The organism is Actinosynnema sp. NPDC023794 (genome assembly GCF_040639675.1).
Classification (GTDB): domain Bacteria; phylum Actinomycetota; class Actinomycetes; order Mycobacteriales; family Pseudonocardiaceae; genus Actinosynnema; species Actinosynnema luteola.
The window spans coordinates 56,681-284,098 of the sequence record NZ_JBFAFR010000005.1; the positions used below are offsets into that span (position 1 = coordinate 56,681).

A 227,418-nucleotide genomic window follows, 5' to 3' on the forward strand; every position below is an offset into this window, starting at 1 on the left:
GACTGACCGTCCGAACCCAGCAGGCAGTCCGCCGGCACGTGGGCCGGATCCGCCCAGACGGTGGTGGTGGAAGTGCCGCGCAGGCCGATGCCGGGGACGTTCGCGGGGACCGACAAGCCCGGGGCGTTCGCCGGAACGTGCCACAACGTGGTGGTGCCGTGGGCGGCGAGGGGCCCGCTCGACCAGACGTAGCTGTCGGCCTCCCCCGCCGCCACGACACCGCTCTTGCGATCACGCAGGTCCACCACGTCACCACGACGCGAAGCCGTGCCCGACGGCAGCAGGAAGTGCGACCCCGGCGTGAAGACCGCCACCGTGCTCAGGTGCCCGCCGGCCGCGACCGCCGCCCGCACCGCCCGGTCGCCCAGGCGATCCACCGCCGTCGCCGCCGCGAAGTGCGGACGCAGCACCGCACCCGTGCTGCCGCACGCCGCCGCGACCCGCTCGACCACGTCCGACGCCTCGGCCAACCCGCACCCGCGCCCGCCGACCGCACGGGACATCGTCATGCCGAGCAGCCCGCCCAACGCCGTGACCGACGCCCTGGGGAAGGCACCGTCGCGGTCGACGGAGGAAGCGGCGGGCGCGACCACGCCGCGGACGATCCGGTCCAGGCCGACGGACATCCGAGCCTCCGACTCAGGTGGGCGGGTACAGGGAGTACGACGGGAAGTTGCCGTAGAGCCGTTCGCCGGGCGGGCCTTCGGTGACGGCGTGCACCAGCAACGGGCCGCCGACGAACGCGCCGCGCCACGACGCCCCGCGCCCGCCGAACACCTCGGCGCGGTCACCGCGTGAGCGCGCCTTGTTGTGGCCGAACTTGAACGCGTTCACCTCACCGGCCAGCCGACGGGCGACCGCCTCGTCGTCGCACGACAGCGACGCCACCAGCGCGCCGTTGCTCGCGTTCATCGCCGCCAGCAGCTCGGCTTCCGTGTCGACCAGCACGATCGTGTCCACCGGTCCGAACGGCTCGGCGTGGTGCAGCGGCGAGGACGGCGGCGGCGCCAGGATCGCGACCGGCGCGAAGTACGCCGACGTCTGCTGGTCGGGCAGGAACCGGCCGGAGTCCGACGAGCCCCGGTAGAGCGGCACGCCGCCCTTGGTGATCGCCTCGTCGACGACGTCGGCCAGGTCCTTGGCCTTGGCGTCGGTGATCAGCGGGCCGAAGTCGAGGTCCGGCAGGTCGTCGTCGGGTGACGCGACGGCCAGCGGGTGGCCGAAGGTGACCTCGCGGACCGCTTCCAGGTACACCGAGAGGAACGAGTCGAACAACGACCGCTGGACCACGTACCGCGGGTAGGCGGTGCAGCGCTGCTTGGCGTAGTCGAACGACTTGCGCAGCTGCGGGCGCAACGCCTGCCAGTCGCTGAACTCCCAGACGCCCCAGCAGTTCAGCCCTTCCTGTTCCAGGACGTGCCGCTGGGTGGCGTCGAGGCCGGTGACGATCTCGCCGCCCGCGCCGCGCCCGCCGACGAACGACAGGCAGCCGATGTCCGGCGAGCCGACCAGCGCCGGCGACAGGTCGCGCCCGCCGCCGCTGACCAGGGTGAGCGGCAGGCCGTGCCGCACGGCGAGGGCGCACGCCAGGGTCAGGCAGCTGACGCCGCCGTCGGTGGGCGCCTTGGCGATGACCGCGTTGCCCGCCAGCGCCTGCACGAGCATCGCGTGCATCAGCACGCTCATCGGGTAGTTCCAGCTGGCGATGTTGCTGACCGGGCCGTGCAGCGGCGTGCGGCCGTGGAGCATGGGGTCGACCTGCTCGACGTACCACTCGACGCCTTCGAGGCACCGGTCGACGTCGGCGGCCGCCAGCCGCCACGGCTTGCCGATCTCCCACACCAGCAGCAGCGCGAGCAGGTCGCGGTGGGCGTGCAGGTCGGCCAGCGCCGCGAGCGTGCGGGCCTTGCGCTCCTTCAACGGCACGGCGGCCCACGCGCGGTGCTGCTCGACGGCCGCCGCGACGGCGTGCGAAGCCTGTGCGGCGTCGAGGCGAGGTGGTCCGGCGATGGTGGAGCCGTCCACGGGCGAGGTGGCCTGGCCGGGTGTGCCGGTGCGCTGCCACGTGCCGTCGACGAGGTTGAGCAGCCGGTCGCGGTGGAACGCCTCGGGCGCGGCCTTGGCGCACCGGTCGTACAGCTCGGGCCACGAGGTGCCCGGCTTGAGGATCGGGGACATGTCGGTCCTCTCAGCTAGCGGCGGTGAGTGCCTTGCGCCCCAACAGGTCGATCGCGGCGTACACGCTGCGCAGGGTGGGCGCGGCGACGCCGGTGAGCCGGGCGATCTCGACGACCGCGCCGATGATCGCGTCGGTCTCCAGCGCCTTGCCCGCTTCGAGGTCCTGGAGCATCGACGTCTTGTGGTGGCCGACGCGGTGGGCGCCGTCGATGCGCTTCTCGATGGAGACGCGGGGGTGGCAGCCGACGGCGCGGGCGACCGCGATGGTCTCGGCCATCATGAGGGCGACGAGCTCGCGGGTGTCGCGGTGCTCGCACATCTCGGCCATGGTGGCGCGGGTGAGCGCGCTGAGCGGGTTGAACGCGACGTTGCCCATCAGCTTGACCCAGATGTCGTCGCGCAGGTCCGGTTCGATGGGCGCTTTGAGGCCGCCGGCGACCATCGCTTCGCTGAGGTCCGCGCAGCGCTTGGAGGCGGTGCGGTCGGGTTCGCCGAGGGCGAAGCGGGTGCCCTCGACGTGCCGGATGACGCCCGGCGCCTCGATCTCGGTGGAGCAGTAGACGACGCACCCGATCGCGCGCCGGGTGTCGAGGACGGCGCTGACGCTGCCGCCCGGGTCGACGGCCTCGACGCGGGCGCCTTCGAGGGGGTGGCCGGCGAGCCCGTGGAAGTACCACCACGGGATGCCGTTCTGCGCGGCCACGACGGCGGTGTCCGGGCCGAGCAGGGGTGTGATGAGCGGGCCGCAGGCGGCGTACTGGTGCGCTTTGAGCCCGAGGACCACGTAGTCGACGTGGCCGATGTCGGCCGGGTCGTCGGTGGCGTGCGGCGCGGCGGTGAAGTCGCCGCGAGGGCTGTGGACCCGGACACCGTGGCGGCGCATGGCTTCCAGGTGCGATCCTCGTGCGACGAGGTGCACCTCCACCCCGGCGCGGTGCAGCGCCGCGCCGGCATAAGCGCCGATGGCCCCGGCCCCGAGAACTGCGACTTTCATGACGTCCCTCGCCTTCGCGATGATTGCATACAGTATGTTGTATGAACTACGAGAGCGATAGCCCAACCGGGCGGCCGATGTGCCACGAAATGACGTCCACCCGGCCGGGTGACTTCAGATTGCTTTTTGCATACGAAAATCTGTATGCTGAAGATCGGGCATTCCCGACACCTGCCCGAGGAGGCGACCGTGAGCCAGCCCAACGCGCCGCTGATCGGCGCGGGAACCACCCGTCGCGCGGCCCGCGAATCGCTGAGCGGCGCCGCTTCCCGCAAGGTCGAGCGGCCCGCCCCGTTGCGCCAGGCCGTCTACGAGGCCCTGCTCGACCTGATCGTCAACCGTACCCTCAAGCCCGGTCAGCACCTCGTCGAGATCGACCTGGCCGAGCACCTGGGCGTGAGCCGCCAGCCGGTGCGCGAGGCGTTGCAGCGCCTGCAGACCGAGGGCTGGGTCGACCTGCGCCCGGCACAGGGCGCGTTCGTGCACACGCCGACCGACGAAGAGGCAGACCAGCTCCTCTCCGTGCGCAACGTCCTGGAGACGCACTCCGCGAAGCTCGCCGCCGAGCACGCCACGGCCGAGGACGTCGCCGAGCTCAAGGCGCTGCAGCGCGAGGGCGTCGAGGCGCTGAAGCAGAAGGACGTGGAACGGGTCGTCGCGGCCAACGCCGCCCTGCACGCGCGCATCACCCGGTTGTCCGGCAACGCCGTGCTGGCGGAGATGATCGCCACCGTCGACCGGCGGGTCCGCTGGTACTACGCGCCGCTGGCGCTGACCCGCGGCAAGGACGCGTGGAACGAGCACGCCGAGCTGATCAAGGCGATCGCCGAGGGCGACCCCGAGGCCGCCGGCCGGGTGATGAACCAGCACACCGAGCGCACCCGGACGGCCTACCGCGCCCACATCGAGGGCAGCGAGGGCCGCTGAGAGTGACGGGGCCCACCACCCCGCGCCCCGAACCGGAGCACCGGATCCCTGGTCAAGCCACCTGAATCGAGTACAGGTGACGACCCTCACGCTTCGGGTGTTTTGTATACGATAGTCTGTATTCTGGATGTAGCACCTCCAGTCGGCACACCTGGTGCACGTGCGGTCCACTGGATCGCGGAGCCGCTCCGCGATGGCGCGGGCGGGCTCCGAGGAACGCTCGAACCCGAGAATGAGCAAGGAAGGACGCGAACCACATGAGCACAGGCATGCCCGGGTGGCAGCAGCTCAAGAACGCCCTGACCCGTCCCGCCGGGTTCTCCGCCGACGGCAGGCGCATCGGCCTCGGCCTGGACACCGCGATGGACGCCCGGCGCCAGGAGACCGACCACGCCGTCGCGGACATCGAGCAGTACGCGAACGACCGGCGCAGCAAGGGCGAAGAGACCACCACCGTCTCCTGACGGCCCTGATCAGGCCCGACGAGGGAGCCGGACGAAGCCCGCAGCAACGCCCGGCTCCCCGGCTCACGACCCGGCTGCGCCCTCCCGCCGCACGTCCCGCTCGGCCCGCACCCGGGCCTGGCGCGACGCCAGCAGGCTCGCCGCGGTCGTGATCAGCAGCACCACGACGATGACCCCGAGGGACAGCAGGATCGGGATCTCCGGCGCCCAGTCGACGCCGTGGTGGTGCAGTGCTTCGAGGATCAGCTTCACCCCGATGAACGCGAGGATCACCGCGAGCCCCTTGCCGAGGTGGACCAACCGGTCGAGCAGGCCGCCGACCAGGAAGAACAGCTGGCGCAACCCCATCAGCGCGAACGCGTTGGCGGTGAGCACCAGGTAGGGCTCCTTGGTCAGGCCGAAGATCGCCGGGATCGAGTCCACCGCGAACAGCAGGTCCGTGGTGCCGACCGCGACCATCACGATGAGCATCGGCGTGACCACCCGCCGCCCGTCCACGCGGGTGGTCAACGCCGCGCCGTCGTACCGCGGGGAGGTCGGCAGCACGCGGCGCACCGCGCGCAGCGCCGCGTTCTCGTGGAACTCGCCCTCGTCGTCGCCCGGCCCCTCCTTCAGCAGCTTCCAGGCGGTGAAGATCAGGAACGCGCCGAAGACGTAGAACAGCCAGTCGAACCGGGCGATCGCCCCGGCGCCGAGCGCGATGAACACCGCCCGCAGCAGCAGGGCCAGCACCACGCCGACGACCAGGACCTTCTGCCGGTACTCGCGCGGCACCGCGAACCGACCCATGATCAGCACGAACACGAACAGGTTGTCCACGCTGAGCGAGTACTCGGTGATCCACCCGGCGAAGAACTCGCCGCCGTACCGAGGACCCGCGAACGCGAGCACGCCGAGCCCGAACAGCACGGCCAGCCCGACGTACGCCGAGACCGACACCAGCGATTCGGAGAACGACGGGTCGCGCGGGTTGCGCGCCACGAGGTAGAAGTCGAACGCGATCACCGCGGCGATCCCGATCAACGTCGCGATCCAGACCCAGGTGGGGAGAACCATCTGTGCGAGCCCCTTCGCTAGGCGGTCACTTCGTCCGTGCCGTCGTCTCCTGGGCGGCGCGCCTCCGTCGGGCGCGGGCCGACGACTCCCGCAGCACGCGGGCGTGCGTCACGTAGCGCTCGTACCACTGCTGCGCCAACGGGTTGCGCGCACGCACCTTGTCGAGCCAGTGCGGTGCGATCCGCTCGTGCAGCCACAGGAAGCCGATCGCCCAGCCGAAGCTGACGATGCCCTGGTAGGCCAGGAAACCGAGCACGTCGTCGGGCGGGGTGAACCCGCCGCCGAGCAGGACACCCGTCGAGGTCTCCGCCACCAGCCTGGCCATCGGGAAACCCACCAGCCAGTACAGGGCGGCCGGTGCGAACACGCCGAGCCGGAACCGCCCGCCGCCGACGAGCAGGCCGAAGCCGCCGCCGAGCAGCCCGAGCGGCTCGGCCATGGCCAGCGCGGTGGCCGCCGCCCACGCGGCGGGGTGGCCGACGAACGCCGACAGCGCCCCGGCGATCAGACCTCCGACCGCGCCGACGACGGCGCCGGGGACCGCCAACTCCACCCGGTCGCGCATCAGCCCACCACCACGCCGAACCGGAGCAGGCTGTAGACCAGCATGCCGAGGTAGAACACCGCGCCGAACCCGATGATCAGGTTGGTGAGCAGTCTGGGCCGGATAGGTTCGGGCAGCATCCGGTTGTTCACCAGCAGCAGGACGACGCAGTAGGCGCCCATGGCGAACGTGGACAGGAACGCGAGGACGTCGAGGATCGCGCCGGGTCCGTCGGCGGGCCCGAACAGCAGGATGACGATGCCGAACGCGATGACGCCCCACAGGAAACCGGCGTAGAGGTGGGACATGCGGAACCGCTTCGCACCGGGCACGAAGTGGTAGGTCATGTCCGCCTGGCCGCGGGAGAACGAGTCGAACAGGCCGAGCGTGGCGTTGAGGCCGATGAGCGCGATGAAGCCGAGGAACACGCCACCGAGGACGGGTCCGCCCGCCGCGACGAAGGAGTCGGACATGGCGTTGAGCGCGGCTTCCCGCTCCCCCGCGTGCAGCAGCTCCTTGACGTCGGGGCTGGTGCGGCTGGCGGCCTGCGCCAGCACCGTGAACGACACGGTGACCAGCATCGTGACGCCCCAGAACAGCAGCAGCGCGTCGAACGTGACCCAGCGCCGCCAGCCGCGCCACTTCGCCATCTCGGCGGGGTCGCCGGTGTCGAACATGAACCCGCGCGCGGGCATGGCCTCTTCCTCGCCGGCGTGGCGCAGGCCGCGGATGCGGGGGATGTGGGCGCCCATCCCGGCGCCGCTGTCGCGCAGGTGCAGCGTGTACCACATCTGCTGCATGCCCGACGGTCCGGCGAACGCGATGGAGCCGACGATGATCGGGAACCAGGCCGCGCTGAGCGCCTCGGGCGGCAGGTAGCCGAAGTGGAACATGCCGGTGACGGTGGACACCACGTCCGACCAGGTGCCCACCATCGCGGCCACCACGGCGGTGCCGACGACGAGCAGCCCGATGAGCAGGGACAGCACGTTCTCCAGCAGGTTGTAGATCACCTTGGCCATGCTGAACAGGACGCCGACGAGGATCAGGCCTACGCACGCCGACACGGTCCACGGTATGCCGGTGAGCTCCTCCAGGGCGGCGGCGCCGGCGGAGAGGTGCCCGGGCCAGATGTAGACCAGGATCGCGACGGTGAAGAAGAACCACATGATCGGTTTGAACACGCGGGCCGCGCCGAAGAAGATGCTCTCACCGGTGGCCATCGCGTAACGGGCCATCTCCAGCATGACCACGGCCTGCAGCGTCACGCCGATGAGGAACAGCCATCGGATCTCCGGGCCGAACAGCAGCACCAGCCGCGGCCACATGTAGGACTCGCCCATGCCGACGCCGAGCGCGACGAGGAACACCGTCGGGCCCAGGATGTGGATGGAGGGCGGGGCGTCGGGCAGCTTCCTGATGGGCATCGCTTCCAGCCGTCCCGCCCGCCACACGCGTTCCTCCGGCGGAGGCGTGGTGACGTCCGCGCCCGACCGCGGTTCGGCGGGTGAGTTGGGTGTATCCACAACGGACCTCCCGGTGAGTTACAGCGTTCCAAGGCCGGCCTTCCCCTTCGCGGCAGTCCCCTTCACAGCAGCCCGGCGGAGCGGGCCCAGCGGTACTTGGCGCCGAGCACGGCGACCGGTTTCTCCGTGGTGTACGGGTAGGCGACGATGCCGTGCCGGTACAGGTGTTCACTGGCTTCTTCGACTTCCACGTCGCCGGAGAGAGAGGCGACGACGGGCTTGTGGATCCCCTGGTCGCGGTAGTGCCGGACGACCTCGACGACGAGTTCGGCGAACACCGTCGGCGGCGTGACGATGGTGTGCCAGTAGCCGAGGATCAGGGCGTGCACGCGCTCGTCCTCCAAGCCGAGCGCGATGGTGTTGCGGTAGGTGGAGGGTGGTTCGCCGCCGGTGATGTCGACGGGGTTGCCCGCCGCGCCGAACGGCGGGATGAACCGCCGGAACGCCGCGTCCAGGTCGGCCGGGATCTCCATGAGGGAGAGTCCGTTGTCGACGCACGCGTCGGACAGCAGCACGCCGGAGCCGCCCGCGCCGGTGATGATGACGACGTTCTCGCCTTTCGGCGTCGGCAGCAGGGGCACGCCGCGCGCGTACTCGAGCATGTCGTTGAGGCCGGGCGCGCGGATGACGCCGCTCTGCCGCAAGATGTCGTCGTAGACCTTGTCGTTGCCGGCCAGTGCGCCGGTGTGCGAACTGGCGGCTTTCGCGCCCTGGGCGGTGCGGCCGGCTTTGAGGACCACGACGGGTTTGTGCGCCGACACGCGCTTGGCGGTCTCGGCGAACGCGCGACCGTCCTTGAGGTCTTCCAGGTGCATGGCGATGAGCTGGGTGTTGTCGTCCTGCTCGAAGAACGTGAGCAGGTCGTCCTCGTCGATGTCCGCTTTGTTGCCTACGCCGACGATGGAGGACACGCCCATCCGGGCGGAGCGGCTGAACCCGAGGATCGCCATGCCGATGCCCCCGCTCTGCGAGGACAGGGCGACCCCGCCCTTCACGTCGTACGGGGTGCAGAACGTAGCTGAAAGACTTTCGGGTGTGTAGTAGTAGCCGTAGATGTTCGGGCCGAGGATGCGCACGCCGTGCTTGCGCGCGATGGCGACGACCTCGTCCTGCAACTCGTGGTTGCCGGTCTCGCCGAAGCCGGACGGGATGAGGATCGCGCCCGCCACGCCCTTCGCGCCGACTTCTTCGAGCGCGGCGGGCACGAACTTCGCCGGGATCGCGAACACCGCCACGTCCACGTCGCCGGGCACGTCGGCGATGCTGCGGTACGCCTTGCGGTCGAGGATCTCGTCCGCTTTGGGGTTGATCGGGTAGATCTCGCCCCGGTAGCCGCCGTCGACCAGGTTGCGCATCACCGAGTTGCCGATCTTGCCGGTCTCGTTGGACGCCCCGATCACCGCGACCGCGGCCGGTTTCATGATCCGGTTCATCGAGGCCAGGATGTCCTCCTGGCTGAACCGGACCGGCTCGCGCGCGGCCTCTTGGTCGACGAGGATGCGCACGTCGACGGCGGTGGCGCCGTCCGGTGTGGCCAGCACCGGGTTGAGGTCCACCTCGGCGAGTTCCGGGAAGTCCGTGACCAGGTCGCCGACCCGGCGGATCAGGTCGGCGAGCGCGTCCCGGTCGGCCGGAGGCGCGCCGCGCACACCGCGCAGGATCTCGGCCGCGGCGATGCCGTCCACCATGGACCCGGCCTCGGCGGTGGTGGTCGGCGCGAGGCGGAACGTGACGTCCTTGAGCACCTCGACCAGCACGCCGCCCAGGCCGAAGGCGACGACCTTGCCGAAGGTCTCGTCGGTGGTCGCGCCGACGATGACCTCGTGGCCGGAGGTCATCAGCCGCTGCACCTGCACGCCGACGACGTCGGCGTCGGCCTGGTAGGCGACGGCGTTGGCGATGATCGTGTCGAAGCCCGCCGCCACCTCCTCGGGCGTGGACAGGCCGACCAGCACGCCGCCCGCCTCGGTCTTGTGCAGGATGTCCGGCGAGACGATCTTGAGCACGACCGGCAGGCCGATGTCGGCGGCCAGCGCGACCGCCTCGTCCCGCGACGCGGCCAGGCCCTCGGCGGGCGTCGTGATCCCGTAGGCCTCGCACACCAGCCTGCCCTCGGGCGCGGTCAGCGAGGTTCGCCCCTCGGCGGCGACCGCCGCGATGATCCGTTCGACCGCTGCCCGGTCGTAGTCCGGCATGACGTCTCCTTGGGTCCTTGGATCGTTGGGTCGTGGGGTCGCTCGCGGTCGGTGGTCGGGTCCGGTCCGGATTGCGGGTGTGGGCGTGCGAGTCGGTGGGGTGGCAGGTGCGGCTCGATCTCAGATCGCGCCGATCGCCTTGAGCTCGGCCAGCTGCTCGGGCAGGTAGCCGAGTTCGGCCAGCACCTCGCCGTTGTGCTCGCCGAGGAGCGGTGAGCGCTGGACGTCGACCGGCGAGTCGGACAGCTTCAGCGGGCTGCCCACGGTCTTGTAGGCGCCGCGCTCGGGGTGCTCGACCTCGACCACGGCGCCGAGGTCGGCCAGGGTCTCGTCCTCGATCAGCTCCCGGGTGGACAGGATCGGGCCGCACGGGATGTCGTGGGCGTTGAGCGCGTCCATGACCTCCCACTTGGTGTGCCGCTCGGTCCACTCCTCGATCAGCGCGAACGCCTTGTCCAGCTTGTCCAGCCGGGCCTCCGGCGTGGCCCACGCCGGGTCGTCGGCCAGCTCGGGCTTGCCGATCAGCTCGGTGATCGGCTGCCAGCCGACCGGCTGGATGATCACGTAGATGTAGTCGTTGGGACCGCCGGGCGCGCAGCGCACCGCCCAGCCCGGCTGCCCGCCGCCGGAGGCGTTGCCCGAGCGCGGCACCTCGTCGGCGAACGTCTCGTTCGGGTACTCGCCGAGCGGGCCGTGCGCGAGCCGCTGCTGGTCGCGCAGCTTCACCCGGCACAGGTTGAGCACCGCGTCCTGCATGGCCACCTGCACGCGCTGGCCGCGCCCGGTGGACGTGCGCTGGTAGAGCGCGGCGAGGATGCCCGCGACCAGGTGGATGCCGGTGCCCGAGTCGCCGATCTGGGCGCCGGTGGCCAGCGGCGGGCCGTCCTCGAACCCGGTGGTGCTCATCGAGCCGCCCATGGCCTGCGCGATGACCTCGTAGGCCTTGAAGTGCGCGTACCGACCCGCGCCGAAGCCCTTGATCGACGCGTACACCAGGCCGGGGTTGAGCTCCCGCAGCCGGTCCCAGGTGAACCCGAACCGGTCGACCACGCCGGGGCCGAAGTTCTCCACCAGCACGTCCGCGGTGGAGACGAGCCGGCCGAACACGGCCTTGCCCTCGTCGCTCTTCATGTTCAGCGTGATGCTGCGCTTGTTCGCGTTCAACATGGTGAAGTACAGGCTGTCCACACCGGGCAGGTCGCGCAGCTGGCCGCGGGTGATGTCGCCCCGGCCCGGCGCCTCCACCTTGATCACGTCCGCGCCCAGCCACGCGAGGATCTGCGTCGCCGACGGTCCGGATTGGACATGCGTCAGGTCCAGGACCCGGACGCCATCGAGAGCCTTGCCCATGGCACGTCCTCCTTTGTTCGCTGGGATCGAGGAAACTCCTTGCCGTGCAACGGGAGCGTTACTTGTACATGGTCTGGTTCATGGTTCCCGGGGCGTACGCGTCGGGGTCCACCCAGACGTTGATCAACGACGGCAGGCCGGACTCGCGGGCGCGTCGGAGGGCGGGCGCGATGTCCTTGGGGTCGCGGACCTCTTCGCCGTGACCGCCGAGCATCCGGGCGAACTCGTCGTAGCGGACGTCGCCGAGGGTGTTGCCGACCCGTTCGCGGGCCACGCCGTACTTCTGCGCCTGGCCGTACCGGATCTGGTTCATCGACGAGTTGTTGCCGACGATGCCGACGAACGGCAGGTCGTAGCGCACCAGCGTCTCGAAGTCCCAGCCGGTGAGGCTGAACGCGCCGTCGCCGAACAGCGCCACCACTTCCTTGTCCGGCCGGGCCAGCTTGGTGGCCAGCACGAACGGCACGCCGACGCCGAGCGTGCCCAGCGGACCCGGGTCCATCCAGTGCCCGGGCGACTTGGGCTGCACCACCTGGCCGGAGAACGTGACGATGTCGCCGCCGTCGCCGATGTAGATCGAGTCCTCGGTCAGAAACTCGTTGATCTCGTGCACCAGGCGGTAGGGGTGGATCGGGGTCGCGTCGGAGCGCAGCTGCGGCAGCCGCTTCTCGCGCGCCTTCTCCTCGACTGCCTGGAGTTCCTCCAGCCACGGCTTGCGGGCCACCGCGCCGTTGTCCGCCCGACCCGAGGCTGCTCGGGTGACCGCGCCGAGGACCAGGTTCGCGTCGCCCACGATGCCCAGGTCGATGTCGCGGTTCTTGCCGACGGTGCGGTAGTCGAGGTCGACCTGGACGACGGTGGCCTTGGCGGACAGGCGGCGGCCGTAGCCCATCCGGAAGTCGAACGGCGTGCCGACGATGACGATCACGTCGGCGATGTCGAACGCGTACCGGCGGGAGAGCTGGAAGTGGTGGGGGTCGCCGGGCGGCAGCGTGCCGCGACCCGCGCCGTTCATGTACGCGGGGATGTTGAGCGCGCGGACGAGCTCGATCGCCGAAGCGGTGGCGCGGGTGGTCCAGACCTGGCTGCCGAACAGGACGACGGGCTTCTTCGCGTGCACCAGCAGGTCGGCCAGCCGTTCGACCGACGCCGGGTCGCCCGCGTTGCGGGTGGACGCCCGGTAGCGGCCGGCCTCCGGGATCCGCGCCTGGTCCACGCGCACCGACGCGTCCAGCACGTCGCGCGGGATCTCCAGGAACGACGGGCCGGGCGCGCCGTTGAACGCCTCGCGGAACGCCATCGACACCAGGTCGGCGATGCGCGCGGTGGACGGCACGGTCGCGGCGAACTTCGTGATCGGGGTCATCATGTCGACGTGCGGCAGGTCCTGCAGTGAGCCCATCTTGTGCTGGCTCAACGCGCCCTGACCGCCGATCAGCAGCATCGGGCTCTCCGCCCGGAACGCGTTCGCCACGCCGGTGACCGCGTCGGTGGTGCCCGGACCCGCGGTCACCACGGCGCAGCCCGGCTTGCCCGTGACGCGGGCGTAGGCGTCCGCGGCGTGCGCGGCCACCTGCTCGTGCCGCACGTCGATCACCGCGATGCCCTCGTCCACGCAGCCGTCGTAGATGTCGATGATGTGGCCGCCGCACAGGGTGAAGATCGTGTCGATGCCCTCGGCCTTGAGGGCCTTGGCCACCAGGTGCCCGCCGGAGATCAGTTCCGGGCCCGGGTCGGCGTCTCCGGTCGGCGTCGCGCTGGTGGTGGTTCCTCCGGTCGGCGTCGCGCTGTCGGGCGGGGTGGTTTCTCCCGCCGGTCCCGCGCTGTTGCCCGTGGCGGCCTCGGTCGCTGTCCGCGCCATGTGCTGGTCAACTCCTTCGATCGCGGTCGGCCCGCCTCTGAGAGGTGGGGTCCCGACCCTGGAACCGGCCCGGTTGTAGATTGCATACCGTATGGGGTAGCCCATATAGTTACGCCTTGTTCGCGCCGATGTCCAGAGCTCGGAACGATCGGGCCTCCAGGGCCCGCCATCGGCGCCCCAGCGCGCGGAGAGGACTTCCTGCCGTGGATCTGCACGAACACCAAGCCAGGGACCTGTTCGCGGCGCACGCCGTCCCGGTGCCGCACGGCCTGCTCGCCGTGACACCGGACGAGGCGCACGCCGCGGCGACGTCGATCGGCGGGACCGTCGTGGTGAAGGCGCAGGTGAAGACCGGCGGCCGGGGCAAGGCGGGCGGTGTGAAGCTCGCCCGCGCGCCGGAGGAGGCACGGGAGGTCGCGTCCGATGTGCTCGGGATGGAGATCAAGGGGCACGTGGTGCGCAAGGTGCTCGTGGTCGAGGCGAGCGAGATCGCGGAGGAGTACTACTTCTCGTTCCTGCTGGACCGGGCGAACCGGACGTTCCTCGCGCTGGCCTCGGTCGAGGGCGGCATGGACATCGAGGAGGTGGCGGCGCGGCGGCCGGACGCGGTGGCGCGGGTGCCGGTGACGTCGGTGGACCTCACCGTCGCGCACGAGATCGTGACGGCGGCCAAGTTCCCGCCGGAGGTGGCGGACCGGGTCGCCGACGTGGTCGTGCGGCTGTGGGAGGCGTTCGTGGCGGAGGACGCCACGTTGGTCGAGGTGAACCCGTTGGTGCGGACGCGGTCGGGCGAGGTCCTGGCAGTGGACGGGAAGATCGCGTTGGACGCGAACGCGGGGTTCCGGCATCCGGAGCACGAGGGGTTGGCGGATGGGTTCGGGGAAGATCCGTTGGAGGCGGCGGCGCGGGCGCGCGGGCTCAACTACGTGAAGCTGGACGGTCAGGTGGGGGTGATCGGGAACGGCGCCGGGTTGGTGATGTCCACTTTGGACGTTGTCGCGCAGGCGGGTGAGCGGCACGGCGGGGTGCGGCCGGCGAACTTCCTGGACATCGGAGGCGGCGCGTCCGCGCAGGTCATGGCGGACGGGCTGGCCATCGTCCTGAACGACCCGGACGTGCGGTCGGTGTTCGTCAACGTCTTCGGTGGCATCACCGCGTGCGACGCGGTCGCGGACGGGATCGTGACGGCGCTGGGGATGCTCGGCGACGCGGCCACCAAGCCGCTGGTCGTGCGGTTGGACGGCAACAACGTGGAGCAGGGCAGGCGGATCCTCGCCGACGCCGCGCACCCGTTGGTGACCGTGGTGGACACGATGGACGACGCGGCCGACAAGGCCGCCGGACTCGCTGCCGTGGGGGTTTGAGATGGCCGTCTTCATCACGTCGGGAAGTCGCGTGATCGTCCAGGGCATGACCGGGGCGGAGGGCGCGAAGCACACCAAGCGGATGCTCAAGGCGGGCACCCGGGTCGTCGGCGGGGTGAACCCGCGCAAGGCCGGCGAGGTCGTCGACTTCGACGGTCACGTGCTGCCGGTGTTCGGTGGTGTGGCGGAGGCCGTGGAGGCGACGGGCGCCGACGTGACGGTGGTGTTCGTGCCGCCGGCGTTCACGAAGGACGCGGTGATCGAGGCGATCGACGCCGGGATCGGGTTGGCGGTGGTGATCACGGAAGGTGTGCCCGTGCACGACACGGCGGCGTTCTGGGCGCACGCGGTCGCGTCGGGCGGTCGGACGCGGATCATCGGGCCGAACTGCCCCGGGGTGATCAGTCCGGGCAAGTCGAACGCCGGGATCATCCCGGATGACATTTGCGGGCCAGGGCCGATCGGGTTGGTGTCGAAGTCGGGGACGCTGACGTACCAGTTGATGTACGAGCTGCGGGATGTCGGGTTCACGACGGCGGTGGGGATCGGTGGCGATCCGGTGATCGGGACCACGCACATCGACGTGCTGGCCGCGTTCGAGGCGGATCCGGAGACGTCGGCGATCGTGATGATCGGTGAGATCGGCGGGGACGCGGAGGAGCGGGCGGCTGAGTACATCCGGTCGTGCGTGACGAAGCCGGTTGTGGCGTACGTGGCGGGGTTCACGGCGCCGGAGGGGCGGACGATGGGGCACGCGGGGGCGATCGTGTCCAGGTCGGCCGGGTCGGCGCAGGGGAAGAAGGAGGCGTTGGAGGCGGTGGGGGTTCGGGTCGGGAAGACGCCGAGCGAGACGGCGCGGTTGTTGCGGGAGTTGTTGGGGTAAAAGACTGGTGGGGGCGCGGGTTGGGGGGTTCGGCGCGCGGCCGGCGGCCCGGGACCTCCCGCGAGTGGCGGCCCGGGACCTCCCGCGAGTTCGGCCGGCGGTGATCACCAGGAGTCGACGAGTGGGGCGTCGTGCTCGTGCCGTCGCCATTGCTCGGCCACGCGGCCGAGCCGGGCCGGCGAGGCCATGCCGCGCATGGTCGCGACCTTGCCGTCCCGGACCTCCAGCACGCCGACGCCCACCACCCGGTCGTCCACCACGGCGATCACGGCCGGGGAGCCGTTGACGAGGCCGGCGTGGATCGTGAGGTTCCCGCCGACCAGCTTCCGCTTCGCCGGGGTCGGCTTGAAGCCGGCGCGCATCGCGATGGCGACGCGCTCGGGACCCGAGTACCGCAGCAGCTTCTCGGCCAACCCGGCGCCGTCGGAGATGGCGGTCGCGTCGTCGGTCAGCAGGGCAACCAGGCGTTCGGTCTGGCCGGAGGACGCGGCGGCGATGAACGCCTCGACGATCCGGCGCGCGGTGGCGCGGTCGACCTCGCTGGTGTTGCGATCGGCGGCGACGTGGCGGCGGGCGCGGTGGGCGTGCTGCTGGCTCGCGGACTCGGTGATGTCGAGGATCTCGGCGATCTCGGCGTGGCTGTAGGAGAAGGCCTCGCGCAGGACGTAGACGGCACGTTCGACCGGCGGCAGGCGTTCCATGAGCGTCAGCACCGCCAGGGTGACCGATTCGCGCTGCTCGGCGGTGTCGGCCGGGCCCAGCATCGGGTCGCCGTCGAGCAGCGGTTCGGGCAGCCAGGCGCCGACCGCGCGTTCGCGCCGCGTCTTCGCCGAGCGGAGCCGGTCGAGGGACAGGTTCGTGACCACCTTGGTCAGCCACGCCTCGGGCACGTCGATGTGGTCGCGATCGGCGGCCTGCCAGCGCAGGAACGCGTCCTGCACGGCGTCCTCGGCGTCGGCGGCCGAGCCGAGCAGGCGGTAGGCCAACGAGGCCAGCCGGTCCCGGCTGGCCTCGAAACGCGCCACGGTCGCGCTGTCCATGAGCGTCACGCTAGGCGATGACCGCCTCGGCGGAGCGGTCGGGCGCGGTGGCGACGCGGTGCCTGCGGGTCGGCATCCCGAAGGTCGGGTGGCCCATGCCGAAGGCCGCTCCCCGGAGGACGGCCGCCTTGAGGCGCGCGGCCGGTCGACCGCGCAGGGCCCAGGTCTTCGACCGGGCGTCGCCGTCGACCACTTGGAAGATCGCGTCATTCCGGCCGAGGCTGATGTGGTTGCCGACGTAGACCAGCGAGGTCTTCGGGATCTTGCGACCGGTCAGGTCGCCGACGATCGCGGCCACCGCCTGCTTGGCGGTGTACCCGGCCGAGGCGCAGGACATCGGCAGCGGCCGGCCGTTCTCGCCGATGACGTGGACGCTGTCGCCGATGGCGTAGACGTCGGGGTGCGAGACCGACCGCATCATGCGGTCGACGAGGATCTGGCCGTTGTCGGTGACCTCCAGGCCGCTGTCGGCGGCGATGGGGTGGACGGCGAAACCGGCCGCCCACACGGTCGCGTCGGCGGCGAGGGCGGTGCCGTCGGCGGTGAGGGCCCGCGCCGCCTCGACGCGGTCGATGGTGGTGTGCTCGTGGACCGTGATGCCGAACCGGTCGAACGCGCGCAGCAGGTGGCGGTGGGCCTTCGGGCCGAGCCAGCCGCCCAGCTCGCCGCTGGTGGCGAGGGTGACGTCGAGTTCGGGGCGGGCTTCGGCGATCTCGGTGGCGGCCTCGATCGCGGTCAGGTTGCCGCCGACGACCAGCACCGTGCCGGTCCCGCCCAGCCCGTCCAGGCGCTGCCGCAGGCGCAGCGCCGCGGGTCGGGCGGCGATGGGGAAGGCGTGCTCGGCCACGCCCGGGACGCCGTGGTCGGCGGACGTGCTGCCGAGCGCGTAGAGGAGGGTGTCGTAGTCGAGCCGGTCCGCGCCGTCGCCGTCGGTCGCGGTGACCGTCCGCCGCTCGGCGTCGACGGCGGTGACCCGCGCCAGTCGCAGGCGGATGCCGGTGCCCGCGAAGAGCTCCGCCAGTTCGTAGCGGCGCAGGTCTCGGCCCGCGGCGAGCTGGTGCAGGCGCATCCGCTCGACGAAGTCGGGCTCGGCGTTGACGACGGTGATCTCGACGTCGTCGGCGTGCAGGCGGCGGGCGAGCTGTCCGGCGGCGTAGCCCCCGGCGTAGCCGGCTCCCAGGACGATGATGCGGTGCTTCATGTTCACGCTCCTGTCGGGTTCGCTCGTCGTCTGAACGGGACAGCACCGCGATCCCTGACAGGTTTCGCCTGTGGCGTGGGTCACCCCGGCGCAGGTCGGTGTTCGACGCCTCGCCGGACCTGGTTGGTCGACCCTGCGGGTGCGGTGGTGGCGACGGCGTTGCGGCACGAGTCGGGTCCGCACGACCGCCGAGGTGCGCGGCCTCGGTCCGGTCAACGGCGACGCCTACCGTTCGACCAGGCGGTGGCGGCCCGCGTAGACGTTCATCGACGTGCCGCGCAGGAAGCCGACCAGGGTCATGCCGACGTCGGCGGCCAGGTCGACGGCCAGCGACGACGGCGCGGAGACGGCGGCGAGCACGGGGATGCCGGCCATCGCCGCCTTCTGCACCAGCTCGAACGACGCCCGGCCGCTCACCATGAGGACGGTGGAGGTGAGGGGCAGGCCGCGGTGCTTCAGGCCCCAGCCGACGACCTTGTCCACCGCGTTGTGCCGGCCGACGTCCTCCCGCAGGCACAGCAGCTCGCCCTTCGCGTCGAACAGGCCGGCCGCGTGCAGGCCGCCCGTGCGGTCGAAGACCCGCTGGGCGGCGCGCAGTTCGTCCGGCAGCGCGGCGAGGGTCTCGGCGTCGACGGTGAGCGGGTCGTCGGCCACCGGCCAGGTGGCGCTGGTGCGCACCGCGTCGAGGCTCGCCTTGCCGCACAGGCCGCAGGACGACGTCATGTAGAAGTTGCGCTCGATCGACGGGTCGGGCGGCGGCACGCCGGCAGCCAGCACGACGTCCAGCACGTTGTAGGTGTTGCCGCCGTCAGCGGTCGCGCCCGCGCAGTAGCGGATCGAGGTGATGTGCTCCGCGGCGCGGACCACGCCTTCGCTGACCAGGAAGCCCGCCGCCAGGTCGAAGTCGTCACCCGGCGTGCGCATGGTCACGGACAGCGGTTTGCCGGCGACTCGGATCTCCAGCGGCTCCTCCACGGTGAGGGTGTCCGCGCGGGCGTCGGCAACGCCGTCCACCACGCGCACTACCCGTCGCCTGCTCGTCACTCGTCCCATGTGGACACTCCTTGGTGGTGAGGCACAGCTCGGCGCACTCGGCCAGCAGGCGGCGCAGGGCTTCGTCGCGGTGCTGCCCCGCCGCGAGGGCCACGGCCTCGGTCGCGCGGTGGACCGCCAGCGCGGGCCACCACCTGGTCCACCAAGCACGGGGGCGACGCGCCGCGCGCAGGCAGTGCTCGACCAGGGCGTCCGCGCAGCGGGCGTCGGAGGTGCCGATCAACGGCACCGCGAAGACCAGCAGCGCACGGCGGCCGTCCGGCGTGCTGAGGTCGTTCACGCGGCGGGCGACGGCGCCCAAGACCGGGTGCACGGTCGCGGGCCGGTCGGTCCACTCCTCGTCCGCCAACGCGGACACCAGTTCCAGCAGGCAGCAGCCGTGCGCCGGGGTGACGTGCCGTCCCGGCGCCAACCGGGGCAGCCGGGTGGTCACGACGCCTCACGCGGGTGCGGCAGCAGCTGCCGGGGGCGTCCCGGCCGACTGAACCGCCCTCCCAGCGCCGCGCCGGCCACGCCGAGCACGGCGGCGGTGAGGAACGGGCCGGGGTAGCCGTGCGACACGACGACCAGGGACGCCAGGCCGACGCCGAGGACACCGCCGAGGGCCTTGGCGCTGTAGATGACGGCGAAGTTGAGCGGCGCGGTGTCCTCGCCGAAGTACTCGCGCACGAGTCCGACCAGCAGCGAGTAGCAGCAGCTCGTGCCGAGACCGGCCACGCCCGCCCCGACCAGCAGGGCGACGGCGTCCTGCCGCTGACCGCCGAACAGCAGCACGAGCTGGGCCAGGCCGCCGGTCGCCATCGCCAGCCGCAGGGTGAGCCGCCTGCCGATGGCCTCGGAGATCCGGCCCGCGAGGATCCGCCCCGCGCCCGCCGACGCGGCCAGCACCGCCAGGGCCACCGCCGCGAACACCGTGTTGTCCACACCTCCGGCCGCGCCCGCGAAGGCCGCCAGGAACACCAGGTCGAACAACGACACCGCCGCCGCGAACACCACCGTCACGTACATCGGCGCGAGGACACCGCTGCGCAGCGCCTCCCCCGGCTTGAAGTGGCGGATGGCGGGGCGGTTGCTGCGGTGCGTGCGGAGTTCCCGGTGGCGCGGGTCGACGTCGGCGGGCCACCAGTTCGGTGGCGGGTCGCGCAACGGCAGGCCGCACGCGGTCACGACCACCAGCACGACCAGGGCCGCGACGGACAGGAACGCGGTCCGGTTGCCCGCGTCGAACCAGAGGCCGGCCGCCAACGCGAACGGCACGCCGCCGAGCGCGAACGCGCCGGTGATCAGGGAGATCCGGCCGGTGACCCGGTCGGGGAACCAGCGGATGACGGTGCCGACGCACGTCGCGTAGACCAGGCCGGTGCCGACGCCGCCGACCAGCGAGTAACCGAGGTAGACGACGAGCAGGTGGTCGGCGGAGCCGAGGGTGAGCAGGCCGATCGCGCCGAGCACGGCGCCGAGGACGACGGCGGTGCGCGGTGGCACCAGGCCGCGGTCGCGCAACCACGCGGCCGGGAACGCGACGCCCGCCTGGCACGCCGTCCAGAGCGCGAACGCCCAGCACAGCTCGACCAGGCTCCACCGCTGCTCCAACACGGGCACCAGAGCGCCGAACCCGTACTGGGCGGTGCCGGTGACGAGCATGGCGATGCCGCTCAGCCAGGCTGTCCGGCCGCGTGGACGGCCCAGCAGCTCGTGGTCCGACTCGCCGATGCGGTAGCGGCGGCCGTAGACGTCGAGGACTTCACGGACCTGCATGAGGATCACCCTCCTTGCAGATTGTATACAGTATTGAGTAGCCTAGCGCCTTGCACGCAGTCCTGAACACCCCTCAGGCGGGCGGACCCCCATGCGCATCCCCTGGACCGAGGCGAGGCAGGCGGCCCGACAGGCGGGCAAGCCGTTGGACGTGGTGGAAGTGCCCTTGGCTCGGGCGTTGGGCGCGGTGTTGGCGTCCCCGTTGCGCGCGCTGGTGGCCGTGCCGTCGTTCGACAACTCGGCGATGGACGGTTACGCGGTGGCCGGGCAGGGGCCGTGGATCGCGGTCGGCCAGGCGCGGGCGGGCGGCGTGGCGGGTTCGCCGCACTGCGGCCAGGCGGTCGAGATCGCGACCGGCGCGCCCGTGCCGTGCGGTGCGGACGCCGTGCTGCCGCTGGAGCACGCCGACGTCGCCGGCGCGTTGGTGATGGGCGACGTGGAGCCGGGCCGGCACATCCGGCGGGTCGGCGAGAGCTGCCCGGCCGGCGAACCGCTGCTGCCGACGGGCGCGGTGGTGACGCCCGCCGCGCTCGGGCCGGCGGCGAGCGTCGGCCACGACCACCTCGCCGTGCACCGACGTCCCCGGGTCGCGGCCGTGATGACCGGCGACGAGGTGGTGACCACCGGCGTGCCGGGGCCGGGACGGGTGCGTGACGCGATCGGCCCCGTGCTGCCCGGTTTGGTGCGCGCGGCGGGCGGCGAGCACGTGGGGACCACGCACCTCGCCGACTTCCCCGGCGCGCTGGTCGAGGCGTTGTGGGAGGTCGACGCGGACGTGGTGGTGGTCGGCGGCGCGACGTCCGTCGGGCCGGCCGATCACCTGCACGAGGCGTTGCGGGTGCTACGCGCGGACGTGCGGGTGGACGGTGTCGCGTGCCGTCCGGGTCACCCGCAGGTGTTGGCCGTGCTGCCGGACGGGCGGCGCGTGGTCGGGCTGCCCGGCAACCCGTTCGCCGCGCTGGCCGCCGGCGTGACGTTGCTGGCGCCACTGGTGGAGGCGCTGTCCGGGCGTGGGCCCTCGCCTGCGAGGGCGGTCGAGCCGGCGGCGGTGCGGTCGCACGGGCACGACACGCGGCTGGTGCCGGTGGTGGTGTCCGGACCGGTGGGCGTTCCGGTGGGGCACGACCAGCCGGGGACGTTGTGGGGCGCGGCGCCGGCGGACGGGCCGGCGGTGGTGCCGCCCGGGTTCGGCGGCGGCGAGGTCGAGGTGCTGCCTGTCGCCGGGGGAAGCGGAGGCGTACAGTTTTGAATACGGTATACAGTCTGCGAGCGACAGTGGAGGGTCACATGACCGTGGTGGAACGGGTGCTCGCCGTGATCGAGGCGCACCGCGGCGACCGGGGCGCGCTGCTCCCGATCCTGCACGGCATCCAGGCCGAGTTCGGCTACGTCGACCAGTCGGTGATCCCGCTGGTGGCCAAGGAGCTGAACCTGTCGCGGGCGGACGTGCACGGCGTCGTCACCTTCTACAGCGACTTCCGCAGCGAGCCCGCGGGCCGCGTCACCGTGCAGCTGTGCCGCGCCGAGGCGTGCCGGTCGGTCGGGTCCGAGCGCCTGGTCGCGCACGCCGAGGCCGCGTACGGCGTGAAGGTGGGCCAGACCGGCGCGGACGGCGCGGTCACCCTCGGCCAGGTGTTCTGCCTGGGCAACTGCGCCCTCGGACCCGCGGCCCGGGTCAACGGGCGGCTGCACGGACGGCTCGACCCGGCCCGGCTGGACGGGCTGGTCGACGCGGAGGTGGAGCTGCGATGACCACCACCGTCTACGTCCCCCGCGACGCCGCCGCGCTCTCGGTCGGCGCGGACGCCGTCGCCGCCGCGATCACCCGGGAAGCCGCGCTCGCGGGTCGGGCCGTCCGGGTCGTGCGCAACGGCTCGCGCGGCATGTTGTGGCTGGAGACGCTGGTCGAGGTGGCCACCGACGCCGGCCGGGTCGGGTACGGGCCGGTGACCGCCGAGGCCGTGCCCGCGTTGGTCGCCGCCGGGATGCTCGACGGCGCGGAGCACGAGCGGCGGGTCGGGGTGGTCGAGGAGCTGCCGTGGTTCCGCGCGCAGAACCGGCTGTGCTTCGCGCGCGTCGGCGTCACGGACCCGTTGTCGCCCGACGACTACCTCGCGCACGGCGGGATGACGGGTCTGCGACGGGCGTTGGCGATCGGTGCGGCGGCGACGGTCGCCGAGGTGACCGATTCCGGGTTGCGCGGACGTGGCGGCGCGGGGTTCCCGGCGGGCGTCAAGTGGAAGACCGTCGCCGACACGCCCGGTGAGCTGAAGTTCGTGTGCTGCAACGCCGACGAGGGCGACAGCGGCACGTTCGCCGACCGGATGCTCATCGAGGGCGACCCGTTCTGCCTGATCGAGGGAATGGTCATCGCGGCCTTCGCGGTCGGCGCCACCGAGGGCTACATCTACATGCGGTCGGAGTACCCCGAAGCGGTGCGGACGTTCCGCCGGGCGATCGACATCGCGTACGCGCAGGGGTGGCTCGGGGACGACGTGCTCGGGTCCGGGCTGAAGTTCGACCTGATGGTGCGCGTCGGCGCGGGCGCGTACATCTGCGGCGAGGAGACCTCCATGCTGGAGAGCCTGGAGGGCAAGCGGGGCGTGGTGCGGGCGAAACCGCCGATCCCCGCGATCACCGGCCTGTTCGGCAAGCCGACCGTGGTGAACAACGTGCTCACGCTGGCGTCCGTGCCCGCGATCCTCGCCGACGGCGGCGCGTCCTACCAGGCGTTGGGCGTGCAGCGGTCGCGTGGCACGCAGGTGTTCCAGCTCGCCGGGAACATCGCGCGCGGCGGCGTGTTCGAGACGGCGTTCGGCGTCTCGCTGCGCGACCTGGTCGAGGTGCACGGCGGCGGCACGCTCTCCGGCCGGCCGGTGCGCGCGGTGCAGGTGGGCGGGCCGCTCGGGGCGTACCTGCCGGCGTCCGGGCTGGACCTGGCGATGGACTACGAGGCGTTCGCCGAGGCGGGCGCGATGCTCGGGCACGGCGGGATCGTGGTGTTCGACGACACCGTGGACATGGCGTCGATGGCGCGGTTCGCGTTCTCGTTCTGCGCGGAGGAGTCCTGTGGCAAGTGCACGCCGTGCCGGGTCGGCGCGGTGCGCGGGGTCGAGGTGATCGACCGGATCGTCGGCGGCGAGGACGTCGACGACAACCTCGCCCTGCTGGGCGACCTCTGCGAACTGATGGCCGACGGGTCGTTGTGCGCGATGGGCGGCCTCACGCCCAACCCGGTGCGGAGCGCGCTGCAGCACTTCGCCGACGACTTCACCCCAAGGAGGGCCACCCCGTGACGATCTTGAAGGAACCGGACTTCGGCACACCGGCCGTGACGTCCTCGACCTCGGTGACGGTGGAGGTCGACGGCATCCCGGTGACCGTGCCCGCCGGCACGTCGGTCATGCGCGCCGCCGCGACCAGCGGCATCGACATCCCCAAGCTGTGCGCGACCGACAGCCTGGAGGCGTTCGGGTCGTGCCGGCTGTGCCTGGTGGAGATCGACGGCAGGCGCGGCACGCCCGCGTCGTGCACCACGCCGGTCGCCGACGGGATGAAGGTGCGCACCCAGACGCCGAAGCTGGAGAAGCTGCGGCAGGGCGTGATGGAGCTCTACCTCTCCGACCACCCGCTGGACTGCCTGACCTGCTCGGCCAACGGCGACTGCGAGTTGCAGGACATGTCCGGCGCGGTCGGGTTGCGGCAGGTGCGGTACGGGTACGAGGGCGAGAACCACCTGTCGTTGGACAAGGACACCAGCAACCCGTACTTCGACTTCGAGCCGTCCAAGTGCATCTCGTGCTCGCGGTGCGTGCGGGCGTGCGGCGAGGTGCAGGGCACGTTCGCGCTGACCATCGAGGGTCGGGGGTTCGAGTCGCAGGTGTCCGCGGGCGGCGTGCCGTTCATGGAGTCGGAGTGCGTGTCGTGCGGCGCGTGCGTGCAGGCGTGCCCGACGGCGACGTTGCAGGAGAAGTCCGTGGTGCAGCTGGGGATGCCCAGCCGGACGGTGCTGACCACGTGCGCGTACTGCGGTGTCGGGTGCTCGTTCAAGGCCGAGCTGCGCGGTGACGAGCTGGTGCGGATGGTGCCGTACAAGGACGGTGGCGCGAACGAGGGCCACTCGTGCGTGAAGGGTCGGTTCGCATTCGGCTACGCCACGCACCCGGACCGGGTGACGTCGCCGATGGTGCGGGAGAAGATCACCGATCCGTGGCGCGAGGTGTCGTGGGAGGAGGCGATCGGCTACACCGCGTCGCGAATGCGGGAGATCCAGGCCTCGCACGGGGTCGGCGCGATCGGCGGCATCACGTCGTCGCGGTGCACCAACGAAGAGGTGTACGTCGTGCAGAAGCTCGTGCGGGCGGCGTTCGGGAACAACAACGTCGACACGTGCGCGCGGGTGTGCCACTCCCCCACCGGGTACGGGCTGAAGCAGACGTTCGGCGAGTCCGCGGGCACCCAGGACTTCCGGTCGGTGGCGGCGGCGGACGTGATCGTGGTGATCGGCGCCAACCCGACCGACGGGCACCCGGTGTTCGCGTCGCGGATGAAGCGGCGGCTGAGGGAGGGCGCGAAGCTCGTCGTGGTCGACCCGCGCCGGATCGATCTGGTGCGCTCGCCGCACGTCCGGGCCACCCACCACCTGCAGTTGCAGCCCGGCACGAACGTGGCCGTGGTGAACGCGTTCGCGCACGTCGTCGTCACCGAAGGGCTGGTGGACGCCGACTTCGTGGCGTCGCGGTGCGAGGGGTACGAGGAGTGGGCGGAGTTCATCGCGCGGCCCGAGAACAGCCCCGAGGTGGTCGAGTCGATCACCGGGGTGCCTGCTCCGGAGATCCGTGCGGCGGCCCGGCTGTACGCGACGGGTGGGAACGCCGCGATCTACTACGGGCTGGGCGTGACCGAGCACAGCCAGGGGTCGACGATGGTGATGGGCATGGCGAACCTGGCCATGGCCACCGGCAACGTCGGCCGGGACGGTGTCGGGGTGAACCCGTTGCGCGGGCAGAACAACGTGCAGGGGTCGTGCGACATGGGGTCGTTCCCGCACGAGCTGCCGGGCTACCGGCACGTGTCGGACGACGCGGTGCGGACGGTGTTCGAGCGGGTGTGGGGGCGCAGCATCCTGCCGACGCCCGGCCTGCGCATCCCGAACATGTTCGACTCGGCGGTCGCGGGCACGTTCCGCGGGCTGTTCGTGCAGGGTGAGGACATCGCGCAGTCCGACCCGAACCTCGCGCACGTGACGGCGGCGCTGACCGCGATGGACCTGGTCGTGGTGCAGGACCTGTTCCTGAACGAGACGTCGAAGTTCGCGCACGTGTTCCTGCCCGGCACGTCGTTCCTGGAGAAGGACGGCACGTTCACCAACGCCGAGCGGCGGATCAACCGGGTGCGGCCGGTGATGGCGCCGAAGACCGGCAAGCACGAGTGGCAGATCGCGTGCGAGCTGGCGGCGGCGCTGGGCTACGACATGCCCTACACGCACCCGCGCGAGATCATGGACGAGATCGCGGCGCTGACGCCGACGTTCGCGGGGGTGTCGTTCGCCGCGCTCGACCGGCTGGGCAGCATCCAGTGGCCGTGCGACGAGGACGCGCCCGCCGGCACGCCGACCATGCACGTCGACTCGTTCACCCGCGGCAAGGGCAGGTTCGTGCCGACGTCGTTCGTGCCGACGAGCGAGCGCACGACCCGCAAGTTCCCGTTGATCCTGACCACGGGGCGGATCCTGAGCCAGTACAACGTGGGCGCGCAGACCAGGCGGACGGCGAACATCGCCTGGCACCCGGAGGACGTGCTGGAGATCCACCCGCACGACGCCGACGTGCGCGGGATCGGCGACGGCGACTCGGTCACGCTCGCGAGCCGGGTCGGCGCGACGTCGCTGCACGCGGTCATCTCCGACCGCATGCCGGTCGGTGTCGTGTACACGACGTTCCACCACCCCGTGACCGGGGCGAACGTGGTGACCACGGAGAACTCCGACTGGGCGACCAACTGCCCGGAGTACAAGGTCACCGCGGTCCAGGTGGCCCTGCGCGCCGAGGGCGCCGAGGCGGCGGCGGTCCCGGGCACGCGTGAGCGCGCGGTGGTCGACTGACTTCTACAGGAGCACCCATGAGCGGCACGATCCCACCCACGGTCCGCCTGGCGAACGAGATCGCCCGCCAGTTCCACCACCAACCACCGGCCACCGCCGCGACCGCCGTCGCCGGCCACATCGAGCGCTTCTGGGATCCCCGGATGCGCACCGACCTGCGACACCACGTCGTCACGTCCCCGGAGTCCCTGGACCCGGTGGCGTTGGCGGCGGCCAGGCTGGTCGGTTCCTGAGCCGTGCGGGAAGCTGGTCACCCCACCAAGGCGGCCAGCTTCTCCCGCGTCTTGACGGTGTTCGGGTGGTCCGCGCCCAACGTGCGCGTCTCGACCTCCAACACCGCCCGGTACTCCGCCTCGGCTTCGGCCGGCCGGCCGAGATCGGCCAGCACCGCAGCGAGCTGGTACCGGGTGATCAGGGTCGTCGGGTGCTCGGGACCGTAGACCTGCGCCTCGAGCGCGAACGTCGACCGGAACGCGGCCTCCGCCTCGTCCAGTCGCCCTTGTTCGTAGACCAAGCCGGCGAGGCAGAAGCGACTCATCACGGTGTCCGGGTGAAGCGGTCCGAGAACCCGCTCCTGCCGCTCCACCACCTCGAGGTGATCACGCTCCGCAGCGGCCAGGTCCCCGCTCTCGCCACGGACGTGTCCGAGCTGGTGCCGGACCGCCAAGGCCAGCGGGTGGTCCGGACCGAGCATGCGCTCCCGCGCCTCCAGCACCGCTCGGAACCCGGCCTCGGCCTCCCCGAAACGCTCCTGCCGGCGATGTACGCCCGCCAGGCAGTGACGAGTCCGCAACGCGATCGGGTGCGTCGGCCCCAACAGCCGTTCCTCCATCGCCAACACCTGGCGGTGCTGCTCTTCGGCTTCGTCCAAGTCCCCGCGCTCCACCATCAAGTCACCCAGGTGGTGCCGGGCATTCAGCGTGCTGGGGTGCTCGGCCCCGAAGAGCCTCGTGTTCCCGGCCAGCACTTCCCGGTACTCGGCCTCGGCTTCGTCCAATCGCGCACCGGTGCGCAACAACCCCGCCAGCTGACCGCGCACGCTCAGCGCCTCGTGCTCCCGGTCGTCCAGCGCCGCGATCGCGGTCCGGTATTCCTCCTCCGCTTCCACGAGGCGGCCCAGGCTTTCCAAGGTGTCGGCGAAGCAGGCCCGGACTCCCGTCGTGTAGACGTCGTCCGGACCCAGCTGCTCTTCCATCGCCGCCAGGATGGCGCGGTGCTCGGCTTCGGACTCGGAGAACCTCCCTCGCGCGTCCAAGAGGTCGCAGAGGTCGTGCCTGGCCCGCAACGATTCGCGGTCGTCGGCTCCTCCCGCGCGCACCCGCGCGGCCAGCACCGCGCGGAACTCCACCTCCGCTTCCGACCACTGGCCCCGGCTCGACAGGACCCGAGCCAGGCACTTGCGTGTGTCGAGCGTGTTGGGGTCGTCGGCTCCGAGCGCCCTCACCTCGTCGTTGACGAGGGTTCGATGCGCCTGCTCGGCTCGCGCGAGATCACCCATCTCCTCGAAGAGGTGCCCCAACGAGTGCCGTGCGCCGAGAGTGTTGACGTGCGAACTGCCGACCGCGCTCTCGCTGAGCGCGACAGCCCGGTGGAGCAGCCCTTCCGCCACCGGGAAGGAGCCGATCTCCCGGCAGTAGCCGGCACCGTCGCCGAGCAGCGTTGCGACGGCCAGGTCGACGTCGGGCTCACCCTGCGCGCCCAGGTTCACGATGTGGGGCAGGACCACTCGCCAACGCGGCCACGTGGCCGACTCGCCGTGGTCCAGCTCCTGCGTCGCGGCGCGCAGCAGGCGGGCGACCAGGGCTTCGTAGGCCTGTCGGTTCCGCTCGAAGTCCGGTTGGTGGCGGTTGGCGTCGCGGATCACCGGGTGGACGGCGACGCTCGATTCGACCACGTCCAGGAGGCCGACGTCCTGGAGTGCCCTGAGCAGCACCGACAACTGGGCCGCGGTGACGGAGGTGAGCAGGGTGGACTCGGCCATGACGGCGGCGTCGAGGGCGAACGCGGGGACGGGCGCCTCGGCGAAGGTCGAGATCAGGCGCAGGAGTTGCCGGGTCTGCGGTTGGCCGCGCTCGGCCAGCAGATCCATCGACATCTCCCAGGTGCGGCTCAGGGACTCCCTCGGGGAGGCGGACTCGCCCTCGGTCAGTTCGGTGAACCTCTCGTCCCAGCGCTCCTGGTAGGCCTGGAAAGTGGTCGGCGGTTCCAGGCCCGGGAGGGCGAGGGCGTCCTTGGCCACGGCCAGGTAGCGGCCGGCCAGGCGCAGCGCCAGCGGGAGGCAGCCCAGACGTCGGGCGAGGGCCGTGGCGTCCTGTCGGGTGCCCGCGTCGGCCAGGTCGAGCAGCACTTGCGCGCCGTCGTCCGGGTCGAGTTGGCGCACGTGGTGCACCCGCGCGGTCGGTGGCCAGCCGGTGGCGGCGCGGCTGGTGACCAGGATCGAGCCGGTCGGCTTCGGCGTCCTCAGCCAGCCGTTGCCGTCGGCCACCCGGTGGTTCGCGGCGGCCAGGACGTCCGGGTCGTCGGCGTTGTCGAAGACGAGCGCCCACGGTTCGGGCTGGTGGTCGAGGTTGCGCCACAGCAGCTCGATCGCCGAGCCGCCCCGGCCCGCCCACGCCTCCTGCACCTCGTGCGAGTCGGCACCGGTCTGCAACGCCACCTCCGCCAAGCCCGCCACCAGGCTGTCCCGCGACGACGCGTCCACCCACCACACCCTCGGCAGGGTCCGGGCCACGTCGAGGGCGACGGTGGTCTTGCCGAAGCCGCCGCCCGCGGCCAGGACGGCGATCGAGCCGCCCAGGTCGCCGGTCAGCGCGGCGACCAGCTCGGATCTACCGCGCACCTCGTGGTTGAGGCGACCCAGCGGCGGCGCCACCGACGTGCCCGAGGTCATCGGTGTCGGACGGTCGCCGTAGTAGTGGTTGGTGGTGTGGTTGATGTCGCGCAGGGCCTGTTCGGCGGTGCCGCCGAACATCGCCTCCGCCCGCTGGGTGTCTGCCACGGTCGAGCTATATCACTCCCTGCCGCACGTGAATCCCGCGTTTTGCGGAGTCATGGGGTTGCCAGGGCCTCCGTCGGTGAGAGGCGGCCGGCCCTGACCGCCGGGTAGAGACCCGCGAGGGCGCCGATGACGGCGGTGGCGGCTATCCCGCCCAGCGTTGCCCAGGCCGGCACCAGGGACGGCCAGCCCTGGTAACTGGCGTAGGCGGTGGTGACCAGGACGCCCAGGCCCGCGCCGGCCGCGCCGCCCAGCGCCGAGAGGAGGAGCGATTCGGTCAGGAACTGGGTGCGGATCTGGGACCTGGTGGCGCCCAGCGATCTTCGGAGACCTATCTCGGCCCGGCGTTCCAGGACCGAGATGACCATGGTGTTGGCCACGCCGACACCGCCGACCAGCAGGGCTACCGCGCCCAGGCCCAGGAGCAGGGCGTTGAGGGTCTCGTCGGTGGCCTGCTTGGCCGCCAGGGCGTCCGACGGTCTGGAGACCTCCACTTCATCCGGGTGCTCGGGGTTGGCGGTGGCGGCCAGGTTGGCTTGGACGCTGTGCACGGCGTCCTCCCTGGACCTGGCGTAGACCGTGGTCGGGTAGCCGTCGAAGCCCAGGTGTTGTCGGGCCACCGGCCAGCCGATCAGGGCGGCGGTGTCGAGTTCGGGCGCGAGGGGCGTCGGGTGCAGGACGCCCACCACGGTGAACCACTCGCCGCCCAGGTGTACGGGTTCGTTGGGGGCGGCGACGCCCAGGCGTTCGGCGGCCTTGTGGCCCAGCACGACGGCCGGGTGGTCGGCGGTGGCGTCGTTGAGGAAGACACCTCTGGCGACCGTCGCGCCGACGGTCGCCAGGAGGTCGGTCCTCGTGGCCAGGACGGCGACGCCGCCGGACTGGGTCTCCGGGATGTGGTCGTTGCGGTAGACGTGGGCGTCGACGACCTTTCCCGTCGCGGTGGTGGAGGTGACCGCCTCCATCCGGCCGATCATGCCCACCGACTCGGTCGGCAGGTGGGTCTGCTCGCCGAACAGGGTCTGGCCCGGGCCGACGGTCAGCAGGTTGGTGCCGAGCGCGGCGAGGCGGCGGTCGAGGTCTTCGCGGCTGGAGGTCGAGATGCCGACCACCGAGATCATCGCCGCGATGCCGATCGCGATGCCCAGCGCGGACAGCACCACCCGGGCCGGCCTGGCGCGCAGGCCCGCGCCGCCCACCCGCAGCACGTCGGCCGGCGAGAGGCGGGCCGGTCGCAGGTCAGGCATCGCGCACCACCCGACCGTCGCGCACGTCCACCCGTCGCGGGAGGGTCGCGGCCACCTCCTGGTCGTGCGTGATGACGAGGACGGTCGTGCCCGCGTCGTTGAGGGAGCGCAGCAGCCCCAGGACGGCCTCGCCGGACGTCGAGTCGAGGTTCCCGGTGGGTTCGTCGGCGAGCAGCAGCGCGGGCCGCCCGACCACGGCGCGCGCGATCGCCACGCGTTGCCGCTCGCCGCCGGACAGCTCGTGCGGGCGGTGGGTGAGCCGGTGGCCGAGGCCGACCGCCTCCAGTGCCTCCACGGCGCGCCGACGGCGTTGCCGCAGTCCGACGCCCGCGTAGAGCAGGCCGTCGGCGACGTTGTCCACTGTGGACACGCCGACGGCCAGGTGGAACTGTTGGAACACGAACCCGATCACGCCGGCCCGCAGCGCGGACAGGGCCCGGTCCGACAGCTCGCGGACGGCGTGCCCGTCGATGCGCACCTCGCCGTGCGTCGGCCGGTCGAGGGTGCCGATGAGGTTGAGCATGGTCGACTTGCCGGACCCGGACGGACCGACGATGCCCACCAACTCGCCTCGCCCGACGGTGAGCGACACGTCCCGCAAGGCGACCACCCCCTGGTACTCGCGGCCGACACCACTCAGCTGCACGACCGGGGTCATCGCGGCACCCCCACTTCGACGCCTTCGGCAATGCCCTCGCCGGCGACCTCGACCTGGCCGGCGGCGAACAGGCCCGTCTTCACCGGCACGTGTCGCGTCGCGCCGTTCTCGACCACCTGCACGCCGTACTTGCCCTCACCGAGGGACACCAGGGCCCCTACCGGCACCGCCAGCACGCCCTCCTTGCGCTCCGAGACGAGCAGGACGTCCACCGGCGCCGAGTCGAGGCGACCCAGCGCGCCCTGGTCGGCGACCGAGACCACGACGTCGACCGTGGTGGTCGGGGTCGAGCCCGCCTGGGCGGGACTGCTGGTGGCGACGGTGCCGACCGACTCGACCGTGCCCTCGACCGACTTGCCGTCCGGCAGGCCGACGGTCGCCGCCACGCCCTCGGCCACCAGGTGCTGCTTGCCGACGTCGAGCGGCACGACCACGACCCGGGTGGTGCCGGTGTAGGTGAGGACGGGACCGGTGGCGCGGCTGCCCGGCTGGGCCTTCAGCTCGGCCACCCGCACGTCGCCGCCGGTGACCACGACGTCCGTCGGCTGGACCGTCCCCGTCTCCGGCACGTCCAGCGCCAGTTGCCACGCGCGGACCGCCGTCGCGGTGCCGGCGGTGTAGGACTCGTCCACGGTGAACCCTCCGTAACCGAGCGCCAGCAGGTTCTCCTCCAACTGGCGGACGTCGCCGCCGACCGCACCGGGGGCCAGCGACCGGTACGCCGGTGTGGCGCCGAACAGCAGCGGGACGGGCCGGTCGTCCACCTCGTACACGGCCTGGCCACGTCCGATGACGGCGCCGGGCTCGGGCAGCCAGGTGACGGTGCCCTGCGCGCCGACGGGCACGGGCGTGGCCGTGCCGTGGGTCAACGTGCCGGTCACCCGTTCGGTGCGGGTCAACGTCGTCGCTGACACCTTCGCCGTGGCCGGTGGCAGGTTCGCCGCACTCGCGGGCACGGGTTCCGCGCCGCCGAGGCCGACTGCCGCAACACCGCCCGCCCCCAACACCACCAGCGCGCCCGCTCCCCACGCCAGCCGCGCACGCCTGCTCATCGGCCCAGCTCCGCCCGCTCGGTCCAACGCAGGTCCCAGGCCCGCCGGAACGCCCGGCCGGCGCGGTCGCACCGGCCCAGCCCTCCCACCTTCCGATCCCGACGACCCACCACGCCGACACCTCCCACCACACGCACGGCCGGCGAGCCCGCTCGCCACGCGGTCCTCGCACGTTTGCTCGTTGCCGCCACTCCGGAACCTCCCAACCGCAGACATCCGGTGTCGACCGCCACCCGAGAGCTCGCAGCTTCAACACCCGTCCACCGCACGACCGGCACGATCGCCCGCAACGCGGTCCCGCTTCTCCCACCAGCCGGCGCAGAGTCGGCCGGTCGGTCCGACGCACGACCAGGGCCGAACAGAACACCCGGCTCGTGGTCGAGCCGGCCAAGATCGCTCGGCTTGCTCCCTCCAGGACCCGCTCCAAGCAGCCCTCGACGCCGACGGCTCCCCGACCGAACGCAGCCAACCGGCCTGCTCGCCGCGCGTCTGCCCAACAGGCCCGGTTCCAGCGGCTCATGTCGGCACACGCCCCGACGCCGACCGGAGCCCAACGCTGCCGTGGTCGACACCAGCCCGCTCATCGGTGCGGCTCGTCGTGGCACGTGGCCGAAGCCGAGCGGAACACTGCGCTGTCGTGGGTGAACTGCCTCGGACCGCTCGGACCGCCGCCGCTCCGATCTCCGCCCGCGCGGCCCGAAGCCGGCGACCCAACGCGGCGCCGGCGCGCCCACTCCCCGCACGATCCGCGCACGCCCGGTCATCGCATCGGCTCCGGCAGTCGCCGGCGGCACACGTCCCGACGCCCAACCGGAAGCCGGGGCCGGCGACACCGGCCCGCTCATCGGCCCAGCTCCGGCAGCTTGTCGCGGCACGCGTCCAGAGCCGAGCGGAAGGCTGGGCTGTCACGGTCGACCTGGCCCAGACCGCTCAGCTTGCCGCCGTTCGGGTCCGGGTCCGGGAGGTCGATGCCGTTGTCCCGCATGCACTGCGAGAACGCCCTCAGCTGGTCGAGTTTGTCCGGGTCCACCTTGGACAGGTCGCCGCCGCCCGGCAGGAACTCGCGGCACGCTTCCCTGGCGCGCTCGAAGTCCGGATCGGTCCGGTCGACTTTGCCGAAGCCGCCCGGCTTTCCCCCCGGCTCCGGGTCGGGCACGTCCACGCCGTTGTCGCGCATGCACTTCGCGAACTCCCGCGACCGGTCCTCCTGGCTCATCGCCGCGCTCGACGACGAAGAGCCCGCCGCCACCTCCGCCCCGCCCGAGCCGCACGCGGTCAGTGCCAGCGCCAGGGCGGCCAGCACGATGCCGTTTCGCATGTCCCCTCCTCCATCGGTGGGGACAGTCGACCAGGGGGGCTATAACCAGCGCGTTACCAAATCTGGTTATGCGGACGTTATGGCCCCCGGAGCACGATGGACCCATGCGCATCCTCGTGGTCGAAGACGAAGCGACGCTGGCGGCGGCCATCGCCGAGTGGCTGCGCCGCGAGGCGTTCGCGGTCGACGTGGCGCACGACGGCGACTCCGCGCTGGAACGCCTGTCGGTCAACGCCTACGACGTGCTCGTCCTCGACCGCGACATACCGCGCGTGCACGGCGACGAAGTGTGCCGCCGGGTCGCCGACTCGGGTGCCGAGACGCGCATCCTCATGCTCACGGCCGCCGCCGCGGTGCGCGACCGGGTGGCCGGGCTGGCCCTCGGCGCGGACGACTACCTGCCCAAGCCGTTCGCCTTCGTGGAGCTGTCCGCCCGGGTGCACGCGCTGCTGCGCAGGGTTCGCCCGCCGAACCCGCCGGTCCTCGAACGGGCGGGCCTGCGGGTCGATCCGGCCCGTCGCCAAGTCACCCGGGCGGGTGAGTTCATTCCCTTGGCCAACAAGGAGTTCGCCCTGTTGACCGAGCTGGTCCGGGCGGAGGGCGCGGTGGTCACCTCCGAGCACCTGCTGGAGAAGGTGTGGGACGAGCACATCGACCCGTTCACCAACGCGGTGCGGGTGACCATGGTGAAACTGCGGCGCAAGCTCGGTGAGCCGCCGCTGATCGAGACCGTGCCCGGTGTGGGATACCGGATCCCGTGATCGGCCGGTGGAGCATCCGCGGTCGGCTGACGGCGCTGTACGGCGGGCTGTTCCTGCTCGCCGGCGCCGCCCTGCTCGCGGTCACCTACTTCCTGGTGTGGCAGAGCCTCAACGGCCGGTTGCAGCCGTTCACCGACGGCGCGAGCCTGCGGGAGCTGCGCGAGGCGTCCTCCGACCAGGTGATCGAGGCCATCCGCACCGCCCAGGTCCGCTACCGCGACGAGGTGCTGCAATCGCTGCTCACCCGAGGAGGCCTCGCATTGCTGTGCGTGGCGGCGATCGCGGTGGCCTTCGGGTGGCTGCTGGCGCGCAGCGCGTTGCAGCCGGTGCACCGCATCACCGAGGCCGCCCGGCGGATCGCGGCGGGCCACGGCCTGCACGAGCGGATACCGCCGACCGGGCCGTACGACGAGGTCGCCGAACTGGCTGAAACGTTCAACTCGATGCTGGAACGCCTGGACCGCGCGTTCGACGGGCAACGCCGGTTCGTCGCCGACGCGTCGCACGAGATGCGCACCCCACTGGCCGTGAAACGGGCCCTCATCGAGGTGTCGATCACCCGACCGGGTGCCTCGGCGGACGCCAAGCAGCTGGGCGCGGAGTTGCTGAAGGTGAACGCCCGCCACGAACGGCTCATCGACGGCCTGCTCACGTTGGCCGACAGCGAGAACGAGCTCACCGAGCGCACCCGCACGTCCGTCTCCGACATCGCCGAGCACGTGCTGTGGCAGTCGAGGGCCGTCGCCGAACGGGCCGGCGTCGACCTGCACCACGAGATGTCGCCGTGCGAGGTCGTCGGCGACCCGGTGCTGCTGGAGCGCCTGGTGCGCAACCTGGTCGACAACGCGATCAGGCACAACCACCGGGACGGGTGGGTCGACGTGAGCGCCGGACCGGGCGTCCTGAGGGTGGCGAACACCGGCCCGAGGATCGAGCCGTACGAGGCGGAAGGGCTGTTCCGGCCGTTCCGCAGACTCGACCGGGACGAGACCACGACGGGCGATCGGGGCCTGGGCCTGGGGCTTTCGATCGTCCGTGCCATCGCCGCCGCCCACGGTGCGACGGTGACCGCGACACCGGGGGCGGACGGCGGATTGGCGGTTGCGGTCAGGTTTCCCGAAGAGCCGTGAGGAACGCCCGGAATGGACGCTCCGCAAAGATCAATCTGGGTCCTGGCCGTTTGCTGTCCCTGACGCTGGTCGTGCTCCGTCCCACGGCCAGCTCGACGCAGTTGTTGCCCGCGCCGGAGTAAGTGCTCTTGCGCCATGCTCTGTCGTTGTTCATGTGTCCTTCAGTGCGGTTGCCAGTTTTCTGATCAGCGACGCCGACTCCTTGGGCGACAGGGCGACCTCGCTCACGATTTCCTCGAAGTGCAACAGGTACTTCTGCACGTCGGCGCGGTTGTCCACCCATTTGCCACCACCCGCGTACTCCAGGTACACGGCCGAAGGATCACTGTCCTCGAAGCGGAGAGCGGTCGCGCCACCACCCGACATGGTTCCGTGGGCACCGGCGCCGAACGGAACCACTTGGATGGTGATGTTGTCCTGCTTTCCCTTCTCGAGCAAATGCGACAACTGCTCGCGCATGACAGCGAAACCGCCGACGATCCGGTGCAGGGCGGCCTCGTCGATCACCGCGTGCAGCCTTAACCCGGGCAGCCGGCGCTGCCGGTTCGCCAGTGCCGCGGCCACCTGCTCCGCGGACACCGACGAGTCCATGAACCGCTGCCCCGCGAGCCTGATCGCCGCCGCGTAGGCGGGCGTCTGGAGCAGCCCCGGGATGACGATCATCTCGATGGTGCGCACCTCCGTGGCATCGGCCTCCTGCCGGGCGTAGGTCCGCGCCTCCGGGGTGAAGGCAGCGGCGTACACCAGGCGGGTGCCGTCCTGCTTCGCGTCCTCCCACAGCGCTTCCGCCTCGCGCCGTTCGGCATCGGTCGCCCCGTAGAGCCCGAGCAGCGCGCCCAGTTCGGTCCAACTCGGACTGATGTAACCGTTCTCCATCCGCGACAGCGTCGACTGCGTCTTCCTCGTCAACGCGTGGTAGTCGATCTCGGTCTTGCCCGCACGCTTGCGCAAGGCGTTGAGGAACTGCCCCAGCTTGCGCTTGCGTCGGGTTTGGACGGCTGCCATGCGGATCGCTCCTCGCTGGAAAAGAACTGCGAACACCCTAGTGCTGTTCCGCAGCCCGCTCGCGTTCACTCGATCGAGCGTCTAACAGGTGCATATTCGCCCTTGCTCGTCACTCGTCGTCAGTGGCGGTCCGGGCACCGCCGGGCACGCCGCAGGACGTGCCCGGCGATCTGGACGAGTGATCAGCGCGGACTAAAGTCTGGCCACATGTACATCTCGCAGGTCCGGCTGCGGAACGTCAAGGGGTTCCACGGCGCCCGCGAAGTGGATCTCAAGCTCACCGCGCCCGGCTGGACGGTGATCGCGGGCCGCAACGGGTCGGGCAAGACCTCGCTGCTCAGGGCGATCGCGCTGGCCGTGAGCGGTCCGGCGGTGGCGCGCAACCTGGTGCCCGACTTCGAGAACTGGGTCACCGCGGGCCAGCGGGAGGGCGTCGTCCAGGTCCAGTTCACCCACGACCGGCGGGTGGAGCGGTTCGGCAAGGGCCGCCCGCCGGAGGGCAGGCTGTGGGCCGGCCTCGGCTGGACGATGCCGGACGAGGAGAGCCGGCCGACGCACCGCGGCCTGCAGCCGTCGCTGAAGGAGAAGCTCGAGGGCAGCAAGACCGCCGCCCCGCGCGGACCCTGGCAGGACAATCCGACCGGGTGGTTCTGCGCGGCCTACGGCCCGTTCCGGCGGCTCGTCGGCGGCGCGGGCGAGGCGCAGCGGCTGATGCTGAGCCACGGTCCGGTGTCGCGGCTGGCGAGCCTCTTCCACGAGGACGCGTCGCTGGCCGAGGGCGTCGGCTGGCTGATCGAGCAGCACCTGAGGTCGCTGGAGCGCAGGCCGGGCGCGGAGGAGCTGAAGACGGTCGCGCTCGGCGTGCTGTCGGACGGCCTGCTGCCCGACGACTACCGGATCGAGGGCGTCGACTCCGACGGCCTGTGGGTGGTCAGCGGCGGGCACCGGTTCCCGCTGCGGGAGATGAGCGACGGCTACCGCACCGTCGCCGCGCTCGTGGTGGACCTGATCAAGCAGATCCACGAGTCGTACGGCGACCTGAAGACCGCGCCCACCGCCCACGGCCTGGCCCTGACCGCGCCCGGCGTGGTGATCATCGACGAGGTGGACGCGCACCTGCACGTGTCCTGGCAGAAGCGGATCGGCGGCTGGCTCAAGGAGCACTTCCCGAACATCCAGTTCATCGTCACCACGCACAGCCCGTACCTGTGCCAGGCCGCCGACCCCGGCGGGCTGATCCGGCTGCCCGGACCGGACCAGCAGGAACCGCCGCGGGTGGTCGACCAGGACCTCTACGAGCGGATCGTCTACGGCAGCGGCGACGACGCCGTGCTCTCGGAGCTGTTCGGCCTCGACACGCCCTACTCCGAACGCGCGCAGGAGCTGCGCGCCGAGCTGGTGGAGCTGGAGGTGGCGGTGATCGGCGGCACGGCCGACGCCGACGCGGTGCGCCGTTACGAGGTGCTGCGGGCGCTGCTGACCAGCTCGCCCGTGGCGCGCACGCGCGAGGTGTCCGCGCGGCTGGAACGCGACGGCACGTGATCCGGCTCGTCCGGCCCGCGCTGCCCGCCGAGCTGGCCGACCGGCTGCCCGACCTGACCGCGGAGATCGGGGACGCCGCGCACCCCACCCGCACGGCACGCGCGCTGTGGAAGCGCGCTGTGGTGCGTCGGAACGTGCACGCGCCGTTGCGGCGGCTGTTGGAGGGCATGGCGCCGGGCTACCAGCGGTGCATGTACTGCGGTGACAGCCAGGGCACGGACATCGACCACTTCGAGCCGCTGTCGCTCAACCCGCTGCGCACGTTCGACTGGCTCAACCACCTGCTGGCCTGCTCGACGTGCAACAGCAACCTCAAGCGGGACCGGTTCCCGGTGGCGGACGACGGCACGCCGCTGCTGGTCGACCCCACGACGGAGGACCCGTTCGACCACTTGCTGCTCACGCTGTCACTGGGCGTGTACGTGGCGCGCACGGAGAAAGGCGCGGCCACCATAGATGTTTGCGGGCTCAACCGACCGGTCCTGACGCAGGGCCGGGTGCACGCGAGGCGGGTGGTGCTGATGTGCCTGTCGCGCTGGACGGCCGGTCGGGCGCTGGGCACGGCGGCCGAGATGCGCGAGGCCGTGCTGACCGTCCAGGGGCAGCCGTTCGCCGACGTGTGCCAGGCGATGCTGCGGCTGGCGCTCTCACCCGGCGCGGAGCGGGTGTTCGAGGACACGCCGTGGGCTCTGGCCGTGCTCCGGGACGACGAACTGCGCGCGCAGCTGCTCGCGTGACCGGATCCTGCACCGTCCACAGAGCTCACTTCGGACATGTGTTCCGAGCGCCGTCCGCGAAATCAACCTGAAATTGTCGGACCCCGGGTCCATCATGGCCCGCATGGCAGACGCAATCGTGGCCGAAGGACTGGTCAAGCGCTACGGGTCGGTGGTCGCCCTCGACGGCCTCGACCTCGTGGTGCCGGAAGGGACCGTCATGGGCCTGCTCGGGCCCAACGGCGCGGGCAAGACGACGACGGTGCGGGTGCTCACCACGCTGCTGGAGCACGACGAGGGCACGGCGACGGTCACCGGCCTCGACGTCGTCGCCGACGCCAAGGAGCTGCGCCGCCGGATCGGGCTGTCCGGCCAGTACGCGGCCGTCGACGAGAACCTGACCGGGTTCGAGAACCTCGACATGGTCGGCCGCCTCTACCACCTGGGCAAGCGGCCCAGCCGGGAACGGGCGCGCGAGCTGCTGGAGCGGTTCGACCTGGTGGACGCCGCCGACCGGCCCGTGAAGGGCTACTCGGGCGGCATGCGCCGCCGGCTCGACCTGGCGGGCGCGCTGGTGGCCAAGCCGAGGGTGCTGTTCCTCGACGAGCCGACCACGGGCCTCGACCCGCGCAGCCGGCTCGGCATGTGGGACGTCATCGCGGAGCTCGTGGCGGGCGGCACCACGCTGCTGCTCACCACGCAGTACCTGGAGGAGGCCGACCGGCTCGCGGACGAGATCGCGGTCATCGACCACGGCCGGGTCATCGCGCTGGGCACCGCGGACGAGCTGAAGGCGCAGGTGGGCGGCGAACGGCTGGAGCTGACCGTCGGCTCGGCCGGGGACGCGCAGACGGCGAAGGCGGCGCTGACGCCGTTGGCGATCTCGGAGATCACCGTGGACGACCGCGGGCACCGGCTGACCGTGCCGGTGTCGGGCGGCGCCGACGTGCTGGTCGACGGTGTCCGCAGGCTGGACGCCGAGTCGGTCAAGGTGCTCGACATCGGTCTGCGCAGGCCGACGCTGGACGACGTGTTCCTCACGCTGACCGGGCACGCGGCGGGCGGGACCGACACCGACGAGAAGCAGGGGGAACAGGCGGGATGAGCGCGTTCACACAGGCGTTGGGCGACGGAGCGGTGGTCGCCAAGCGCAACCTCATCAAGATCAAGCGGGTCCCGGACCTGATCGTGTTCTCGACGTTGTCGCCGATCATGTTCGTGCTGTTGTTCGCGTACGTGTTCGGCGGCTCGATCGCCATCCCGGGCATGGACTACCGCGAGTTCCTGATGGCCGGGATCTTCGCGCAGACCGTGGTGTTCGGCGCGACCATCACCGGCGCCGGGCTGGCCGAGGACATCCAGAAGGGCGTGATCGACCGGTTCCGGTCGCTGCCCATGGCGCGGTCGGCGGTGCTGATCGGGCGGACCACCAGCGACCTGGTGAACAACGTCATCGTCATCCTGGTGATGTCGGTGACCGGGCTGATCGTCGGCTGGCGGATCCACTCGTCGCCGCTGGAGGCGCTGGCCGGGTTCGCCCTGCTGCTGCTGTTCGCCTACGGGGTGTCGTGGGGCATGGCGATCGTCGGGCTCATGGTGCGCAGCCCCGAGGTGTTCAACAACGCCTCGTTCATCGCCATCTTCCCGCTGACGTTCGTCGCGAACACGTTCGTGCAGGAGAACAACCTGCCCGGACCGCTGAAGACGTTCGCCGAGTGGAACCCGGTGTCGGCGGTCACGGCCGCGGCCCGCGAACTGTTCGGCAACACCAATCCGATGGCGTCCGAGCCGAAGGCGTGGCCGTTGCAGCACCCGGTGCTGATGACGTTGATCTGGGTGGTCGTGTTCCTGCTGATCTTCGTGCCGCTGGCGATCCGGCAGTACCGCAAGGCGGTGTCCCGCTAGGCCAAGCGGCCGGTCGCGAGTTTGTCAAGAGCCGAACAGGTTTCAGATCGACCGCACGACGGGTAGCCGGTGGACAAGAGAGCCCGAGGAGGCGCAGATGTCCACCGGTACCACCATCGGCGTGATCGTCGTCGTGCTGGTCGTACTGGCCGCGATCGCGGTGCTGCTGAAGTTCCTCATGCAGCGCAAGAGGTTGCGTTCGAAGTTCGGCCCGGAGTACGAGCGCGCGTTGGAGCACAACGGCAGCCGCATGGCGGCGGAGCGCGAGCTCGCCGAGCGGGAACGGGAGCACTCGAAGCTCGAGCTGCGCACGTTGGACTCGGCGACGCGAGACAACTACACCCGCAACTGGACCCAGGTCCAGGAGCGGTTCGTCGACGAGCCGACCGAGGCCGTCGGCCAGGCGGACCGCCTGGTCACCGACCTGATGGCCGAACGCGGCTATCCCACTGAGGGGTACGAGCGCCGCGAGAAGCTGTTGTCCGTCGAGCACTCCCGCACCCTCGACCACTACCGGCACGCGCACGCGATCACCGAGCGCCAGGCGCGCGGCGAGGCGACGACCGAGGACCTGCGCACCGCGATGGTCCACTACCGCACCGTGTTCGAGGACCTGCTGGGCGACCACCGGGAAGGGGCACGGTCATGACCGACCAACGTCAGCACCTCACCACCGAGGACTTCGCCGAGCGCTCGCCGGTCGAGCAGACCCCGGCCGACCGCGATGTCGCGGAGCCGAACCTGACCGACCAGGAGCGCTACGACCGGGAAGCTACGCCGCAGGACGAGCAGCCCGCGCACGACTCGCCGGCGCACGACTCGCCGGCGCACGACTCGCCGGCGCACGACTCGCCGGCGCACGACTCGGCCACGTACGGCTCGGCAACGCAGGGTTCGGCAACGCACGCCGAGGCCGCGCACGCCGAGGCGGGCGAGCGCGTCGATCCCGACACCGACCAGCAGTCCGCCTGGAGCGAGGAGCCGGTCGAGCTGTCCGCGGTCGACACGACGGCAGGCGACGCCCCGCTGTTCACCGCGGACGACGCGGCCGACTACCAGGCCGAGTGGCGGGCGCTGCAAGCCGACTTCGTCGACGACCCGCGCGAGGCCGTGCAGCGGGCGGATGAACTGGTCGCCCAGGTGATGCAGACCCTGGCCACCACGTTCAACGAGCACAAGCACGCCTTGGAGGAGCAGTGGCACCGGGGCGACGAGGTGCAGACCGAGGAACTGCGGCAGGCCCTCAAGCGCTACCGCACGTTCTTCGACCGCTTGCTGTCCGTGTGACCGCCGACGAGTGAAGACTCCCCGTTGTGCGTCTGGCGACCCAGGTGCACAACGGGTGTTTCACGTCGTCATCCGGGAACTGCCCGGTCTCAGCCGGGCAGTTCCCGGATCTCCATCTCCAGCACGTCGATCTCGTCGCTGATCGCCTCGTCCAGCATCCGGTCGAGCAGCTCGGAGCAGTCCGACGACCCGATGCCGAACCTGGGCACCTGCTCCCACCACACCGCCGGGTTGTTCCAGAACGAGCCGGAACCCTGGTCGACGCCTTCGAGGCAACGCAGCCGCGAATCGTCGTCCGGCAGTCGGCGGACGTAGTCGATGAACCGGGCCAGCGCGTCCGGGTTGATCACCGGCACCGCGCCGTACCCGCGCAGGCAGTCCTCGAGCTCCGTCAGGAACTCCTCTTTGAACGTCACGGCGCCACCCCCGCTTCCCCCGCTACCGTGCGGGTGAGGAGGACTCACGTACCAGGGCAACAACGGTACCCCCGCCGGGGTACGCAGAACTTGCTGCCAACGGGCGGTTTCCGGGAAAGATTCGCTAACGTTGCGCGCCTGCCCGCGCCGAAGGCCCGCGATTCCACTGTTATGTCCTAAGTGGACCGACGTGCCGCCGGCGGCACGGTTACCGCCACGTGACCTTCACTCCGCCCGCAACCGCGCCACGAAGCTGAACCGGTCGCCCCGGAAGAGCGAGCGGACCCGCTCGATCGGCTCGCCGACGTCGTCGTGGGACACGCGGTGCAGCAGCAGCATCGGCAGTGCCGGGTTCGTGCCGATGAGCAACGCCTCGCGCGGCGTCGCCAGGACCGTCTCCACCCGTTCCTCGGCCTCGGCGAACACCACGCCCAACCGGTCGCTGAGGCACGCGTACAGCGACGTGGTCGGGTCCAGCACCTCCAGCAGCGTCGGGAACCGCGCCGCGGACAGGTAGGTCGACTCCAGGCCGACCCGCTCGCCGTCGGCCAGCAGCACGCGTTCCAGGTGGACCACCTCGTCGCCACGCCCGATCCGCAGGTCCCGCGCCAGCACCTCGTCCGCGGGCAGGTGCTCGACGGTGATCACGCTGCGCGTCGCGTCGACGCCCTGCCGCCGCATGCCCTCGGTGTAGCTGAGCAGCGACAACGGCTGCACCAGCTTGGGCGGCGCGACGTAGGTGCCGCTGCCCTGCCGTCGTTGCAGCTTGCCCTCGAGCACCAGTTCCCCGACGGCTTGGCGCAGCGTCACCCGCGACACCGAGAACCGCTCGGCCAGCTCCCGCTCCGACGGCAGCGCCGTGCCCTCGCCGAGGGCGTCGACGAGCCACAGCAGTTCGGTCTTCACCGCGTAGTAGCGGGGGATGCGGCCGTGTTCGGGGATGCCGGCGCGGACCGGCCCGTCCGCGCGGTACTGGGGCACGTAATGCGAGGCATGCACACAGCCGAGCCTACGGTGCGATCCGGGCCGGTCAGACCGCTGACGGGGTGGGTCGCAGATCACGGGACGAGCGTCGGCGGGTCCGGGATGGCGTAACCGGAAGCACCCACGTTGGTCTCCAACGACTTGCGCCACTCGCCGGAGTCGATCATCTTCCGAACGGCCGCGGTCACCTTCGCCTTGCTGGTCGGATCACCTCGGCGCAGGCCGATGCCGTACTCCTCCTTGCTGAACGGCTGGTTGACCACGCGCAGCAGCTCGGGGTTCTGCGCGGCGTACCCGGCGAGGATCACGTCGTCGGTCGTCATGGCGTCCACCTGCTCGGCCAGCAGCGCCGTGACGCAGTCGCTGAAATTGGGGTATTCCTCGAGTTGCACGGACTGCGCGAACCGGTCTTTCACGTACTGCGCCGACGTGGTGTTGGCCACCGAGCACAGCTTCAGGTTGCCGGAGTTGAGCGATTCCGGTCCGGTGATCCGCTCATCGGTCAACCGGACCAGCAGGTCCTGCCCCGCCACGAAGTACGGTCCGACGAAGTCGATGACCTCCTTGCGCTTGTCGGTGATCGAGTAACTGGACACGACGAGGTCCGCGGCGCCCTCGGTGAGCAGCTTCTCGCGTTCCGAGGGCGTCGCCTCGGTGAACGTGATGCCGGATTCCTCGACCCCCAGCTCTTTCGCCACATAACGGGCCACGTCGATGTCGAAGCCGCGGTAGGTGCCGTCCAAACGGCGCACACCGAGCCCCGGTTGGTCGTACGCCACGGCGATGGTCAGCTTGTCGGAGCTGTCCGCCTTGCCGGCGACGGTCGTGTCGTCACCGGTGGAGCACGACGCGAGGACAAGCGCGGCGGAACACGCCACCAGCAGGGCGCGCAACGGTGCCAGAGCCATTCTTCCCCTTTTCGGGAGGTTCCTCGGGTTGCCGGAAACCTAAGCGCCCCAAGGGACTTGGTCCATAGCCAAGAAGAAGATAGGGGACACCTGATCGGTCAAGGGTGACGGTTGGGTATCGAGACCGTGACCGTGCTAACGCGCGCCGCCGGGCGAGCGCAGCCGCCTGGGACCGGTGTCATGCCGCGACGGCGGCGGGCCCAGCGTCACCCGGGCGCTGCTCACGTAGGCGCCGGCCGAACTGGCCAGCACGGGCTCCAACGACAGCTCCCGCACCTCGGGCAGGTCCTCGGCGAGCGCGGCGAGCCGCAGCACCAGGTCCTGCAACGCGACCAGGTCCGCCGGCTCGTCGCCCCGGTACCCCGCCAGCAGCGGCGCGGCCTTGGGCGCGCGCACCAGCGCCGCCGCGTCCGCGTCGGTCAGCGGCACCGCGCGGTAGGCCCGGTCCCCCAGCAGGTCGCTGACCAGTCCCGACAGCCCGAACGACACCAGCGTGCCGAAGGACGGGTCGTCCTGCAGGCCCAACACGCACGAGATCCCCTTGGGCGCCATGCGCTGCACGTACACCTCCGGCCGCTCGGACATCCCGGCCAGCATCCCGTACGCCGTGCGCACGGCCTCCTCGCCGGACAGGTCGAGCCGCACGCCGACCAGGTCGGTGCGGTGCCGCAGCCGGTCGTCGGTGGACTTCATCGCCACCGGGTAGCCCAACTCCCCCGCCGTCCGCACCGCCTCGTCCGCCGACGTCACCACCCGGAACGGCACGACCCGCACCCCGTAGCACGCGAGCAGCCGCACGGTCGTGTCGTCGTCGAGCGGCAGTTCACCGTCGAGCGCCCGCGACGCCACGATGGCCTGCGCGGCGTCGGGGTCGATGCCCTCGGGCCGGACGAACGTGCCCTGCGGCGCGGACCGCCACCGCGCGTACCGCGTCACACGTGCCAACGCCAGCACAGCGCGTTCCGGACTGGGATACGACGGCACGGAACCCCGTCCGGGCGCGCCACCGGGACCGGGCACCGCCAACTCGGCCGGCACGCCCTCCACTGCCAGGAACGTCGACGCGATCGGCTTGGCGTGCCCGCCCTGCTCCACGACCTCGCGCAACGCGCGGGCGAACGTCGTGCCGGGCACCGCCAGCGGCGGCACGAACACCACCACCAGCGCGTCCGCGTCCGGGTTCGCCAACGCCTCCCGCACCGCCTCGGCGAACGCCTCCGGCCCGGCCTGCGCCCCGACGTCCACCGGCTCGCCGGCCAGCTCCAGACCCTGTGCCAGCGCGGTGTCCGCGGCCAGCAGACCGATCGCGGTCGAGTTGCCGACCACGGCGACGCGCGGCCCGGCGGGCAGCGGCTGGTGCGCCAGCAGCAACGCGGTGTCGAACAGCTGCGCCAGCGACTCCACCCGGATCACGCCGGCCTGCTCGAACAACGCCTGCACGCTCGACTCGTCCACCGGCACCGAGGTCGCCGCCAACGCGGGAGTCACCGCGTGCCGGCCCGACTTCACCGCGACGATCGGCTTGGTGCGGCCGAGCCGGCGGGCCAGCCGGGCGAACTTGCGCGGGTTGCCGAACGACTCCAGGTACAGCAGCACCACGTCGGTGGCCGGGTCGGTCTCCCAGTACTGGAGCAGGTCGTTGCCGGAGACGTCCGAGCGGTTGCCCGCGGAGACGAACGTGGACAGGCCCAGGCCGCGATCGGCGGCGGTGGCCAGGATCGCGGTGCCCAGCGCGCCGGACTGGCAGAAGAAGCCGGTGCGACCGCGGGCGGGCAGCTCCGGCGCCAGGGTCGCGTTGAGGCGCACGCCCGCGTCGGTGTTCAGCACGCCCAGCGCGTTCGGGCCGACCACCCGCATGCCGTGCGCGCGGGCCTCGGCGGCGAGCCTGCGTTCGGCGCTCAACCCGCCCGGCCCGGTCTCGCCGAACCCGGACGTGACCACGACCAGCGCTTTCACGCCCTTGGCCAGGCAGGCGTCCATCACCTCGTCCACGCCCGCGGCAGGGACCGCGACGACGGCGAGGTCCACGTCGTCGGGGATCTCCAGCACCGACGGGTAGGCGCGCACCCCGCGCACGGACCGGTGCTCGGCGTTCACCGGGTAGACCGGTCCGGCGAAGTCGGCGGCGAGCAGGTGGGTCAGCACCGCGTGACCGATCTTGGTCTGGTCGGTGGACGCGCCGATCACCGCGATCGACTTCGGGTGCAGCAGGTTGTGCACGCTGCGCGCCTCGGCGGCCTGCTCGCGGGCGCGGGCCACCTCCACCGACTCCTCGGTCGGGTCGATGTCGAACTCCAGGTGCACCACGCCCTCCTCGAACGCGCGGCTCACTCCGTAGCCCGCGTCCCGGAAGATCCGCACCATCTGGCCGTTCTCCGCCAGCACCTCGGCGGTGAACCGGCTCAGCCCGCGTTCCCGCGCGGCGGCGGCGAGGTGTTCGAGCAGGATCGAGCCGAGGCCGCGGCCCTGGTGGGCGTCCTCGACCACGAACGCGACCTCGGCGCTGCCGGTGCCGCCGAGCCGGTCGTAGCGGCCGACGGCCACGATGTCGTCGCCGAGCAGCGCGGTGAACGCGACCCGGTCGGCGTGGTCGACGGTGCTGAAGCGTTCGAGGTCGCGCTTGGGCATGCGCGGGTAGGGGCCGAAGTAGCGGTAGTAGCGGGTCCGCTCGGACAGCCTGCCGTGGAACGCGAGCAGCTTCTCCGCGTCGTCGGGCGTGATCGGGCGCAGGTGGACCGTGCCGCCGTCGCTGAGCACGACGTCGGCCTCCCAGTGCCTCGGGTAGTCGAACGGGTCCACGGCTCTCAGTCCCTCGGGTCGTCGGGGTCCAGGCCGTGCAGCGGGAACACCGCGCGCCGCGTCTCCACGACCGCCAGGTCGACCGGGGTGTCGAGCTCGCCGCCCCACCGCTCGAACGCGGTGTCGGAGCCGTCGGTCATGGAGGACGGCAGCGGCCAGTTCGGCGCCAGGGTCGAGGCGTGGGCGACCCAGTCGGCGGGCAGCGGGGTGTTCGGGTCGACGTCCCGGTCCAGCACGGTGGCCAGCAGGTGCGTCCAGCTGCGCGGCACGACGCGCAGCAGCTCGTACCCGCCGCCGCCCAGCGCCAGCCAGCGGCCGTTCGCGGTCTGCTCGGCCAGCTCGCGCAGGCGGCGGTAGACGGCGCGGTGGCCGTCGACGGTGAGCGCGAGGTCGGCCAGCGGGTCCTCGCGGTGCGTGTCCACGCCGCACTGCGTGACCAGCAGCTGCGGCCTGAACGCCGCGAGCAGCGACGGGACGGTGGCCTCGAACGCGCGCAGCCAGCCCTGGTCGCCGGTGCCGGGCGGCAGGGCCAGGTTCACGCTGGCGCCCTCCGCGCCCTCGCCGCCCACCTCCGCGGGCCGTCCCGTGCCTGGCCAGAGGCTCATCGGGTGCTGGTGGATCGAGACGGTGAGCACGCGCGGGTCGTCGTAGAAAGCGGCCTGCACGCCGTCGCCGTGGTGCACGTCGGTGTCGATGTAGGCGATCCGGTCGAAGCCGTTGTCGAGCAGCCACGAGATGGCCACGGCGCAGTCGTTGTAGACGCAGAACCCGGCCGCGTGGTCGCGCATGGCGTGGTGCAGCCCGCCCGCGATGTTCACCGCCCGGTCCACCTCGCCCGAGGCGATCCTCCGCGCGGCGGCCAGCGAACCGCCCACGACCAGCGCGGACGCCTCGTGCATGCGGGCGAACACCGGGTTGTCCGCGGTGCCGAGGCCGTGGCCGACGTCCCAGCCGGCCATCGGCGCTGCCTGCACGGCGTTGAGGTAGGACGGCTCGTGCACGCGTTCGATCTCGTCGTCCGTCGCCGGGTCCGGCTTGACGAGCCCCACGCCGTCCAGCACGCCGAGCGCGGTCGCCAGCCGGACGGTCAGGTCGAGCCGGACGGGGTTGAGCGGGTGGTCCCCGCCCAGGTCGTAGCCGAGGAAGGACTCGTCCCAGACAACGGCGGCTCCCGTACCCATGTCGGCAACCTAACTCACCGGGCGCGCGGTGGTGTGATCACAGGTTGGTCGACCCGGGCGTGCGGACCTCCCGGGTGGACTTAGAGTCTGCCGAGACGACGCGGGCCAGGATTGCGGCCATCGAGGATGGAACCCCGCACGTCGGAACGGGGTCAGAGAAGACATGCACCTGCGACGAGTCCCCGCCCTGACCGCCGTGCTGGCCTTGGCGCTCACGCTCGGGCTGTCGGCCTGCGCCACCACGGTCACGGGCAGCCCGGTCGCCGCCGCGGGCGGGTCGACCGGGGAGAAGACCACTTCCGGCAAGCCGTCGTCGACCAAGGAGTCCTCGCCCAAGACGTCCAGCAAGGCGGGCTCGCCGAAGACCACCGAGGCCGACAAGCCGTCCGGCGACGTGAAGATCACGACGAAGAAGAAGACCGAGGGCTACGAGGACTGCGACATCCTCACGCCCGAGGACGTGGCCGCCGCCGTCGGCGCGTCGAAGGGCGGCGAGAAGGGCTGCGTGCAGAGCACGGAGGACCCGTTCTCGGTCGTGCTGTTCATGGTCACGTTCGCCGAGTACGAGGGTGAGGCGCGGACCATCGAGGTCGGCGGCAACACCGCGTACGAGGTGAAGGAGAAGGGCGGCGACTGCACGGTGCTGGTCATGCTGACCGACGACCCGGACGAGATCACCCCCGCGTTCCAGGCGACCGTGACGCCGATCGACGAGATCGACCCGTGCGAGATCGCGCTGAAGCTCGCCACCAAGGGCTTCGAGAAGATCCCCAACGCTTGATCTGTGTTGGGTTGCGCCGCCTCCGGCGTCGCGGGCGAGGTCGCCGGGAAGTCGACCGTTCGCGCCCTGATTCCCGGCGATCGACAGCGTGATCGCCGGGAATCAGGGCGCGACCTCGCGGTCAGGCGGGGTGGGGGCCGGTGGCGGCCGGGCGAGAGGTGTCCGAGGACCACTGTGACCAGGAGCCGGCGTAGAGCGGGGCGGGGTGGTCCGGTGTGGTGATGCCGGCCACTTCCAGGGCCAGGACCACGGACGATGCCGTGACGCCGGACCCGCAGTAGGCCGCGACCGGGCGGTCGGACGTGACGCCGATGGCCTCGAAGCGCTCAGCCAGCGCCGCCGCGGGCAGCCAGCGGCCGGCGGAGGTGTGGCCCGAGGTCGGCGCGTTCAGCGCGCCCGGGATGTGCCCGGCGCGCGGGTCGACCGGCTCGGTCTCGCCCCGGTAGCGCTCGGGGGCGCGGGCGTCGAGCAGCACGCCCGACCCGGTGAACGCGGCGGCCTCGTCGGCGTCCAGCACGGGCATGCCGCCGGGGGTCACGACCACGTCGCCGGGAACGGGCGTCGGCGTGCGCGCGTCGACGGGGCGGCCCTCGGCGGTCCACGCCGCGAAGCCGCCGTCCAGGACCGCCACCTCCGGGTGACCGGCCCACCGCAGCAGCCACCAGGCGCGTGCGGCGACGGACCCGTCACCACCGTCGTACGCCACGACCGGGTGATGTCCGCGGACGCCGGCCGCGCGCAGCACGGTTTGGAGCGCCGCCGGGTCCGGCAGCGGGTGGCGGCCACCGGCGCCGGGCGGCGAGGACAGCTCGGTGTCGAGGTCGACGTAGACGGCGCCGGGAACGTGCCCGACCTCGTAGTCTTGACGTCCCGGCGGTCCGCCCAGTCGCCAGCGGACGTCGAGCACGACCGGTGGTTCGGCCCCGTCCAGCGCGGCGGCCAGGGCTTCGGTGCTGATCAGTGGATGCACGGCACCATCCTGCACCCGTGACCGGCCGACTAGCATTGACGCCATACGAAGGGGAGCGGGTGTGAACGAGCTCATCGACACTACCGAGATGTACCTCCGCACGATCTACGAGCTCGAAGAAGAGGGCGTAGTGCCTCTGCGCGCGCGGATCGCCGAGCGGCTGGCGCAGAGCGGTCCGACGGTCAGCCAGACGGTCGGGCGGATGGAACGCGACGGTCTCGTCATCGTGGCGGACGACCGCCACCTCGAGCTGACCGAGCAGGGTCGCAACCTGGCCATCGCGGTCATGCGCAAGCACCGGCTCGCCGAGCGCCTCCTGGTCGACATCATCGGCCTGGAGTGGGAGCACGTGCACAGCGAGGCGTGCCGCTGGGAGCACGTGATGAGCGAGGCCGTCGAGCGCAAGCTGGTCAAGCTCCTCGGCAACCCCACCACCTCGCCCTACGGCAACCCCATCCCCGGGCTGGACAAGCTGGGCGACGGCGAGCCCGCCCCGCCCGCCGAGGCCGACCTGGTGCGGATCGACGAGGTGGCCCGGCGCGGCGGCGGTCGCGTCGAGGTGCGCCGGATCGCCGAGCACGTGCAGCTCGACGAGGACCTGATGGCCGAGCTGAAGGCCGCCGGCGTCGTGCCGGGCGGCACGGTCGAGGTCGACTCCCTCGGCGGCGCGAAGGTCATCCAGGTCCGCGGCAACGGCACGGTCGCCGAGTTGGACCCGGCCGTGGCGCACGCGGTCCTGGTGCAGGCCCGGTGAGCCCGGCGCGGCGCGCGATCGCCGCGTTCACCCGGCTGCACGGCGACGCGCCGAGCGGTGTCTGGTCGGCGCCCGGCCGGGTGAACCTGATCGGGGAGCACACCGACTACAACGACGGTTTCGTGCTGCCGTTCGCGTTGCCCCACCGGACCGCGGTGGCCGCGTCGGCGCGTGACGACGGACAGTTGCACGTGGCCACGGTGGGTGACGACGGTGTGGTGCAGCAGGCCGCGCCGGTGCGGGTCGCCGACCTGGAGCCCGGCGCGGTCGGTGGTTGGGCGGCGTACCCGGCGGGTGTGGCGTGGGTGCTGCGCGAGCAGGGCTTGACCACCGGCGCGAACCTGGTGATCGCGGGTGACGTGCCGGCGGGCGCGGGTCTGTCGTCGTCGCACGCGTTGGAGTGCGCGGTGGCGTTGGCGCTGCTCGGGCTGGACGGGCGTCCGGCCGACGACCTGCCGCGGATCGCGCGGTGGGTGCAGCGGGCGGAGAACGAGTTCGTCGGCGCGCCCACCGGTCTGCTGGACCAGACCGCGTCGTTGTGCTGTGCCGAGGCGCACGTGTTGTTCTTGGACGTGCGGTCGTTCAAGGCCGAGCAGGTGCCGTTCGACGCGGCCGAGCACGGCCTGGAAGTGCTGGTGATCGACACGCGGGCGAGCCATTCGCACACCGACGGCGGCTACGGCGCGCGGCGCGCGGGCTGCGAGAGGGCCGCGTCGATCCTGGGGGTCCCCGCGCTGCGGGACGTGGACGTGAGCGGGTTGGACGGCGCGCTGGCCCGGTTGCCCGAGGAGCTGCGCCCGCTGGCGCGCCACGTGGTGACCGAGAACGAGCGGGTGCTGGCGGCGGTGGAGCTGCTGCGCACGGGCCGGTTGGCGGAGCTGGGTCCGTTGCTGGACGGCTCCCACGCGTCGTTGCGCGACGACTACAGGGTGTCCGCGCCCGAGCTGGACGTCGCGGTCGACGCGGCGAAGGCGGCGGGCGCGTTGGGCGCGCGGATGACCGGTGGCGGGTTCGGCGGGTCGGCGATCGCGCTGGTGCCCGTCGGGCGGCACGACGAGGTGGTGCGGCGGGTGCTCGCCGCGTTCGCCGGACGTGGTTGGACGACACCGAGGACTTTCACGGCCGTGCCCTCGGCGGGCGCCGGCCGGGATCACTGACGGACCGGTCGAAAGCGGGGATGCAGGGTGAAGTTGCTCGTCACGGGCGGCGCCGGGTACGTGGGCAGCGTCTGCGCGGCCAGGCTGGTGGAGTCCGGGCACGAGGTGGTGGTGCTGGACGACCTGTCCACGGGGCACGCGGACGCGGCGCCGGAGGGCGTGCGGCTGGTCGAGGCGGGCATCGACGACGCGATCGGCGACCTGCTCGCCGAGGGTTTCGACGGTGTGCTGCACTTCGCGGCCAAGTCGCTGGTCGGCGAGTCCATGCAGGACCCGGCGAAGTACTGGCGGGGCAACGTGGTGACGTCGCTGCGGCTGCTGGACGCGATGCGCGAGCACGGCACGCCCCGGCTGGTGTTCTCCTCCACCGCCGCGACCTACGGCGAGCCGGAGCAGGTGCCGATCGCGGAGACCGCGCCGACCCGGCCCACCAACACCTACGGCGCGACGAAGCTCGCGATCGACCACGCGATCACCTCCTACGCCGCCGCGCACGGCCTGGCCGCCGTGTCGCTGCGCTACTTCAACGTCGCGGGCGCGTACGGACGGTTCGGCGAGCGGCACGGCGTGGAGACGCACCTGATCCCGATCGTGCTGCAGGTCGCGTCCGGCCGCCGTGAGCGGGTGCAGGTCTACGGCGACGACTGGCCCACCGAGGACGGCACGTGCGTGCGCGACTACATCCACGTCGTGGACCTGGCCGACGCGCACCTGCGGGCGTTGGAGCACGCGACGGCCGGTGAGCACCGCATCTACAACCTGGGCAACGGGTTGGGCTTCTCCGTCAAGCAGGTCGTCGACGCCTGCCGCGAGGTGACCGGCCACCCGATCCCCGCCGACGTGGCGCCGCGCCGCGCGGGTGACCCGGCCGTGCTCGTGGCCTCCAGCGAGAAGGCCCGCACCGAGCTGGGCTGGAAACCCGAACGGGTGGACCTGGCCGGCATCGTGCGCGACGCGTGGGACTTCACCCGGTCACAACAGGGGGCGTGATGGCAGGCAGTATCACCGAGGCCGGGTTCGGGGACCTGACCTCGTTCACGGAGATGCCGCGGCTCTCTTCGCTCGCGCTGTCACCGGACGGCACGCGGCTGGTCACCGTGGTGGCGACGCTCTCGCCGGACGGCAAGGCGTGGCAGGGCGCGCTGTGGGAGGTCGATCCGGCCGGTGAGCGCCCCGCGCGGCGGTTGACCCGTGGTGCGAAGGGCGAGTCGGCGCCGGCGTTCACGCCGGACGGCACGCTGCTGTTCCTCTCGGCGCGGCCCGACCAGGAGGCCAAGCCGGCCGATCGCGACAAGAAGGACAAGGCGGCGCTGTGGCTGCTGCCGCCCGTCGGCGAGGCGCGCGAGCTGTACCGCCCGGCCGGCGGGGTGTCGGAGTTCGCGGTGGCGCGGGAGGCGGGCACGGTGCTGCTCACGGCCGGCGCGCACCCGACCGTGGACTTCGGCGAGCAGGACGAGGAGCACCGCAAGGCGCGCGAGGACGCCGGGGTGACCGCGATCCTGCACGAGTCGTACCCGGTGCGGCACTGGGACTCCGACCTCGGGCCGAGTTTCCCCCGGCTGCTGGCGACCACGTCGCCGGTCGAGGTGGACCGCGAGCGGATCGACCAGTCGTCGGACCTGGTGGACCTGACGCCCAACGCCGCGGCGCGGCTGGACGACTCGCCCGCGATCAGCCCGGACGGCCGGTGGGTCGTGCGCACCGAGGGCGTCGCGGTGAGCGCGTCGTACGGCAAGCGGGTGCGGCTGCGGCTGACGTCGACCGACGGCGCGGTCGACCGGGTGCTGGCCGACCTCGACGGGCACTCGTTCCTGCAGCCGGTGTTCCTGCCGGACTCGTCGGGCGTGATCGCGGTGCGCGCGCTGGACTCCACCGCGGACCGCCCGTGGACGAACACGCTGGTGCGCATCGACCTGGAGTCGGGGTCGGTCGAGGAGTTGGCGGCGGACTTCGCCGAGGAGCCCGACCACCCGGTGGTGAGCCCGGTCGGTGACGCGGTGTACTTCATCAGCAGCCACCGGGGTCACCAGCCGATCTGGAAGCTCGACCTCGCGTCCGGCTCGGTGGTGAAGCTGACCGCGTCCGGCGCCTACACCGATGTGCGGGTCAGCCCCGACGGCGCGTCGGTGTACGCGTTGCGCAGCGCGTGGGACCACCCGCCGCAGCCCGTGCGGCTGTCCGCGTCCGGTGTGGACCAAGTGGCCGTGCCGCTGCCCGCGCCCGGTGCGGTGGAGTCGGTGCCGGGCACGCTGACCGAGGTCGAGACGGTGGTCGAGGACGGCCGGACCGTGCGGGCGTGGCTGGTGCTGCCTCGCGGCGCGTCGGCGTCGCAGCCGGCGCCGTTGCTGCTGTGGGTGCACGGCGGTCCGGTGATGAGCTGGAGCGGGTGGAGCTGGCGCTGGAACCCGTGGTTGATGGCGGCGCGGGGCTACGCGGTGCTGCTGCCGGACCCGGCGCTGTCGACCGGGTACGGGCACGACTTCGTGCGCGCCGGGTGGGCTTCGTGGGGCGACAAGCCGTACACGGACCTGATGGCGATCACCGACGTGGCGGTGCGGCGGGACGACGTCGACGACTCGCGGACGGCCGCCATGGGCGGGTCGTTCGGCGGGTACATGGCGAACTGGATCGCCACGCAGACCGACCGGTTCAAGGCGATCGTGACGCACGCGTCGTTGTGGCACCTGGACGCGTTCACCGGGACCACCGACGACTCGTACTACTGGATCCGCGAGATGGGCGACCCGCTGCGGCAGGAGGACTCCGTGCGGGCGAACTCGCCGCACCTGCGGGTGGCGGACGTCAAGACGCCGATGCTGGTGATCCACGGCGACAAGGACTACCGGGTGCCGATCGGCGAGGGGCAACGGCTGTACTTCGACCTCGTGCGGCACGGTGTCCCGGCGAAGTTCCTGTACTTCCCGAGCGAGAACCACTGGATCCTGACGCCCGGCAACGCCAAGGTCTGGTACGAGACGGTCTTCGCGTTCTTGGCTGAGCACGTGCTCGGCGAGCCTTGGGAACGGCCGGAACTCGTCTAGTCGGCGGACAGGTCCCCGGTTCTCCGCGCCCCGCGACCGCCGGCCGGGGAGCCGGGACTGTGAGGTCACCGGCCGAGGCCGGGCGCGTCGCGGTGGCGCGGACGGCTGCGATGCGCGCGGTTCGCGGCCCGGGGGCCGCGGACGGCTCTGGTGGGTCCGCAGGGGCACGGGAGCAGTGGCGCGGCGTGGCCACGCGGTGCGCCGAACCCGCCGGCACCCACCAGGCCGCAGCACCGCTCGCGGTCATCCCCATCCAGGCACAACGCCGGCGAAGAGAGCACCTCCTCCATGCACAGCTTCGAGATCACACCGATCGGCACGGTCCGCAACGACCGGACCGACGTCCAGCACACGGACAACTGGGGTGCCGTCCGCAGCACGATCACCGTCGACGAGCGCTTCGGCGAGGCGTGCCTCCAAGGGCTGGAGGGCTTCTCCCACGTGGAGGTCCTCTTCGTCTTCGACCAGTTCCCGGAGAGCGACGACTTCCGCGAACCCCGCCCGTACCGAGGCCGCCCGGACCTCCCGCCCGTCGGTGTCTTCGCGGGCCGCGGGCCGCGCAGGCCGAACCGCATCGGGGTGACGTGCTGCGCCATCGAGTCCGTGCGCGGCCGTGAGCTGACGGTGGTCGGCCTCGACGCGATCTCCGGCACCCCGGTCATCGACCTGAAGCCGACGATGGTGGAGTTCCTCCCGGCGGACGTCGTGCAGCCGTCCTGGGTCAGCCACTTGATGTCGGAGTACTTCCAGCCGTGAACGGCCCGCGGCTCTCCTGTGTCGTGGTTGCGGCTCGCCTTCTTGATCCTCCTTCTCCTCCGAGTCACCGGGCTGTGCGGGCGGGCTAGTAGGGGATTCGGTCAGCAGTTCGGGTGTGATCGGCAGCGGTGCGGGCGCGGCGCGTCGGCAGGCCGACCGAACCCCGCTCCGCACGGTCCGCACGCCGGCCCGGCCGGCGTGGGGCGTCGTCAGCCCGGTCGCGCGCGACGCGGGCCTGCGTCAGGTCATCGCGTTCACCTCCCGGCACTGCCGACGAGCCCGTGACCGCGCCCGGCAACCGGTCGTGGGGGTTCGTCGGTGACAGGTGAGGTGGGGCCGGGGGTCAGGGCTCGGTGAGGTTGGCGGGTGGGGTGGACCAGTCGGTGGCGGCCACCCGTTCGGCCAGGTGGCGGATCTGGGCCGGGGGAAGGCCTCCGTTCAGGGCCGCGCGGAGCAGTTCGGCCAGGCGGTGGTCGGGGTTGGCTTCTCCGGCGCGGTCCAGGGCGAGCAGGGCCAGGGTGCCGTTGCCCCTGATGTACGCCGAGAAGGCCAGGAGGGTGGCCGGTTCCGCCCGTTCCGGGGCGGGGCTCGCCCTGGTCAGCTCCGTCCACAGGGCCTCGGCGCTCCGGGCGTGCTCGCCGACGCAGTAGGCCAGGCTCGCGTCCCTCGTCAGCGGGTTCGACAGGGCGTGGGCGAGGTCGGCCACCGCTTCGTCGGTCAACAGGCGTTTGCGGGTGGCCGCGCGCAGCACCTCGGCGTGGATCAGCTCGCGGTCGCGCTGGGGCACGGTCTCGTCGTCCGGTGGCGGGTGGTCGGCGGCCAGGCGGTTGAGGAGGGTCGATCGGCGGGACAGGGCGTCCGGTGGGTCCGGGGTCAGGACGTCGCCCATCGCCTCACGGCTGGCGTAGGTGACGTGGCCCTCCGCCGCCGACGCCGCGGCGAACGCCGTGCTCGACGGGTCCGGAACGGTGCCCGAGGTGCCCACGTCGTGGTAGTCGAACCAGCGCTCGCCCTTCGCCGTCGCACGCGTCCACACGGCGAGCAGGAGCGGGACGTCGGCGGCGTGGAGGGCGTCGTCCAGCTCGTCCACCACCGCGTCGTGCGGCAGGTCCTCGGGCGGGTCGCCCGAACCGCCGCCGATCACGACGACCACGGCGTCGTCGCCCCGGCACCCGGCCAGCGGCGCGGTGAGCCGGTCGACCACGCGGCGCGGCACGCCGGCCGGCGGCAGGTCGGCGCGCAGCGTCATGGTCACGTCGTGGTCGCGCACCACCAGGACGACGACCGAATCGGACGGGTGGAAGCCCAGCAGGTGCGGCACGGCGGCGATCAGGTCGCCCGGGTCGCGCAGGCGGGTCGGGGGGAGCAGCTTCGTCATGGGTCCGACCCTGGCCCAGGTCGGCCCGGGTGGCCGGCGGCGGTCGTCGAACTGTGGACAACTCGCGGGAGGCCGCTCCCACCGAACTGGGAGCGGCCCGGCGACCTGCGGGAACTCAGCAGCTCGGTGCTACCTGACCGTCCGAACCTGTGTACACGTAGGCATCGGAGATGTAACCCGCCCCGATCTTGTCCCACAGGTTGGTGGTGCCGTACTTGCCGGTGATGGTCTCGCCCTGCGTCTGGCAGCTGATCGTCACCGTCGCGCCGTTCGCGACCGAGCCGACGGCCGCGTACTGGGTGCCGGGACCGGACCTGATGGTCACCGACGCGCCGCTGTCGGTGCCGACCGTGCCGGTCACCCCGCTGGTGCCGCACGAGTTGCGGCTGGTGTAGCTGCGCGTGCCCCAGTAGTAGATCTGCGTGCCGTTGAACTTGATCTTCTGGTCGACGCCGTTGAGCCTCTGCTCGTAGTGCAGGTGCGGCCCGGTCGACCCGCCGGTCGTGCCCACGCTGCCGACCCGCTGGCCGATCCGCACGGACTGCCCCACGGACACGCTCTGCGCGGACAGGTGCGCGTACCGGGTGCGCCAGCCACCACCGTGGTCGATCTCGACCCACCGCCCGTAGCTCGTGCTGCCCTCGTTCGCGACCCTCGTGACGCTGCCCGCCGCCGACGCGACGACCGGGTCGCCGTCGTCGTTCGCCCGGTTGAAGTCGACCGAGTTCGCGGGGCTGTGGTTGGTGCGGGTCTGGCCTTCCCACACCTGGTTGCACGGGAACGGCATCTGGAAGGTCGGCGCCGCCGCGGCCTCGCCCTGCGTGAGGACGAGGCCGATCAGCGGCGCCACCAAGGCCGTGACGAACACACGTCGGCTCATCTGCCACCTCCTTGACGACTAAGGGTGATCATCCGACCACGCCCGACCGCCTAAGTGGAAGACTTACCATGTGTTGAGTTGGTGAATTAGTTCCTAACCAACCGAACGGAGCAGCAACTGATCGCCCACTCAGCAGTTGCGGCTGGTGTAGTTGCGCGTGCCCCAGTAGAGGATCTGCGAGCCGTTGAACACGATCTTCTGCGCCACGCCGTCGAGCCGCTGCTCGAAGTGCAGGTGCGGCCCGGTCGAGCCGCCGGTCGTGCCGACGTCGCCGATGCGCTGCCCCCTCGACACGGTCTGGCCGACGCTCACCCGCTGCACGGACAGGTGCGCGTACCGGGTGCGCCACCCACCGCCGTGGCCGATCTCGATCCACCGGCCGTAGCTGGTGCTGCCCTCGTCCTCCACCCGCGTCACCGTGCCCGCCGCCGACGCCACCACGGGATCGCCGACGTCGTCGGCGCGGTTGAAGTCCACCGCGTTGGCCGGGCTGTGACCGGTCCGGGTCTGACCCGACCAGACCTGGTTGCACGGGAACGGCATCTGGAACCCGGGCGCCGCGGCGGCCTCGCCCTGCGCGAGGACGAGGCCGACCAGCGGCGCCACCAGTGCCGTGGCCCAAGCGCGCCGGGTTCGGCTCATCTGCCACCTCCTTGACGACTGTGGCGCCGATCCGACCACAGCCGCACCCGTTAGTGGAAGACTTTCTAAGTAGACACTTCGTGAATTACTTTCTAACCAACCGATCGGCGCAACGCGGCGAGGCCCCCGACCACGGGGAGCTCCACGACCGTCGACGTCAGGTCGATCGACAGCCCGGCGCCCGGATCCGGCCGCAGCGTGTAGTCGTGGTCAGAAGAGATCAGCACGAACTCGACGCGGTGACCAGACGGGACCACGTAGTCGTTCGGCTCCAGCTCGACCTCGACCCGGTACTGCTTGCCCGGCTCGATCGGCTTGGTCCGCGACGGCGACACCCGGTTCTGCGGGTCGGTCCACCCGCGCGTGATCACGTGCGACGTGCCGTCCGGCGCCCGGTCCACCAGCAACGCGGTCACGTTGGCCGCCGGCCGGTCGAACGAGATCGCCAGGTCGACCCGGGCCACGCCGGAGAACCGGAGCGGCGAGGCGGTCGGCCCCGTCGCGTACGACAGCCGGTTGCCGGAGCTGGGCAGGTCGATCAGGTCCTCGGCGAGCTTGGACGAGTCGTCGCGCAACGTCTCCACCACCGCGTTGCCGGGCACGGACGCGAGCCGCAGCGCGCCCTTGGCCGTGCCGCCCGCCCACGGGTGCAGCCGGGCGGTCGACGTGCCGGGAGCGGGCCAGTCGGCCTCGTCCACCCACGTGGTCTTGTCCTCGCGCTGGATCGTCGCCTTGGGCTCGCGCTCGATGCCGTTGTCGACGCCGTACAGGTAGTGGCTGAACCAGCGGTTGATCGTGCGCCGCCACTCGACCGACCGCAGCGTGTCCGGGTCGGTGTGCCCGGCCTGGTGCAGCCAGATCTTGTGCTCCACGCCGTGCCGCCGCAGCGCGTCGTACCACTGCGCGACGTGCTTGACCTTGACGTTCCAGTCGCTCAACCCGTGCACGGCCAGGACCGCGGCCCGCACCTCCGACGCGTCCTTGACGTAGTTGCGCTCGTCCCAGAACTCGCTGTAGTCGCCGGTCACGCGGTCCTGGCGGGCCGCCACGTCGGCGATCACCGGCTTGCAGACCTCCCGGTCCTCGCGCGTGTAGACGTACTCCGCCAGCACGTCGAGGTCCTCACCCTGGAACGTGCCGGGCGCGACCACCGCGCCGTCGGCCCGGTAGTAGTCGTACCAGCTGGAGATGGCCGCGATGGGCACGATGGCCTCGAGGCCCTCGACACCGGTGGCGGCGACCGCGTTGGGCAGGGTGCCGTTGTAGGACACGCCCATCATCGCGACCTTGCCGGTGGTCCAGCCCGCCGTGACCGGCGCGCCCGCCGCGTCACGCGCGGTGGCGCGGCCGTTGAGCCAGTCGACCACGGACTTCGAGCCGACCGTCTCGTTGTGGCCGCCCGAGGTGGGGCAGCCGGACGACTTGCCGGTGCCGAGCGACTCGGCGTAGACCATGGCGAAGCCGCGGGAGACGAAGTAGTCCTCGTAGCGGCCGGACCGGATCGGGGCCGGGTTGGGCCCGACGGCGGCGGCGATCCGCTCGTCCGCCTCCGCCTTGAGCAGCGAACCGTCCCGCTTGTCGTACCCGCCGCGCCGGTTCGGCACGTACAGCTCCACGTCGACGTCGTGGTTGGCCACGTCGTTGCCGCCGGAGAAGTACGGGCTGTTGAAGAACACCACCGGGACCTTCAGCCCGCGGTCGGTGGCCTTCTGGCGCACCACCTCGGTGTAGACCTCGTCGTCGTGCCCGTCGCGGTCGCTGTCGACCGGCGCGCGCACCCACACGCTCTCGCGGACCACGTCCTTCGGGTCGAAGACGGGTTGCGCCTCGCCACCGACGAACACCGGGCCTTCCGCGACGGCGCCGGCCACCGCGGGCGTCAGCCCCAGCGGCAACGTCACCAGGGCGGCGAGCACCGCGGCTCTCCGTGCACCCTTCACGACCGAACCCCCATCATGTGTAGGACAGGCTTGCGGGTGACCCTCCCCCGCGCCCCAAGACCTGTCAAGGGTTCCGAAAGTCCACAATGGACAGCAGTGGAAGACCCGACGAACGGCCCCTTGACCAGCGACGGAGACCTGTGCAGACTCCCCCGGGCCATGCTTGACTTCATCGCCGCGCTGCCCAAAGTGGAGTTGCACGTCCACCTCGTCGGGTCAGCCTCCCCCGCCACCGTCCTCACCCTCGCCCGCCGGCACGCCGGGCACGGCGTCCCGACCGACGAGCAGGAGCTGCTCCGGTTCTACGAGTTCACCGACTTCGGCCACTTCATCGACGTCTACGCGGCGGTGAACGACCTGGTCACCACGGGCGACGACGTCGCCGCGCTGGTGCTGGGCCTGGCCGAGGAGCAGGCGCGGCGCAACGTCCGCTACGCCGAGGTGACCGTGAGCGCGACCAGCCACCTGCGCGCGGGCATCGCGCCGGAGGAGCTGGACGAGGCCCTCACCACCAGCCGCGAGCAGGCGTTGGCCGAGCACGGCGTCGAGCTGGCGTGGGTGTTCGACATCCCCGGCCTGTGGGACCGGGACTTCGGTCTGACCAGCGCCAAGTACGCCGTCACGCACCGGCCGCCGGGCACCGTCGGCTTCGGGCTCGGCGGGTTCGAGGCGGACGCGCCCCGGCGGGCGTTCCGGGAGGCGTTCACCGTCGCCCGGGACGCGGGCCTGCACTGCGTGCCGCACGCGGGCGAGACGACCGGTCCGGACCAGGTCCGGGAGGCGCTGGACGAGCTGCACGCCGAACGGATCGGCCACGGCGTCAACGCGGTGCGCGACCCCGAGCTGCTGCGCCGGCTGGCCGCCGAGCGGATCACCCTGGAGGTCTGCCCGACCTCGAACCTCCGCACGGGCGCCGTCGAGGACCTGAAGGACCACCCGTTGCCGAGGCTGCTCGACGCGGGCGTGCCGGTCACGCTGGCCACGGACGACCCCGGCATGTTCCACACCGACCTGGACCGCGAGTACCTGCTGTGCCACGAGGTGTTCGGCCTGGGCAAGGCGGAGCTCGCCGAGCTGGCCCGCACCGGGGTGCGGGCCGGCTTCGCCTCCGACGACCTCAAACGGTCGCTGCTGGCCGAGATCGACGCGCTCGGTCACTGACACCGCCGGCCACCGCCACGCCGAGCGCGGCCAGCGCCATGACCGCGCCCACCCAGTTGGGCGCGGTGTAGCCGAACCCGGCGTCGATCGCCGCGCCGCCCAGCCACGCGCCCGCCGCGTTGCCGAGGTTGAACGCGGCGATGTTCGCCGCCGACGCCAGCGCGGGCGCGCCCGACGCCTGCTCCAACACCCTGGCCTGCAACGGCGCCACGGTCGCGAACCCGAACACGCCGAGCACCGCGATCGTCATCGCCGCCGGCACGGCCCATTGCGCGGTGAACGCGAACACCGCCAATACCACCGCCAGCGCACCCAGGAACGCGTACAGGCTGGGCATCAGGCGACGGTCCGCCGCACGCCCGCCCACCACGTTGCCCACGAACAGCCCGACCCCGAACAGCACCAGCAGCCACGTCACCGCGCCCGGCGAGAACCCGGCCACCTCCGTCATCATCGGCGCGACGTAGGTGAACGACGCGAACACCGCGCCGAACCCGAGCGCCGTCGTCACCAGGGCCAGCCACACACCCGGCCGCCGGAACACCGCCAGTTCGCCGCGCAGCCCGGTCGACGCGGGCTGAGGCGGCACCAGCGCCACGATCCCCGCCAGCCCGACCACGCCCAGCGCGGTCACCGCCCAGAACGTCGACCGCCACCCGAACTCCTGCCCGAGCGCCGTGCCCGCCGGCACGCCGAGCACGTTCGCCGCGGTCAGCCCGGTGAACATCATCGCGATCGCCCGCGCCCGCCGGTCCGGCGCGACCAACCCGGCCGCGACCACCGACCCGACACCGAAGAACGCGCCGTGGCACAGCGCGGCGACGACCCGTCCCACCATCAGCACCGCGTAGTCGTCGGCCACCGCGCACACCAGGTTGCCGAGGACGAACAACGCCATCAGCCCGACCAGCAACTGCTTGCGCGGCAGCCGCGACCCGCCCGCCGTGATCAACGGCGCGCCGACCACGACGCTCAGCGCGTAGCCGGAGACGAGCAGCCCGGCGGACGGGATCGAGACCCCGAGATCACCCGCGACCTGCGGCAACAGGCCGACGATCACGAACTCCGTGGTCCCGATGCCGAACGCGCCGACGGCCAGCGCGAGCAACGCAGGCGGCATCACCGGGCACCGAGCCAGGTCCGCAGTTCGCCCAGCAGCACGCGGTACTCGTCGAGCGCGCCGTCCATCAGCACGAACGGGTGAATCGTGCCCTCGAACTCCCGCAACCGCACCGGCACACCGGCCGCCGCCAACCGGGCCGCGTACCGCTCGCCGTCGTCACGCACGGGGTCGTGCCCGGCGATGGCCACGAACGCGGGCGGCAGCCCGGCCACCGACGCGCGCAATGGCGCGGCGAGCTCCGAGACGGGGGTCGAACCGAGGTAGTGCGACCAGAACCACCGCATCGTCCCGGTCGACAGCCCGGAACCGGTCGCGTGGTCCGCGTAGGACCGGGTGGTGAAATCGACGTCCAGCGCCGGCACCACCAGCACCTGGAACGCGAGGTCGAGCGTGCCGCGGGCCTTCAGCGCCACGGCGGCGGCGAGGTTGCCGCCCGCGCTGTCGCCCATGACCCCGATCCGCGCCGGGTCGACGTCCACCGACGCCGCGTGCTCGAACAGCCACGCCGTGGCCGCGTAGGAATCGTCCAGCGGCACGGGGAACGGGTGCTCCGGCGCCTTCTGGTAGTTCACCGCGAACACCGCGTGCCCGGTGGCGTTGGCCAACGCGCGCAGCGCCACGTCGTAGATGTCGAGGTTGCACGTCACCCAGCCGCTGCCGTGCAGGAACACGATCGCCGGGAACGGCCCGTCGCCCTCGGGGTAGTAGACCCGCGCGGGCAGGTCGGCCGTCGGCCCGGGCACGAAGAGGTGCGCCACGCGCGCCACCGGCTCCGGCGGACCCTGGAAGGCCAGGAAACCCCACTGCGCCCGCCGTGCCTCGGAGACGGTCAGCTCCTCCAACGGGGGCGCGCCCGCGAGCTCGTCGAGCACCGCGCGGGCCTGTTCGGTCAATGCCATGGACCGATCATCGGATGTGCGGCACACATAAGTCCAAGGCATGTTCCTTCTGGAAGGCATAATCTGAAGTCATGACGTTGCGGCAGTTCGAGTACCTGATCACGGTCGTGGACGAGGGCTCCTTCACCCGCGCCGCCGAGTTGCTGCACGTCACCCAGCCCGCGCTCTCGCACCAGATCCTGGCCTTGGAACGGGCCGTGGGCGCCCGGCTGCTCGACCGGCTCCCCCGCGCCGTCCGCCTCACGCCCGCCGGTCGCGCCTGGCTCCCCCACGCCCGTGCCGCCTTGGACGAGGCGGAGCGCGCGCTCACCGCCGCACGACGCACAGCCGGCGTGGAGTGCGGTGAACTGCGCGTGGCCACGCTGTACTCGTTGACCCTGGGTGTGCTGCCGGCCGTGCTCCGGCGTTGGCGCGCCGAGCACCCCGACGTGCGGATCCGCCTGTTCGAGCACCGCCACGCCGACGAGCTGCGGGAAGCGATGGCCGACGGGCAGGCCGACATCGCCCTCGGCCCCGAGCCGGTGAACTGGGTCGGCTTCACGCAGCGGCTCGGCGTGGAGGAGTTCGTGATCGTCCTGCCGCCCGACACGCACCACCGCGAGCCGATCGACCTGCGTGAGCTCGCCGACGTCGGGTGGGTGCACTACGCGCCGGGCAACGGCCTGGCCGACCTGGTCGACGCGGCGTGCGCGGACCGCGGCTTCCAGCCGGGCGCGGCCGTGCGGACCGAGCAGACCGCGGCGGCGCCCGTGCTGGCCGCGTCCGGGCTCGGGCCCGCGCTCGTGCCGCGCAACATCGTGCCGGAGACGTTCGACGGCACGGTCCTGCGCACCGATCCCCCGGTGCGGCGGACGCTGGTGGCGTACGCCCACAAGACGCCCGATCCGCTCGCCTCGGCCTTCGTGACGTTGCTCGCCGGGGCAGGATGGGACGCATGAGGCTGGTCATCCTGGGCGGCGGCGGCTTCCGCGTGCCGCTCGTGCACAAGGCGCTGGACGAGCACATCACCGAACTCGTGCTGCACGACGTGGACGCGGACCGGTTGGCCGCGATCCGCCACGTGCTGCGCGACGGCCCGCCGGTCACCGCCACCACGGACCTGGACGAGGCGCTGCGCGGCGCGGACTTCGTGTTCTCCGCGATCCGGGTCGGCGGCCTGGCCGGACGCGCGATCGACGAGGAGGTGGCGCACGCGCACGGCGTGCTCGGGCAGGAGACCGTCGGCGCCGGCGGGATCGCGTACGGCCTGCGCACCGTGCCGGTGGCGGACGCGATCGCCCGGCGCATCGCCGAACTCGCGCCGCACGCGTGGGTCGTCAACTTCACCAACCCGGCCGGGCTGATCACCGAGACCATGGCCCGCCACCTGGGCGAACGCGTGATCGGCATCTGCGACTCGCCGCTGGGCCTGTGCCGCCGCGTCGCCAAGGCGCTCGACCTGGAGAACCCGACGTTCGACTACGCGGGCCTGAACCACCTCGGCTGGCTGCAGGGCGTGTACCTGGGCACGGAGAACCTGCTGCCCACCCTGCTTGCCGACGACCGGGCGTTGACCGGTTTCGAGGAAGGCCGGCTGTTCGGCGCGGAGTGGTTGCGCGCGTTGGGCGTGATCCCCAACGAGTACCTGCACTACTACTACTCGACGCGTGAGGCATTGGGCGACAACCGCGGGGCTTTCCTGCTCGACCAACAACAACGCTTCTACGACGGCGACGTGGACTGGGAGACGACGCGACTGGAGCGTGAAGCGACGTACATGGCGCAAGAGCGCGAACGCGACAGCCTCGAAGGCGGCGGCTACGAACACGTGGCCATGGCGCTCATGCGCGCCATCGCGGACAACGAGACCGCGACGCTGATCCTCAACGTGCCCAACAACGCCACGCTGTCCACTGTGGACGATGCCGCGATCGTCGAGGTGCCGTGCGAAGTGGACGCCACGGGCGCGCGTCCGCTGCCGGTGAGCCCGCTGCCCGACCACGCGGCGGGTCTCGTCACGTCGGTCAAGGCCGTGGACCGGCTGATCATGGAGGGCACCCGCCCGGCCGCGCTCAAGGCGTTCGCCCTGCACCCCCTGGTCGACTCGGTCGCCACCGCCAAGAGCCTGCTGGACACCTACGTCCGCCGGCACCCGGAGCTGGCCTACCTGAGCTGAGCCCGGCCCAACGCGTCCGAGCGCCGGGTCGTCTCCGGCAGCCGCGTCACGCACAGCCGCAGCACCTCGGCGCACGCCCGGTCGAGGTCGATGCGGTGACCCACCGACACGAAGACCGGCTTCACCCCTTCCCGCGTCCGCAACGCCCGTCCCACGACCTCCCCGTCGTCCACGAGGTCGGTGTGCGCGCCGCGCGCGTCGTCCGGCATCTCGAACCGGCCCATCGGCGTCTTGGCCACGCCGACGCTCGGCAGGTCGGTCACCACCCCGAGGTGGCAGGCCAACCCGAACCGCCGGGGGTGCGCCAGCCCCTGCCCGTCGCACACCAGCAGGTCCGGCGTCACGGTCAGCTTCCCCACCGCCTCCAGCAACGACGGCAGCTCCCGGAACGCGAACAGCCCCGGCACGTACGGGAAGTCCGCCTTGCCCGTCACCACGACGGAGTCCACGGTCCGCAACGACTCCGCGTCCAGCACCACGATCGCCGCGGCCAACCGGTCGTCGTCGGCGTAGGACACGTCGAGCCCGGCGACGTGCCGCACCACCAGCCCGGGATCGGTCACCGTCGACACCGACGGCCGCAGCCGTTCCTGCTCGGCGATCGCCTCTTCGGGAGTCACTGGTGCCGCACCGAGGCTCGGTGCGCGGCCAGCAGGTCCTCGCCGAAGTCACCGGACCGCCGTCGCCACACGGTGTGCGCGTGGTTGGCGTCGTTGTCCGTGTTGTCGTACTCGATCAGCAGGTCCGGCCCCTGGATCCGGTAGTAGTGCCCCGCGCCGCGCTTGTCCGATCCCTCCCACGAGAAGTGCAGCCGGTCGGGGTCCAGCGCGTCGAACTCCTCGTCGGCCAGGTCGCCGGTGAGCCGGTCCAGGTAGTACCGCACCAGCCCGACGAGCAGCCCGCGTGAGGGCCGGTCGAGCTGCGCGGGCGTCACGCCGACGGGGTCGAGGTCGCCGACCCGGCGCGCGTTGCCGGTCTTCAGGTCCGGCGGCGGCGTGGCGGAGACGACGGCCAACCCGCGTGCCGTGCGACCCATCCGGTCCAGCAGCTCGCGCGCCAGCTCCTCTTCCAGCCGCAGCGGTTGGAGCACCGTGCGGCCCCGGTACGTGGTGCGGGCCGGGTGCGCGCCGAGGAAGAACGGCGTCGCCGACACACGCCCTTCGGCCACGACCACGCTCACCGACAGGTGGTGCCCCTCGACCCGCCAGCCCCACGGCTCGTCGCCGGGCTCGCCGAGCAGCACGGTCCAGTAGTCGCCCTGGTGCCGGTCGCGGGCGCCGCCTTCGCGGTCGTCCAGCACGTCCTCCAGCGCCATGATCGCGGCGGTCTGCGCGTAGGCGTGCGGGCTGAGCACGCACGACAGCAGCCGGTGCACGGCTTTGCGCTGGTCACGGGTCAGCTCGCCGTAGCCGAGGCCCGGCCGCGGACCCGGCGTGTACGCCCAGCGCGTGCGCAGGTCGTCGTCGGCCACGTCCCGCACCGCCGCCGTCCGCTGCCCCTCGTCGAGCAGGTCCAGCAAGCCCTTGGTGGCTTCGGCGATCTCGTGCAGCATCACTCGAACTTAGCCGCCCTGCCGTCGCGGAGCAGCGGCCGGGCGTCGGGCGTCGACGACCAGCAGGACGATCGGCAGGACCACCGCGAGCGCCGGCGTCACCACGTTGCCGACCTGGTCGACCACCGGCATGTGGTCGAGGTGCCCCAGGTGGAACACCAGGTGCGGCACGGCGAACACCAGGTACGACACCAGGACGGCGCGGGCCAGGAGCAGGTTGGTCGCGGCGAACGCCAACGCGACCGCGAGCGCCAGGTTGAGGCTGCCGAAGTCGCGCAGCAGGTGCTCGTTGAACGGCGGGAACATCGCCACCCAGTGGTGACCGGGCGCCGGGAATCCGTCGTAGAAGCCCTGCGGCGAGATCAACGCCCAGCCGCCGACGCCCGCCTGCACCACGGCCAGGAACCACAGTCCGATCCGGAGGAAGCTCATGCACCTCGGACGACGTGCGCGGCCGAAGCGTGACAGAGCCGGCGGCACGTCACGGCTGACATTCTGATCCGGTGTGGAATGGCGAACTCCTCGACCTCGACGCGTACCTCGACCGCGTCGCCTTCACCATCGACCCCGCCGCCGATCGAGTGACCACCCTGCGCGGCCTGCACCGCGCGCACCTGGCGGCCATCAGCTTCGAGAACGCCGACGTGCGCGACGGCGTGCCGATCGCGCTGGACCTGCCGTCGTTGCAGGACAAGCTGGTCGCACGGCGGCGCGGCGGGTACTGCTTCGAGCAGAACCTGCTGTTCGCCGCCGTGCTCGACCGGCTCGGCTACGAGGTGACCGGGCTCACGGGCCGCGTGCTGCTCGGCCGCACCGGCGACATCCCCCGCACGCACGCCGTGCTGCGGGTGGACCGGCGCTGGCTGGTCGACGTCGGCTTCGGCGGCGGCGGGCTGCTGGAGCCGCTGCCGCTGGACGTCGGCGCGTTCGCGCGGCAGGGCGACTGGACGTTCCGGCTCGACCACGCCGACGGCGTGTGGACGCTCCGGTCGTTCCAGGCCGGCGACTGGTTCGCGCTGTACGACTTCACCGAGGACCCGCGCGGGCCCGCCGACTACCGGATCCTCAACTACTACATGTCCACGAACCCGGCGTCCCCGTTCGTCGGCCCGCTGCTGGCGCAGCGCACCGACGACCACGCCCGCCACAACCTCAAGGACTTCGAGCTGACCGAGACGCGCCCCGACGGCTCGGTCGTCAAGCGCACCCTGACATCTGAGGAGCGGGCGACCGTGCTGCGCGAGGAGTTCGGCCTGGGGCTGCCCGACCGGGCTACGGCCAGGGCTTGAGCTCGGGCGCCTCGCCGGTGATCGTCCCGGCCGGCTCGCGACCCGCCAGCCACGCGGTCAGGTCGGTGAGCGAGCCGGTCAGGGTGAAGTCCTCGCCCTCGCCGATGGTCCACCGGCGTTCCGGGGCCTGGAGGGTGAGCCGGATGCCGTCGGGCACGCGTGCGGACAGGAAGTCGACCGCGTGCTCGCAGAACTCGAGCGACCAGGTCACGGGGCCGAGGTCGAGGTCCCGGAGGTGGATCTCGGCCTCGCGCCAGACCCCGTAGGCGGTGCCGGTGAGCGTGCCGTCGCGGTAGTAGACGGGGGTGTCCCAGTCCCGGACGTCGTCCCACGCCTTGGCGAGCCGGTCCACGGCGGCGGCGATCGCGGCCCGGTGCTCCGCCGCCGAACGCCCGGCGTCGGCTTCGATCGCGGCGTCGCGCGCGGGCCGACCGCCGGGGTAGGGCTCGACCTTCGTGCCCTCGTGCTCGGCCTGGCCCGCGAGCGCGACGGTGCCCTTGGCCAGGTGGGCCAGCACGTGGCCGCGCGTCCAGCCGGGCAGCGCCGACGGCTGCGCCACCCGCTCGTCGGTGAGGTCCTCGATCGCGGCGGCCAGCCTGCGGTGGGCGTCCAACGCCTTCGCCTGGATCGTCACATCTCCCCCTAATGGTTGATCTGCACAAGTGCGTTAGGGAATCTATCACTAGACTCGCCGAGGTGGCACTGGCGTTGGAGTTCGCGGGCACGGTCCGGCACGACGGGCACGGCGGGCTCGCGGACGACCTGGCCACGCCCGAGGGTTTCGCCGCGTGGGCCGGTGTGCCGGCGGACGAGGCGCTGCGGCAGCGGGCGGTCGAGCTCCGCTGGGCCGTGCGGTCGCTGTTCGCGCACGCCGCGCGGGCCCGCGAACGCTTGGACGCGCCGCACCTGATGGACGTCGGACGCGCGCTGGAGATCGTCAACGACACCGCCGCGCGGGCGCCGCGGGCAGCGCGGTTGGAGTGGGACGAGGAGCCGAGGCTGCGCTACGTGGACGCGGCCGACGACGGCGACCGCCTGCTGGCCACGGTGGCGACGGCGGCCATCGAGTTCCTGGCCGGCGGCACGCGGGCGGACCTGCGCGCCTGCCCCGGGCCCCGGTGCATCCGGTACTTCGTCAAGGCGCACCCCCGGCAGGAGTGGTGCAAGCCGTCGTGCGGCAACCGGGCCAGGGTCAGCCGGCACTACCACCGCGGGCGCGACAGCTGACCGCACGGCCGCGCGGACACCCGGAGGCGCCCGCGCGGCCGGTGGCTAGCCCTGCACTATGTACGCGGTCAACTGGTCCTGGTCCTCCTGCAACTGGTTGATCCGGCTCTTCACGACGTCGCCGATGCTGACGATGCCGACCAGTTCGCCGCCGTCGACGACCGGCACGTGCCGGATGCGGCGCTCGGTCATCAACACCGTGAGGCTGTCGACCGAATCCCGCGGCGTGCAGGTGAGCACCTCGCTGGTCATGATCTCCGCCACCGGCGCGGACAGCAGCTCGCCGCCCCGGTCGTGCAGCTTCCGCACGACGTCCCGTTCGGACACGATCCCGGCGATGCCCTCGGGCCCGAGCACGACCATCGCGCCCACGTTGTGCTCGGCCAGCGCGGCGACGAGCTCCGCCACCGACGCTCTCGACTCGACCGTGGCCACGGCCGAACCCTTGTTGCGCAACACGTCAGCGATCCTCATGGGCGCCTCCCGATCTCCGCCGGACCCGGTTGCTACCCAGCTCAGGCTAGTTCGCCGAGGACGTGATCGGCAGATCACCTGCCTGAAGAGAGCACGGCCCGCGTCAGCGCACCTCCAGCTGCGCGGCCGTCAGCAGCACGCCCAGCACGGTGATCGCGACGAGCACCGGGACGGTCTGCCCGAACCGCCCAGGGCCGCGCCCAGCACCGGCCCGACCGAGAACCCCACCGTGCGGACCAGCGTCGTCACGCCTCCGGACGTGCCCATCAGCTCCGGCGGCGTCCGCTCAGCAGCACCGCCGCGTGGGGTCCGGAGAACAGCCCGTGGCCGACACCGATCACCGCCGGCCGCCACGCCAGGTCCCGCGGATCGTCACCCGCACGGAGCAACTGCACCGTACCGATCAAGATCACGACCGCGCCGACGAGACCGACCTCCCGGTACCCGTAGCGGTCCGCGCCCACCCCGCGATCGGCGACAGCACGGCCATGCCCGCCGGCATGGTGACCGCGCTGATCAACGCGCCGAACACACCTTGCAACGCCCGACCCGCCAACACCACCTCGGCGCACCGCGCGTGCGGCTCGACCCGTTCACCGGGGAGCAACCGCCGGTGGACGGCGTCGCGGATCAGCACTGCCGGAACGCGTAGCCGTCGCCGTCCACCACCATCACGCCGCCGTCCACAACGGACCGCATCGGCGTGACGTCGTGGACTCCACCAAGGATTTCGTGGGACACACGTCGGCCACCGACGGCGGCGGCGCGCACGAGGGCGACGGCGTCCGGATCCAGCCGTTCGACCCGGCTGAGCAGCAACTCCTCCAGCGACAGCTCCGCCGCGCCGTCCACCAGCGCCCCGACGAACGGCGCGAACGGCAGCCCGTCCAGCTCGACGCAGCCGCCGAGGGGCACGGTGGCGTCGGGCCTCGCGGTGAAGTCCTCGACGAGCCGGGACTTCCCGACACCCGCCTCACCGCCGACGAGCACCGTCGCGGGCGCGTGGTCGAACGCGCCCGCGAGGTGCCCGAGTTGGGCCGACCGCCCGACCAGCTCCGGGCTCACCAGGTGTGCGCTCACGGCGCACCGGGGGCTGGTCGAGCGGTCGCGTGCCGGTGGTGCTCGTCGCTCAGCCGCCGCTCGTGCGCCGGAACACGCGTCGTCCGACGAACGTGTTCTGGTGCGGGCGGCCCGGGGCCTTGTTCACGCCGTCGTTCTTCTGGGCGTGACCGCGGCGGGCCGCGCGGTTGAGCGGAACGGCGGGCTGCTCCGGCTGGTCCTGCTCGCCGTCGTCGACCTGCGGAACGTCCTGATCGGTCATGTCTGCCTCCTGGGTGTGGCGATGTCGCTGGTCAGCGACGCCGCATGGCGTACTGGCGCGGGGTGGCGACAGCTCGGCCGCAGCCGTTGCGCGGGTGCACCGCGCCGTTCGAGCGGGTGCCGCGGCGTGCGGCGCGGTTGGTCGGCTGGTCGTCGTGTGGCGGTTCGTTGCGCATGGTGGGCATGCGTTCGCCTCCTCGATGTTCGAGGCGTGCAAAGGGCTACGACCCGTGGTTCGACACGGTCGTGAGAAGAGCCGCTGGGGCCACCAGGAGAAGAGCGCGGCACGGCCCGAGGCCGCTGCGGCGCTGGAGGAAGAAGTCCTCAGAGGTAGATCTGGAAGAACATGGTCATGACCGTAGCCTGGTTCACGCCGCGACGCCAATCATTTTCCGCCGCGACCGCTCGGACCACGTCACGGCGGGCGTCATGGCCAGTGCGACAGCCAGGAAGAGCGCGCCGAGCACGAGCCAGCCCACCACTCCCCCGCCCAGCACCAGGGTGGTCAGCAGCAACGGGCCGACGGTGCGGGCAACCGCCGTGCCGGTGCCGTAGAACCCCTGGTACTGGCCCTGCTTGTCGGCCGGCGCGAGGCCGAAGCCGATCTCCCACGAACCCGCGCCGTGCAACATCTCGCCGACGACCTGGAGGCCCGCCGCGCCGACGAGGACCACCACCGCCACCCGATCGGGTACTCCTGCGGACAACGCGAACACGACGCACGACGCGAGCAGCAACACCCCACCGCGCCGCACCGACCGCGCCGCCGTGCGCAGGTCGGTGACGCCACGCGCCAGCCGCACCTGCCCGACCACCACCGCGCCCGTGTTGAGCACGAAGAGCAGGCCGACCACCCACTTCGGCGCGGAGGTGCGTTCGACGACCCACAGGGGCACGACCAGGCTCAGCACCGGCAGGTAGAGCAGCAGGACCGAGTTCAACAACGCCACCAGCGCGTACGGCCGGTCCCGCAGCACGCCGAGCCGTCCCGTCCGGGCGACCGCCACCACCTCGGGCACCCCGTGCAGGACAACCGCCGCGACCACGAACCCCACCGCGTCCACCGCGAACACCGCCAGGTACGCCGCCGCCGTGTCCACGTGCAGCGCCACCCCGCCGAGCCCCGCGCCGACCGCCAGCCCGCCGTTGACCGCGGACTGCAGCACCGCCCGCACCCGCGTCCGCCGCTCCGGCCCGACCAACCCCGCCAGCAACGCCTGCCGCGCGGCGGCCAACCCGCACTGACCGCACGTGTAGACGCACGCGGCCACCACGAACGCCCAGAACGAGCGGACCACCAGGAACGACGCCAGCGCCCCCGCCGTGACCAGCGCCAACCCGACCGCCACCCGCCGCGGCCCGACGCGGTCGGCGAGGTGGCCGAACCCGACCCCGACCACCGCGCCGACCGCCCAGGCCACCGTCAACGCCACCCCGACCCGGGTGGCCGACAAGCCGACGACCCGGGTGAAGAAGAGCGCGGAGCAGACGTAGAACGCCCCGTCGCCCACCGAGTTGGCCGCCTGAGCGACCGCGAGCACCTTCGTCGTCCCCATGGCCCGTCACGCTAGGTGCCCGATTGGCCCAGGCTAAGGGCCAACTCCAAGCCAGTTCATTGGGCCAATCAGGGAGTCCCGCACCGACGCGCCATCACCCGGCGGATCGGTGACCAGCACGAGTTGTCAGCCCCCTGGCACACCGACGATGAGCGTGTCGATCGGCTGCCGCACATCCCGCCGACCAGGCGAGCAGCTTCGCCTCGAGCCGGTACGACCGGCGGGAGGTCGGGCCGATCACTCCCGGATGTCGACGATCTCGCCCTCGATCACGGTGCCGTCCACGACCGCCGGTGGTTCCTCGCGCTCGGTGAAGAAGCGGGACGCGAAGGCGCCCACGGCGCGGGTCGTGACGGCGTCGAACGTGCCGCCGATGACACCGCCCACCAGCGGCACGCCCTTGGCCAGGGTCACGGTCGCCTTGCTGGTGCCGTACTTGGCCAGGAGGGTGAAGCCGACGCGCTTGTTGACCTCGCGGATGAGCTGGGCGGGGATGCGCTCGATCAGGTTCATGGTGAGCCGGGAGCCCACCTTGATGCCCGCCTTCTTCAGCAGCTCGGTCCCCGCGTTGCCCAGCAGGCACACCAGGATCGCCGTCTGCACCTCGTCGCTGTCCAGGTCGTGCCCGTGCACGGCGGCGATCGACGCGATCAGGTGCGTCTGCACCAGGTAGGACGCGGTCAGGTTCGCGGGCAGGGCGACCGGCAGCGTGATCAGGCCGCCGACGTTCGTCGCGAAGCCCTGCACGCCCGCCGCCGCCACGTGCGTCCGGATCAGGTGCTTGATCGCCTCCTCCGGCGTCAACCCCTTGTCCAGCGCCTCCACGGCCATCTGCCGGGCGCCCTTGAACGGCCCGAACCCGCTGATGCCCACCTTGAGCAGGTGCTCGACGGCGTTCTGCTGCACCCTGGTGATCGCACCCGGTTCGTCCACCATGCCCACGAGGTTACGCGGTGCCCGATCGGGTAGCCGGGGCCAATGGACATGTCTTCGTTGGGAGAGCTGGTCAGGCAACGCGGCCCGTTCGCGTCGGTCTACCTGGACGCCTCGCACGACACCGAGGACGCGGCCAAGGCGATGGAGCTGCGCTGGCGCGCCGTGCGCGAGGAACTGGCCCGGCAGGGCGCGGACGACGCGACGCTGGACGCGATGCAGGAAGCGGTGCTGACCCCGGTGCCGGGCAAGTCCGGCCGGGCGCTCGTCGCGGCGCACGGCGCGCTGCTGCTGGACCGGGTGCTGCCGCGCCCGCCCGCCGTGGAGACCGCGCGCTGGTCGGACCGGCCGCACCTGCTGCCGCTGGCCACCTGGATGGAACCCGCCGTGCCGCACGTCGTCGTCACGGTCGACCGGGCGGGCGCGGACCTTCACGGGTACGACGGGCGCGGTGAGCGGGCGGGCGAGGTGCACGACCAGGTGCGCGGCGAACAGCACCCGTTGCACAAGGTCCCCGGCGGCGGCTGGTCGCACCGACGGCTGCAGAAGGCCGTCGAGGAGACGACCAAGCGCAACGCCGCGCTGGTGGCCGCCGAGGTCGACCGGCTGGTGACGGATTTGGACGCCCGGCTGCTGGTCCTGGGCGGCGAGGTGCAGGCGCGTGCCGACGTGCGCCAGGAGCTGAGCCCGCGGTGCCGCGACGTGCTGATCGAGGTCGAGGGGGCGACCCTGGCCGAGGGCGGTGACGACGCCGCGTTCGACCACGCCGCGCAGTCGCTCGTGACCCAGTACCAGTTCGACCTGGACAACGACGTGGTGGAGGAGTTCACCGCCGAGGCCGGCCGCCCGGGCGGACGCGCGGTGCAGGGCCTGGCGCCCGTGGTGGAGGCGCTGCGCGAGGCGAAGGTGGCCGCGCTGCTGGTGTCCGATCCGGCGCTCGGCGACCGCACCGTGTTCTCCGGCGACGACCCGGCGCAGCTCGCGCTGCGGGAGAAGGACCTGCGCGGCCTCGGCGTCGAGCACGTCGGCGAGCAGCGGGCCGACGAGGCGCTGGGCACCGCCGCGGCGGCCACCGGCGCGCAGGTGGTCGTCACCGACGCCGCCGGGCTGCGGGAAGGCGTGGGCGCGCTACTGCGCTACTAGCCCGTGTTCGAGGTAGAGGGTCACGCCGCGCTCACGCGCGTCGAGCGCGGCGGACACCCGCCTGGCCAGCCGGGGTATCAGCGCGTCCGGCACCTCGGCGGGCTCGATGTACCGGTGATCGCGCAGCTCGGAGGCCTGCAGCCGGATGGTGGCCGACCCGAGCGAGCCGCCGTCGAAGAGGAACAGGACGCGGTCCTGCTCACCCGACGGTGCCCAGTCCACGACGAGCAGCGGGCCCGGCTCGACGGCCAGGCCCAGCTCCTCCAGCACCTCCCGGGCGCACGCCTCGCGCGGCGTCTCGCCCGGCTCGACCACACCGCCGGGGATCTCCCAGTGGTCCTTGTAGGTCGGTTCGACCACGAGGACCCGGCCCAGCTCGTCGAGGAACAGCGCGCCGGACGCCGCGAGCGCGGCCACGCTCAGACCGCCGCCGCGACGACGTCCTCGGCCGGCTTCTTCTCCAGCTCGATGACCTTCTTGTCACGCCGGCTGCGCTTCTCCAGGTACGTCGCGAGCCACGTCAGCAGCAGGCACATGGAGATGTAGATCGCGGCCACCACGATGGTGACGGGCACCAGCGGCCGGCCGAACTGGAACTGGCTGCCGATGTCGCGCGCGAAGTCCAGCAGCTCGTCGTAGGTGATGAGGAAGCCGAGCGCGGTGTCCTTGAGCAGCACGACCAGCTGGCTGATGATCGCCGGCAGCATCGCCCGCACGGCCTGGGGCAGCAGCACGTGCCTCATCACCTGCGTCTTGCGCATGCCCACCGCGTAGGCCGCCTCGCTCTGCCCGCGCGGCAGCGACAGCACGCCCGCGCGGAACACCTCGGCCAGCACCGAGCCGTTGTAGAGCGTCAGGCCGAGCACCACCGAGTACAGCGGCGGACCGAGGGACACGCCGTAGTGGAAGACGAAGATCAGCACGACCAGCGGCACCGCGCGGAACAGCTCGACGACCAGCATCGACGGCACGCGGATGACCTTGTGGTCGGAGAGCTGGCCGGCGGCGAAGACCGCGCCGAAGACGAGGGCGAACACCGCGCCGAGGCCGAACGCCTTGAGCGTGTTCAGCAACGCGTCGACCAGGGTCAGCTGGATGTTCTTGTACTCGAGCCAGGACCACTTCCGGCCTTCGAACTGGCCGCTCTCGGCGAACCGGTAGATCACGAAGCCGATGCCCGCGAGCAGCACGAGGGTGCCGATCACCGCGTAGAGGCGGTGGCGCAGCCGGGCCCGCGGCCCGGGGACGTCGAACAGGACCGAGCTCATCGGGCGATGCTCCACCGCTTCTCAAGGCTGCGTTGCAGCAGGGTCATGGGGATCACGAGCACCACGAAGAACCCGGCGACCCAGAGCAGGCCGAACAGCTGGTTCTCGCCGCGCTCGGACAGGTTGGCGCTGATGGAGCCCGCCTGGAACACCGAGAAGCCCGCCGCGATGGTGGTGTTCTTCAGCAGGGCGATCATCGTGCTCATCATCGGCGGCACGACCGCGCGGGTCGCCTGCGGCAGCACCACGGAACCGAGCATCTGGCCGAACGTCAGGCCGAGCGCGCGCGAGGCCTCCGCCTGGCCGACCGGGACGGTGTTGATGCCGGCCCGCACGACCTCGCACACGAACGCCGCCGTGTAGAGGATCAGCGCGGTGAGGGCGGCGCTGAAGTAGAAGCTGGCCGCCGACCCGCCGAACGTGTCCGCGGTCACGATCTTGAGCAGCGGGAACGCGAAGGCGAAGAAGAAGAACACCAGCGTGAGCGGGGTGTTGCGGACGATCGTCACGTAGGCGGTGCCCATGGCCCGCAGCACGGGGACCGGTGCGACCCGCAGCATCGCCAGGATCGTCCCCAACACCAGCGACCCGACCGCGGAGATCAGGAACAGCTCGACGGTGTTGAGGAACCCGGGCCCGTACAGGTCGAGGTTGTCGAGCAGGACGTCCATCGGCTTCCTCGGCTAGGTGGGTGTGGTGCGGCCGGTCGCCGGAACACCGACGACCGGCCGCGGGAACGAGATCAGTAGCGTTCGATCACGGGCTTGTCGGCGGACGAGCCCGACTGGCCCAGGGTGGCGTCGTAGGCCGCCTGCCAGGCGCCGCCGTTGATGGCCTCGTCCAGGATGTCGTTGACCTTCGTGCGCAGGGCCTTGTCCTCCTTGGGGAGGCCGATGCCGTACGGCTCGTTCGAGAAGGTCTTGCCGACGACCTTCAGCGTGGTCGGCGACTGCGAGGCGTAGCCCTTGAGGATCGCGTCGTCGGTGGTGACGGCGTCGACCGCGCCCTGCTCCAGCTGCTCGACGCACAGCGAGTAGGTCTGGAGCTCGACGATGTTCTCCGGCTCGGTCAGGCCCTCGGACTTGACCTTCTGGATCGGCGTGGAGCCGGTCACCGAGCAGACCTTCTTGCCCTTGAGCGTCTCGGGGCCGGTGATCGTGTTGTCGTCCTTCTTCACCAGCAGGTCCTGCCCGGCGGTGAAGTACGGGCCGGCGAACCCGACCTGCTCCTTGCGCTTGGCGTTGATCGTGTAGGTGCCGACGTAGTAGTCCACGTCACCGTTGATCAGCGCCTGCTCGCGACCGGCCGACGGGATGGCCTTGTAGTCGATCTTGTCGTCGCCGTAGCCGAGCTTGGCGGCGACCAGCTTCGCGATCTCGATGTCGAAGCCGGTGAACTTGCCGCTGGTCGGGTCCTTGTAACCCAGACCGGGCTGGTCCTCCTTGACACCGACGATGACGCGGCCACGGGCCTTGATCTTGTCGAAGGTCGGCGAGCCGTCGACCTTCACGTCGGCGGCGACCTGCTGGGAGGGGGCCGTGCCCGTGTCGGCAGGGCCACCCTCCTTGCCGCATGCGGTCAGGGCGAGGCCGCCGGCCAGCAGCGCCACCGCAAGGGTGCGAACCCTCATCGTCCTTCTCCTGCTCTTCTTCGGTAGTGCGGCGCCAGGCTCAGCGCCGCGTTCGTGGGACTTCAGTGGGTCAGGATCTTGCCAAGGAAGTCCTTCGCGCGGTTGGACTTCGGCGCGGAGAAGAACGACTCCGGCGTCGAGTCCTCGACGACCTCGCCGTCGGACATGAAGATGACGCGGTCCGCGGCCTTGCGGGCGAAGCCCATCTCGTGGGTCACCACGAGCATGGTCATGCCCTCCTTGGCCAGCGTCGTCATCACGTCCAGCACCTCCTGGACCATCTCGGGGTCCAGCGCGGAGGTCGGCTCGTCGAACAGCATCACCTTGGGCCGCATCGCCAGGGCGCGGGCGATCGCCGCGCGCTGCTGCTGCCCGCCCGAGAGCTGGGCGGGGTACTTCTCCGCCTGGTTCGCGATGCCGACCCGCTCCAGCAGCTCCATGGCCGTCTTGCGGGCCTCGGCCGCCGGGGTCTTGCGGACCTTCACCGGCGCGAGCATCACGTTGTCGACGATGCTCTTGTGGGCGAACAGGTTGAACGACTGGAACACCATGCCGACATCGGCGCGCAACCGGGCGAGTTCCTTGCCCTCGGCGGGCAGCGCCTGGCCGTCCACCTCGATGACGCCGGACTCGATCGGCTCGAGCCGGTTGATCGTGCGGCACAGCGTGGACTTGCCCGAACCGGACGGCCCGAGCACGACGACGACCTGCCCCTTCGGCACCTCCAGCGTGACGCCCTTGAGGACGTGCAGAGGTCCGAAGAACTTGTCCACGCCCGCCATCCGGATCATCGGCGGTGCAGGAGTGGCGGCGGTCATCAGTCCTCCAGTAGGGGGTTCCTGAGCGATGGCGGAAACCTAGGTGTGAATCACCACACCAGTCCAGGCGGTTGAGCAAGACTTAGGGTCTCAACTCTGTCACAGGGTGGCGACACTTATCGGGGAGGCTCCACGGTGCGGGTGCTGTTGGTCGAGGACGACGACCGCGTGGCGGAAGCGCTGGTGCCGGCGCTGACCCGACGCGGTTTCACGGTAGACCGGCAGGCCACCGGTCGGGGGACGCTCGATCGGCTGACCGGCGTCGACGTGGTGCTGCTCGACCTCGGCCTGCCCGATGTGGACGGTGTCACGCTCTGCCGGCACATCCGTGCGGCGAGTGACGTCGCGATCATCGTCGTGTCGGCCCGCGGCGAGATCGACGACCGGATCCTCGGCCTGCACGCCGGGGCGGACGACTACCTGGTCAAGCCCTACGACGTGGGCGAGCTGGTGGCCCGCGTGCACGCGGTGCGGCGGCGGCGCGGCGACCCGGTCGGCGTCGGCGGCACCGGCACCGAGGTGTTCGAGGTCGCCGACGTGCGGGTCGACCTCGGCCGCCACGAGGTCACCGTGGCGGGTGAACCCGTGGCGCTGTCGCGCAAGGAGTTCCAGGTGTTGGCGCTGGTGGTGGCGGCGGGTGGCGCGGTCTGCACCCGGGAGCGCATCCTGGCCGAGGTGTGGGGACGCACCTGGGCGGGGGCCAACCGGACCCTGGACGTGCACGTGGCGACGTTGCGGACCAAGCTCGGGCGTCCTTCCTTGTTGGAGACGGTGCGCGGTGTCGGGTACCGGTTGAGCGGGGGCTGAGTGCGGTCGCGGCTGCTGGGCATCGTGTTGACGCTGGTCGTGCTGGTGCTCCTCGGCCTGGGCGTCCCCCTCGGCCGCGGCATGGCGCAGGCCGAGCAGCAGGAGATGTTCCTGGACCGGCTCACCGACACCACCCGGTTCGCGTCCGTGGCGCAGCGGCCGTTCATCGACGACCAGCCCGAGGTGCTCAAGCCCGAGCTGCGCCGCTACTACGAGCTGTACGGCATCCGGGTCGCCCTGCTCGGGCGGGACGGGCAGGTGGTGGCGGCGTCCTCGGACGACGTGGACGTGTCCGCGCCCGAGGTGGCGGACCTGGTGCACGCCGCGCTGGCCGGCCGCCAGCCGAGCGCGCCGGCGCTGGTCATGCCCTGGGAGTCGACCGAGCTGGTGCTGGCCGAGCCGGTGCTGGAGGCGGGCGAGGTCCGCGGCGCGGTGGTGACGTTCTCGCCGACGTCGAAGACGCGGGGCGAGGTCCTGCTGTGGTGGTCGGTGCTGCTCGGCGGGAGCACGCTGGTCCTCGTGCTCGGCGTGTTCGTGGCGTTGCCGCTGGTCCGGTGGACGTTGCGGCCCGTGCGGAGGTTGGACGACGCGACCGGGCGGCTGCTCGCGGCGGTGGTGTCCGGGCAGCCCGTGCAGCCGGTCGGCTCGTCGGACGGCCCGCCGGAGCTGCGGCAGCTGTCGCGGTCGTTCGACCAGATGGCGGCGAACGTGAGCGACGTGCTGGCGGCGCAGCGCGCGTTCGTCGCGGACGCCTCGCACCAGCTGCGCAACCCGCTGACCGCGTTGAAGCTGCGTCTGTCCAATTTGGAGGACCACGTGGTCGGCGAGGGCGCCGCGCACCAGGCGGCGGCGCTGGACGAGGCCAACCGGCTCAACCGGATCCTCGACGAGCTGCTGTCCATGGCGCGGGCGGGCGCGCAGTCGGTCGACCCCGTGCCGGTGGACGTGGACCGGGCGGTGGCCGGCCGGCTGTCGGCGTGGCAGCCCGCCGCCGCGGCGCGCGAGGTGCACCTGGTGCTCGACGGCGAGCCGGGCGGCCGGGCCCTCGTGCCTCCACGCGGGGTGGAGACCGTGCTGGACGCACTGCTGGACAACGCGCTGAAGTTCACCTCCGACGGCACCCTGGTGCGCGTCGACGTGCGCCGGCAGGACGGCGTGGTGCGGCTGTCGGTGCAGGACGAGGGCCCCGGCCTCGCGCCGGAGGAGCTGGATCGCGCCACGGACCGGTTCTGGCGCAGCCCGGCGCACCAGAACGTGCAGGGCTCCGGCCTCGGCCTGGCACTCGTGCGGCAGATCGTGGAACGGGTGGACGGGACCGTGCGGTTGGAGTCGCCGGAGGGCGGGGGCCTGCGGGTGACCGTCGAGTTCCCCGCGGCCTGACCCCGGTCAGGACGTGACCGCCACGCCTTCGGGTCGCTTGCCCACGGCGAACGGGGCGGCGGGCTTGCCGCTCTTGGCGTCGATGACCGACACCGTGCCGGAGCCCGTGTTGGTGATGTAGACGAAGCTGTCGTCGGGCGCCGCCGCGGAGCCCTCGGGCATGCGTTGGACCTTGACCTCGTCGAGGGGTGCGCCGGTGGGCCCGAGGATGCTGACCGTGTTGGAGCCGGTGTTGGCGACGTGGACCCGGCCACCGGGGGTGACGGAGACGCCGAGGGGCGCGTTCCCGACCTTGGTGGTCCTGACGGGGTTGTTCCCGGCGGTGTCGATGACGGTCACCGTGTCGTCGCCGGTGTTGGCCACGTAGAGCCGCGAGCCGTCGAACGCGATGGCGATGCCCGACGGGAAGACGCCGACCGGGATGGTGCCGACGACCGCCTGCGAGCTCGTGTCGATGACCGTGACGCTGTCGCCGCCGTTGTTGGTCACGTACACGCGGGAGCCGTCGGGGTGGGCGACCGCGCTGTGCGGGAACCGCCCCACCGGGATGGTCTTCACCGGCGCGTTCGTCGCCGTGTCGATGACCGTGACGTCGTGGGAGCCGAAGTTCGTCACGTAGGCGTGGGTGGGTGTGGCCGCGACGCCGAAGGGGTTGGCCCCGACGGGCACGGTGGCGACCACGGCGAGGGACCGCGTGTCGATCACGGAGACGCTGTTGGACGACTCGTTGGTGACGTAGACGCGGTGACCGGACGGGTGCGCGCCGACACCGGCGGGGTAGTCGCCGACCCCAATCGTGGCCGTCACCTTGCCCAGGCGCGTGTCGTACACGGTGACGTTGTCGGAGCCGCTGTTGGCCACGAACACCTGAATGCGGGTCGGCCATCTAGGTGAGGCGTCGAAACCGGTGCCGGCCACCACGGCGAGCACCGCGACGGCGACTCCCCAACGGGGGAATCGCGGTCGGACAAGGAACGAAGAATACGCTGCGTGAAAACGCTCGCGTACCGAATCAACGGACATGAGCTCTCCGTATCGGTGTGGGATCCAGCACGAGCCCTCCCTGGTCCCGCGCTTATCGCCACCCTAACGGCCTAGTGTCGGAAACGGCCGCGCCGGCGCGCACTTGACCCCGACTTGGGCGAGCGCCCACGCATGGCGTTTACACCGTAGGAATGATGAGACGAGCACTAAACTTTTACGTCGCGGTAATACCTCATCGCGCCGGGGTGCAATTCGATCGGCGTCGTCTCGATCGCCGAGCGGACCTCTATGGACCTCGCCACCGGACTGGCCGCGACCAGGGCCGGCTGGGCCTGGAACAGGCCCCTGACCAGCGCTTCCGCCACCTCTTCGGACATCGTGTCGTTGACCAGGAGGAAGTTGCGCACCACCAGGGTGACGACGGGCCCGCCCCCGATCTGCTCGTACGCCGACGCGGGCAGGGTCGCCGAGCCGTACACCGGGTAGGTCTGGCGCAGCTTCGGCAGGACGTCGCTCAGGTCGAGCATGCGCAGCTTCAGCGTCGTGGCCAGGTTGGTGACCGCGTCCGTCGGCACGCCGCCGGACCAGAAGAACGCGTCCAGCTGACCGTCGAGCATCGCGGCAGTGCTGGTCCGCAGGTCCATGTACTGGACCTTGAGGTCGTCGGGCGACATGTCGGCCGCCTTGAGCAGCCGCTGCGCGATCAGCCACACGCCGGAATCGCGGGCGCCCACGCTGACCCGCAGGCCCTTGAGGTCGGCCAGCCTCGTGGCCGGCACGTCGTCCCGCACGATCAGCTGGAGGTAGTCGTCGTGCATCCGGGCCAGCGCGTACAGCTTGTGCCCCACGTCGCCCTGCTGCTTCGTCTCCGCCGCGTCGGCCGCCGAGAACCCGACCTGCGCCTGGTTGGCCCGCAACCGGTCGAGGTTGTCCACGGAGCCGGCCGTGGTCGCCACCTGAGGGCGGGGGATGCCGGGGTCGCGGGTCCACGCGTCGGCCAGCGCCGTGCCCAGCGCGTGGTAGACCCCGCCGGGGCTGCCGGCCGCCATGGTGAGCTTGACCTGGTCCAGGTCGTCGCCGCACGCCGCCAACGACAGGGTGGCCAGGGCCAATGCGGCCCCGACCGCGTGCAACCGCAGGAGCGTTCCCGACACCCGCGCATCGTCGCACGTCCACGCTCTACGCTGGACCCGACGGAAGGACTAGGTGCAGTGACTCGCAGTTACCAGATCCGCACGTTCGGCTGCCAGATGAACGTGCACGACTCCGAGCGCCTGGCCGGCATGTTGGAGGACGCGGGCTACACGCCCGCCGAAGGCGACGTCGCGCCGGACGTCGTGGTGTTCAACACCTGCGCCGTGCGGGAGAACGCCGACAACAAGCTCTACGGCACGCTCGGCCACCTCGCGCCCGCCAAGTCCGCGAACCCCGACATGCAGATCGCCGTCGGCGGCTGCCTCGCGCAGAAGGACCAGGGCGAGATCGTCAAGCGCGCGCCGTGGGTCGACGTGGTCTTCGGCACGCACAACATCGGCTCGCTGCCCGTGCTGCTCGAACGCGCCCGGCACAACCGCGAGGCCCAGGTCGAGATCCTGGACTCGCTGGAGACCTTCCCCTCGACGCTGCCCGCCCGCCGCGACTCGGCCTACTCCGGCTGGGTGTCGGTGTCCGTCGGCTGCAACAACACGTGCACGTTCTGCATCGTCCCGTCGCTGCGCGGCAAGGAGAAGGACCGCCGTCCCGGCGAGGTGCTGGCCGAGGTGCAGGCGCTGGTCGACGAGGGCGTGCTGGAGGTGACGCTGCTCGGGCAGAACGTCAACTCCTACGGCGTCGAGTTCGGCGACCGCTACGCGTTCGGCAAGCTGCTGCGCGCCACCGGCGGCATCGAGGGACTGGAGCGGGTCCGGTTCACCTCGCCGCACCCGAAGGACTTCACCGGCGACGTGATCGCCGCGATGGCCGAGACGCCCGCGGTGTGCCACTCGCTGCACATGCCGCTGCAGTCGGGCTCGGACCGCGTGCTCAAGGAGATGCGCCGCTCGTACCGGACCGCGAAGTACCTGTCCATCCTGGACGACGTGCGCGCGGCCATGCCGGACGCGGCCATCACCACCGACATCATCGTCGGCTTCCCCGGCGAGACCGAGGAGGACTTCCAGGCCACCCTGGACGTCGTCCGCGAGGCCCGGTTCTCGTCGGCCTTCACGTTCCAGTACTCCAAGCGGCCGGGCACGCCCGCCGCCGAGCTGCCGGACCAGCTGCCCAAGCAGGTCGTGCAGGAGCGGTACGACCGGCTGGTCACGCTGGTCAACAACGTCGCGCACGAGCTGAACCGCGAGCAGGTCGGCCGCGAGGTCGAATTGCTGGTCGCTTCCGGCGAGGGCCGCAAGGACGCCGAGACGCGCCGGATGACCGGCCGCGCCCGCGACGGCCGTCTGGTGCACTTCACGCCCGGTGACGCGCACGTGCGGCCCGGCGACGTGGTGGAGACCGTGGTGACCTACGGCGCGCCGCACAACCTGATCGCGGACGGCCCCCTGCTGTCGCACCGCCGGACGAAGGCGGGTGACCGGTCCGAGGCCGGGGTGAAGCCGAGGACGCCGGGCGTGACGCTGGGCCTGCCGTCGTTCGGCAAGCCCGCTCCGCTGCCCGCCGCGGTCGGCGGGTGCTCGACCCCGTGAGGAAGTGCCGATGAGCGAGAACGACCGGGACGACCTGGCCGGTCTCCGCGAGGAGATCGACAGCGTCGGCCGTTCGGCGGCCCGGCGCTTCGACCCCGGCGCCGGCGCGTTGACGATCGCCGTCGCGGCGCTGGCGATCCTGGTGTCGCTGGCGCTGCCCTGGGTGGACGGCGTGCAGGGCCTGAGCGTCCTGTTCGGCTCGGCCGAGGGGCTGCCGGAGGTGTTCGCCTACCTGGCGGTGGTCGTCGGCGTGCTGCTGCCCGCGCTGACGCTGACCCTGCGGCGGTGGGCGTTGGCGTGGGCGTGCGCGCTGGCGTCGTTCGCCGCGTCGGTGGCGGGCGTGCTGTCGATCTGGACCACGCAGACGACGACCGGCCACCACCCCGGTCCCGGGCCGGGCTCCGGCCTGGTCCTGGCCGTGGTGGCGGTGGTCGTGCTGCTGGTGAAGTGGCTGAAGCTGGCCGCCTCCCGGCCGCCGATGCAGTGATCACCGGGTTCGACAACGCGGAGCTGCGCACCGAGCGGCTCACGTTGCGGCGGCCCGTGGCGGACGACGTGGTCGCGGTGCACGAGATCCACCGCGACCCGCTGGCCTGCGCGCACAACCCGTCCGACGCCCTGCGCACCCGCGAGGAGGCCGCCGGCCTGCTGGAGCGGTGGCTGGAGCACTGGCGCGGCTTCGGCTTCGGCTACTGGGTGGTCCGCCGGATCGGCGCCGGGCGACCGCTCGGGTTCTGCGGCGTGAAGCTCACCGACCTCGACGGCCGGCGCGGGCTCAACCTGTTCTACCGGTTCGACCCGGCCGCTTGGGGGCGGGGCATCGCCTCCGAGGCGGCCCGCGAGGTCGTGCGCTGGTCCCGCGCAACCCTGCCCGCGTTGCCGGTCGTGGCCAGGGTCCGGCCCGCCAACACCGCGTCGCAGCGGGTGGCGGTCAACGCCGGGCTGACCCGCGCCGAACACCTGGACCGCCCCGGCGAGGACGGACCCGACCTGCTGTTCGCCGCGGGCTGGGCCCCCTCACCGCCGGTGAAGGGGCCCCTCGCCCACTAGCGGCTCGCGACCGCCTGCTCGGCGGCGGCCAGCCACTCGCGCCACTGCTTGGCCTGCGCCTCGGCCTGCTCGGCACGGCGCTTGTCGCCGGCCGTGCGCGCCTTCGCGGCCTGGGCCTCGAACTGCTCCACGCGCTCGCGGAACTGCGCCACGCGGGCCTCGGCCTCAGGGTCGGACTTGCGCCACTGGGCGTCGACCGCGCCGCGGACCCGCTCCTCGATCGCGCGGAGCTTGCCCTCCAGCTCGCGGACCCGCTCGCGCGGCACCTTGCCGATCGCGTCCCACCGCTCCTGGATCTTGTACAGCTGCTGGCGGGCGGCCTCCAGGTCGAGCGACGGGTCGATCCGCTCGGCCTCGGCGAGCAGCTCCTCCTTCAGCTTCGCGTTGGCCGCGAACTCGGCGTCACGCTCGCTGAACGCCTCGGAGCGCTTGGCGAAGAACGCGTCCTGCGCGGCCCGGAACCGCTGCCACAACGCGTCGTCGGCCTCCTTGGGCGCACGCCCGGCGGCCTTCCACTCGACCATCAGGTCCTTGTACCGGCCGGCCGTGGGGCCCCAGTCGTCGGACTCGACGAGCTTCTCGGCCTCCTCGACCAGCTCCTGCTTGCGGTTCTTGGCCACGCCGCGCTGCCGGTCGAGGTCGGCGAAGTGCGACCCGCGCCTGCGGTTGAACGCGTCACGCGCTTTGGAGAAGCGCCGCCACAGCTGCTCGTCGGTCTTGCGGTCGACGCCCCGGATCGTCTTCCACTCGTCCAGGATCTGCCGCAGCCGGTCGCCCGCCGCCTTCCACTGCGTGGACTCGTTGGCCAGCGCCTCGGCCTCCTCGACCAGCTCCTGCTTGCGCGCGCCCGCCGCGGCCCGCGCCTCGTCCTTGGCCGCCTTCGCGGCCTCCAGGCCCTTCTCGGCCAGGACCAGCACGTGCTCGACCCGTGCAGCCAGGGCGGCGAGGTCACCGACCACCGCCGCGTCGGCCAGGCTCTCCTGGACGTGCTTCGCGCTGGTCAGCGCGTGCTTGGGGTCGCCCGCGCCGGAGGACAGCCGCGTCACCAGCAGCTCGACCTCGGTGCGGATGTCGTCGAACCGGCGCGCGAAGTGCGCCAGGCCCTCGGCGGGCTCGCCCGCCTGCCAGGAACCGACGACCCGCTCGCCGTCGGCCGTCTTGACGTAGACGGTGCCGTCCGCGTCCACGCGCCCCCAGCGGTCAGGGTGGTCCGACGCCACGGGGACCGGCGGTGCCGCCGTGACCGGCGTCGCTTCCACCCTGGTCTCCTCGACCACCGCCCCCGCACCACTGTCGCCAGTGGTTCCCGGTGTCGTCTCGTGCTCCGTCATCGCCGGCTTCCTCCTCGCCTGCCCACTTCGTGGTGCCCGTGCCGACCACGGGCGCCCCGCCTACGACGGGGCCCAGCACCCGAGTACCGCGACGCCCCTTAAGAGTGCCCAGTACCTCGCGCGCATTCAAACAGGTCAAGGCTCGCATCGGTACCGGTGGTGGCCGATGAGTAGCGTGGACTGCCATGATCTCGCGCCTCGTGGTCGTGCCGCACCCCCCGCTGCTGGTGCCCGAACTGGTCTCCGACGCCGCGCGGGACACCGAACCGGTGCGCTCGGCGTGCCTGGCCGCCGCACGGGAGCTGGCCGCGCACGCGCCGGACTGGGTGGCCGTCGGTGTCGACCCGTCCGGGCCGCGGGTGGTCGAGGACGTGACGGGGACGTTCCGCGGCTTCGGGGTGGACGTGCGGGTGTCGTTGTCCGACGACGCGTCCTCTGTGGAGGACGAGCTGCCGCTGCCCGCGCTGGTGGCAGCCTGGCTGCGGGAACGCGTCGGCGCGCGGTCCGTGCGAGTGCACCTCGTGCCGCCCGGCCTGTCCACCACCGAGTGCGTCGCCCTGGGCGAGCGGCTGGCCGGCTCACCCGCGCTGCTGGTGCTCGGCGACGGTTCGCACCGGCACGGCGAGCTGGCCGTCGGGCGGCCGGACGAGCGGGCCGAGCCGTTCGACGAGGAGGTGCGCAAGGCGCTGGCCACGGCGGACACGGCGGCGTTGCGCGCCCTCGACCCGACGCTGGCGGCCGAGCTGGGCGCGCACGGCCGGGCGGCGTGGCAGGTGGCCGCGGGCGTGCCGGGCGCTTGGCGGTGTGCCCGGTCGGAGTTCCTGGCGCCCTTCGGCGTCGGCTACCACGTGGCGGTCTGGGAGGCTTGAGCGCGTGAACACCCCCATCGCCGTCGTCGGGCCCACCGCCACCGGGAAGTCGGACCTGGCCGTGCGGCTGGCCGTCGAACTGGGCGGCGAGGTGGTCAACGCCGACGCGATGCAGCTCTACCGGGGCATGGACATCGGCACGGCCAAGATCACCGACGCCGAGCGGCAGGGCGTGCCGCACCACCTGCTCGACGTGCTCGACGTGACCGAGACCGCGTCCGTCGCCGCCTACCAGCGCGAGGCGCGGGCCGTGGTGGAACGGCTGCTCGCCGACGGCCGCACGCCGGTGCTGGTGGGCGGCTCGGGCCTGTACGTGCAGGCGGTGCTCGACGACCTGGTGTTCCCCGGCACGGACGAGAAGATCCGCACCCAGCTGGAGCAGGAGCTGGCCGTGTTCGGGTCGGAGACGCTGCACGGTCGGCTGGCGCAGCTGGACCCCGCCGCGGCGCTGGCGATCCTGCCGAGCAACGGCCGCCGGGTGGTGCGGGCGCTGGAGGTCATCGAGCTGACCGGGCAGCCGTTCTCGGCCACCCTGCCCAAGCCCGGACCGGCCCGCTACGGCACGGTGGTCGTCGGGCTGGACCGCGACGTGTCCGAACTGGACGAGCGGGTCGACGCGAGGGTGGCGCGGATGTTCGGGTCTGGCCTGGTGGACGAGGTGCGCGCGCTGGAGGCCCGCGGCCTGCGCGACGGCCGCACGGCGTCCCGCGCGCTGGGCTACCAGCAGGTGCTGGCCGCGTTCGACGGCGAGTGCTCGATCGAGGAGGCCGCCGCCGCCACCGCGCAGGCCACCCGGCGGTTCGTCCGCAAGCAGCGGTCCTGGTTCCGCCGCGACCGGCGGGTGACGTGGTTCGACGCGGGTGGGCCAGGTCTGGCCGAGGACGTGCTCAAGCTGGTCGCACCGTAGCCTGGTGCCGTGGGAGTCGAGTTTCTGAAGGGCCACGGCACCGAGAACGACTTCGTCGTGCTGCCCGATCCGGACGGCGTGCTGGACCTGACCGAGTCACGCGTGCGCGCGCTGTGCGACCGGCGACGCGGCCTGGGCGCGGACGGCGTGCTGCGGGTCGTCCGGCCCGACTTCGGCCCGTGGTTCATGGACTACCGCAACGCCGACGGCTCGATCGCCGAGATGTGCGGCAACGGGGTGCGCGTGTTCTCGAAGTACCTGGTCGAGGCCGAGCTGATGCCGGCGGGCGAGTTCACCATCGGCACGCGGGCCGGCGAGCGGCACGTCGTCGTGCACGCCGACGGCGCGGTGACCGTCGACATGGGGCGCGTGCTGGTCACCGGCACGGGCACGGCCACCGTCGGCGGCAGCGCGTTCGGCGGTGTCGCGGTGGACGTCGGCAACCCGCACCTGGCGTGCGTGACCGAGGTGCCGGTGGCGGAGCTCGACCTGGAGCTGCCGCCCGGCCACGACCCGGTGCAGTTCCCGCACGGGGTAAACGTCGAGTTCATCAACGTGCTGGACGAGGGCGCCCTCCGGATGAGGGTGCACGAGCGCGGCGTCGGCGAGACCCGGTCGTGCGGCACGGGCACGGTGGCCTCGGTGGCGTCGTGGCTGTACGGGGCGGGTCGGCGCACCGGCAAGGCCACTGTGGACGTCCCGGGTGGGCAGGTCTCCGTGGTGATCGAGGAGGAGAGCTCCACGCTCACCGGCCCGGCCGTGCTGCTGGCGCGCGGCGAGCTCGACCAGGCCTGGTGGGACGCGCTCTAGCCGGTCGGACCGACCGCAGCACGAGGGCCACACCGTGGTCCAGCCGCTCGGCGAACGCGGTCGGCGCCAGTTCGGCCGCGACCGCCCGCAACGCCGGGTAGTCGCCCGACGCGCCGCCCAGCGGGCCGACCGCGGGCGCTTCGGCGAACCGCACCGTGCCGGGCTGCGTAGGCGCCCACGACGACGCCCGCGCCGTCCCGGTGCGCCGGCATCGCCCGCCGCAGCCTCCTGACCAGCTCGGCGGCCCGTGACCGCCAGTCGTCGGGCAACCCGGCCAGGCCGACCTCGCCGACGATCGCGTCGGCCATCAGCTCCCGCAACCGGGTCTTGCGCGGCGGCCCAGGTCCTCGTCCGACCCGACGCGGTGCAGCACGTCCGGTGGCGTCGACCGGCGACCGACCCGCGTGGGCGGCGGCGCGGACCGCCCTGATCCGGCCCGACGGCCCCGTGGCGTGGGCCGCCTAGAGGTCGAACACCTCCAGCTTGCCCAGCCGCGCCTCGGAGACCACCTCGGGCTGCGAGCTGGGCGCGGTGCAGCAGACCAGCTTGTCCTCGACGATCGCGACGGCGAAGCAGAGCTGGCTGGTCTCCACCTTCCGGGTGATCTCGCCGCCCTCCTCGACCCGGAAGACGAACGGCTGGATCGCGGGCGCGACCCACACGCCGCCGTCGGCGTCCACCGCGATGCCGTCCGGCGCGATGTAGTGCTCGCGCAGCGACGCGAAGACCTGCCGGTCGGACAGCGAGCCGTCATCCGCCACGCTGAACGCGGTCAGGCCGAACGCCAGCGTCTCGGCGATGACGAGCCTGCCGTCGGGGAGCAACCCGGTGCCGTTGGGGAACTTCATGTCCTCGACGGCCACGCTGACCGTGCCGTCGGGCTCGACCAGCGCCAGCGGCGTGCCGGGCGCGACCCAGTCCGGCTCGAGCAGCGGCGCGTCGCCGCCCCACGCGAGGACGGCGTGCAGGTCGAACCCGAAGTTGCCGACGTAGGCGCGACCCCGCGCGTCGACCAGCATGTCGTTGGCGTGGAAGGTGGCGATGTCGCCGAGGTCGGCGTGCTCCACCAGCCCGTCGGGCTCCAGCCGCAGCACCTTGCGGTCCCGCATCGACACCACGAGCAACCGCCCGTCCGGCAGCCAGCCCAACCCCGACGGCTGCTCCGGCACCTCGCAGACGACCTCCTCCTCGCCCGAGGCCAGGTCGAGGGCGCGGACCTGGTGGTCGTAGAAGTCCGAGTAGAACAGCCGGCCGTCCGGTCCCTGTCGCGGACCTTCGCCGAACCGGAGACCTTCGCGCAGCACGGTGGTGTCAGCCATGCCGTTCGACGCTAGTGATCACCGGCAGGTCGCGCATCGACCGCAGCGGTGACAAGACCACCCGGAGGACGGACAGGATCATCCCGGCCGACGCGACCCACAGCGTGTCCCGCGTGCCGACCCACTCGGCCAGCGCGCCGCCCGCCAGCGCGCCCACCGGCATCACGCCCCAGCTCAGGAACCGCACGCTGGCGTTCATCCGGCCGAGCAGCCGGTCCGGGCACAACGCCTGCCGCAGGCTGACCTGCGACACGTTGTAGACGATCACGCCGGCGGACGTGACCAGGGTGCCGACCGCGAACAAGCCCAGCCGCCACCCCGGCTCCGCCAGCGGGACCAGCAGCCACGCGGGCTGCGTCACGACCATCGACAACCACACCAGCCGCACCCGGCCCCACCGCGCCAACCGCCCGGTGACCAGGCCCGCGAGCGCCCCGCCCACGCTGCCCACCCCCAGCAGCACCGCGGCGGCCGGGGCGGACAGCCCGAGATCGCGCACCAGGAAGAGCACGTTGACCGCGCCCCACATGCCGTTGGTCAGGTTGAACCACGTGGTGCACAGCGCGATCGGCCGCAGCAACGGGTGCCCGAACACGAACCGCAGCCCTTCGGCCATGTCCGCCCAGAGCGCGCGCTTGCGCGGCACCGGCACCGGTTCGGCCGTGCGGACGCCGACCAGCAGCGCCGCCGAGGTCAGGAACGAGAACGTGATCGCCGGCACGGCGTTCGCGCTGCTCAGCAGCGGCACCAGCAGCCCGCCCAGCGGCCGGCCGGACAGCCGGGCGACCTGCTGCGTCGACACCAGCCTGCCGTTCGCGACCGCCAGCTCCTCACGCGGCACCAGCGTCGGCAGGTACGCCTGGGACGCCACCTCGAAGAACACCGTCAGCACGCCCGCCGCCAGCGCCGCGAGCAGCAGGTGGGTGAACGTGAGGCCGCCCAGCCACGCCGCGACCGGCACCGTGGCGAGCACCAGCGCGCGCCCGGCCGTGCTCCACGCCAGCAGGGGCCGTTTGCGCACCCGGTCCACGAAGACGCCCACGGGCAAGCCGATGACCAGGAACGCGGCCGTGCCGGCGGCGGTCAGCGCACCGATCTGGAACTCGGACGCGTCCAAGGCCTCGATCGCCACCACCGGCAGCAGGAACGTGCACATGGCCGTGCCGAACTGGTTGACCGCGTCGCTGCCCCAGAACAGCCGGAAGTCACGCGGTAACGGCACCACGGCTCCGCAGCGGCGACAGCACCACCCACAGCACCGACAGGGCCTGGCACCCCATGCCCACGGCCAACGTCGCCGTCACCCCGATGCCGCCGCCGAGCGCGCCGCCCACCAGGCCGCCCAGCGGCATCGCGCCCCACACCACGAACCGGATGCTGGCGTTCATCCGGCCCAGCAGGTGGTCGGGGCAGATCGACTGCCGGTAGCTGACCTGGGCGATGTTGTAGACCGTCGCCCCGTACGCCACCGCCGCCTCCCCGAGGAGTACGAACACGATCCGCCAGTCCGCCGCGCCGAGCGGGACGAGTGCCCCGAACGGCCACGTGACCAGGCCGGACAGCCAGATCACCGTGGTCTGGCCGAACCGGGCGTTCCACCGGTTCACGGTCAGCGCGCCCAGCACGCCGCCGATGCCCGCCGCGCTGAGCACCAGGCCGACCACGCCCTCGGACAGGCCCAGCTCGCGCACCAGGAACAGCACCAGCACCGCCGCCGCCATGCCGCCGAAGAAGTTGGCGGTGCCCGTGCAGCCCACGATCGCGCGCAGCGACCGGTGCCCGAAGACGAACCGCAGGCCCTCGGCGATCTCGTGGACCAGGCCGGGCTTGTCCGCCCGCCGGGGCGGTGGTTCCACCGTGCGGATGCGCAGCAGGAACAAGGCCGAGACCAGGTAGCCGACCGCGGTGGCCAGCACGCCGACGGCCGCGCCGACCGCCTGCGCCACCCCGCCGGCGGCGGCCGGGCCCGACACCTCCGCCACGGCCCGGCTGGCCTCCAGCTTCGAGTTGCCCTCCACCAGCTGCTCCCGGCCGACCAGCGCGGGCAGGTACGACTGGTAGGCGACGTCGAACATGACCGTGGCCGCACCGACCAGCAGGGCGACCACGACGAGGTGGGCGAGCGTGAGCACGCCGAGCCACCACGCCACCGGCACCGAGAGCAGCAACAACGCGCGGGTGAAGTCGGCCACGAGCATCACCGGGCGGCGGCTCAGCCGGTCCACCCAGACCCCGGCGGGCAGCCCGATCAGCAGGAACGCGGCCGTGCCCGCCGCCGAGAGCACGCCCATCTCGAACGGCGTGGCGGCCAGCGCGCCCACCGCGAGCAGCGGCAACACCGTGCGGCCGATCGTGGAGCCGAACTGGCTGACGGTGTCGCCTGCCCACAGCAGGCGGAAGTCGCGATGAGACCAGAGGGACACGGCGGAAGTGTCGCGGGAGTGATTGGAAACTGTCAATCACTTGCGCCGCGGCGGTCTAGGCTGTGCGGGTGCAACGACGTCCGGCGACCGACGCCGAGGCCGCCGCCCTGGCCTCGGCCGTGCGGCTGCGCATCATCCGCCTCACCTACGACCGCGCGATGACCAACAAGGAGATCGCCGAACGGCTCGGCAAGGACCCCGCCACCACCCTTCACCACGTGCGCAAACTCGTCGCCGCGGGCTTCCTGGAGGCGCAGGAGGAGCGCGCGGGCAACCGGGGCGCGCGGGAGATCCCGTACCGGTCGACGGGACTGTCCTGGCAGCTCCACAAGGGCAGCAGCCCGTACCCCGAGGAGACCAGCGAGGCGGTGTTCCAGGCGTTCCTGAGCGAGGTCGCGGAGGTGGGCCCGGCCGCGATGAACCAGTTCCGACTGGTCGCCCGGGTCGACCGCGCGGAACTAAAACGGCGCCTCCAGACGTTGTTGGATGAGCTGGCAGCCGAGCCGGCCCACCCCGACGGGGAACGCGTGGCGATCTACCTGGCGCTCTACCCAGGCGATTAACCACTCGTCCCGGCAGGGGTGCCGTGGGACGATGAAGGGCAAATGACGGAAAACACGTACAGCAGCAACGACTGGCTCGACCACGAGGACGAGCTGTCCACCGGCGACCTCGCGCTCGAAGAGCGCACCGCGCTGCGCCGCGTAGCCGGGTTGTCCACCGAGCTCGAGGACGTCACCGAGGTCGAGTACCGCCAGCTCCGGCTGGAGCGGGTCGTGCTGGTCGGCGTGTGGACCGAGGGCACGGCGGCCGATTCGGACGCGTCCCTGGCGGAACTGGCCCTGCTCGCCGAGACCGCGGGCTCCGAGGTGCTGGAAGGCCTCGTGCAGCGGCGCGACCGGCCCGACCCGGCCACCTACATCGGTTCCGGCAAGGTCCACGAGCTGCGCGACATCGTGATCGCCACCGGCGCGGACACGGTGATCTGCGACGGCGAGCTCTCACCCGGCCAGCTGCGGCAGCTGGAGGAGAAGCTCAAGGTCAAGGTCGTCGACCGCACGGCGCTGATCCTCGACATCTTCGCCCAGCACGCGTCCACGCGCGAGGGCAAGGCCCAGGTCGAGATGGCCCAGCTCCAGTACCTGCTGCCGCGCCTGCGCGGTTGGGGTGAGTCGCTGTCCCGGCAGGCCGGTGGTCGTGCCGGCGGCGCCAACGGCGGCGTGGGTCTGCGCGGTCCCGGTGAGACCAAGCTCGAGACCGACCGCAGGCGCATCCGCGCGCGCATCTCCAAGCTGCGCCGCGAGATCGCCGCGATGAGCGTGACGCGGGAGACCAAGCGGCACCGCCGCGTGGCCAACTCGGTGCCGAACGTGGCCATCGCGGGGTACACGAACGCGGGCAAGTCCAGCCTGCTCAACGCGCTGACCGGCGCGGGGGTGCTGGTGCAGGACGCGCTGTTCGCGACCCTCGACCCGACCACGCGGCGCACCGAGACGCCCGAGGGCCTGGCCTACACGTTGACCGACACGGTCGGCTTCGTGCGGCACCTGCCGCACCAGCTGGTCGAGGCGTTCCGGTCGACGTTGGAGGAGGTCGCCGACGCGGACCTGCTGGTCCACGTGGTCGACGGCTCCGACGCCATGCCGGAGAAGCAGGTCAAGGCCGTGCGCGAGGTGATCACCGAGATCTCGTCGCGGCGGGACGACCCGATGCCGACCGAGCTGCTCGTGGTGAACAAGGTCGACGCGGTGGGCGAGCTGGGCATGGCCCGGCTGCGGCACCTGTTCCCCACGGCGGTGTTCGTGTCCGCGCACACCGGCGAGGGGATCGCCGAGCTGCGCGAACGCATCGCGGCCATGACGCCGCGGCCGGAGGTCGTGGTCGAGGCGCTCGTGCCGTACGCGAGGGGCGAGCTGGTCGCGCGCGTGCACCGCGAGGGCGAGGTGCTCAAGGAGCGGCACACGGAGGAGGGCACCGAGCTGTCCGCCCGGGTCCGCCCGGACCTGGCCGACGTGCTGGAGAAGTTCGCCGTGAACGGAAGCCGCGCGTAAGCCTTTGCGAGCGCTGCTGGTGGTTCTAGGACTGGTGATGACGGCCGGTTCCGCTTCGGCGGAGCCGGCCGTCGCCGACGTGTGCGCGGTGACCGACCAGCGGCTGGAGGAGCTGTCCGGGCTGGCGTCCGACGGCGGGCAGTGGTTCGCGGTGAACGACAGCGACAACGGCTGGCTGCAGGTCCAGGTGCTCGACCGAACCTGTGCGATCACGCGCACAATCACCGCGCCGACAAACCCGTTCGACGTCGAGGATCTCGCCTTGGCCCCTGACGGAACCCTGTGGGCGGCGGATACCGGAGACAACGGGAAGTCGCGCGAAACCGTGGCATTGCATGCCGTTTCACCGGACGGCAGCACACGTTTGTACCGACTCACGTATCCTGACGGAAAGCACGACGCCGAGGCATTGTTGCTCGACGGTTCCGGCATTCCGCACATCGTCACGAAGGAAACGATCGGATCGGCGTTGGTGTACCGGCCGGCGTCCGGGCTGAGCGAGGGCGCGCCGACGCCGATGGAGCAGGTGGCGCGGGTGTCGATCAGCAGCACGGACACCGCGGGCGGGCCGTTCCAGAACCCCGTGGTGACGCGCGTGGTCACGGGCGGCGCGATGTCCCGGGACGGCCGGGTGGCGGCGTTGCGGACCTACACCGACGCGTACCTGTTCGCGGTGCCGGACGGCGACCTGGCCAAGGCGCTGGAGTCCGACCCGGTGCGGGTGCCGCTGGCCGGCGAGCCGCAGGGCGAGGCCATCGCGTTCGACCCGGACGGCACGCTGCTGTCGGCGTCCGAGTTCGGCAGCGCGGGCGCTTCGTCGACCGTGCGCGCGGTGGCGGGTGCGGCGGCGTCGGCCGTGCCGCCCGCGCCGACGACCACGACGGACGCCCCCGTGACCGGTGACGGGACCACCGCCACTCCCCCGGCCGCCGACCCGCAGTCGTCGTCGCCGTGGCCCGTGGTGGGCGGTGGCGCGGTCGCGTTGGTGCTGGTCGGCGCACTGGTGCGCCGCTCACGCCGACGCCGGGCGTGAGCGGCAGCCGCCGGTGCCCTAGAGCCTGCGCAGGACGGCGACGACCTTGCCCAGGATCGACGCGTCGTCGCCGGGGATGGGCTGGTAGGCCTCGTTGTGCGGCATCAGCCACACGTGCCCGTCCTCCTTGCGCTTGAACGTCTTCACGGTGGCCTCGCCGTCGATCATCGCGGCCACCACCTCGCCGTTGTCCGCCGTCGGCTGCTGGCGGACGACCACCCAGTCACCGTCGGTGATGGCGGCGTCCACCATCGAGTCGCCGACGACCTTCAGCAGGAACACGTCGCCCTCGCCGACGATCTCGCGCGGCAGCGGGAACACGTCCTCGATGGCCTCTTCCGCCAGGATCGGCCCACCGGCCGCGATGCGGCCCAGCATGGGCACGTACGCGGGCGTCGGCTTGGACGCCGGGTCGAGGCCGGTCACGATCTCCGCGGGCAGCACGCCCACCGCGCGCGGCCGGTTCGGGTCGCGACGCAGGTACCCCTTCCGCTCCAGCGCGCGCAGCTGGTGGGCGACCGAGGAGGTGGAGGTCAGGCCGACCGCCTCCCCGATCTCACGCACGCTGGGCGGGTAGCCGAACCGGTCGAGCCAGTCGCGGATCACGTCGAGCACCTTGCGCTGGCGCAGGGTGAGCCCGGCGTTGCCCGCGATGTCCGCCGGTTCGGGCGCGGAGGGCACATCGGCGGTGCGCAGGTCTTCGCTGGTCTTGCGTGCCACGGTGCTTCCTCCTCACCGGTCCCGATTGCCCAGGCCGGCTTCTCCGACGATCTTCACTTGTGGACGGTAGTCGCGTTCCGTGTCCAGATCAAACACCTGTTCGAAGTAAACCTCGGCGTGTCCTAGCGATTTCGCCCGGCGAAGTGGTAGACATTCGCACGGACGTTCGATCGAACACAGGTTCGATCATGATCGGATGACCTGCGTTGGAGGACATCATGGCGGTGGTCATTGGCACCCGTAACAGCTTCGAACTGGTCGACGGCGCCGATGCCGAGGATGTCGCCCGCGGCGCGGGATTGCGACCCGGACCACGGGTCCTCCGCCGGTTCGACGTACACGATAAGGACAACCGCCGCCCGTCGACCCGCCCCCGCCCGCTCGCCGTGCGCCGGCCCGCGCCCGAGCCGGTCGCCTGCGAGGTCCGGCCGCAGCGCCACCCGGCCGTCCAGTTCGTCGCGTACTCGGCCGCCGCGGCCGTCTTCGCCGGCCTGCTGAGCCTGCTCTTCCTTTACACCTCCGGCGCCACCACCGTCCCCGAACGGACCAGCGTCGTGCACGTCCAGGTGGGCGAGTCGCTGCGGGACGTGGCCGAGCGCAGCGCGCCCGCCAGCGACCCGGACGCCGTCGTCTCCCGCATCGTCGAGCTGAACTCCCTCCCGAACTCCGACGTCGTCCCCGGCCAGTCCCTGGTCGTCCCCCACGGCGCCCCCTGACCCACCCCGCGCACTCGCGCGTGTCGAACCTCCAGGACCCGCGTGTCGAACCTTCAGGACCCCCGAGTTCAACGTTCCGGATGGTGAACTCGGGGGTCCTGAGCGTTCGACACGGTGGGCGCGAGCGTTCGACACGCGCGTTTGTGTTCGCGAATCGGTGGTGACCTGCGGTGGGTCCGCGGGCGGTCCGTGACCGGTGGGTCGCTCCACGCTCAGGCATCCCATCGGGTGAACGCTGACCGGTGTGTCCGACTTGCAGACGAGTAGTGCTCGGGCATAGGTTGACCCCTACATCTAGTGGTTACACCAACGTAGTTAGTCCACAGGTTGGGGTATTCCTCGCCATCGGGGCTAACGCGATGGATGCTGCGCGGAGGAGGGGAGACCAGCCGTGCGATGCCCGTTCTGCCGCAACGCCGACTCTCGTGTGGTCGACTCGCGCGAGGTCGACGAGGGCCAGGTGATCCGCCGCAGGCGCTCCTGCTCGAGCTGCGGTCGCCGGTTCACCACCGTGGAGGAAGCCGTGCTCGCGGTGGTCAAGCGCTCCGGCGTCACCGAGCCGTTCAGCCGCGACAAGGTCGTCAACGGCGTGCGCCGCGCCTGCCAGGGCCGCCCGGTCGACGAGGACGCCCTGCAACAGCTCGCGCACCGCGTCGAGGAGTCCATCCGCTCGGGCGGCAACGCCGAGATCCCGAGCCACGAGGTGGGCCTGGCCATCCTCGGCCCCCTGCGCGACCTGGACGAGGTGGCGTACCTCCGGTTCGCCTCCGTCTACCGCTCCTTCTCGTCCGTCGAGGACTTCGAGAAGGAGATCGCCGATCTTCGCGACGCCCAGCGCATCGACGACTGAGCGCCGCGACGCAGGACAACCAGCGACCGCTCGGACGGGGAGCCCGGACGTGGGTCGCGCATCGAGAACTTCGAGAACGCACGAAAACGGGAAGAGGACACGGGGAATGACGGAGACCGTCGGTGGCTCCAGCAAGAAGACGGCCACCCGCAACGGCGCGGGGGACAAGAACGCCAAGCTGAAGGTGGAGCGCGTCTACACCACCCCGGGCACGCACCCCTATGACGAGGTCACCTGGGAGCACCGCGACGTCGTGATGACGAACTGGCGCGACGGCTCGGTGAACTTCGAGCAGCGGGGCGTCGAGTTCCCCGACTTCTGGTCGGTCAACGCCACCAACATCGTCACCAGCAAGTACTTCCGCGGCGCGGTGGGCACCCCGCAGCGCGAGCACAGCCTGCGCCAGCTCATCGACCGCGTGGTGAAGACCTACGTCGAGGCGGGCGTCAAGCACGGCTACTTCACCACCGCCGAGGACGCCGAGATCTACGAGCACGAGCTGACCTGGATGCTGCTGCACCAGGTGTTCAGCTTCAACTCGCCGGTCTGGTTCAACGTGGGCACCAGCTCGCCGCAGCAGGTCAGCGCCTGCTTCATCCTGTCGGTCGACGACACGATGGAGTCGATCCTGAACTGGTACCGCGAGGAGGGCCTGATCTTCAAGGGCGGCTCCGGCGCGGGCCTGAACCTCTCGCGCATCCGGTCGTCCAAGGAGCTGCTGTCCTCCGGCGGCACGGCGTCCGGCCCGGTGTCGTTCATGCGCGGCGCCGACGCGTCCGCGGGCACCATCAAGTCCGGCGGCGCGACCCGCCGTGCGGCGAAGATGGTCGTGCTCGACGTCGACCACCCGGACGTCGAGGAGTTCATCCAGACCAAGGCGCGGGAAGAGGACAAGGTCCGCGCGCTGCGCGACGCCGGGTTCGACATGGACCTGGGCGGCAAGGACATCGTGTCCGTGCAGTACCAGAACGCGAACAACTCGATCCGCGTGTCGGACGAGTTCATGCACGCCTACGAGAACGGCGGGCAGTTCGGCCTGCGCGCCCGCCAGACCGGCGAGGTCATCGAGCACGTCGACGCGAAGGACCTGTTCCGCAAGCTGGCGCAGGCCGCGTGGGAGTGCGCCGACCCGGGCATCCAGTACGACGGCACGATCAACGACTGGCACACCACGCCGGAGTCGGGCCGCATCACGGCCTCGAACCCGTGCTCGGAGTACATGCACCTGGACAACTCCAGCTGCAACCTGGCGTCGTTGAACCTGATGAAGTTCCTCTCCGACGACGGCACGTTCAACGCGGAGCTGTTCGCCAAGTCGGTCGAGCTGATCATCACCGCGATGGACATCTCGATCTGCTTCGCGGACTTCCCGACGCCCGCGATCGGTGAGACGACCCGCGCGTTCCGCCAGCTGGGCATCGGCTACGCGAACCTGGGCGCGCTGCTCATGGCGACCGGTCACGCGTACGACTCCGAGGGTGGCCGCGCGCTGGCCGCCGCGATCACGTCCCTGATGCAGGCCGTGGCGTACAAGCGGTCCGCCGAGCTGGCGGGCATCGTCGGCCCGTACGAGGGCTACGCCCGCAACGCCGAGGGGCACCAGCGGGTCATCCGCAAGCACTCGGCCGCCAACGACATGCTGCGCACCTACCACGCGAACGACGGCGCGGTGCAGAAGGTCGCGACCAAGGCGTGGCAGGAGTGCCAGCGCATCGGCGCCCGCAACGGCTGGCGCAACGCGCAGGCCAGCGTGCTCGCGCCCACCGGCACCATCGGCCTGATGATGGACTGCGACACCACCGGCATCGAGCCGGACCTGGCGCTGGTGAAGTTCAAGAAGCTGGTCGGCGGCGGCTCGATGCAGATCGTCAACCAGACCGTGCCGCGGGCGCTGAAGGTCCTCGGCTACCAGCAGGAGCAGATCGAGGCGATCGTCGAGTACATCGGCGAGCACGGCCACGTGGTGGACGCGCCGGGCCTCAAGCCCGAGCACTACGAGGTGTTCGACTGCGCCATGGGCGACCGCTCGATCGCGCCCATGGGCCACGTGCGGATGATGGCCGCGGTGCAGCCGTTCATCTCGGGCGCGATCTCCAAGACGGTGAACATGCCGGAGACGGCCACCGTCGAGGAGGTCGAGGAGATCTACTACCAGGGCTGGAAGCTCGGCCTGAAGGCGCTGGCGATCTACCGCGACAACTGCAAGGTCGGCCAGCCGCTGTCGGCGGGCAAGTCGGCCAAGTCGTCGGCGGTCGCGACGTCGGAGGCCAAGCCCGAGACCGTCGTGGAGTACCGCCCGGTGCGCAAGCGGCTGCCGAAGAAGCGCCCGTCGCAGACGGTGTCGTTCACGGTCGGCGGCGCGGAGGGCTACCTGCACGCCGGTTCGTACCCGGACGACGGCCTCGGCGAGATCTTCGTCAAGCTGGGCAAGCAGGGCTCGACGCTGGCGGGCGTGATGGACGCGTTCTCCATGTCCATCTCGGTGGGTCTGCAGTACGGCATCCCGCTGGAGTTCTACGTCTCGAAGTTCCAGAACCTGCGCTTCGAGCCGGCGGGCATGACGGACGACCCGGACGTCCGCATCGCGACCAGCGTCCTGGACTACCTGTTCCGCCGCCTGGCGCTGGACTACCTGCCGTTCGAGAAGCGGGCGCAGCTCGGCATCTTCACCGCCGACGAGCGCACCGCGCAGGTCTCGTCCGACTACGGCAACGGCGACGTGGACCTGGAGGGTCTGCGCACGTCGGTCGACGCGGCTCCGGCCACGTCGACCACCCCGGCGCCGGAGGAGAAGAAGTCCAAGCCGCAGGACGTCAGGGTCGGCAGCTCGACGGAACTGCTCGAACTGCACCTGGGCAAGGCCGCCGACGCCCCGCTCTGCATGACGTGCGGCACGAAGATGCGCCCGGCCGGCTCGTGCTACTTGTGCGAGGGCTGCGGCTCCACCTCGGGCTGCAGCTGACAGACAACTGGGCCCCGGCGTTGGCGCGCCGGGGCCCAGTTAAGAGTGAGAGCACTTGAGCCCTCGTTGTCGCCGACGGATCCTCTCGTGCTCTCGCTCAACAAACAAGTTGATCTAGGTGCACGAGAGGAGGTGAGAAGGATGGCCGCAAAGTACCGCAGCGCCAAGACGGGGCGCTACGTCACCAAGAAGTACGGCAAGTCCCACCCTTCGACGACTGTCAAGGAGTCGAAGTGACGACGGTGTCGAGCTGATCACAGCCGACACGCACCACCTTCGTGGTGCACGATGTTGAAGGGGTGGCGCTTGCGCCACCCCTTCAACCACAGAAGCAACGCCGGTTGTGCGAGCGTTTCACCGCCGAGGCCGCGTACGAGTTGGCAACGGGTCGTATTCGACCACGCAGAACAGCATTCCGGCCGTGCGATTAGGTCGCGGCCACGTACGGCGACGATGGTGGGCGGCGGCATTGCTTGTTGCACGGGCTTCCGGGTGACTGACTCCTCGAATTTTGTACAGTCCGTTCCAAAACCTGCTACCGTCTCCCCCGTGCCCCGACCCAAGGAGTTCGACGAGGAGCAGGCGCTCGACGCGGCCATGCGGACGTTCTGGGCGAACGGCTACGAGGCCACGTCCACCGAAGACCTGTGCCGCGCCACCGGTCTCGGCCGCAGCAGCATCTACAACACGTTCACCAGCAAGCACGAGCTCTTCAAGCGCGCCCTCGTCCGCTACACCGAGCTGATGACCGCCGGCCAGATCGCACTGCTCGAAGACGAGACGCGGTCGCCCGGACAACGCCTGCGCGACCTGTTCGACGCGATCATCGCGGGCGAGGTGGAGCACCGGCGGGACGATCGCGGTATCGGTTGCCTGACCGTGAACACCACCGTGGAGCTGGCCGGGCGGGACCGCGAGGCCGCCGAACTGGTCGACCGCGACCAGCGACGCAGGCTCGACGCGCTGGAAGCGGTCATCGCCGCCGGCCAACGCGACGGCCGGTTCACGTCGAAGCAGCAGCCCGCGGAGCTGGCGCGGTTCGTCAACGCGGTCATCGCGGGCATCCGGGTCGCCGGCCAGGGCGGCGCGGACATCCCGACGCTGAAGGCCATCGCGTCCACCGCCCTGGACGCCCTCTAGGACTCCGGAGGGTCACCGCTGGATCGAGCACGCCCTCATTTTAGACAGATCAATACAAAACAGGAGCACCCGGAATGCCCCGTGTCGTCCACCTGCTCGCCCTCGGCATCTTCGCCATGGTCACCAGCGAGTTCGTCGTCGCCGGCCTGATGCCGCAGATGGCCGCCGGCCTGCACGTCACCATCCCCGAGATCGGCTACCTGATCACCGCGTTCGCCGCCGCGATGGCCGTCGGCGGCCCGCTGCTCGGCGTGCTCATGCTCCGACTCCGGCCCAAGCCCGCGCTGATGGCGCTGTTCGCCGTCTTCCTCGCCGGCAACGTCCTCGCCGCCACGGCCACCGACTACGGCGTCATGCTGGTCGCCCGAGTCATCACGGGCGCCGCGGCGCAGGCGTTCTTCGGCGTGGCGCTGTCGGTGACCTCCGCCGTGGTCGCGGAGCACCTGCGCGGGCGCGCCACCGCGACCGTCCTCAACGGACTGATGCTCGGCACGCTCCTCGGCCTGCCGCTGGCCACGTTCGTCGGCGCGCACCTCGGCTGGCGCGCGGCGTTCTGGGGCATCGCCGCGCTCACCGTCGTGGCCGCCGCCAGCACGGTCGCGGGCGTGCCGCGGCTGGACCGAGCCGGCGGCGACACCACCGTGCGCGCCGAACTGCGCGCCGTCGCCCGGCCGAGGCTGTGGCTCGTGCTGTCCACCAGCACGTGCGTCATCGGCGCGACGTTCGCCGCGTTCAGCTACGCCAACCCGATCCTGACCGAGGTCACCGGCTTCGCCACGGGAACGGTCCCGCTGCTGCTCATCGCCTACGGCGCGGCCACGCTCGTCGGGAACCACGTGGTCGGCCGGCTGGCCGACCGCCACGCCCTGCCCGCCCTGCTCTCGGGACTCGGGCTCAACGCCCTCTTCCTCACCGCCTTCGCCCTGTTCGCCGACGAGAAGGCGCCCGCGGTGGTGAGCCTGCTCGGCATCGGCCTGGTCGGCGTCACGATGAACCCCGCGCTGGTGACCCGCGTGCAGCGCACGGGCAACACAGGCGCGCTGGTCAACACCGTGCACGGGTCGTTCATCACGTCCGGCATCATCGTCGGGTCGTGGCTGGGCGGCCTGCTCATCGCCGACCACGGCCTGCGCGCGCCGTTGTGGCTGGGCGCGGTGCTCGCGGTGCTCGGCCTCGTCACCCTGATCCCCGACGTGCGGCGGTGGACCACGGCGCGGACGTCGGACAAGGCCCTTGCGCCGGACGGCCTCACTCCTGCCGAAGTGCACGGCGGACGCGGGCACGCGTCCTAGAGTCCCGCCAGGCGGCTGTGGGAGGCCGCACCGAGAAGTGGGGGAGATCGACCATGCGAAGATCCGCCTTGGCCGTCGCCGTGCTCGCGCTGGCCGCGCTGCCCGTCACCACCACCGCCCACGCCGCCGCCGGACCGAGCGTGCGGTGGGCGCACAGCGCCACCGGCGACCTCGGCACGCTGGAGGTCTCCGCGTCCGCCGACGCCGGCATCGCCTCGCTGCGCGCCTACGTCGTGTCGTACGCGACCGGTCAGGACGTGGCCGTCGTCGACGAGTTCGTGCTGCACTCCGGCACGGCCGTCGACGGCGTCTGGCGCACACCCGCGCCGTTGCAACTGGACCAGCTCGGCGGCTACCGCGTCGACGTGGAGGCCACCGACGCGGCCGGCGTCAGCACCCCGCGTGCCCAGGAGGGCTCGCTGTCCTACTACGTCGACACGACGCTCACGTTCCTCTCTGACGACCCCACCGCCACCTACGCGCGCCGGTCGGTCGACGTGCACGGCGTGCTGACCGGCCGCTGGCCCGCCACGCGCGAGGTCAAGCCCATCGCGAACGCCGCCGTCGACCTGAGCAACGGGTACGGCGGCCACTACGTCGACGCGATCACCGCGGCCGACGGGTCCTACCGCGCCACCCTGCCGATGGACCAGGACGCGTTCTACGAGGACCAAGGGTTCGTGCAGGCCACGTTCCACAGCAGGGACGGCATGCTGGGCGCGGGCACCCACGCGATCGACGTGACCCTGACGCGCTCGCCCTCCACCATCACGACCCGCGTCGAGCCGCGGCGGATCGACCGCGGCGAGGAGGCCGTGCTGTCCGGGCGGGTGACCTGGGAGGCGCCCGGCGGGCGGCAGCCGGCGGCGGGCCAACCCGTGCACGTCTGGTTCTGCTACTCGTACCAGACCGTCTGCCAAACGTTCGTGGGCACCGCGACCACTGACGCCGACGGCCGCTTCCACCTTCCCACGACGCCGCCGGCGACCGGCAAGTTCGAGCTGTTCGCCCCGTTCGAGGACATCTTCATCGCCACCGGCACCACGACCAGGGACATCGTGGTCTACCAGCCGGCGGCGTTCACCGCCTTCACCGCGGTCCGTGACACGTCCGGCGCGGTCACCGCGAGCGGCCGGCTGCGGTTCGACGGCGGCAGCACGCCCTACCCGATCCCGGTCGAGATCCAGTTCCGCGCCGCGGGCACCGACACGTGGACCACGGTGGCGACCGTGCCGAACGCCGAGTACGCGAGCTCCGGCGAGCACGCGTTCTCGGCCACGGTGCCGAACCAGCCCTCCGGCGCGTGGCGCGCCCGCTACCCCGGCCTGACCGACCACTACCGGCCGCTGCTCAGCGAGCGGGTCCGCGTCGTCTGATGGCCGGGACCCGCGTCGCGCCACCGTCGTGTGACGCGACGCGGGTCCGGTGTCAGGCCTTGTTGCGGAACAGCTTGTTGCCCAGCCAGACGATCGGGTCGTAACGCCGGTCGGCCACCCGTTCCTTCATCGGGATCAACGCGTTGTCGGTGATCTTGATGTGCTCCGGGCACACCTCCGTGCAGCACTTCGTGATGTTGCACAGACCCAGACCGTGCGACGACTGCGCCTCCTGCACCCGGTCGGCCTCGTCGAGCGGGTGCATCTCCAGCTCGGCCACCCGCATCAGGAACCGCGGCCCGGCGAACGACTCCTTGTTCTCCTCGTGGTCGCGGATCACGTGGCACGTGTTGTTGCACAGGAAGCACTCGATGCACTTGCGGAACTCCTGCGAGCGCTCCACGTCGACCTGCTGCATCCGGTACTCCCCCGGCGCCACGCCGGCCGGCGGCTTGAACGCGGGGACCTCACGCGCCTTCTGGTAGTTGTACGACACGTCCGTGACGAGGTCGCGGATCACGGGGAACGTGCGCATCGGCGTCACGGTCACCGTCTCGTCCTCCGCGAACACCGACATCCGCGTCATGCACAGCAGCCTCGGCTTGCCGTTGATCTCCGCCGAGCACGACCCGCACTTGCCCGCCTTGCAGTTCCACCGCACGGCCAGGTCGGGCGTCTGCGTCGCCTGCAACCGGTGGATGACGTCGAGCACGACCTCACCCTCGTTGACCTCGACGGTGAAGTCCTCCAGACCACCGCCCTCGTCCGAACCGCGCCACACCCGGAAGTGCCCCTGGTACCCCATGTCAGCCCTCCAGCTCGTCGGCGGTCAGGTACTTCTGCAGCTCGCTGTGCTCGAACAACGCCAGCAGGTCCGCCCGGATCGGGATCTGCGGCTCCTCCACCACCTCGACCGAGGAGCCCGACAGCGTGCACACCAGCAGCTTGCGCCGCCAGTCGGCGTCCATGCCCGGGAAGTCGTCCCGCGTGTGCCCGCCGCGGCTCTCCGTCCGCAGCAGCGCGGCCCGCGCCACGCACTCGCTGACCACGAGCATGTTCCGCAGGTCCAGCGCCAGGTGCCAGCCCGGGTTGAACTGCCGGTGCCCCTCGACCACCAGGGTCGCGGCCCGCCGCTTCAGCTCCTCCAGGCGCTTGATCGCCTGGTCCATCTCGTCGGCCTTCCGGATGATGCCGACCAGGTCGTTCATCGCCTGCTGCAACTCCATGTGCAGCGTGTACGGGTTCTCGCCACCCTCGTCGGAACCGGAGAACGGCGCCACGGCCGTCCGCTCCGCCTCGGCGACGGCCTCGTCCGAGCACACCGGCCGAGCCGCGAGCCCGGCCACGTAGTCCGACGCGCCCGCGCCCGCACGGCGACCGAACACCAGCAGGTCGGACAACGAGTTGCCGCCGAGCCGGTTCGAGCCGTGCATCCCGCCGGACACCTCACCCGCCGCGAACAACCCCGGCACCGACGACGCGCCCGTGTCCGGGTCGACCTGCACGCCGCCCATCACGTAGTGGCAGGTCGGCCCGACCTCCATCGGCTGCGCGGTGATGTCGACGTCCGCCAGCTCCTTGAACTGGTGGTGCATCGACGGCAGCCGCCGCATGATCTCCTCGGCGGGCAGGCGCGTCGAGACGTCCAGGAACACGCCGCCGTGCTCGGACCCGCGACCGGCCTTGACCTCGGAGTTGATGGCACGCGCCACCTCGTCGCGCGGCAGCAGCTCCGGTGGCCGCCGGTTCTTGCCGGGGTCGGCGTACCAGCGGTCGGCCTCGGCCTCGTTGTCGGCGTACTTGTCCTTGAACACCTCGGGGATGTAGTCGAACATGAACCGCTTGCCGTCGGAGTTGCGCAGCACGCCGCCGTCACCGCGGACCGACTCGGTGACCAGGATCCCCTTCACCGACGGCGGCCAGACCATGCCGGTCGGGTGGAACTGCACGAACTCCATGTTGATCAGGGACGCGCCCGCGCGCAGGGCCAGCGCGTGACCGTCGCCGGTGTACTCCCACGAGTTCGACGTCACCTTGAACGACTTGCCGATGCCGCCGGTCGCGAGCACCACGGCGGGCGCCTCGAACAGCACGAACCGGCCCGACTCGCGCCAGTAGCCGAACGCGCCGGCCACCCGACCGCCGTCCAGCACCAGGTCGGTGACGGTGAACTCCTGGAACACCTTCAGCCGCGACTCGTAGTCGCCGGTCTCGGCGTGGTCGTCCTGCTGCAGCGACACCACCTTCTGCTGGAGGCTGCGGATCAGCTCGAGCCCCGTGCGGTCGCCGACGTGCGCCAGGCGCGGGTACTCGTGGCCGCCGAAGTTGCGCTGGCTGATCCGACCGTCCTTGGTGCGGTCGAACAGGGCGCCGTAGGTCTCCAGCTCCCAGACCCGGTCGGGCGCCTCCTTGGCGTGCAGCTCGGCCATCCGCCAGTTGTTCAGGAACTTCCCGCCGCGCATGGTGTCGCGGAAGTGCACCTGCCAGTTGTCGTTCGAGTTCACGTTGCCCATGGCCGCGGCGATGCCGCCCTCGGCCATCACCGTGTGGGCCTTGCCGAACAACGACTTGCACAGCACCGCCGTGCGCATCCCGTGTTCGCGGGCCTCGATCGCGGCGCGCAACCCCGCACCGCCGGCACCGATCACGAGCACGTCGAACGAATGCCGTTCCAGCTCGGGCAAAACCACTCCTCAGTTGACGAATCGGAGGTCGGCGATCGTCCCGGAGGCGACCAGCGCGACGTAGAGGTCCGTGACGCAGACGAAGATGAGCGAGGCCCACGCCAGCTGCATGTGCTTCGCGTTGAGCTTGGAGATCTGCGTCCACGCCCAGTACCGGACCGGGTGCTTGGAGAAGTGCTTCAACCGCCCGCCCGCGATGTGGCGGCACGAGTGGCACGACAGCGTGTACGCGCCGAGCAGGCCGACGTTGACCAGCAGCACGATGTTGCCGAGGCCGATGCCGGTGCTGAACGCGAAGACCGCGTCGTAGATGTTGATCAGCAGCAGGAGCGACGCCGCGTAGAAGAAGTACCGGTGCAGGTTCTGCGCGATGAGCGGGAAGCGGGTCTCACCGGTGTACTTGGCGTGGGGCTCGGCCACCGCGCACGCGGGCGGGGACATCCACGCCGCCCGGTAGTACGCCTTGCGGTAGTAGTAGCAGGTCACCCGGAAGCCGAGCAGGAACGGGATGATGATCACCGGCGGGGTGAGGAACCCCGGCAGCTCGGGCAGCAGGCGGCCGAAGTGCGCCGCGTTCGGCAGGCACTCCTCGGTCAGGCACGGCGAGTACATGGGCGTCAGGTAGCGGTACTCGTCCACCCAGTAGTAGTCGCCCATGAAGGTCCGCACGGCCGCGTAGATCGAAATCAGGAGCAGGCCCGCGAACGTCGCCAGCGGCGGTAGCCACCACCGGTCTGTGCGCAACGTGCGCTGGGCGATCTGCGCCCTCATACCTCACCTCGTTCCACGTCGTTGTGGTGCGGGACACATTGTGGTTTGTGACACATGACCGGCCCTGAAACGGGAGCGGCCCCCGCGTTCGCACGCGGGGGCCGGTCCTCTCCTCAGCTCAGGTTCGGTGACTGCGGTAGCCGCCGAGTCCTTCGTCGTCGGCGTCGTGCCACAGCTTCGGGTCGTACGGCGTGTCCGGCACGACGACGACCTCCCTCTCGACCCGAGGCGCTTCACGCGGTCGCGGCGTGCTGTCCAGGTCCGCTAGCTCGGTCGCGTCGATGTCCATGCGTTCGACGTCGTTGGCCAGCCTCTGCACCGCGGCCACGTCGCCGTACCGCGCGCGCAGGCCGCCGACGCAGTGGCGCAGTTGGCCAAGCGCCCGGCGCAGCTCCACGATCTCGGAGGACGTCATGGTCAGCACCTCCCTCGGGTCGGTCCGTGTGCCGACTCTGCCAAGTGGAAGCCGCTGTGACAAGAACCACAAGTGCCCGAGTCGCGTCTCAGGATCTGAATCGTTTTTGTCACGATCATGTGTCGTGACATAGTGTGCTTGCTGTCACGTCCGTCCGTGCGACGCCAGAGCTGCCGTCCCACCGGGCCCATCACGGCCCGTGATCACCACCGGAGACAGCGAACCATGAGCGTGCATCCCGTCGTCGCCGAAGTGACGGCTCGAATCGCCGCCCGCAGCGCCGCCGGCCGGGCCGCCTACCTGGAACGGATCGCCCAAGCACAGCAAGAGGGCCCCGCCCGCCGCGACATGGCGTGCAGCAACCTGGCCCACGGCTTCGCCGGGATCACGGGCGGTGACAAAGACCTCCTCCGGGCATTGCGTCGCCCGAACGTGGCGATCGTGTCCGCGTACAACGACATGCTGTCCGCCCACCAGCCGATGCACGAGTACCCCGCGTGGATCAAGGACGCGGCGCGGGCCGTCGGCGGCGTGGCGCAGTTCGCCGGCGGCGTGCCCGCCATGTGCGACGGCATCACCCAGGGCCGCGCGGGCATGGAGCTCTCGCTGTTCAGCCGCGAGGTCATCGCGATGGCCACCGGCATCGCCCTGTCGCACGAGATGTTCGACTCGGCGCTGCTGCTCGGCGTGTGCGACAAGATCACGCCCGGCCTGCTGATCGGCGCGCTGTCGTTCGGGCACCTGCCCGCGATCCTGGTGCCCGCCGGCCCCATGAGCTCCGGCCTGCCGAACTCGGAGAAGGCCCGCGTGCGGCAGCTGTTCGCGGAGAACAAGGCGTCCCGCGAGGACCTGCTCGAAGCCGAGGCGCAGTCCTACCACAGCCCTGGGACCTGCACGTTCTACGGCACGGCGAACTCCAACCAGCTCGTGGTCGAGGTCATGGGCCTGCACCTGCCCGGCGCGAGCTTCGTGCCGCCGGGCACCAAGCTGCGCAAGGCGTTGACCGAGGAGGCCGCGCGGCGCGCGGTGGAGATCAGCCGGGGCGAGGACTACACCCCGATCGGGCACGTGGTGGACGTGAAGTCCGTGGTCAACGGCGTGATCGCGCTGCTGGCCACCGGTGGGTCGACCAACCACACCATGCACCTGGTCGCCATCGCGTCGGCCGCCGGCATCGAGCTGAGCTGGGACGACTTCTCCGAGCTGTCCTCGGTGGTGCCGCTGCTGGCCCGCGTCTACCCGAACGGGTCGGCGGACATCAACCACTTCCAGGCCGCGGGCGGCGTGTCGTTCCTCGTCTCGACGCTGCTGGACGCGGGCCTGCTGCACGCCGACGTGAAGACCGTGGCCGGCGCCGGGCTCGACCGCTACCGGCAGGAGCCGGTGCTGGTCGAGGGCGTGCTGCAGTGGCGGCCGGGCCCTCCGCACTCGCTCGACACCGACGTGCTGCGGCCCGCTTCGGAGCCCTTCGCGGCCGACGGCGGCCTGCGCATGCTGTCGGGCAACCTCGGCCGTGCGGTGATCAAGGTGTCGGCGGTCAAGCCGGAGGACCGGGTCGTGGAGGCGCCCGCCAGGGTGTTCACCTCGCAGGAGGCGTTCAGCGCCGCGTTCCAGGCCGGTGAGCTGGAGCGGGACGTGGTCGTGGTGGTGCGGCAGCAGGGTCCGCAGGCCAACGGGATGCCCGAGCTGCACAAGCTGACGCCCGCGCTGGGCGTGCTGATGGACCGGGGATTCAAGGTCGCGCTGGTCACCGACGGCCGGATGTCCGGAGCGTCGGGCAAGATCCCGGCGGCCATCCAGGTCACCCCGGAGGCGGCCGTGGGCGGTCCGCTGGCGCGCGTGCGCGACGGGGACGTGCTGCGGCTGGACGCCGAGACCGGCACGCTGGAGGCGTTCGTGGACCCGGCGGAGCTGGCCGCGCGCGATCTGGTGGACTTCCCGCCGGACGCGCAGGCGTGGACCGGCACGGGCCGGGAGCTGTTCGCCGCGCTGCGCCGGGCGATCGGGCCCGCCGACCGGGGCGCGAGCGTGTTCGGACCCATCGCGGCCTCGCACTTCGAAGGCCAGCTCAACCAGGAGGTGTCCCGGTGACCAACGCCCCGGCTCACGCGACGGCGGCGGACCTGCTGGCGCTGTCCCCCGTCATCCCGGTCGTCGTCGTGGACGACGCCGAGCACGCCGTGCCGCTGGCGGAGGCGTTGCTGCGCGGCGGTGTGCGCGTGATCGAGCTGACGCTGCGCACGCCGGCGGCGCTGGCCGCGATCGAGCGGGTGGCGGCGGAGGTGCCGGGCATCGTGATCGGCGCCGGCACGGTGACCGCCCCGGAGCACGCCGAGCAGGCGGCCAAGGCCGGTGCGGCGTTCCTCGTCACGCCGGGGTCGACCGACCGGGTGCTGGACGCGGCCGAGGACACCGGGTTGCCGTTCCTGCCGGGCGCGGCGACCGTGTCGGAGGCGATGCGGCTGGCCGAGCGCGGGCTGACGTCGCTGAAGTTCTTCCCGGCCGAGGCCGCGGGCGGGGTGGACTACCTGAAGTCCATCGGTGGTCCGCTGCCCGGCCTGCGGTTCTGCCCGACCGGCGGCATCACGCCGGCGACCGCGCCGAACTACCTGGCGCTGCCGAACGTCGGGTGCGTCGGCGGCTCGTGGCTCGCGCCCAAGGACGCGCTGGTGTCCGGCGACTGGGCGCGGATCGAAGAGCTGGCGAGGGCCGCGTCGGCGCTCTGATCCCGTGCTCTGATCTCGGCGGAGGGCGTCTTCCCGTGACGGGGAGGCGCCCTTCGTCAGGTCAGGTGGGTGAGCGCTTCGGGGATCGAGTCGGCGACCGGTGCGCCGGTGCGCTCGAGCACCTTGCGCGAGCTGGTGCCGGTGGCGACCAGGACGACCTGCGCGCCGACGTGCCGGGCGGCTTCGGCGTCGTCGGCCACGTCGCCGATGAGCACGACATCGCGCGGGGACAGCCGCAGGGCCGCCAAGTGCTCGGCGAGGTGCTCGGCCTTCGAGCCGCCGTCGCCCGCAGACTTGAGGCCGTCGACCCGGCTGAACAGCTCGCCGAGGCCGAAGCGGGCGACCAGCGGCACCAGCTCGTCGTGGAACCACATCGACAGCAGCGACTGGCTGTGGCGCAGCGCCCGCAGGTGGTCGGGCACGCCGGCGGCCAGCCCGCAGCGGTCCACCAACGCGCGGTACTCGGCGTGGTAGACGGTGTCGATGCGAGCCCAGTCCGCCGCCGTCAGCGAACGGCCGAACACCCGCTCGTAGCAGGCCTTGACCGGGCGGCTGAACACCTCGCGCCAGTGCTCCAGCGTGATGGCCGCGTGGCCGAAGTCGGCGCAGACCCGGTTGACGGCGGCGAGCACGGCGTCGTTGTCGGCGAACAAGGTGCCGTTCCAGTCCCAAACGACGTGGTCGGCCCTGATCCTCACTCGAAGAGGTTACGACGATAGGTTGAGTGCTCACTTCTGGGGAGGTAGTGGGGGATGGACGCGCGACGAACCACCGTGGTCGCCGAGCCGCGCGGGCAGGTGGCGCTCGTGTCAGTCGGGTTCCCGGTGCTGGGCGCGCTCGTGGTGTGGGGCCTGAAGTCGATCGCCGGGTGGGTGGCCGACCTGTCGTGGGCCCCGATGCAGGGTCCGTTCCGGTTGGTGGCGTCCGTGCCGGAGCCGTGGGCGACGATCGGCTCGGTGGCGGTCGGCGCGGTGCTCGGGCTGGTGGTGGCCGGGATCGCGGCGCACGAGCGGCTGGTGGTCGAGGTGTTCAACGAGGGCGTCGAGTTGCTCAGGGGCGGCAGGCACCGCAGCTTCGACCGGACGCTGGTGTCCGGGGTGTTCCTGGACGGCAAGAAGCTCGTGCTGCTCGGCGTGGACACCGGCGAGTTGGCCCGGGAGGGCCACGACCTGAAGCCGGAGGCGCTGGCCGAGGCGTTCCAGACGCACGGCTACCAGTGGTTGGACGGCGACCCGTACCGGGAGGACTACCGGCGGTGGGTCGACGGCACGCCGGACCTGCCGCCCGGCGCGAACGCGTTGCTGAAGGTGCGGGCCGAGGCGTTGCGCAAAGAGGACAAGGAGGACGCGGCCGAGCTGCGGGAGGAGCTGAGCCGGCTCGGCGTCGTCGTGCGCGAGGAGAAGAAGCGCCAGTACTGGCGTCTCACCCGAACGCTGCCGTGAGCGCGCATACGCTCACGGGGTGATCAACGGCGGGGGCGGGAACGCCGGGCAGGCGGAGACCGACGGCGCGGGTGGGCGGTTGTGGCTCAGGAGCAGCGCGGTGTTGTGCTGGCTGTGCGCTCTGATCCCACTCGCGGTGTGGTACCTCGAAGACCTCGACTGGCCGTGGTGGGCGCTGGTCGGCGTGGTCATCGCGATGGTGGTCGTGGCGGCCCTCGGCGGCGACATGTGGGCGACGGCGAACCGGGCCGAGGCGGACACCGCGCGGCTGCGGCAAGCCGGTCGGCCCGCGACCGCAGAGGTCGTCGGGATGGAGGTGGTCCACCAAGAGGAAGGGCCCGACACCTCGGTGCTGAGCCTGCGCATCAGCGGTGACGACGTGCCGCCGTTCGACGCGACCTACCGCGGCCGGCACCGGCCGGACCACCGGGTGGGCGCCCGCTTCGACGCGGTGGTCGACCCGACCGACAACCTGTTCGCCCTCAAGCCCGGCCTCGGCCCGCGGTGACCGGTCGCCGCACCCGGTCCCGGCGGCGGTCCGCCCTTCAGTCCTGAGCCAGGTCGTCCAACGTCGTGGTGTCCTCGCCCGCCCGGCGCAGTTCCTCGCGGACCACGCGGTAGGCCATGCCTTCCGCGTAGCCCTTGCGGGCCAGGGCGGCGACCAGGCGGCGGATCTTGGTGGTGTCGTCCAGGCCCGCCATGGTGCGCAGCTTCTTGCGCACCAGGTCGCGCGCCCGGTCTTCCTCGGCCTCGTCGTCCACCGCGGCGACGGCCTCGGCCGCCACCTCGTCCGCCACACCCTTGCGCCGCAGTTCCACGGCCAGGGCACGGCGGGCCAGGCCCTGGTGCGCGTGCCGCGAGCGGACCCAGACCTCGGCGAACGCGGCGTCGTCGATCAGGCCCGCCCGGTCGAACTTGGCCAGCACCAGCTCGGCCGTCTGCTCGCTGATGCCCTTGCGCAGCAGGGCGTCCTTCAGCTCGACGCGGGTCCGGGCCCGGGCGGTGAGCAGCGCGTAGCAGATGTCCGTCGCCTTGCGCTGCTCCTTCGCCGGGTCGACCGGGCGCGGCTCGGTGTCGTCGGCCGAAGGGTCGCGGGACAGCCCGCGACCACGGCCACCTCGTCCCGCCACGCCGGCTTAGAACTCGACCGGCGCCGCAGCGGGCTCCTCGGCGTCGAGGGTGGCACCGATGCCCAGCTTGTCCTTGATCCGCTTCTCGATCTCGTTCGCCACGTCCGGGTTGTCGCGCAGGAACTTCCGCGCGTTCTCCTTGCCCTGGCCCAGCTGGTCGCCCTCGTAGGTGTACCAGGCGCCGGACTTGCGCAGGATGCCCTGGTCGACGCCCATGTCGATGAGCGAGCCCTCACGGCTGATGCCCTGGCCGTAGAGGATGTCGAACTCGGCCTGCTTGAACGGCGGGGCCACCTTGTTCTTCACGATCTTGACCCTGGTGCGGTTGCCGACCGGCTCGCCGCCGTCCTTCAGGGTCTCGATGCGCCGCACGTCCAGCCGCACCGACGCGTAGAACTTCAGCGCCTTGCCACCGGTCGTGGTCTCGGGCGAGCCGAACATCACGCCGATCTTCTCGCGCAGCTGGTTGATGAAGATCGCGGTGGTGTTGGAGTTGCTGAGCGCGCCGGTGATCTTGCGCAGCGCCTGGCTCATCAACCGGGCCTGCAGACCCACGTGGTTGTCGCCCATCTCGCCCTCGATCTCGGCGCGGGGCACCAGGGCCGCCACCGAGTCGATGACCAGGATGTCGAGCGCGCCGGAGCGGACCAGCATGTCCGCGATCTCCAGCGCCTGCTCGCCCGTGTCGGGCTGGGAGACCAGCAGCGCGTCGGTGTCGACGCCCAGCTTCTTCGCGTACTCCGGGTCGAGCGCGTGCTCGGCGTCGATGAACGCCGCGATGCCGCCGGCGCGCTGGGCGTTGGCCACGGCGTGCAGCGCCACCGTCGTCTTACCCGAGGACTCGGGGCCGTAGATCTCGACCACGCGGCCGCGGGGCAGGCCGCCGATGCCGAGCGCGACGTCGAGCGCGATCGCACCGGTGGGGATCACCTGGAGCGGGGCGCGGACCTCGTCGCCGAGCCGCATGACCGAGCCCTTGCCGTACTGCTTGTCGATCTGGGCCAGGGCCAGCTCGAGGGCCTTGTCCCGGTCGGGTGCCTGGGGTGCCATCTGGAAGTCCACCTCGGAGTGTCTTGGGTTCGCGGTGCGATGTCGGGGCCGACGTTACGGGTGAGGTCCGACATTTTCCGGTGGGGACCAGGTCACCCGCGGGGTGCTGTCACCCGGTCGTGTCGGGGAGTGTAGCCGAACAGGTGTTCGACCACTTGGTCGACACGCCGGGTCACCGTCGCTGTTCCGGCACGTCGAAGGCGTCGCAGACGGCCAGCCAGATCTCCTTGGCCGACAGACCCGCCTCCAACGCCTGGTCGGGAGTCCGACCGCCGAGAGCGGACAGCACGTGGTCCTGGGCCACCATCTCCGCCCTGACCTGGCCGAACTCCCTGGCCATCAGCTTGCGGAACATCGTGATGCGCATCGGGTCCAGCCTAACGCGCGGCCACCCGGACCGAACCGCCGACGTCGTCGAGTGGAACCGGTCAGCGCAGAGCGGCGGCGACCAGGCCACCGTCGACGACCAGGTCCTGCCCGTTGACGTAGGACGCCTCACCGGAGGCGAGGAACGCGACCGCGGCGGCGACGTCGTCGGCGGTGCCGATCCGACCGGCGGCCACCGCGGCGACGACGGCGGCTCCCGCCTCGGCGGAGACGTTGTCGTGGAACATCGGGGTCTCGATGTAGCCGGGGCTGACCGAGTTCACCCGCACTCCCCTGGGCGCCAGTTCGGCCGCCAGGGTGTGCGCCAGGTTGTGCACGGCCGCTTTGGTCGCCGCGTAGAGGGACGCGCCGGGCAGACCTCGGTGCAGCGTCCACGACGCGTTGATCACGATCGCGGCGTGGTCGGACAGCAGCGGGAGGGTCTTCTGGATGGTGAAGAACACGCCTTTGAAGTTGATGTCCACGAGGCGGTCGAACTCCGCCTCGGCGACGTCGCCGTTCGGCTGGAACGACGCGACGCCCGCGTTCGCGAAGACCACGTCCAGCCGCCCGTGCCGGTCCCGGATCGCGGCCGTCAGCACGTCGAGGTCGCTGAGGCTCGCCACGTCGCCGCGCACCGCGAGGACGCCGTCGCCGCCGGCCAGCTCTTCGACCGCGGCGTCCAGCCGGGCCTGGTCGCGCCCGGTGACGACCACCCGCGCGCCCTCGGCGAGCAACCTCCGCGCGGCGGCCAGCCCCATGCCGCTCGTGCCGCCGGTGATGAGCGCGATCTTGTCCTTGAACCGGGAAGTGCTGTGCGTCATGGGGTCCAGCGTGCCGACCGGTGTCGAAGGCAGGCAGTGCGCGCTCAACCCGGGAGTGCCACCACCACCCTCGCGCGCCGATCAGACCGGGACGGCCGCCCCCGCGTGCGCCAGGCGTCCGAGTTGCTCCTCGGTTCCGGTGCCTGGCCGCGGGTTGCACAGCTCCAGGTACCGGTCCGAGCCGTCGGCCACCGCCAGGGTCGTCACGTCGAAGACCAGGTCACCGGCCTCCGGGTGGCGGATCGCCTTCACCGCCTGCACCTGCGCGCCCACCTCGTGGCGTGCCCACAGCTCGGCGAACTCGGCGCTCACGGCGCCGAGCTCGGCGACCACCCGGTCGAACTCCGGGTCACCGGGCGCGTGCGCCGCGTCGGCGCGGAAGGCGGCGACGACGACCGGCGCGACCGACGCCCAGTGGACGTGCATGTCGCGGTAGCGGGCATTGGTGAAGAACGTGACCAGGCAGTTGTGGTCGGTGTCGTCGTAGCCGAACACCGTCCGGGTCGCGTCGTTGATCGCCAGCAGGTTCCAGTACCGGTCCCGGAGGATCGCGGGCCGCGGCAGCCACGCGTCGAGCAGGCGCCGCAGCTCCGGGCTGACCTCGTCACCCCGCCCGCCACCGACCCGCGGCGGGTTGAGCCCGGCCAGCAGGTACAGGTGCGCGCGTTCGAGGTCAGTCAGGCGCAGCGCCCGGCTGACCGCGTCGAGCACCTCCGACGAGACGGTGATGTCGCGGCCCTGCTCCAGCCACGTGTACCAGGACACGCCGACCCCGGCCAGCGCGGCGACCTCCTCGCGCCGCAGTCCCGGCGTCCGACGCCTGCCCACCGCCACCACGCCGACGTCCGCCGGCGTGAGCCGCGCCCGACAGGTCCGCAGGAAGTCGCGGAGCTGCTCGCGTCGACGCGGTCGGACCGCAGGGGATTCGCTGGTCATGCGCCACGGTAACAACGAGCCCGGTCAGCGCGCCGCCGTCCAGGCCGGGCTGTCGACGTAGTGGTTGTCGAACCGGTCCTGCGAGTCGCGGATCTCCTGCGGGCTCGCCTCGCCGCGCTGCACGCGGTCGAGCAGGCGGTAGTAGTCGAACCGACCCATGCCGGGCGTGAAGACGTACAGGACGTCCGCGTCGGCGCCCTTGAGCGCGCCGAACGCGTGCGGCACGCGTGGCGGCACGACGAGGAAGTCGCCGCGCTCCAGGGTCACCACGTCCTGGTCCAGCAGCACCTGGAGCGCGCCGTCGAGCACGAAGAACAGCTCCGAGGCGCGGGTGTGGAAGTGCGGCGGCGCGCCGTCGGCGCCGTCGCGGAAGGTGGACCGGTTGCTGGTCAGGCCGTCCAGATCGGCGAGGAGGGTGACCACGGCGGCGGGGTCGGCGTCGAGCTTCTCGGCCTGGTCGGCACGGACGAGCAGGGTGTTTTCCATGAGTTCGAGAATCGTCGCGGGACAGGCCCCGAACAACGACGACGATCGAATGGAACGATAACCTGACGGTTATGGAACGACGTGACCTGGAGGTTTTCCTGGCGCTGGCGGAGGAACTGCACTTCAGCCGCACCGCCGAGCGGCTGCGCGTCTCCCAGGCGCGGGTCAGCCAGTCCGTCAAGCAGCTGGAACGCCGCATCGGCGCGCCGTTGTTCGAGCGGACCAGCCGACGGGTCGCGCTCACGCCCATCGGCCGCCGGCTGCGTGACGACCTGGCGCCGGCCTATCGGCAGATCGTGGACGGCATAGCGCGCGCTGCGGAGGCCGCACGCGGCACGTCCCTGCTGCGCGTCGGGTTCGAGGCGCCGGCCCTCGCCGATCTCGTGTCCGACGTCCTCGACACGTTCCGCGCCCGCCACCCCGAGAGCCGGGTGCGCGTGCGGGAGGCGCCGTTCACCGACCCGTTCTCGCTGCTCAGGGCCGACGAGGTGGACGTGCTGGTGACGTTGTTCCCGGTCGGCGAGCCGGACCTGACGTCCGGTCCGGTCGTGCACGAAGAGCCCTTGGTGCTCGCCGTGTCCGACACCCACCCGTTCACGCGGCAGGAGGCCGTGACCCTGGAAGACCTCGCCCGCGACACGGTCTTCCGCGCCGCCTACTGGCGCGACACGACGCCGAAGGGCGTGCCGATCAAGCGCGGTCGGGACGTCACGACGTTCCAGGAACTGCTCACCGCGATCGCCGACGGCGAGGGCGTCTGCCCGCTGGGCGCGCACGCGGTCGGCTACTTCGCCCGCCCGAAGATCGCGTTCCTGCCGCTGGTGGGCGCGCCTCGCCTGGCCTGGGGCATGGTCTGGCGCACGGCGGGCGAAACGGTCCGCGTGCGCGAGTTCGCGGCGGCGGCGCGCTAACCTCGACGGGTGCTGTTGTTGCAGGAAGACCCCACGGGCATGTCGTCGCCGATCGCCACGATCGCGGTGATCGCCGGTCTCGTCGCGGCGATCGTGGTCGGCCTGCGCGCACTGTGGCACAACCGCAAGCGCTGATCACCGCACCCGCTGCGACGACGCGAACAGGCAGGTCATCAGCAGCGGCAGCGCGGTGAACCCGACGACCAGGCCCAGCGCGGCGTAGGACCACGCGGTCACCACGACGCCCGCCACGACGCCGCCGAGCGCGCCGCCGACGTTCATGCACAGGTCCGACAGGCCCTGCGCGGCCGGCCGGTCCACCACCTCGACCGACTCGGTGAGCAGCGCCGATCCCGCCACCACGCCCGCCGACCAGCCGAACGCCAGCAGCGCCATCCCCGCGGCGAGCTGCGGCGCGTCGTGCGACGGGGCCATGCCCGCGATGCCGGACGCGGCGACCACGAGCGCCGCGCCGATCGCCAGCACCTGCACCAGGCCGAGCCGGTCGGCCATCCACCCGAACAGCGGGCCGGCCGCGTACATCGCGGCGACGTGCAGGCTGACCACCACACCCACGACGCGCAACGACGAGCCCCCGTGCTCCATGTGCACGGGGGTCATCGACATCAGGCCGACCATCGCGGTGTGGCACAGCGTCAGACCGCCCAGCGCGAGCTTCCCGGCGGAGGGCAGCGACCGCCACACCGCCGTCGACCGCTTGGCGCCGGCCGCGGGCGCGACGGCCGCTTTCGCCACCGTGAGCGGATCCGGCCGCAGGAACCGCAGGACGACGAGCGCGGCCAGGCCGAACAGCACCGCCGACAGCAGGTACGGCCCGGCGCCCACCGGCAACCCCAGCCGCACGGCCACCTGCCCCGCCGGGTCGGCCAGGTTCGGCCCGACCACCGCGCCCACCGTCGCCGCCCACACCACCAGTGCCACCGAGCGCGCTCGGCGGTGCGGGTGGGCCAGGTCCGCGCCCACGTACCGGGCGGCGAGGTTCGCGCCGGCCGCCGCGCCGAACAGCACGAGCGCGACCAGCAGCACCTGCCACGAGCCGAGCACGACCGCGCACGCCGCCACCGCCGCGCCCACGGCGCCCGCGCCGTAGCCCAGGACCAGCGCCGGACGACGTCCGCTCCGGGCCGCCACCCGGGCCGCGGGCAGCGCGAACACCGCCGCGCCGAGCACCGCGGCGGTCTGCGCCATCCCGCCGACCGCGTCGGAGTCCGCGAGCACGGCCGCGATGAGCGTGCCGACCGCCATGCCGATGGCGACGCCCGCCGCACCGAGGACCTGGGTCACCGCCAGCACCCGCAGGACCCTGCGCTGCACGGCGTCGACCACAGTCATGATCTTGAGGGTGCCAGGGCGGAACGAGCCCTACCAGCCACCGTCCGGGTCTCAGGTGCCGGGTTGGACCGCGGCCTCGAAGAAGTCCGCGACCTGGTCGGCGGTCAGCTCCTCGCCGCCGCTCTTGGTCACGATGCCGAGCAGCGGCAGGTCGTCCGCGGTGAACACGAGCAGCCCCAGCCCGCCGTCCGCGGCGGCCCGGTACTTGCCGGTGAGGCCGTTGCCCGCCCACTGCGCCTCGACCATGTCGGTCTTGAGCGACCGCACGACGGCCTCCGCGCCGTGCTGCGCGCCGATGACCGTCTCGGTGAGCACGTACTGCACCGAGTAGTCGTCCTTCACCGCGCAGCTGACCGCGGTGCCCTTGATGCCGTCGACGCCGCCCACGCCGGGCGTGCCGCCCGCCTTGCACGTGCTGGTGTCCGGGATCGTGCCCGCGAGCAGGCGCAGGCACTCGGTGAAGCCCTTGTCGTCCTGCTGGGTGTCGTTCTTGCACTCCTGCGCGCTGGGCACGCCCGACCCGTTGAGCGCGAAGATCCCGCCGACCACGGCCAGCACGAGCACCACGGCCGCGCCCGCCGAGATCAGCACGGTCCGGTTGGGCTTCTTCCGCTCCGGCTTGCTCTGCGCGCGGGGTGCGACGGTCGGGAAGTTGAACTGCTGCGGCCCGGTCTGCGGGTAGACCTGGTACGCGCCGCTGGCACCGGGGTTCACCTGGTAGGCGCCGCTGGCACTGGGGTTGACCTGGTACGCGCCGCTCGCGCTGGGGTTGACCTGGTACGCGCCGCTCGCGCTCGGGTTCACCTGGTGCGCGCCGCTGACCGCCGGGTTCGACTGCTGGTACGCGCCGGACGGCGGGGTCACCGGCTTGGTGACGACCGTGTCGGGCTCCGTCGGCCTGGTCGGCTCCTGGGACCGCGGCGTGACGCCGTTCTTGGGCACGTGGTGCGCGCCGAGGGCGACCGAGGTCTCGGGCTGGTCCAGGCTCGTCGGCACGATCCGCACCTGCTCGGCGATCATGGTCGCCACCAGCGGGATCCGGCTCGCGCCGCCGACCAGGTAGATGCCCGCGAGCTGGTTGGGCGCCATGCCGGTGGAGCGGATGGTGGACTCCAGCAGCTCCACGCTGCGCATCATGCTCGGCCGGACCAGCGCTTCCAGGTCGGACCGGTTGACCAGCACGTCCTCGAACGGCTCCGGCATCGGCACCTCGGTGTGCGCGTGCCGCGACAGCGACTCCTTGGCCGCGCGCACGTCCTCCTGCAACGTGCGTCGGGCCCGGCGGTCGGCCGTCGACTCCGGGCGCAGCAGCCGCTGCCAGGCCGCCGGGTCGCGGTGCGAGACCTGCCGGCCGACGTGCTCGAGCAGGGCCTGGTCGACGTCGAGGCCGCCCAGGTCCGGCAAGCCGTCCTCGGCGAGCACGGTGAAGCCGCTCTGGGTGGCGCCGACGATGGCCACGTCGAACGTGCCCGCGCCGAGGTCGTACACCGCGAGCGCCTGGCCGACGGCCAACGAGGCGTAGTGGGAGGCGGCGGCGACCGGCTCGGGCACCAGCACGATCTCGCCGGTCACGCCCGCGAGGCGGGCCGCGGACAGCAGCACGTTGCGGCGCGTCGGGCCCCACTGCGCGGGGTGGGTGAGGCGGACCTCGTCCAGCGCCTCGCCGCCCAGCTGGCGGGTGGTCTCGTCGAGCACGCGGCGCAGCACGGCGGCCAGCGCGTCGGTGACCGGCACCACGTTGTCGCCCAGCAGCAGCACGCCGTCGTCCACCCGGCGCTTGGGGTTGGGCTCGAAGCGGGCGGGGTCGAGGCGGGCGCGGCGCTCGGCGTCACGGCCGACGACCAGCGTGCCGTCCTCTTCGCAGTAGACGGCCGACGGCATGGTGGCCGAGCCGTCCACCTCCACGACCCTCGGCGGCCGTCCGTGCGCCGCGAGCACCGCGACGGTGTTGGAAGTGCCCAGGTCGACGGACAGAACGCGCACGATCGGAACTCCTCAGTTCGAGCCGGGGTGATCGTGCCACAGCCGTCCCACCCCGCGAGGTCGCGTCGGCGCAATCCAACACTGTCGGACCTTTGGGTCAGTATGGACGGCGTGGATGTCCTGGCCGCCTTCTCCCCCGCCACCCGGCAGTGGTTCGCCGGGGCCTTCGCCGCGCCCACCCCGGCGCAGGCGGGCGCGTGGGAGGCGGCGGCGGCCGGTGAGCACGCGCTGGTCATCGCGCCAACCGGGTCCGGCAAGACGCTGGCCGCGTTCCTCTGGGCGCTCGACCGGCTGGCGTCCACGCCGAAGCCCGACGAGCCGAAGCGGCGGTGCCGGGTGCTGTACGTCTCGCCGCTGAAGGCGCTGGCGGTGGACGTGGAGCGCAACCTCAGGGCGCCGCTGGCGGGTATCCGGCAGGCCTCCCACCGGCTGTCGCTGCCCGAACCGGACGTCACGGTGGGCATGCGCACCGGCGACACACCGGCGGACGCGCGGCGGGCGTTCGCCCGGACACCGCCGGACGTGCTGGTCACCACGCCGGAGTCGTTGTTCCTGGTGCTCACGTCGGCCGCGCGGGAGTCGTTGCGCGGTGTCGAGACGGTGATCGTCGACGAGGTGCACGCGGTGGCCGGCACCAAGCGCGGCGCGCACCTCGCCCTGTCCCTCGAACGGCTGGACGCGCTGCTGGAACGGCCCGCGCAGCGGATCGGGCTGTCCGCGACGGTCCGGCCGGTCGAGGAGGTGAGCGCGTTCCTCGCGGGCGGGCGGCCGGTGCGGGTCGTGCAGCCGAAGACGGCCAAGACGATCCAGGTCCAGGTCGAGGTGCCGGTCGAGGACATGTCGGTGCTCGGCGAGCCCACCGGCGAGGTGTCGGGCTCGGCGGCGGGCGCGGAGCAGCGCGCGTCGATCTGGCCGTCGGTGGAGCAGCGGGTCCTGGAGCTGGTCCGGGAGCACCGGTCGACCATCGTGTTCGCCAACTCCCGGCGGTTGGCCGAACGGCTCACCGCGCGGCTCAACGAACTCGCCGAGGAGGCCTTCGAGCTGGAGCGGTTCCCCGCCGAGGCGCCCGCCCAGTCCGGCGTCACGACCCAGCGCTCGGCCGCGATCGCCCGCGCCCACCACGGCTCCATGTCGCGCGAGCAGCGGGTGGTGGTCGAGGAGGAGCTGAAGTCGGGGCGGCTGCCGTGCGTGGTGGCGACGTCGTCGTTGGAGCTCGGCATCGACATGGGCGCGGTCGACCTGGTGGTGCAGGTGGAGGCGCCGCCCACGGTGGCGTCCGGGTTGCAGCGCGTCGGCCGGGCCGGGCACCAGGTGGGCGCGGTGTCGCGCGGGGTGATGTTCCCGAAGTTCCGCGGCGACCTGGTGTCGTGCGCGGTGGTGGCGGAGCGGATGCGGGACGGCGCGATCGAGGCCGTGCGGTACCCGCGCAACCCGCTGGACGTGCTGGCGCAGCACGTCGTGGCCATGGTGGCGATGGAGACGTGGACGGTCGAGGCGCTGTCCGGGCTGGTGCGGCGGGCCGCGCCGTTCGCCGCGCTGCCGGAATCGGCCCTGCAGGCCGTGCTCGACATGCTCGCTGGCCGCTACCCGAGCGAGGAGTTCGGCGAGCTGCGGCCCCGGATCACGTGGGACCGGATCACGGGCGAGCTGCGCGGCAGGCCGGGTTCGCAGCGGCTGGCGGTGACCTCGGGCGGCACGATCCCGGACCGGGGCCTGTTCGCGGTGATGACGCCGCCGTCCGAGCGGGGTCCGGGCTCGCGGGTCGGCGAGCTGGACGAGGAGATGGTCTACGAGTCGCGGGTGGGCGACACGTTCCTGCTGGGCACGTCGTCGTGGCGGGTCGAGGACATCACCCACGACCGGGTGATCGTGGTGCCCGCGCCGGGTCAGCCCGCGCGGATGCCGTTCTGGAAGGGCGACGCGCCGGGCCGTCCGCTGGAGCTGGGGCGGGCGCTGGGGAAGTTCCTGCGCGAGGTGTCCACGATGGACGACGCGAAGGCTGCCGAGCGGACGGCGTCGGCCGGGCTGGACGCGTGGGCGACGTCGAACCTGCTGGCCTACCTGGGCGAGCAGCGTGAGGCGACCAGGCACGTGCCCAACGACCGGGTCGTGCTGGTCGAGCGGTTCCGCGACGAGCTGGGCGACTGGCGGCTGGTGGTGCACTCGCCGTTCGGGGCGCAGGTCAACGCGCCGTGGGCGTTGGCGATCGCGGCCCGGCTGCGGGAGCGGCGCGGCATCGAGGTGCAGGCGGCGCACTCCGACGACGGGATCGTGATCCGGCTGCCCGACGCGGTCGACCTGGACGGCGCGCAGGTCGTGGCGGGCGCGGACGACGTGCTGCTCGACCCGGAGGAGGTCGAGCAGGTCGTGGTGGCCGAGGTGGGCGGCTCGGCGCTGTTCGCGGCCCGGTTCCGGGAGTGCGCGGCGCGGTCGCTGCTGCTGCCCCGGCGCGACCCGCGCAAGCGCTCGCCGTTGTGGCAGCAGCGGCAGCGGGCGGCGCAACTGCTGTCGGTGGCGGCGAAGTACGAGAGCTTCCCGGTCGTGCTGGAGGCGATGCGCGAGGTCCTGCAGGACGTGTACGACGTGCCCGGCCTGCGCGAGCTGATGACCGACATCCGGGCGCGGCGGGTGCGCGTGGTCGAGGTGGAGACGCCGTCGCCGTCGCCGTTCGCGCGCAGCCTGCTGTTCGGGTACGTCGGGATGTTCCTGTACGAGGCGGACGCGCCGCTGGCCGAACGGCGGGCGGCGGCGCTGTCGCTGGACTCGGCGCTGCTGGCGGAGCTGCTGGGCTCGGAGGCGATCCGGGAGCTGCTCGACCCGGAGGTCGTGGAGGAGGTCGAGCGCAACCTCCAGCGCCTGGCGCCGGACCGGCACGCGCGTGACGCGGAGGGCGCGGCGGACCTGCTGCGGTTCCTCGGCGACCTGTCCGAGGCGGAGGCGCTGGCACGGGGCGTGCGGCCGGAGTGGCTCGCGGACCTGGTGGCGCAGCGGCGGGCGATCCGGGTGCGCATCGCGGGCGAGGACCGGGTGATCGGCATCGAGGACGCGGGCCGGGTGCGCGACGCGTTGGGCGTGGCGCTGCCGGTGGGCGTGCCGGAGGTGTTCACCGAGCCGGTGGCCGACCCGTTGGGCGACCTGCTCGGGCGGTACGCGCGCACGCACGGGCCGTTCCCGGCGGTGGAGGTGGCTGAGCGGTTCGGGCTCGGCGTGGCCGTGGTGACCGGGGTGCTGGAGCGGATGGCGGCGACCGGTCGGCTGGTGCGCGGTGAGCTCAGACCCGGTGGGACGCACACCGAGTACTGCGACGCCGACGTGCTGCGGCGGTTGCGGCGGGCGTCGCTGGCCCGGCTGCGGGCCGAGGTGGAGCCGGTCGAGCCCGCGGCGCTGGGCCGGTTCCTGCCGGGCTGGCACGGCGTGGGTCGGCGGCTGCGGTCCGCGCCGACCGTGGACGACGTGTACTCGGTGGTCGAGCAGCTGGCGGGCGCGCCGCTGCCCGCGAGCGCGGTGGAGTCGCTGGTGCTGCCCTCGCGGCTGCCCGGCTACAGCCCGGCGCTGCTGGACGAGCTGACCGCGTCCGGCGAGGTGACGTGGACCGGGTGCGGCTCGCTGGCCGGCGGCGACGGCTGGATCGCGTTGGCGCCGGCGGACGTGGCCGACCTGCTGCTGCCGGACCTGGTGCCGGAGGCGATGCCGGACTCGTCGCTGCACACCGCCGTGGTGGAGGCGTTGGGCGGCGGCGCGTTGTTCTTCCGGCAGCTGGTCGACCGGGTGTCGTTGCAGGGTCCGACGACGGACGGCGAGGTCGTCGGCGCGCTGTGGGACCTGGTGTGGGCGGGCGTGGTCACGAACGACACGTTGGCGCCGCTGCGGGCGCTGGTCGCGGGTGGCGGCACGGCGCACAAGCCCCGGCGGGCCGCGCCACGTGGCCGGTACGCGCGGATGCGGGCCGGCAGACCGGACATGCCCAGCCGCACCGGGCCGCCGACGGTGGCGGGCCGGTGGTCGCTGGCCGTGGTGCCCGCCGTGGACGCGACGCGGCGGGCGCACGCGCGGGCCGAGGCGTTCCTGGAGCGGCACGGCGTGCTGACGCGTGGCGCGCTGGACACCGAGCGGGTGACCGGCGGGTTCAGCGGCGTGTACCGGGTGCTGCGCGCGATGGAGGAGTCCGGGCAGGTCGTGCGCGGGTACGTGGTCGAAGGGCTCGGCGCGGCGCAGTTCGCGGCACGGGGTGCGGTGGACCGGCTGCGGGCGTCGTCGAGATCGCCGGGGCAGGAGCACGCGGGCACGCCGGACGCCGTCGTGCTGGCGGCGGCCGACCCGGCGCAACCCTACGGCGCGGCGCTGGCGTGGCCGGAGCCGTCGGGCGAGGGCAAGCACCGGCCGGGCCGCAAGTCCGGTGCGCTGGTCGTGCTGGTGGACGGGCTGGCCACGCTCTACGTGGAGCGGGGCGGCCGTTCGCTGCTGTCGTTCACCGAGGACGAGGAGCCGTTGCGCGCCGCGGCGCAAGCCCTGAGCCGAGCCGTGCGCGACGGCTGGCTGGGACAACTGGCCGTGCAGCGCGCGGATGGCGAAGTGGCGCTGGGCTCCCGCTTGGCGGCCATCCTCCAGGACGCGGGCTTCCGCGCCACCCCCAAGGGATTGCGGCTGCGCGCGTGACACCCACCGAGATCACCCGAAAGGGGAGGCGAACCGGAAACTTTCGGCACACCATTGACGTTGCCGGGATGAAAGGAGGCGGCGGCGCACGGCGAACCGGTCTCACGCGACCAAGCAGTCTCACGCGACCAAGCACCAGCCACCGACCTCACGCGACCTGCCTCACGACGCGGTCTGCCCCCGCGACCTGCCTCACGACGCGACCTGCCCCACGCGACCTGCCTCGTCGGCCACACCGTCGGCGTGACCGATGATCGACGCCAGGCCCTCGTGGCGAGCTGACAGCGCACGACGGCCGAGCTCGCCGCCGCAATGGCTCACCTCAAGCGCCTCCCGGGCCTCCAGCGCATCCCGGGTGTCGCCCTGTCGGGGGTCTCGCACTTCCTCGACCACAACGAACTCGGCCTGACCCTCGACGACCTGGTCGGGCTCGCCCACGAGCTCACCCGAGTTCGAGCTGCCCCTGGCGTTCTGGCGGCACACGGACCAGGCAGCTCGCGAGATGCGGCTGTTCGACGCAGCGCTGCACACCGCCCCCCCTGGCCGCCGTTCCGCCTGGCCACCGCTGAGCGCGACCCGGCGGCCGGGGGAACTCACGCGACCCGGCGGCCGGGGGAGTTCAGCGGAACAACGCGCTGTAGGCGTTGAGCGCGGGCTGGCCGCCCAGGTGGGCGTAGAGGACGTCGGAGTCGCGCGGGATCTCGCCGGTGGAGACCAGTTCCACCAGGCCCGCCAACGACTTGCCCTCGTACACCGGGTCGGTGATCATGCCCTCCAGCCGGGCACCGAGCTTCATGGCGTCCACAGTGGACTCACCCGGCACGCCGTAGATGCCTTCGTGGAACCGGTCGTCGAGGATGACGTCTTCGTCGGTCACCTTCACGCCCAGCAGGTCCGCCGTGTTCTTGGCGATGCGCGTGATCTGGGCACGGGTGTCGCACGGCTCGGCGGAGGCGTCGATGCCGATCACCCGCCGACCGCTGCCCGCGAACCCGGCGACCATGCCCGCCTGCGTGCTGCCGGTCACCGAGCACACGACGATCGTGTCGAACCGCACGCCCAGCTCGACCTCCTGCTGTTCGACCTCGGCCGCCCACCCGGCGAACCCGAGCCCGCCGAGCGGGTGGTCCGACGCGCCCGCCGGGATGGCGTACGGCTTGCCGCCGGCCGCGCGCACGTCCTCGATCGCCTGCTCCCACGCGGGTTTCACGCCGATGCCGAAGCCCGCCTCGACCAACCGCACCTCGGCGCCCATCAACCGGCTGAGCAGGATGTTGCCCACCCGGTCGTACACCGCGTCCGGCCAGTCGACCCAGCTCTCCTGCACCAGCACGCACTTCAGCCCGGCCCGCGCCGCCGCCGCGGCGACCTGGCGCGTGTGGTTGGACTGCACGCCGCCGATCGACACCAACGTGTCGCAGCCCGTCGCCAACGCCTCCGCCACCAGGTACTCCAGCTTGCGGGTCTTGTTGCCGCCGTAGGCCAGCCCGGAGTTGCAGTCCTCCCGCTTGGCCCACACCCGCGCACCGCCGAGGTGCCTGGTCAGCCGCTCCAACCGGTGCACCGGGGACGGGCCGAAGGTCAGCGGGAAACGCTCGAAATCGCCCAGCGCCATGTCAGTTCTCCTCACCCGGGAACAGGTCTGCCAACGTCGCCCAGTTCCGCTCGACCAGCCGTGCCGCGAGGTCGGCGTCGGCTGCGGCGAAGGCGGTGATGATCTCGTCGTGCATCGCCACCGAGTGGCGGCCGGTCGGCGCGGCGAACCGCAGCCGTTCCAGTCTGCGCACCAGGGGCGTGTAGCGCTCGATGGTGGCCGTGACGGCGAAGTTGCCACCACTCCGCACGGCCACCGCGTGGAACTCGTCGTCGGCGGCGAGCGCGGCGGGCACGTCGCCGGAGGCCAGGGCGTGGGCGAACGCCGTGTTCGCGGCACGCATCGCGTCCAGGTCCGCCTCGACCAGGCGTGGCGCGGCCAGCCGGGCGGCGAGCGCGTGCATGGCCTGGACGACGACGTGCGCATCACGCACCGCCGCCGTGTCCAGCGGCGTGACCCGCGTGTAGCTGTGCGGCTTGCTCTCGACCAGCCCTTCGTCGGTCAGCCGCGCCAACGCCTCGCGCACCGGCGTCCGGGACAGCCCCAGCCGGTCGGCCAGCTCCACGTCCTTGATCGGCACGCCGGGCGCCAGGTCGCCGCCCAGGATCGCCTCGCGGATCGCGACCAACGCCTGGTCGCGGTACAAGGCGCGGCTAATATATTGCATACCGGCGCACTGTAGACGGTGACCGACAAGATCACCAGAAGTCGTGTCCTGGCTCAGTTGAAGTGATCAGGGCTCAGCGGAGGTGACCAGCGGGGCCCCGCGGCTCAGTTGATCTGCGGTTAACCGGTGGGGTCGCGTCGGCGTAGTGCGAGTTCACTGCGGGCTGGCCGGTGTAGTTGGGGCCGGCCTGGTCGTCCGCGCCGAGGTAGTGGAACGGGAGGTCGACCTGCCTGCGCCCGACGCACCTGACGCGGCGTCGTCGCGAGTCGTAGTCGAACCCCGCCGACCGCAGCGACCCGGTCAGCCGGCGGCCCCACGGGCGACCGTCCGCCGACACGACCGCGGCGAGGTCGAGGTTCGCCACCAGGACGCCGTCCGCGGTCAGCCACGACGCCGCACGGGCGAGGACGTCGAGCTTGTCGCCGACGTAGTGCAGGCCGTGGACGCAGGTCACCAGGTCGAAGGAACGTCGCGGGGCGAAGGACTCCACCGGGCCCGTGACGAGCTCCACCCCCGCGTGCGGCGGTCCGGCGAAGAAGTCGACGAGGTCGACACCGGTGATCCGCAGCCTCGGGTCGTCCACCAGCCGGGCGCATTCCAGCAGTGCCGTGCCGGTGCCGCAGCACAGGTCGAGCCAGTGGAACGTCTCGCCGCCCCGCGACAACCGGTCGGTGATCAGGTCGACGACGTCGATGCCGAGTTCGCGGCCGTAGCCGTTGGACCCGGTGAGCCCGCGTTCCCGGTTCATGGCGCAGTTCGCCACGACCGACGACCGTTCCAGCGACTCGTTGTCCAGCAACCGAACCATGGTTCAGCCTAACGATCGCGCTCCGTGGCGTGATCCGCGCCACGCACCTGTCACAACTCCCGACCACGCGGTGTCTTGTGACCGCCCGGGAACGAAGGAGACACCATGGCGCAGCTCGACACCGCGTGGACCGGCTGATGGCCGAGCACACCACCGACACGGCGACCGCGGCTTTCGTCGCCCACCGCAACCTGCTCTTCACCGTCGCGTACGAGATGCTCGGCTCGGCCGCCGACGCCGAGGACGTCCTGCAAGAGGTCTGGCTGCGGTGGGTGGAGGTCGACCTGGCGCAGGTGCGCGACCACCGCGCCTACCTGGTCCGGATCACGACCAGGCAGTCGCTCAACCGGCTGCGCGCGGTGCAGCGCCGGAAGGAGGCGTACGTCGGCTCCTGGCTGCCCGAGCCGATGCTCACCGCGCCGGACGTGGCCCAGGACCTCGAGCTCGCCGAGAGCGTGTCGATGGCGCTGATGCTCGTCCTGGAGACGCTGTCGCCGACCGAGCGCGCCGTCTTCGTGCTGCGCGAGGCCTTCGACGTCGGCTACGACGAGATCGCCGCCGTCGACAAGACCCCCGCGGCCGTCCGCCAGATCGCGCACCGCGCCCGCCGGCACGTCGACGCCCGCCGTCCTCGTGAAGCGGTCTCGCCGGACGAGGCACGGGCGGCGCTGGAGTCGTTGCGGCGCGCGCTCGAAGCCGAGGACGTGCAGGGCCTCCTCGCCGTGCTGGCCCCTGACGTCGTGCTGGTCAGCGACGGCGGCGGCGTCAAGCGGGCCGTGCCGCGGCCGGTCACCGGCGCCGACCGGGTGATCCGGATGGTCCTCGGCGGTCTGGGGCGGCTCGAGAGCACGTTCACCGGTGACCCCGTCGTGGTCAACGGGAACCCGGCGCTCGTCGTGCGCTTCGACGGCGAGATCGACGGCGTCATGGCGATCCGGGTCGAGGACGCCCGCATCACCGGCCTCTACTACGTCCGCAACCCGGAGAAGCTGACCCGGGTCGGGGCCGAGACGGCACTCACCCTGCGGTGAGGCCGACGTGTCGACGGGGCGACAGGAGGTGTCGGGCGACGGAAGGGTCGGCGGGGTGCCGGCGCCTCCTCAGCGGGGGGTGAGCACGCAGAACTCGTTGCCCTCCGGGTCGGCCAGCACGACCCACGGCACGTCGAGCTGCCCCACGTCCACCCGCACCGCGCCCCACGCCTCCAGCCGGGCGACCTCGGTCGGCAGGTCGCCGTCCGCGAACGGCGCGAGGTCGAGGTGCAGCCGGTTCTTCACCACCTTCGGCTCGGCCACCCGCACGAACTCCAGCGACGGTCCGGCTTCCTGCGTCAACGACGCGAAGTCGGCCGCCGCGCGCGTCACGGGCAGCCCGGTCGGACCGGCCCAGAACGCGGCCAGCGCCGGCGGGTCGGACGCGTCCACCACGACCGCCGCCACCGGACCGGTGTGCGCGTACTCGTCACGCTGCTCCAGCACGCAGAACTCGTTGCCCTCCGGGTCCGCCAGGACCACCCACGGCACGTCGCCCTGCCCGATGTCGATCGGTTTCGCGCCCAGCTCGACGGCCCGCGCCACGATCGCCGCCTGGTTCTCCGGCGACGTCGACGCCAGGTCGAGGTGCACCCGGTTCTTCACCTCCTTCACGTCCCGCACGAGCCCGAACACCAGCTCCTGCCCGGCGCTCAGCGCCACGTCGACCTCGTCGTCGCCCTCACCGGTGATCGGTTGACCGAGCAGGGCCGACCAGAACCGGCCGAGCGCGGCTGGATCGGCCGAATCCACCACCACATCGCACCACCTCGTTGCCATGGTCCGAAGGTAACGTCTGCGCAATGGCTCAGCTGGTTCTCGGTCCGGTGCTGCGGCACGTCGACTCCTCCTCGGCCACGGTGTGGGTCGAGACCGACGGGGCGTGCGAGGTCGCCGTCGCCGGCCACCGCGCCGAAACGTTCCAGGTCGGCGAGCAGCACTTCGCCCTGGTGGTGGTCGAAGGGCTGGAGTCGGGCACGACCACGCCCTACGACGTGAGGCTGGACGGTGACGTGGTCTGGCCGCCGCCGGACTCGCCGTTCCCGGCCCCGAGCATCCGCACCACGCCGGTGCGGCGGCTGCTGTTCGGGTCGTGCCGCGCGGCCAAGGGCGAGGGCACGCCGGACAAGCTCGGACCGGACGCGCTGGACGCCTACGCGTTGCGGATGAAGGACGAGCCGCGGGAGCGGTGGCCGGAGGCGCTGGTGCTGCTCGGCGACCAGGTCTACGCCGACGAACCGACGCCGCGGGTCAAGCGGTGGCTGGCCGAGCGCAGACCGGAGCCGGCGGGCGAGGTGGTGTCGTTCCGCGAGTACGCCGAGCTGTACCACGAGTCGTGGGCCGACCCCGAGATCCGCTGGCTGATGTCCGTCGTGCCGACGTCGATGATCTTCGACGACCACGACGTGCGCGACGACTGGAACACCTCGCGGACGTGGCGCGAGCAGATGGCGACCAAGCGCTGGTGGCCGGAGCGCATCCGGGCGGGGCTCGCGTCGTACTGGGTCTACCAGCACCTGGGCAACCTCAGCCCGGACGAGCTGGCGACCGACGAGCTGTACGCCAAGGTGCGGTCCACCGGTGGTGACGTGCGGGAGCTGCTGGAGGACTTCGCCGAGCAGGCGGATCGGGAGGTCGACGGCGGCAAGTCGACGCAGTGGAGCTACCGGCGCGACTTCGGCCGGGTGCGACTGCTGGTGATCGACACGCGCAGCGGGCGCATCCTGGCCGGGCCGCAGCGGCTGATGGTGGGCGACGAGGAGTTCGACTGGATCGAGGAGAACGCCCAGGGCGACTTCGACCACCTGCTGGTCGGCTCGTCGCTGCCGTGGCTGATGCCGCACGCGTTGAGCCACTTCCAGTCGTTGAACGAGCGGATGGCCGGTCTGCCGGGGTGGCGGGGCCGGGTGGGCGAGAAGGTGCGGCAGGTCGCGGACCTGGAGCACTGGCCCGCGTTCCGGGCGTCGTTCGAGCGGATGGCCCGGCTGGTGGAGCGGATCTCGGGGGCCGAGGGCTCGCCGGGGACGGTGTGCGTGCTGTCGGGGGACGTGCACCACAGCTACGCGGCACGGGCGACGTTCGCCTCGTCGGCCGGGGCGGCGGGGTCGGTGAGGGCGAAGGTGTACCAGCTCGTGTGCTCGCCGGTGCACAACGAGCCGCCGTGGGTGTTCCGGCCCGCGTTCCGGCTGTCGTGGTCGAAGCCGATCGCCAGGGTGCTGCGGTGGTGGGCCGACCGGCGCGGCATCTCGCCGGACCCGGTGGCGTGGCACAAGCTCAGCGGCCCGCACTTCGGCAACTCGGTCGGTGTGCTGGAGATCGACGGCCGCGCGGCGCGCTTCCGGTTGGAGACGGCGACGGGTGAGGGGTTGGAGGAAGTCACCGCCCTGGAGCTGTGAGGCGGCTTCGTGGCTCGGCGGCTCCGGTTTGTGTCATCGCCTGGAACTACAACGGCCAGGGCGGAGGCAAGCGCGTCCGCCGCCGGGTGGGCGCCGGCGGCGGACGCACGTGAGCCGCTACTTGGTGGCCAGCCTCAACAAGGCCCACAGCTGCGCGATCGCGTCGTGGTCGCCGGCCGTCGGAGGCAGGTCGCGATCCGGGATCCGGCCCCACAACCAGCGGTACACCTGCATGGGGGTCCCGGTCACCTCGCCGTTCGCCGACGAGACCTCCCCGTCGGTGACGAGCCTGGCCACCGCCGGGTCGGGGCCGGTGGTGGCCAGCCACACCTTGTCGCCGGTGCGGATCGCCACGGTCCCCTCGCGCGTGCCGCGCACGCCGAGGATGTCCAGCCGGTGACCCAGCCAGAGCGTGAGGATCTCGTCCACGCCGTCCTCGGCCACGTCGTCGTCCACCGGGTCGATCGGCAACCCCGCCGCCGCCTGCACGTCCATCCGGTGCACGGTCGACTCGTGCGCCAGCCGCCGTGCCCAGAAGTTGTGGTTGCGCTCGGCGGGCCACCACGTCTCGCACGGGTCGTCCGGTTCGTGCGGCCGCAACGCCCGCACCAGCGGCCTCACGCCCGCGCGCACGTACTCCGGCAACGGCTGTCCCGGCTCCGGGTCCTGTTGCCACACCAGGGGTTGGCTGCCTTCCCTCAGCCACGTCGACACCATCCGGTACGTGCTGCCCACGTGTCGCGCGGTCTCCCCGAGGTTGAGCCCGGGGCACGCGGGCACCTGGCGTTCCGGGCGCTGTCCCTCGGCCGACGCCGCCAGGCGCTCGGCTTCGGCCTCCACTACGTCGATCAGGCGGTCGTAGGCGACCAGTCCCCTGCTCACAGTCCGTCCTCGTACATGATCTCGTCGACCAACTCGGTGAACTGCGCCGCTTGGCGCACCAGGTCGTCGGCTGCGCGCTGGGTGACCTGCCTGGTGATGCCCGCCAGCACGGCCGCGCGCGTCGCCGAGCACTCGGCGAAGAACGCGGCCCACTCGCGCAGCTCCGGCGCGAGGGAGGGCAGCAGGACCCACACGCTGGTCGGCTTGGCCCGGCCCCGGTGGGGGCGGCCCCTGGCCGCCAGCACGGCCGCCGCCGCCCGCATCGCGGCCAGGTAGGCCGTGGCGAAGCGGGTGGGCGGGTTCGGGTCCCGTTCGGCCTCGGCCAGGCACTCGCGGGCCTGTCCGAGCAGGGTCACCGCCGACGCCGGTGGTAGCGGGAGGGGAATGCGGCGGGGGAAGGTCTGAGTCATCTCGCGGCCTCCTCGCGGCGTCGGGACAGCGACGACCGCCGCGGGGAGACGGCGGCACTTGGTGGTGGGGCGCTTCCCCCACCCCACCACCAAGGCATTGCTCGAACAAACGTTCGAGCCAGACCAGACTATCCTGCCGGCCCGGAACTCCTCAAGCCGACCGCCCGTGGTCTTATGAACAGGTGAGCGCACTCGACCACCCCGGCATCCGCAAGGTGGCCGCCGCACTGTCCGAGGCGGGCCATCATGAAGCGGCGAACGGGATCCGCGTGTTGGCCGACGCCGTCCGCACCGCCGCCGCGGCGGCCGAGGCGGTGGGCGTGCCGGTCGGCGCGATCGCCAACAGCCTGATCTTCGCCGCGGTCCGCGACGGCGTCGCCACGCCGTTGCTCGTGCTCACCTCCGGCGCGCACCGCGCGGACACCGCGAAGCTCGCCGTGCTCGCGGGCGCGGACGCGATCGAACGGGCCACACCCGCGTTCGTGCGCGAGCACACCGGGCAGGTGATCGGCGGCGTCTCCCCGGTGGGGCACCCGGCGCCGATCCGCACGTTCGTGGACGTCGCCCTGGAGCAGTACGAGGTGGTGTGGGCAGCGGCCGGGCACCCGCACGCGGTGTACCCGACGACGTACTCGGGCCTGCTCGACCTGACCGGTGGCACACCCGCCGAGGTCGCGCAGTGACCGCCGCGCCGTCCCAGCGGGTCGTCGCGCTGTCCGCGCGGGAGTTGAACTCCCGGCTGGACGAGGCGCTCGCGCTCTACGTCAGCGCGATGGAGTACCCGCCCGGCACGGCCGAGCAGCGCGCACCCATGTGGTTGGCGCACATGCTGCGCGACGGGTGGCGGTGCGTGGTGGCGCTGGGCGAGCGGGACGAGCTGATCGGGATCGGGTACGGGTACCGGGGTTCGGTCGGCCAGTGGTGGCACGAGCAGGTGCGGCACGGGTTGACGATGGTGTCCGGGCCGAGGGCGGTCGAGGAGTGGATGCACGACTACTTCGAGCTGACCGAGCTGCACGTGCTGCCGCGGGCGCAGGGGCGAGGGGTCGGCGAGCAGTTGCTGCGGAACCTGGTGGAGGGTGTGCCCAGCTCACGGGTGCTGTTGTCCACGCCGGAGGGGCCCAGCAAGGCGTGGCGGTTGTATCGGCGGGTCGGGTTCGTGGACGTGCTGCGGCACTACCAGTTCACCGGCGATCCGCGGCCGTTCGCGGTGTTGGGACGGGTTTTGCCGCTCGAGTGAGTCGGTGAAGCCGGCTCTGCCGGTGGACGGGGTGAGGGCGGGGTCAGAAGGGGGAGACGAAGCCGGAGGCTTGGAGGTACTTGCCGGCGTTCAGGCCTTCGATCTTGCGCAGCTTCGAGTAGACGACACGTTCGCCGAAGTTGCCCTCGACCGTGCGGACGTGGGTGGCCTTGCGCCCCGTCCGGTCGTACTTGACCTCTACGACGAGGCCCACGTGGGCGTGCATGTCCGGGTAGTTGCCGTAGACGACGGCGTCGCCGGGCGCCACGTCGCGCTCGGAGATGTCCTTCCACCGACCGTTGGCCTTGCCCCACTTCTGCCAGTAGGTCGCCCAGTGGCCCTGGTCCAGGACGGAGGCGCCGGGTGCCGGGCGCATCGACGGCCTGTCCGGCACGCCGGCGGTGGTCCAGGCCCAGTTGACGAAGACGCCGCACCACTCGGCCGGGCGCAGCACGCCCTGGCCCGCCACCTGGTACTGCGGTGGGTAGTAGTTGCCGTTGCCCTCGCGCTGGCCGACCTGCCGCAGGGCGTTGTCGACGATCTCCTGCCGGATGCGCCACTCGGCCTGGTCGCCCAGCGGTTGGGCTTGGCCGAGGGCGGGCGACCCGGCGACCAGCAGCGCGCCGGCCAGTACCACGCCGAGTGCGGCACGCATCGCACGTCCGGTCATCAGGTCGTCCCCCTACGGTCGTTTCACCCACGACATCAAACACCTGATCCGGTGACCTCGGCGTGAGGCCGAGGTCACCGGGTCGGGTCAGAGTTCCGTGAGCCGCTCACGAAGAGTGTCCAGTCCCATGGCCCCCATCTCCAAGGCCTGCCGGTGGAACGCCTTCAGGTCGAACGCGTCACCGTGCCGGGCGCGGGCGTCGTCGCGGGCCGCCAGCCACAGCCGCTCGCCCAGCTTGTAGGACGGGGCCTGGCCCGGCCAGCCCAGGTAGCGGTCGATCTCGTCGCGCACGTGCGCCGGGTCGGTGATGGTGCGGGTGAGCATGAACTCCAGGCCGAGGTCCGGGGTCCACCGCTCGCCCTCGTGGAAGCCGGTGCCCTTGGGGATCTCCAGCTCCAGGTGCATGCCGATGTCGATGATCACGCGGGCCGCGCGGAACAGGTGCGCGTCGAGCATGCCGAGCAGGTCGCCGTCGTCCTCCAGGTAGCCGAGCTCGCGCATCAGCCGCTCCGCGTACAGCGCCCAGCCCTCGCCGTGGCCCGACACCCAGCACAGGAGGCTCTGGAACTCGTTCAGCTTCCCCGCCTGGTAGACGGCCGTGGCGACCTGGAGGTGGTGGCCCGGCACGCCCTCGTGGTAGACGGTCGTGACCTCGCGCCAGGTGGAGAACGTCTCCTTGTCGTCCGGCACGGACCACCACATGCGGCCGGGACGGGAGAAGTCCGGCGTGGGGCCGCTGTAGTACGCGCCGACGCCGCCGCCGGGCGGCGCGATGCGGCACTCCAGCTTCATCAGCTCGTCCGGCAGCTCGAAGTGCACGCCGCGCACGTCCTGCAACGCCTTGTCCGACAACTCCTGCATCCACGACCGCAGGCCGTCCTTGCCGTGCACCAGGTAGCGGGGGTCGTCGTCCAGCGCGGCGGCGGCCTCGGCGAGGGTGGCGCCCGGCTTGATCCGGTTCGCGACCTGCTTCATCTCGGTCTCGAGGCGGGTGAACTCCTCCCAGCCCCACTCGTAGGCCTCGGCCAGGTCGAGGCGGGAGCCGGTGAAGTAGCGGGACTGGAGCCGGTAGACGTCCTCGCCGACGGCGTCCTTCGTCGGCGCCTTGGGCGCGAGGTCGTCGCGCAGGAACGCGGCCAGGTCGCCGTAGGACTCCGCGGCGGCCTTCGCGCCCGCTTCGAGCTCGGTGCGCAGCGCGCCGTCCGCGGGGGCGTCGGCGATCAGGGTGGCGAAGAACGACTTGCCGCCGGCGCGGCCCGCCCAGGTGTCGCACTGCTCGGCGACCTTGCTGACCTGCCGCAACGCCGAGACGTGACCCTTGTCGGCGGCGTAGGCCAGGCCCGCGCGCAGGTTCGCCACCGCGTCCGGCACGGCGGTGAGCCGCTTGGCGATCACGGCCCAGTCGTCGGCGGTCTCGGTGGGCATCTGGTCGAACACCTCGCGCAGCGACTGCACGGGGCTCGCGATGACGTTGAGTTGGCCCTCCATCTGGCCGGCCTCGTGCAGCTCGACGTCGAGGCCGACGCGCTCCAGGAACACGGCCTTCGCGTCGGCCTCCGACTTGTCGGCGGGCTCGGCGGCGTTGATCGCGGCGAGCGCCTTCTGCGAGAGCTCCTTGCGGGCGGCGTGCCCCTCCGGCGAGTAGTCGGTGAGCCGGTCGTCGTGGCCGGGCTTGCCGATGAACGTCGCGGTCAACGGGTCCGCGGCCGCGTAATCGGCTACGAACTGGTTGCTGATGCCGTGCACGCCGGCGGAGGAGGTTGACATGCGCCGCACGTTACCTCCGGGCCGTGTCACTCCAACAGGTAATTAGCCACGCTCACGATCGTGTGTCGGCAGTCAACTTTTGACCGTGGCCGGCAGGATGGCCAGGTGCCCAGGGCCTCCGCGCTCCTCCTGCCGGTTCTCCTCCTCGCGCTGTTCGCGCTGACGGGGTGCGTCCGACTGCACGCCGCCATGGCGTTGTCCACCGACGACCGCGTGTCCGGCGAGATCACCGCCGCCACACCGCCGACCAAGGACAACGACCCCGGCCCGCAGTTGAAGGTGCCGAACGAGCTGGCCAGCAGGGTCAGCACCAAGCCGTACAAGGTGGACGACTACGTCGGCACGCAGCTGTCGTTCAACGGGCTGTCGTTCGACGAGGTGCGGGCGCTGTCGGTGGCGACGAGCGCGTCGTCGAGCCGCTACCAGCTGACGTTCCGGCGGTCCGGTGACCTGGTCACGCTGTCGGGGTCGGTCGACTTGACGCAGGTGCCGCCGGAGCGCGCCGACATCCAGGTGAAGATCAGCTTTCCGGGTGAAATCATCGACACGAACGGGCGAGAGGAGGACAACGCGACCATCGCGTGGTCGCCGAAGCCCGGCCAGGCCTCGATGTTGAGCGCGACGGTCCGCTACGCGGGCGCGAACTCGGTGTCGTACGTCGGCTGGACCGTGCTGGTGGCCGGGTTGACGGGTGGTGCGGCGCTCATCGTGCTGATCCTCGCGATCGTCGCCCACCGCCGCCACCAAGTCGCCTGAGCCCGCGGGCCGGTCTTCCGTCGCGCCCGCGAGGTCGCCTCCGGCCCGATCTTCGGTTACGCCCCCTGCGAGGTCGGAGGCGGCGCGGTTCTACACAGCGCGGGCGGGGACCAAGCCCAGGCGGCCGACGATCTCCCGGGTCGCCTTCGACCGGTTGAAGGTGTAGAAGTGCAGGCACGGCACGCCCTCGGCGAGCAGCCGCTCCCCCACCTCGGTCACCAGGTCGAGGCCCGCCGCGCGGAAGCCCGCCGGGTCGTCGACGTACGGGTCGAGGCGGCGCGCCACCGAGTCCGGCACGGACGCGCCCGACAGCTCCACCGTCTTGGCCAGCGTCCGCGGCGTCGTCAAGGGCATGATGCCGGGGATCAGCACGGTGTCGCAGCCGCGCGCGGCGACCCGGTCGCGCAGGCGCAGGAAGTCCTCCGGCTCGAAGAACAGCTGCGCGATGGCGAAGTCGGCGCCGGCGCGCAGCTTGCGCACCAGGTACTCGGTGTCGGAGTCCAGGTCCGTCGACCGGGGGTGGCCGTAGGGCGAAGCCGCCACGCCGACGCAGAAGTCGCCCAGCTCACGGCACAGCCGGACGAGCTCCTCGGCGTAGGTCAGGCCCTCCGGGTGCGCCACCCACTCGCCGTTCGGGTCGCCGGGGGGGTCGCCGCGCACGGCGAGGATGTTGCGCACGCCGACGGCCGCGTACCAGCCGATGACGTTGCGCAGCTCGGCCACCGAGTGGTCGACCAGCGTGAGGTGCGCCATCGGCAGCAGGGTCGTCTCCTGCGCCACCCGGCTGGTGGTGCGGATCGTCCGATCGCGCTGCGAGCCGCCCGCGCCGTAGGTGATGGACACGAAAGCCGGGTCGAACGCTTCCAGCTCGCGGATCGCGCGCCAGAGGATGGTCTCCTCGCTCGCGTCGCGCGGGGGGAAGAACTCGACGGAGAACACAGGTGATCCCCTGTGCAGGCGTTCGACCACCGACGTCATGCCGCACAGCCTAGAGGTTCGCCCGAGGCGTGGAAGAAGGCTGTCACTGGATGGGACGAGCCCCCCGGTTGGGCACCACGAACTCGCAGAGGTGACCATAGACGGGTGCCGCCCCACCCGTTGGACCTCGAACTGCCCAAGCACGTCGACGAAGCGTTGGCCGCTTATCTGGCCGACCGCCGGGCACTGGGTGCGCGCATGGAGGAGAACTTCACGAGCGCGGTCGACGCGCTGGCCGACTTCGTCCTCGGCGGCGGCAAGCGGATCCGGCCCACGTTCGCCTGGTGGGGTTGGCGCGCCGCGGGCGGCGACCCGGAGGGCGAGCTGGCCGGGGCCGTGCTCACGGCGGTCAGCTCGCTGGAGCTGATCCAGGCCTGCGCGCTGGTGCACGACGACCTGATGGACGCCTCCGAGACCCGCCGCGGCATGCCGACGGTGCACGTCCGGTTCGCCCGCCGGCACCGCGACGAGGGCTGGCTCGGCGAGCCCGAGCGGTTCGGGCTGGCCGCGTCCGTGCTGATCGGGGACGTGGCGCTGGCCTGGGCGGACGACATGCTGTTCGCCGCCGGCCTGCCGACCGACGCGCTGCAGCGGCTGAGCCTGCCGTGGCGGGACATGCGCACCGAGATGCTGGCCGGCCAGTACCTCGACGTGCTCACGCAGGCGCGCGGCGACAGCTCGCCGGACGCGGCGCTGCGCATCGACCGGCTCAAGACCGCCGCCTACACCGTGGAACGGCCGCTGCACATGGGCGCGGCGATCGGCGGGGCGTCACCGGAGCTGGTGGACGGCCTGCGCTCGTTCGGCACGGACATCGGCGTGGCGTTCCAGCTGCGCGACGACCTGCTCGGCGTGTTCGGCGACCCGGCGGTCACCGGCAAGCCCGCGGGCGACGACCTGCGCGAGGGCAAGCGGACGCTGCTGGTCGCGCTGGGCATGGAGTTCGGCGCGGACGTGCTGCACGAGGCGCTGGGCAAGCCCGACCTGGACGTGGCCACGGTGGACGAGGTGCGCGCGCGGCTGCGCGAGGTCGGCGCGGTGGACGCGGTCGAGGAGCGGATCGCCGAGCTGACCGAGTCCGCGCTGCGGGCGCTGGACCGGTCGCCGGTCGCCGAACCGGCCGGTGCGCGGCTGGCGGAGCTGGCGATCAGCGCCACCAAGAGGACTTCCTGACGATGCGCACGGTCACCGGCCGCACGGACCACGTCGTCGTGGTGGGCGCGGGGCTGGCGGGGCTGTCCGCCGCGTTGCACCTGCTCGGCGCCGGTCGCCGGGTCACCGTGGTCGAGCGCGACGCCGTGCCCGGCGGCCGGGCGGGACGGCTGGACCTGGGCGGCTACCGGTTCGACACCGGGCCGACCGTGCTGACCATGCCGGAACTGGTGGACGAGGCGCTGAACGCCGTCGGCGACTCGCTGGCCGACCGGCTGGACCTGCGGCCCCTGCACCCCGCCTACCGGGCCCGCTTCGCCGACGGCAGCACGCTGGACGTGCACTCCGACGGCGAGGCGATGGAGGCCGAGGTGCGCCGGTTCGCCGGTCCGCGCGAGGCCGCGGGGTACCGGGCGCTGCGCCGCTGGCTGACCGAGCTGTACCGGGTGGAGCGCGAGCAGTTCATCGGTGCGAACTTCGACTCGCCGTTGTCCCTGCTCACGCCCCAGTTGGCGAGGCTGGCCGCGTTGCGCGGGTTCGCCAGGCTCGGGCCGTCGGTGGCGCGGTTCCTGCGCGACGAGCGGTTGCAGCGGGTGTTCTCGTTCCAGTCGCTGTACGCGGGCGTGCCGCCGCGCAAGGCCCTCGCCGCGTACGCCGTCATCGCCTACATGGACACCATCGCGGGCGTGCACTACCCCGAGGGTGGGATGCGGGCGTTGCCGGACGCGTTGGCGGCGGCGGCCCGGGACGCGGGCGCGGACCTGCGGTTCCAGACGCCGGTGGCGTGGCTGGAGCGCATCGGCGGCCGGGTCACCGCGGTGCGCACCACGCACGGCGAGCGCATCCCGTGCGACGCGGTGGTGCTCACGCCGGACCTGCCCATGGCGTACCGCCTGCTCGGCCACCGGCCGCGCCGTCCCGTGCCGATCACGTGGTCGCCGTCGGCGGTCGTGCTGCACGCGGGCGTGGACCGGACCTGGCCGGAACTGGCACACCACACGCTGTTCTTCGGCCGGGAGTGGGACCGGACGTTCGACGAGCTGACCCGCCGCGGCACGTTGATGAGCGACCCGTCGCTGCTGGTCACGGCACCGCCGGGGCAGGGGATGTTCGTGCTGGCGCCCGCGCCGAACCTGCGCGTCGGCCCGGTCGACTGGGACCGCGTCGGCCCGGCCTACCGCGACGAGCTGGTCGGCGTGCTGGAGGCGCGCGGGCTCACCGGGTTCGGCGCCGCGATCGAGGTCGAGCACCTGGTCACGCCGGCGGACTGGGCCGCGATGGGCCTGGCCGCGGGCACCCCGTTCTCGGTCGCGCACACGTTCGCCCAGACCGGGCCGTTCCGGCCGCGCAACCTGGTGCTGGACAACGCGGTGCTGGCCGGTTGCGGCACCACGCCGGGCGTCGGCGTGCCGCCGGTGCTGATCTCCGGCAAGCTGGCCGCCCAGCGGATCACGGGGTCGGTGGGCGCGAGGTCGCGGCGGCCCGCGCAGGCACGACGGGCGCACACCCGGCGCTGACCACGCGCGGGTGACGAGGCCGTCACGTGCGGCGTTGTGCGACGATGTCGGCGCGATGGCCGCGACCACGTCCTTCCCCCGATCGAGCGCCGCACCTGTGGAGCCGGTGCGATCGTCGGCTACCCGGGTGGCGGAGCGGCGGTGACCGACCTGGCCGCGGCGTACGCCCGCTGCCGCGAGCTGAACGCCCGGCACGGCCGCACGTTCTTCCTCGCCACCCGCCTGCTCACGCCCGCGCAGCGGCCCGCCGTGCACGCCCTGTACGGCTTCGCGCGGTGGGCGGACGAGATCGTGGACAGCGGTGACCCGACGGACCCGGCCGGTGACCTCGAACTGCTGGCGGCCCAGTTGGCCGACGAGCTGGCGGGACGTCGGACCGGGCACCCGGTGCTCGTCGCACTGGTGGACACGGTGCGCCGATACTCCATCGACCCGGAGCTGTTCACCGCGTTCCTGACGTCGATGCGGATGGACCTGACCGTCACGTCCTACCCGGACTTCCCGGCGTTGGAGCGGTACGTGCACGGCTCGGCGGCGGTGATCGGGCTGCAACTGCTGCCGGTGTTCGGGACGGTCGTGCCGCGTGCGGAGGCCGAGCCGTCCGCCGCCGCGATGGGTCGCGCGTTCCAGCTGACGAACTTCCTGCGCGACGTCGGCGAAGACCTCGACCGGGGCCGGCTGTACCTGCCGCAGGACGTGCTGGCGGCGCACGGCGTCGACCGGGAGCTGCTGGTGTGGTGCCGGCGGACGGGTAAGGCCGACCAGCGGGTGCGGCGGGTGACGCAGCACCTGGTCGCGCGCACGTTGGCGGAGTACCGGGAGGCCGAGGCGGGTGTGCCGATGCTGCGGCCCGTGTCGCGGCCGTGCGTGCGGACCGCGCTCACCCTGTACCGGGAGATCCTGGACGAGATCGCGGCGGCCGACTACCAGGTGCTGGACCGGCGGGTGGTGGTGCCGAACCGGCGCCGGCTGGCGGTGGCCGTGCCCGGGTTCGCGCGGGCGCTGGTGGCGAGGGTCACCGGGCGCTAGTGCCGTGGCACACGACGTCCGGGCGGCCTGGGTGGCCGCCCGGACGTGGTCGGTCGTCTGGGGTGGTGCGGTGCTCGTCAGAAAGCCAAGGCCTGTGCCCGGCGCTTCACCTCACGGCCGCGGTCGCCGCGCAACGCCTCGACGGGCGTGCCGGGCAGGGTCTCGTCCTCGGTGAACAGCCACCGGAGGATCTCTTCGGTCGAGAAGCCGGAGTCCCGCAGCACCGTGATGGTGCCGGGCAGGCCCTTCACCACGCCTCCGGCGGCGAGGAACTGCGCGGGGACGACGAGGACGCCATCACGTCGCTCGGCGATCAGCTGACCGTCGCGCAGCAACTGGTGGACTCGGTTGATGGGCAGGTCAAGACGCTCGGCGACCTCGGGGAGGGGCAGGACCTCCAGGTCGGGAGCCAGCACATCCGCAGCGGCAGGAATCGCACTCACGTGCGTCACGATGCCACAACGACGTGAACGACGCCCTGCGCCAACCGGGTGGTCGCGGTACACCCGAGGGTCGGGTTGTGGCTACCCCCTGTTTCACCCGACTTTGACGCGGATCCCACAAGCGCGCGTGGGATGCTCCAGCGCACAGCACTCGGTCGGCACCACCCACCGTACGATCCACGGCTGTGGAAAGGTCGGCGACGAACGTGATCGGCGGGCTGCTCGAACAACGCTACCGGGTAGGCGCCCTGGTCGCGCGGGGCGGCATGTCCACCGTGTACCGAGGTGTGGACACGCGCTTGGAGCGGACCGTGGCCATCAAGGTCATGGATCCCCGGTTCTCCGCCGACCCGCAGTTCGTGGCGCGGTTCGAGCGCGAGGCGCGGTCCGCGGCGAAGTTGCACCACCCCGGCGTGGTGCAGGTGCACGACCAGGGCGTGGACGAGGACCGGGTCTACCTGGTCATGGAGCTGGTCGAGGGCGGCACGCTGCGCGACCTGCTCACCGCGCGCGGCAAGTTGGACGTGCCGCTGGCGCTCACCGTCATCGAGAAGATCCTCTCGCCGCTGGCCGCCGCCCACCGCGCCGACCTCGTGCACCGGGACGTGAAGCCGGAGAACGTGCTGATCGGGCCCGGCGGCACGGTGAAGGTCGCCGATTTCGGCCTGGTCCGCGCGGCGTCCGGGGCGGGCGTGACCAGCGACACCATGATCCTGGGCACAGTCGCCTACCTGTCACCCGAACAAGTCACCACCGGCACCACGGACGCGCGCAGCGACGTGTACTCGGCGGGTGTGCTGCTGTACGAGATGCTGACCGGCACGCCGCCGTACGTGGGCGACAACGCCATCTCGGTGGCCTACCGGCACGTGAACGACGAGGTGCCGCCGGTGCCGGGCGTGCCCGCCGAGGTGGCGGAGCTGGTGCGCAGGGCGACCCGCAAGGAGCCGTTCCTGCGGCCGGCGGACGCCGAGTCGTTCCTGTCCGAGGTGGAGACCGCGAGGGCGAAGCTCGGCATCGCGGCCGTGGACGTGCCGGTGCCCGTCGCGGCGACGGTCGCGGAAGAGGCCACGGAGCACGTGCCGGCGCCGGTGAGCCCGGCCGAGCAGACGTTGCGGGTGGAACCGGTGCGGGTGGGCGCGGGCGCGCCGTTCGCCGAGCCGACCGTGCCGGTGCACCGGCCGAACCCGCTCGTGCCGCCGGCGGGCGGTCCGCAGGGCACCAGGGCGATCTCCCGGGCCGAACTGCTCGCGCCGCCCGAGCCCAAGCCGACCGGGCCGACTCCCCCGGCCCGCCCGCGTCCCAAGAGACCGCCGAAGAAGAAGACGCCCGAGCAGCTGTACGAGGAGATGCGGGCGCGCGGCAAGCGGCAGTTCATCACGTGGCTCAGCGTCGTCGTGGTGGCCGCGATCCTGATCGGCGTCACGATCTGGTGGCTGGCCATCGGCCGGGTCGCGACCGTGCCGAACCTGGTCGGCCAGGACGAGACCGCCGCCACCGCGCTGCTGGACGAGGCGTCGCTGAAGAAGACGGTGCGCCGGGAGAACAGCGACACCGTGCCGAGCGGGCAGGTGATCAGCACCGACCCGCCCGCCGGGACCAAGGCCAACCAGGGCGACCTGGTGCGGCTCGTGGTGTCCGCGGGCAAGCCGGTGGTGCCGCAGGTCAACGCGGGTGTCGAGGTCGCCGCGGCCGAGCGGGAGATCACGTCGGTGGGGCTGAAAGCGCAGCTCAACCCCGCCGAGGACGCGTTCAGCGACCGCGTGCCCAAGGGCAAGGTGGTGACGCTGAAGCCGGCGCCGGGCACGCCGGTGCCGATCGGCTCGACGGTGACGATCGTGCTGAGCAAGGGCTCGGAGCCCAAGCCGGTGCCGAGCGTCACGGGCAAGACGAAGGACGAGGCGTTCGCCGAGCTGAGCGCGGCCGGGTTCGAGCCGGTCGAAGGCCCGACGGAGTTCTCCGACAAGGTCGACGGGGGCAAGGTGATCCGCACCGACCCGCCGGCGGGCACGAACATGCCCCCGGGCGACCGGCGGGTGACCGTCGTGCTGTCCGCGGACACGGTGACCGTGCCTCAGGTCGAGGGCAAGACGGTCAAGGAAGCGAAGAAGATCCTGGAAGAGGCCGGCCTCAAGGTCGACGTCCAGTTCAACGACCGCGACCGGGCACGCGTGGTCAACCAGTCCGTGCGGGCCGGTGAGCGCGTGCCGAAGGACACCAGGATCACGATCATCGCTGTATAGAATTGCGCCGCCTCCGGCGTCGCGGGCTCGGTCGACGCGACCTCGCGTGGTGTCGGGTATGGGGCGAGCCCCGGAGCAGGACCTGTAGGACGGCAGTGGCCCCCGACTCCGCGGAGTCGGGGGCCACTCGTCGATCGGAGCGCTGCTAGCTGCGGAGCATTTCCGCGACCAGGAACGCCAGCTCCAGCGACTGCTGCGTGTTCAGCCGCGGGTCGCAGGCGGTCTCGTAGCGGCCGGCCAGGTCCAGGTCGGAGATCTCCTGCGCGCCGCCGAGGCACTCGGTGACGTCCTCGCCGGTCAGCTCGATGTGGATGCCACCGGGGTGGGTGCCCAGGCGCCGGTGCACCTCGAAGAAGCCCTGCACCTCGTCGACGATCCGGTCGAAGTGCCGGGTCTTGTAGCCGGTGGACGCCTCGTGCGTGTTGCCGTGCATCGGGTCGCACTGCCAGATGACCTGGTGGCCGGAGGCGGTGACCTTCTCGACGATCGGGCCGAGCACGTCGCGCACCTTGCCGTTGCCCATGCGGCTGATCAGGGTCAGCCGGCCGGGCTGGTTGTGCGGGTCGAGCCGCTCGACGTACTCGACGGCCATCTCCGGCGTGGTCGACGGGCCGATCTTCAACCCGATCGGGTTGGACAGCAGCTCGGCGAACGCGATGTGCGCGCCGTCCAGCTGCCTGGTCCGCTCCCCGATCCACAGGAAGTGCGACGACAGGTCGTACAGCCTCGGCTGCTCGCCGTTGGTGTCCAGGCGCAGCAACGCCCGCTCGTAGTCCAGCAGCAGCGCCTCGTGCGAGGCGAAGATCTCGGTGGTGTGCAGCGACGAGTCGTTCACGCCGCACGCCGACATGAACCGCAGGCCGCGGTCGATCTCGCCGGCCAGCGCCTCGTACCGCTCGCCGGCCGGCGACTGGCGGACGAAGTCCTTGTTCCAGTCGTGCAGCCGGTGCAGGTCGGCCATGCCCGCGGTGGTCATGGCGCGCAGCAGGTTCATCGCCGCGCCCGCGTTGGCGTAGGCGCGGATCATCCGGGACGGGTCCGGCACGCGCGCCTCGGGCGTGGCGACCAGCGAGTTGACGATGTCGCCGCGGTAGGACGGCAGGCCGAGCGCGTCGATGTTCGACGAGCGCGGCTTGGCGTACTGGCCCGCGATGCGGCCGATCTTCACCACCGGCAGGCTCGCCCCGTAGGTGAGCACGACGGCCATCTGCAGCAGGGTCCGGACGTTCGCGCGGATGTGCGGCTCGGTGTTGTCCGCGAACGTCTCCGCGCAGTCGCCGCCCTGCAGCAGGAACGCCTCGCCGCGGGCGACCTCGGCCAGGTTGTCGCGCAGCCGGTCGATCTCGGCCGGCACGGTGATCGGCGGCACGCTCTCCAGCACGGCGCGCACCCGGCGCACCTGCTCGGCGTCCGGCCACTCCGGCTGCTGGGCGGCAGGCCGGCCCAGGGCGTCGTCGAGCCGGTCGCGCAGCTCGGGCGGGAGGGGCGGAAGCTCGGGAAGCGTGTCCACGGGCACGTCCACGGTCCAGTTCACACGTTAAAGATAGCTGTCCACATCGAGAGACGGACGCGGGTCCGACCTGTGCATTATGTGGACCATGTCGGACACCCGATCGGATGACAACACGGCGGCGAGGCTGCTGTCGACCGCAGTGGAGAACGTCCAGCGGGACTACCCGGCGCACTGGTCGCACGTCGTCACCGGCGACGGCGACCTGGTGCCCCAGCGCGTGCTGCACCCGATCTTCGCCGGGTCGTTCGACTGGCACTCGTGCGTGCATCAGACCTGGTTGGCGGTCCGGCTGCTGCGGTTGCGGCCCGAGATCGAGGGTGCGGAACAGGCCCGCCGGGTGCTGGACTCGCTGATCACGGCGGAGCACGCGGAGGTCGAGGCGGCGTTCTTCGACGGACCGAGCGGCGGGTTCTGGGAGCGCCCCTACGGGTGGGCGTGGCTGCTCGTGCTCGACGCCGAGCTCCGCACCTGGGGCTCGCCGCTGGCGGCGGCGCTGCGGCCGTTGAGCGCGGTGCTGCGTGACCGGTATCTCGTCAAGGTGGCCGGCGCGCGGCTGCCCGTGCGGACCGGCACGCACGGCAACACGGCGTTCGCGACCGGGCTGGTGCTGGACGCGGCGCGCGCGGTGGGTGACGAGGAACTGGCCTCGGCGTGCGCGGACGCGGCGTTGCGGTGGCACCGGGAGGACGTCGGGTACGGCGGGTTCGAGCCGGACGCGGCCGACTTCCTCTCGCCCGCCCTGACCGAGGCGGACCTCATGCGGCGCGTGCTGCCCACCGACGAGTTCACCTCGTGGTTCGAGGCGTTCCTGCCGCACCTGGAGGACTCGCGCTGGAAGGTGCTGCGCGAGCCCGTGCCGGTGGACGACCCGGGTGACCCGCACGGCTCGCACCTGGTCGGGCTGGCGCTGTCGCGGGCGTGGCAGTGGCGGGCCGTCGCCGACGCGCTGCCGTCGGACCACCGGTACGCCGACCTGGCCCGCACGGCGGCCGGGGCGCACCGGGAGACCGGTCTGGGGCTGGTCTTCGGGCACGGCTACTACGCCGAGCACTGGCTGGGCACGTTCGCCGCCTACCTGGACGTCGGCGCGTTCACGGATCGATGAGGGACGCGGCGGCGTCCCGGCACCGGCGCTCCTCCAGCGGCCGGCGCATCGCCGCGAACCGCTCGGCCGCCTCCAGGAACAACGCCGACGCCTGCGTGCGGTGCCCTTGGGCGCGCCGCAGCTCGGCGCGCACCTCCCACAGCGCCGCCGTCCACGGGCCGCCCTGCCAGAGGCCGCTGATCCGCTCCGCCTCCGCCAGGTGCGGCCCGGCGCGGCTCGGGCTGCCCGCGTTCGCGCACGCGGTCGCCGCCGCGATCCGGAAGCCGATCGAGCACGGGTCGCACACGTGCGGCGCCCCGGTGAGCCACCGTTCCGCCTCGCGGATCGCGCCGAGCGCGCCGCCGATGGTGCCCGCGGCGAGCACGCGGACCCCGTGCACCCGGATGACCAGGTGCGACGGTATGCGTGACGAGCGGGCCAGCGGCAGCGCCCGGTCGAGGTCGGCGCGGGCCGCGGCACGGTCGCCGCGCCGGGTCTCGGCCTCGGCCCGCCGTTCCAGCGCCAGGGACTGGGCGGACACGCAGCCCGCGCGTTCGGCCTCGGCCAGGGACTCGCCCAGCGTGGCCACGGCGTCGTCGAGGCGCCCGGACAGCAGCGCGAACTCGCCCAGCAGCAGGTGCGCCAACGCCCGGCCCCCGGCGGAACCCGCCCGTGACGCGATGGCGAGCAGGTCGCGGCCGAACGACTCCGCGCCGTCGTGCCCCTCCGGCCCGTACAGGTAGAACTCCTGCAGGCACAGGTGCGCGTCGTAGACCTCGGGACGGGGCGGCTGCCGCACCGCGTCGGCGAACTCCTCCCGGAACAGCCGGTGCCACGTGCCGCGGGCGTGCGCGACGAGGGCGAGCAGGGTCGAGGCCTCGCCCAGCTCGTGCCCGAGGTCGGCGTCCAGCGCCAGCACCCGCGCCTGCCTGGCCAGCCGTTCGGCTTCGGCGAGGCGGCGCCGCCCGAACGCGACCAGGCCGTTGGCCAGCGCGACCGCCACCCGCTGCGCCGGTGACGGCGGCTCGGCCGCGTCCTGGGTGAGCGCCGACTCGTACAGCGCGACGGTCTCCGCGTCCGGCCCGACCCCGATCCGCTCGCGCAGCGTGCGGCGCAGCCGGTCGAACTGGCGCAATGCCTCACCGCGGCGACCGGCGGCCAGGTGCCGGCGCATCACCGCGCGGTGCGCCTGCTCGTCGGTCTCGTCCAGCTCGAGCAGCCGTTCCCAGTCGCCGGCGGCCCGGAGCAGCGCGACGTACCAGCCCTCGACCTTCTCGTGCGGCTCCGAGACCCAGCCCTCGTAGCGGTCGTCGACGAGCAGGCCGCCGCGGTACTCGGCGGCGACGAGCGCGCACCGGTCGGGGTCCCCCGAGGCCAACGCGGCGTCGGCGGCCCGCTCGAACCGGTCGAGGTCCACGTCGACGACACCACCGGGCCACAACGTCAGCAGCCGCCCCTCGCAGCGGACGGCGTCGGCACGTCCCAGCGCGCGCCGCGCGTAGTACACCGCCTTGCGCAGGTTCGCCCCGGCCGCGTCGGCGGGCAGGTCGGGCCACAGCCGGTCCATCACCTGCTCTCGGTGCAGCCGGTGGTCGGGCGCCACGGCCAGCAGCTTCACCACGTCGGCCGCGCGCCGGTTGCGCCACACGTCACCGGGGACGGGTCTGCCGTCGACGGTGACGGCGAACCTGCCCAGCACGCGCACCTGGCAGGTGGACGGCATGGCGGCACCCTACGTCCGGCCCGGCGGGACCGCCGTGGGAACGGTTTGGGAACGCCGCGAGGCCTAGCGTGTCCCGATCCACTCCGAGTCGGGAGGACACCCATGTTGTTCATGGACGTGCACAACCACCTGCCCGAAGGTGCCGGTCCACGGGATGTCGCCGAGGCGCACGCCGCCGACCTCCGCACCCAGGACCAGTACGGCGTCCGGTACCTCAACTACTGGGTCGACGAGCAGGACGGGAAGGTCTTCTGCCTGGTCGACGCGCCGGACGCGGAGACGGCGCACCGGGTCCACCGCGAGGCGCACGGCTTGGTGGCGGACGAGATCTACCCCGTGGTGCAGGGCTGAGAGAACGAGGAAGGTGATGGAGATGTCCGTGCTGGCGTCGAAGAGCTTCACGGAACCGGAAGAGGTGCGGGAGTTCCCGCACGGTCACGTCGACCTGGTCACCGTCGGCGACACGACGGTCGGCAGAGCCGAGTTCGAGCCGGGCTGGCGGTGGACGCAGGACGTCAAGCCGATTGCGGGCACCGACACCTGCCAGGCCTCGCACACCGGCTACATCCTGTCCGGCCGGATGCACGTCGTCATGGACGACGGCGCGGAAGGCGACGCCGGACCGGGCGACGCGATCATGGTGGAGCCGGGGCACGACGCCTGGGTCATCGGCGACGAGCCGTGCGTGATGGTCGACTTCACCGGCCTGCGCGACTACGCGAAGAAGTGAGAGGCCCGCGAAACCGGGAGCGCCCTCGGACACGGAGTCCGAGGGCGCTCGTCGTCGTCGATCGGCTCAGCCGAAGAAGACCTCGGCCTCGGCGTAGCGGTGCACCGGAACGGTCTTCAGCTCCGCCGTCGCCTCCGCCAGCTTCACCCGGACGATCTCCGTGCCGCGCAGCGCGACCATGACGCCGAAGTCGCCCTCGGCGACCGCGTCCACCGCGTGGAGGCCGAACCGGGTGGCGAGCACGCGGTCGTAGGCGGTGGGGATGCCGCCGCGCTGGACGTGGCCGAGCACGACCGCGCGGGACTCCTTGCCGGTCCGCTCGGCGATCTCCTCGGCCAGCCAGGTGCCGACACCGCCCAGCCGGACGTGGCCGAACGCGTCCTTCTCACCGGAGTGCAGCACCTCGGCGCCACCCTCGGGCATCGCGCCCTCGGCGACCACGATGATCGGGGCGAACTGGCGCTCGAAGCGCCGCTCCACCCACTCGACCACCTTGTCGACGCTGAACTGCTTCTCCGGCACGAGGATCACGTTCGCGCCGCCGGCCAGGCCCGAGTGCAGCGCGATCCAGCCCGCGTGGCGGCCCATGACCTCGACCACCAGCGCGCGGTGGTGCGACTCGGCCGTCGTGCGCAGCCGGTCGATCGCCTCGGTGGCGATGTGCACCGCGGTGTCGAAGCCGAACGTGTAGTCGGTCGCGCCCAGGTCGTTGTCGATGGTCTTCGGCACGCCCACGACGCCGATGCCGTCGTCGGTGAGCCGCTTCGCGACGCCGAGGGTGTCCTCGCCGCCGATCGCGATCAGCGCGTCGACCTTGTTCGCCGCGAGGGTCTCGCGGATCCGGTCGACGCCGCCGTCGATCTTGTACGGGTTGGTGCGCGACGAGCCGAGGATGGTGCCGCCCCTGGTGAGGATGTCCTCGACGTCATCGAGCCCGATCGGCTTGGTCAGGTTCTCCACCGGACCCTGCCAACCGTTGCGGAACCCCACGACATCCCAGCCGTGGGCCTCGATGCCCTTGCGGACCACGCCGCGGATGACCGCGTTGAGGCCGGGGCAGTCGCCACCGCCGGTGAGCACACCAATGCGCATTTGCTTAGCCAATCTCTTCTCGTGGCGTTGGTCACCCAAGCCTGACACGCGCTGGATCGGTGCAGCAAGCGAGGGTCCACCTACCGGACCGAGAAACCCTTCCGCAAGCGCTCGCTCTCGATCACCTTCCAGCGCGCGAGGTTGTGCCGTGCGTCGGCCAGGGCGTCGTGCGCGTCCGCGGGCGCCGGCGGCAGGTGGGGTTTGCCCACGTCCTCCCAGCGTTGGCGCAGGTCGCGGGTGAACCGGGGCAGGCAGCGCGGCAGGGCCGGCATCGGGCCCCAGAGCTGCGCCAACGCCACGTGGTCGTAGGCGGCGAACCACGCCCACAGCTCGATGTCGTCCCGGTTGGCCTTGGGCCCGCCGAGGAAGTCGAGGAGGTCGGCTCGGATCCGCTCGCGGCTGCGCCACGCCCGGTCGGCGGGCGAGGGCAGCTGGTTGAGCACGTTGGCGCGCACCCACGGTCCGGCCTTGGCCGGGTCGAACTCGGTCGACACGGCGTAGAACTCGCGGCCTTCCTCGTCGACCACTCCGATGGAGACGAGGTCGATGGTGACCCCGTCCTCGATGAACTCACAGTCGTAGAAGAACCGCACCCCGCCAGCCTAGGGGTGCGGATCAGCCCGCCTTCGCCTCGGGCAGCCGATCGACCGCTTTCGCGGGCTTCTCGTCGCCCTGCCCCTCCTTGGCCTTGGCCGCGTACACGTCGACGTACTCCTGGCCGGACAGCTCCATCAGGGCGTACATGATCTCGTCGGTGATGGACCGCAGCACGAACCGGTCGCCGGACAGCCCCTCGTAGCGGGAGAAGTCCAACGGCTTGCCGATCTTGATCCGGATCGGGTACGGCCGCCACATGCGCGAACCGATGGGGTTGGCCTTGTCGGTGCCGAACATCGCGACCGGGATGACCGGCGCGCCGGACTCCAGCGCGATCCAGGCCACGCCGACCTTGCCCTTGTACAGCCGGCCGTCGGGCGACCGCGTGCCCTCGGGGTAGATGCCGAGCAGCTTGCCCTCGCGCACGATCCGCACACCGGTGTCGAGCGCGCCCTGGGCGGCCGACGCGCTGGACCGGTCGATCGGCACCTGGCCGACGCCGTAGAAGAACCAGCGCTGGAACCGGCCCTTGAGCCCCTTGCCGGTGAAGTACTCGATCTTGGCCGGGAACGTGACCCGACGTGACAGCTTCAGCGGGAGGAAGAACGAGTCGGAGACCGCGAGGTGGTTGCTCGCGAGGATGGCGCCGCCGTCCTTGGGGATGTTCTCCGCGCCCTCGATGATCCGGGGTCGGAAGAACAGCTTCAGGAGCGGCCCGAGAAAGATGTGTTTCATCAACCAGTACAGCACCGCTGCGAGCGCCTCCTCGACGTGCTTGATCCCCGGCGCCAGCCTACGGAGCCGACGGCGAAACACACAACGAACACCCACGCGGAGGCGGTACGGTCCAAGTGCCACCGGCTGCCGTAATCCGCAACACAACGGGCTCGTGGGACGATGGACCCTGGCAGAGGATTGGCCTTCACGACCCGGAGGGCTGGAGCACGCCGATGAACTCCCGACGCGACTCGACCGACGGCCCGGAGGACGTCGACGCGACCTTCGCCGAGATCGTGGCGGGTCTGGAACGCGAAGGTGTGGGCAGGCAGGCCTACCCCGACGAGACCGAGCCGGACGAGGGCGACGAGGCCGAGCCGGCGCGGTCGGTGCGGCCCGAGGGCCAGCCCGCCGTGGCCACGGCCGACGACGACCCCGACGCGTACCCGGACTCGGACGACCCGAACGACCACTACGTGCCGCCGGAGCCGCCTCCGCTGCCCGCGTTGCGGCCGGGCACGGTCGCGGCGCTGCTGCTGATCGCCCTGGGTGTGGTCGTCCTCCTCTTCCCGGGCCTGTTCGGCCTGACCGGCATGATCGGCACCCCGCTGGCGCTGGTCGTGATGTGCTCGGGCGCCGGCTGGCTGATCCTGCGCATGCGCAACACCGAACCCCCGGACTCGGGCTGGGACGACGGCGCCGTCCTCTAACCCCCGCGCGTGTCGAACACTCAGGACCCGCGTGTCGAACCTTCAGGTCCCGCGTGTCGAACGCTCAGGACCCATGAGTTCAACGCTCAGACGGCCCGGGACGTACGCCAAGGCGCCTGAGTGTGGAATTCGGGGGTCCTGAACGTTCGACACGCGGGACGCGAGTGTTCGACACGCGGGACCTGAAGGTTCGACACGCCGGGGGTCAGGTGCCGGAGATCAGGCGGATGGTGAAGCCGTCGGCGTCACGGCTCATGTTCACGTCGCGGCACGTCCGGTGCGTCAGCCACAGGCCGACGCCCGCCGTCGCGGTGCGGTCGGTCGGCACGAGGCCCGCCAGCGGTGACGCGGGCCCGTCACCCCGATCCGTCACGGCCACCAGCACGTGCGTCGGCCCCGCCCACGCCCGCAGCCGCACGGGCGGCCGGCCGTGCGACTGCGCGTTGGTCACGGCCTCGCTCGCCGCGTACACGATGTCGTCCACCTCGTCGTGGCTCAGCCGGGTGCCGACGCACGCCGTGGTCACCGCACGCCTGGCCTCCGCGGGCGTCGGGTCGATCAGCTCGGCCAACGGCCGCCCCGCCTCGAACGCCGTCGGCCCGGTCGGCGGCAACGTCCACGACGACCGGTACCTCGGGTTCGGCAGGTGCGACCCGTCCGTGCCGGCCACGTGCGGGTGGGTGCGCACCACGTCCGCCAGCACCCGCGCCGGCGTGGTCCGCAGGTCGTACGGGCACAGGCCCCACAACGGGTACTCGGCGAAGACCTCGTTCACCGCCGCCTCGTACCGCGACCACCAGTCCCACGCCGCGCCGACGCCGGGGTGCGGCACGTCGCCGACCACCCGGATCTGCGCCACGCCCGCGTACTCCGCGAACAGCTTCCGGTAGGCCATGATCGCCTCGGTCGGCCGGTCGTACTGGTCGCCGCCGGACAGGAACACGACGCCGGACGGGTCGGCCACCGCGTCCCGGACCAGCCGCTCGTTGGCCGGGCGGCACGCCACCAGCACCGGCTCGCACGCCGCCACGCCCTCGTCCACGAACGGCACGACGACCGACCGGTAGTCGTCGTCGCTGCCGTAGAACGCGGTCTCGTGGAAGTAGCCGACGTGCCCGCTCGCCGCGCCGGACCTCATCGGCGCACCACGAGGTCGAAGAGGGACTCGCGGACGTGGTGGTCGCGCGGTCCCCGCATGACGGCGGTCCGCATCCCGCGATGCTACGCGGGATGCGGGAGTCAGCGGTGCCTGCCGTTGCGGGCCGTGCTCGCCGCCACGTCACGCGCCAGCGTGGCGACACCGACGATCCCGGCGTCGTCACCGAGCTGCGCGGTCCGGATGCGGGCCAGCGGCCGGTGCCCGGCGCCGGTCACCACGGCCGCGTACCGCTCGCGCGCGTCGTCCAGGAACAGCGGCGCGGACTCCGACACACCGCCGCCGATCACCACGACCTCGGGGTCGTACACGTCGGCGACCAGCGCCAACCCCTCCCCCAGCCACCGGGCCAGGTCCGCCATCGCCCGTTGCGCCAACGGGTCGCCGTCACGCGCCGCGCCCGCCACCCGACGCCCGGTGACGGCCCGCGAGTCGCCCATCGCCTCCCGCGCCAGCACGGTCGACTGACCGGGGTGGCGGGCCAGCAGCTCGACCGCCGTCGTGCTCAACGCCGTGCCGCTGCAGTACCGCTCCCAGCAGCCGTGCTTGCCGCACGGGCAGGGCCGACCGTCCGGCACGAGCCGCAGGTGACCCAGCTCCGGCGCCACGCCGTGCGCGCCGCGGAACACCTGCCCGTCGATCAGCAGCGCGCCGCCGATCCCGGTGCCGATCGCGACGAGCGCGGCGATCTTCGCCCCGCGCGCCGCCCCGAACCGGTGCTCGGCCAGCGCGGCGGCGTTCGCGTCGTGCTCCAGCACCACCGGCATGCCGATCCGCCGCGAGATCCGGTCGGCCACCGGCGCCTGCCGCCACGCGAGGTGCGGCGCGAACCGCACGGTCCGCAGGTCGGAGGCCACGAACCCGGCCACGGCCAGCCCGACGCCCGAGATCCGGTGCCGGGACGCCAGCTCGGCGACGGCCCGCCCGATCGCCTCCTCCAACGCCTCCTCGCCGCTCGGCGTGGCCGCGCGCGCCGTGTCGAGGACCGCGCCGTCACCGTCGACCACCCCCGCGCGCACGCTCGTCCCGCCGACGTCGACGCCGACAGTCAGCACTGCGCCCCCCGGTCACGCCGCACCACGGGGATGTGCTGGACGCGCGGCTTCTCCGGCCGCGCCGGCTCGTCCTCCGACACCGGCGGCGACGGTTCGGCCAACGCCGCCCGCAGCACCGCGATCAGCCCGGCCACGTGCTCGGCCGCCTTGGCGGCCAGCTCCGACCGGTCGCCGCGGGCCAGCGCCACCGCGTTGCACAACGGGCACCAGCCGCACGTTCTCGGGTCGTGCTCGCCCTCGGCGGCCACCCGGTGCAGCCACGGCTGCGCCCGCTCGGCGGCGGCGTCGAGCAGCAGGCGCACCTCTTCGGCGAGCTTCGAGTCCACGTGCCTCACCGCATCCACAGATCGGGGTCGGGTGCGAACCGCACCGCCAACCCTGCCTCGTCCAGCTCCGCGCCGGTCACCAGGCAGCGCTTGAGCAGCGACGGCAGCGCGACCAGCCGCCGCCTGCCGTCCACCGTCACGGCCAGGTCGTCGCCCACCCGCGCGAGGTCGAGCGACGAGTCGCCGACCGGCAGCGCGACGCGCAACGTGTACTCCAGCTCGCCGGTCCGCTCCACGGTCAGCAACTGCCGGTCGGCGTCGGCGCCGTCGAGCGGGTCGCGCCCCTGGTAGAGGCCCTCGGCGACGTCCAGCAACGCGGCCGTGCCGACCGGTTCGGCGGCCCGGTGCTCCACCGTCCGCACCGATCCGAGGTCGGCCAGCCCGGCGAGCACCGCGTCCTGCTCGGCACGACGGGTGCGCAGCCACTCGGCGGCCGGACCGCGGTCCGCGCCGGGGTGCGGCACGACCCGGTTGGCCACCACGCCGTCGACCCGGATGCCCTGCAGCGCGAGCGCGGTCACGGTCCGCCTGGTCTCCGCCGCGACCACCCGCTCGGGGGTCAGCACCAGCCGGACGCTGGTCGTCGGCGAGGTCAGCAGGCCGCGCAGCTGCTGCAGCTCCTCCGCCAGCCTGCCGAGCGCGTCGGCGGTGGCGTCCCAGTTCTCCACCGCGTCGCTGCCCGCGACCCCGGCCAGCAGCCCGCGCACCACCCGGCGGTGGGTCGGGAACAGTCGTTCCAGGTAGGAGGCGAACGCCTCGGGCAGCGCCAGCAGGCGCAGCGTCTCGGCAGTCGGACCGCAGTCGACGACCACCACGTCCCACGGCCCGGTGGCGGCCAGCCGCCGCACCTCCGAGAGCGCCAGCAGCTCCTCGACGCCGGGCAGGACGGTCAGCTCCTCGGCGTCCAGCTCGTCGACGCCCGCGCCCGCGAGCACGGTCCGCAGGTGTCCGCGCAGGTCGCGCCACGCGTCGTCGACCAACGCGCGCGGGTCGACCTGGGCCGCGTGCAGCGACGCGGAGGACGGGCCGCCGTCGACCTCGGCGACGTCACCGGACAGCGGCACGCCGAACGCGTCGCCCAGCGAGTGGGCCGGATCGGTGGACACGACCAGCGCCTTGCGGCCACCGGCGGCGAGCGCGGTGGCGGTGGCGGCGGCCAAGGTCGTCTTGCCGACCCCGCCCTTACCGGTGAAGAGCAGCAGACGGGCGCTCATCCAGCGTTGTCCACCCGGTTTTCCACCCGGCGCTTGAGCTCCTTGAGCGCGGTGTCCATGATCATCTTCTCGGCCTTGCGCCGGAACAGGCCGATCATGGGCACGATCAGCTGCACCGACAGGGTGTAGGTGACCTCGGTCGAGCCGCCCTTGGGCGCCAGCGCGTAGCTGCCCTCCTGCGACTTCTGCATCTGCCCCTTGACCAGGTGCCACGAGATGCGGCTCGGCGACCACTCGTCGTAGGCGAGCACGTACTCGTCCTTGATCGGGCCCTGGTCGATGTTGAACCTGACCTGCGCCGCGCGACCGTCCGCCCCGGTCTCCAGCACCTCGGCGCGCTTCACCCCGTTGGCCCACTCGGGGTAGGCGTCGAAGTCGGCGATGACCGCCGCGATCTCCTCGGGCGTCGCGTCGATGACGATGGACTGGGTGGACTCGTCGGCCATGCCGGGGAGGCTACCCGGTGGTTCGGCTCACCAACGCAGGACGTGGGGCGTGCCGGTGCGCTGGAAGTGGCCGACGTTGACGCACTCGGTCCAGCCGACCCGGACCCTGCGCGCCATGGGCTGGTGCACGTGCCCGAACACCGACCACCGCGGCCGGTCGCGCTCGATCACCTTCAGCAGCGACGTCGAGCCCAGCTCGGGCCGGCGGGCCACCACGTCGTAGGTCAACTCGGCCACGGCGGGCGGCACGTGCGTGCACAGCACGTCCACTTCGCCCAGCCCGGCCAGGGCGGCGCCGAACTCCTCTTCGGTGCGCAGGTAGGGGCGCCACGGTCCGCGCCGGTTCGGCACGAAACCCGGGTGCAGCACCGCGCCGCCCGCGAAGCCGAACCGCAGCCCGCCGATCTCGGCCACCTGCCCGTCCAGCACGTGCACGCCGTCGTGGGCGAACATCGGCCACAGCTCGGGGCTGTCCACGTTGCCCGGCGTGGCGTAGGTGGGCGCGCTCATCACCGCGAACATCGCGGCGTACTGCTCCATGACCGCCTCTTGGACGACGTCCGCGGCGTTGTCCAGGCTCTCCCACAGCGACCGCATGTAGCGGACCGTCTCCGCGCCGAACCGGCCGCGCCGCAGCCGGGCGAACACCTCGACCTTCTCCGCGCCGAACACCCGGCCCAGGATGCCCTTGCCGTGGTCGTAGTAGTCGACGAAGTCGACCAGGTCACCGAGGACGACCAGCGCGTCCGCCCCGTCACCGGCGCGCGCCAGCGCCTCCGCGTTGCCGTGGACATCCGAGACGACGTGAACCCGCACAAGACCCAAATCTACGGCAGCACGGGCGGCTCACCAGGCGGCCGACCGGCCTCCAAGATCATTTTGAGACCGAGTGACACCTCTTTGGCGGCCAACTGGCGGCTCCGCACCTCGCGGCGTATCCGCTGGTCGGACGCGTCGCCCGGCAAGTCGGCACGCAGGAAGTAGTGCAGCAGGGTGCCGTCCAGGACCGGCTCCAGCCACACCTCCATCGTTCCGACCAACGCGCCGGCGACCGTCCAGCGCAACCCCTGAGTGCCCCGGTCGGCGTACACGTCGAGGGTCAGGTCCGGCCAGAACTCCGCCCACGCGGCGGGCGGCGCGAAAGCGGCGGCGACGACCGCCGGGGGCACTGCGAGGAACGTCTCGTCAACGACGTCGACACTGGGCACGGGTGGGAAGAGTGCCACGACACGGTTACGGAAACACCGGCCGGCCTGGTGTATCGCCGGAATCACAGGCTAAGTTTCCCCACCGGTAACAAACAACGTCCGGAGGTCGACGTGCGCGAGTTCAGCGTCCCCGCCACCGCCACTGTGGCTGCCGAGGAGAACCTCACCGACATGGTGTGGGCGAACGCGGAGCGCTTCGGCAACGCCGTCAGCTTCCGCCGACGCGTGGACGGCACGTGGGTGGACGTCACCGCCCGCGACTTCGCCGCCCAGGTCCTCGCGGTCGCCAAGGGGTTGGTCGCGGCGGGGTTGCAGCCAGGCGAGCGGGTGGGCCTGATGTCCAAGACCCGCTACGAGTGGACCCTCCTCGACTTCGCCATCTGGCACGCGGGCGGTGTCGTGGTCCCGATCTACGAGACCTCCTCGGCCGAGCAGGTCGAGTGGATCCTGTCCGACTCCTCGGCCAAGGCCGTGTTCGTGGAGACCTCCGAGCACCGCGCCACAGTGGACTCGGTGGTGGCCGGCCTGCCCGAGGTGCGGCACGTGTGGCAGGTCGACGGACCGTCCGGTGACGCGGCGGGCGCGATCGACGAGCTCACCGCGCTGGGCGCCTCGGTGTCCGACGACGACGCGCGGGCGCGGCGCAAGGCCGTCGGGGCGGACGACACCGCGACCATCGTCTACACCTCCGGGACCACCGGCCGCCCCAAGGGCTGCGAGCTGACCCACCGCAACCTGCTGTCCGAGGTGCGGGCCGGGATCACCGCGTTCCCGCAGCTCATGCAGGCGGGCAACTCGCTGCTGGTGTTCCTGCCGCTGGCGCACATCCTGGCCCGCGCGCTGGCCCTGTGCGGTGTGTACACGCGCGTGACCATGGGCCACACGTCCGACGTGAAGACCCTGGTGCAGGACCTCCAGTCGTTCCGACCCACGTTCGTGGTGGCCGTGCCGCGCGTGTTCGAGAAGGTCTACAACGGCGCGAAGCAGAAGGCGCACGCGGCGGGCAAGGGCAAGATCTTCGACGCCGCCGAGGCGACCGCGGTGGCCTACAGCGAGGCGCTCGACAAGGACGGCCCCGGCCTCGGGCTCAAGATCAAGCACGCGCTGTTCGCGAAGCTCGTCTACAGCAAGCTCCTCGCGGCGCTCGGCGGCCGGTGCACCAACGCGGTGTCCGGCGGCGCGCCGCTGGGTGAGCGGCTGGCGCACTTCTTCCGCGGCATCGGCGTGCCGGTGTTCGAGGGCTACGGCCTGACCGAGACCAGCGCCGCGTCGAACCTGAACACCGCGTCGGCGTTCCGGGTCGGCACGGTGGGCCGACCGGTCAGCGGCACGTCGATCCGCATCGGCGAGGACGGCGAGGTCCTGATCAAGGGCGACGTCGTGTTCCGCAGCTACTGGAACAACCCGACGGCCACGGCGGAGGCGCTGGAGGACGGCTGGTTCCACACCGGTGACATCGGCGAGCTGGACGACGACGGCTTCCTGAAGATCACCGGGCGCAAGAAGGAGATCATCGTGACCGCCGGCGGGAAGAACGTCTCGCCCGCCGTGCTGGAGGACCGCCTGCGCGCCCACCCGTTGATCAGCCAGTGCATGGTGGTCGGCGACGCGCAGCCGTTCATCGGCGCGCTGATCACGATCGACCCGGAGTTCTTCCCGGCGTGGAAGGAGCAGAACGGCAAGCCCGGGTCGGCGACCGTGGCCGACCTGGTCGACGACGAGACGCTGCGCGGCGTGATCCAGGCCGCGGTGGACGAGGCCAACCAGGCGGTGTCCAAGGCGGAGGCGATCAAGAAGTTCCGCATCCTGCCGGTGGACTTCACCGAGGCGGGCGGCGAGATGACCCCGAGCCTGAAGCTCCGCCGCGCCGTGGTCGCCACGACCTACAAGCAGGACATCGAGTCGATCTACGCAGGCTGAGCCCACCCCACGCGGTCGCGTCGACCGTTCGCCACGACCGACGCGACCTCGCCCGCCGTCTGCGGAGCAGCGGCAATCCAATCCAACACAGACGAGTGGCCTGCGTCCGAAGACGCAGGCCACTCGACCCCCAGTGATCGCGTATCCGCTGACGCGGACCCGAGAAGTTTTGTTGTCCCGGTCCCCCAACCGGGACGCTTCATAGCGTGCCGCAGCGCGCTGTCGTATCGCTGACGCGGCGATGACTCGTGCCGTCAGCGCCCGCCCTAGGCTGTGGACAGCGAGGCGGAACGAGGGGACGCAGAGGATGGGCGCTGGGCCGTGGTTCGGCCTTCTCGGCCCGCTCGAGGTGCGCATACAGGGTCGGCCGGTGCCCGTTCGGGCAGGTAAGCACCGGGCGCTGCTGGCTGCCCTCTCGCTGCGCGCGGGCCGTGCCGTCTCAATTGGCGAGCTGGTCTCCTTCCTGTGGGGCGGCGACCCGCCCGCACGCACGCGCGGCACGTTGCAGACCTACGTCATGCGGTTGCGGCAGTTGCTCGGCGACCCGTCGCTGATCCGGACCACTTCGGACGGCTACCGGTTGGTGGTGCCGCCGGAGCAGGTGGACGTGCACCGGTTCACCACCACGGCCGGGCTGGCGAGGCAGGCCGCGCAGTCCGGGCACCTGACCGACGCCGCCGAGCTGTACGCCGAGGCGCTCGGCCTGTGGCGCGGGCCGGCGCTGTCGGACGTGCCGTCGGAGGCGTTGCGCGACGACGAGGTGCCGCGGCTGGCCGAGCGGCTGCTCGTGGTGCACGAGGAGCGCAACGACGTCGAGCTGGCGCTGGGCAACCACGAGCGGCTGGTGCCCGTGCTGCGGTCGTTGACCGCGGACCACCCGCTGCGGGAGCGGTTCTGGGCGCAGTTGATGGTGGCGCTGTACCGGGGCAGCAGGCAGGCCGAGGCGCTGGGGGCGTTCCGGCTGGTCGACCGGCTGCTCGGCGAGCAGCTGGGCATCGAGCCCGGTCCGGCGCTGCGCGAGCTGCACCAGGCGATCCTGGTCGGCGACCCGAGCCTGGCCGCGCCCGCCGAGCGGGTCGACCCGGACGTGCCGGACCAGCTGCCGCCGGACGTGCCGGACTTCGTCGGCCGGATCGAGCTGGTCGAAAGGATCTCCCGCCTGATCGCGCCGGACGGCCCGCGCACCGCGGTGCCGATCGTGACGCTGACCGGTGTGCCCGGCGTGGGCAAGACGACGTTGGCGGTGCACGTGGCGCACCGGCTGCGCGACCGGTTCCCGGACGGTCGGCTGTACGTCGACCTGCGCGGGTACGCGTCCGGGCCGGCCACGCCGGTGGTGGAGGTGCTGACGCGGTTCCTGCGCGCGCTCGGCGTGCCGCCGGAGCAGATCCCGGTGGACTCCGACGAGCAGAGCACCTTGTTCCGGTCGCTGCTGACGGGCCGGCGGATGCTGCTGGTGCTGGACAACGCCGCCGCGCCGGACCAGGTGCGCCCACTGCTGCCCGGTGCGGCGAGCTGCCCGGTGCTGGTGACCAGCCGTGACGACCTGCGCGGGCTGATCGCCGTCGACGGCGCCCGGCGGGTCGGGCTGGACGTGTTCGCGCCGGAGGAGTCGCTGGCCGTGCTGCGCCGGTCCGGGCCGGCGGCGGAGGAGCTGGCGCGGCGGTGCGGGCACCTGCCGCTGACGCTGCACATCGCGGCGGCGTCGGTGGCGGGCGGTTCGGTGGTGCGGTACCTGGAGAAGCTGGGCCACCGCCGTCCGCTCGACCTCGCGCACGCCGCCCTGACGCCAGGCGCGCGGCGACTGTTCGCGCTGCTCAGCGTGGTGCCCGGACCGGACTTCACGACCGAGGCGGCGGCGAACGCGGCCGAACTGACCGTGCCGGAGGCCGCCGCGCTGCTCGGGCAGCTGACCAGGGCGCGGCTGGTGAGCGCCGACCGGGGCCGGTACTCGTTCCACGACGAGCTGGCGCGGTTCGCGGCCGAGATGGCGGAGGCCGGGAACGAGGACGTGGCGGCGGCGCGCGTGCGGCTGCTGGAGTTCTACGTGCGTGCCGTCGACCACTGCGCCGAGCTGCTGTACCCGGACCTGATGCGGCTGCCGGCGCCCGCCGGGCGGGCGGTGCGGCTGCCGCGGATCGAGACGACGACGCAGGCGCGGGCGTGGCTGGACGCGGAGCGGCCGAACCTGACCGCGGCGATCCGCTCGGCGGCGGAACGGGGGCCGGCCGCGATGTCGTGGCAGCTGGCCGACGGGCTGCGCGGCTACCTGTGGATCGGCAAGCACGTCACCGAGTGGCTGACGACCGCGCAGTACGGGCTGGACGCCGCGCACGAGCAGCGGGACGTGGCGGGCGAGGCCGCGATGCACCAGAACCTGGCCACGCTGCACTGGCGGCTCGGCGACTTCACCACGTCCATCGCGCACTACACGCGCGCGGTGGAGCTGCACCGCGTGTCCGGCGACCTCGCGTCGGAGGCGGGCGTGCGCAGCTACCTCGGCGTGGTGCGGATGGAAGCGGGCGACCTGGCGGGCGCCCGCGACGACCTGGAGATGTGCCTGGCGCTGAAGCGCGAGTCCGGCGAGCCGAGGTCGGGCGAGACGGGCGTGCTGACCGGGTTGGGCGTGCTGGCCATCGAGACCGGTGAGCTGGCCGAGGCGGTGGACCTGCTGGGCGAGGCGCTGGCGATCAGCGTGGAGCACGGGTTGCGGGGCAGCGAGATCACCGCGTTGACGCTGCTCGGCGTGGCGTCACAGCTCATGGGCGAGCCCCAGCGCGCGCTCGTCCACCTGTCCGAGGCGTTGCGCCTGTCGGTGGAGGCGGGATTCCGCGAGGCCGCCGCACGGGTGCTGGAGAGCACCGCGTCCGTGCGGCTGGACCTGGGCGAGCACGCCGCGGCGCTGGACCTGGCCGACCGGGCGTTGGCCGAGCTGCGGGAGGGCGGCGACCAGCGGATCACCACGAACGTGCTGGTGGTGATGGCGTCGGCGAACCGGGGCCTGGGTTCCCTGCGGACCGCCGACGAGCAGTTCCAGCAGGCCCTGACCAAGGCGCGGCGGATCGGCTACCTGCCGGGCGAGGCACGCGCCCTGATCGGCCTGGCGGGCGTGCGCAGGCTGCTGGGCCAGCTCGCGGAGGCCAAGACCCTGGCCACCCAAGCCGTCACCCTGACGGCCGGCCTCGGCCTGCGGATCACGGAGCGCACGGCCCGCACCGAGCTCGCCACCATCCACGACGCCCTGGGCGACCACACCGCCGCCACCACCGAAACGACCCGCGCGGCGGACCTCCAGGACCAGATCGGCCACCCCTGACCCACCCCGCGCGAGAGTCCTACGTCCGAAGCGCGAGAGTCCTACCTCCAGGCCGCGCGTGTCCTGCGTTCAGGACCCCTGAATTCAACGCTCAGGCGTCGATCAAGCGGACCAGGCGGTCGGCCAGGTCGTCCCACCGCCAGTTCCCGGTGACCCACTCGCGGCCCGCCGCGCCCATCTTCGCGGCCGTCCCCGGATCGGCCAGCAGCGCGGCGACGGCGTTGGCCACCTCCGCCACCTCACGCCCGTCGACCACCCGCCCCGTCACGCCGTCGCGCACGGTCTCCGGCGCACCACCCGAACGCCCCGCCACGACCGGCAGGCCGGTGGCCGACGCCTCCAGGTACACGATCCCCAGACCCTCGACGTCCAGCCCACGCCCACGCGTCCGGCACGGCATCGCGAACACGTCACCGGCGTTGTAGTGCGCGGGCAGCTCCTCCCACGGCACCGACCCCGTCAGCACCACGTGCTCCGACACGCCGACCGACGCCGCCAGCCGCTCCACCGTCCCCCGGTACGGCCCACCGCCCACCAGCAGCAACGCCGCGCCCGGCACCTGCCGCCGGATCTCCGGCAACGCGCGCACCAGCACGTCCTGCCCCTTGCGCGGCACGAGCCGCGACACGCACACCACCACCGGCCGGTCGCCCAACCCGTACCGGGCGCGCATCTCCGCCCGCGCCGCCGCCGAAGGCGCGAACACCGACGTGTCCACCCCCGACGGCAGGTGCTCCAACGCCGCCATCGGCCCGAACGCCGCCGCGAACCGCGACCGCGTGTACCGGCTCACGAACGTCACCACGTCCGCGTCCGACCCGATCCGCCGCAACGCCTGCCGCGCGCCCGGCAGCATGGACCACCCGACCTCGTGCCCGTGCGTCGACGCCAACACCCGCGAAGCGCCGGCGGCACGCAGCCGTGACGTCATCAGCGCCAACGGCGCAGCCGCCCCGAACCACACGGCGTCACAGCGCGCTCCGCGCAGGATGTCCGACGCCCGCCGCACGACGTCCGGCGTGGGCAGCATCAACGTCCCGGGATGCCGCACCACCTCGAACGGCTGCGCCGCGTCGAACTCCGGGTGCGAGCCCGACGACGACTCCCACGACGGCGCGTACACCACCAGCTCGGGCAGCCGCACGGCCAACGCGTGCAGGTAGGCCTGGATTCCGCCGGGCCGTGGCGGGAAGTCATTGGTCACCAACAGGGTCCGACGCACGCGACCACGTTACGGGAACGACCGCCGCAGGAACTCCTGCCACCCGCGCACCAGCGCCGCGGTGTCCGCACCGGTCAGCTCCAGCAGCACGCCGTCCACTTCGGACGCCCGAACCCGCGCCAGCCGCCGGTACAGCGCCACCAGCCCCGGCTCGCCGAGCGACGAGGCCAGGTACAGGTTCAGCGACCACGCCTGCTGGTAGGCCAGCTCCATCCCGTCACCCCGGAAGTCGGCGTCCGACGGCAGCGAGGAGGGCAACGACTGCCGCACCCGCGCGGCCAGCAGCGGTGCGGCCTTGGCCGGCGGCAGGTCGCTGCGCCGGTAGCCCACGTAGTCCGCGAACCCCTCCAGCACCCACATCGGCGCCCCGTCCACGGTCTCGCCGCGCGCGGCGATGTGCGTGATCTCGTGCCGCAGCAGCACCCGCAACGCCAACGGCGACAACGCGCCCGCGCTGTCCGGGTTCAGCACCACCCGTTGGCCGCGGGCGGTGTGCGTGTCCGGATCCACCCGGTCGGCCACCGCGACGCCCGCGATCGCGCCGGTCGCGAAGCCGGGTCCGACCAGCGCGACCATCTCCTCCGGGCCCGCCGGGATCAGCACGGCCACCTGACGCGCCCAAGCCTGGCCCCAGACCTCGGTCACGGCCGTGACGGCGCCGTCCAGCTCCGCCAGCACCCGAGCGGCGAGCACCTCGCCGCCGGGGTGGCTCAGCACGAACCCGCCGGCGCCCGCGAGCACGTGGCTCGGCCCGAAGTCCCACGGCCCGCGCCACGTGCGCTTGCCCAGCGGCTCCAGCGCCGTGTCGGAGTTGAGGTACCAGCGGCCGTCGCGCCGGGTGAACAGGTACGCCATGCCCTGGCTGCTCGGCTCCACGTCCACGCCGCCGAGCCGGTACGACAGCCGCACGTCCGGCGCCCACACCTCGTCGGCGGCGGGCAGGTCGAGCGTGGTGACGTCGGTGCCCCTGGCATCGGCCTGCCCGTCGGCGCCGGGTTCCAGGTCGGCCACGTACTCCCACTCCGCCAACGGCACGGAGGAGAGGTTGCGGAACAGGTCGCGCTGCCGTTGCCGGAACTCGGCGTCGGCGAGGGGGTCGAGGTCGGCGGTGAACGCCGTCTCGTCCCGGTCCAGCACGGCCCGCGCCCGCCGTTCGAGCAGCGCCCGCACGCCGTCCGCACGGGAGGTGGCGGCGGTGTCGGCCGACGCGGGCGGCGCGGACGGGGTCGCCGGGCGGACGGCCGTGACCAGTCCGGCGAGGAACGTCACGGCCACCAACGCGGCCAGCACACCCCGAAAACGGCTCACGAGCCTCCAAAGTCAACGGCAGGGCCACCCCCCTTGAGGATGGCCCTGCCGAACGACGACTGTCAGCCCGCGATGCGCCGCATCGCGTAGATGCTGCCGGGGTTCTCCAGCGGCACCACCTTGACCGGGACGCCGTCGGTGGACGCGTGCACGACCCGCGCGTTGTCCACCGCCATGCCCACGTGGTTGCCGCCGTTGTAGATGATCAGGTCGCCCGCCTGGACCTCGCCGCGGCTGACGGGTCGCCCGGCGCCCGCCTGGCCGCCGGAGGTGCGCGGGATCGTCACGCCGGCGTACGCGTACGCCTTCGAGGTCAGACCGGAGCAGTCCCAGAGGTCCGGGCCGGTCGCGCCGTACCGGTACATGTCGCCCTGCTGGTCCAGCGCGAACTGCAGCGCCACACCCGCCGCGCCCGCGGGCACGTTGGTCGCGGTGACCTTCGGGCCCGTGTTGGTCAGCGTGCTGCGCTCCTGCGAGGTCAGCCGGGCCAGCTGGTCCTTGACCACGGTGATCTGGCCCTGCAGGTCGGTCTGCCGCTTCTTGACGTCGTCGGCGATCTTGACCGCCTCGTCGGTCGCGGCCTGCGCGCGCGCCTGGGCGTCCGCCGCCTTCTGCTTCGCGTCCTCGGCCGCGTCGACCGCGCCGGAGAGCCGTTCGAGGGACTCGTTGTTGTCCGACGCGAGCACGCCGAGCGCCGACATGCGGTTCAGGAAGTCCTGCTGGGAGTCGGACACCAGCAGCGCCGACAGCTGGTTGAACCGGGCGCCCTCGAACGACGCCTCCGTCAGCTTGTCGACCTGGACCCGGAAGGTCTCCTCGTCCGTCCGCGCCTGCTCGCCCGCCTGGGTCGCCTGCGCCAGGTCGGCGTTGGCCTTGTCCAGCTCGGCCTGGTTGGCGTTGCGCTGCTCTTCGGCGCGCAGGAGCTCTTCGTTGAGCTTGGTGGCCTGCTCGGCCAGCTCGTTGTACTTCTTCAGCGCCTCGGAGGCGTTCGCGGGGGTGTTCGGCTGGGCTCCGGCGGGTACGGGCAGGACGCCCACCGCGGCAGCGGCCACCGCCGTGGCCGCCATCGCCCCGCGCAGGCCGCGCTTGAGTCGTTGCGACGCCACAGTCGCGTGTGTCTCCTTCGTCTGATCCCGCCTGCCGGCCGGGCGCATGGCGCAACCCGACGCACCTCTGGTGAGAGATCTCCGGCTCGGCTCCCCGACAGGCCGATTCGGCGGTGAACCCGCGTCGCGGCCCAGGATGGACCACTGCTCGCCGCGAGATCTCGGCTAGGTTACGAAAAGTGAGGTCCGGCGTCCACTAGCGGGGCAAGGAAATCACGCCGAGTTCACCTGTGTTCCCGAACGGCCTAGCTGTGACCTGGCCGTGTGACCGCTGGTGGTGTTAAAAACACGATCTGTGTCACACGCGGCCCAGGCGTGCCAGCAGCACCGCGGACGGCACCGGGTGCGCGCCACGCCGCCGGACGGAATCGGCCACCGCCCGGTCGGACGTCACCACGACCACCGGACGGCCCTCGGGCTCGGCGGTCACCAACGCCCGGATCACGTCGTCGGCCAGCACGCCCGGATCGCTGAACAGCACCCGCACCCCGCGCGGCGCGGACGTCGGCACGGCCACCACACCCGCGCCGTCGAACACCAACGTCACCTCCGCGCCGGTGCGCGCCGCCAGCACGGCCAGCTGGTGCACCAACCGGTCCCGCTGGTCCGACAGCGACAGCTCCGGGTAGCCCGTCTTGGTCACGTTGTAGCCGTCCACGATCAAGTGCACGGCGGGCAGCGCCAGCAACCGGTCCAGCGCCGCCGGGTCCTCCACCCGGCCGACCGCGCCCTGCGCCGCGCTGGCGCCGCGCACGAGGTCCGCCGGCCGCGGGCCCGCGCCGCCGAGGGCCAGTTCCCGGCGCAGGCCGTTCACCGCGCCGTCCAGCGTCTCGACCAGCAGGGCCAGCCGCACCTCGTCGGCCTGACGCGCCTCCTTGGCCGACTGGCGCGCCACCTCCGCGTCCGACTCGGCCCGCTGCGCCTTGGCGCGCTCGTGCTCGGCGCGTTCGCGTTCGCGGTCCCGTTCGGCGGTCAACCGGCGCAGCGCGGCCTCGGCCTCCGCGCGCACCCGGTCCGCCTCGGCCGACGACGATTCGGCCCGGTCCTTGGCCTCGCGCAACCGCACGCCCTGCTCGCGCAACCGTTTGCGCAGCCGTTCCAGCTCGGCCTCGGACGCCTCGCGGATCTTGTCCACCGCGCCGCCCGCCTCGGCCCGTTCCGCCTTGAGCCGCTCCAGCTCGACCTCGAGCCGCTCGGCCCGCTGCACGGCCAGGTCGCGCTCGGAGCGCAGCGCCGCGTCCGCCACGCGCCTGCCGACCAGCTCGATGAAGTGGGACGCGACCTCCTCGCCCTGCAGGATCGCCGCCGCGCCGGCCGCCACCGGGTCGGGCGAGGTCACCTCCAGCGCCGCCGGCCGGTTGCGCCGCAGCCACTCGACGACGGCGGCCCGGAAGTTCGCCGACGACTTCAGGCCGCCGACGAGCACCGGCGCGCCCAGCCGGGCCCGCTTGGTGGGCGCGAACCGGGCGACCGCGCGCAGGGACTGCGGGATGTCGACCTTCGCCAAGTCCCCCAACGCATCCGCGCTCAACTCCGCGAGCCGCGCGCGCAGGGGCTCGGGCAGGGCGGACCAGTCCACAGTGGACTCGACGGCCTGGCCTGGTTCCAGGTCGTCGGCGCCTGCCGGCGGCTCGATCGGGTCTTGCACCCGTACAGGCTAGCTGTGTCGTGTTGCGCCGCTGTGCACGATCGCCGCCGCTCCGCGCGCGGTTGTCCGGCGGTGGTCGCCGCGGTGGCCCGCCGTCCGCCGAGCAGCGGCGATCCGACACTGTCGGTGGGTGCGGCTACGGTGCGCCGCGATGACTACACAGCTCACGTTCGACGAACTGGGCACACCGCTGCGCGAGACCACGTTCGTCGTGTTCGACCTGGAGACCACCGGCGGCCGGGCGGACGGGGACGCGATCACCGAGATCGGTGCGGTGAAGGTGCGCGGCGGGCGGGTGATCGGCGAGTTCGGCACCCTCGTCGACCCCGAGCGGGGCATTCCGCCGCAGGTCGTGGCCCTGACCGGGATCACGCAGATGATGGTGACCGGTGCGCCGAAGCTGTCCACGGTGCTGCCCGCGTTCATGGAGTTCGCCGCCGGCGCGGTGCTCGTCGCGCACAACTCCGGCTTCGACGTGGGGTTCATCAAGGCCGCCTGCGCCCGGCACGGGTACACGTGGCCCAAGCCGACCGTCGTGTGCACGGTGAAGCTGGCCCGCCGGGTGCTCAGCCGGGACGAGGCGCCGAGCTGCCGGCTGTCCGCGTTGGCCCAGCTGTTCGGGCTGTCCGTGCAGCCGAACCACCGTGCGCTGGTCGACGCCCGCGCGACCGTCGAGGTGCTGCACCACCTGCTGGAGCGGGTCGGGTCGGTCGGCGTGCACTCGCTGGAGGAGCTGGTCGCCTACCTGCCCGACGTGACGCCGGCGCAGCGGCGCAAGCGGACGCTCGCGTCCCACCTGCCGTCCACCCCGGGCGTCTACCTGTTCCGCGGGCCGTCGGAGGAGGTGCTGTACGTCGGCACGGCCTCCGACCTGCGGCGGCGGGTGCGGCAGTACTTCACCGCCGGCGAGGGGCGCAAGCGGCTGCGGGAGATGGTGTCGCTGGCCGTGCGGGTGGACGCGGTGGAGTGCGCGCACTCGTTGGAGGCGGAGGTGCGGGAGCTGCGGCTGCTGACCGCGCACAAGCCCGCCTACAACCGGCGTTCGAAGAACCAGGGGCAGGCGTGGTGGCTCGTGCTGACGGACGAGGTGTTTCCGCGCCTCTCCGTGGTCCGCACGCCGCGCGAGGGCGCCCTCGGCCCGTTCCGGTCCCGGCGGCTCGCCGAGACGGCGATGGAGGCGGTGCTGGAGGCCGTGCCGCTGCGGGCGTGCTCGATCCGGATCCCGGCGCGCAACGCGTCCGCCACGCCGTGCGCGCTGTTCGAGCTGGGCCGGTGCAAGGCGCCGTGCGCGGGACGTCAGTCGGTGGACGACTACTCCCCCGCCGCGTCGGCGTTCCGCCGGCTGGTCGCCGGGGCGGATGTCACGCCGTTGCGGGAGCTGACCGCGCAGATCGACGCGCTCGCCCTCGCGCACCGGTTCGAGGACGCCGCCACCCGCCGTGACCGGACGTCGACGTTGGTGCGCTCGTTGGACCGGGCGCAGCGGCTCGCGGGGCTGGCCGCGTTGCCGGAGGTGGTCGCCGCGCTTCCCGACGGGTCCGGCGGGTGGGAGTTCGCCGTGGTGCGGCACGGGCGGTTGGCGTCGGCCGGGGTGGCGCGGCGTGGCACGCGGCCGATGCCGGTGGTCGACGCGCTGGTGGCGTCGGCGGAGACGGTGATCCCTGGCGAGGGCCCGCTGTTCGGCGCGCCGGCCGAGGAGGTCGGCGTGGTGCTGCGCTGGATCGACCGACCGGGGACGCGGCTCGTCTACTGCGAGCGCCCGTGGACGTCGCCCGCGTTCGCCGCCGGCGCGTGGCGGGAGTGGGTGGCACGCGCCGAGGCCGGTCGCGACCAGTACCGGATGGCGGGCCACTAGCATGTGGTCGGTCGATACCCCCGACGACTTGTGGAGGACCGCTGTGATCACCGCGATCGTGCTGATCCAGGCCGCCGCCGAGACCATTCCGGACGCGGCGCAGGCGATCGCCGACATCGAGGGCGTCACCGAGGTCTACTCGTGCGCAGGCGACGTCGACCTGATCGCGTTGGTCAAGGTCGCCCGGCACGAGGACCTGGCCGACCTGGTGCCCGGCCACATCTCCAAGGTGCCCGGCGTGCTGAACACGGACACCCACATCTCGTTCCGGTCGTACTCGAAGCGCGACACGGACGCGGCGTTCGCCATCGGTCTCGAAGACGCCTGATCGGCCCGAAGCCCACAGGTGTTGAAGCCGTAGAAGCTCAAAAGCCTGAAAAGCGTCCTCGCCGGACGGGCAGATCAGCAGGATGACGGGACCGGGTGGTCAAGCGCCGGGTCCGTCGTTGGTCCGGGCTCCGTGTCACCCACCGACCTCCCTCCGGGCTACCACACGTATCAAGGGGGCGGTCATCAGCGCACGACCGGGCAAGGGACGCACAGCCCCCTTGACACGCGCGGTAGGGCGTCGGCGGGATGACGCGAACCCCGACCCACAACGAACCCGGAACAGGACCGCCGAAGCAGGGGTCATCCTGCTGATCTGCCCGTCCGGCGAGGACAAGCTTGTGAGCTTTCAAGCATTTGAATCCCGCAACCACTCGTCAAGCGCACCGAAATCGGCGTCCGTCAGCCCTCGCTGTGGATCGACCCCGTGCAGCAGGGCACGGCCCGAGTGGTTCGCACCGACCCACGCCCGGTCCACGTCGGTGAGCTCGTCGTCCACCCACGCGAACGGACGCCCCGCCGCCCAGGCGACGAGCGCACGCGTCTTCCAGTGCAGCCCGACCCGCTCGTCCCGCTCATCGACCTCGGACGGCTCCGGCCACGCCACCACCGCGAGCCGACCCAAGCCGAACCGACCCAACCCGAGCCGAGGCGCGACGGCCTCGTTGGCGTCTTCCATCCACGTCGTCGCCCACACCAGCTCGCACGGCAACGCGGCCAACCGGGGCCCGAGCCCGGGGTCGACCCGGCTCAGCAACGGATTGGCTCCGGCCGCGACCGTCCCGTAGGTCGGGTACCCGCCACCGCCGAACGGGATCAGCGGCCCGTCCACGTCGAGGAAGAGCAACGGACGCTGGTCAGGACCGGCCACCGGACATCTCCCCGCACGCGAAAGGGTCCCGCACCGGAACAGGTGCGGGACCCCTTCTACACACGATCGCCCTTCGGACGGCCGGTCCCCAGGGAGGATCAGTCCTCCGGCTGGGACGGCTTCCCGGCCAGTTCGCCCGCCGGCTTGTTCTCGGCGGACAGGGCGTCCGCCGAGACACCGCGCTCGGCCCGCGCACGGGCCACGGCGGCGGTCTCCTCCGGCGGGTCCGGGGTCAGGAAGCTGCCCGGCACCGGGTGACCGGCCGAGCCCAGCTTGTTCATCTTCTTCGGCACCGACGCGCCCTGGTAGGCCAGCGGCAGGGGGTGGCCGTGGTCGTCCACCGGGCCGAGCGGCTGGTGGACCTCGATGAACTCGCCGTGCGGCAGGCGCTTGATGATGCCCGTCTCGACACCGTGCTCCAGCACCTCGCGGTCCGCGCGCTGCAAGCCGATGCAGATGCGGTACGTGATGAAGTACGCCAGCGGCGGGACGAGGAGCATGCCGATGCGGCCCATCCACGTCATCGCGTTCAGCGAGATGTCGAACTTCATCGCGATGATGTCGTTGCCGCCCGAGAGCAGCAGCACCATGAAGTACGAGATCGCCATGACGCCGAGCGACGTCCGGACCGGCACGTCACGCGGGCGCTGCAGCAGGTTGTGGTGCGCGTAGTCCTTGGTCATCTTGCGCTCGATCCACGGGTACACCGCCGCGAGACCGGTCAGCAGCGGCAGGCCGAGCATGAACGGCAGGAACGGCGCGGGCACCGTGTAGTTGCCCAGGTACAGCTCCCACGCGGGCCATAGGCGGATCAAACCGTCGGTCCAGCCCATGTACCAGTCGGGCTGCACGCCCGCCGACACCTGCGCCGCGTTGTACGGGCCGAAGTTCCAGATCGGGTTGATCTGGAAGATGCCGCCCATGATCGCCGTGACGGCCACGACCACGGCGAAGAACCCGCCGCCCTTGGCCGCGAACACCGGCATGATGCGCACGCCGACGACGTTGGTCTCCTTGCGACCCACGCCCGGGAACTGCGTGTGCTTCTGGTACCAGACCACGCCGAGGTGCACCGCGATCAGCGCCAGGATGATGCCCGGGATGACCAGGATGTGCAGCGTGTAGAGCCGCGGGATGATCTCCGTGCCGGGGAACTCCCCGCCGAACGCCAGCCAGTTGATCCACGTGCCGACCACCGGGAACGAGATCAGCAGCGCCGCCATCACCCGCAGGCCGGTGCCGGAGAGCAGGTCGTCGGGCAGCGAGTAGCCGAGGAAGCCCTCGATCGCGCCCAGCATGAACAGCACGATGCCGATGACCCAGTTGATCTCACGCGGGCGGCGGAACGCGCCGGTGAAGAAGATCCGGAACATGTGCACGACGATCGCGCCCATGAACAGCAGCGCGGCCCAGTGGTGGACCTGGCGGACGAACAGACCGCCGCGCACCTCGAACGAGATGTGCAGGGTCGACTCGAACGCCCGGGACATCTCGATGCCCTGGAGGTTCACGAAGCTGCCGTTGTAGACGACCTCCTCCATGGAGGGGTCGAAGAACAGCGCCAGGTAGGTGCCCGACAGCAGCAGGACGATGAAGCTGTACAGCGCGATCTCGCCGAGCAGGAACGACCAGTGCGTCGGGAAGACCTTGTTCAACTGCTTCCGCATGCCGGAAGCCATGTGGAACCGGTCATCGGCCCACTTGGCGGCGCCACCCGCCACGCGGGCGCCCGCGCCCTGCCGCTTCGTCGGCGTGGTGATGCCACTCATGACTTACGCTCCCAGAACGCCGGACCCACGGCCTCGATGAAGTCGCCGCGGGCAATCAAGTATCCGTCCTCGTCAACCGTGATCGGAAGCTGCGGCAGGGCACGGGTCGCCGGACCGAACCGGGGCTTGGCGTAGTGGAAGACGTCGAACTGCGACTGGTGGCAGGGGCACAGGAGCAGGCCGGTCTGCTGCTCGTACAGCGAAGTGGGGCACCCGAGGTGGGTGCAGATCTTCGAGTACGCGTAGAAGTCGCCGTAGTTGAAGTCCTCCTGGCCCGCGCGCTTGGTCACGGCCTGGCCGGGGCGCAGGCGGATGAGCATGACCGGGCTGTCGGCCCGCTTCAGCGCGTGCACCAGGGCTTCTTCGTCGTCGCGCTCCGACTCGCGGAACGGGAACACCGTTTCGAAACCACCGGCTTCGAGGTCTTCCGGACGCACCAGCGCGACCTCGTGGAAGTTGCCCGTGTGCCGGCGCAGGTAGACCTTCTCGCCGTTCTCGGACTTCCACGCGGTGTGCCAGAGCGAGTCCTTCGAGTCGCTGTGCGCCCACGGGTTCTTGATCAGGCCGCCGAGCGGCACGGCCAGCACGCCGAGGCCGAACACGCCGGCGCCGAGGCCCGCGGTGCGCTTGATGAGCGAACGGCGACCGAGCGTGGAGCGCTCGCCGGCGTCGGCCAGCTGGGCCACGATCGTGGCCTTGTCCACCTCGGGCGACCCGCCGTCGTGGCGCCGCTGGACGGACAGCTCCTCGGGGATGAACTTCTTCGTGTACAGCAGCGCGCCGACGCCGAGGCCGAGGATCGACAGGCCCAGCGTGAAACCGATGACGGGCGTGTAGAGGCTGTACAGGATGTGGTCGTTCGTGTGCGGAGCCTCGTACTTCCACGGCCACCAGATGAACGCCACGAGGAACGCGATGCCGGCGAGCGCGGCGATGGTGAACCAGAGGGCCACCAGTCGCTCGGCGCGCTTCTCCGCGCGCGTGCCCTTGACGGGCCAGCGGTCCTCGTAGTGGACGATCTCGACACCGTCCATGGCCGCGCCGAGCTTGACCAGCTCGTCCCGGCTCATCCCGGCGAGTTCCGCCTCGTCGGGCAGCTCGTTCGGCTTCACGCCGCTCATGCCTTGGCTCCGATCCAGAGGGTCACGCCGATGAGTGCGGCGATACCCACGATGAACGCGATCAGACCCTCCGATACCGGCCCGAGGCCGCCGAGGGGGGCGCCGCCGGGGTTGTTGTTCCCGTCGGTCACCGACTTGATGTAAGCGATGATGTCCTTCTTCTCCTCCGGCGTGAGCTGCCGGTCGGAGAACTTCGGCATGTTCTGCGGGCCCGTGAGCATCGCGGTGTACAGCTGCTCTTCGGTCACGCCGTCGAGCTCGGGCGCGAACTTGCCGGACGACAGCGCCCCGCCGCGGCCGGTGAAGTTGTGGCACGCCGAGCAGTTGAGCCGGAACAGCTCGCCGCCGCGGGCCGGGTCGTCGCCGCGCAGCGCCTCGCCGCGCTCAGCGGGGGTCTGCGGGCCGCCGCCGCGGGACTGGATGAACGCGCCGATGGCGTCCACCTCCTCCGGCGTGAACTTCGCCGGCTTGCGCTGGGCCTGCGCCTCCTGGCGGGCCATCGGCATGCGACCGGAGGACACCTGGAAGTACACGGCCGCCTCGCCCACGCCGATCAGGCTGGGTCCGCGGTCCTCGACGCCGTCGAGGTTCTTGCCGTGGCAGGTGATGCAGGTGTTGTTGTAGAGCTGCTCGCCCAGTCGCACCTGCGCCGGGTCGTCCTGCGCCTGCGCGGTCTGCGGCTGCGGCGCGAGGGCGCTGAACAGGAAGCCCGCGGCCAGCAGCGCGAAGCCCAGCGCGAGCAGGCCCGAGATCCGCCTGCGCAGCTTCGTGCCGCGCTTCCGGGCCCGTGTGGTGTTGGTGGTCATGTGTGCGGCAACCCTTGCTGGTGTGAGTTCGGGGTTCGAGCTGGTCAGGGCACGATGTAGATGATGGCGAACAAGCCGATCCAGACGACGTCGACGAAGTGCCAGTAGTACGACACGACGATCGCGGAGGTCGCCTGCGCGGGCGTGAACTTGCTCAGCTTCGTGCGGACCAGCAGGTAGCCGAACGCGATCAGGCCACCGATCACGTGCAGGCCGTGGAAGCCGGTCGTCAGGTAGAAGACGGTGCCGTAGGCCGAGGCCGGGATCGTCGTGCCCTCGCTCACGAGGGTGACGTACTCACCGGCCTGACCGGCGACGAAGATCGCGCCCATGATCAGCGTCACGATGTACCAGCGGCGCAGACCGAACACGTCACCCCGCTCGGCGGCGAACACGCCCCACTGGCAAGTGAACGAGGACGCCACCAGGATGATCGTGAAGAACAGTGCGTAAGGCACGTTCAAGTGGGTCGGTGCTGGTGGCCAGTGCCCTTCGTTCTGGGCCTTCACCGTGAAGAACATGGCGAAGAGCCCGGCGAAGAACATGAGCTCACTGGACAGCCAGACGATCGTGCCGACGCTGACCATGTTCGGGCGGTTCAGCGAGTGCACGCGCTGGCCGATTGAGGGCGCTGCCGTTGTCACACGACGCATTATTGCTTGCAGGTTTTCGTCCCGCCCATCGGGTCCGGGGCACGTTCGCAGGTCATCTGGGTCACACGCACGGTGAGGACGGTCATGGGGTTGTTGAGCCGGTGGCGTGATCGCCGCGCGCGACGGGGTGTACCCGCACTGGAGATCGATTCACCCGGTCTGGCGGTGGTGGTGGAGGCGTTCGACGTCGCGGAGGCCGACTCGGCGGCGCTGGCCAGGTCGCCGAGGTGGCGGGCGGACGAGCCCGCGGTGCTGCGCCACCACCTCGAACTGCCGCCTGACCAGGTAGAACGCGCGCGTGAGCTGCTCACGCCGGACGGGTGGGCGCTCCGCCGCGAAGATCGCTGGCACGCGGTGCGGGTGCAGCGGTTGGACGCGTTGCGCTGCGCGCAGGAGCGGGCCCGGATGGCGAGCCTGGCCCAGCGGCTCGGCGGCGACTGGATCGGGTGGGACGCACTGCAAGTCACGCACCGTCAGCCGGATAACATCTGGGTCACCTCGCACCCCGACCCGCCGGAGGATCGCGCCGATGAGCACGCAGACGACCAGGATCCTGGTGTTCAGCCACCGCCCCGAGGTGCGTGAGACGATCATCACTGCGGTGGGCCGCCGACCCGCCCCCGACCTGGGCCGCGTCGAGTACGTCGAGGTGGGCAAGATCGCCGACGTCCTGTACGAGATGGACAACGGCGGCGTCGACCTGGCGATCCTGGACGGCGAGGCGCAGCCCACCGGCGGCATGGGCCTGTCCCGGCAGCTGAAGAACGAGATCACCGACTGCCCGCCGATCGTGGTCGCGGTGCGCCGCAAGGACGACCGGTGGCTGGCGACGTGGTCGCAGGCGGACGCGGTGCTGGTGCACCCGCTCGACCCGCTGGCCGCCGCCGAGACCGTGGCCGAGGTGCTGCGCTCGACGGCGCTGCCCGTCGTCCGGGGCTGAGGTCGCCGTGGAGCGCACCTGGCCGTTACTGCTGAACCAGCTCGTCGACCGCGTCGACCTGTCCCAGGGCGACACGGCGTGGGCGATGGATCAGGTGATGTCCGGCGCCGCGACGCCCGCGCAGATCGCCGCGTTCGCGGTGGCGCTGCGGGCCAAGGGCGAGACGCCGGAAGAGGTCGACGGCATCGCCACGATGATGCTCCGGCACGCCCGCCGGTTCACCGTGGACGTGCGCGCGGCGGACATCGTGGGCACGGGCGGTGACAACTCGGGGTCGGTGAACATCTCGACCATGGCGGCGATCGTCGCGTCCGCCGCCGGCGTGCCGGTGGTCAAGCACGGCAACCGCGCGGCGTCGTCCAAGTGCGGCACGGCCGACGTGCTCGAAGCGCTCGGCGTGGCCATCGACCTGCCGCCGCTCGGCGTGCAGCAGACGGTGGAGGAGCTGGGCATCGGGTTCTGCTTCGCCCCGGTGTTCCACCCCGGTTTCCGGCACGCGGGCGCGCCGCGGCGCGAGATCGGCATCCCGACGTCGTTCAACCTGCTCGGCCCGCTGACCAACCCGGCGCAGCCGAAGGTCGGCCTGGTGGGGTGCGCCCGGGTGGCGTTCGCGCCGCTGATCGCGGGTGTCTTCGCCCGTCGGGGCAGCACGGTGCTGGTCGTGCGCGGTGACGACGGGATGGACGAGATCACCACGACCACCACGACGTCGGTGTGGGTGGCCGACGGCGGCGAGGTGCGGACCGACCGGATCGACCCGTCGGCGCTGGGCATCGCGCCCGCGTTGCCCGACGACCTCAAGGGCGGCGACGCCTCGGTGAACGCCGAGGTCGTGCGCGACCTGCTGGCCGGGAAGCCGGGCGCGGTGCGGGACGCGGTGCTGCTCAACGCGGCGGGCGCGCTCGCCGCGCACGGCGGGCTCTCGGGCGACCTGCACGCGGACCTCTCCGGCGCGATGGGCCGGGCCGCGGCGACGATCGACTCCGGCGCGGCGGCGGACCTGCTGCGGCGGTGGGCGGCGCGATCGTCGGAGCTGAAGACGGCCCTCGCGGACGGGTGACCTGAGCGGTCAGGATCCGAGTGAACGTCCGAACTGACGGGTGGACGTTCGAGCCGGCGGGTGACCCGACGGTCGGGTGACGCCCGAGCCAGCGTCAGCGGTCCACTCGCGACGCCCGGGCGCCGTAGGCGGCTGCGGCGATCCGGGCGAACGAGCGGACGAGCGGGCCCGGTTCGGCGCCGACCCAGGCCACGACGAGGCGGCTCGGCGGCAGGTCGACCAGCGGCACCGTCGTGAGCCCTTCGGGCAGCGCGTGGCCCAGCGGCGCCAACCCCACCGAGCCGTTCCACAGCACGGCTTGCAGGCACTCGTGCGCGGTGCGCACGACCGGTCCCTCACGGTGCTTCCCGCCGCTCCAGTACGCCTGCCAGACCGGGTCGGCGCCCTCCGGCAGGCGGAACCACCGCCGGTCGGCCAACTCGTCGGAGTGCACGCTCCCGCGGCCGGCCAAGGGGTCGTCCACGCGCAGGACCACCCCGATCGGATCGCTGCGCAGCAGGTGCGTGACGATGCCCGTGTCGTCGAACGGCGCCCTGGTGAGGGCCACGTCGGCCAAGCCCGCGCGCAGCCCCGTGGTCGGGTCGGCGAAGTCGGCCTCGCGGATCCGGACCTGCACCCCGGGGTGGTGCGCGCGGTAGGTGGCAACCAGCCGGGCGCCCACCTGCTCGGCGCTGTCGGCGAGGGTGCCGATCGTGATGGCCTCCGTGCCCGCCGCGGCGGCCACCCTCGTGCGGACCTGGTCGGCCCGCGCCAGCAGGGTGCGCGCCTCGTCGTAGAGCGACGCGCCCGCCGGGGTGAGGGCCACCCCGGCCGGTGAGCGGCGCAGCAGGACGTGGCCGAGGTCGGTCTCGAGCCGCTTGATGGCGCGGCTGAGCGGCGGCTGGGTCATGTGCAGCCGGGCGGCGGCCCGTCCGAAGTGGAGTTCTTCGGCGACGGCGACGAAGTAGCGCAGCTCGCGGAGGTCCATCACCGGCGACGATACCCGGGCGGTATCGGTGGTCCGGTATCGGTCTTGGACGCCTCCGCCCGGTCCGGAGTGGACTGGTCGCATGACCGGACCCACCTTGTTGCCCGACCCCGCCGTGCGGGTCGCCGATGCCCGTGAACTCGCCCGTGACCTGCTGGTGGTCCCCGACCGGGGCGTGCCGCTCGTGCCCAACATCGGCGTCATCGGCGGCTCGCACTCCGTGCTCGTGGTCGAGACCGGGTTGGGCGTGCGCAACGCGGAGGCGGTGCTGGAGTTCGCGCTCGAGCACGCCCGCGGGCGCAGGCTGTACCTGACCACGACCCACTTCCACCCCGAGCACGCGTTCGGCGCCCAGGTCTTCGCGGGCGAGGCGACCTTCCTGCTCAACCGCGACCAGGCCGACGACCTGGCGCGGAAGGGCCCCGGCTACCTGGAGATGTTCCGCGGTCTCGGCGAGTCCGTCGCCCGGCGGCTCGTCGGCGTCGAACTCGTGCGGCCCGACGTCGTCTACGACCGCGAGCACTCCCTGGACCTCGGTGGGCGGGTGGTGGAGTTGCGCGCCACGGGCCGTGCGCACAGCCGAGGCGACCAGGTCGTCCGGGTGCCGGACGCGGACGTGCTGTTCACCGGCGACCTGGTGGAAGCGGGGCAGTTCGCGATCTTCCCGTGGTTCCCGCCGCACGACACCGACGTCTCGGGCACCCGCTGGCTCGCGGTGGTGGAGCGCCTCGCCGCGAGCGGCGCGCGCACCGTCGTGCCCGGTCACGGCGAGGTCGGCGACGCGCGGCTGCTCGCCGACGTCCGCGACTACCTCAGGCTGCTGCGCGACGAGACGTGGGCACGCCGCGGTTCGGCGATGGGCGAAGAGGCGATCGCCGCGGAGGTCGAGGCGCTGGTGGTCGACCGGCACCCGGAGTGGGTCGGTCGCGAGTGGATCGGGAAGGGCGTCGGCTGCCTGTGCGCCGAGCACCCCGCGTGAACGGTCGCGCCAGAGATTGCGGCCACCTTTTCACCGCCGCGCAACCGGGGCCGGTCATGCTGTCCACATGCTCTACACGGTGATGAAACGAGTGGTGGCGCCCACGGCGCGGCTGGTCTACCGGCCGACGGTCGAAGGGCTGGAGAACGTGCCCGCCGACGGTCCGGTGATCCTCGCGCCGAACCACTTGTCGTTCATCGACAGCGTCGTCATCCCGATGGTGGTGCCGCGTCGCGTCTCGTTCCTCGCCAAGGCCGAGTACTTCGAGGGCAGGGGCGTGAAGGGCGCGCTGTCGCGCTACTTCTTCGGCTCCCTCGGCCACGTGCCCGTGCGCCGGGGCGTCGGCCGGGCCGCCAGGGCGTCGCTGGACACCGCCAAGGACATCCTCGACCACGGTGGCGCGTTCGCGATCTACCCCGAGGGCACGCGCTCGCTGGACGGCCGCCTGCACCGCGGTCGCACCGGCGTGGCCCGGATGGCGCTGGAGTCCGGCGCGCCGGTCGTCCCGGTCGGGATCATCGGCACCGACCAGGTGCAGCCGGTCGACCGCAGGCTGCCCCGCGTCCGCCCGATCACCGTCCGGTTCGGCGAGCCGCTGCGCTTCGACCGCTACGCGGGCATGCAGGAGTCGCTGCCGGTGCTGCGCTCGGTCACCGACGAGATCGTCTACCGCATCCTGGAACTGTCCGGACAGGAGTACGTGGACAGCTACCAGAGCTCGAACGCCGCGGCCTGACGGCCCGGACACGAACGAAGGGGCCCACCTCGCGAGGTGGCCCCCTTCGTCGACGTCGGGCTCAGTCGTGGCTCGGACCGGTGTGGTACTCGAACACCAGGCCGCCGACGGCGATCAGCACGAGCACCACGGCGATCACCAGCAGCCAGATGTGCCAGAACGCGAGCGCGACACCCGCCGTCGCGGCAGCCGCCGCGAGGCCGATCGGCCAGTAGCTGCCGGGGCTGAAGAAGCCCAGCTCACCGGCGCCGTCGCTGACCTCGGCGTCCGCGTTGTCCTCGGGCCGCACCTCGATGCGCCGGGCGACGAACCGGAAGTACGTGCCGACGATCAGCGCCAAGCCGCCGGTCAGCGCGAGCGCCACCGTGCCGGTCGGCTCGACGAAACCGGTGTCCGCCCAGGTCCAGTAGCCGTACACGACGGCCATCAGGAACGAGAACGCCATCACCAAGTCAAAAATGCGGGCTTCGACCTTCATCGCAGCGTCCTCCTACTTCCCACCGTCGGACGCCTCGCGGACAGTCCGGTCGGTGTCGAAGGGCTTGGTCGTCACGGCGTGCGGCGTGCACAGCTCACCGCAGTCCAGCTCGGTCAACGCCTCGGCGGCGCTGTACGGCTGCCCGGTCTCCGGGTTCGTCTCCTGCCGCAGCTGCATGTACCGGTCGAAGTCGGCCGACTCCAGCGCCCTGACCTCGAAGTTCATCACGGCGTGGTAGACGCCGCACAGCTCGGCGCAGCGACCGACGAACGACCCGGTCCGGTCGATCTGGTCGATCTGGAACGCGTTGTCCTGGTTGTTCTTCTCCGGCTCGGGGAAGACGTCCCGCTTGAAGTGGAACTCCGGCACGTAGAACGAGTGGATGACGTCGGTCGACCGCAGGTTGAACCGGATCGACTTGCCCTGCGGCACCACCAGGAGCGGGATCTCGCCGGACGTGCCGACGGTGCTCACGGGCAGGTCCGCGGTCTCGGTCTTGTACTGGGGGTACTGGAACTCCCAGTTCCACTGGAACGCGATCACGTCGACCGTGACGTCGGGCGTCTTGGACTTGTCGGTGACGTAGTTCTGCGTCACCGCGGTGAAGTAGAACAACACCGCGACGATGATCGTCGGCACGACCAGCAGCACGAGCTCCAGCGGCAGGTTGTAGGCGACCTGGCGGGGCAGCTCCTCGCTCTTCTTGCGGTGGAACGCGACCGACCAGAGGATCAGGCCCCACACGATCACGCCGACCGCGAGAGCCGCGACGACCGACCAGGTCCACAGCTCGCGCATCGCCTCGGCCTGCGGCGTCACGGCCACCGGCCAACCGAAGCGCAGCACCTCTTCCGTGGAGCAACCCGTGGCCCCGACGCCGACCAGGCCGACCAGCCCGCCGACCTTCGCCAGCCGGGCTGCCCTGGTGCCCTCCTTCAGGCCCACTGCTCGCCGCCTCCTCAGTCGCCCTCAACGTCAAAAAGCTCGCAGGCAGGGGCGTGGATGCGCCCCATGCCGGATCATGCGGGAGCGTAGCTCAGCGCACGGCGCGTCACCCGTCGGGGGCTGCCCCCTTGGAGTGCAGTTTCGGTCACACACCGGCCCCCCGGCATACTGGAGTCTTCTCCACACGACACGAAGGGTGTTTACGGCGTGTGCGGCCTGGTAGGACTGGTTTGCCCTGGCGAGAACGAGGCCGAGCGGGCGCGCTCGGCGGTGGCGGGGGCACTGCGCTGCATGCGCCACCGCGGCCCCGACGAGAGCGGCACCTGGCAGGGCGGTGAGGTCGTCTTCGGCTTCAACCGCCTGTCCATCATCGACATCGAGCACTCGCACCAACCCCTGCACTGGGGTCCGCACGACCAGCAGGGTCGGTACGCGATCCTGTTCAACGGCGAGATCTACAACTACGTGGAGCTGCGCGCGGAGCTGACCAAGCAGTTCGGCGCCGTGTTCGCCACCGACGGCGACACCGAGACGATCGTGGCCGCCTACCACTACTGGGGCCCGGCCGCCGTGGCCAGGCTGCGCGGCATGTTCGCGTTCCTGATCTGGGACAAGGCGCGGCGGGTCGTCTTCGGCGCGCGCGACCCGTTCGGCATCAAGCCGCTGTACTACGCGGCCGGTCCGGGCGGCGTGGCGTTCTCCAGCGAGAAGAAGTCGGTGCTGGAGCTGGCGCCGACGATCGGCATCCGCCCGAAGGTGGACGAGAAGGCCCTGCAGCACTACCTGATCCTGCAGTACGTGCCGGAGCCGGAGTCGCTGCAGAGCGAGGTCCACCGCATCGAGTCCGGCACGTCGTTCACGCTCACGCCGGGCGGCAAGCCGGTGGTCGAGCGGTACTTCCCGGCCACGTTCCGGCCGCGCGCGGTGCGCGGCGAGGCGGACGAGAACCGGCTGTACGACGAGATCACCGAGGCGTTGCGCGACTCGGTGGCCAAGCACATGCGGGCGGACGTGACGGTCGGCTCGTTCCTGTCCGGCGGCATCGACTCGACCGTGGTCGCGGCGCTGGCCAAGGAGCACAACCCGGACCTGATCACGTTCACCACGGGGTTCGAGCGGCAGGGCTACTCCGAGATCGACGTGGCCGCCGAGTCGGCCGCCGCGATCGGGGTCAAGCACGTGGTCCGGGCGGTGACGGCGCAGGAGATGATGGACGCCCTGCCGCTGATCACGTGGTACCTGGACGACCCGGTCGCCGACCCGGCGCTGGTGCCGTTGTGGTTCATCGCCCGCGAGGCGCGTGAGCACGTGAAGGTCGTGCTGTCTGGCGAGGGCGCGGACGAGCTGTTCGGCGGCTACACGATCTACCGCGAGCCGCTGTCGCTGGCGCCGTTCGAGAAGGTGCCGGGCGCGTTGCGCAAGGCCATGGGCAAGGTGTCCACGAAGATCCCGCAGGGCGTGCGCGGCAAGGACCTGCTGCGGCGCGGTGCGCTCACGCTGGAGGAGCGCTACTACGGCAACGCGCGGATCTTCATGGACGACCAGATCCAGCAGGTGCTGCGCACGTACGACCCGAACGTGTCGCACAAGGACGTGACGGCGCACGTGTACCGGGAGTCGGAGAGCTGGGACCCGGTGACGCGGATGCAGCACGTGGACCTGTTCACGTGGCTGCGCGGCGACATCCTGGTCAAGGCCGACAAGATGACGATGGCGAACTCGCTCGAGCTGCGGGTGCCGTTCCTGGACCCCGAGGTGTTCCGGATCGCGTCGCAGGTGCCGTCGGAGCTGAAGCTCACCAAGGAGACGACCAAGCACGCGTTGCGCCGGGCGATCCGCGACATCGTGCCCGCGCACGTGCTCAACCGGCGCAAGCTGGGCTTCCCGGTGCCGATCCGGCACTGGCTGAAGGACGAGATGCACGACTGGGCGGTGGAGACCGTGCGCCAGTCGCAGACCGACCAGTACCTCGACAAGGGCGCGGTGCTGCGGATCATCGAGGAGCACCGGTCGGGTGTCGCGGACCACAGCAGGCGGATCTGGGCGCTGCTGGTGTTCATGATCTGGCACGGGATCTTCGTGGAGGGCCGGATCCGCCCGGTCGTCCCCGAGCCGCACTACCCCGTCAAGCTCTAGCTGTCACGGTGCAGGCCCCCGGCGCGCGTGTGCCGGGGGCCTTCGCGCGTGGTCTCAGCCGGCCTTCTCCACCGGTTCGAGCTCGCACCTCGCGTCGGTCTTCTCCGCCATGATCCGGGAGACGTCGCCGACCAGCCTGGCCAGGTGCTCCTTGGTGCGGGCCAGTTGCCCGATGCGGGCCTCGACGGACGCCAGCTCGTCGTTGAGCATGCGCAGGAGCGGCACGCAGCCCGCCTCGTCGTCGGGCAGCTGGACGTCCTGGTCGAACGCGTGCGCGAGCACCAGCCTGGCCAGGCGCACGTTCAGGCCGGAGCTGATGAGGCAGCGGACGCTGCGGACGCGTTCCACGTCGGACTCGTCGTAGACGCGGTAGCGGGAATCCGTGCGCTGGGGCGTGAGCAGGCCCTGCTGGTCGTAGTAGCGCAGCATGCGCACCGTGGCGCCGGTCTTCTCCGCGAGCTCTCCGATCAGCACTTATTCCCACCCCTGTCCAGAAGAGCGCTTGATCACGCAACCTTGACCCTGACGTCAGTGTCACACTTTAGCGTCGTTCCCGTGATCGCCTTCATCCTGATGCTCAGCGCGTTCGCGGTGGGCACCTCCGAGTTCATCATCGTCGGCGTGCTGCCCGAGGTGGCCGCCGACCTCGGCGTCGACGTGCCGACCGCGGGCCTGCTGGTGACCGCCTACGCCATCTCGGTCGCCCTGGGCGGTCCGGTGCTCACCGTGCTCACCGGGCGCATCGCGCGGCGCAAGCTCCTGATCTCCGTCATGGCGCTGGCCCTGGTGGCTTCCCTCGGCAGCGCCCTGGCCGTCGACTACACCCTGCTCATGGTGGCGCGCATGGTGGCCGCGCTCGCGCAGGGCCTGTTCTTCGCGGTGGCGTCCCAGATCGCGATCGCCGCCGTGCCGCCGGAGAAGCAGACCGCGGCCATCGCCAAGGTCGTCAACGGTGTCGCCCTGTCCACCATCCTCGGCATCCCGCTCGGCACGCTGATCGGGCAGAACTACGGCTGGCGGGCATCGTTCGTGCTGGTCAGCGCGTTGACCGCGATCGGGCTCGTCGGGGTCGTGCTCGGCACGCCGAAGGTCGCGCACGAGCCGGACCCCGGCGTGCGGGCCAGCCTGTTCGCGTTCGGCAGGCGGACCGTGCTGCTGGGGCTGGCCACCACGATCCTGTCGTTCACCGGTCTGATCACGGCGTTCACGTACGTGGCGCCGGCGTTGCGCGAGGTGAGCGGTTTCGAGCCGGGTTGGGTGACCGGCGTGCTGCTCGTGTACGGCCTGGGGACGCTCGTCGGCAGCACGCTGGCGGGCAAGGTGGCGCCGGACCGGATCGCCCGCGTGCTGCCGATCCCGCTGGCCGTGCTCGGCGTGATGCTGCTGGCGCAGGGGCTGATGCTGGAGAGCAGGGTGGCGGCCGTGGTGAGCGTGTTCGTGCTGGGCGCGAGCGCGTTCACGGCGGGTCCACTGATCCACACCTACCTGATGGGGCAGGCGGGTTCGGCGGCCGGGCTGGTCGCCTCGGTGAACATCTCCGCGTTCAACGTGGCCGCGGCGCTCGGCCCGATGCTCGGCGGCGTGGTGCTGACCAGCGGGCTCGGCCTGCGGTGGGTCGGGACCGTCGGCGGCCTGTCGACCGTCCTGGGCGTGGGGGTCGCCCTGGTGGTGGGCAGGGTGACCGCCCGCCCCGCGACGTCCACCGCGCCCACACCGCTGACCGCGCACGTGTGAGCGAGCCCTACCGGGCGGTACTACCGTCCGGTAGGGCTTCTGTCAAGACTTCGGCACGCATACGGTCGCCGGTGTGAAGAACACCGAGGCGGACACGTTGGCCGAGCTGATCGAGGACTGCACCGACCTGCCGCGCGAGCTGCGGGGCGCGGAGGCCAAGCCCCACCCCGAGCCCTGGTCCGCGACGCCGTGGCGGGTGGACGACGCCAACTACGCCCAGGTCGCCGACCTGGACGCCTACGTCTGAGACCCGGCCGGACCGGACGTTCAGCCGGCCCGGTCCTCGAGCGGGTCGGCCTGGACCTCATCACGCACGGGCGGCGGGTGGCGCGGTTCGCGGTCCCCCGCACCGCCCTCGTCCGGGCGCTCCTCGAAGTCGATCACGACCGTGGCGCCGCGGCGCACCCGTCGCCCGGCGGTCGGGTCCTGCGCGGTGACGACCCAGGTTCCCGGCCAGGTCAGCGCGCCCAGCGGCGGACCGTCCACGTCACGCGAGGTCACCACCACGCCGGCGTCGTGGCCCGTCTGGCGGGCCTGCCGAACGGTCAGACCCACGAGGTGGGGCACTTCCGCGTCAGCCATGGCTCCAGCGTCTCACCGAGCGCAACGGAAAAGCCCCCGCCGTAGCGAGGGCCCTTCCGGGAACCGCGGTCCAGCGGGTCGATCAGTGGAACGAGTCGCCGCAGGCGCACGAACCGCCGGCGTTCGGGTTGTCGATGGTGAAACCCTGCTTCTCGATCGTGTCGACGAAGTCGATCACGGCACCCTCGACGTACGGCGCGCTCATGCGGTCGACGGCCACCTTCATGCCGCCGAAGTCGCGCAGCGCGTCACCGTCGAGCGTGCGCTCGTCGAAGAACAGCTGGTAACGCAGCCCCGCACAACCACCGGGCTGGACGGCGATGCGCAGGTGCATGTCGTCGCGCCCCTCCTGGTCCAGCAGCGCCTTGGCCTTCACGGCAGCCGCGTCGGTCAGCGTCACGCCGTGGGTGGGCGGGGCGTCAGGAGTCGAGGTGACTGCGTCCTGAGCGGTCGTCATGGCTCTCCCTCAGAGGTCCTTTGCGGGCATCTATCTCCGGGCAACACGGGAAGTACCCGCTTTGTTCCTACCCCCATGGTCGCACAGACGTCAGGGCCGGGAGTGTGACCACTGCCTCGCCACGCGGGCGGCGAGGTCGGCCAGGGTCCCGTGCGGGTCCGCGAGGCTGCGCTCCACCGACCCGGCGTGCTCGGCCACCGCGTACGACTCCTGCACGCCCGCCGCCGCTGCCTCCCGCCTGCCCACCGTGACCTGGCCCGCGAGCACCACGCAGGGCACGCCGCGCTCGGCCGCGCCACCGGCGACGGCGGTCACCAGCTTCCCGCGCAGCGACTGCCAGTCGAAGCTCCCCTCACCGGTCACGGCCAGGTCGGCGTGGTCCAGCGCTTCATCCAACCGGGTGAGTTCCCGCACCATTCCCGCGCCGGACGCCACCTCCGCCCCGAGCGCCACCAGCGCGGCCCCGAGACCACCCGCCGCACCCGCGCCGGGCCGGTCGCGGACCTCGGCCAGCTCGTCCATCGCGGCCAGCCGCGCCTCCAGCCGTGCCACCGCTTCGGGTGACGCGCCCTTCTGCGGGCCGAACGTGCGCGCGGCTCCGTGCGGGCCCAGCAGCGGGTTCTCCACGTCGGCGGCGGCGACCAGCCGGGCGGTGACGGCGCGGACGGTCTCGCGCAGCCCCGCGCCGCCGTCCGTCGTCCCCGAGCCGCCGAGGCCGACCACGATCGTGTGCACGAGGGCGTCACCGGCCGCGTTGACCAGCTCGCCGACACCCCTGGTGGTGGCGGTCTCGGCGGCCCGCGCGCGCTCGTCGACGGGGACGAGGTGCAGGCCACAGGCCTGGGCCGACTCGACGTACGCGGTCCCGTCGTGCTCCAGCCACCTCGCCTCGACGGGCGCGCCGAGCGGTCCGGTGACGGTCGTCGTGCGGAGCGTGCCGCCCAGCGCGGCGTGCAGGACGTCCACGAAACCGGGTCCGCCGTCGGCCAGCGGGCGCAGGTGGAGCTCGTCGTCGGGAGCGGTGCGGCGCCAGCCCTCGGCCACGGCCTCGGCGACCTCACGCGCGGTCAGCGTTCCGCCGAAGCAGTCCGGCGCAATAACAACTCGCACCTCGCGAACAGTACTTATCGGGGCATCTCCTACTCTGGTGTGGTGAGGTTCCTGCGCCGCAACGCCGACGAAACCGCCGAGACCACCACCGAGGACGCTCCCGCGGAGGTGAACCCGGCCGATCCGTCGCGCACGCCAGGCAAGGGGCGGCCCACGCCGAAGCGACGCGAGGCCGAGGGCAAGCGACGCGGTCCGGTGCCGCCGCCGCCCCGGACGCAGCGGGAGGCGTTGAAGCGGGCGCGCGGGAACAAGGTGTCCAAGGAGGAGCGCCGCGCGGCGGCGGCCGAGCGCCGGCAGCGGATGATGGCGGGCGAGGACAAGTACCTCCTGCCCCGCGACCGCGGCCCGGTGAAGGCCTACATCCGCGACGTGGTCGACTCGCGGCGCAACCTCATGGGCCTGTTCATGCCGCTGGCCATCCTGGTGTTCGTCGCGCTGCTCGTGCCGATGCCGGCCGTCCAGCAGTACGCGACGCTGCTGACCACGTTCATGCTGCTGGCGATGATCGTGGAGGGCTTCGTGCTCGGCCGGATGGTGAACCGGCGGGTGCGGCTGAAGTTCCCCAACGACACCACCCGCGGCCTGTCCATCGGCTGGTACTCGTTCATCCGGGCCAGCCAGTTGCGGCGCCTGCGCGTGCCCAAGCCGAGGGTGAGCCCCGGCGACAAGGTCTGACCTGCGACGATGACCGCACCGGCCCTCGCCACGACCTTCGGCGGGGGCCGGTCGCCGTGCTGCACGCCGAGTTCATTAGCAACCCGAACGACCTGGTACTAGGCTTGGCCGCATGGAGTTCCGACGCCTCGGCCGCAGTGGCCTGAACATCAGCGAGATCTCGTACGGCAACTGGCTCACCCACGGTTCCCAGGTCGAGGAGGACCAGGCGACGGCCTGCGTCCGGGCCGCGCTCGACGCGGGCATCACCACGTTCGACACCGCCGACGTCTACGCCAACACCAAGGCGGAGTCGGTGCTGGGCCGCGCGCTGACCGGCCGGCGCCGCGAGTCGCTGGAGATCTTCACCAAGGTCTTCTGGCCGACCGGCCCCGGCGGCCCGAACGACAAGGGCCTCGGCCGCAAGCACATCATGGAGTCGATCAACGGCTCGCTGGAGCGGCTGCAGACCGACTACGTCGACCTCTACCAGGCGCACCGGTACGACAAGTCGGTGCCGCTGGAGGAGACGATGCTGGCCTTCGCCGACGTCGTCCGCTCCGGCAAGGCCCTCTACATCGGCGTGTCCGAGTGGAACGCCGACCAGATCGCCCGCGGCGCGGCGCTCGCGCGTGAGCTGAACGTGCCGTTCATCTCGAACCAGCCCCAGTACTCGATGCTGTGGCGCGTCATCGAGTCGCAGGTCGTGCCGACCTCGGAGCGCGAGGGCATCAGCCAGATCGTGTGGTCGCCCATCGCCCAGGGCGTGCTGACCGGCAAGTACCTGCCGGGCCAGCCGGTGCCGGAGGGCTCGCGGGCGACCGACGAGAACGGGTCGAAGTTCATCCAGCGCTTCCTGCGCGACGAGGTGCTGACGAAGGTCCAGCAGCTCAAGCCGCTCGCCGACGAGGCGGGCCTGTCGCTCGCCCAGCTCGCGGTCGCGTGGACCCTGCAGAACCCGAACGTGGCCAGCGCGATCATCGGCGCGTCGCGCCCGGAGCAGGTGCACGAGAACGTGAAGGCCGCCGGCGTGAAGCTGGAGGACGAGCTGCTGAAGAAGATCGACGACGTGCTCGAGGGCGTCGTCGAGTCCGACCCGCGGTTCACCGTCACCCCCTGACGCACGTGACGTCGTGAAGCCCCGCTCGGACGACCCGGGCGGGGCTTCGCGGTCGATCGGGGTGGTTCACCGCCGACTCACCGGCTCGCCCGTTCACTGTGGTCGTGCGCGAACCGAACGACCGGCGACCCGGTGACGTCCTCGTGGAACGGCTGGTCGAGCTCGACTCGGCGAAACGACCGAACGGGGTGGCGGCTCGCACCGAGGCGTTCCGAGAGCTTCACGAGCACGCCCACGACCGGGCACTGCTGTCCGACCCGGACGGGAGCCGCTGGCTGGTGGCGCTGACGGCGCACCCGAGCGGCTCGGTGCGCGCCATCGCGGTCAGCGCCCTCGCCCGGAACCCCGATCCCGCGCACCAGAAGATCATGGTCGGAGCGCTGTCCGACCCCGACCCGCGCCTGGTGGTGCCCGCCGTGCGCGGTCTGACCGCAGAGTCGGTGGCGGAGGTCTTCGACCGGTTGATCGCGCTGGTGAACCGGCCCGGCAGGCCGTGGGCCCACGCCCGCCGATGCGCCGCGCGGCGCATCGCCGAGTCCGGACACCCGCGGCGGCTGTCCATCCTGGCCGGCGCGCTGGCGCACGCGGATCACGGCGGCGCGCACGACATCGCGCACACGCTCGCTCGCGGGGGCGACCCCGGCGTCGCCCCCGCGCTGATCGAGCAGCTGCGCACCCGCACCGCGAACCCGGGCGCGGTCGCGTTCACGCTCGGCCACCTCCGCATCGCCGAGGCGACCGATCCACTCATCGACGCGCTGCACCCGACCGACGTCGCGCAGACGACGGCCGTGCTCCAGGCGCTGGGCAAGCTCGGGGTGGACCGGGCGGCGCCCGCCGTCGAGTCGATGCTCGCCCACCGGCAGGCGGTCGTGCGCGAGGCCGCCCTGCTGGCCTTGGCGCGGATCGGCGGTCCGCTGGTCGTGCCCGCCGCCCTCGCCGCCACCGACGACGGCGATCCGGCCGTCCGGGAACGCGCCATCCGGGTGTTGGCCGCGCACGGTGACCAGCGCGCGGTCGGGCGCCTGGCGGCGGCGTGCGACGGACGGCACGTCCGCGTCGCGCTCACGGGGCTCGTGCGGCTGGCCGAGCCCCCGGTCGCGCCGACCCTGGCGGACGTCCTGCAGAGGACCACCGACCGGCGTACGCGCAAGCTCGCCGGTCGGGCCCTCGCGCGCATCGGCGCAGGGCCGCGGCTGCCCACGTGGCACCAGGACCGCGTGGTCCGTCGGGTCGCCGTCTGGGTGGTCGGGCAACGCGCCGACCCCGGCGGGGCCCACGTGCTGATCAGGGCCTTGAAGGACGAGGACGAACTGGTCCGCGCCCGAGCCGCCGCCGGACTGGGACGGGTGGCGGTCGCCGAAGCGCTCGCACCGCTGACGGACGCCCTGGACGATCCCCGGCCGCGGGTGCGCGCCAACGCCGCCACCGCCCTGGGGCGCATCGCTCCAGCCGACCTGCGCGACCGCCTGGCAGCCGCCCTCCTCGACCCGCACCCGGCCGTCCGGTCCGCGGCCACCGCGGCCCACCGGTGATGCCGAGGACGCGGCGCCTCACTCGGCCGGGGCGAGGGACATCGGGCCGTAGACCTCGGACTCGCTGCGCAGCAACGTCACCTGCGCGACGCCGGCCTCCCGCAGCTCGACCCACGCGGCGGAGAACCAGTCCTCGGCCGCGGCCTGGTCGGGGAAGGCAACCACCGGGCCGTCGATCTCGCGGCCCTGATCGTCCTGGTACCGCCACCGGTAGTCCATGACGAGCCTCCTCACGATGTGCCGTGCGGGTAACGTTCCCGGTCAGGCTATGTCCTCTTGTGACGGTTGGAGTGCGGTGTGACGCGTCGGACACTGGTGCTGGGCGGCGCGCGTTCGGGCAAGTCCGCGCACGCCGAGGGACTGCTCACCGAGGACGTGGTGACGTACGTCGCCACCGCCCGCCGCTATCCCGACGACGCCGACTGGGAGCTGCGGATCGCCCAGCACGTGGCCCGCCGTCCCAGCACGTGGACGACGGTGGAAGCGCCCGCGCCGAGCGACCTGATCGCCCTGCTCACCGCCACCAGCGAGGCCGACCCGCCGATCCTGGTGGACGACGTCGCCACCTGGCTCAACGGCGTGCTGGACGACGCGGGCGCCTGGGAGGGCCACGGCATGGGCGCGGTCGACCAGGAGTGCTCGGCACTGGTCCACGCCGTCGCCACCACCCGCGCCCGTTTGGTCCTCGTCTCGGCGGAGGTCGGCCTCGGCGTCGTGCCCAGCACGCACTCTGGCAGGCTCTTCCGCGATCACCTCGGTTCGCTCAACGCGCGGCTGGCCGAGGTGTGCGACGAGGTGCTGCTGGTCGTCGCCGGAATCCCACTGCGACTGCGCGAACCCGGAGGTAGTCGGTGACCATCGAGTTCCCGTCCGTCGAGCCGCCCAGCGCGGACGTGCGCACCAAGGCGTTGGCCAGGCACGCCGTGCTCACCAAGCCCGTCGGCTCACTGGGCAGGCTGGAGGAGCTCGGCGCCTGGGTGGCCGCCTGCCAGGGCGAATGCCCGCCCAAGCCCTTCACCCGCCCCCGCGTGGTCGTCTTCGCGGGCGACCACGGCATCGCGCAGCACGGCGTCTCGGCCTACCCGCCCGAGGTCACCGGCCAGATGGTCGCGAACTTCCTGGCCGGCGGCGCGGCGGTGAACGTCCTGGCCAACGTCGCCGGCGCGACCGTCCGCGTGGTCGACCTGGCCGTCGACTCCGAGACCGCCGTCGGCGACTTCAAGGTCCGCCGCGGCTCCGGCTCCATCGACCGCGAGGACGCCCTCACCCTCGAAGAGGCCGAGCGAGCCGTCGAGATCGGCCGCAAGCTCGTGGACGACGAGGTCGACGGCGGCGCGGACCTGCTCATCGCCGGCGACATGGGCATCGGCAACACCACCCCCGCCGCGGTCCTCATCGCCGCCCTCACCGGCTCCGAACCCGTCGCCGTGGTGGGCCGGGGAACCGGCATCGACGACCACGGCTGGATGCGCAAGACGGCCGCGATCCGGGACGCCCTCCGCCGGGCCCGCCCGGTGATCAACGACCCGGTGGCCCTGCTCGCCGCCTCCTCCGGCGCGGACATCGCCGCCATCGCGGGCTTCCTCGCCCAAGCCGCGGTCCGCAAGACCCCCGTCATCCTCGACGGCGTGGTGGTCGGCGCAGCCGCCGTGGTCGCCGAGGAACTCGCGCCCGGCGCCCGCGACTGGTGGGTCGCCGCCCACCGCTCCGTCGAACCCGCGCACGCCTTGGCCCTGGGCCACCTCAGCCTGGAGCCGTTGCTGGAGTTCGACATGCGCCTGGGCGAAGGCTCCGGCGCCGTCGCCGCCCTCCCCCTGGTCGTGATGGCCACCCGCATCCTGGCCGAGATGGCGACGTTCGACAGCGCGGGCGTCTCCGGACCAGCCTGATGCGACTGGCGTTGTCGTGGCTGACCGTCCTGCCCGTCCGCGTCGGCTCCGACGAGGTCGACGCGCGGGCGGCACGGCACGCCATCGCCTTCGCCCCGTTCGTCGGCCTTCTGCTGGGCGGGGCAGCCACCGCCCTCCTGCTCCTACCGCTACCCGACCTCGTCGCCGGCTTCCTGGTCGTCGGGTTCCTGGCCCTGGCCACGCGCGGAATGCACCTGGACGGCCTGGCCGACACCGCCGACGGCCTCGGCTGCTACGGACCGCCTGAACGCGCCCTGGCCGTGATGAAAGACGGCGGCGCCGGCCCGTTCGCGGTAGTGGCGCTGATCGTCGTGCTCGGCGCGCAAGCCGCCGCCTTCCCCACCGTCGAATGGGGAACCGTCCTCCTGGCCCTGACCACCGGCCGCGCCGCATTCATCCTCTGCTGCCGCCACGGCATCCCCGCCGCACGCCCCGAAGGCCTGGGCGCACTGGTAGCCGGCACCCAACCACTCCGGACAGCCCTGACCTGGTGGACCGCCCTGGCCATCGCGGCCTACTTCATCCACCCCTGGCAAGGCCCGCTCTCGATCGCCCTCGCCGCCGCCCTGGTCACGCTACTGATCCACCACACCCGCAAACGATTCGGCGGAATCACCGGCGACGTGCTGGGCGCCGCCTGCGAAACGGCCACGCTGACCGTCCTGGCCGTCAACACGCTCTGACCGACGAGCTACCACGGTTCCCAGCCGGTCAGTGGCCCCGACGCCACAGTGTGTAGAGGCCCGCCGCCACCGCATCCACCACGATGAGGGCCTCCAAGCCCGCCACGAGGTACACACCTGCGGAGAGCACCATCAAGGAGATCAACGCGACCAAGTCGACGAGGCGGGCGCGTTCACGGTCGGCGTGCGCCTGATCGGCCGGGGCTGGACCCGCCGACGACGGATCGGCCGGGGCGGGACGGAGTTCCCCGGCTCGGTGAGCGCCTGACCGACGAGGTTCTGGCGAAGTCGTAGCCACACCTCATCGTAGCTCATTGTATGGCCCGTTGTCCTTGAACGGCATCGAACGACTTCGTAGTGACTACTCCACTGCCTGCGTCACCGTTCCCATACGTTCACGATCGTTCAAAATCGCAGTACAGTGAGCCGGTGAATCCGGTTGACCCAGCCCTGCTCCACACTTTCGCCGCCGACCTGAAGGCATGGCACATCGCGCTCGGCGAGCCGAGCTACACCGCGATCAGCCGAACCGCGAGCAGGCACGGGGAGTCACTGTCGCCGGCGAGCATCAACAACCTCCTCACCGGGAAGCGCCTGACCAGTTCCGCCATCGCGCTGGCCTTCGTCCGCAACGTGCTGCGCCACGTCGGCAACCACGACGAGGCCGTGCACCAGTCGGAAGTGGGCCGTTGGCTGAAGCGCTGGACCGAGGTGCGCAATTCGACCAACCCCGCCCTGATCACCATCGCACCGGACGTGGACCGCGCCGACAGCCCGATGGCCAACCACTCGAACACGGACACCCCTCCCGCGCCGGGGGGCACGAGCCCCGCACCACCGGAGCAACCGATCGCGCCGAAGGAGACGAGGCGCCCACCCGCGTCCGAGCTACTGCCCCCGAACCTCCGGATCTTCCGCGCCATGGTGGATGAGGCGATGCGCGCCAGAGATCCGCAGGAACGGCAGTGGGCCGACGCGAGGTGGGGGTGTTACGCGTTCTACGACTTCGACGGCGAACCGATCTACGTCGGCCAGACGAACGAACGGCTGCGCACCCGCGTCCGGCGGCACCTGACGAACCAGCGCACCGACGCGGTCGCCATGCGCATCTTCGACGTCATGGAAGTTGCCGAGGTCGAATTGTGGCCGTTGTGGGAACTGGAGCACGCCGGGGTATCGGATCTCGCGGCCAGGGAACGCATTGACCGGGTCGAGTACACGATCTACCGGAACGCCTTGGAACAGAGCCCGATCGGCCTGTTGCTCAACGAGAAGATCCCCCGCCAGAGCGAGCCGGTCGACCTGCCGCCGTCTGCGCGGTTTCCGTTGGTGGACGCGACGATCCGACAGACGCAAGGCGCGCCGGACATCCGCATCGCCCGGAGCGCCGAAACCTTGTCGCGCCTGTCCTCCGTGGCGGCCGAGCGAGGCATCGTCAGCACCGGCCTGCGCCGGGTAATGGTGGTACAGGCAGCCCGACTCACCCGACTCACCGCATCCCGCCACGCTTACGCGGCCGGTCTGCACCAGCCACCACCGAACCTGGTCGACCTCCGCTACCTGCGAGCCCCGGACCCGGACTGACCACACGCCGACCAAACCAACCTGCCCGCAGCGGACCCGCCACACCCCCACCGAGGCCCGATTTGACATGGGTTCGGGTGCTTTAGGCTGGTCGAAGCCGGGAGTGCCCGTAAGGGCCCCATGTCAAATCGAGCCGGAATTGACCATCGACCCTTAGCTAATCTTCACCATCCACCCGTGAGGATCAGCCAGGAGCCCTTGCTGGATCCCCGTCAAGTGGTTGCGCAGCTTCATCGTCACATCCCCGGTAACACCACCGGAAACCGAGAACTCACCACCCGCGTGCTTCACGTGCCCCACCGGCGTGATCACCGCCGCCGTCCCGCACGCGAACACCTCGGTCAACTCACCCGACTCGGCCTTCTTCTCCCACTCCTCGGTGGAGATCCGCCGCTCCTCCACCGCGTGACCGAAATCGGCGGCCAACCGCAGCAACGAGTCGCGGGTGATCCCGGGCAACAGCGCACCGGACAGCTCCGGCGTCACCACCCGCGCGTTCTCCCCCGCGCCCAGGACGAAGAACAGGTTCATCCCACCCATCTCCTCGACCCACCGCCGCTCCACCGCGTCGAGCCACACGACCTGGTCGCACCCCTGCTCGGCGGCCTGCGCCTGCGCCACCAACGACGCCGCGTAGTTGCCCGCGAACTTGGCCGCACCGGTCCCGCCGGGCGCCGCGCGCACGTACTCGGTCGACAACCACACCGTCACCGGCTTCAGCCCACCCGCGAAGTACGACCCGGCGGGCGACGCGATGAGCACGTACACGTACTCCTTCGCCGGCCGCACGCCCAGGCCCTTCTCCGTCGAGAACATGAACGGTCGCAGGTACAGCGACTCCTCGGGGATCGCGGGCACCCACCGCTCGTCCACGGCCAGCAGCTCCCGGATCGACTCCAGGAACAGCTCGTCGGGCAGCTCGGGCATCGCCAACCGGCGCGCCGACGCGCGGAAGCGCTCGGCGTTGGCCGAGGGGCGGAAGGACGCGATCGACCCGTCGGGCTGGCGGTACGCCTTGAGCCCTTCGAAGATCGCCTGGCCGTAGTGCAGCACCATGGCCGCCGGGTCCAGCTCCAACGAGCGGTAGGGCTCGACGACGGCGTCGTGCCAGCCCTGCTCCTGGTTCCAGCGGATCGTCACCATGTGGTCGGTGAAGTGCTGCCCGAAGCCCGGCTTGGCAAGTACCTCCGCAACGCGCTCCGGGGTCGCCGGCTGCGGGTTGGGGGTCCGGGTGAAAGGCAACGCGGTCGTCATGACAGCACGATAGCCGCCACTTCTACGTCAGAAAATCGCTGTCCCGACGCTCGGACATCCGACCATCCAGCAGAACCGGGCGGGCCCTCAACCCACCGACTGCCGCACGCGACCCAGCGCGAGCAACCCGGTACCGAGCGCGAGCGCCACCCCGGTGATCACCAACGCCCCGGCGGGCGCGCTCATCGCCAGCAGCACCGACAGCCCCAACCCCAGGCACGCCGTGCGCATCGGCCACGTCCGGTCCTCCTGCAGCAGCACCCGCGCCGACGCGTTCGTGAAGCCGTAGTAGAACGCCGTGCCGCACGCGCCGACCGCCAACGCCGTGGCCGGCGGCAACACCACCACCGCGCCGACCGCCAGCGCCGCGCCCACCACGTCCAACGGCCAGCCCACCCGGATCGCCGGCAGATCACCCGTCTCGGTCAACCCGACCAGCGTGCGCCGCGCCGACGCCAGCACGAAGAACAGCGACGACACCGCCGCCACCGCCGCGCCGACCGCGAGCACGGGCAGCAGCCACTGCCCGTCGGCCACGATCAGCGCGTCGCGCAGCGGCGCGGGCGACAACGCCAACCGCGCCGACCCGAGCTGCCGCAGCACCGCCGCGCCGACCGCACCGCCGACCACCAGCACCACGCCGATCGCCACCGGCACCGCGACGTGCAGCACCCGAGCGGAGAACTCCTGGTCACCGCGTCGAGGAGCGGTGACGCGCTCGAACCCGACGAACACCGCGAACAACACCAGCGACGCGCCCATCACCCCGTCGAACCCGGCCGCGACGGACACGTCCCCGAGCCCGAAGGGGTTCTCCGGCGGCGCCACCGAGAAGCACACCAACGCCACCAGCACCAGCACGCCGAGCACTACCGCCACCGCCGCCACGCTCAGCCCGGTGCTCCACCGAACCCCGGCCGCACCCAATGCGGCCGTCAGCACGACCAACCCCACGGCCGCCTGCACCCGGTGCTCCGGGACCACGTACGCGCCGAACATCCCGGCCAACGCCGCGGCCATCCCCGCTCTGCCGACCAGGTGCGCGCTGGCCCCTATGCGCGCGGGCCAAGGGCCGAGCTGGTTGCGGATGTAGGCGTACCCACCGGGTGCGTCCGGATACGCGCGGTGCTGATCGGCGGTCGAGAACGCGCAGCACAACGCGGTCACCGCGGCTAAAACCAGACCGGGGAGGAACCACGGACCCGCCATGGCCGCGGCGGGGGCGAAACCGGTGAAGACACCGGCGCCCAGCGTCGCGCCGAGAGCGAGCGCCACGGCCCCGGCACGGGGCGTGATCGTCACCGGTACACGGTCCCATATCGACCAGGTGACGACTAACGCCCGCACGGCTGACCCCCGTTCGTGTTAATTGTTACTCCTTGCGATCGAAGGTGCGGCGCTCATGAGTGTGAACGGGACCTTTAGCATTCGTCCCGATCCACCCCATCCCGCCGCACGACCAGAAAGTGCCGGGAGGACCCCGTCAAGGAGCCGCAGTGACCGCGCCCAAGCTGGCCATCACCGACAGTGACCCGAGCAGCACCACCGCCGACGCCGTTGTGGTGGGCACAGTCCAGGGACCGGACGGTCTCGCCCTCGCGGCCGGGTCGGAGGCGGTGAACGCCGCGTTCGACGGCACGCTGCTCGACGTGCTCGACTCCGTCGGCGCGAGCGGCAAGGCGGACGAGGTCGTCACCGTACCGACGCTCGGCAAGCTCGCCGCCCGCGTCGTGCTCGCCGTCGGCTTGGGCAAGCCCGCCGACGACGGCTCGGTCACGGAGGACCAGGTGCGCCGCGCGTCCGGCGCCGCGGCCCGCGCGCTGTCCGGCCGCAAGCGCGCCGTCACCACGCTGTCCACCCTGCACCTCGGCCCCGCCGTCGAGGGCACCGTGCTGGGCGCGTACTCGTTCACCGAGTACAAGTCGAACAAGGGCGACGGCCCGGTCGCGCGCGTCGACCTCGTCGCGCCCGCCGAGGGCAACATCCGGGCGCACCGCGCGACCCTCAAGGCGTCCACCGCGATCGCCGAGGCCGTCACCGCGACCCGCGACTTCGTCAACACCCCGCCGAACGACCTGTTCCCGGCGTCGTTCGCGGACCGGGCCGCCGCCCTGGCCAAGGCCGAGGGGCTCGAGGTCGAGGTCCTCGACGAGAAGGCGCTGCGCAAGCAGGGCTTCGGCGGCATCCTCGGCGTCGGCGGCGGCTCCAGCCGTCCCCCGCGCCTGGTGCGCATCACCTACCGCGGCCCGAAGGCGGGCAAGAAGGTCGCGCTGGTCGGCAAGGGCATCACCTTCGACACCGGCGGCATCTCGATCAAGCCCGCCGCCGGCATGGACGAGATGACCTCGGACATGGGCGGCGCGGCGGCCGTGATCGCCACCGTCGTGCTGGCCGCGAAGCTGAAGTACCCGCTGGAGGTCACCGCCTGGGCGCCGATGGCCGAGAACATGCCGTCGGGCACCGCCTACCGGCCCGGCGACGTGCTGACCATGTACGGCGGCAAGACCGTCGAGGTGCTCAACACCGACGCCGAGGGCAGGCTGATCCTGTCCGATGCGATCGTGCGCGCCTGCGAGGACGCGCCCGACTACCTGATCGAGACGTCCACGCTGACCGGCGCGCAGGTCGTGTCGCTCGGCAAGCGGACCGCCGGCGTCATGGGCACCGAGGAGTTCCGCGACCGCGTGGCCGCGATCGGACGCGCGGTCGGCGAGCAGGCGTGGGCCATGCCGCTGCCGGACGAGCTGCGCGGCGACCTCGACTCGAAGGTGGCCGACATCGCGAACGTGGCGGGGCACCGGTTCGGCGGCATGCTCGCCGCGGGCGTGTTCCTGCGCGAGTTCGTGGCCGAGGACGTGACCTGGGCGCACATCGACGTGGCCGGTCCGTCGTTCCACACCGGCGGCCCGTACGGGTACACCACCAAGGGCGGCACCGGCGTGCCGGTGCGCACCATGGCGGCGGTGCTGGCCGACATCGCGGCGAACGGGTAGAGCCCGGGGCACTCGGTCCCCGGTTCTCCCCATCCGGGCCCGCCTCAGCTCGAAGAACCGGTCCTCAGTTCGCCACGCTGATCGCCTTGCGCACGGTCCCCGGGTCGGCCAGGCACCGCAACACCAGCGATGCCAGGTCGGCCCGGGAGACCCGCATGCCTCCGCGCACGTTGGTGTCCACCGCGGTCCGGAACGCGTCCGTGCGCGGCCCGTCGGTCAGCTGCGGCGGGCGGACGATCGTCCACTCCAGACCGCTCACGCGCACGACGTCCTCCATCCGCGCCATGTCCCCCCACGGGTGCTTGAGCACCTGGCGCAGGATCGGCTTGACCAGGTAACGGCTGAACGGGTCGTCGCCGTCGGTCACCATGCCGCTGTTGCTGACCACGAGCAGCCGGCGCGCGTCGTGCGCCTTCATCGCCGTGATCACCGACTTGGTGCTGTCGGTCTGCACGGACGTCGGCTTGCGCGCCGCACGCGTGCCGATCGCCGAGACGACGGCGTCCGCGCCGGCCACGTGCGGCCCGATCGAGTCGGGGTCCATCACGTCGGCCACGGTGTCGCGACCGTTGCGGGTGCGCACGATGGCCGTGACCTCGTGACCCGCCTCCCTGGCCAGCTCCACGATCTTCGTGCCGGTGCCGCCGCTGGCTCCCAGAACGGTGATCCTCATGCTTCACCTCTCATGGTTGGTGAGTACTCACTAACCACTAGGATAACCACATGACCACACGCGACCGCATGCTCGACGCGGCGGCCCACGTCATGCGCACCAAAGGGCTCGCGCGGGCGACCACCAAGGAGATCGCCAAGGCGGCGGGATTCTCGGAAGCGGCGCTGTACAAGCACTTCGCGGACAAGACCGACCTGTTCCTGGCCGTGCTGCGGGAACGCGCGCCCAGCGACCTGGCCGGGCTGCTGGCCGGGTTGGAGGCCGGGCGCGGCGACGTGCGGGAGACGTTGGGCGACATCGCGCGGGCCGCGATCGCGTTCTACGTCGAGACGTTCCCGATCGCGGCGTCGATCTTCTCCGAGCCGGCGTTGCTGGCGGCGCACCGGGAGGCGTTGAAGGCGCACGGGGTGGGGCCGGGGACCGTGCCGGAGACGCTGGCCCGGTACCTGGAGGCGGAGCGCGCGCTGGGGAGGGTGCCGGCGGGGGTCGACCCCGGTTCAGCGGCGGACCTGCTGCTGGGCGCGTGCCACTACCAGGCGTTCCTCGGGTTCTTCTCGGAACGCCCGGTGGACGCGGACGCGCTGGTCAGGACGTTGTGGGACGGGATCGGCCAGGTCTGAACGGCGACTGGTCACGCTGGAGCCCGACCGGTCACGCCCGAGCGACCGGTCACGCCCCCTGGTTCTTCCGCCGCGAGTACTCCCGCATCCGCTTCGGGTAGCCGACGATGCCCGCGTCGTAGATCGGGATCTCCAGCTTCTTGGCCAACCGCTTGGCGCCTTCCGTGCCGTCGATCCGGCGACGCGTCCACTCGCCGTCGTGCGCCACGAGCACGACCGTGGTCTCCGTCACGGTCGTCTTCGGCTCGACGTAAGCCTCGACGCCTCGGCGCGCGGCAGCCCACTGCTCCAGGTGGCCGGTGTCCGTGGACGTGGCCGATCGCAGCACCCCAGGGCGCTGCTTCCTGCGAAAACGGTCGAACAGCCCCACCGGGCCACCTCCTGCAAGGACCTCTGGCGACCATGGTGCCGGCGCGGGTGTGAAGGTGGGGGCAAATCACCCGAAGACCGACACCGCGTCGCGGGCGTTCGCGCGGTAGTGACAAGATGGCAACTACACGCGCGCACCCGCGCGGAGTAAGGCATCAAGCTCTCCAGGGAGAACCCGTGACCGACACGTCCGCCGACCTTGTGATCCTCGGTGGCGGCTCGGGCGGCTACGCCTGCGCGTTCCGCGCGGCCGAGCTCGGCCTGTCCGTCATCCTGGTCGAGAAGGACAAGCTGGGGGGCACGTGCCTGCACCGCGGCTGCATCCCGACCAAGGCGCTGCTGCACGCGGCGGAGGTCGCGGACAACGCGCGCGAGGGTGACCAGTTCGGCGTGAAGTCCTCCCTGGAGGGCATCGACATCGCGGGCGTCAACTCGTACAAGGACGGCGTGGTCAGCCGGCTCTACAAGGGTCTCCAGGGCCTGGTCAAGGCCAACAAGGTGACCATGGTCGAGGGCACGGGCAGGTTCGTCGGCCCGAACACCGTCGAGGTGGACGGTCAGCGCTACACCGGCAAGAACGTGGTCCTGGCGACCGGCTCGTACGCGCGGAGCCTGCCCGGCCTGGAGATCGGCGGCCGGATCATCACCAGCGACCAGGCGCTCAACCTGGACTTCATCCCGGAGAAGGTCGTCGTGCTCGGCGGCGGCGTGATCGGCGTCGAGTTCGCCAGCGTGTGGGCCTCCTTCGGCGCGGACGTGACCATCGTCGAGGCGCTGCCCCGCCTGGTCCCGGCCGAGGACGAGTACGCGTCCAAGCAGCTGGAGCGCGCGTTCCGCCGGCGCGGCATCAAGTTCAAGACCGGCGTGAAGTTCACCGGCGCCACCCAGAGCGAGTCGAGCGTGTCGGTCACGCTCGAGTCCGGCGACGTGCTGGACGCCGACCTGCTGCTGGTGGCCGTCGGCCGCGGCCCCACCACGGCGGGCCTCGGTTACGAGGAAGCCGGCGTCCAGGTGGAACGCGGCTTCGTCATCACCGACGAGCGGCTGCGCACCAGCGTTCCGGGCGTCTACGCCGTCGGCGACATCGTGCCCGGCCTGCAGCTCGCGCACCGCGGCTTCCAGCAGGGCATCTTCGTCGCCGAGGACATCGCCGGGCAGAACCCCAAGGTCATCGACGAGGCGGGCATCCCGCGCGTCACCTACTGCAAGCCCGAGGTCGCCTCGGTCGGCCTCTCCGAGGCGGCGGCCAAGGAGAAGTACGGTTCCGTCGAGACGTTCGTCTACGACCTCGCGGGCAACGGCAAGAGCCAGATCCTGAAGACCGCCGGCGGTGTCAAGCTCGTCAAGGCGCCCGACGGCCCGGTGGTCGGTGTCACCATGGTCGGTGAGCGGGTCGGCGAGCTGATCGGTGAGGCCCAGCTCATCTACAGCTGGGAGGCCTATCCCGACGACGTGGCTCCGCTGATCCACGCCCACCCGACCCAGACAGAAGCCCTCGGCGAGGCTTTCCTCGCCTTGGCCGGCAAGCCGCTGCACGTGCACGGCTGACCGTCGCACCCCAGTCAGCCGATCCCCGACCCACGCACGAGGAGTCAGCGAACGATGGCCTTCTCCGTCCAAATGCCCGCACTCGGCGAGAGCGTCACCGAGGGCACGGTCACCCGCTGGTTGAAGCAGGAGGGTGACCGCGTCGAGGTCGACGAGCCGTTGCTGGAGGTGTCGACCGACAAGGTCGACACCGAGATCCCGTCGCCCGCGGCGGGTGTGCTCCAGAAGATCGTCGCCCAGGAGGACGAGACCGTCGAGGTCGGCGCCGAGCTCGCCGTCATCGGCGACGGCTCGGAGCCCGGGGCCTCGTCCTCGTCCGACTCGTCCGCCGGTGAAGCCGCCGCGCCGGCCGAGGAGGCGCAGCCCGAGCCGCAGTCCGCGCCCGAGTCCACGCCCGAGCCCGAGCCGCAGTCCGCGCCTCAGGCGGAGGCCGCGCCGGCTCCGGCGTCGTCCGGTGGCTCGGCCGAGGGCACCCCGGTGACCATGCCCGCGTTGGGCGAGAGCGTCACCGAGGGCACCGTGACCCGCTGGCTCAAGGCCGTCGGCGACTCGGTCGAGGTCGACGAGCCGCTGCTGGAGGTGTCGACGGACAAGGTCGACACCGAGATCCCGTCGCCGGTGGCGGGCACCCTGCTGGAGATCACCGCAGGCGAGGACGAGACCGTCGAGGTCGGCGGTCAGCTCGCGGTGGTCGGCTCGGGTTCGCCCGCGCCCGCCGCGCAGGAAGCGCCCAAGCCCGCTCCGGCGCCTGCTCAGGAGGCCCCGAAGCAGGAAGCGCCGAAGCAGGAAGCGCCGGCTCCCAAGCAGGAAGCCCCGAAGCAGGAGGCCCCGGCTCCGAAGCAGGAGGCGCCGGCGCAGCAGCAGGAGGCCCCGGCCGAGGAATCCGCCAATGGCGCGCCCTACGTGACGCCCCTGGTGCGCAAGCTCGCGTCGGAGAACGGCATCGACCTCGCCACGCTCAAGGGCACCGGCGTCGGCGGCCGGATCCGCAAGCAGGACGTGCTGGCGGCGGTCGAGGCCAAGAAGGCCCCGAAGCAGGAAGCGCCCAAGCCCGCCGCGTCCGCCCCCGCCCAGCGGGTCGCCTCCGCGCCGGCGGACACCAGCGGCAAGCGCGGCACGGTGCAGAAGCTGCCCCGGCTGCGGCAGATCGTCGCCCAGCGCACGCGTGAGTCGCTGCAGGTCTCGGCGCAGCTGACCCAGGTGTTCGAGGTGGACGTCACCAAGATCGCCCGACTGCGGAACAAGGCCAAGGCCGCGTTCGAGCAGCGCGAGGGCACGAAGCTGACGTTCCTGCCCTTCTTCGCCAAGGCGGCGGTCGAGGCGCTCAAGCAGCACCCGGTGCTGAACGCCTCGATCGACGAGGAGAAGAAGGAGGTCGTGTACCACGGTGCCGAGCACCTGGGTATCGCGATCGACACCGAGCGCGGCCTGCTGAACGCGGTCATCGCGAACGCCGGCGACCTGAACCTGGCCGGCCTGTCGCACAAGATCGCCGACCTGGCGGCGCGGGCGCGGGGCAACAAGCTCACGCCCGACGAGCTGACCGGCGGCACGTTCTCGCTGACCAACCTCGGCAGCAACGGCGCGCTGTTCGACACGCCGATCATCCAGCAGCCGCAGGTCGGCATCCTGGGTGTCGGTGTGGTCAAGAAGCGCCCGGTCGTGATCACGGACGAGAACGGCGACGACACCATCGCCATCCGGTCCATGGCCTACCTGGCGCTGACGTACGACCACCGGCTGGTCGACGGCGCCGACGCGGGTCGGTTCCTCACGACCGTGAAGAACCGGCTGGAAGAGGGTTCGTTCGAGGCTGACCTGGGCCTGTAGCACCACCCGCCGGACCAGGCCGAGGGCCGCTCCCCGTTCACCGGGAGCGGCCCTCGGCCTGGTCCGGCACGCGTCGTGAGCACGTCCTCACCGGACGCGCGGCGCTGCCCTAGAACCGCAAGCCGAGCCTGAGCAGGGACTCCGGTCGACGCCACGCGAACCACGAGCCGGTCACCCCGACGGCGAAGACCAGCGCCGCACCCAGGGTCAACAGCACGAGCACCAGCGAGTCCTCGCCGTCGAGGGCGATGTCGCCGGTCGGGCTCTCCGGCGAGTAGCGGACGGTCACGGGCTGGCCGACCCCCAGTCGGTCGTACTTCGAGCACATCGCCACCGAGCGCGAGCGCCCTTCCGGTGTCGAGTAGGACATCCGGTACTTGTGGCAGTTCCGGTGGCCGCCGGGCAGTTCCGATTCCACCGTGGCCTGGACTCGGAGGTCGTTCGCGCGATCTGCCGCTCCTACGCCGAGCAGCAACAGCATCGCTACGCCCAGGATGGTGAAGACACCGAAGAACGCCCGGAGGAAGGGCACGTGCTTCCGGCGCATCCTGATGGAGTAGTCCCAGGAATCGGGGAAGTCGGCGTTCTCGTGCCTCACCATGGGGTTCAGCATGACATTTCGCGGCCGGGCGACAGGGGACTTCGACCGCAGGCGTCGACGGGGGCGTGGTGCGGGTGACACGTTCGCCGCTGTGCAACCGGGGGCGTGCTGCGAGACGATCAAGGCATGCGCGTTGTCATCGCGGGATCGTCGGGCTTGATCGGCACCAGTCTGGTTGCCGCGTTGCGCGGCGCCGGGCACGAGGTCCTGCGGTTGGTCCGGCGGCGGCCGTCGGGGCCGGACGAGCGTGGTTGGGACCCGCCTGCCGGGCGGATCGACGGTGGCGCGTTGGACGGCGTGGACGCGGTGGTCAACCTGTGTGGCGCGGGGGTCGCGGACAGGCGGTGGAGTGACGCGCGCAAGCAGGTGTTGCTGGACAGCCGCACGGTGCCGACCGAGGTGTTGGCGGCGGCGGTGGCGGAGCACGGGGTTCCGGTGCTGGTCAACGCCAGTGCGATCGGGTACTACGGCGACACCGGTGACGAGGTCGTGGACGAGACCTGTCCGTCGGGCACGGGGTTCTTGGCGGGGTTGTGCCGGCAGTGGGAGGCCGCGACCGCGCCCGCGGACGAGCACGCGAGGGTGGTCAGGATGCGCACGGGGTTGATCATCAGTCCGGCGGGTGGGTTGTTCGGGAAGATCAAGCCGTTGTTCACGTTCTTCCTGGGTGGGCGGCTCGGTGACGGGCGGCAGTACATGCCGTGGATCTCGTTGGACGACGCGGTCGCGGCCATTCGGTTCGTGGTCGAGCACGACGTCTCGGGACCGGTGAACATCACCGCGCCCAGTCCGGTCACGAACGCGGAGTTCACCCGGACGGTGGGGCACGCGCTGCACCGGCCGACGCCGTGGGTCGCGCCGGCGTTCGCGTTGAAGGCCGTGCTGGGCGAGGTCGCCGAAGAGGGTCTGCTCGCTGGTCAGAGGGCTGTGCCACGGGTGCTGGAACAGCGCGGGTTCCAGTTCCTGCACCCCGCCCTCGGTGCGGCCGTGGCGGCGGCCGTCGAGAGGTGATGGGCGCGCTGGTCGGCGTCGTGCTGGCGCTGGCCTCGATGGTGCTGGGCGTCACCGTCCGGGAGGAGCCGCCCGCGTTGGACGAAGGGCTGCACCGGACGGCGGTGGGGCTGGGGCCGGGGTTCGAGCACGCGTCGGTGGTGATCAGCTTCGTGCTCAGCCCGGGGTTGGCGACGATCGCGTTGATCTCGCTGGGGTTGCGCGCGTTCCTGGCGAAGGACCCGTTGTTGGCGCGCTGCGCGGTGCTGCTGGCCGCTTGCTGGTCGACGTTGTTCGCCAGGTACGCCTACCAGCGCGTTCGGCCGATCGAGTTCCCGAAGTGGGCTTACCCGAGCGGGCACGTCACGGCGGTCACGGCGGTCGCGTTCACGGGTGTGGTGCTGTGCGCGTGGTTGGCCCGACGGCACTTGAGGCTGGCCGTGGTGCTGGGGTGCGCGGCGGTGGCGTTGACGGCGGCCAGTCGGGTCGTGTTGGAGATGCACTGGTTCACCGACACGGTCGGCGCGGTGCTGGCCGTGGTCGGGGTGGGCCTCGTGGTCGCCCACGCCCTGAGGCTGGTGCCCGTGGGCGTAATGTCGAGACGTGAGCAGTCCTGACCTTTCCTGCCGCACCTCGACGGACCCGATCGAAGTGCGTGAGCTGGGCACCATCGACTACCTGGCCGCGTGGGACCTGCAACGGGAGCTCGCCGAGGCACGCGCGGACGGCGCGATCGGCGACACGATGTTGCTGCTGGAGCACCCACCCGTCTACACGTGCGGGCGGCGCACCGAGCCCGAGGAGCGGCCCCGGGGCGGTGACGTCCCGGTCATCGACGTGGACCGGGGCGGGAAGATCACGTGGCACGGTCCCGGGCAGTTGGTCGGCTACCCGATCGTCGGGTTGGCCGAGCCGTTGGACGTGGTGCAGTACGTGCGGCGGTTGGAGCAGGCGTTGATCCACGTGTGCGACCAGCTGGGCGTGCGCACGGGTCGGGTCGAGGGCCGTAGCGGTGTGTGGGTCCCGGCCGATGACAAGGGTGTGGAGCGCAAGGTCGCGGCGATCGGGATCCGGGTGCAGCGCGGCGTCACCATGCACGGGTTCGAGATCAACTGCGATGCGGACCTGGCCGCGTTCGGGGACATCATCCCGTGCGGCATCCGGGACGCCGGGGTGGCGTCGTTGTCGCGGGAGCTGGGGCGGGACGTGACGGTGGCCGAGGTGCTGCCGCTGGCGCGCGAGGCGGTCGTCGACGCGTTGAACGGCGACCTGCCGTTGACCGATCGGACGCTGGTCCGCGCGCAGCCGGTGGCGGCCGGGGTGACGTTCGCCGTTCAGGCGGGCTGACAGGGCGAGTCTTTCTCTCTAGTATTCCGGAATTACGGACTACCGGAGGGAGACTCGTCGTGCCCCTGACTCGACGACACCTGTTCCGAGCGTGCGGGGTGGCCGGCGCCGCCACGCTGCTGCCCGCGGCCGGCGCGAACGCGGCTCCGGACGACTGGCTCGGCTGGTTCCGCGCCAATCGGCAGCACGTGGCCGTGGCGCTGGACGACGGGCGCGGTGGCCGGATCGCGCACCGGGCCCACGAGCGGCAGCCGTTGGCGTCGGCGGTGAAGGTCGTGCACCTGGCCGCGTACGCGAAGGGCGTCGAGCGCGGGCTGGTCAGGCCCGACGAGAAGGTGCGCGTCGGGGACTGGGAGCAGTACTACCTGGGCTTGGACGGTGGCGCGCACCAGGCGGCGCTGCGGGCGTTGGACATCCCGTTCTCGAACGGCGTCACGGCCGACGACCCGCGGCGGTTCGTGCGGCTCGACGAGCTGGTCGGGGTGATGATCCGGCACAGCGACAACGCCGCCACCGATTTCGTGCGGTACCGGGTGGGCGAAGGGCTGATCCGTGCCACCGCGGCGCAGTGGCCCAAGCTGGAGGTGCCGGAGATCCTGGCCGAGTGGCTGCGCTTCGTGCTCGGCCGCCGGGTGGGCGTCCAGCAGTACCTGCGGGATCCGCGGTTGCGGTTGGAGGTGCTCGGGAAGTTCCCGGACGTCCCGAAGACCTACGAAGCGCAACGCGCCTGGGCGAGGAGCACGTGGACGGGCACGGCGGCGGCGGTCGAGCGGGCGCATCGGGAGTCGGCCTCCGTGCCGCTGGCTCGCGGGCACCTCGAAAGCGGGAACCCGGTGGGGCCGGGTGTGGTGGGCGTCGGGTTCAAGGGCGGGTCGCTGCCGGGGATCGTCACGGTCGGCTTCAGCGTGCGGTGGGAGGACGGCCGGGTCGGCAGTGCGGCGGTGTTGACCAGGGAGGTCGACGAGGCCTGGCACGGGCGCTCGGGAGAGCTGGTGCGGTTGGTCCGCACGGCCCTGGTGGAGCCCGACGTCCTGCGGGAATTCCAGGTGAGCCTCTCGTAGGATCACCGCGATGGACTTGGTGCAGCGACTTGCCGAGCTGGAACAACGCGTGGCCGCGTTGGAGGGCGACGCGCGGCAGGCGCTCCCGTCGCCGGACGAGGACGGCGGCGCGTTCGGCTACGGCGGGCAGGTCGCGGTGGGCGACGGCCAGGTCTCGTGGCGGATCGACGTGACGCCGGAGCGCGCGCTGTCGTTGCCCGACCGGCCCCGGATCGAGGTGCTGTCCGCGTTGGCGCACCCGGCGCGGGTGGAGATCGTGCGCGCCCTGCTCGCCCGCGGCGGCCGGCCCGCGACGGCGTTGCAGGAGGCGGCCGGGCTGGGGTCGACCGGGCAGCTGTACCACCACTTGAAGGCGTTGACGGCGTCCGGCGTGGTGGAGCAGGACAAGCGCGGGAGCTACCGGCTGCGACCGGCCGCCGTCGTGCCCGTGCTCGTCCTGCTCACCGCCGCCTCGGACGTCGCCGGTCAGCTGCGCAGCTGAGGCGCGACGGCCTCCGCGATCAACTCCACGTGGTCGAGGTCGGCCAGGTCGAGGACCTGGAGGTAGGCCCGGCTGATGCCGGTCTTCTCGCGCCACGCGCCGAGCTTGTCGACGACCTCGTCTGGCGTGCCGGCCAGGCCGTTCTGCCGCAGTTCGTCGACCTCGCGGCCGATGACGGCGGCCCGGCGGGCGACCTCGGCGTCGTCACGCCCCACGCAGACCACCAGGGCCGCGGAACGGGTGATCTCCGCCGGGTCGCGGCCGATCTCCGCGCACGCCGCGTCCACGCGCGCCAGCACCTCGACGGCGTTGTCCACGGGCTGGAACGGCAGGTTGAACTCGTCGGCGAACTTCGCCGCGAGCGCGGGCGTGCGCTTGCGGCCCGTGCCGCCGACCAGCACCGGGATCCGGCCGACGGGCTTGGGCAGCGCGGGCGAGTCCGCCAGGGTGTAGTGCTTGCCGTCGAAGTCGTAGGTCTGGCCGGCGGGCGTGTTCCAGAGGCCGGTGATGATCTCCAGCTGCTCCTCGTACCGCTCGAAGCGCTCGCGGGTGGCGGGGAACGGCAGGCCGTACGCGGTGTGCTCGGCCTCGAACCAGCCCGCCCCGAGGCCGAACTCGATCCGACCCCCGGACATCTGGTCCACCTGCGCCACGGAGATGGCCAGCGGGCCGGGGTGGCGGAAGGTGGCCGCGGTCACCAGCGTGCCCAGTCGGATCGTCTTGGTCTCGCGGGCGAGGCCGGCGAGCGTGATCCAGGCGTCGGTCGGGCCGGGCAGGCCGTCGACGCCACCCATCTTGAGGTAGTGGTCGGAGCGGAAGAACGCGCCGTAGCCGGCGGCCTCGGCGGTGCGCGCCACCGCCAGCAGCTGGTCGTAGGAGGCGCCTTGCTGGGGCTCGGTGAAGATGCGGAGTTCCACCCCGTCGACGCTAGTCGGCCGTGCCGGACGGCCGCGATCCGAGCGTCTTCACCGGCGACGTGACCGTGATCGCTTCTCCTCGACCGGGATGGACGCGGGCACGTCCCGGACGCGCAGCCCTTCGACGACGCGGACGATGGTGCGCTCCACCTCGGCGCTGGCCTTGCGCGGGTCCGAGGCGCCGGCGATGGTGCTGGCGCCGGCCGAGAGCGCGCCGAAGAGCAGGCGGCTCATGGTTTCCACGGGGAGCTGCTCCAGCTCTCCGGACGTGACCAAGACCTCGATCGTGGAGCGCAGCAGGCCGTAGCTGAAGTGCTCCTCGGCCTCGCGCCAGCGCTCCCAGCCCATCACCACCGGCGCCTCGTGGATCACGATGCGCTGGTAGGCGGGCTCCAGGCAGACCCGGACGTACGCGCGCAGGCCCGCGATGGCGGTCTCCCACGGGTCGCCGGGCGCGCTGACGATCTCGCCGAGCTTCTCGATGAACTTGGTCTCCACCGAGTCGAAGGCGGCCTCGAACAACGCCTGCTTGCCGCTGAAGTGGTGGTAGAGCGCGCCCTTGGTGAGGCGTGCCCGTTTCGCCACCTCGTCCAGCGAAGTGCCCGCGTAACCACGTTTGGTGAACAGCTCGACGGCACTGTCCACGAGGGCCTGCCTCGTCGACTCCGAGTAGTCCAACCGCCTCGACCGCACTGTCACCACGTTCACAACCGTACGACATACCGGCGGTACGTACTCGTGGTATGTTCGCCTCATCGGCCATACCGCCGGTATGCGAAAGACCTGAGGTATGACGCCGGTCACCACGAGAGGAGGGCGTGATCATGGGTTGGTCCGACTTCTACCGACGGCGCGACGCTCTGGACGCCGTGCTCCGCGCCGCGGCGGGGGATCCCGCGGCGCCCCTGACGTTCGACCGCGACCTGTTCGCCACCGAGGACGACCTGCTCCTGGCGCTGCACTACCGCTGGCTGCAGCAGCTCACCGGACGGCTCGGCGCGGCGCTGGAGGACAGCGACGACGACCGCGTCGAGACCGTCGCCCGCACGTGGCGCGCGCTGGCCGCCGAGCAGCCGGTGCTGCGCGCGGTGCTGGACGCGCACCTGACGTCCGCCGAGGCGATCGAGCGCGAGCAGCGGATGCTGGCCCTGACCGCGGGCCTGGCGGAGCTGTCCGAGCCGAGCGCGGAGATCGCCCGCGTCGGCGCGGCGTTCGAGAGCCTGGTCCGCACCCGACCGGCCGTCGTGGCGGGCAGGCACCGCAGGCTCGCCAAGAGCGCCTGACGACCTGGTAGGTGTTGAGCATGCCGAAGTGGATCGCCCGGAAGTGGGACACCGCGGACATCCCGGACCAGAGCGGGCGCACCGTGCTGGTCACCGGGGCCAACTCGGGCCTCGGCCTGCGCACCGCCGAGGTGCTGGTGGGCAAGGGCGCGCACGTGCTGCTGGCCTGCCGGTCGCCCGAACGCGGGCAACGCGCGCTGGAGCGCGTGCTCGCCACCGGCGGCAAGGCCGAGCTGGTGCCGCTGGACCTGGCCGACCTGTCCTCGGTCCGCTCGGCCGCGGCGCTGGTGCGTGAGCGCACCGGTGACGCGCTGGACGTGCTGGTCAACAACGCGGGCGTGATGGCGGTGCCACTGGGGCGCACCGCCGACGGCTTCGAGCGCCAGTTCGGCACCAACCACCTCGGCCACGCCGCGCTGACGTGGCTGCTGATGCCCGCGTTGCGCACGCGGCCGGGCGCGCGTGTGGTCACCGTGTCCAGCCTGGCCCACCAGGCGGGCCGGCTCGACCTGGCCGACCCGAACTACGAGGTGCGCCGGTACGCGTCGTGGGGCGCCTACGGGCAGTCCAAGCTGGCGAACCTGCTGTTCATGAGGGAGCTGGACCGGCGCACCCGGGCGGCGGGCGCGGACGTGACGTCCGTCGCGGCCCACCCCGGCATCACCGCGACCGAGCTGAGCGGCAACATGGCGCGGGCCCAGGGCAACCCGCTGCTCGGCCTCGGGGCCAGGATCAGCGACTTCTTCTCGCAATCGGTCGAGTTGGGGGCGTTGCCGCAGCTCTACGCGGCGACGTCGCCGGACGTCGAGCGGGGCGCCTACTACGGGCCCGACGGGTTCCGGGGCATGCGCGGCCACCCGGCGCCGGCGGGGTCGACGACGGCCGCCCGCGACGACCTCGCGGCCAGCCGGTTGTGGGACTTGACGGCCGAGCTCACGGGCGTCGCGCCCGACCCCTCGTGACGTAGGGTTGAAGTCGTGACCGTCGTACCTGAAGGTCGGAAGCTGCTGCGGCTGGAAGTCCGCAACAGCCAAACGCCCATCGAGAAGAAGCCCTCGTGGATCAAGACCAAGGCGAAGATGGGCCCCGAGTACCGGGAGCTCAAGGGCCTGGTCAAACGCGAGGGCCTGCACACGGTGTGCGAAGAGGCCGGTTGTCCCAACATCTACGAGTGCTGGGAAGACCGGGAGGCCACCTTCCTGATCGGTGGCGAGCAGTGCACCCGTCGCTGCGACTTCTGCCAGATCGACACCGGCAAGCCCGCCGACCTCGACCGCGACGAACCGCGGCGGGTGGCGGAGTCGGTGCAGGCCATGGGTCTGCGCTACTCGACCGTGACCGGCGTGGCGCGTGACGACCTGTCCGACGGCGGCGCGTGGCTGTACGCCGAGACCGTCCGCCAGATCCACGCGATGAACCCGGGCACCGGCGTCGAGCTGCTGATCCCGGACTTCAACGCGGTGCCCGAGCAGCTGGCCGAGGTGTTCTCGTCGCGGCCCGAGGTGCTGGCGCACAACCTGGAGACCGTGCCGCGGATCTTCAAGCGCATCCGGCCCGCGTTCCGCTACGAGCGGTCGCTCGAGGTCATCACCGCGGCCCGCGAGGCCGGTCTGGTGACGAAGTCCAACCTGATCCTGGGCATGGGCGAGACGCCGGACGAGGTCACCGAGGCGTTGAGCGACCTGCACGACGCGGGCTGCGAGATCATCACCATCACGCAGTACCTGCGCCCCTCGCCCCGGCACCACCCCGTGGAGCGGTGGGTGAAGCCGGAGGAGTTCGTGACGCACAAGGAGACCGCCGAGGGCATCGGGTTCTCCGGTGTCATGGCCGGTCCCCTGGTCCGCTCGTCCTACCGCGCCGGGCGGCTCTACGCGCAGGCCGTGCAGAAGCGCGGCGACGTGCTGCCGGAGAACCTGCGCCACCTGCTCGAGGCAGGCGGCGCGGCGCAGGAGATCACCTCACTGCTGTCGGCTCGCTGACCACCACGCCGTCCAGCGCTCGGACGTAGTCGGATCCGAACGCGCTGGACGGCGTGTGCGCGCCGGGGGGCGTGTCGGCGAGGCGTTGGATCGCCTTGACCACCGAGTCGGCGGTGAGGTCGTAGGCGTTCGGCCCGGTGAGCGCGGCGCGGACCCGGTGGCCGTCGTCGTCCCAGACCTCGCCGAACACCTCGCAGCGGGTCTTGGCCCTGGTCGGGCCGCTCGGGCCGCCGATGCGCCTGGCCAGCGCCCGACCGAGCCGTTGGGCCAGGTCGGTGCGCAGCAGCGGCGCGGTGAGCGGCTGGAGCTTGCCCAGGACGCCCGGGATCGTGGTGAACGTCGTGATGTTCGGGATGCCGGTGGAGCGGTAGGCCGTGCTCACGTCGCCCCACGGGATGGCGCCGACCTCCCGCGGCCGGTCGCGGAAGTGCGCCGTGCGGCGACGGTGGCCGAGCCGGACGCCGCGGATCTCGCCGTCCACCCGCACCCGTCCCCCACCGCCGGAGCCCTCGACGGCGGTCAGCGCCGTGCCCGTGCTGGCGCCGCCCTGGACCACGAACGCGAGGTCGAGGTGCGTGGCCGTGGGCAGGGCGTCGTGCAGCACGGCGGCGAGGCAGTCGGTGGGGACGACGTCGAACCCGGCGCCGGGCAGCAGCACCACGCCGGCCCGCTTCGCGTCCTCGTCACGCCGGCTGACGGCCTCGAACACGTCGATCTCGCCGGTGATGTCGAGGTAGTGCGTCCCCGACTCCAGGCAGGCGTCCACCATCGGCCCCGAAGTCGACGAGAACGGCCCGGCGCAGTGGGCGACCGCGTCCACGTCCTGGAGCGCTTCCGCCGCGTCCTGCAGGTCGAAGACCCGGTGCTCCAGCCCCAGCCGTTCGGCGAGGGGCCGCACCTTCGCCGCGTCCCGCCCGGCCAGCACCGGCCGCAACCCCCGTCGCACGGCCAGTTCCGCGACCAGCGTGCCGGTGAACCCGTAAGCGCCGTAAACCATCCACGTCATGCGCTAGAAGCTACTCGTAGGTAGCTAAGCCGACGACCGACGCCGCACCACGACGCTCCCGACCACCAGCAACGCGCCCAACACGCAGACGGGAGCGGCCCAGGCCAACCGCTCCAACCTCAACCGGCCGCAGATCTCGACGAACGCCGCACCCTCCGCCTCGACCGCGACGCGGTCGAACCCCATGCCCACGCTGTTGCCGCAGGCGACGGAGAACCCGGACGGCGAGTCGGTGGACAGGGGCAGCAGCATGATCAGCAACCCGGCCAGGAAGAACGCAACACCGACCACCGCGGTGACGGCCCTGGGCGACATGCGAAGAAGTTACGTCTTCGCCACGTCCGCGCATAGGGGGATGCCACATAGGGGGACCGGGTTAGCAGCCCCTAATGGGCCATCCGGCCTACTCGGGGCGAACGGGCGCGGTGGCGCGCCGAACGGTCCCGAAAACCCCAGGTCCGATCAGCCCAACCATTCGCGACAACGATATTTTCAGGGAATCTTCAGCACACGACCACAGCCGTAAAAGGATAATCACTCCATCGAGTGACTTGTTTTCCGCCGGCACCACCCAATACGCCCAATCCCGCACCTGAGGGTGCATCTCCACACCTCATCGCCCGCGCCGAGCGGTCCCACCGCTGAACTCAGACCGCTTGCCGCTCGCCGATCGCCTTCACCATTCCACCCGTCCAGGGGTCACGGTCAATGCACCTCCGCCGCCACGAAGGAGATCCGACTGCCGTGAACAGCGTTGAAGACCGCACCCTGCTGACCGCCCTGGAACGTCGCCTGGCCGCCGCACTGGGCGGCAGCACCCGATTCGGCCGCCTCGCCCTGCGCTGGCCCGCCGCGGCGGCGCGACGGGCCGACACCACGGTCGCGTTCCGCACCAACGACGTCGGCGGCTACGGCCCGATCCCGCTCGACCGGACCCTGGACGTCACCATCATCACCACCCGCTTCGCCCGGATCCCCGAGTTCGCCCGCACCGACGAGCTGAAGCAGTCCCGCCTGATCCCCTGCGCCGACCACGAGCGCGAACAGCTGCTCACCGCACCGATCCCGATGGACCGCTGGATCGCGTTCGGGACCACCGTCGCGGGCCGCACCTACCGCCTGCGCGAAGGCCGCTGGCACGCCGACTGACCGCGTCACGGCTCGTGTTTGGTGGACCGTGCTCAGGTCATCCAGCCGTCGAAGCTGATGTTCACGGTCGCGCCCCGGAGGAAGTAGTCGGGCAGGCCGAACATCCGGCGGAATCGACCACCTCGGGACAGCCGGCCACCACTTCCTCGAACCTGGCTGACACTGCGTGTTGTGGACAACTTTCCGCAATCGCGTTTCCGCGCCTCGTGGCTGCTGTTGCCGACATGGCGACGACCTCCGCGCTGCACCACTACCCGGTGAAGGGCTGCGCCGGACTCCGTTCGTCCCCTGGTGCTCGCCCAGCGACCGCCGCGCACGGCATTCGACGGCCACATGCTCGACGTCGCGCCGACGGCAACTCCGCCGAAGGCGACTTCCGCCTGTCCTCGGAGAGCGCTGAGACCGAACGACACACCGCACCGCCCGAAGAGCGCACCTGCGGGCGAAGCGAGGCGCGACAGCGCTGAAGCGAAGCCGGCCGAGGCGGGGCCGGGGGCGCCTGCCCCGGCGGGGATCCGGGGGCGGAGCCCGCCGGCCGGGGCGCGGGGGTTGCACCCCCGCACTGGCGCAGTGGGCGCGGCAGGATTCGAACCTGCGACCGCTCGGGTGTAAACCGAGTGCTCTTCCGCTGAGCTACGCGCCCCCGAAGCGCCGGCCGGCTCGCAGCCGGCGCCGGACGGTATCAGGACAACGCCGCCACGGCCTTCTTCCACGCCTCCTGGTCGCGCGCCTCACCGGGGGCGTTCACCTCGGCGTAGCGGACCACGCCGGCGGTGTCGATGAGGAACGTGCCGCGGTTCGCCAGACCCGCCTGCTCGTTGAACACGCCGTAGTCCTGGGCCACCTGCCCGTGCGGCCAGAAGTCCGACAGCAGCGGGAACTGGTAGCCCTCTTGGGCCGCCCACGCCTTCAAGCTGAACGGCGTGTCCACCGACACACCGAGCACCTGCACGTTCTCGTCCTCGTACACGGCCAGCTCGTCGCGCACCTGGCACAGCTCGCCGGTGCAGGTTCCGCTGAAAGCGAACGGGTAGAACACCAGCAGCACGTTGCGCTCGCCTCGGAACGAGGACAGCGTCACGGGCTGCTTGTTGTAGTCGTTGAGCGTGAAGTCAGGTGCCTGCGCGCCGACCTCGACCATGCAACCCTCCACGGATACCGGGCAACCCGAAGAACGGGCTCCACCCGATCGGGGAGCCCGCCGTCGAGCCTAGGGCATGGCTGGCGGTCGCCGTGCCCGGTCGCGGTCAGCGCTTCGTCTTGGCCGACTTCGGCGCGACGAGCCTGATCGCGGACCAGTCACCGCTGGCCGGGATGTTGGAGGTCTGGGCGAGCCCCGCGGTGGACACGGCTTCGGCGATGTCACTCGGCTCGACGTGACCGGCCCGGCCTGTCTTGGGCGTCAACACCCAGATCACGCCGTCGTCGGACAGGGCGGTGGTGGCGTTGATCAAGGCGTCGGCGAGGTCGCCGTCCTCCTCGCGCCACCACAGCAGGACCACGTCCATGACCTCGTCGGAGTCCTCATCGAGCAGATCACCGCCCACCCGCTCCTCGATCGCGGCACGGAGGTCGTCGTCGACGTCCTCGTCCCAGCCGATCTCCTGGACCACGCTGCCCGGTTCGATCCCGAGCCTGTCGGCGACACCGATCTTGCCGGCGTCTTCCGCGGCGACCACGGCTTCCACTCCTCCAAGTACACAAGAGCGGCAGCCGGGGTACGACTGCCGCGATGTCACTACCAGTCGCGGCTAGCGAACACTGTCAGCCCCACCACGCGCAACCGTAACGGCCAAGACACGCCGCATCGGGTACCCCCGAGTGAGGCGCTCGGACCGCATGAGGCACGCTCTGCACACCTCCTATTCGCGCGCGCGAGAGAAACGATCCAGAGTTACTCACCGGTAGAGGTGACGGGACCGTGACTGTCGGGCGACGATGGAGTTGAGAAGACCCCGGAACGAGGAGATCCCTTGGCCCCGCAGAACCCCCCCGAGCGGGTACGCGTCATCCGTGACGGTCTGGCCGCCCACCTCCCCGACATCGACCCGGAGGAGACCGCGGAGTGGCTGGAGTCGTTCGACGCCGCGCTCAAGGGCGGCGGGCAGCAGCGCGCCCGCTACCTGATGCTGCGGCTGCTCGAGCGGGCCAGGGAGAGCCACGTCGGCGTCCCGTCGCTGACCAGCACGGATTACGTGAACACCATTCCCACCGAGCGCGAGCCGTGGTTCCCCGGCGACGAGGAGGTGGAGCGCCGCTACCGGGCCTGGATCCGGTGGAACGCGGCGATGACCGTGCACCGCGCGCAGCGGCCCGGCGTCGGCGTCGGCGGTCACATCTCGACCTACGCGTCGTCGGCGAGCCTCTACGAAGTCGGCTTCAACCACTTCTTCCGGGGCAAGGACCACCCCGGCGGCGGTGACCACGTGTTCGTGCAGGGCCACGCCTCTCCCGGCGTGTACGCCCGAGCGTTCCTCGAAGGCCGGCTGTCCGCCGAGCAGCTCGACGGCTTCCGCCAGGAGTTCTCGCACGCGGGACCGGGCGGCGGCCTGCCGTCGTACCCGCACCCGCGGCTGATGCCGGACTTCTGGGAGTTCCCCACCGTGTCCATGGGCCTCGGCCCGATGAACGCGATCTACCAGGCGCGGTTCAACCGCTACCTGCGCGACCGCGGTATCAAGGACACGTCCGACCAGCACGTCTGGGCGTTCCTCGGCGACGGCGAGATGGACGAGCCGGAGTCTCGCGGCCTGCTCCAGGTCGCGGCGAACGAGCAGCTGGACAACCTGACCTTCGTGGTGAACTGCAACCTGCAGCGCCTCGACGGCCCGGTCCGCGGCAACGGCAAGATCATCCAGGAGCTGGAGGCGTTCTTCCGCGGCGCGGGCTGGAACGTCATCAAGGTCATCTGGGGCCGCGAGTGGGACTCGCTGCTGCACGCCGACCGCGACGGCGCGCTGGTCAACCTGATGAACACGACGCCGGACGGCGACTACCAGACGTACAAGGCCAACGACGGCGCCTACGTCAAGGAGCACTTCTTCGGGCGCGATCCGCGCACGAAGGAGCTGGTCGCGCCGATGTCCGACGACGAGGTGTGGAACCTCAAGCGCGGCGGGCACGACTACCGCAAGGTCTACGCGGCGTACAAGGCGGCGGTGGAGCACCACGGCCAGCCGACGGTCATCCTCGCCAAGACGATCAAGGGCTACGGCCTGGGCCCGCACTTCGCGGCGCGCAACGCCACGCACCAGATGAAGAAGATGACCCACGAGGACCTGAAGCTCTTCCGGGACAGCCTGCGCATCCCGATCGAGGACAAGGACCTGGACCCGTACCTGCCGCCGTACTACCACCCCGGCAAGGACTCCCCGGAGATCCAGTACCTGCTGGAGCGGCGCAAGCAGCTCGGCGGGTTCGTGCCGGAGCGGCGGACCAAGTCCAAGGCGCTGGTGCTGCCCGGCGACAAGGTCTACGACGTGATCAAGCGGGGCTCGGGCAAGCAGGAGGTCGCCACCACGATGGCGTTCGTCCGGCTGGTCCGCGACCTGGCCAAGGACCCGGAGATCGGCGGCCGGATCGTGCCGATCATCCCGGACGAGGCGCGCACGTTCGGCATGGACTCGATGTTCCCGGCGCAGAAGATCTACAACCCGAACGGGCAGATGTACACCTCCGTGGACGCCCAGCTGATGCTGGCGTACAAGGAGAGCGAGCAGGGTCAGATCCTGCACGAGGGCATCAACGAGGCCGGTTCGACCTCGTCGTTCACCGCGGCGGGCACGTCCTACGCCACGCACGGCGAGCCGATGATCCCGATCTACATCTTCTACTCGATGTTCGGGTTCCAGCGGACCGGTGACGGCCTGTGGGCGGCGGCGGACCAGATGGCGCGCGGTTTCGTGCTCGGCGCCACGGCCGGTCGCACCACGCTGACCGGCGAGGGGCTGCAGCACGCCGACGGGCACTCGTTGCTGCTGGCGCACACCAACCCGGCCGTGGTGGCGTACGACCCGGCGTGGTCGTTCGAGGTGGCGCACATCGTCAAGGACGGCCTGCGGCGGATGTACGGCGAGAACGCCGAGAACATCTTCTACTACATGACCGTCTACAACGAGCCGTACCAGCAGCCGGCCGAGCCCGAGGGCCTGGACGTGGACGGCCTGCTCAAGGGCCTGTACCGGTACCAGGTGGCGCCGGCGCAGTCCGGTCCGAGGGCCCAGCTGCTGGCCTCGGGCGTGGCGATGCCGTGGGCGGTCAAGGCGCAGCAGGTGCTGGCCGAGGAGTGGGGCGTGCAGGCCGACGTGTGGTCGGCGACGTCGTACTCGGAGCTGCGGCGCGAGGCGGTCGAGGTCGACCGGCACAACCTGCTGCACCCCGACCAGGAGCCCCGCGTGCCGTACGTCACGCAGGCGCTGGCGGACGCGGCGGGTCCCGTGGTGGCGGTGTCGGACTGGATGAGCGCGGTGCCGGACCTGATCCGGCCGTACGTGCCGACCGACATGACCACGCTGGGCACCGACGGGTTCGGCTTCTCCGACACCCGGCCGGCGGCGCGGCGGCACTTCCTGGTCGACACCGAGTCGATCGTGGTGGCCACGCTGGCGGCGCTGGCCAAGCGCGGCGAGATCCAGCAGTCGCTGGTCGTGCAGGCGGCCCGGAAGTACAAGATCGACGACGTGGGCGCGGCGGGCCCGTCCACCTCGGACGCCGGTCTGGCCTGATGGTCACCCTCGGGGGCGGCACGCGCGGTGACGCGGGTGCCGCCCCCGAGGTGTCTCCGCAGTAGTGCGGCCGACCAGCGGAAGAATCCGCTTTGCCGCTGCGGGATGTGATCCGCCCCATAGACTTGCCCCACAAACCGGCGTTCCAACGAGGGGTCGGGGTGGGGACGCAGCCGCAGCACGCGTTGCACCGCACGGTCGTGGTCGTCGACGTGTCCGCGTTCAGCCGGCGGTTGCGCGTGCCGCAGGAGGAGATCAGGCGCGGGCTGTACGCGGCGCTGGAGGCGGCGTTCGACGACAACGGGCTGGACTGGTCGGCGACGCACCACGAGGACCGCGGCGACGGGGTGTTCGTGCTCGTGCCGCCCGACGTGCCGAAGAGCCGGGTGGTCGACGGCCTGCCGCACGCGCTGCTCGGCGAGCTCCGCCGGTACAACGCGACCCGCAACGATGACGCCCGCATCCGGCTCCGGATGGCGATCACGGCGGGCGAGGTGCAGCACGACGAGCACGGCGTGGTCGGCGACGAGGTGACGCTGGCGTTCCGGCTGCTCGACTCCAAGCCGCTGCGGGAGGCGCTCGACCGCTCGACGGCGGTGTTCGCGCTGATCGTCTCCGACCGGTTCTACGACGACGTGGTGCGGCCCGACCCGGCGCTGGACCCCGAGTCGTTCCGCCGCGTGAGCGTGGACGTCAAGGAGGTCCACGGGCGCGCGTGGCTGCACGTGCCGGACCGCTCCGCGCCGGCGCGGGCCCCGAAGCCGGAGAGGGCGCCACGCCCGCGCCGCAAGCCGCCGTGGGCGCGTCTCGGGTTGATCGTGCTGCTGGTCGGGGCGGGCGCGGTGGACGCCTTCGGCGCGCGACCGCCCGTCGTGCCGCCCTGCCCTCCCCCGGTCCAGTTGAACGTGCTGGTGTCGGCCGAGAAGGAGGCGGTGGTCCGCTCGCTCGCGCTGGAGCTGGAGAACGACTCCGCGGGCTGCAAGGAGTTCAACGTGCTGGTGTTCACGGGCAAGTCGTCCGACCAGGGCGCGGCCGAGGCGCTGGGTCGCGGCTGGCAGCCGGGCGACCTGACGAAGGAGGGCCCCGAGCCGCACGTGTGGCTGCCGGACAGCACCGCCGAGGTGCGGGCGATCGAGGACGCCTTGAGCCGGCGCCCGGACGTGGAGCTGCACGTCCGGGCGGGGGTGGCGCTGTCGCCGGTGGTGCTGGGCGCGTCGGAGGACCTGGCCGCGCAGATCGCACCGGACGACGAGTTCGAGTGGCGGCACGTGACGCGGCCCGCGGCGGTGGACACGTCCTCGGGCGTGGGCCTGCTGGCGGCCACCGCGCTGGCGCAGGCGGAGCTCGGCCCGGACCTGGACTCGCCCCGCGCGGCGCGGGTGCTGCACGACGTCACCCGGCGGACGAGCACCGGCACGCCGTGCGTCGGCGACGTGGCGCTGGTCGGGTCGGAGCAGGCGGTCGCGGACACCGACGGCTGCCGGGTGCTCTACCCCCGCGACGGCGCGCTGGTGCTGGATCACCCGTTCGTGGAGGTCGCACGGCCGCAGCGGCCGAACCCGCGGCGGCAGCGGATCGTGCACCGGCTGCTGGAGCACCTGCGGTCGCCCTCCGCCCAGGACCAGTTCAAGCGCGCGGGTTTCCGCGACCTGGACTGGAACGTGATCGCGCGACCGGGTTCCGGCGTGCGGCCCGATCGACCGCAGGCGCTGTCACCCCAACCGCACCCGAGTGCGGTGCGTGAGGCGTGGGAGGCCGCGAGCAGGCCCCGGGTGATCGGGGTGGCCGGTGACGGCTCGGCGGCGGCGGACCTGTTCGCGTCCCGGGTGGAGGCGTTGGCCGGCCCGCGTGACCGGGTGGTGCCCCTGCCGTTGACCGGAGGCGTGTTCGAAGCGGGCGCCGAGGAGCACGCGCACGTCGTCGTGCTGGTGTCGGCGACGGGGGTCCCGTCGATCCCCAAGACCGTCCGCGGTCCCGTCCGGGTGGTGGCCGTCGGGTTCGCGGAGGGCGCGTGCGCGGTCTCAGCGCCTCTCTACGAGGCCGTGACGGCCCACGGGGGAACGTGCCAGGAGATCGTCGACCGGAACGGCTCCGGGGCGGCTCAGCGCCAGGAAGACGCCTTGGACGCCATAGCGCGCGCTGCTTGGGGAGGGTGACGTGATCCGTGTTCTGCTGCCGCTGGTGGCCCTCCTGGCCGCCTGCACGACCCCGGTCCGGGACGACGCGAAGGACGGCGTCGGGCCGATCACCTTCGTGGACGGCCGCGACACCACCGCGAACAGGCAGGTGCACGAGCTGGTCGACCGCTGGAACGAGCAGGCCAGCAGGCGCGAGCAGGTGAAGTTCGTGGAGATGCCGACGTCCACCGACGCCCACCGGGCCCAGCTGACCGCGCGGGCGCAGGACCTGGAGGGCGTGCGCGGCAGCCCGGAGTGCTACGACGTGATGGCCGTGGACATGGTGTGGACGGTGCCGTTCGCCGCGGCCGGGCACTTGGAGCCGCTGGACCCGGTCGAGTTCGGCGTGGACCGGATGCTGCCGGAGGCGGTGGACGCGGCGAGGTCTCCGGACGGGGGCAAGCTGTGGGCGATCCCGTGGCGCGCCGACGCCGGGTTGCTCTACTACCGCCGGGACGTGCTCGAGCAGGAACGGGTGGAGCCGCCGACCTCGTGGGAGGAGCTGCGGCGGCAGGCGAGCGAGATCGCGCCGCTCTACGGTCTGCACGGCTTCGTCGGCCAGTTCCGGCGCTACGAGGGCCTGGTCGTGAACATGGCCGAGGCGGTCTGGGCGCACGGCGGCGACCTGGAGCGCCTGGACGCCGCCGAGACGAAGGCGGGCGTGCGCGCCGTCGCCGACGGCTTCGCGCAGGACTGGATCCCGCACGAGGCCCGCGACCACGACGAGCTCGCCTCGCTGGAGGCGTTCCAGTCCGGCCGGGCGCTGTTCATGCGCAACTGGCCGTTCGCCGGGCCGGTGCTCAAAAGCGACGGGTCGAAGGTGTCCGGCAAGTGGGACGTGGTCGCGCTGCCGTGGCCCAGCGCGCTGGGCGGGTGGAACCTGGCCGTGTCGCGGTGCTCGGCGAACCAGAAGACCGCCCGCGAGTTCATCAAGTTCATCACCCGCGACGACAACCAGCGGCGCATGGGCGAGCTCGCCGGGTGGGCGCCCACCTCCCGGGCGCTGTACGAGGAGCCGGACCTGGTGCCGCGCGAGCTGCGGGACAGCCTGCTCGCCGCCCGGATCAGGCGCCCGTCGCCGCACTACGACGAGCTGACCGGCGTGATGCAGGAGAGCCTGCACCACGTGCTGGACAACCCGGGTTCCGTCGACCAGTCGCTGGACCAGCTCGCGGACGACCTCGCCAGGGCCGCCGAGGGCCGCTAGGCGGTGGTTGCGCAGGACCGTCAGGCGGTGGCCGCGCAGCCGTCAGGCGGTGGCCTCCTCGACGCGCTTGGTGGTCTGCTTCGCGGCGCGGTTCCAGTCGATCCAGCCGCGGATCACCAGGACGGCGAAGATCGTGTAGACCAGGGCGCTGAACCACAGCCCGGACTGGATCTGCAACGGCACGCCGATCGCGTCCACCACCAGCCACACCAGCCAGAACTCGACCAGGCCGAGCCCCTGGAGGGTGAAGGCGAGCACGGTCCCGACGAAGATCGCGGCGTCCGGCCACGGCGCCCACGAGGCGTCCAGCGCGTCCAGCAGCAGCGCGAACCCGACCGTGCCGAGGACGAAGGCCGCCGCCACGGCGAGGCGCTCCTTCGCGGTGCCCTTGCGGACCACCACGCCGAACACCGGGTCACGCCGGCGCGCCCACGCCCACCAGCCGTAGAGCGTGATCAGCGCGATCACCACCTGGCGCGCGGCCGTGCCGCCGAGCTGCGCGGACACGTACACCACGAACAGCAGCGCGACCGAGACCAGCTGCACGGGCCACGTCCAGAGCGAGCGCTTCTGCGCCAGGTACACCACCACCAGCGCGAAGACCTGGCCGATGAACTCGGCCCAGGACACCTTCTGCCCGAACACCGTGAAGCCCTGCTCCATCAAGACGTGCACCGCGACCTCCATCCCCGACAGGCGTCCCCGGGGCATGGCAGGCCAACCGCACGCGCGCCTCCCATCCGGACTTTCACCGTCGGCCCCGGAATTCCACCGGGTCAACCGCCCTGGTGGGCGGGTCGCGGGCTGTCACCGCCGGTTCGGATTTCCACCGAGCCCC

At 71.8% G+C, this 227,418-nt stretch carries 221 protein-coding genes, 1 tRNA gene, 2 pseudogenes and 1 riboswitch (2 of these 225 only partly in view); of the genes and pseudogenes, 101 read left to right on the plus strand and 123 right to left on the minus strand.

The features are described 5' to 3' along the window. The 3 genes in view from AB0H12_RS13930 to AB0H12_RS13940 are tightly spaced (at most 13 nt apart) and all read right to left on the minus strand, a layout consistent with a single transcriptional unit that may run on beyond the window. A protein-coding gene (locus tag AB0H12_RS13930; protein ID WP_499623253.1) for an acyl-CoA dehydrogenase family protein crosses the window boundary here: on the minus strand, positions 1-626 show its 5' portion. It extends 436 nt beyond the left edge of the window; the window shows 626 of its 1,062 coding nt (coding positions 1-626); it begins with the start codon at positions 624-626; the stop codon falls past the left edge of the window. A gap of 13 nt (positions 627-639) precedes the next feature. Then, entirely contained in the window at positions 640-2,178 is a 1,539-nt protein-coding gene (locus tag AB0H12_RS13935) for an aldehyde dehydrogenase family protein (protein WP_499623255.1), read from the minus strand. 10 nt (positions 2,179-2,188) lie between these two features. Continuing rightward, entirely contained in the window at positions 2,189-3,172 is a 984-nt protein-coding gene (locus tag AB0H12_RS13940; RefSeq protein WP_499623257.1) for a 2-dehydropantoate 2-reductase, read from the minus strand. A 189-nt stretch (positions 3,173-3,361) separates the two neighbouring features. On the opposite strand from AB0H12_RS13940, the gene AB0H12_RS13945 reads away from it, so the two are divergent. Then, the gene (locus AB0H12_RS13945) at positions 3,362-4,099 is read left to right on the plus strand and encodes a GntR family transcriptional regulator (protein WP_499623258.1); all 738 of its coding nucleotides are present in this window, start codon (positions 3,362-3,364) and stop codon (positions 4,097-4,099) included. 257 nt (positions 4,100-4,356) lie between these two features. Continuing rightward, on the plus strand, positions 4,357-4,563 hold the full coding sequence (locus tag AB0H12_RS13950; RefSeq protein ID WP_499623260.1) for a hypothetical protein: 207 nt from the start codon (positions 4,357-4,359) through the stop codon (positions 4,561-4,563). 63 nt (positions 4,564-4,626) lie between these two features. Here AB0H12_RS13950 and AB0H12_RS13955 read toward each other — a convergent pair whose 3' ends face one another. From AB0H12_RS13955 to AB0H12_RS13980, 6 genes are all read right to left on the minus strand, one after another. Beyond that, complete coding sequence (locus AB0H12_RS13955; RefSeq protein WP_499623261.1) at positions 4,627-5,619, minus strand: TerC family protein; 993 nt, start codon at positions 5,617-5,619, stop codon at positions 4,627-4,629. Between the two features lie 25 nt (positions 5,620-5,644). Next, entirely contained in the window at positions 5,645-6,184 is a 540-nt protein-coding gene (locus tag AB0H12_RS13960) for a hypothetical protein (RefSeq protein ID WP_499623262.1), read from the minus strand. Then, positions 6,184-7,689, minus strand: coding sequence for an Nramp family divalent metal transporter (locus tag AB0H12_RS13965; RefSeq protein ID WP_499623264.1), 1,506 nt, complete (start codon positions 7,687-7,689; stop codon positions 6,184-6,186). The genes AB0H12_RS13960 and AB0H12_RS13965 overlap by 1 nt, the downstream gene beginning before the upstream one ends. 62 nt (positions 7,690-7,751) lie before the next feature. Continuing rightward, positions 7,752-9,884, minus strand: coding sequence for an acetate--CoA ligase family protein (locus AB0H12_RS13970; RefSeq protein WP_499623265.1), 2,133 nt, complete (start codon positions 9,882-9,884; stop codon positions 7,752-7,754). A gap of 120 nt (positions 9,885-10,004) precedes the next feature. Next, complete coding sequence (gene frc, locus AB0H12_RS13975; protein WP_499623266.1) at positions 10,005-11,234, minus strand: formyl-CoA transferase; 1,230 nt, start codon at positions 11,232-11,234, stop codon at positions 10,005-10,007. A 58-nt stretch (positions 11,235-11,292) separates the two neighbouring features. After that, positions 11,293-13,095, minus strand: a complete 1,803-nt coding sequence (locus AB0H12_RS13980; RefSeq protein WP_499623268.1) for a thiamine pyrophosphate-binding protein — start codon at positions 13,093-13,095, stop codon at positions 11,293-11,295. Positions 13,096-13,298: 203 nt separating this feature from the next. On the opposite strand from AB0H12_RS13980, the gene sucC reads away from it, so the two are divergent. Together sucC and sucD are read left to right on the plus strand one after the other, a co-directional pair. Beyond that, on the plus strand, positions 13,299-14,459 hold the full coding sequence (sucC, locus tag AB0H12_RS13985) for an ADP-forming succinate--CoA ligase subunit beta (RefSeq protein ID WP_499623270.1): 1,161 nt from the start codon (positions 13,299-13,301) through the stop codon (positions 14,457-14,459). A 1-nt stretch (position 14,460) separates the two neighbouring features. After that, positions 14,461-15,342 carry a succinate--CoA ligase subunit alpha gene (gene sucD, locus AB0H12_RS13990; RefSeq protein ID WP_499623272.1) on the plus strand — a complete coding sequence of 294 codons (882 nt, stop codon included), beginning with the start codon at positions 14,461-14,463 and terminating at the stop codon, positions 15,340-15,342. Positions 15,343-15,446: 104 nt separating this feature from the next. On the opposite strand, the gene sigJ is transcribed toward sucD, so the two are convergent. From sigJ to AB0H12_RS14015, 5 genes are all read right to left on the minus strand, one after another. After that, positions 15,447-16,382: an RNA polymerase sigma factor SigJ gene (gene sigJ, locus AB0H12_RS13995; protein WP_499623274.1), complete on the minus strand. Its 936-nt coding sequence runs from the start codon at positions 16,380-16,382 to the stop codon at positions 15,447-15,449. Between the two features lie 10 nt (positions 16,383-16,392). Beyond that, complete coding sequence (locus AB0H12_RS14000) at positions 16,393-17,583, minus strand: NAD(P)/FAD-dependent oxidoreductase (protein WP_499623276.1); 1,191 nt, start codon at positions 17,581-17,583, stop codon at positions 16,393-16,395. A gap of 225 nt (positions 17,584-17,808) precedes the next feature. Continuing rightward, complete coding sequence (fdhD, locus tag AB0H12_RS14005) at positions 17,809-18,600, minus strand: formate dehydrogenase accessory sulfurtransferase FdhD (protein WP_499623278.1); 792 nt, start codon at positions 18,598-18,600, stop codon at positions 17,809-17,811. Next, positions 18,491-19,069 carry a hypothetical protein gene (locus tag AB0H12_RS14010; RefSeq protein ID WP_499623280.1) on the minus strand — a complete coding sequence of 193 codons (579 nt, stop codon included), beginning with the start codon at positions 19,067-19,069 and terminating at the stop codon, positions 18,491-18,493. Before AB0H12_RS14010 ends, fdhD begins: the two co-directional genes overlap by 110 nt. Next, positions 19,066-20,394, minus strand: coding sequence for an MFS transporter (locus tag AB0H12_RS14015; RefSeq protein WP_499623282.1), 1,329 nt, complete (start codon positions 20,392-20,394; stop codon positions 19,066-19,068). The genes AB0H12_RS14010 and AB0H12_RS14015 overlap by 4 nt, the downstream gene beginning before the upstream one ends. A 91-nt stretch (positions 20,395-20,485) precedes the next feature. On the opposite strand from AB0H12_RS14015, the gene AB0H12_RS14020 reads away from it, so the two are divergent. The 5 genes from AB0H12_RS14020 to AB0H12_RS14040 are packed head-to-tail and all read left to right on the plus strand — an operon-like array spanning position 20,486 to position 26,730. After that, on the plus strand, positions 20,486-21,643 hold the full coding sequence (locus tag AB0H12_RS14020) for a molybdopterin molybdotransferase MoeA (RefSeq protein ID WP_499623283.1): 1,158 nt from the start codon (positions 20,486-20,488) through the stop codon (positions 21,641-21,643). A gap of 38 nt (positions 21,644-21,681) precedes the next feature. After that, a complete protein-coding gene (locus tag AB0H12_RS14025) occupies positions 21,682-22,146 on the plus strand; it encodes an NAD(P)H-dependent oxidoreductase subunit E (protein WP_499623285.1) in 465 nt (154 codons plus the stop codon). After that, entirely contained in the window at positions 22,143-23,690 is a 1,548-nt protein-coding gene (locus tag AB0H12_RS14030; protein WP_499623286.1) for a formate dehydrogenase beta subunit, read from the plus strand. Before AB0H12_RS14025 ends, AB0H12_RS14030 begins: the two co-directional genes overlap by 4 nt. Further along, positions 23,687-26,497, plus strand: coding sequence for a formate dehydrogenase subunit alpha (fdhF, locus tag AB0H12_RS14035; RefSeq protein WP_499623287.1), 2,811 nt, complete (start codon positions 23,687-23,689; stop codon positions 26,495-26,497). Before AB0H12_RS14030 ends, fdhF begins: the two co-directional genes overlap by 4 nt. 17 nt (positions 26,498-26,514) lie before the next feature. Continuing rightward, the gene (locus AB0H12_RS14040; protein WP_499623289.1) at positions 26,515-26,730 is read left to right on the plus strand and encodes a formate dehydrogenase subunit delta; all 216 of its coding nucleotides are present in this window, start codon (positions 26,515-26,517) and stop codon (positions 26,728-26,730) included. A 17-nt stretch (positions 26,731-26,747) separates the two neighbouring features. On the opposite strand, the gene AB0H12_RS14045 is transcribed toward AB0H12_RS14040, so the two are convergent. The 5 genes from AB0H12_RS14045 to AB0H12_RS14065 all read right to left on the minus strand — a co-directional run bounded on the left by AB0H12_RS14045 (position 26,748) and on the right by AB0H12_RS14065 (position 33,767). Continuing rightward, positions 26,748-29,495: a tetratricopeptide repeat protein gene (locus AB0H12_RS14045; RefSeq protein ID WP_499623290.1), complete on the minus strand. Its 2,748-nt coding sequence runs from the start codon at positions 29,493-29,495 to the stop codon at positions 26,748-26,750. Between the two features lie 50 nt (positions 29,496-29,545). Beyond that, on the minus strand, positions 29,546-30,739 hold the full coding sequence (locus tag AB0H12_RS14050) for an ABC transporter permease (protein WP_499623291.1): 1,194 nt from the start codon (positions 30,737-30,739) through the stop codon (positions 29,546-29,548). Further along, the gene (locus tag AB0H12_RS14055; protein ID WP_499623293.1) at positions 30,732-31,397 is read right to left on the minus strand and encodes an ABC transporter ATP-binding protein; all 666 of its coding nucleotides are present in this window, start codon (positions 31,395-31,397) and stop codon (positions 30,732-30,734) included. Before AB0H12_RS14055 ends, AB0H12_RS14050 begins: the two co-directional genes overlap by 8 nt. After that, the gene (locus AB0H12_RS14060) at positions 31,394-32,449 is read right to left on the minus strand and encodes a peptidoglycan-binding protein (RefSeq protein WP_499623294.1); all 1,056 of its coding nucleotides are present in this window, start codon (positions 32,447-32,449) and stop codon (positions 31,394-31,396) included. Before AB0H12_RS14060 ends, AB0H12_RS14055 begins: the two co-directional genes overlap by 4 nt. 841 nt (positions 32,450-33,290) lie before the next feature. After that, positions 33,291-33,767 carry a hypothetical protein gene (locus AB0H12_RS14065; protein WP_499623295.1) on the minus strand — a complete coding sequence of 159 codons (477 nt, stop codon included), beginning with the start codon at positions 33,765-33,767 and terminating at the stop codon, positions 33,291-33,293. 104 nt (positions 33,768-33,871) lie between these two features. On the opposite strand from AB0H12_RS14065, the gene AB0H12_RS14070 reads away from it, so the two are divergent. Together AB0H12_RS14070 and AB0H12_RS14075 are read left to right on the plus strand one after the other, a co-directional pair. Continuing rightward, positions 33,872-34,528 carry a response regulator transcription factor gene (locus tag AB0H12_RS14070; protein ID WP_499623296.1) on the plus strand — a complete coding sequence of 219 codons (657 nt, stop codon included), beginning with the start codon at positions 33,872-33,874 and terminating at the stop codon, positions 34,526-34,528. Beyond that, a complete protein-coding gene (locus AB0H12_RS14075) occupies positions 34,525-35,658 on the plus strand; it encodes a sensor histidine kinase (RefSeq protein WP_499623298.1) in 1,134 nt (377 codons plus the stop codon). Before AB0H12_RS14070 ends, AB0H12_RS14075 begins: the two co-directional genes overlap by 4 nt. Here AB0H12_RS14075 and AB0H12_RS14080 read toward each other — a convergent pair. Together AB0H12_RS14080 and AB0H12_RS14085 are read right to left on the minus strand one after the other, a co-directional pair. Then, entirely contained in the window at positions 35,636-35,812 is a 177-nt protein-coding gene (locus AB0H12_RS14080; RefSeq protein ID WP_499623300.1) for a DUF397 domain-containing protein, read from the minus strand. The two genes, AB0H12_RS14075 and AB0H12_RS14080, sit on opposite strands and share 23 nt — an antisense overlap. Further along, positions 35,809-36,663 (minus strand): helix-turn-helix domain-containing protein, encoded by an 855-nt coding sequence (locus AB0H12_RS14085; RefSeq protein WP_499623301.1) that lies wholly within the window; start codon positions 36,661-36,663, stop codon positions 35,809-35,811. The genes AB0H12_RS14080 and AB0H12_RS14085 overlap by 4 nt, the downstream gene beginning before the upstream one ends. 207 nt (positions 36,664-36,870) lie before the next feature. Here AB0H12_RS14085 and AB0H12_RS14090 point away from each other — a divergent pair, with 207 nt between their 5' ends. From AB0H12_RS14090 to AB0H12_RS14115, 6 genes and pseudogenes are all read left to right on the plus strand, one after another. Then, positions 36,871-38,205: an AAA family ATPase gene (locus tag AB0H12_RS14090; RefSeq protein WP_499623303.1), complete on the plus strand. Its 1,335-nt coding sequence runs from the start codon at positions 36,871-36,873 to the stop codon at positions 38,203-38,205. Continuing rightward, positions 38,202-38,942, plus strand: coding sequence for an HNH endonuclease (locus AB0H12_RS14095; protein WP_230566625.1), 741 nt, complete (start codon positions 38,202-38,204; stop codon positions 38,940-38,942). Before AB0H12_RS14090 ends, AB0H12_RS14095 begins: the two co-directional genes overlap by 4 nt. A 103-nt stretch (positions 38,943-39,045) precedes the next feature. Then, the gene (locus AB0H12_RS14100) at positions 39,046-40,026 is read left to right on the plus strand and encodes an ATP-binding cassette domain-containing protein (protein WP_499623305.1); all 981 of its coding nucleotides are present in this window, start codon (positions 39,046-39,048) and stop codon (positions 40,024-40,026) included. Further along, on the plus strand, positions 40,023-40,826 hold the full coding sequence (locus tag AB0H12_RS14105; RefSeq protein ID WP_499623306.1) for an ABC transporter permease: 804 nt from the start codon (positions 40,023-40,025) through the stop codon (positions 40,824-40,826). The genes AB0H12_RS14100 and AB0H12_RS14105 overlap by 4 nt, the downstream gene beginning before the upstream one ends. Before the next feature lie 97 nt (positions 40,827-40,923). Then, positions 40,924-41,475, plus strand: a complete 552-nt coding sequence (locus AB0H12_RS14110) for a hypothetical protein (protein ID WP_499623308.1) — start codon at positions 40,924-40,926, stop codon at positions 41,473-41,475. A 190-nt stretch (positions 41,476-41,665) separates the two neighbouring features. Next, a pseudogene (locus AB0H12_RS14115) lies at positions 41,666-41,953 on the plus strand (hypothetical protein); the annotation flags it as partial. 249 nt (positions 41,954-42,202) lie between these two features. On the opposite strand, the gene AB0H12_RS14120 reads toward AB0H12_RS14115, so the two are convergent. The 5 genes from AB0H12_RS14120 to AB0H12_RS14140 all read right to left on the minus strand — a co-directional run bounded on the left by AB0H12_RS14120 (position 42,203) and on the right by AB0H12_RS14140 (position 48,401). Then, positions 42,203-42,529 carry a hypothetical protein gene (locus AB0H12_RS14120; protein ID WP_230566630.1) on the minus strand — a complete coding sequence of 109 codons (327 nt, stop codon included), beginning with the start codon at positions 42,527-42,529 and terminating at the stop codon, positions 42,203-42,205. 225 nt (positions 42,530-42,754) lie between these two features. Then, positions 42,755-43,528, minus strand: coding sequence for a GntR family transcriptional regulator (locus AB0H12_RS14125; protein ID WP_499623310.1), 774 nt, complete (start codon positions 43,526-43,528; stop codon positions 42,755-42,757). Between the two features lie 59 nt (positions 43,529-43,587). After that, positions 43,588-44,421 (minus strand): glutamate ABC transporter substrate-binding protein, encoded by an 834-nt coding sequence (locus AB0H12_RS14130; RefSeq protein WP_499623311.1) that lies wholly within the window; start codon positions 44,419-44,421, stop codon positions 43,588-43,590. A 135-nt stretch (positions 44,422-44,556) separates the two neighbouring features. Then, complete coding sequence (locus tag AB0H12_RS14135; protein WP_499623313.1) at positions 44,557-47,220, minus strand: bifunctional acetate--CoA ligase family protein/GNAT family N-acetyltransferase; 2,664 nt, start codon at positions 47,218-47,220, stop codon at positions 44,557-44,559. Positions 47,221-47,225: 5 nt separating this feature from the next. Continuing rightward, complete coding sequence (locus tag AB0H12_RS14140; RefSeq protein ID WP_499623315.1) at positions 47,226-48,401, minus strand: acetoin utilization protein AcuC; 1,176 nt, start codon at positions 48,399-48,401, stop codon at positions 47,226-47,228. A gap of 163 nt (positions 48,402-48,564) precedes the next feature. Here AB0H12_RS14140 and AB0H12_RS14145 point away from each other — a divergent pair, with 163 nt between their 5' ends. Continuing rightward, complete coding sequence (locus AB0H12_RS14145; RefSeq protein ID WP_499623317.1) at positions 48,565-49,182, plus strand: DUF3558 family protein; 618 nt, start codon at positions 48,565-48,567, stop codon at positions 49,180-49,182. Between the two features lie 121 nt (positions 49,183-49,303). Here the strand turns inward: AB0H12_RS14145 and AB0H12_RS14150 are convergent, their stop codons facing one another. Beyond that, on the minus strand, positions 49,304-50,152 hold the full coding sequence (locus tag AB0H12_RS14150) for a sulfurtransferase (protein WP_499623318.1): 849 nt from the start codon (positions 50,150-50,152) through the stop codon (positions 49,304-49,306). Positions 50,153-50,213: 61 nt separating this feature from the next. On the opposite strand from AB0H12_RS14150, the gene AB0H12_RS14155 reads away from it, so the two are divergent. The 5 genes from AB0H12_RS14155 (at position 50,214) to AB0H12_RS14175 (ending at position 55,860) form a co-directional block, all read left to right on the plus strand. Then, positions 50,214-50,906 carry an iron-dependent transcriptional repressor DtxR gene (locus tag AB0H12_RS14155; protein ID WP_499623319.1) on the plus strand — a complete coding sequence of 231 codons (693 nt, stop codon included), beginning with the start codon at positions 50,214-50,216 and terminating at the stop codon, positions 50,904-50,906. Beyond that, positions 50,903-52,063, plus strand: a complete 1,161-nt coding sequence (gene galK / locus AB0H12_RS14160) for a galactokinase (protein WP_499623320.1) — start codon at positions 50,903-50,905, stop codon at positions 52,061-52,063. The genes AB0H12_RS14155 and galK overlap by 4 nt, the downstream gene beginning before the upstream one ends. A 27-nt stretch (positions 52,064-52,090) precedes the next feature. After that, positions 52,091-53,053 carry a UDP-glucose 4-epimerase GalE gene (gene galE, locus AB0H12_RS14165; RefSeq protein WP_499623321.1) on the plus strand — a complete coding sequence of 321 codons (963 nt, stop codon included), beginning with the start codon at positions 52,091-52,093 and terminating at the stop codon, positions 53,051-53,053. Next, a complete protein-coding gene (locus AB0H12_RS14170) occupies positions 53,053-55,104 on the plus strand; it encodes a prolyl oligopeptidase family serine peptidase (protein ID WP_499623322.1) in 2,052 nt (683 codons plus the stop codon). The genes galE and AB0H12_RS14170 overlap by 1 nt, the downstream gene beginning before the upstream one ends. Positions 55,105-55,392: 288 nt before the next feature. Next, positions 55,393-55,860 (plus strand): SAM-dependent methyltransferase, encoded by a 468-nt coding sequence (locus AB0H12_RS14175; protein ID WP_499623323.1) that lies wholly within the window; start codon positions 55,393-55,395, stop codon positions 55,858-55,860. 343 nt (positions 55,861-56,203) lie between these two features. Here the strand turns inward: AB0H12_RS14175 and AB0H12_RS14180 are convergent, their stop codons facing one another. The 4 genes from AB0H12_RS14180 to AB0H12_RS14195 all read right to left on the minus strand — a co-directional run bounded on the left by AB0H12_RS14180 (position 56,204) and on the right by AB0H12_RS14195 (position 60,700). Next, positions 56,204-57,238: a DUF4192 domain-containing protein gene (locus tag AB0H12_RS14180; RefSeq protein ID WP_499623324.1), complete on the minus strand. Its 1,035-nt coding sequence runs from the start codon at positions 57,236-57,238 to the stop codon at positions 56,204-56,206. Positions 57,239-57,353: 115 nt separating this feature from the next. Further along, the gene (locus AB0H12_RS14185) at positions 57,354-58,118 is read right to left on the minus strand and encodes a M23 family metallopeptidase (protein ID WP_499623325.1); all 765 of its coding nucleotides are present in this window, start codon (positions 58,116-58,118) and stop codon (positions 57,354-57,356) included. Positions 58,119-58,247: 129 nt separating this feature from the next. Beyond that, positions 58,248-58,760 carry a M23 family metallopeptidase gene (locus tag AB0H12_RS14190; protein ID WP_499623326.1) on the minus strand — a complete coding sequence of 171 codons (513 nt, stop codon included), beginning with the start codon at positions 58,758-58,760 and terminating at the stop codon, positions 58,248-58,250. A gap of 92 nt (positions 58,761-58,852) precedes the next feature. Beyond that, positions 58,853-60,700, minus strand: a complete 1,848-nt coding sequence (locus AB0H12_RS14195) for a Xaa-Pro dipeptidyl-peptidase (RefSeq protein WP_499623327.1) — start codon at positions 60,698-60,700, stop codon at positions 58,853-58,855. 159 nt (positions 60,701-60,859) lie between these two features. Here AB0H12_RS14195 and add point away from each other — a divergent pair, with 159 nt between their 5' ends. Next, positions 60,860-61,861, plus strand: a complete 1,002-nt coding sequence (add, locus tag AB0H12_RS14200; RefSeq protein WP_499623328.1) for an adenosine deaminase — start codon at positions 60,860-60,862, stop codon at positions 61,859-61,861. Here the strand turns inward: add and AB0H12_RS14205 are convergent. Together AB0H12_RS14205 and AB0H12_RS14210 are read right to left on the minus strand one after the other, a co-directional pair. Further along, entirely contained in the window at positions 61,818-62,981 is a 1,164-nt protein-coding gene (locus AB0H12_RS14205; protein WP_499623329.1) for an MFS transporter, read from the minus strand. The genes add and AB0H12_RS14205 overlap by 44 nt on opposite strands. Continuing rightward, on the minus strand, positions 62,981-63,883 hold the full coding sequence (locus AB0H12_RS14210; protein WP_499623330.1) for an alpha/beta hydrolase: 903 nt from the start codon (positions 63,881-63,883) through the stop codon (positions 62,981-62,983). The genes AB0H12_RS14205 and AB0H12_RS14210 overlap by 1 nt, the downstream gene beginning before the upstream one ends. 71 nt (positions 63,884-63,954) lie before the next feature. Between AB0H12_RS14210 and AB0H12_RS14215 the strand changes: the two genes are divergently transcribed. Both AB0H12_RS14215 and AB0H12_RS14220 read left to right on the plus strand, forming a co-directional pair. Further along, on the plus strand, positions 63,955-64,821 hold the full coding sequence (locus AB0H12_RS14215; protein WP_499623331.1) for a LysR family transcriptional regulator: 867 nt from the start codon (positions 63,955-63,957) through the stop codon (positions 64,819-64,821). After that, positions 64,818-66,038 carry a family 4 glycosyl hydrolase gene (locus AB0H12_RS14220; protein ID WP_499623332.1) on the plus strand — a complete coding sequence of 407 codons (1,221 nt, stop codon included), beginning with the start codon at positions 64,818-64,820 and terminating at the stop codon, positions 66,036-66,038. The genes AB0H12_RS14215 and AB0H12_RS14220 overlap by 4 nt, the downstream gene beginning before the upstream one ends. On the opposite strand, the gene AB0H12_RS14225 is transcribed toward AB0H12_RS14220, so the two are convergent. The 3 genes from AB0H12_RS14225 to AB0H12_RS14235 are packed head-to-tail and all read right to left on the minus strand — an operon-like array spanning position 66,026 to position 68,022. Next, the gene (locus tag AB0H12_RS14225; protein WP_499623333.1) at positions 66,026-66,658 is read right to left on the minus strand and encodes an endonuclease V; all 633 of its coding nucleotides are present in this window, start codon (positions 66,656-66,658) and stop codon (positions 66,026-66,028) included. The two genes, AB0H12_RS14220 and AB0H12_RS14225, sit on opposite strands and share 13 nt — an antisense overlap. Then, the gene (locus AB0H12_RS14230) at positions 66,655-67,590 is read right to left on the minus strand and encodes a DUF3500 domain-containing protein (protein ID WP_499623334.1); all 936 of its coding nucleotides are present in this window, start codon (positions 67,588-67,590) and stop codon (positions 66,655-66,657) included. Before AB0H12_RS14230 ends, AB0H12_RS14225 begins: the two co-directional genes overlap by 4 nt. 9 nt (positions 67,591-67,599) lie before the next feature. Then, positions 67,600-68,022: a hypothetical protein gene (locus AB0H12_RS14235; RefSeq protein ID WP_499623335.1), complete on the minus strand. Its 423-nt coding sequence runs from the start codon at positions 68,020-68,022 to the stop codon at positions 67,600-67,602. Positions 68,023-68,093: 71 nt separating this feature from the next. Here AB0H12_RS14235 and AB0H12_RS14240 point away from each other — a divergent pair, with 71 nt between their 5' ends. Then, positions 68,094-68,879, plus strand: a complete 786-nt coding sequence (locus tag AB0H12_RS14240; RefSeq protein WP_499623336.1) for an arylamine N-acetyltransferase family protein — start codon at positions 68,094-68,096, stop codon at positions 68,877-68,879. Here AB0H12_RS14240 and AB0H12_RS14245 read toward each other — a convergent pair. Next, positions 68,863-69,513 carry a maleylpyruvate isomerase family mycothiol-dependent enzyme gene (locus AB0H12_RS14245; RefSeq protein ID WP_499623337.1) on the minus strand — a complete coding sequence of 217 codons (651 nt, stop codon included), beginning with the start codon at positions 69,511-69,513 and terminating at the stop codon, positions 68,863-68,865. The two genes, AB0H12_RS14240 and AB0H12_RS14245, sit on opposite strands and share 17 nt — an antisense overlap. Positions 69,514-69,575: 62 nt before the next feature. On the opposite strand from AB0H12_RS14245, the gene AB0H12_RS14250 reads away from it, so the two are divergent. After that, the gene (locus AB0H12_RS14250) at positions 69,576-70,106 is read left to right on the plus strand and encodes a CGNR zinc finger domain-containing protein (protein ID WP_499623338.1); all 531 of its coding nucleotides are present in this window, start codon (positions 69,576-69,578) and stop codon (positions 70,104-70,106) included. Positions 70,107-70,151: 45 nt separating this feature from the next. Here the strand turns inward: AB0H12_RS14250 and AB0H12_RS14255 are convergent, their stop codons facing one another. From AB0H12_RS14255 to AB0H12_RS14290, 8 genes are all read right to left on the minus strand, one after another. Then, entirely contained in the window at positions 70,152-70,580 is a 429-nt protein-coding gene (locus tag AB0H12_RS14255) for a CBS domain-containing protein (RefSeq protein WP_499623339.1), read from the minus strand. Between the two features lie 266 nt (positions 70,581-70,846). After that, a complete protein-coding gene (locus AB0H12_RS14260; protein WP_499623340.1) occupies positions 70,847-70,975 on the minus strand; it encodes a hypothetical protein in 129 nt (42 codons plus the stop codon). Between the two features lie 14 nt (positions 70,976-70,989). Further along, entirely contained in the window at positions 70,990-71,217 is a 228-nt protein-coding gene (locus tag AB0H12_RS14265) for a hypothetical protein (protein WP_499623341.1), read from the minus strand. Next, a complete protein-coding gene (locus AB0H12_RS14270) occupies positions 71,211-71,660 on the minus strand; it encodes an ATP-binding protein (protein WP_499623342.1) in 450 nt (149 codons plus the stop codon). Before AB0H12_RS14270 ends, AB0H12_RS14265 begins: the two co-directional genes overlap by 7 nt. Positions 71,661-71,709: 49 nt before the next feature. Beyond that, on the minus strand, positions 71,710-71,901 hold the full coding sequence (locus AB0H12_RS14275; RefSeq protein WP_230566661.1) for a hypothetical protein: 192 nt from the start codon (positions 71,899-71,901) through the stop codon (positions 71,710-71,712). Positions 71,902-71,932: 31 nt separating this feature from the next. Beyond that, positions 71,933-72,085, minus strand: a complete 153-nt coding sequence (locus tag AB0H12_RS14280) for a hypothetical protein (protein ID WP_499623343.1) — start codon at positions 72,083-72,085, stop codon at positions 71,933-71,935. Between the two features lie 183 nt (positions 72,086-72,268). Further along, on the minus strand, positions 72,269-73,456 hold the full coding sequence (locus tag AB0H12_RS14285; RefSeq protein WP_499623344.1) for an MFS transporter: 1,188 nt from the start codon (positions 73,454-73,456) through the stop codon (positions 72,269-72,271). Positions 73,457-73,693: 237 nt separating this feature from the next. Beyond that, positions 73,694-74,392 (minus strand): EcsC family protein, encoded by a 699-nt coding sequence (locus AB0H12_RS14290; RefSeq protein ID WP_499623345.1) that lies wholly within the window; start codon positions 74,390-74,392, stop codon positions 73,694-73,696. Positions 74,393-74,440: 48 nt separating this feature from the next. Between AB0H12_RS14290 and AB0H12_RS14295 the strand changes: the two genes are divergently transcribed. Further along, positions 74,441-75,532, plus strand: a complete 1,092-nt coding sequence (locus tag AB0H12_RS14295; protein ID WP_499623346.1) for an Rv2629 family ribosome hibernation factor — start codon at positions 74,441-74,443, stop codon at positions 75,530-75,532. Here the strand turns inward: AB0H12_RS14295 and AB0H12_RS14300 are convergent. The 5 genes from AB0H12_RS14300 to AB0H12_RS14320 all read right to left on the minus strand — a co-directional run bounded on the left by AB0H12_RS14300 (position 75,518) and on the right by AB0H12_RS14320 (position 79,221). After that, positions 75,518-75,949 carry an NUDIX domain-containing protein gene (locus tag AB0H12_RS14300; protein WP_499623347.1) on the minus strand — a complete coding sequence of 144 codons (432 nt, stop codon included), beginning with the start codon at positions 75,947-75,949 and terminating at the stop codon, positions 75,518-75,520. The genes AB0H12_RS14295 and AB0H12_RS14300 overlap by 15 nt on opposite strands. Positions 75,950-75,951: 2 nt before the next feature. Continuing rightward, positions 75,952-76,800 (minus strand): amino acid ABC transporter permease, encoded by an 849-nt coding sequence (locus tag AB0H12_RS14305; RefSeq protein WP_499623348.1) that lies wholly within the window; start codon positions 76,798-76,800, stop codon positions 75,952-75,954. Beyond that, the gene (locus tag AB0H12_RS14310; RefSeq protein WP_498773827.1) at positions 76,797-77,471 is read right to left on the minus strand and encodes an amino acid ABC transporter permease; all 675 of its coding nucleotides are present in this window, start codon (positions 77,469-77,471) and stop codon (positions 76,797-76,799) included. The genes AB0H12_RS14305 and AB0H12_RS14310 overlap by 4 nt, the downstream gene beginning before the upstream one ends. Positions 77,472-77,542: 71 nt before the next feature. Continuing rightward, positions 77,543-78,430, minus strand: a complete 888-nt coding sequence (locus AB0H12_RS14315) for a glutamate ABC transporter substrate-binding protein (RefSeq protein WP_499623349.1) — start codon at positions 78,428-78,430, stop codon at positions 77,543-77,545. 62 nt (positions 78,431-78,492) lie between these two features. Then, complete coding sequence (locus tag AB0H12_RS14320) at positions 78,493-79,221, minus strand: amino acid ABC transporter ATP-binding protein (protein WP_230566874.1); 729 nt, start codon at positions 79,219-79,221, stop codon at positions 78,493-78,495. 162 nt (positions 79,222-79,383) lie between these two features. On the opposite strand from AB0H12_RS14320, the gene AB0H12_RS14325 reads away from it, so the two are divergent. After that, the gene (locus AB0H12_RS14325; protein WP_073886595.1) at positions 79,384-80,055 is read left to right on the plus strand and encodes a response regulator transcription factor; all 672 of its coding nucleotides are present in this window, start codon (positions 79,384-79,386) and stop codon (positions 80,053-80,055) included. Continuing rightward, positions 80,056-81,435 carry a sensor histidine kinase gene (locus tag AB0H12_RS14330; protein WP_499623350.1) on the plus strand — a complete coding sequence of 460 codons (1,380 nt, stop codon included), beginning with the start codon at positions 80,056-80,058 and terminating at the stop codon, positions 81,433-81,435. Positions 81,436-81,441: 6 nt separating this feature from the next. On the opposite strand, the gene AB0H12_RS14335 is transcribed toward AB0H12_RS14330, so the two are convergent. Further along, positions 81,442-82,365 carry a YVTN family beta-propeller repeat protein gene (locus AB0H12_RS14335; RefSeq protein WP_499623351.1) on the minus strand — a complete coding sequence of 308 codons (924 nt, stop codon included), beginning with the start codon at positions 82,363-82,365 and terminating at the stop codon, positions 81,442-81,444. Between the two features lie 260 nt (positions 82,366-82,625). Continuing rightward, positions 82,626-83,573, minus strand: coding sequence for a TAXI family TRAP transporter solute-binding subunit (locus AB0H12_RS14340; protein WP_499623352.1), 948 nt, complete (start codon positions 83,571-83,573; stop codon positions 82,626-82,628). A 57-nt stretch (positions 83,574-83,630) separates the two neighbouring features. Here AB0H12_RS14340 and miaB point away from each other — a divergent pair, with 57 nt between their 5' ends. The 3 genes from miaB to AB0H12_RS14355 are packed head-to-tail and all read left to right on the plus strand — an operon-like array spanning position 83,631 to position 86,150. Beyond that, the gene (gene miaB, locus AB0H12_RS14345; protein ID WP_499623353.1) at positions 83,631-85,100 is read left to right on the plus strand and encodes a tRNA (N6-isopentenyl adenosine(37)-C2)-methylthiotransferase MiaB; all 1,470 of its coding nucleotides are present in this window, start codon (positions 83,631-83,633) and stop codon (positions 85,098-85,100) included. Between the two features lie 10 nt (positions 85,101-85,110). After that, positions 85,111-85,587, plus strand: a complete 477-nt coding sequence (locus AB0H12_RS14350) for an Rv2732c family membrane protein (protein WP_499623354.1) — start codon at positions 85,111-85,113, stop codon at positions 85,585-85,587. After that, on the plus strand, positions 85,548-86,150 hold the full coding sequence (locus tag AB0H12_RS14355) for a GNAT family N-acetyltransferase (RefSeq protein WP_499623355.1): 603 nt from the start codon (positions 85,548-85,550) through the stop codon (positions 86,148-86,150). Before AB0H12_RS14350 ends, AB0H12_RS14355 begins: the two co-directional genes overlap by 40 nt. Here AB0H12_RS14355 and AB0H12_RS14360 read toward each other — a convergent pair. Beyond that, positions 86,147-87,481, minus strand: coding sequence for a DUF349 domain-containing protein (locus AB0H12_RS14360; protein WP_499623356.1), 1,335 nt, complete (start codon positions 87,479-87,481; stop codon positions 86,147-86,149). The genes AB0H12_RS14355 and AB0H12_RS14360 overlap by 4 nt on opposite strands. A 185-nt stretch (positions 87,482-87,666) precedes the next feature. Between AB0H12_RS14360 and AB0H12_RS14365 the strand changes: the two genes are divergently transcribed. The 3 genes from AB0H12_RS14365 to dapF are packed head-to-tail and all read left to right on the plus strand — an operon-like array spanning position 87,667 to position 90,067. Then, complete coding sequence (locus tag AB0H12_RS14365; RefSeq protein ID WP_499623357.1) at positions 87,667-88,350, plus strand: class III extradiol ring-cleavage dioxygenase family protein; 684 nt, start codon at positions 87,667-87,669, stop codon at positions 88,348-88,350. A gap of 4 nt (positions 88,351-88,354) precedes the next feature. Further along, entirely contained in the window at positions 88,355-89,257 is a 903-nt protein-coding gene (miaA, locus tag AB0H12_RS14370; protein WP_499623358.1) for a tRNA (adenosine(37)-N6)-dimethylallyltransferase MiaA, read from the plus strand. Positions 89,258-89,266: 9 nt separating this feature from the next. Continuing rightward, positions 89,267-90,067: a diaminopimelate epimerase gene (gene dapF, locus AB0H12_RS14375; protein ID WP_499623359.1), complete on the plus strand. Its 801-nt coding sequence runs from the start codon at positions 89,267-89,269 to the stop codon at positions 90,065-90,067. Positions 90,068-90,528: 461 nt separating this feature from the next. Here the strand turns inward: dapF and AB0H12_RS14380 are convergent, their stop codons facing one another. From AB0H12_RS14380 to AB0H12_RS14390, 3 genes are read right to left on the minus strand one after another with little or no spacing between them, the layout of a single operon-like run. Next, on the minus strand, positions 90,529-91,386 hold the full coding sequence (locus AB0H12_RS14380; RefSeq protein WP_499623360.1) for an SMP-30/gluconolactonase/LRE family protein: 858 nt from the start codon (positions 91,384-91,386) through the stop codon (positions 90,529-90,531). After that, complete coding sequence (locus tag AB0H12_RS14385) at positions 91,379-92,608, minus strand: MFS transporter (protein ID WP_499623361.1); 1,230 nt, start codon at positions 92,606-92,608, stop codon at positions 91,379-91,381. The genes AB0H12_RS14380 and AB0H12_RS14385 overlap by 8 nt, the downstream gene beginning before the upstream one ends. Continuing rightward, positions 92,592-93,809: an MFS transporter gene (locus AB0H12_RS14390; RefSeq protein WP_499623362.1), complete on the minus strand. Its 1,218-nt coding sequence runs from the start codon at positions 93,807-93,809 to the stop codon at positions 92,592-92,594. Before AB0H12_RS14390 ends, AB0H12_RS14385 begins: the two co-directional genes overlap by 17 nt. A gap of 68 nt (positions 93,810-93,877) precedes the next feature. Between AB0H12_RS14390 and AB0H12_RS14395 the strand changes: the two genes are divergently transcribed. Genes AB0H12_RS14395 through AB0H12_RS14405 form a run of 3 tightly spaced genes read left to right on the plus strand, consistent with a single transcriptional unit; the run spans position 93,878 to position 96,893 of the window. Then, positions 93,878-94,372 carry an ArsR/SmtB family transcription factor gene (locus AB0H12_RS14395; RefSeq protein WP_499623363.1) on the plus strand — a complete coding sequence of 165 codons (495 nt, stop codon included), beginning with the start codon at positions 93,878-93,880 and terminating at the stop codon, positions 94,370-94,372. Positions 94,373-94,414: 42 nt separating this feature from the next. Next, a complete protein-coding gene (gene hflX / locus AB0H12_RS14400) occupies positions 94,415-95,860 on the plus strand; it encodes a GTPase HflX (protein WP_230566683.1) in 1,446 nt (481 codons plus the stop codon). 4 nt (positions 95,861-95,864) lie between these two features. After that, a complete protein-coding gene (locus tag AB0H12_RS14405; protein WP_499623364.1) occupies positions 95,865-96,893 on the plus strand; it encodes a hypothetical protein in 1,029 nt (342 codons plus the stop codon). 18 nt (positions 96,894-96,911) lie between these two features. Here the strand turns inward: AB0H12_RS14405 and lexA are convergent, their stop codons facing one another. Continuing rightward, positions 96,912-97,589: a transcriptional repressor LexA gene (lexA, locus tag AB0H12_RS14410; protein ID WP_230566876.1), complete on the minus strand. Its 678-nt coding sequence runs from the start codon at positions 97,587-97,589 to the stop codon at positions 96,912-96,914. Positions 97,590-97,819: 230 nt separating this feature from the next. Between lexA and AB0H12_RS14415 the strand changes: the two genes are divergently transcribed. From AB0H12_RS14415 to AB0H12_RS14440, 6 genes are all read left to right on the plus strand, one after another. Beyond that, entirely contained in the window at positions 97,820-98,329 is a 510-nt protein-coding gene (locus tag AB0H12_RS14415) for a LysM peptidoglycan-binding domain-containing protein (RefSeq protein WP_499623365.1), read from the plus strand. Positions 98,330-98,720: 391 nt separating this feature from the next. Continuing rightward, entirely contained in the window at positions 98,721-99,179 is a 459-nt protein-coding gene (gene nrdR, locus AB0H12_RS14420; RefSeq protein WP_499623366.1) for a transcriptional regulator NrdR, read from the plus strand. 106 nt (positions 99,180-99,285) lie between these two features. Continuing rightward, complete coding sequence (locus tag AB0H12_RS14425) at positions 99,286-102,141, plus strand: vitamin B12-dependent ribonucleotide reductase (RefSeq protein WP_499623367.1); 2,856 nt, start codon at positions 99,286-99,288, stop codon at positions 102,139-102,141. Between the two features lie 549 nt (positions 102,142-102,690). Next, positions 102,691-103,281, plus strand: coding sequence for a TetR/AcrR family transcriptional regulator (locus tag AB0H12_RS14430; RefSeq protein ID WP_230566687.1), 591 nt, complete (start codon positions 102,691-102,693; stop codon positions 103,279-103,281). A gap of 74 nt (positions 103,282-103,355) precedes the next feature. Further along, entirely contained in the window at positions 103,356-104,573 is a 1,218-nt protein-coding gene (locus tag AB0H12_RS14435; protein WP_499623368.1) for an MFS transporter, read from the plus strand. Between the two features lie 53 nt (positions 104,574-104,626). Next, complete coding sequence (locus AB0H12_RS14440) at positions 104,627-105,949, plus strand: transthyretin-like family protein (protein ID WP_230566689.1); 1,323 nt, start codon at positions 104,627-104,629, stop codon at positions 105,947-105,949. 52 nt (positions 105,950-106,001) lie between these two features. Here the strand turns inward: AB0H12_RS14440 and AB0H12_RS14445 are convergent, their stop codons facing one another. The 4 genes from AB0H12_RS14445 to AB0H12_RS14460 form a co-directional block, all read right to left on the minus strand. Next, positions 106,002-106,754, minus strand: coding sequence for a succinate dehydrogenase/fumarate reductase iron-sulfur subunit (locus tag AB0H12_RS14445; RefSeq protein ID WP_230566690.1), 753 nt, complete (start codon positions 106,752-106,754; stop codon positions 106,002-106,004). Between the two features lies 1 nt (position 106,755). Further along, positions 106,756-108,633 (minus strand): fumarate reductase/succinate dehydrogenase flavoprotein subunit, encoded by a 1,878-nt coding sequence (locus tag AB0H12_RS14450; protein ID WP_230566691.1) that lies wholly within the window; start codon positions 108,631-108,633, stop codon positions 106,756-106,758. A gap of 9 nt (positions 108,634-108,642) precedes the next feature. Further along, a complete protein-coding gene (gene sdhC, locus AB0H12_RS14455; protein ID WP_230566692.1) occupies positions 108,643-109,404 on the minus strand; it encodes a succinate dehydrogenase subunit SdhC in 762 nt (253 codons plus the stop codon). Positions 109,405-109,522: 118 nt separating this feature from the next. Continuing rightward, complete coding sequence (locus AB0H12_RS14460; protein WP_499623369.1) at positions 109,523-109,819, minus strand: Rv0250c family protein; 297 nt, start codon at positions 109,817-109,819, stop codon at positions 109,523-109,525. A gap of 225 nt (positions 109,820-110,044) precedes the next feature. On the opposite strand from AB0H12_RS14460, the gene edd reads away from it, so the two are divergent. Next, complete coding sequence (gene edd, locus AB0H12_RS14465; protein WP_499623370.1) at positions 110,045-111,910, plus strand: phosphogluconate dehydratase; 1,866 nt, start codon at positions 110,045-110,047, stop codon at positions 111,908-111,910. After that, positions 111,907-112,545, plus strand: a complete 639-nt coding sequence (eda, locus tag AB0H12_RS14470) for a bifunctional 4-hydroxy-2-oxoglutarate aldolase/2-dehydro-3-deoxy-phosphogluconate aldolase (RefSeq protein WP_230566695.1) — start codon at positions 111,907-111,909, stop codon at positions 112,543-112,545. Before edd ends, eda begins: the two co-directional genes overlap by 4 nt. Before the next feature lie 56 nt (positions 112,546-112,601). On the opposite strand, the gene AB0H12_RS14475 is transcribed toward eda, so the two are convergent. Next, complete coding sequence (locus AB0H12_RS14475) at positions 112,602-113,243, minus strand: HAD family hydrolase (protein ID WP_499623371.1); 642 nt, start codon at positions 113,241-113,243, stop codon at positions 112,602-112,604. A gap of 54 nt (positions 113,244-113,297) precedes the next feature. Here AB0H12_RS14475 and AB0H12_RS14480 point away from each other — a divergent pair, with 54 nt between their 5' ends. Both AB0H12_RS14480 and AB0H12_RS14485 read left to right on the plus strand, forming a co-directional pair. Beyond that, positions 113,298-113,987 carry a YqeB family protein gene (locus AB0H12_RS14480; protein WP_499623372.1) on the plus strand — a complete coding sequence of 230 codons (690 nt, stop codon included), beginning with the start codon at positions 113,298-113,300 and terminating at the stop codon, positions 113,985-113,987. Between the two features lie 19 nt (positions 113,988-114,006). Then, the gene (locus AB0H12_RS14485; RefSeq protein ID WP_499623373.1) at positions 114,007-114,495 is read left to right on the plus strand and encodes a hypothetical protein; all 489 of its coding nucleotides are present in this window, start codon (positions 114,007-114,009) and stop codon (positions 114,493-114,495) included. Positions 114,496-114,532: 37 nt separating this feature from the next. Here AB0H12_RS14485 and AB0H12_RS14490 read toward each other — a convergent pair whose 3' ends face one another. The 6 genes from AB0H12_RS14490 to AB0H12_RS14515 all read right to left on the minus strand — a co-directional run bounded on the left by AB0H12_RS14490 (position 114,533) and on the right by AB0H12_RS14515 (position 118,779). Next, complete coding sequence (locus AB0H12_RS14490) at positions 114,533-115,087, minus strand: regulatory protein RecX (protein ID WP_499623543.1); 555 nt, start codon at positions 115,085-115,087, stop codon at positions 114,533-114,535. A 36-nt stretch (positions 115,088-115,123) separates the two neighbouring features. Continuing rightward, positions 115,124-116,167, minus strand: coding sequence for a recombinase RecA (gene recA, locus AB0H12_RS14495; protein ID WP_230566699.1), 1,044 nt, complete (start codon positions 116,165-116,167; stop codon positions 115,124-115,126). Positions 116,168-116,339: 172 nt separating this feature from the next. Further along, on the minus strand, positions 116,340-116,534 hold the full coding sequence (locus tag AB0H12_RS14500; protein WP_499623374.1) for a DUF3046 domain-containing protein: 195 nt from the start codon (positions 116,532-116,534) through the stop codon (positions 116,340-116,342). A gap of 61 nt (positions 116,535-116,595) precedes the next feature. Next, a complete protein-coding gene (locus AB0H12_RS14505; protein ID WP_499623375.1) occupies positions 116,596-117,357 on the minus strand; it encodes a glucose 1-dehydrogenase in 762 nt (253 codons plus the stop codon). Between the two features lie 81 nt (positions 117,358-117,438). After that, positions 117,439-118,293, minus strand: coding sequence for a helix-turn-helix transcriptional regulator (locus AB0H12_RS14510; RefSeq protein ID WP_499623376.1), 855 nt, complete (start codon positions 118,291-118,293; stop codon positions 117,439-117,441). A gap of 24 nt (positions 118,294-118,317) precedes the next feature. Next, entirely contained in the window at positions 118,318-118,779 is a 462-nt protein-coding gene (locus tag AB0H12_RS14515; RefSeq protein ID WP_499623377.1) for a cupin domain-containing protein, read from the minus strand. 71 nt (positions 118,780-118,850) lie between these two features. Here AB0H12_RS14515 and AB0H12_RS14520 point away from each other — a divergent pair, with 71 nt between their 5' ends. Next, positions 118,851-119,690, plus strand: a complete 840-nt coding sequence (locus AB0H12_RS14520; RefSeq protein ID WP_499623378.1) for a LysR family transcriptional regulator — start codon at positions 118,851-118,853, stop codon at positions 119,688-119,690. A 9-nt stretch (positions 119,691-119,699) separates the two neighbouring features. Next, complete coding sequence (locus tag AB0H12_RS14525; RefSeq protein ID WP_499623379.1) at positions 119,700-119,825, plus strand: hypothetical protein; 126 nt, start codon at positions 119,700-119,702, stop codon at positions 119,823-119,825. Here AB0H12_RS14525 and AB0H12_RS14530 read toward each other — a convergent pair whose 3' ends face one another. Then, on the minus strand, positions 119,826-121,043 hold the full coding sequence (locus AB0H12_RS14530; protein ID WP_499623380.1) for an MFS transporter: 1,218 nt from the start codon (positions 121,041-121,043) through the stop codon (positions 119,826-119,828). Between the two features lie 51 nt (positions 121,044-121,094). Beyond that, complete coding sequence (locus tag AB0H12_RS14535; RefSeq protein WP_499623381.1) at positions 121,095-123,026, minus strand: Hsp70 family protein; 1,932 nt, start codon at positions 123,024-123,026, stop codon at positions 121,095-121,097. A gap of 102 nt (positions 123,027-123,128) precedes the next feature. Here AB0H12_RS14535 and AB0H12_RS14540 point away from each other — a divergent pair, with 102 nt between their 5' ends. Further along, complete coding sequence (locus tag AB0H12_RS14540) at positions 123,129-127,682, plus strand: ATP-dependent helicase (RefSeq protein ID WP_499623382.1); 4,554 nt, start codon at positions 123,129-123,131, stop codon at positions 127,680-127,682. Between the two features lie 192 nt (positions 127,683-127,874). Here AB0H12_RS14540 and AB0H12_RS14545 read toward each other — a convergent pair whose 3' ends face one another. From AB0H12_RS14545 to AB0H12_RS14560, 4 genes are all read right to left on the minus strand, one after another. Continuing rightward, positions 127,875-128,120 carry a hypothetical protein gene (locus AB0H12_RS14545; RefSeq protein ID WP_499623383.1) on the minus strand — a complete coding sequence of 82 codons (246 nt, stop codon included), beginning with the start codon at positions 128,118-128,120 and terminating at the stop codon, positions 127,875-127,877. A 181-nt stretch (positions 128,121-128,301) separates the two neighbouring features. After that, positions 128,302-129,297 carry a 1-aminocyclopropane-1-carboxylate deaminase gene (locus AB0H12_RS14550; RefSeq protein WP_499623384.1) on the minus strand — a complete coding sequence of 332 codons (996 nt, stop codon included), beginning with the start codon at positions 129,295-129,297 and terminating at the stop codon, positions 128,302-128,304. A gap of 1 nt (position 129,298) precedes the next feature. Next, positions 129,299-129,943, minus strand: a complete 645-nt coding sequence (locus tag AB0H12_RS14555) for a GntR family transcriptional regulator (RefSeq protein WP_499623385.1) — start codon at positions 129,941-129,943, stop codon at positions 129,299-129,301. A 73-nt stretch (positions 129,944-130,016) separates the two neighbouring features. Continuing rightward, complete coding sequence (locus tag AB0H12_RS14560) at positions 130,017-130,751, minus strand: class I SAM-dependent methyltransferase (protein ID WP_499623386.1); 735 nt, start codon at positions 130,749-130,751, stop codon at positions 130,017-130,019. 137 nt (positions 130,752-130,888) lie between these two features. Between AB0H12_RS14560 and AB0H12_RS14565 the strand changes: the two genes are divergently transcribed. Then, positions 130,889-131,782: an RNA polymerase sigma-70 factor gene (locus AB0H12_RS14565; RefSeq protein WP_499623387.1), complete on the plus strand. Its 894-nt coding sequence runs from the start codon at positions 130,889-130,891 to the stop codon at positions 131,780-131,782. Positions 131,783-131,851: 69 nt separating this feature from the next. Here AB0H12_RS14565 and AB0H12_RS14570 read toward each other — a convergent pair whose 3' ends face one another. Further along, positions 131,852-132,562, minus strand: a complete 711-nt coding sequence (locus AB0H12_RS14570; RefSeq protein WP_499623388.1) for a VOC family protein — start codon at positions 132,560-132,562, stop codon at positions 131,852-131,854. 23 nt (positions 132,563-132,585) lie between these two features. Here AB0H12_RS14570 and AB0H12_RS14575 point away from each other — a divergent pair, with 23 nt between their 5' ends. After that, entirely contained in the window at positions 132,586-134,178 is a 1,593-nt protein-coding gene (locus AB0H12_RS14575) for an alkaline phosphatase D family protein (RefSeq protein ID WP_499623389.1), read from the plus strand. 117 nt (positions 134,179-134,295) lie between these two features. On the opposite strand, the gene AB0H12_RS14580 is transcribed toward AB0H12_RS14575, so the two are convergent. Beyond that, a complete protein-coding gene (locus tag AB0H12_RS14580; protein ID WP_499623390.1) occupies positions 134,296-135,060 on the minus strand; it encodes a maleylpyruvate isomerase family mycothiol-dependent enzyme in 765 nt (254 codons plus the stop codon). After that, positions 135,057-135,470 carry an SAV_6107 family HEPN domain-containing protein gene (locus AB0H12_RS14585; RefSeq protein ID WP_230566714.1) on the minus strand — a complete coding sequence of 138 codons (414 nt, stop codon included), beginning with the start codon at positions 135,468-135,470 and terminating at the stop codon, positions 135,057-135,059. Before AB0H12_RS14585 ends, AB0H12_RS14580 begins: the two co-directional genes overlap by 4 nt. 182 nt (positions 135,471-135,652) lie before the next feature. Between AB0H12_RS14585 and AB0H12_RS14590 the strand changes: the two genes are divergently transcribed. Next, positions 135,653-136,153, plus strand: coding sequence for a YbaK/EbsC family protein (locus AB0H12_RS14590; RefSeq protein WP_499623391.1), 501 nt, complete (start codon positions 135,653-135,655; stop codon positions 136,151-136,153). Next, a complete protein-coding gene (locus AB0H12_RS14595; RefSeq protein ID WP_499623392.1) occupies positions 136,150-136,710 on the plus strand; it encodes a GNAT family N-acetyltransferase in 561 nt (186 codons plus the stop codon). Before AB0H12_RS14590 ends, AB0H12_RS14595 begins: the two co-directional genes overlap by 4 nt. Positions 136,711-136,753: 43 nt before the next feature. Here the strand turns inward: AB0H12_RS14595 and AB0H12_RS14600 are convergent, their stop codons facing one another. Next, on the minus strand, positions 136,754-137,380 hold the full coding sequence (locus AB0H12_RS14600; protein ID WP_499623393.1) for a CHAP domain-containing protein: 627 nt from the start codon (positions 137,378-137,380) through the stop codon (positions 136,754-136,756). Positions 137,381-137,467: 87 nt separating this feature from the next. Continuing rightward, positions 137,468-139,147, minus strand: a complete 1,680-nt coding sequence (locus tag AB0H12_RS14605; protein WP_499623394.1) for a DUF885 domain-containing protein — start codon at positions 139,145-139,147, stop codon at positions 137,468-137,470. Positions 139,148-139,252: 105 nt separating this feature from the next. Here AB0H12_RS14605 and AB0H12_RS14610 point away from each other — a divergent pair, with 105 nt between their 5' ends. After that, a complete protein-coding gene (locus tag AB0H12_RS14610) occupies positions 139,253-139,903 on the plus strand; it encodes a DUF3153 domain-containing protein (RefSeq protein ID WP_499623395.1) in 651 nt (216 codons plus the stop codon). Positions 139,904-139,993: 90 nt separating this feature from the next. Here AB0H12_RS14610 and AB0H12_RS14615 read toward each other — a convergent pair whose 3' ends face one another. Beyond that, the gene (locus tag AB0H12_RS14615) at positions 139,994-140,881 is read right to left on the minus strand and encodes a methylenetetrahydrofolate reductase (protein ID WP_499623396.1); all 888 of its coding nucleotides are present in this window, start codon (positions 140,879-140,881) and stop codon (positions 139,994-139,996) included. Between the two features lie 105 nt (positions 140,882-140,986). Here AB0H12_RS14615 and AB0H12_RS14620 point away from each other — a divergent pair, with 105 nt between their 5' ends. The 3 genes from AB0H12_RS14620 to AB0H12_RS14630 all read left to right on the plus strand — a co-directional run bounded on the left by AB0H12_RS14620 (position 140,987) and on the right by AB0H12_RS14630 (position 144,579). Next, the gene (locus AB0H12_RS14620) at positions 140,987-142,054 is read left to right on the plus strand and encodes a polyprenyl synthetase family protein (RefSeq protein ID WP_499623397.1); all 1,068 of its coding nucleotides are present in this window, start codon (positions 140,987-140,989) and stop codon (positions 142,052-142,054) included. A gap of 2 nt (positions 142,055-142,056) precedes the next feature. Continuing rightward, complete coding sequence (gene crtI / locus AB0H12_RS14625) at positions 142,057-143,550, plus strand: phytoene desaturase family protein (RefSeq protein ID WP_499623398.1); 1,494 nt, start codon at positions 142,057-142,059, stop codon at positions 143,548-143,550. 141 nt (positions 143,551-143,691) lie between these two features. Next, positions 143,692-144,579 carry a phytoene/squalene synthase family protein gene (locus tag AB0H12_RS14630; RefSeq protein ID WP_499623399.1) on the plus strand — a complete coding sequence of 296 codons (888 nt, stop codon included), beginning with the start codon at positions 143,692-143,694 and terminating at the stop codon, positions 144,577-144,579. A gap of 77 nt (positions 144,580-144,656) precedes the next feature. Here AB0H12_RS14630 and AB0H12_RS14635 read toward each other — a convergent pair whose 3' ends face one another. Further along, entirely contained in the window at positions 144,657-145,022 is a 366-nt protein-coding gene (locus AB0H12_RS14635; protein ID WP_499623400.1) for an Rv2175c family DNA-binding protein, read from the minus strand. 185 nt (positions 145,023-145,207) lie between these two features. On the opposite strand from AB0H12_RS14635, the gene AB0H12_RS14640 reads away from it, so the two are divergent. Next, positions 145,208-147,265, plus strand: a complete 2,058-nt coding sequence (locus AB0H12_RS14640) for a Stk1 family PASTA domain-containing Ser/Thr kinase (protein ID WP_499623401.1) — start codon at positions 145,208-145,210, stop codon at positions 147,263-147,265. Between the two features lie 145 nt (positions 147,266-147,410). Here AB0H12_RS14640 and AB0H12_RS14645 read toward each other — a convergent pair whose 3' ends face one another. Continuing rightward, positions 147,411-148,799: a class II 3-deoxy-7-phosphoheptulonate synthase gene (locus AB0H12_RS14645; RefSeq protein WP_230566726.1), complete on the minus strand. Its 1,389-nt coding sequence runs from the start codon at positions 148,797-148,799 to the stop codon at positions 147,411-147,413. Positions 148,800-148,863: 64 nt separating this feature from the next. Between AB0H12_RS14645 and AB0H12_RS14650 the strand changes: the two genes are divergently transcribed. After that, positions 148,864-149,883 (plus strand): DUF2891 domain-containing protein, encoded by a 1,020-nt coding sequence (locus AB0H12_RS14650; RefSeq protein WP_499623402.1) that lies wholly within the window; start codon positions 148,864-148,866, stop codon positions 149,881-149,883. Here the strand turns inward: AB0H12_RS14650 and AB0H12_RS14655 are convergent. Beyond that, complete coding sequence (locus tag AB0H12_RS14655; RefSeq protein ID WP_499623403.1) at positions 149,870-151,585, minus strand: AfsR/SARP family transcriptional regulator; 1,716 nt, start codon at positions 151,583-151,585, stop codon at positions 149,870-149,872. The two genes, AB0H12_RS14650 and AB0H12_RS14655, sit on opposite strands and share 14 nt — an antisense overlap. Before the next feature lie 102 nt (positions 151,586-151,687). Here AB0H12_RS14655 and AB0H12_RS14660 point away from each other — a divergent pair, with 102 nt between their 5' ends. Beyond that, positions 151,688-151,936, plus strand: coding sequence for a DUF4242 domain-containing protein (locus AB0H12_RS14660; RefSeq protein ID WP_499623404.1), 249 nt, complete (start codon positions 151,688-151,690; stop codon positions 151,934-151,936). A gap of 22 nt (positions 151,937-151,958) precedes the next feature. After that, positions 151,959-152,315 carry a cupin domain-containing protein gene (locus tag AB0H12_RS14665; protein ID WP_499623405.1) on the plus strand — a complete coding sequence of 119 codons (357 nt, stop codon included), beginning with the start codon at positions 151,959-151,961 and terminating at the stop codon, positions 152,313-152,315. 66 nt (positions 152,316-152,381) lie between these two features. Here AB0H12_RS14665 and AB0H12_RS14670 read toward each other — a convergent pair whose 3' ends face one another. The 3 genes from AB0H12_RS14670 to AB0H12_RS14680 all read right to left on the minus strand — a co-directional run bounded on the left by AB0H12_RS14670 (position 152,382) and on the right by AB0H12_RS14680 (position 154,754). Further along, positions 152,382-153,407, minus strand: coding sequence for a 6-phosphofructokinase (locus AB0H12_RS14670; RefSeq protein ID WP_499623406.1), 1,026 nt, complete (start codon positions 153,405-153,407; stop codon positions 152,382-152,384). Positions 153,408-153,487: 80 nt separating this feature from the next. Further along, entirely contained in the window at positions 153,488-154,000 is a 513-nt protein-coding gene (locus AB0H12_RS14675; RefSeq protein ID WP_498773681.1) for a polyadenylate-specific 3'-exoribonuclease AS, read from the minus strand. 22 nt (positions 154,001-154,022) lie between these two features. Next, positions 154,023-154,754 carry a lysophospholipid acyltransferase family protein gene (locus AB0H12_RS14680; protein ID WP_498773679.1) on the minus strand — a complete coding sequence of 244 codons (732 nt, stop codon included), beginning with the start codon at positions 154,752-154,754 and terminating at the stop codon, positions 154,023-154,025. Positions 154,755-154,954: 200 nt separating this feature from the next. Here AB0H12_RS14680 and AB0H12_RS14685 point away from each other — a divergent pair, with 200 nt between their 5' ends. Further along, complete coding sequence (locus tag AB0H12_RS14685) at positions 154,955-155,431, plus strand: hypothetical protein (protein ID WP_499623407.1); 477 nt, start codon at positions 154,955-154,957, stop codon at positions 155,429-155,431. A gap of 205 nt (positions 155,432-155,636) precedes the next feature. Here the strand turns inward: AB0H12_RS14685 and AB0H12_RS14690 are convergent, their stop codons facing one another. From AB0H12_RS14690 to AB0H12_RS14720, 7 genes are all read right to left on the minus strand, one after another. After that, a complete protein-coding gene (locus AB0H12_RS14690) occupies positions 155,637-156,569 on the minus strand; it encodes an anti-sigma factor RsbA family regulatory protein (RefSeq protein ID WP_499623408.1) in 933 nt (310 codons plus the stop codon). A 101-nt stretch (positions 156,570-156,670) separates the two neighbouring features. Continuing rightward, entirely contained in the window at positions 156,671-157,642 is a 972-nt protein-coding gene (locus tag AB0H12_RS14695) for an ROK family protein (RefSeq protein ID WP_499623409.1), read from the minus strand. After that, positions 157,636-157,968 (minus strand): hypothetical protein, encoded by a 333-nt coding sequence (locus AB0H12_RS14700; RefSeq protein ID WP_499623410.1) that lies wholly within the window; start codon positions 157,966-157,968, stop codon positions 157,636-157,638. Before AB0H12_RS14700 ends, AB0H12_RS14695 begins: the two co-directional genes overlap by 7 nt. 5 nt (positions 157,969-157,973) lie before the next feature. Continuing rightward, the gene (locus AB0H12_RS14705) at positions 157,974-159,182 is read right to left on the minus strand and encodes an ArsA family ATPase (protein WP_499623411.1); all 1,209 of its coding nucleotides are present in this window, start codon (positions 159,180-159,182) and stop codon (positions 157,974-157,976) included. Continuing rightward, a complete protein-coding gene (locus AB0H12_RS14710) occupies positions 159,179-159,628 on the minus strand; it encodes an SRPBCC family protein (RefSeq protein WP_053718762.1) in 450 nt (149 codons plus the stop codon). Before AB0H12_RS14710 ends, AB0H12_RS14705 begins: the two co-directional genes overlap by 4 nt. Before the next feature lie 27 nt (positions 159,629-159,655). Continuing rightward, positions 159,656-160,444: a metallophosphoesterase family protein gene (locus AB0H12_RS14715; RefSeq protein ID WP_499623412.1), complete on the minus strand. Its 789-nt coding sequence runs from the start codon at positions 160,442-160,444 to the stop codon at positions 159,656-159,658. Between the two features lie 11 nt (positions 160,445-160,455). Beyond that, the gene (locus AB0H12_RS14720) at positions 160,456-160,836 is read right to left on the minus strand and encodes a polyketide cyclase / dehydrase and lipid transport (protein ID WP_499623413.1); all 381 of its coding nucleotides are present in this window, start codon (positions 160,834-160,836) and stop codon (positions 160,456-160,458) included. A gap of 111 nt (positions 160,837-160,947) precedes the next feature. On the opposite strand from AB0H12_RS14720, the gene AB0H12_RS14725 reads away from it, so the two are divergent. Both AB0H12_RS14725 and AB0H12_RS14730 read left to right on the plus strand, forming a co-directional pair. Then, the gene (locus AB0H12_RS14725) at positions 160,948-162,756 is read left to right on the plus strand and encodes an AMP-dependent synthetase/ligase (protein WP_499623414.1); all 1,809 of its coding nucleotides are present in this window, start codon (positions 160,948-160,950) and stop codon (positions 162,754-162,756) included. Positions 162,757-163,126: 370 nt separating this feature from the next. Further along, the gene (locus AB0H12_RS14730; RefSeq protein ID WP_499623415.1) at positions 163,127-166,072 is read left to right on the plus strand and encodes an AfsR/SARP family transcriptional regulator; all 2,946 of its coding nucleotides are present in this window, start codon (positions 163,127-163,129) and stop codon (positions 166,070-166,072) included. A 91-nt stretch (positions 166,073-166,163) separates the two neighbouring features. Here the strand turns inward: AB0H12_RS14730 and AB0H12_RS14735 are convergent, their stop codons facing one another. The 4 genes from AB0H12_RS14735 to AB0H12_RS14750 all read right to left on the minus strand — a co-directional run bounded on the left by AB0H12_RS14735 (position 166,164) and on the right by AB0H12_RS14750 (position 171,356). After that, a complete protein-coding gene (locus tag AB0H12_RS14735; RefSeq protein WP_499623416.1) occupies positions 166,164-167,294 on the minus strand; it encodes a glycosyltransferase family 4 protein in 1,131 nt (376 codons plus the stop codon). A gap of 9 nt (positions 167,295-167,303) precedes the next feature. Further along, on the minus strand, positions 167,304-168,602 hold the full coding sequence (locus tag AB0H12_RS14740; RefSeq protein WP_499623417.1) for a basic secretory protein-like protein: 1,299 nt from the start codon (positions 168,600-168,602) through the stop codon (positions 167,304-167,306). 62 nt (positions 168,603-168,664) lie between these two features. After that, entirely contained in the window at positions 168,665-169,708 is a 1,044-nt protein-coding gene (locus tag AB0H12_RS14745; protein ID WP_499623418.1) for a C40 family peptidase, read from the minus strand. A 298-nt stretch (positions 169,709-170,006) separates the two neighbouring features. Then, a complete protein-coding gene (locus AB0H12_RS14750) occupies positions 170,007-171,356 on the minus strand; it encodes an NYN domain-containing protein (RefSeq protein ID WP_499623419.1) in 1,350 nt (449 codons plus the stop codon). A 151-nt stretch (positions 171,357-171,507) separates the two neighbouring features. On the opposite strand from AB0H12_RS14750, the gene AB0H12_RS14755 reads away from it, so the two are divergent. Both AB0H12_RS14755 and AB0H12_RS14760 read left to right on the plus strand, forming a co-directional pair. Then, positions 171,508-173,211 carry a DEDD exonuclease domain-containing protein gene (locus tag AB0H12_RS14755; RefSeq protein ID WP_499623420.1) on the plus strand — a complete coding sequence of 568 codons (1,704 nt, stop codon included), beginning with the start codon at positions 171,508-171,510 and terminating at the stop codon, positions 173,209-173,211. Positions 173,212-173,254: 43 nt separating this feature from the next. Then, positions 173,255-173,539, plus strand: coding sequence for an Lrp/AsnC family transcriptional regulator (locus AB0H12_RS14760; RefSeq protein WP_053718754.1), 285 nt, complete (start codon positions 173,255-173,257; stop codon positions 173,537-173,539). A gap of 348 nt (positions 173,540-173,887) precedes the next feature. Here AB0H12_RS14760 and AB0H12_RS14765 read toward each other — a convergent pair whose 3' ends face one another. From AB0H12_RS14765 to ctaE, 5 genes are all read right to left on the minus strand, one after another. After that, positions 173,888-174,409, minus strand: coding sequence for an HAD domain-containing protein (locus tag AB0H12_RS14765; RefSeq protein WP_499623421.1), 522 nt, complete (start codon positions 174,407-174,409; stop codon positions 173,888-173,890). A 98-nt stretch (positions 174,410-174,507) separates the two neighbouring features. After that, positions 174,508-176,178, minus strand: coding sequence for a cytochrome bc1 complex cytochrome b subunit (gene qcrB, locus AB0H12_RS14770; RefSeq protein ID WP_308257191.1), 1,671 nt, complete (start codon positions 176,176-176,178; stop codon positions 174,508-174,510). Then, on the minus strand, positions 176,175-177,299 hold the full coding sequence (gene qcrA, locus AB0H12_RS14775) for a cytochrome bc1 complex Rieske iron-sulfur subunit (protein ID WP_499623422.1): 1,125 nt from the start codon (positions 177,297-177,299) through the stop codon (positions 176,175-176,177). The genes qcrB and qcrA overlap by 4 nt, the downstream gene beginning before the upstream one ends. Then, a complete protein-coding gene (gene qcrC / locus AB0H12_RS14780) occupies positions 177,296-178,105 on the minus strand; it encodes a cytochrome bc1 complex diheme cytochrome c subunit (RefSeq protein ID WP_499623423.1) in 810 nt (269 codons plus the stop codon). Before qcrC ends, qcrA begins: the two co-directional genes overlap by 4 nt. A 44-nt stretch (positions 178,106-178,149) precedes the next feature. Further along, a complete protein-coding gene (gene ctaE / locus AB0H12_RS14785) occupies positions 178,150-178,758 on the minus strand; it encodes an aa3-type cytochrome oxidase subunit III (protein ID WP_082404045.1) in 609 nt (202 codons plus the stop codon). Positions 178,759-178,842: 84 nt separating this feature from the next. Between ctaE and AB0H12_RS14790 the strand changes: the two are divergent. The 3 genes and pseudogenes from AB0H12_RS14790 to trpD form a co-directional block, all read left to right on the plus strand. Then, positions 178,843-179,220 (plus strand): annotated as a pseudogene (locus AB0H12_RS14790) (hypothetical protein); the annotation flags it as partial. A 67-nt stretch (positions 179,221-179,287) separates the two neighbouring features. Then, complete coding sequence (locus AB0H12_RS14795) at positions 179,288-179,698, plus strand: hypothetical protein (protein WP_230566750.1); 411 nt, start codon at positions 179,288-179,290, stop codon at positions 179,696-179,698. Between the two features lie 7 nt (positions 179,699-179,705). Beyond that, the gene (gene trpD, locus AB0H12_RS14800; protein WP_499623424.1) at positions 179,706-180,758 is read left to right on the plus strand and encodes an anthranilate phosphoribosyltransferase; all 1,053 of its coding nucleotides are present in this window, start codon (positions 179,706-179,708) and stop codon (positions 180,756-180,758) included. A gap of 94 nt (positions 180,759-180,852) precedes the next feature. Here the strand turns inward: trpD and AB0H12_RS14805 are convergent, their stop codons facing one another. Next, positions 180,853-181,725, minus strand: a complete 873-nt coding sequence (locus tag AB0H12_RS14805) for a LysR family transcriptional regulator (RefSeq protein WP_499623425.1) — start codon at positions 181,723-181,725, stop codon at positions 180,853-180,855. Positions 181,726-181,807: 82 nt separating this feature from the next. On the opposite strand from AB0H12_RS14805, the gene AB0H12_RS14810 reads away from it, so the two are divergent. Continuing rightward, positions 181,808-182,704: an MBL fold metallo-hydrolase gene (locus tag AB0H12_RS14810; RefSeq protein WP_499623426.1), complete on the plus strand. Its 897-nt coding sequence runs from the start codon at positions 181,808-181,810 to the stop codon at positions 182,702-182,704. Positions 182,705-182,771: 67 nt separating this feature from the next. Next, a complete protein-coding gene (locus AB0H12_RS14815) occupies positions 182,772-183,440 on the plus strand; it encodes a lysophospholipid acyltransferase family protein (RefSeq protein ID WP_499623427.1) in 669 nt (222 codons plus the stop codon). A 61-nt stretch (positions 183,441-183,501) separates the two neighbouring features. Here AB0H12_RS14815 and AB0H12_RS14820 read toward each other — a convergent pair whose 3' ends face one another. Together AB0H12_RS14820 and ctaC are read right to left on the minus strand one after the other, a co-directional pair. After that, a complete protein-coding gene (locus AB0H12_RS14820; RefSeq protein ID WP_230566755.1) occupies positions 183,502-183,918 on the minus strand; it encodes a cytochrome c oxidase subunit 4 in 417 nt (138 codons plus the stop codon). A gap of 12 nt (positions 183,919-183,930) precedes the next feature. Then, complete coding sequence (gene ctaC, locus AB0H12_RS14825; protein WP_499623428.1) at positions 183,931-184,863, minus strand: aa3-type cytochrome oxidase subunit II; 933 nt, start codon at positions 184,861-184,863, stop codon at positions 183,931-183,933. Between the two features lie 207 nt (positions 184,864-185,070). On the opposite strand from ctaC, the gene asnB reads away from it, so the two are divergent. Next, entirely contained in the window at positions 185,071-186,999 is a 1,929-nt protein-coding gene (gene asnB, locus AB0H12_RS14830) for an asparagine synthase (glutamine-hydrolyzing) (protein ID WP_499623429.1), read from the plus strand. A gap of 54 nt (positions 187,000-187,053) precedes the next feature. Here asnB and AB0H12_RS14835 read toward each other — a convergent pair whose 3' ends face one another. After that, positions 187,054-187,473, minus strand: a complete 420-nt coding sequence (locus tag AB0H12_RS14835; protein WP_499623430.1) for a MerR family transcriptional regulator — start codon at positions 187,471-187,473, stop codon at positions 187,054-187,056. An 81-nt stretch (positions 187,474-187,554) separates the two neighbouring features. On the opposite strand from AB0H12_RS14835, the gene AB0H12_RS14840 reads away from it, so the two are divergent. Both AB0H12_RS14840 and AB0H12_RS14845 read left to right on the plus strand, forming a co-directional pair. Then, complete coding sequence (locus AB0H12_RS14840; protein WP_499623431.1) at positions 187,555-188,733, plus strand: MFS transporter; 1,179 nt, start codon at positions 187,555-187,557, stop codon at positions 188,731-188,733. A 73-nt stretch (positions 188,734-188,806) separates the two neighbouring features. Continuing rightward, positions 188,807-188,980: a hypothetical protein gene (locus AB0H12_RS14845; protein ID WP_499623432.1), complete on the plus strand. Its 174-nt coding sequence runs from the start codon at positions 188,807-188,809 to the stop codon at positions 188,978-188,980. A 20-nt stretch (positions 188,981-189,000) separates the two neighbouring features. On the opposite strand, the gene AB0H12_RS14850 is transcribed toward AB0H12_RS14845, so the two are convergent. The 3 genes from AB0H12_RS14850 to AB0H12_RS14860 all read right to left on the minus strand — a co-directional run bounded on the left by AB0H12_RS14850 (position 189,001) and on the right by AB0H12_RS14860 (position 190,882). Continuing rightward, positions 189,001-189,315, minus strand: a complete 315-nt coding sequence (locus tag AB0H12_RS14850) for a PASTA domain-containing protein (protein WP_499623433.1) — start codon at positions 189,313-189,315, stop codon at positions 189,001-189,003. 82 nt (positions 189,316-189,397) lie between these two features. Next, complete coding sequence (locus AB0H12_RS14855) at positions 189,398-189,772, minus strand: HesB/IscA family protein (RefSeq protein ID WP_073886506.1); 375 nt, start codon at positions 189,770-189,772, stop codon at positions 189,398-189,400. A gap of 90 nt (positions 189,773-189,862) precedes the next feature. After that, the gene (locus AB0H12_RS14860) at positions 189,863-190,882 is read right to left on the minus strand and encodes a glycerate kinase family protein (protein WP_499623434.1); all 1,020 of its coding nucleotides are present in this window, start codon (positions 190,880-190,882) and stop codon (positions 189,863-189,865) included. A 42-nt stretch (positions 190,883-190,924) separates the two neighbouring features. Between AB0H12_RS14860 and AB0H12_RS14865 the strand changes: the two genes are divergently transcribed. The 3 genes from AB0H12_RS14865 to AB0H12_RS14875 all read left to right on the plus strand — a co-directional run bounded on the left by AB0H12_RS14865 (position 190,925) and on the right by AB0H12_RS14875 (position 194,191). Next, on the plus strand, positions 190,925-191,557 hold the full coding sequence (locus AB0H12_RS14865; protein ID WP_230566762.1) for a DUF3043 domain-containing protein: 633 nt from the start codon (positions 190,925-190,927) through the stop codon (positions 191,555-191,557). A 112-nt stretch (positions 191,558-191,669) separates the two neighbouring features. Continuing rightward, positions 191,670-192,656, plus strand: coding sequence for an aldo/keto reductase family protein (locus tag AB0H12_RS14870; protein ID WP_499623435.1), 987 nt, complete (start codon positions 191,670-191,672; stop codon positions 192,654-192,656). Between the two features lie 104 nt (positions 192,657-192,760). Further along, complete coding sequence (locus AB0H12_RS14875) at positions 192,761-194,191, plus strand: HEAT repeat domain-containing protein (protein WP_499623436.1); 1,431 nt, start codon at positions 192,761-192,763, stop codon at positions 194,189-194,191. An 18-nt stretch (positions 194,192-194,209) separates the two neighbouring features. Here the strand turns inward: AB0H12_RS14875 and AB0H12_RS14880 are convergent, their stop codons facing one another. Further along, positions 194,210-194,410, minus strand: a complete 201-nt coding sequence (locus tag AB0H12_RS14880) for a hypothetical protein (protein ID WP_499623437.1) — start codon at positions 194,408-194,410, stop codon at positions 194,210-194,212. 78 nt (positions 194,411-194,488) lie between these two features. Between AB0H12_RS14880 and cobU the strand changes: the two genes are divergently transcribed. From cobU to AB0H12_RS14900, 4 genes are all read left to right on the plus strand, one after another. Beyond that, entirely contained in the window at positions 194,489-195,046 is a 558-nt protein-coding gene (gene cobU, locus AB0H12_RS14885; protein WP_499623438.1) for a bifunctional adenosylcobinamide kinase/adenosylcobinamide-phosphate guanylyltransferase, read from the plus strand. Further along, positions 195,043-196,080, plus strand: a complete 1,038-nt coding sequence (gene cobT / locus AB0H12_RS14890; RefSeq protein WP_499623439.1) for a nicotinate-nucleotide--dimethylbenzimidazole phosphoribosyltransferase — start codon at positions 195,043-195,045, stop codon at positions 196,078-196,080. Before cobU ends, cobT begins: the two co-directional genes overlap by 4 nt. Then, positions 196,080-196,784 carry an adenosylcobinamide-GDP ribazoletransferase gene (locus AB0H12_RS14895; RefSeq protein ID WP_499623440.1) on the plus strand — a complete coding sequence of 235 codons (705 nt, stop codon included), beginning with the start codon at positions 196,080-196,082 and terminating at the stop codon, positions 196,782-196,784. Before cobT ends, AB0H12_RS14895 begins: the two co-directional genes overlap by 1 nt. 429 nt (positions 196,785-197,213) lie before the next feature. After that, positions 197,214-198,368: a GIY-YIG nuclease family protein gene (locus AB0H12_RS14900; RefSeq protein WP_499623441.1), complete on the plus strand. Its 1,155-nt coding sequence runs from the start codon at positions 197,214-197,216 to the stop codon at positions 198,366-198,368. A 153-nt stretch (positions 198,369-198,521) separates the two neighbouring features. On the opposite strand, the gene AB0H12_RS14905 is transcribed toward AB0H12_RS14900, so the two are convergent. Continuing rightward, complete coding sequence (locus AB0H12_RS14905) at positions 198,522-199,622, minus strand: branched-chain amino acid aminotransferase (RefSeq protein ID WP_499623442.1); 1,101 nt, start codon at positions 199,620-199,622, stop codon at positions 198,522-198,524. 87 nt (positions 199,623-199,709) lie between these two features. Continuing rightward, the gene (locus tag AB0H12_RS14910; RefSeq protein ID WP_499623443.1) at positions 199,710-200,924 is read right to left on the minus strand and encodes an amino acid permease; all 1,215 of its coding nucleotides are present in this window, start codon (positions 200,922-200,924) and stop codon (positions 199,710-199,712) included. Between the two features lie 194 nt (positions 200,925-201,118). Between AB0H12_RS14910 and AB0H12_RS14915 the strand changes: the two genes are divergently transcribed. After that, the gene (locus tag AB0H12_RS14915; protein ID WP_499623444.1) at positions 201,119-202,615 is read left to right on the plus strand and encodes a leucyl aminopeptidase; all 1,497 of its coding nucleotides are present in this window, start codon (positions 201,119-201,121) and stop codon (positions 202,613-202,615) included. Positions 202,616-202,679: 64 nt separating this feature from the next. On the opposite strand, the gene AB0H12_RS14920 is transcribed toward AB0H12_RS14915, so the two are convergent. After that, the gene (locus AB0H12_RS14920) at positions 202,680-203,288 is read right to left on the minus strand and encodes an NAD(P)-dependent oxidoreductase (RefSeq protein WP_499623445.1); all 609 of its coding nucleotides are present in this window, start codon (positions 203,286-203,288) and stop codon (positions 202,680-202,682) included. Between the two features lie 50 nt (positions 203,289-203,338). Here AB0H12_RS14920 and AB0H12_RS14925 point away from each other — a divergent pair, with 50 nt between their 5' ends. Continuing rightward, complete coding sequence (locus AB0H12_RS14925; RefSeq protein ID WP_499623446.1) at positions 203,339-203,908, plus strand: TetR/AcrR family transcriptional regulator; 570 nt, start codon at positions 203,339-203,341, stop codon at positions 203,906-203,908. A gap of 49 nt (positions 203,909-203,957) precedes the next feature. Here the strand turns inward: AB0H12_RS14925 and AB0H12_RS14930 are convergent, their stop codons facing one another. Beyond that, a complete protein-coding gene (locus AB0H12_RS14930; RefSeq protein ID WP_230566773.1) occupies positions 203,958-204,278 on the minus strand; it encodes an oxidoreductase in 321 nt (106 codons plus the stop codon). Between the two features lie 176 nt (positions 204,279-204,454). Between AB0H12_RS14930 and lpdA the strand changes: the two genes are divergently transcribed. Together lpdA and sucB are read left to right on the plus strand one after the other, a co-directional pair. Continuing rightward, positions 204,455-205,825 (plus strand): dihydrolipoyl dehydrogenase, encoded by a 1,371-nt coding sequence (gene lpdA, locus AB0H12_RS14935; RefSeq protein WP_499623447.1) that lies wholly within the window; start codon positions 204,455-204,457, stop codon positions 205,823-205,825. A 54-nt stretch (positions 205,826-205,879) separates the two neighbouring features. Next, on the plus strand, positions 205,880-207,655 hold the full coding sequence (gene sucB / locus AB0H12_RS14940; protein WP_499623448.1) for a 2-oxoglutarate dehydrogenase, E2 component, dihydrolipoamide succinyltransferase: 1,776 nt from the start codon (positions 205,880-205,882) through the stop codon (positions 207,653-207,655). Between the two features lie 109 nt (positions 207,656-207,764). On the opposite strand, the gene AB0H12_RS14945 is transcribed toward sucB, so the two are convergent. Then, positions 207,765-208,256 carry a DUF3592 domain-containing protein gene (locus AB0H12_RS14945; protein WP_499623449.1) on the minus strand — a complete coding sequence of 164 codons (492 nt, stop codon included), beginning with the start codon at positions 208,254-208,256 and terminating at the stop codon, positions 207,765-207,767. Between the two features lie 126 nt (positions 208,257-208,382). Between AB0H12_RS14945 and AB0H12_RS14950 the strand changes: the two genes are divergently transcribed. From AB0H12_RS14950 to AB0H12_RS14970, 5 genes are read left to right on the plus strand one after another with little or no spacing between them, the layout of a single operon-like run. After that, positions 208,383-209,267 carry a TIGR01777 family oxidoreductase gene (locus AB0H12_RS14950; protein WP_499623450.1) on the plus strand — a complete coding sequence of 295 codons (885 nt, stop codon included), beginning with the start codon at positions 208,383-208,385 and terminating at the stop codon, positions 209,265-209,267. Further along, complete coding sequence (locus AB0H12_RS14955; RefSeq protein WP_499623451.1) at positions 209,267-209,863, plus strand: phosphatase PAP2 family protein; 597 nt, start codon at positions 209,267-209,269, stop codon at positions 209,861-209,863. The genes AB0H12_RS14950 and AB0H12_RS14955 overlap by 1 nt, the downstream gene beginning before the upstream one ends. Next, positions 209,850-210,593: a lipoyl(octanoyl) transferase LipB gene (gene lipB, locus AB0H12_RS14960; RefSeq protein WP_499623452.1), complete on the plus strand. Its 744-nt coding sequence runs from the start codon at positions 209,850-209,852 to the stop codon at positions 210,591-210,593. Before AB0H12_RS14955 ends, lipB begins: the two co-directional genes overlap by 14 nt. Positions 210,594-210,652: 59 nt before the next feature. Then, on the plus strand, positions 210,653-211,654 hold the full coding sequence (locus AB0H12_RS14965; protein WP_499623453.1) for a serine hydrolase: 1,002 nt from the start codon (positions 210,653-210,655) through the stop codon (positions 211,652-211,654). 10 nt (positions 211,655-211,664) lie between these two features. Then, positions 211,665-212,135 carry an ArsR/SmtB family transcription factor gene (locus AB0H12_RS14970; protein ID WP_499623454.1) on the plus strand — a complete coding sequence of 157 codons (471 nt, stop codon included), beginning with the start codon at positions 211,665-211,667 and terminating at the stop codon, positions 212,133-212,135. On the opposite strand, the gene AB0H12_RS14975 is transcribed toward AB0H12_RS14970, so the two are convergent. Further along, entirely contained in the window at positions 212,120-213,052 is a 933-nt protein-coding gene (locus AB0H12_RS14975) for an LLM class F420-dependent oxidoreductase (protein ID WP_499623455.1), read from the minus strand. The genes AB0H12_RS14970 and AB0H12_RS14975 overlap by 16 nt on opposite strands. Before the next feature lie 48 nt (positions 213,053-213,100). Then, positions 213,101-213,745, minus strand: a complete 645-nt coding sequence (locus AB0H12_RS14980; protein ID WP_499623544.1) for a TetR/AcrR family transcriptional regulator — start codon at positions 213,743-213,745, stop codon at positions 213,101-213,103. A 131-nt stretch (positions 213,746-213,876) separates the two neighbouring features. Between AB0H12_RS14980 and AB0H12_RS14985 the strand changes: the two genes are divergently transcribed. From AB0H12_RS14985 to lipA, 3 genes are read left to right on the plus strand one after another with little or no spacing between them, the layout of a single operon-like run. Beyond that, positions 213,877-214,335 carry a hypothetical protein gene (locus AB0H12_RS14985; protein WP_499623456.1) on the plus strand — a complete coding sequence of 153 codons (459 nt, stop codon included), beginning with the start codon at positions 213,877-213,879 and terminating at the stop codon, positions 214,333-214,335. A gap of 20 nt (positions 214,336-214,355) precedes the next feature. Beyond that, positions 214,356-215,297 (plus strand): oxidoreductase, encoded by a 942-nt coding sequence (locus AB0H12_RS14990; protein ID WP_499623457.1) that lies wholly within the window; start codon positions 214,356-214,358, stop codon positions 215,295-215,297. 15 nt (positions 215,298-215,312) lie between these two features. Then, positions 215,313-216,317 carry a lipoyl synthase gene (gene lipA / locus AB0H12_RS14995; protein ID WP_499623459.1) on the plus strand — a complete coding sequence of 335 codons (1,005 nt, stop codon included), beginning with the start codon at positions 215,313-215,315 and terminating at the stop codon, positions 216,315-216,317. Here the strand turns inward: lipA and AB0H12_RS15000 are convergent. Both AB0H12_RS15000 and AB0H12_RS15005 read right to left on the minus strand, forming a co-directional pair. Next, entirely contained in the window at positions 216,292-217,323 is a 1,032-nt protein-coding gene (locus AB0H12_RS15000; protein WP_499623460.1) for a saccharopine dehydrogenase family protein, read from the minus strand. The genes lipA and AB0H12_RS15000 overlap by 26 nt on opposite strands. Positions 217,324-217,347: 24 nt before the next feature. Beyond that, on the minus strand, positions 217,348-217,638 hold the full coding sequence (locus AB0H12_RS15005) for a hypothetical protein (protein WP_499623461.1): 291 nt from the start codon (positions 217,636-217,638) through the stop codon (positions 217,348-217,350). A gap of 429 nt (positions 217,639-218,067) precedes the next feature. Here AB0H12_RS15005 and AB0H12_RS15010 point away from each other — a divergent pair, with 429 nt between their 5' ends. Next, the gene (locus AB0H12_RS15010; RefSeq protein ID WP_499623462.1) at positions 218,068-218,472 is read left to right on the plus strand and encodes a TIGR04141 family sporadically distributed protein; all 405 of its coding nucleotides are present in this window, start codon (positions 218,068-218,070) and stop codon (positions 218,470-218,472) included. Positions 218,473-219,043: 571 nt separating this feature from the next. Here AB0H12_RS15010 and AB0H12_RS15015 read toward each other — a convergent pair. The 3 genes from AB0H12_RS15015 to AB0H12_RS15025 all read right to left on the minus strand — a co-directional run bounded on the left by AB0H12_RS15015 (position 219,044) and on the right by AB0H12_RS15025 (position 220,151). Continuing rightward, positions 219,044-219,115 (minus strand) — tRNA-Val (locus tag AB0H12_RS15015). Between the two features lie 39 nt (positions 219,116-219,154). Then, entirely contained in the window at positions 219,155-219,613 is a 459-nt protein-coding gene (locus AB0H12_RS15020; protein ID WP_499623463.1) for a peroxiredoxin, read from the minus strand. A gap of 106 nt (positions 219,614-219,719) precedes the next feature. Then, complete coding sequence (locus AB0H12_RS15025) at positions 219,720-220,151, minus strand: DUF3052 domain-containing protein (protein ID WP_230566794.1); 432 nt, start codon at positions 220,149-220,151, stop codon at positions 219,720-219,722. Between the two features lie 294 nt (positions 220,152-220,445). On the opposite strand from AB0H12_RS15025, the gene aceE reads away from it, so the two are divergent. From aceE to AB0H12_RS15040, 3 genes are all read left to right on the plus strand, one after another. After that, complete coding sequence (gene aceE, locus AB0H12_RS15030; RefSeq protein ID WP_499623465.1) at positions 220,446-223,196, plus strand: pyruvate dehydrogenase (acetyl-transferring), homodimeric type; 2,751 nt, start codon at positions 220,446-220,448, stop codon at positions 223,194-223,196. 161 nt (positions 223,197-223,357) lie between these two features. Then, positions 223,358-225,352 (plus strand): substrate-binding domain-containing protein, encoded by a 1,995-nt coding sequence (locus tag AB0H12_RS15035; RefSeq protein WP_499623466.1) that lies wholly within the window; start codon positions 223,358-223,360, stop codon positions 225,350-225,352. Between the two features lies 1 nt (position 225,353). Continuing rightward, on the plus strand, positions 225,354-226,580 hold the full coding sequence (locus tag AB0H12_RS15040) for an extracellular solute-binding protein (protein ID WP_499623467.1): 1,227 nt from the start codon (positions 225,354-225,356) through the stop codon (positions 226,578-226,580). Between the two features lie 42 nt (positions 226,581-226,622). Here AB0H12_RS15040 and pnuC read toward each other — a convergent pair whose 3' ends face one another. Continuing rightward, on the minus strand, positions 226,623-227,255 hold the full coding sequence (gene pnuC, locus AB0H12_RS15045) for a nicotinamide riboside transporter PnuC (protein WP_499623468.1): 633 nt from the start codon (positions 227,253-227,255) through the stop codon (positions 226,623-226,625). Between the two features lie 49 nt (positions 227,256-227,304). Beyond that, positions 227,305-227,418: riboswitch (FMN riboswitch) on the minus strand; it runs 10 nt beyond the window's last position.

Coding starts and splice junctions, on each gene's coding strand:
- AB0H12_RS14185 (WP_499623325.1), bottom strand. CDS start 58,118: ATGAGCCGACGTGTGTTCGTCACGGCCTTGGTGGCGCCGCTGATCGGC.
- AB0H12_RS14670 (WP_499623406.1), bottom strand. CDS start 153,407: ATGCGCATTGGTGTGCTCACCGGCGGTGGCGACTGCCCCGGCCTCAAC.
- AB0H12_RS14070 (WP_499623296.1), top strand. CDS start 33,872: ATGCGCATCCTCGTGGTCGAAGACGAAGCGACGCTGGCGGCGGCCATC.
- AB0H12_RS14920 (WP_499623445.1), bottom strand. CDS start 203,288: ATGAGGATCACCGTTCTGGGAGCCAGCGGCGGCACCGGCACGAAGATC.
- AB0H12_RS14000 (WP_499623276.1), bottom strand. CDS start 17,583: ATGAAGCACCGCATCATCGTCCTGGGAGCCGGCTACGCCGGGGGCTAC.
- AB0H12_RS14425 (WP_499623367.1), top strand. CDS start 99,286: ATGACGGAGACCGTCGGTGGCTCCAGCAAGAAGACGGCCACCCGCAAC.
- AB0H12_RS14180 (WP_499623324.1), bottom strand. CDS start 57,238: ATGACGAAGCTGCTCCCCCCGACCCGCCTGCGCGACCCGGGCGACCTG.
- AB0H12_RS14065 (WP_499623295.1), bottom strand. CDS start 33,767: ATGCGAAACGGCATCGTGCTGGCCGCCCTGGCGCTGGCACTGACCGCG.
- AB0H12_RS14850 (WP_499623433.1), bottom strand. CDS start 189,315: ATGGCTGACGCGGAAGTGCCCCACCTCGTGGGTCTGACCGTTCGGCAG.
- AB0H12_RS14215 (WP_499623331.1), top strand. CDS start 63,955: ATGACGTTGCGGCAGTTCGAGTACCTGATCACGGTCGTGGACGAGGGC.
- AB0H12_RS14175 (WP_499623323.1), top strand. CDS start 55,393: ATGCACAGCTTCGAGATCACACCGATCGGCACGGTCCGCAACGACCGG.
- AB0H12_RS14020 (WP_499623283.1), top strand. CDS start 20,486: ATGCGCATCCCCTGGACCGAGGCGAGGCAGGCGGCCCGACAGGCGGGC.
- AB0H12_RS14870 (WP_499623435.1), top strand. CDS start 191,670: ATGGAGTTCCGACGCCTCGGCCGCAGTGGCCTGAACATCAGCGAGATC.
- AB0H12_RS14460 (WP_499623369.1), bottom strand. CDS start 109,819: ATGACGTCCTCCGAGATCGTGGAGCTGCGCCGGGCGCTTGGCCAACTG.
- sucB (WP_499623448.1), top strand. CDS start 205,880: ATGGCCTTCTCCGTCCAAATGCCCGCACTCGGCGAGAGCGTCACCGAG.
- AB0H12_RS14085 (WP_499623301.1), bottom strand. CDS start 36,663: ATGGCAGCCGTCCAAACCCGACGCAAGCGCAAGCTGGGGCAGTTCCTC.
- AB0H12_RS13970 (WP_499623265.1), bottom strand. CDS start 9,884: ATGCCGGACTACGACCGGGCAGCGGTCGAACGGATCATCGCGGCGGTC.
- hflX (WP_230566683.1), top strand. CDS start 94,415: ATGACGGAAAACACGTACAGCAGCAACGACTGGCTCGACCACGAGGAC.
- AB0H12_RS14655 (WP_499623403.1), bottom strand. CDS start 151,585: ATGCCGTCCACCTGCCAGGTGCGCGTGCTGGGCAGGTTCGCCGTCACC.
- AB0H12_RS14310 (WP_498773827.1), bottom strand. CDS start 77,471: ATGGACGTCCTGCTCGACAACCTCGACCTGTACGGGCCCGGGTTCCTC.
- qcrC (WP_499623423.1), bottom strand. CDS start 178,105: ATGACCACCAACACCACACGGGCCCGGAAGCGCGGCACGAAGCTGCGC.
- AB0H12_RS14855 (WP_073886506.1), bottom strand. CDS start 189,772: ATGACGACCGCTCAGGACGCAGTCACCTCGACTCCTGACGCCCCGCCC.
- AB0H12_RS14500 (WP_499623374.1), bottom strand. CDS start 116,534: ATGCGCATCACGATGTTCCGCAAGCTGATGGCCAGGGAGTTCGGCCAG.
- AB0H12_RS14040 (WP_499623289.1), top strand. CDS start 26,515: ATGAGCGGCACGATCCCACCCACGGTCCGCCTGGCGAACGAGATCGCC.
- AB0H12_RS14275 (WP_230566661.1), bottom strand. CDS start 71,901: ATGACCGATCAGGACGTTCCGCAGGTCGACGACGGCGAGCAGGACCAG.
- AB0H12_RS14510 (WP_499623376.1), bottom strand. CDS start 118,293: ATGACCAGCGAATCCCCTGCGGTCCGACCGCGTCGACGCGAGCAGCTC.
- AB0H12_RS14210 (WP_499623330.1), bottom strand. CDS start 63,883: ATGGCATTGACCGAACAGGCCCGCGCGGTGCTCGACGAGCTCGCGGGC.
- AB0H12_RS14895 (WP_499623440.1), top strand. CDS start 196,080: ATGCGACTGGCGTTGTCGTGGCTGACCGTCCTGCCCGTCCGCGTCGGC.
- AB0H12_RS14230 (WP_499623334.1), bottom strand. CDS start 67,590: ATGCTGCACGAGATCGCCGAAGCCACCAAGGGCTTGCTGGACCTGCTC.
- AB0H12_RS14985 (WP_499623456.1), top strand. CDS start 213,877: ATGGGTTGGTCCGACTTCTACCGACGGCGCGACGCTCTGGACGCCGTG.
- AB0H12_RS14350 (WP_499623354.1), top strand. CDS start 85,111: ATGAGCGAGAACGACCGGGACGACCTGGCCGGTCTCCGCGAGGAGATC.
- sucD (WP_499623272.1), top strand. CDS start 14,461: ATGGCCGTCTTCATCACGTCGGGAAGTCGCGTGATCGTCCAGGGCATG.
- AB0H12_RS14570 (WP_499623388.1), bottom strand. CDS start 132,562: ATGGCAACGAGGTGGTGCGATGTGGTGGTGGATTCGGCCGATCCAGCC.
- AB0H12_RS14285 (WP_499623344.1), bottom strand. CDS start 73,456: ATGGGGACGACGAAGGTGCTCGCGGTCGCTCAGGCGGCCAACTCGGTG.
- AB0H12_RS14660 (WP_499623404.1), top strand. CDS start 151,688: ATGTTGTTCATGGACGTGCACAACCACCTGCCCGAAGGTGCCGGTCCA.
- AB0H12_RS14540 (WP_499623382.1), top strand. CDS start 123,129: ATGGACGGCGTGGATGTCCTGGCCGCCTTCTCCCCCGCCACCCGGCAG.
- add (WP_499623328.1), top strand. CDS start 60,860: ATGCTTGACTTCATCGCCGCGCTGCCCAAAGTGGAGTTGCACGTCCAC.
- AB0H12_RS14955 (WP_499623451.1), top strand. CDS start 209,267: ATGGGCGCGCTGGTCGGCGTCGTGCTGGCGCTGGCCTCGATGGTGCTG.
- AB0H12_RS14520 (WP_499623378.1), top strand. CDS start 118,851: ATGGAACGACGTGACCTGGAGGTTTTCCTGGCGCTGGCGGAGGAACTG.
- AB0H12_RS14315 (WP_499623349.1), bottom strand. CDS start 78,430: ATGAGGGTTCGCACCCTTGCGGTGGCGCTGCTGGCCGGCGGCCTCGCC.
- sdhC (WP_230566692.1), bottom strand. CDS start 109,404: ATGAGGGCGCAGATCGCCCAGCGCACGTTGCGCACAGACCGGTGGTGG.
- AB0H12_RS14090 (WP_499623303.1), top strand. CDS start 36,871: ATGTACATCTCGCAGGTCCGGCTGCGGAACGTCAAGGGGTTCCACGGC.
- AB0H12_RS15020 (WP_499623463.1), bottom strand. CDS start 219,613: ATGGTCGAGGTCGGCGCGCAGGCACCTGACTTCACGCTCAACGACTAC.
- AB0H12_RS14505 (WP_499623375.1), bottom strand. CDS start 117,357: ATGACGCACAGCACTTCCCGGTTCAAGGACAAGATCGCGCTCATCACC.
- AB0H12_RS14190 (WP_499623326.1), bottom strand. CDS start 58,760: ATGAGCCGAACCCGGCGCGCTTGGGCCACGGCACTGGTGGCGCCGCTG.
- AB0H12_RS14130 (WP_499623311.1), bottom strand. CDS start 44,421: ATGGCTCTGGCACCGTTGCGCGCCCTGCTGGTGGCGTGTTCCGCCGCG.
- AB0H12_RS15000 (WP_499623460.1), bottom strand. CDS start 217,323: ATGACGTGGATGGTTTACGGCGCTTACGGGTTCACCGGCACGCTGGTC.
- AB0H12_RS14970 (WP_499623454.1), top strand. CDS start 211,665: ATGGACTTGGTGCAGCGACTTGCCGAGCTGGAACAACGCGTGGCCGCG.
- AB0H12_RS14795 (WP_230566750.1), top strand. CDS start 179,288: ATGAGCACGCAGACGACCAGGATCCTGGTGTTCAGCCACCGCCCCGAG.
- AB0H12_RS13940 (WP_499623257.1), bottom strand. CDS start 3,172: ATGAAAGTCGCAGTTCTCGGGGCCGGGGCCATCGGCGCTTATGCCGGC.
- AB0H12_RS14560 (WP_499623386.1), bottom strand. CDS start 130,751: ATGGTTCGGTTGCTGGACAACGAGTCGCTGGAACGGTCGTCGGTCGTG.
- AB0H12_RS14290 (WP_499623345.1), bottom strand. CDS start 74,392: ATGGTGGACGAACCGGGTGCGATCACCAGGGTGCAGCAGAACGCCGTC.
- AB0H12_RS14060 (WP_499623294.1), bottom strand. CDS start 32,449: ATGAGCAGGCGTGCGCGGCTGGCGTGGGGAGCGGGCGCGCTGGTGGTG.
- AB0H12_RS14565 (WP_499623387.1), top strand. CDS start 130,889: ATGGCCGAGCACACCACCGACACGGCGACCGCGGCTTTCGTCGCCCAC.
- AB0H12_RS13955 (WP_499623261.1), bottom strand. CDS start 5,619: ATGGTTCTCCCCACCTGGGTCTGGATCGCGACGTTGATCGGGATCGCC.
- AB0H12_RS14055 (WP_499623293.1), bottom strand. CDS start 31,397: ATGACCCCGGTCGTGCAGCTGAGTGGTGTCGGCCGCGAGTACCAGGGG.
- AB0H12_RS14105 (WP_499623306.1), top strand. CDS start 40,023: ATGAGCGCGTTCACACAGGCGTTGGGCGACGGAGCGGTGGTCGCCAAG.
- AB0H12_RS14100 (WP_499623305.1), top strand. CDS start 39,046: ATGGCAGACGCAATCGTGGCCGAAGGACTGGTCAAGCGCTACGGGTCG.
- AB0H12_RS14585 (WP_230566714.1), bottom strand. CDS start 135,470: ATGACTCAGACCTTCCCCCGCCGCATTCCCCTCCCGCTACCACCGGCG.
- qcrA (WP_499623422.1), bottom strand. CDS start 177,299: ATGAGCGGCGTGAAGCCGAACGAGCTGCCCGACGAGGCGGAACTCGCC.
- AB0H12_RS14515 (WP_499623377.1), bottom strand. CDS start 118,779: ATGGAAAACACCCTGCTCGTCCGTGCCGACCAGGCCGAGAAGCTCGAC.
- AB0H12_RS14685 (WP_499623407.1), top strand. CDS start 154,955: ATGAACTCCCGACGCGACTCGACCGACGGCCCGGAGGACGTCGACGCG.
- AB0H12_RS14575 (WP_499623389.1), top strand. CDS start 132,586: ATGGCTCAGCTGGTTCTCGGTCCGGTGCTGCGGCACGTCGACTCCTCC.
- AB0H12_RS14530 (WP_499623380.1), bottom strand. CDS start 121,043: ATGACTGTGGTCGACGCCGTGCAGCGCAGGGTCCTGCGGGTGCTGGCG.
- AB0H12_RS14815 (WP_499623427.1), top strand. CDS start 182,772: ATGCTCTACACGGTGATGAAACGAGTGGTGGCGCCCACGGCGCGGCTG.
- AB0H12_RS14555 (WP_499623385.1), bottom strand. CDS start 129,943: ATGCAATATATTAGCCGCGCCTTGTACCGCGACCAGGCGTTGGTCGCG.
- AB0H12_RS15005 (WP_499623461.1), bottom strand. CDS start 217,638: ATGTCGCCCAGGGCCGTCACCGCGGTGGTCGGTGTTGCGTTCTTCCTG.
- AB0H12_RS13935 (WP_499623255.1), bottom strand. CDS start 2,178: ATGTCCCCGATCCTCAAGCCGGGCACCTCGTGGCCCGAGCTGTACGAC.
- AB0H12_RS14710 (WP_053718762.1), bottom strand. CDS start 159,628: ATGGCCGACGAGTCCACCCAGTCCATCGTCATCGACGCGACGCCCGAG.
- AB0H12_RS14755 (WP_499623420.1), top strand. CDS start 171,508: ATGACTACACAGCTCACGTTCGACGAACTGGGCACACCGCTGCGCGAG.
- AB0H12_RS14805 (WP_499623425.1), bottom strand. CDS start 181,725: ATGGACCTCCGCGAGCTGCGCTACTTCGTCGCCGTCGCCGAAGAACTC.
- AB0H12_RS14295 (WP_499623346.1), top strand. CDS start 74,441: ATGTCTTCGTTGGGAGAGCTGGTCAGGCAACGCGGCCCGTTCGCGTCG.
- edd (WP_499623370.1), top strand. CDS start 110,045: ATGAGCGTGCATCCCGTCGTCGCCGAAGTGACGGCTCGAATCGCCGCC.
- AB0H12_RS14615 (WP_499623396.1), bottom strand. CDS start 140,881: ATGACGTCGGTGGTCGAACGCCTGCACAGGGGATCACCTGTGTTCTCC.
- AB0H12_RS14365 (WP_499623357.1), top strand. CDS start 87,667: ATGATCTCGCGCCTCGTGGTCGTGCCGCACCCCCCGCTGCTGGTGCCC.
- AB0H12_RS14925 (WP_499623446.1), top strand. CDS start 203,339: ATGACCACACGCGACCGCATGCTCGACGCGGCGGCCCACGTCATGCGC.
- AB0H12_RS14380 (WP_499623360.1), bottom strand. CDS start 91,386: ATGGCTGACACCACCGTGCTGCGCGAAGGTCTCCGGTTCGGCGAAGGT.
- AB0H12_RS14690 (WP_499623408.1), bottom strand. CDS start 156,569: ATGAGGTCCGGCGCGGCGAGCGGGCACGTCGGCTACTTCCACGAGACC.
- AB0H12_RS14025 (WP_499623285.1), top strand. CDS start 21,682: ATGACCGTGGTGGAACGGGTGCTCGCCGTGATCGAGGCGCACCGCGGC.
- AB0H12_RS14990 (WP_499623457.1), top strand. CDS start 214,356: ATGCCGAAGTGGATCGCCCGGAAGTGGGACACCGCGGACATCCCGGAC.
- AB0H12_RS14820 (WP_230566755.1), bottom strand. CDS start 183,918: ATGAAGGTCGAAGCCCGCATTTTTGACTTGGTGATGGCGTTCTCGTTC.
- AB0H12_RS14445 (WP_230566690.1), bottom strand. CDS start 106,754: ATGGGGTACCAGGGGCACTTCCGGGTGTGGCGCGGTTCGGACGAGGGC.
- AB0H12_RS14945 (WP_499623449.1), bottom strand. CDS start 208,256: ATGGTGAGGCACGAGAACGCCGACTTCCCCGATTCCTGGGACTACTCC.
- AB0H12_RS14650 (WP_499623402.1), top strand. CDS start 148,864: ATGTCGGACACCCGATCGGATGACAACACGGCGGCGAGGCTGCTGTCG.
- AB0H12_RS14140 (WP_499623315.1), bottom strand. CDS start 48,401: ATGGGTACGGGAGCCGCCGTTGTCTGGGACGAGTCCTTCCTCGGCTAC.
- AB0H12_RS13980 (WP_499623268.1), bottom strand. CDS start 13,095: ATGGCGCGGACAGCGACCGAGGCCGCCACGGGCAACAGCGCGGGACCG.
- AB0H12_RS14665 (WP_499623405.1), top strand. CDS start 151,959: ATGTCCGTGCTGGCGTCGAAGAGCTTCACGGAACCGGAAGAGGTGCGG.
- AB0H12_RS14950 (WP_499623450.1), top strand. CDS start 208,383: ATGCGCGTTGTCATCGCGGGATCGTCGGGCTTGATCGGCACCAGTCTG.
- AB0H12_RS14305 (WP_499623348.1), bottom strand. CDS start 76,800: ATGAGCTCGGTCCTGTTCGACGTCCCCGGGCCGCGGGCCCGGCTGCGC.
- AB0H12_RS14280 (WP_499623343.1), bottom strand. CDS start 72,085: ATGCCCACCATGCGCAACGAACCGCCACACGACGACCAGCCGACCAAC.
- sigJ (WP_499623274.1), bottom strand. CDS start 16,382: ATGGACAGCGCGACCGTGGCGCGTTTCGAGGCCAGCCGGGACCGGCTG.
- AB0H12_RS14015 (WP_499623282.1), bottom strand. CDS start 20,394: ATGCAGGTCCGTGAAGTCCTCGACGTCTACGGCCGCCGCTACCGCATC.
- AB0H12_RS14030 (WP_499623286.1), top strand. CDS start 22,143: ATGACCACCACCGTCTACGTCCCCCGCGACGCCGCCGCGCTCTCGGTC.
- AB0H12_RS13950 (WP_499623260.1), top strand. CDS start 4,357: ATGAGCACAGGCATGCCCGGGTGGCAGCAGCTCAAGAACGCCCTGACC.
- AB0H12_RS14440 (WP_230566689.1), top strand. CDS start 104,627: ATGCGAAGATCCGCCTTGGCCGTCGCCGTGCTCGCGCTGGCCGCGCTG.
- AB0H12_RS14480 (WP_499623372.1), top strand. CDS start 113,298: ATGGACGCGCGACGAACCACCGTGGTCGCCGAGCCGCGCGGGCAGGTG.
- AB0H12_RS14905 (WP_499623442.1), bottom strand. CDS start 199,622: ATGACGACCGCGTTGCCTTTCACCCGGACCCCCAACCCGCAGCCGGCG.
- AB0H12_RS14235 (WP_499623335.1), bottom strand. CDS start 68,022: ATGAGCTTCCTCCGGATCGGACTGTGGTTCCTGGCCGTGGTGCAGGCG.
- AB0H12_RS14145 (WP_499623317.1), top strand. CDS start 48,565: ATGCACCTGCGACGAGTCCCCGCCCTGACCGCCGTGCTGGCCTTGGCG.
- AB0H12_RS14705 (WP_499623411.1), bottom strand. CDS start 159,182: ATGAGCGCCCGTCTGCTGCTCTTCACCGGTAAGGGCGGGGTCGGCAAG.
- AB0H12_RS14205 (WP_499623329.1), bottom strand. CDS start 62,981: ATGCCGCCTGCGTTGCTCGCGCTGGCCGTCGGCGCGTTCGGCATCGGG.
- qcrB (WP_308257191.1), bottom strand. CDS start 176,178: ATGAGTGGCATCACCACGCCGACGAAGCGGCAGGGCGCGGGCGCCCGC.
- crtI (WP_499623398.1), top strand. CDS start 142,057: ATGCGCACGGTCACCGGCCGCACGGACCACGTCGTCGTGGTGGGCGCG.
- AB0H12_RS14605 (WP_499623394.1), bottom strand. CDS start 139,147: ATGTCAACCTCCTCCGCCGGCGTGCACGGCATCAGCAACCAGTTCGTA.
- AB0H12_RS14080 (WP_499623300.1), bottom strand. CDS start 35,812: ATGAACAACGACAGAGCATGGCGCAAGAGCACTTACTCCGGCGCGGGC.
- ctaE (WP_082404045.1), bottom strand. CDS start 178,758: ATGCGTCGTGTGACAACGGCAGCGCCCTCAATCGGCCAGCGCGTGCAC.
- AB0H12_RS14360 (WP_499623356.1), bottom strand. CDS start 87,481: ATGACGGAGCACGAGACGACACCGGGAACCACTGGCGACAGTGGTGCG.
- AB0H12_RS14220 (WP_499623332.1), top strand. CDS start 64,818: ATGAGGCTGGTCATCCTGGGCGGCGGCGGCTTCCGCGTGCCGCTCGTG.
- AB0H12_RS13960 (WP_499623262.1), bottom strand. CDS start 6,184: ATGCGCGACCGGGTGGAGTTGGCGGTCCCCGGCGCCGTCGTCGGCGCG.
- AB0H12_RS14550 (WP_499623384.1), bottom strand. CDS start 129,297: ATGGCGCTGGGCGATTTCGAGCGTTTCCCGCTGACCTTCGGCCCGTCC.
- AB0H12_RS14170 (WP_499623322.1), top strand. CDS start 53,053: ATGGCAGGCAGTATCACCGAGGCCGGGTTCGGGGACCTGACCTCGTTC.
- AB0H12_RS14600 (WP_499623393.1), bottom strand. CDS start 137,380: ATGACCGGACGTGCGATGCGTGCCGCACTCGGCGTGGTACTGGCCGGC.
- AB0H12_RS14435 (WP_499623368.1), top strand. CDS start 103,356: ATGCCCCGTGTCGTCCACCTGCTCGCCCTCGGCATCTTCGCCATGGTC.
- AB0H12_RS14880 (WP_499623437.1), bottom strand. CDS start 194,410: ATGGACTACCGGTGGCGGTACCAGGACGATCAGGGCCGCGAGATCGAC.
- AB0H12_RS14050 (WP_499623291.1), bottom strand. CDS start 30,739: ATGCCTGACCTGCGACCGGCCCGCCTCTCGCCGGCCGACGTGCTGCGG.
- frc (WP_499623266.1), bottom strand. CDS start 11,234: ATGGGCAAGGCTCTCGATGGCGTCCGGGTCCTGGACCTGACGCATGTC.
- AB0H12_RS14255 (WP_499623339.1), bottom strand. CDS start 70,580: ATGAGGATCGCTGACGTGTTGCGCAACAAGGGTTCGGCCGTGGCCACG.
- AB0H12_RS14320 (WP_230566874.1), bottom strand. CDS start 79,221: ATGATCCGGATGGCGGGCGTGGACAAGTTCTTCGGACCTCTGCACGTC.
- AB0H12_RS14810 (WP_499623426.1), top strand. CDS start 181,808: ATGACCGGACCCACCTTGTTGCCCGACCCCGCCGTGCGGGTCGCCGAT.
- recA (WP_230566699.1), bottom strand. CDS start 116,167: ATGGCACCCCAGGCACCCGACCGGGACAAGGCCCTCGAGCTGGCCCTG.
- AB0H12_RS14110 (WP_499623308.1), top strand. CDS start 40,924: ATGTCCACCGGTACCACCATCGGCGTGATCGTCGTCGTGCTGGTCGTA.